Genomic DNA, 227,699 nt, shown 5'->3' on the forward strand with positions numbered 1-227,699 from the left:
TGATGCTGATAATCTTGCGACTAGCAGTCTTACCTCACAAGCACCCACACGAATTGCTTGATTCAGTTGTTAAAGAGCGGGTGGTTAAGTCTTTCGTCTCAACCGAGGCGCGAATTCTACAGCAGCCTCATCTTTCGTCAAGTGATTTCGAAAATTTCTTTTCAAACTCAACCACTTGCGCTTTCGATCAACTTCTAGCTTCTCGTCAGCGGGAGGCGAATTCTACAGCGTTTCAAACCGCTGTCAACTGCCTATTTTACCGCCTCCGACCACCTCGACCGAACCACTAACAGGATCAAACTGCTACCCTGCCAGCCCGGCGCATTTTACGCAGATTTCGCTGCTTTGCAACCCCCCCCTTTAAATCTAACCTCTTGTTTTATAAGAGGTTTAAGGAGCCGCATACGCCTGAAGAGCGGCGAATTATAGGGATTAACTATAGAAGGTCAACCCTTTATTAGCCTTTTGCTTCAAGAGCATCTAATTAAAGCGCACCGACCTAAACCGCGTCGACTGTAGAAACGACAAAGCCGTTGAAGCTGGCGCTTCAACGGCTTTGTCGTACTAGCAGCACATCAGCAGAGGGCGTTATCGGAACCCACAGATACAAGACCCACACCTAGAGCCTTACTCGGGATTAAGAATGATACGCGCGAACGCTTTCTTACCTGCCTGACAGACATGTACTGCGCCCACCTTATATAGGAAGGTGCGATCTACAACCTCACCATCCACACGCACACCGCCGGAGCCAAGCAGATCGCGAGCCATAGCCGCATTCTTCACCAAACCTGCTTTATTGAGCAGCGCAGAAATCGGCATGTCCTCAGCAGATAGCACTTCGATCTCAGGTAGATCTTCCGGCAGCTCACCCTCCCTCATGCGATTACCCGCAGAGCGATGCGCGCTAAGCGCAGCTTCTTCGCCATGGAAGCGCGCAACGATCTCTTCGGCCAGCTTGATCTTGATATCCCGCGGATTAGCACCTTGCTCAACGTCACGCTTAAATTGCTCAATTTCCTCCATAGACCGAAAGCTGAGCAACTCGAAGTAGCGCCACATCAAAGCATCAGGCATGGACACCAGCTTGTTGTACATGACGCCTGGCGATTCCTGGATACCGATGTAGTTACCCAAGGATTTGGACATCTTTTTAACGCCATCCAACCCTTCCAGCAACGGCATGGTGACGATGCACTGCGATGATTGGCCATAAGAGCGCTGCAACTCACGCCCCATCAGCAAGTTGAATTTTTGGTCGGTGCCACCCAGTTCAACGTCTGCACGCAGCGCAACCGAGTCATAGCCCTGAACAAGCGGGTAGAGGAACTCATGAATGGCAATAGGCTGCTGGGTCGAATAGCGCTTACTGAAGTCATCGCGCTCAAGCATGCGAGCAACCGTGTACTGCGAGGTCAGGCGAATGAAGTCGGCCGGCCCCATCTTGTCCATCCACGAGGAGTTAAACGCAACCTCGGTTTTCGCTGGGTCGAGAATCTTGAACACCTGCGCTTTATAGGTCTCCGCGTTCTCTAGAACCTGTTCACGCGTCAACGGGGGACGTGTCGCACTCTTACCGCTGGGATCACCGATCATCCCGGTGAAATCACCAATCAGGAAAATCACCTGATGCCCCAGCTCCTGGAACTGCCGTAGCTTATTAATAAGCACGGTATGCCCAAGGTGCAGATCCGGCGCAGTCGGATCAAAACCTGCCTTGATACGCAGCGGCTGGCCGCGCTTGAGCTTTTCAACCAACTCAGCCTCAACCAGAACTTCTTCCGCGCCGCGCTTGATCAGCGCCAACTGCTCTTCAACCGACTTCATGACAGGACTCACGACCACTCAGAAACAAAAGGGAACCAACCATACAAGATCGCAGACAAATCACAAGTTCTGCCAACCACCCACTTCAGCTAAGAGCGCCTTGCGACAACCGGGGTTGCCTAGCAAGCGATTTGGTTATATTTTATACAGTTAGTGCATATTCATCATTTCGTTTATCTATTTCTTTCCATTTTTTAAAGTCAAAAAGCCACCTATGACCTCTACAGCTAAAGCACCACCCCTGTACCCAAAAAGCCACATTCTGGCAGCTAGCGGCGTAGCTGCCTTACTAAGCTTAGCCCTACTGGTATTCCCTACCCGCGAAGTTGAAGCCAAGAAAACCTATCTAAATCTCGAACTGGACAACGGTTCAGATTACACCGAACAACCGGGTGATTCTGCATCGCTCGCAGCAGAGACACCTCAATCGCCCTTCGCTAATACAGCTACTACAAATACCTCGGCAGCTGATGAGCTCAAAACCACGCACGTCGTGGCACCGATAGAAGCCGACCCACTGCATCAAATTATTAGCGTGCAGAACGGCGATACACTTTCTACGGTATTTGCCAAAGTTGGCCTAGGCGCGTCCACCCTGCATGAAGTGATCAACAGCAGCAAGGCAGCCAAGCAGCTGACACGACTTAAAGTAGGCCAGGCGCTTGAATTCAATCTGAGCCCTGATGGCCAGCTCGAAAGCCTGCATAGCAAACTCAGTGACTTGGAAAGCATTACCCTGGCGAAAAGTGAAACTGGCTTCAGCTTCAAGCGTGAACTGGTCAAGCCCGAAGTCCAAACCGCCTATAGTCATGGCGTGATCAACAGCTCACTGTTTCTCTCAGCCAAACGTGCCGGCCTGTCGCATAGCCTGACTATGGATTTGGCTAACGTATTCGGCTACGACATCGACTTCGCCATGGATATTCGTGAAGGCGACGAGTTCGAACTGATATACGAAAAGAAAGTTGTCAATAACAGGCAGGTGGGTACCGGCAATATTCTCTCTGCACGCTTCACCAATCGCGGCAAGACTTACACTGCCGTGCGCTACACCAACAAACAAGGTAATAGCAGCTACTACAGCGCTAATGGCGAAAGCATGCGTAAGGCTTTTATCCGCACTCCGGTAGACTTCGCTCGCATCAGCTCACGCTTTTCCAACGGCAGACGCCACCCTATTCTGAACAAGATTCGCGCCCACAAGGGTGTCGACTATGCCGCCCCTCGGGGTACCCCGATCAAAGCTGCGGGCGACGGCCGCATTTCATTGGCCGGGCGACACGGCGGCTATGGCAACGCGGTCATCATTCAGCATGGCCAACGCTACCGCACGCTGTATGCACACATGCAGGGCTTCGCCAAAGGTGTGCGTACCGGAGGCAACGTCAAGCAAGGTCAGATCATTGGTTACATTGGCACCACAGGCCTTTCTACAGGCCCCCACCTGCACTATGAATTCCAAGTCAACGGCGTTCACGTTGACCCCCTGAGCCAGAAGCTGCCAATGGCCGACCCTATCGCCAACAGCGAAAAATCCCGGTTTATGCAACTGAGCAAACCGCTGATGGCGCAGATGGACAAAGAGAAGTCCACAATGCTTGCCTTGAATAATCAGCGCTGAGCCATGCCCCTCTACCTTGGCGTGATGTCTGGCACCAGCTTGGACGGGCTGGACATCGCGCTAATCGAGCAAGAGCGTGACACCCGCCTGATCGGCACGCTTTACCTGCCCATGCCCGACGAGCTGCGTTGCGCTCTGCTTGGTCTGTGCGCCTCCGGCCCCGATGAATTGGCCCGCGCGGCGATTGCCGAGCAACAGTGGGTACAACTCGCCGCTCAGGGCATCAATGAGCTACTGATGCTACATGGCGTAGCCGCAGACAGCGTCCGCGCCATTGGCAGCCATGGCCAGACCGTGCGCCACGAGCCCACTCGCGGTTTCAGCATCCAGATCGGTAACCCCGCCCTGCTCGTCGAACTGACCGGCATCAGCGTCGTGAGCGACTTTCGCCGCAGGGATGTTGCCGCCGGAGGCCAAGGCGCACCTCTAGTTCCGGCGTTCCACGACGCATTGTTCGCGCACGCGAACAGCACCCGTGCCATTCTCAACATTGGCGGTTTCAGCAACCTCAGCCTGCTACAACCGGAGCGCCCCGTACACGGCTTCGATTGCGGCCCAGGTAACGTACTCCTAGATGCCTGGATTAAACGCCATCAAGGCCTGGCATACGACCAAGACGGTCAATGGGCCGCCAGCGGCTCGGTGCAAACGCCGCTCCTACAGGCCTTGCTGAGCGACTCCTACTTCCAAGCCCAAGGCCCGAAGAGCACTGGCCGCGAGCTGTTCAACCTTGCCTGGCTGGACCAGCACATGCAGAGGCAACCCGCGCTGGCTGCAGCTGACGTGCAAGCGACCTTGCTGGAATTGACCGCCATCAGCATTACTGACGCACTAAAGGGCGCCCAGCAAAATACCGAGATGCTGCTGGTCTGCGGCGGCGGCGCGCACAACCACACGCTGATGCGTCGCCTCGCGCAGCTGATGCCCAATAGCCTAGTGAGCAGCACCGATGAACATGGCGTGCCCGCTGACTGGGTAGAAGCGATGGCATTTGCCTGGCTGGCGCACTGCTGCCTCGAGGGCATACCCGCTAATCGGCCGAGCGTAACAGGCGCACAGGGGCTGCGGGTACTCGGAGCGATCTATCCCGCCTGAAAACCGCTTCAGTATCTACTGTGTGTAGAAACGAAAACGCCGTACATAAAGCACGGCGTTGATTTGAACAGCCTAGAACCTAGATCGAAAACGAAGAACCGCAGCCACAGGTAGTCGTAGCGTTCGGGTTATTGATGACAAACCGCGACCCTTCCAAACCTTCCTGATAATCGACTTCGGCGCCTGCCAGGTACTGGAAGCTCATCGAATCGACCACCAGGCTCACGCCTTCGCGCTCGACGATGGTGTCATCTTCAGCCACATCTTCATCGAAGGTGAAGCCATACTGGAAGCCGGAGCAGCCGCCGCCGGTTACAAACACACGCAGTTTAAGGCGCGTATTGCCCTCTTCATCGACCAGGCTCTTCACCTTGTTCGCGGCGCCCTGCGTAAATTGCATAGCACTAGGGATGAAGGTTTCGACGCTCATGCTGATTAACTCCCGGCGCGAAGCGCCATGTTGCATTCTGATGGGCATTATCCGCTTACCCTACTAAAGCGGTCAACTATTGTGCTGCATCGAGATTTTGCGGTAATTCCAAGGGTCGAGGCTCATCCTGTAAACGGCAAAGGCGCCCCTCAATTTGCGCCCCCATGGCCATTTCCATCAATGCGTAGTAGAGATTGCCGCGCACTCGCGCGCGCGCGCCAAGCTCAAGATGGCCGCTAGCGTGTACATCGCCGACTACTTCACCATCAATCACTACATGAGGGGCGCGGATCTCACCCTCAACTTGTCCCTGCACGCTGACGCGCACCATACCGTCGCTGGCCACTAAGTTACCGATGGCCTTGCCATCAACTTGTACTGCACCCTCAAAGCGTAAATCACCATGCAGCTCGGCACCCGCCGCAATTAAGCTGGTCTTGCCCGCGAAACGCTGCACATCAGTACGCGCCTTATCTTTATTCCACATAAGGAACAGTTACTCCTCTTTGTTCCATTTGAATGTGCGCAGCACAGGCTTTTCACCCTGCACCTCAACACGCACTTTGATCTCACGCGGGGTAAACCCCTCAGGCAACTTCAGCTCGGCGAATCGCCCAGCCTCGGGAATGGCCTGGAAATGCTTGAAAGCAAAAGCAATGGGTTGTTCAGGCAAGGCATCCGCCAGGCCTGCACTCAGTGACGCCAGCTCAAGCGTGACATCCTGCTTACCTTGTTTACCGGCAATCGAGACGTGCAACCGCCCTTCCAATGGCGCTTCGCTTTTACCCACGCGGCTAAGCAGTATCTTGTAGCGGAAATGCCCTGGCTTGTCCGTGGCCTGCAGCTCAAAGGTCTTGATACGCAAACCCTCACGACGACTGGCAGGGGCTAGCACTCCCTTGTAAAAGGCTAAATCCTGCTGCTGCTTGTAAATCTGCTCTTCCAGTAACTTGATGGTCAGACGGCTCTGCTCGTTGGCTTGCTGGCTGACCTTTTCCGCGCTGCTCAGCATCACAACGCGCTGACGCAACTCTTCAACCTCACGTCCTAACTGTTTATCACGGACCTGCACACTCGAATTCGCTCCCGCAATAGCAGGTTGCAGATGTAATCGCCACAAGCTGCCTGCATAGAATGCCAGCGCAATACCCAACACCAGCAGCAGACCGAGTATGCGCTGGCGCCGTGCACGTCCGGGGTCGTTTGGCCGAACTTCCCAGCCCGCCATCAGGGCAGCATGGCGGCGTGTGACAGCCCTAGGCGCTCGTCGAGGCCAAAGACAATATTCATGTTCTGCACCGCTTGACCCGACGCACCTTTGACTAGGTTATCGATCACCGACAAGACCACCACTAGATCGCCATCCTGCGGGCGATGCACCGCGATACGGCACACGTTAGCGCCCCGCACGCTACGTGTTTCAGGGTGACTGCCAGCCGGCATTACATCGACGAAGGGCTCATCGGCATAACGCGCCTCGAAAAGCGCCTGCAGATCAACCGAGCGGTCGACTACACTGGCGTAGAGCGTGGCGTGAATGCCGCGAATCATCGGCGTCAGGTGCGGCACAAACGTTAAGCCGACATCCTTACCGGCAGCCCGACGCAGCCCTTGACGAATTTCTGGCAAGTGCCGATGGCCTTTGACCCCATAGGCTTTCATGCTTTCGCCCGCCTCACTGAACAGCGAGCCGACACTGGCACCGCGCCCGGCGCCGCTAACCCCTGATTTACAGTCGGCGATAATTTGCGAAGTATCGGCCAGCCCGGCTTCCAACAGTGGGATAAGCGCTAACTGCGCAGCCGTGGGGTAGCAGCCCGGCACCGCGATCAGGCGCGCCTGCTTGATTGCCTTACGATTGACCTCCGGCAGACCGTAAACCGCTTCGGGGAGCAAATCTGGGGCGCCGTGCGGCTGGCCGTACCACTTGGCCCACTCGTCGGCGTCCTGCAAACGGAAGTCAGCCGACAGGTCGATCACCTTGGTCCCCGTCGCCAGCAACTCGCCGGCCAGCGCGTGAGCAACACCGTGCGGTGTGGCGAAAAACACCACATCGCAAGCGCCCAACGTGGCGGCGTCCGGCACGCTGAACGCCAGGCTGTCGTAATGACCGCGCAGGTTCGGGTACATCTCGTCGACACGCATGCCGGCCTCTGAGCGCGAGGTAATCACCTCGACCTGCGCTTGCGGGTGCTGCGCTAACAAACGCAACAGCTCAACTCCGGTATACCCCGTGCCGCCGACGATTCCGACCTTGATCATCACTTGCCCCTTTGTAATACCAGCAGTGGAAAGCTGCCGATGATACGGGCGCTTCGGCCAGGGGCCAACCGCCAGTGATGACGGAGACGCACATGACCACTACTATCGAGGTACTTTTCAGCACGAGTTCAAACAATGCTCTATCTATGGCTCAAGGCCCTGCACATCATTGCCATGGTCTGCTGGTTCGCCGGGTTGTTCTATTTGCCACGCCTATTCGTTTACCACGCCATGAGCACGGACGAGGTCAGCCGCGAACGCTTCTGCATCATGGAGCGCAAGCTCTACCGCGGGATCATGTGGCCATCGCTGATTCTCACCGTCGGCCTGGGTCTGTGGCTGATCAGCCTTAACCCCAGCTACTACTTCAGCCAGGGCTGGATGCACGCCAAGCTGAGCCTGGTTGCCCTACTGGTGGTTTACCAGTTCATGTGCGGCGCCCAACTCAAGGCCTTTGCCCGTGGCGAGAACCAACGCGGCCATGTGTTCTACCGCTGGTTCAATGAAGCGCCCGTACTGGCCTTGCTGGGCATCGTCATTCTGGTCGTGGTTCGTCCTTTCTAATCACTCTAATAAGAGGATTTCTGCATGTCACTTCCGGCCCTGCTCGAACAACGCCTGCGCCTGCCCGTCGTTGCTGCACCGATGTTTCTGGTGTCCAACCCGCAACTGGTTCTGGCCTGCTGCAACAACGGTATTGTCGGCAGCTTTCCGGCACTGAACCAGCGCGAGAGCAGCGGTTTCAAAGGCTGGCTAGAGGAAATAACCGCCGGTTTGGACAGCACTGCGGCGCCTTATGCGGTCAACCTGATCGTGCATGGCAGCAACCCGCGCCTGCAGGCGGACCTGGCGATCTGCGTCGAGCAGCGCGTACCGATCGTCATCACCAGCCTAGGTGCGGTGAAAGAAGTGGTCGATGCGGTGCACAGTTACGGCGGTCTCGTGTTCCACGACGTAACCACGCGCCGGCATGCCGAGAAAGCCGCCGAAGCAGACGTCGACGGTCTGATCGCAGTGGCCGCCGGTGCCGGTGGACATGCCGGCACCTGGAGCCCGTTCGCACTGATCGCTGAGATCCGTCAGTTCTTCGATAAAACCCTGCTACTGGCTGGCTGCCTCAACCAAGGCCATGAAGTGCTGGCCGCCCAGCTGCTCGGTGCCGACCTCGCCTACCTCGGCACGCGCCTGATCGCCACCCAGGAAAATGCCGCCTCTGCCGCTTACAAGCAGATGATCCTCGACGCCAAAGCCGCCGATATCATTCATACCCCGGCCGTATCCGGGGTGCCAGCGAGCTTTATGCGCCAGAGCCTGGAGCTGGCTGGCTATGACCTCAAACAGCTACAGAGCAAGGGCGAAATCAACTATGGCGAGAAACTCAAGCCCATGGATGAAGAGGCCAAAGCCTGGAAAACCGTGTGGTCGGCCGGCCAGGGCGTCGGCACCATCAGTGACCTGCCCAGCGTCGAGCAATTGATCGCCCGCCTCGACAGCGAATACCGCGAGGCACTCAAACACAGCCTGAGCTTGCAGCAACGCTGGGCCCGCTGAGCCGATGCAGTCGCCTGGTTCGCAGCGCTCCCAGCCGCTGCGCAGGCTAAAGCCCCGCCCCATACATCTCACCCATGGCAAGCCGCCCATGACAGAGCCTCAACAAGTGCATGCATGCTGAGCGCGCTTGTTTACTGCACTGCTGGCCGGCTAGTCTGTTGCGCACTTTCACTCTGGCACCGACAAGGACGCCGATATGACACAAGCCCGCTTCAAGATAGTGTTCAACGGCGAATTGATGCCTGACATAAACCTGGAAACCGCCAAAGAAAATCTCGCGCGCCTGTTCAAGAGCGACCACACCCGGATCAACTCGCTGTTTAACGGCGCCACTGTCGACATCAAGCGTGACCTCAGTGAAAACGAGGCCGACCAATACCTCAAAGCGCTACAGGGCGCCGGGGCAAAAGTACGCAAGGAGCCGGATCTGGCAGCCAGCCTAAGCTTGGTGGAAACCGACGACCACCGCGAGGAAGGCAGCGAGCCTGCTGGCAACGCCCAGATGACCTGCCCCAAATGCGCACACCCGCAAGCCAAGGCCGTCGAGTGCTCAGCGTGCGGCATCGTTATTGAGAAGTTCATTGCCCGCCAAGCCCTGCTCGCGGAAAACCCGCCGCAAGTGGTTAGTGCGAGCGCTACACCCTACGCCACGCCCAAAGCGGCGGTGGCAGAAACCCTGCCTGAGTTCAGCGAACTAAAAGCCCTTAGCACCGACGGCCGAATCGGCCGTTTGCGCTACCTGGCTTGGTCGATGGTGTTGATGCTGGCTTGTTTGCCATTGTTTGGGGTCGCAGCCGGCTTCTTCGCCGTCTCGGAGATTCTCGGCGGCTTGCTAATGGTGGTGGTCGGTATCGCCGTGGCCGTGGTCGGTATCATGTTCGGCGTGCAGCGCCTGCATGACATTGGCTGGTCTGGCTGGCTGTTGCTGGTCACGCTGGTGCCCGTGGTCGGCGGGGTATTTTCGCTGCTGCTGTTTATCATCCCCGGCAGCAGCGAAGCTAACCGCTTTGGTCCGCCGCCACCGCCAAACAGCACAGCCGTTAAAGTGTTAGCCGGCTTGTGGCTGGCAGCAATTGGCCTGGGTCTTGTTCTGGCTATTGCGTTGCCGTAGATGGCTTTTTTGGCCGGCGCTAACCTCTAACCCAATAAACTCCCTAACCAGTGCAGGGAGCCGAAAGGCTCCTTCTCGGAGAACCCCATGAGCCGTTACGCGCTTATCACCGGCGCCTCCAGTGGTATTGGCCTGGCCCTGGCTGAAGCCCTGGCCCGACGTGGGCGCAACCTAATCCTAGTGGCGCGGCAACGCGATGCGCTGGAAAGTGTCGCCAGCGAACTGACCCAGCGCTTCGCTGTGGAGGTGTTGTTTCGCACCTGTGATTTGAGCAAGCCACTGCGCGTCAGCGGCTTGCTGCATGAACTGGAGGAAAGCGGGCTGCATATCGACCTGCTGGTGAATAACGCCGGCATCGGCACTTGTGGCGTGTATGTAGCCCAGGACTGGGCGTGCGAGCAGGCGTTGATCGAGCTGAACGTCCTCGCCCTCGCCCGCCTCTGTCACGCCATCGGCACCGTCATGGCCGGCCAGGGCAGCGGGCAGATTCTCAACGTTGCCTCGCTTGCCGGCTTTCAGCCAGGCCCAGGAATGAGTAGTTACTACGCGAGCAAAGCCTACGTGCTGCACTTCTCCGAAGGCCTGCGCGAGGAGCTCAAGCCCTACGGTGTCAAGGTGTCCGTACTGTGCCCGGGGCCAACCCGTAGTGCATTTTTTCGCACAGCGAACATGGATGTCGCCGCGCTGCAGGGCAGCAAGCTGATGATGAGCGCCGAAGAAGTGGCGCTCATCACTGTTAGAGCCTTGGAGAAAAACCGCGCGATCATCATTCCTGGCTGGCGTAACCGTCTACTGGCCCTCAGCCCACGCCTAGCACCGCGCTGGCTGGTACGGCGAATCAGTGCACGGCTTAATCGTCATTTCGCTAAGCCGGCTTAGCCGCTAACCGGCATTGACGGTACGTCCGTCTGCCCACGCGCGCAAAGCCGCTAAGTCTTCAGCCATTACCACCGACAACGGCGCAGTGCCTTGAATGCTTTGCAGCAGCAAGCCTTGGGTGACGGCTTGCTGCTGCGCTTGCGCGGCATACAGAGCGCTGACCACCGCCTGCTCAATCTCCGCACCGGCAAATCCGTCACAGGCCGCCGCCAGTTGCGCCACATCAAAAGCGGCCACTTCAAGCTCACGTCGCACCAGGTGAATGCGGAATATCTCAGCACGCACGCTCGCATCCGGCAGATCAACAAAGAACAGCTCATCGAAACGCCCCTTGCGCACCAACTCCGGCGGCAGCCGTGAGATGACGTTGGCCGTGGCCACCATAAACACTGGCGCCTTGCGTTCGGCCATCCAGGTCAACAGGGTGCCGAGCACGCGCTGACTGACGCCGCCATCATGGTCGCCGCTGGCCAGGCCCTTTTCGATTTCGTCCATCCACAACACACACGGCGCCATCTGCTCGGCCAACTTCAAGGCCTCACGCAGGTTGCGCTCGGTTTCGCCAAAGAACTTGTTATACAGGCAGGCAAAATCCAAGCGCAGCAAGGGCAGGCCCCAGAGGCCGGCGATCGCCTTGGCGGCCAGACTCTTGCCGCCACCCTGAACGCCGACCAGCAGCACGCCCTTGGGCAGATCGACACTTTTTCCTTCGAGAAAGATGCTTTGCCGCTCACCCAACCAGCGCTTGAGGTTGCTCAGCCCACCGACCTCGGCGAATCGAGCCGTGTCGTACTCGAAACTCAACACACCATCAAGATCGAGCAACTTGAATTTGGTCTTATTCAGCTCCGGCAGGTCTTCCTGGGTAATCGCGCCGTCATCACAAATTACGTTACGCGCCAGCGTACGCGCCTCGGCGTGGCTAAGACCGCGTAAGTTCTTCACCACCTGCTGCAAGGTCCGGTTGTCCGTGCGCACCCGCGCATTACGGTTACGCGCGCTCCAGCCACTGGCCTCATCGCGCACAATCGCCAAGAGCTCTTCCTCGGAGGGCAACGCCAGACTGAAGCGCGAGGCGTAACGCTGCACTTCCGGCGGTAGCCGGCAGGCGTGGGAAACCAGCACCAGTGTCGGCTTACCGGGCTGCTCACTCATGGCGATTTCTTTGAGTAGGCGCACCAGTTTGGGGTTATCGTCGAGAAACGGATGCAGGTCGCACATCACATAGAGCGTTGGCTGTGGGTCAGCCTTGATCAGACGCAAAGCGGTTTCCGGGTCTAGGGTGGCGCTGTCGGCAGGCTCTTGTACGGAGAACCCTAAACGCTGTAAACCCTCGGTCACCGACCAGACCTGCAAACCAAGACTGCGGCGCACAGCCAGGCTGGTCAGGGTTTCCAAAACCCGCGCCTCATCCCAAGATTCGATCAGCACCAGCTTGGTCTTGGAATCGAGCACCAACCCCAGGTCGTGAATATCGTTTTTCACCCGCACTCCTTGTCCACTAAACTCGGGCATCTTATTACAGGCCAGGAGACTGTCCATGGACTGTCTGTTTTGCAAGATCGTCGCTGGTGAAGTACCGGCGCGCAAGCTTTATGAAGATGATCAGGTGATTGCCTTCCACGATATCGGCCCACAAGCGCCGGTGCATTTTCTGGTCATCCCGAAAAAACATATCCGCACCCTCAATGACCTGGGCGAAGCCGACACCGCATTGGCCGGACACATCCTTGTCACCGCCCAACGCCTGGCTAAGGAGCAGGGCTGCGACGACGGTTTTCGGGTGGTGATGAACTGCAATGAGCTGGGTGGACAGACCGTTTATCACATCCATATGCACGTGCTCGGTCAACGCCAGCTGGCATGGCCGCCGGGTTGAAGCGCCAGCAGTTCGCCGCGCTGATGTTGCTCGGCCTATTGAGCGGCAGCCCGGTGCAAGCGCAAATGCTTGGCCAGACATTCAGCGACTCCCTGGCCGAAGGTAAGCAGGGACCGTCACTGGTTATAGTCCCTGCCGGGCGCTTTCTACTGGGAGATCATACTGGTCGCGGCAATCACAACGAGCACCCGCTGACGCCAATTGAAATCAGCCGTCCGTTCGCCATCGGTCGCTACGAGGTGAGCTTTACCGATTGGCGGCAGTATGCCGAGGCAACCGCCACGGCGATGCCCGATAACGAAGGCTGGGGATTGTCGGCGCAGCGCCCGGTGATCCATGTGTCTTGGTACCAGGCTGTGGCCTACAGCCAATGGCTGTCCAAGGTCACAGGGCAGCGCTATCGGTTACCGACTGAGGCCGAGTGGGAATACGCCGCACGCGCTGGCACTGATAGCTATTACTGGTGGGGCGAGCAGCTCGACAGCCCGGAAACTCAGCCGCGCGCGCATTGCCGTGGCTGCGCCACCTCACGCCTGATCCAGAATAAGAGCGCGTTCATCGGCCAGTTCAGCGCCAACGCCTTCGGCCTGCACGATACCGCCGGTAATGTATGGGAATGGACGGCCTCACGTTTTGCCAGCCCCTTCGATGGCAATGAGCAACACGCCGCTAGCGTGCTCGATAACAGCCCGCGCGTAGTACGCGGCGGTGCCTGGAACAGCGGCCCCAGCTACCTGCGCAGCAGTCAGCGAGACATGAAACAACCGCAGCACAAAGACTACGCCTTGGGCTTTCGCGTGTTGCGTGAACTGCCCTGACCGGGCGCAAGGGTCAGCACTGTTGATGCATCTCGGCAGCTGCGACGAAACGTCAACAGACCCTCTGCATGGTTTGGAGTAAACTAACAACCGTAGTCATCGCCGGAGGTCCCTATGGCCAGCGAACGTCACTTTTCACCTGTTGATCGCCTGTTACTGCAAGCCGATGCCGCCTTGCGCACTTTGCTGCCATTCAGTGGCCAACCCACTCGGCCGTCGCCCGGCATCGTGCAGCCGGAAGCCGAGATGGATGAGGCCCAGGCCCAGCATGTCGCAGGGCTTATGCGCATCAACCATACGGGTGAGGTCTGTGCTCAGGCGCTGTACCAAGGCCAAGCCTTGACCGCTAAGTTGCCACAGGTGCGTCAGGCCATGGAGCATGCCGCCGATGAAGAAATTGATCATCTAGCCTGGTGTGAACAGCGTATCCGCCAACTTGGCAGCCAGCCGAGCTTACTCAACCCGCTGTTCTATGGCTTGTCGTTTGGCGTAGGCGCCGCAGCCGGTCTGATCAGTGACAAAGTCAGCCTCGGCTTTGTCGCCGCCACCGAGGATCAAGTAGTCAAACACCTCGACGAGCACCTGCAGCAAATCCCTCTGGGAGACCAAAAGTCCCGAGCAATTCTCGAGCAGATGCGCATCGATGAAGAGCAGCATGCCTGCAATGCCCTGGATGCCGGCGGCCTGCGCTTTCCGGCGCCGGTGAAGTTCGGCATGAGCCTGCTGGCCAAGGTGATGACCAGCAGCACTTACCGCGTATAACGCTAAATCAGCGGCACAAAAAAGGGCACCTCGGTGCCCTTTTGCCTATCACGCGATCAGTGCAGCGGTTTACTCCGCCAACTCGATAATTTCGTAGTCGTGCGTGATCTCTACACCACCACGCCCCAGCATGATCGACGCCGAGCAGTATTTCTCAGCCGAGAGCTCGACCGCACGCTTGACCTGCGCCTCTTTCAGGCCACGGCCCTTGACCACAAAATGCAGGTGGATCTTGGTGAACACCTTAGGCTCTTCAGTCGCGCGCTCAGCCTCCAGAAAGGCCTCACAACTTTCTACGGCCTGGCGGGACTTCTTCAGGATGCTGACCACATCGAAGTTGCTGCAACCGCCCAGACCGATCAGCAGCATTTCCATCGGCCGCACACCCAGGTTACGACCACCGCTCTCTGGCGGCCCGTCCATGACCACCGCGTGACCACTGCCGGATTCACCAATAAACAGGGCTTCGCCGGCCCACTGAATACGCGCTTTCATTGCCCAGGCTCCGCTGTTAAAAAGGAACGCAGCTTAGCACAGCACTTTTGCCAAGCGGCCATACGCCACTTCCGCTTAAGTTCCACGCTTAAGTGTTAGCCAGGTCGCAAAACCACACCTAGTATAGGGCTGCTTGTTAAGATGACGCCTGATTACTGGCACACTTGTACAGATAACTATTATTAGAAACGCCAGCCAAACAACGGCTTACTCTTATAAATTCGGGATTCGGGCATGGTTGCTATTACCCTCACACCTAAAATAAAAAATCTCGACAAGCTTCTCGCGCATTGCCACCGCCGTCGCTACACCGCCAAGAGCACCATCATCTACGCGGGCGATCGCTGCGAAACGCTGTTCTTCATCGTTAAGGGCTCGGTCACTATTTTGATCGAAGACGATGATGGTCGGGAAATGATCATCGCTTACCTCAACCCCGGCGATTTCTTTGGCGAAATGGGCCTGTTCGAAAAGGACGGCGCGGAAAAAGAACGCAGCGCTTGGGTCCGCGCCAAGACTGAGTGCGAAGTCGCGGAATTGAGCTACGCCAAGTTTCGCGAACTCACCCAGCAGGACCCCGACATCCTTTACGCCTTGGGCAGCCAAATGGCCGAGCGCTTGCGCAACACCACGCGCAAGGTGGGTGATCTGGCTTTTCTCGATGTCACTGGTCGCGTTGCGCGCACATTACTCGACCTGTGCAAACAGCCCGATGCTATGACGCACCCTGACGGTATGCAGATCAAGATTACCCGCCAGGAAATCGGCCGTATTGTTGGCTGTTCACGGGAAATGGTCGGGCGCGTGCTCAAGGCACTGGAAGAGCAAGGGTTGGTCAACGTCAAGGGCAAGACCATGGTGGTCTTCGGCACTCGCTGAGCCAGCAAACGCCAACAAAAAAGCCGACGCATGCGTCGGCTTTTTATTGCTTGATGGATCAGTCCACGTCAGGCGAAGCGACCAGCCGCTTGCGCTCGGGGAAGAACAGCCGTTCCAGCTCTGCCCCCGGGTTGTCGGCGCGCATAAACGCCTCGCCCACCAGGAAGGCATAGACCTCGCTGATCTCCATCAGCTCGACATCAGCACGGTTGAGAATACCGCTCTCGGTCACCACCAAACGGTCACGCGGAATCCGTGGCAGCAGGTCAAGGGTGGTCTCTAAGTTAAGCTCGAAGGTGTGCAGGTTACGGTTGTTGATGCCCACCAACGGCGTGTCCAACGTTTTCAGCGCCCGCTCCAGCTCGTTGCCGTCATGCACCTCCACCAGTACATCCAAATCAAAAGCCTTGGCGGTCGCGGCCAGTTCGGCCATTTGGCCATCTTCCAGCGCCGAAACGATCAGCAGCACGCAATCGGCACCGAGCGCGCGGGCTTCGACGATCTGGTACGGATCGAGCATAAAATCTTTGCGGATCACCGGCAGTGAACAGGCCAAACGGGCTGCTTGCAGGTAACGATCCGCGCCCTGAAAGAAATCGATATCAGTGAGCACCGACAGACAGGTAGCGCCACCGCTCTGATAACTCTGGGCAAGTTCTGCCGGCACGAAGTGTTCGCGCAGCACACCTTTGCTCGGCGAGGCTTTTTTGATTTCGGCAATCACGGCGGGTTGCTTGCGCTTAGCCTGAGCTATCAAGGCTTGAGCAAAACCACGCACCGGATCGGCGCAGCGCGCCTGCTGTTCGACTTCAGCGAGGCTTACAAGGGCGCGACGAGCTGCAACTTCCTCAGCCTTACGCGCGAGAATTTTCTCCAGAACGGTTGGAATACTCACCCGGCATTCTCCTCTTTGAATACGGCGGTAAAGGACACCAACTCTTGCAGCTTTTCCCAGGCCAAGCCTGTATGCAAAGCATCGTGAGCCAGCGCCACCCCTTCTTTCAGGCTAGCCGCCAGGTCTGCCGCATACAACGCCGCACCGGCATTCAGCGCAATCATGTCTGCCGCTTTCTGCCCGGCGTCGGTCATGCGCTTGCTCAGCGCGTCACGAATCAACACCAACGAAGCCTCCGGGCTGTCCACGGCCAAGCCGACCAAGCTCTGACTTTTCAGGCCGAGGTCTTCCGGCAGCACCTCGTACTCGCTGATTTGCCCATCTTTTAGTTCGGCCACATGGGTCGCGGCCGCCAAGCTGAACTCATCCAGCCCGTCGCGCGAGTGCACCACCAAAATATGCTGGCTACCCAGGCGCTTGAGCACCTCGGCCAGTGGTCGGCACAGCGCCTGACTGAACACACCGACTACCTGATGCTTGACGCCTGCCGGATTGGTCAGCGGACCGAGCATATTGAAGATGGTGCGCAGGCCCAATTCACGCCGCGGCAGCGCCGCGTGCTTCATCGCCGAATGATGCACCTGAGCAAACATAAAGCCGACGCCCACGCTGTCGATACAACGCGCCACTTGCTCGGGCGTCAGCTGCAGGTAAATACCTGCGGCCTCAAGCAGATCGGCACTGCCGCTTTTGCCTGAAACCGCACGGTTGCCGTGCTTGGCCACCTTGCCGCCGGCGGCGGCAACAACAAAGCTCGCCGCCGTCGACACGTTGAAGATATTGGCGCCATCACCGCCGGTGCCGACCACATCGACGACATGATCGAGGGTCTGCAAATGCACATGACTGGCTAGCTCACGCATTACCGAAACTGCACCGACGATCTCGTCGATGGTTTCGCTCTTCATGCGCATGCCCATCAGAAAGGCGCCAATCTGCGCATCGGTGCACTGGCCGGTCATGATCTCGCGCATCACGTCCTGCATTTCTTCGGTGCTCAGATCGAGCTGGCTGACCACTCGATTAAGCGCTTCCTTGATATTCATCGGCGCTGGCCTCCTTGTTGTTTGAGGAAGTTGGCAAACAGCTCATGGCCCTGCTCGGTCAGGATCGATTCCGGGTGAAACTGCACGCCTTCGATATGCAGGGTTTTATGGCGCAGGCCCATGATTTCATCCACCGCGCCATCGGTATGCTGGGTCCAGGCGGTCACTTCCAAGCAATCCGGCAAGGTTGCATGCTCGACCACCAGCGAATGGTAGCGAGTGACGGTCAGCGGATTATTCAGGCCGGCGAACACACCTAGGTCCTTATGGAACACTGGGCTGGTCTTGCCATGCATCACCTGACGCGCACGCACGACATCGCCACCGAAGGCCTGACCAATACTCTGGTGGCCAAGGCACACACCGAGAATCGGCAGCTTGCCGGCGAAATGCAGGATGGCCTCGATGGACACCCCCGCCTCAGTCGGCGTGCACGGGCCGGGCGACACCACGATGCGCTCGGGCTGCAGCGCTTCGATCTCGGCAATACTCAGTTCGTCGTTACGAATCACGTGTACGTCAGCACCGAGCTCGCCCAGGTACTGCACCACGTTGTAGGTAAAGGAGTCGTAGTTATCAATCATCAGCAGCATGGCAGGACTCCTCAGCGCTTGGTCTGGTCAGAAACGGTTTGCTCGGAGACAGTTTGTTCGGCGAGCGCCACAGCACGGAACATGGCGCGGCGCTTGTTCAGCGTTTCCTCCCACTCCAGCGCCGGCACTGAGTCGGCAACAATGCCGGCACCGGCCTGCACATGCAGCTCACCGTTTTTGATCACCGCGGTGCGAATAGCGATGGCGGTGTCCATATTGCCGTTCCAGGCCAGGTAGCCCACGGCACCGCCGTAGACGCCTCGTTTTACCGGTTCTAGTTCGTCGATGATTTCCATGGCGCGAATCTTCGGTGCGCCGGACAAGGTGCCCGCCGGCAGAATCGCGCGTAGCGCGTCCATAGCGGTCAGACCTTCCTTAAGTTGGCCGGTAACGTTAGAAACGATATGCATCACGTTGGAATAGCGCTCAATGACCATTTTCTCGGTGAGTTTGACACTGCCCGTGCTGGCGACCCGACCGACATCGTTACGACCCAGATCGATCAACATCAGGTGCTCGGCCACCTCTTTAGCATCGGAAAGCAGATCTGCTTCCAAGGCCAGATCGGCCTCTTCATTAGCACCGCGTGGTCGGGTGCCGGCAATCGGACGCACCGTCACCAGCCCGTCCTCGAGGCGCACCAGCACTTCCGGTGAGCTGCCCACCACATGGAAGTCGCCAAAGTTAAAGAAGTACATATAAGGCGTCGGGTTGATGCAGCGCAGCGCGCGGTATAGATCAATCGGCGCGGCCTTAAACGGGATCGACATGCGCTGTGAGATCACCACCTGCATGCAGTCACCGGCAAGGATGTATTCCTTGATCGCCTTAACCGCCTGCTCGTAATCGTCACGTTTAAAGCTTGAGACGAACTCCGGATCTGCAGAGGCTGGCGCAGCAAGGTCTACGCCCAAGCGCGGGGTAATCGGCTGGCGCAGTTTGTGCAAAATCTCCTGCAGGCGCGCCTGGCCTTGCTCCAACGCATCGGCATCAGCGGGGTCAACCAGCACGATGGCGTGCATCTTGCCGGCCAGATTGTCGAACACCACTACCGCATCAGACACCATTAGCAGAATATCCGGCGTGCCAAGCGCATCCGGGTTTACACCCTTGGCCAGTTTTGGCTCGACATAACGCACACTGTCGTAACCGAAGTAACCGACCAAGCCACCGTTAAAACGCGGCAGGCCCGGCAGGGTCGGTACTTTGTAGCGGTCTTTGAATTGCTCGACAAAGGCCAACGGGTCTTCGCAGTGGTGACGCTCGACTTCCACACCATCGACGCTGACCGTTACATCGTGCTCATACGCACGCAGCACGGTACGGGCCGGCAGGCCGATGATCGAGTAGCGCCCCCACTTCTCGCCGCCTTGGACGGACTCAAGCAGGTAGGTGTTGGCCTCGTCGGCCAGCTTCAAATAGATGGACAGTGGCGTGTCGAAATCCACCAGGGTTTCGCAGGCAACAGGAATACGGTTATAGCCGGCAGCGGCTAAACGCAGGAATTCATCGCGGGTCATGATCAGCCTCGTGGCTTGAGGTAATTCGGTCGTGTGCAAGCGTGCCGGCTGTGCGGCCAAGATCAGGTCAGAGGCGCCAGCGCCAACGGGCCAGAGCCTTGATGATTTTCATATCGGCGCTTGCCGACCAACGCGTGCAGATAACCACCACGAGGCTCTCTTAATTCAGGCGGGATAGGAATGCGGCCACACTAGCGCACGGTCAGAACCGAATCAACCCGCAAGACCCGGCAAAAGCGACGGTTCGACCTAGTACTGCAAGCCTGCCAGACTGTCCAGCACGTACGCGGGGTTCTCCTCGGCAATCGGCCGACCATGGTTGTAACCGTAACTCAGCGCCACGCATGACACGCCGGCCGCTTTGGCCGCCCGCACATCGTTACGCGAGTCACCGACAAACAGCGCCTGCGCCGCATCAACCCGCGCCAACTGCATGACATGCAACAACGCCGCGGGGTCAGGCTTCTGCTGCGGCAAGGTATCGCCGCCGACAATCCAGCGAAAGTAGCCGCCCAAGCCTTTTTCATCCAGCAAGGGCGCGACAAAGCGCTCGGGTTTGTTGGTGACAATTGCCAGCTCGACCTGCTGCTCACGCAACCAGTCCAATGTTTGCATAACACCGGGATAAACCTGAGTCAGGGCGTGGCTTTCGGCGTAGTGCTGCATAAACAACTCCAGCGCCTGCTCGGCCAGCGCATCATCCACCTGCGCATGCTCTTGGCTACCCGCCAAAGCACGGCGCACCAGCACTCGCGCACCGTTACCCACCCAATCACGAACCTGTTCGATACCTGCCGCAGGCTGCCCTAACAACAGCAAGGTCTTGTCGACCGCCGCCGCCAGATCCGGGACTGAGTCGACTAGCGTGCCGTCCAGATCAAACATCACCAGGCGCGGCAACTCGCCGTGAAATAGCTCGCGTAGCAGGCTCACCCGCGTGCCACAGCCAACTCGGCACGCATGGCGTCGATCACCACTTTATAGTCCGGCTGATTGAAAATTGCCGAACCGGCGACGAAGGTGTCAGCGCCAGCCGCGGCAATTTCACGGATGTTTTGCACATTGACCCCACCGTCGATTTCCAAACGAATGTCACGACCGCTGGCATCGATGAGTGCGCGTGCCTCTTTAAGCTTTTCCAGGGTATGGGGAATAAACTTCTGGCCGCCGAAACCCGGGTTAACGCTCATCAACAAGATCATGTCGACCTTGTCCATCACGTGTTTGAGCACATCCAGCGGCGTCGCCGGGTTGAATACCAAGCCCGCCTTACAGCCGCCCTCGCGGATCAACTGCAGCGAGCGGTCGATATGCTCGGAAGCTTCCGGGTGGAACGTGATGTAGCTCGCGCCCGCCTCGATAAAATCGCCGATGATACGATCCACAGGCTTGACCATCAGGTGCGCATCAATCGGTGCGGTGATGCCGTACTTGCGCAGCGCCGCGCAGACCATCGGGCCAATCGTCAGGTTCGGCACATAATGGTTATCCATTACATCGAAGTGCACGATGTCAGCACCGGCGGCGAGCACCTTGTCCACTTCCTCACCTAGGCGAGCGAAATCAGCGGAAAGGATCGACGGGGCAATGGCGAAGGGTTGCATAACGCACCTCGGGGGCATTCTCGGATGGCGCGCATTGTACCAGCCCCATAGCAGGCCTGGCGCGCTCGCCTTCACCTGACAAAGCGGCGTTAAAAACGCTAGGCTGCGCACATATAAACGCCCTGGAGAACCCCATGCTTTCGCGCCCTGCCGCATTCGCCCTGAGCCTGCTGCTATTGTCCGGCCCGCTGCATGCCGAAGAACAGGCGGCCGTAGACGCCGCCTCAACTGGCACCGCCGCCGAACCAACCGAAGCAGTGCGCGCGCCCCTAGTAGAGCGCAGCGAAGTGGAAGCAACTGCTCTTGAACAGCAGCTGGGGCCACAGGAACAACAGCAATTGCAGGCTGGCGACGAACGTTTTCTCGCGCTTTGGCTACCCGCTAACACCGCAGAGCCCAGCGGCGTGGTAATCATCCTGCCGGGCGATGCTGAAACGGCCGACTGGCCGCAAAGTGTTGGCCCACTGCGCCGCAAACTGCCTAATGCTGGTTGGCACAGTCTCAGCCTGACCTTTCCCGATCCAAACGGCGCCGCGCCGCCGCTACGCAGCGCCGCGCCACAAACTGAAGCACCGGCCGAAACCGATCCGGCAACTGCGTCGACCGAAGAGCGCAACCCCCCCACAGATGATGCCAGCACAGAAACCCGCAACAACTCACTCGACAGCGCTGAAGTCGCTGCGAACAAAGAGAACAATATCGAAGAAAAGCAGAAAGCCCATGCCGAGCGGGTCTTGGCGCGCATCGACTCAGCCATTGGCTTTGCCGCACAACAGCAAGCCAAGACCATCGTCCTGCTCGGGCACGGCAGCGGAGCGTACTGGGCCGCGCGTTACCTGGCCGAACGCAAGCCAGGCAATATTCACAACCTGCTACTAGTGGCCGCCGCGCTACCCGTCGGTTACACACCGCCACTGGATCAGCTGATCCCGCAACTACAACTGGCGATTGGCGACTTTTACTACAAGGATCTGCCCGCCGACCGGCTGGCAGCGCTCAAGCGCGTACAAACCAGCAAACGGCAGAAACATCCCGCCTATGCGCAAATTGCCCTGAAGGCTCTACCGGGCAACCGCGACGCCGAGCAGGAGCAACTCTACCGACGTATTCGTGGCTGGTTGACACTCAAGCTGCAAACCAAATAGCCCCTAACGAAACCCGTGGCGCTGGCGGACCAGGTCATAGGCCTGGTGCAACTCGCGGGTGCGCTCTGTAGCCTCGCGCAGGCGCTCCGGGGAAGCACCGCTGCCGGCTAATTTATCAGGATGATGACGACTCAATAAGCGCCGGTAAGCCTGTTTGATTTGCGCAGGCTCAGCATCCGCACTGACATTTAATAGGCTCAGGGCATGCTGATAGGTATTGCTGGCGGTCGGGGTCAGCGGCCCTCGCTGCGGCGCATAAGTGTCGCTGAACTGCGCTTGGGCGGCTGACGAAACCTGCAACCACTTGCCCCACAGCATAATCAACTCACGCTCGGTCTGGTCGACCTGACCATCAGCCCACGCCATCCGCCAGCAAGCTCGCAGCAATGCCTCGCTGCGTTCACGCTGGCGCCGCAATGGGCCGCGCAGACTGTACCGCGCCGTCTTGCCCTGGGCAAAGGCCGCGATCGCCTGACGCTGCCCCTCGCCATCCAACCCCAAACGCTGCATTTCCGCCTGCGCTTGTTGAATGTGCGCGGGCATTACTCGCCCACCGCTCTTGGCCAAACGCCCCAGCAAGATAAACAGCAGCCACTCATCACGCGTTTCCGCACGCCCCCCCAAACGCTCACGCAAGGCCGCCCAGGAGTGCAGGCGCAAACGTCGATCCAGTACCTGCCCTAACAAAACGCCCAGCAGAGCGCCCGGAATACTCGCGACGGCCAGCCCGGCAACCGCTCCCAGCAGGGTCGCAGGCCAAATCATCTTAGCTGCGCGCCTCAAGTAAGCGCTCGACTTCCGCCAGCCGCTCATGGGTGCCGACATCCACCCAGCAACCGGAAAACGCCTCGCCACTGACCTGCCCTGCCGCCATCGCTGCACGCAGCAAAGGCGCAAGCTTGAAGGCGCCAGGCTGGCAGCTGGCAAACAACGCCGGCGACAACACCGCCATGCCGCTATAGGTCAAACTTTCCTGGGTGACCTGCGCATCGCTGACCTGCCCATCTCGCAGGCAAAAATCACCGCCCGCGTGATGGCCGGGGTTAGCCACCAGCACCAGATGGGCCAGCCCAGCCAACGGACGGCGCAACTCGGCAAAGGGGTAGTCGGTGAAAATATCGCCATTGATCAACGCAAAAGGCTGATCACCCAACAATGGCAGGGCCTTGAAAATCCCGCCGCCCGTTTCCAACGGCTCAGCTTCCGCTGAATAGGCAATGCTGACACCAAAGCGCGAACCATCGCCCAGATAATCCTCAATCTGCTGACCCAGCCAGGCGTGATTGATCACCAGCTCGCTAAAGCCGGCCGCCGCCAAGGCGCGCAGGTGATACTCGATCAGCGGCACACCCGCCGCGCGCACCAACGGCTTGGGGGTGTGCAGGGTCAGCGGGCGTAACCGCTCGCCTTTGCCCGCGGCCAGAATCATCGCTTTCATGCCGGCTCCCGCTGCAGGCTGGCCAGCAACTCACCCAGCTCAGCCAACTCCGGCCGGCGAGCCAATACCGCTTCTATATAAGAGAAGAAGCGCGGCACGTCCCCCAGGTACTTGGGTTTACCATCGCGGTGGCAAATGCGCGCGAAGATGCCAATGACCTTGAGGTGACGCTGCACACCCATCAGATCGCTGGCGCGCAAAAAATCCTCCAGCTCTGACTGCACAGGCACGCCAGCGTCACGGGCCTGTTGCCAATACTGCTCTAGCCAGCTGCGCACACGCGTCTCTGGCCAGCTGATGAACGCATCCTTGAACAGGCAGGTGATGTCATAGGTCACAGGGCCGTAGACCGCATCCTGAAAATCCAGCACGCCGGGGTTCGGCTCACTGAGCATCAGGTTGCGCGGCATAAAATCGCGATGCACCAGCACCTTGGGCTGAGCCAGGGCGCTGTCGATCAGCCGCTGGCTCACTCTCTGCCAGAGGGCCTGCTGCGCCTGGCTAAACTCAACACCCAGATGACGCTGCACATACCACTCAGGGAATAGCTGCAGCTCGCGGCGCAGCAGCGCGTCATCATAACTGGGCAATGGCGTGATCATCGGCAGTTGCTGAAACGCCAGCAGTGCCTGCATGGCATCGGCAAACAACGCATCAGCACTGTCTTCATTAATGACATCCAGATAGGTCTGCCGGCCTAAATCGTTGAGCAAGAGAAAACCACGATCAAGATCCGCCGCAAGAATCTGCGGCACGTTGAGGCGGGCCTCAGCCAGCAACTGCGCGACCTTGACGAAAGGCCGGCAATCCTCCAACGGCGGCGGCGCATCCATCACGATCAGCGTCCGCGCCGCACCTTGCCAGCGGAAATAACGGCGAAAACTAGCGTCACTGCTAGCTGGCGTCAGCGTAGCGGCCGGTACAGCGCCCCAGCCCTGCTCGGCAAATAGCCCAGGCAGCAGTTGGTCCAGCCAGTTTTCGAGGAGTTTTAGGCGTACATCTTCATTAGGCATTACAAGGTCTCCGACGGCGCTAGCCGTTGCGCGGGTCATGCTTTATTATCCAGCATCTTTTCAAGCCCATCGAGAGGCGTGCGGCCTCAGGGCCAATGGCGCGCAGGAAGCCCGGATAAAATAAGATGGCAGTAAAATACCCCGCGTTTCGTAAAAAATTCCCACTTCTGGTGACTGGCAGCCTTCTGGCGCTTCAACCCGTGGCCATTCCATTTGCTGTCGCTGCTGAGCAGTACGATTGCCAGGTTTCCGCCGCAGGCGGTTGGGCATGCGCCCCGAAAACCAGCAATGCTGCACTGCCAGCCCGGCCAGTACAACGTGATTCGCTCGCCAGCAGCAAGGCAGCTGACGGCAGTGCCGCACCCGGCCAAGCTAAAGCCACGCAAGCGACGTTGGTTACCGAAAGCCAGGGCAAAGGCCTGGCTGCGCGCAGCGCTGACTTCAGCCACCTCGACTGGGTACCGCGTGAGAGCCTCAACGCCGCTCAGCTGGCTGAAGCCGGCCCTTATTGCGCAGGCGCTTACGTAGAGCCAACTCGTCCCGGCATGAACGACACAACGCCGATGGACGAAGCGCCGATGTTTATCTCGGCCAAAGCCTCACGCTATGAGCAGGAAGAACAGGTTGCCACCCTCGCCGGTGATGTAGTTCTGCGCCAAGCAGGCATGCAGGTCGAGGCAGATGAAGCCAACCTGCGCCAGGCGGAAAACCGTGGCGAATTGATCGGCAACGTGCGCCTGCGTGATCAGGGCATGCTGGTGGTCGGCGATCGAGCCGAACTGCAGCTTGATAACGGCGAAGCTAAAGTCGATAACGCCGAATATGTGCTGCACAAGAGCCATATCCGCGGCAATGCGCTTTACGCCAAGCGTGAAGAGAGCGCAATTATTCGCCTGAAAGACGGCACCTACACCAGCTGCGAACCGGGCAGTAACGCCTGGCACCTCAAGGGTAATAACATCACCCTGAATCCGGCCACTGGCTTCGGCACTGCGACCAACGTCACCCTGCGGGTCAAAGATATTCCGGTGTTCTACACACCCTATATCTACTTCCCGATTGATGACCGTCGCCAGTCCGGCTTTCTGCCGCCAAGCATCGGCAGCTCAGGCGATAACGGCCTGACTCTGCAGACGCCTTACTACTTCAACCTGGCACCGAATTACGACGCCACGTTGTACCCGACTTATATGAGCGACCGCGGCTTGCTGATGGAAGGCGAATTCCGCTACCTCACCAAGAACAGCGAAGGCCAGGTAGGCGGTGGCGTCCTGCAGGACAGCAACGACGACCGCAAACTGCAGTCGGAGTATCAAGACCAACGCTGGATGTACAGCTGGCAGCACAAACAGGGGCTCAACGATCGCCTGTTGGCTGAGGTCGACTACACCGACATCAGTGACCCTTACTACTTCCAGGACCTGAGCACAGATCTAGGCCTTGGCATCGATACCTACGTAAACCAGCGCGGCACCCTGACCTACCGAGGCGACAGCTATACCGCACGACTGAATGCGCACGCTTACGAGCTGGCCAATATCACTGATATCACACCATATAATCGCCTGCCGCAAATCACTTTGGACGGTCAGCTACCTTTTCAGCCAGCCGGTCTCAACCTGACCTATGGCACAGAGCTTGTACGTTTCGACCGCAGCCTGCGTTCTGGGCTGTTCTCCGACGAAGACGGCAATACGACGCCTTGGTACGACAACAACTTGCAAGGCTTGGCCCGCGCCAATGGTGAGCGCCTGCATGTTGAGCCAGCCGTTAGCCTGCCGTTGAACTGGAGCTGGGGTTATATCAAGCCGCAGATTAAGTACCTGCAGACCAACTACAACCTAACGCTGGACCAACAAGGCAAGAACACCTTGCTGGCAGAGCAGACCTATAAAAGTAGCCAGAGCCGTGGCGTAGGCATGTTCAGCCTGGACAGCGGCCTGTACTTCGACCGTGACACTCAGCTGTTCGGCACGCAGTTCCGTCAAACACTGGAGCCACGCGCCTTCTACCTTTATGTGCCAGAAGAAGACCAAACCGACATTCCGGTCTTCGACACAGGCGAAAGCAGCTTCAGTTACTCCTCGCTATGGCGTGAAAACCGCTTCTCCGGTAAGGATCGCATCGGCGACGAGAACAAGCTGTCGCTGGGCGTCACCAGCCGCTTGATTGAGCCGAACGGTTTTGAGCGTCAGCGCTTCAGCATCGGCCAGGCCATCTACCTCGAAGATCGCAGAGTACAACTGCCAGGTATCGATTACCGCACTCGCGATGATGCAACCGCGTCGGTATCGCCCTATGCACTTGAGTACCTCTATCGCTTTAACCGCGACTGGCGCTTCTCCTCGGATTTCAACTGGGATCCAGACAGTGGCAGCACCCGCTCCGGTAGCGCGATGTTCCACTATCAGGCAGAAGACAACCCGAACAAGGTGGTTAACGCCGGCTATCGCTACCGTAATGACACCGTCCGTTTTGACGAAGCCAGCGGTAACTGGGTAGTTGGGGGTGGCGATTACGGCACACCTGGCTCACCTGAGTACATCAAGGACTACTACAAAATCAGCCAGCACGACTTCTCGGTTATCTGGCCGATCGTGCCACAGTGGAACGTGATTTCCCGCTGGCAGTACGACTACGGCCGCGACCGAACCCTGGAAGCCTTTGCCGGCTTCGAGTACGACAGTTGCTGCTGGAAACTACGCCTAATCAACCGCTACTGGATCGACTATGACGAAGTCAGCTTGAACCCGTCGCTGAACGATCAGGCTGATACCGGCATCTTCCTACAGATCGTACTCAAGGGGCTGGGCGGCGTAGTCGGCAATAAAGTTGAGTCTTTCCTCGACCAAGGCATTCAAGGTTATCGTGAACGTGAAGATCAAGCTTTCTGATTGCGTGCGCCCGCTGCTGTTGGGCGCGCTGTTTCTGGGTACTGCGGCACAGGCCGAAGTACGACCACTTAACCGCGTTGTAGCGATTGTCGATAATGATGTCGTGATGCAAAGCCAGCTCGATGGGCGTCTGCGTGAAGTGCAGCAAACCATCACCCAGCGTGGCGCAGCGTTGCCGCCTGATGGTGTACTCGACCAGCAGGTACTGGAGCGCCTGATCATCGAGAACATTCAGCTGCAGATTGGCGAGCGCTCAGGCATTCGCGTTACTGACGAAGAGCTGAATCAGGCCATCGGTACCATCGCCCAGCGTAATGGCATGAGCAGCGAACAGTTCCGCGCTGCGTTAGCGAAAGACGGCCTGTCCTACACCGATGCGCGTGACCAAGTACGCCGCGAGATGATCATCAGCCGTGTGCGCCAGCGCCGTGTTGCCGAACGCATCCAGGTAACTGATCAGGAAGTGCAGAACTTCCTGGCCTCGGACCTGGGCAAAATGCAGCTTACGGAAGAGTTCCGTCTCGCCAACATCCTCATACCAGTGACCGAGGGCGCTTCTCCCGAAGACATCCAGGCAGCGGATCGCCAGGCTCGAGAGCTTTATCAGCAGCTGCAACAAGGTGCCGACTTCGCTCAACTAGCCATTGCCCGCTCGGCCAGCGAAACCGCACTGGAAGGTGGGGAAATGGGCTGGCGTAAAGCCGGGCAACTGCCACCCCCCTTCGACGCCATGCTCAGCGCTTTGTCTGTTGGCCAGGTGACTGAGCCGATGCGCACACCCGGCGGCTTTATTATGATCAAGCTGCTGGAAAAACGTGGCGGCGGCAGCCAGGTACGTGACGAAGTGAATGTTCGCCACATCCTGATTAAGCCCAGCGAAATCCGCAGCGAAGGCGAAACCAAGCGCCTGATCGATCGCTTGCATCAGCGCATCATGGCAGGTGAGGACTTCAGCGAACTGGCGAAGAACTTCTCCGAAGACCCGGGCTCAGCGCTGAATGGCGGCACATTGAGCTGGATCGATCCAAACGTTTTGGTGCCTGAATTCCGCGAAGTCATGAACAACACGCCGGCGGGTGAGTTGTCCAAACCGTTCAAGAGCCCGTTTGGCTGGCACGTACTGGAAGTCATGGGCCGTCGCGCCACTGACAGCAGCGAGCAGTACCGCGAACAGCAAGCGATGACCGTGTTGCGTAACCGTAAATACGATGAAGAGCTACAGGCATGGTTGCGTCAGATCCGTGACGAAGCCTACGTCGAGATCAAGCTCTAACAGACGAGGCGCGAGCCAAGCTGACCAACGCAACAAATCAAACCCGGCTCATGCACACGCAGCGCCGGGTTTTTTAATACTGAACGATAACCGCGCCGCTACCCTTAATTGACGCACCAACTTAGTTGGCGCATAACCGAGAGCCCGCCGATGACCGCCATCCGTCTTTTTGCCCTGACCCCTGGCGAGCCTGCCGGTATAGGTCCCGACCTGTGCCTGCTGCTGGCACGTGAGGCGCAACCGCATGCTCTTATTGCGATTGCCAGCCGCGATTTGTTGGCCGAACGTGCGCAGCTGATGGGGCTGAATACGCAACTGATCGCGGTCAACCCTGAGCATTGGCCAACCAAAGCGGCTCCTGCGGGCAGCCTGTATGTCTGGGACACGCCGCTGGGCGCGCCTGTAGAACCGGGGACACTCAACCCAAGCAACGCCAACTATGTACTGCAAACACTCACTCGTGCAGGCCAAGGCTGCCTCGATGGGCACTTCGCCGGGATGATTACCGCTCCCGTACACAAAGGTGTGATCAACGAGTCCGGTATTGCTTTCTCCGGGCACACTGAGTTCCTCGCTGAGCTCACACACACCACGCAAGTGGTGATGCTGCTGGCCACCCACGGACTGCGCGTGGCCCTTGTAACGACTCATTTGCCGCTCAGGGATGTGGCCGATGCCATTACACCTGAGCGCCTGAGCCGCGTTACGCGCATCCTCGATAACGACTTACGGACAAAATTCGGCATCGCCCAACCACGCATTCTTGTTTGCGGCCTTAACCCTCATGCTGGCGAGGGCGGACACCTGGGGCGTGAAGAAATCGAGATCATCGAACCGACACTGCAACAGCTGCGTAGCGAAGGGATCAACCTGATCGGCCCATTACCAGCCGACACCCTGTTCACCCCCAAACACCTCGATCATTGCGATGCCGTGCTGGCGATGTACCACGACCAAGGTTTACCCGTGCTCAAATACAAAGGGTTTGGCGCGGCCGTGAACATCACCTTGGGCTTACCGATCATCCGCACCTCGGTCGACCATGGCACGGCGCTGGATCTTGCCGGCAGCGGCAAAGTTGACAGCGGCAGCTTGCAGGTCGCCCTGCAAACCGCATACGCCATGGCCGCTAGCCAAGTAGCCGGCTAATGACGGCCACACCCCACGCGGGGCTAACGCCGCCAATGCTGTTAAACTGCCTGGCTTTCTACACGCGTTACATTCGCTTCAAGCCCTTGGCTTGAAGCCTGGAGCTGCTGCATGTCCGAATACCAACACCGCGCACGCAAGCGTTTTGGCCAGAACTTCCTGCACGATGCTGGGGTGATTCACCGCATTTTGCGCGCCATCCACGCCCGCGAAGGCGAGCACATGCTGGAAATCGGCCCAGGCCAAGGCGCCCTCACCGAAGGCCTGCTACACAGCGGCGCGCAGCTCGACGTGATTGAACTCGATCGCGACCTGATCCCGATCCTGCAAGGCCAGTTCGGCGACAACCCGCGCTTTCGCCTGAATCAGGGCGACGCCCTCAAGTTCGATTTCAACCAACTTGAGGCCGCCCCACACAGCCTACGCGTGGTCGGTAACCTGCCGTACAACATCTCCACGCCGCTGATCTTCCACCTGCTCAATAATGCTGCCCTGATTCGCGACATGCACTTTATGCTGCAGAAGGAAGTGGTCGAGCGCCTCGCCGCAACACCGGGTGGCGGCGATTGGGGCCGGCTGTCGATCATGGTGCAATACCACTGCCGCGTGGAGCACCTGTTCAATGTCGGCCCAGGGGCGTTCAACCCGCCGCCTAAGGTCGACTCGGCCATTGTCCGCCTAGTGCCGCACGAAGTACTGCCGCATCCGGCCAAGGACCATCGTCTACTTGAGCGGGTGGTGCGCGAAGCGTTCAACCAGCGGCGCAAAACACTGCGCAACACGCTGAAGAACTTGCTTGCCGCCGACGCTATTGAAGCAGCCGGCGTCGATGGCAGCTTGCGTCCTGAGCAACTTGACCTGGCGGCATTTGTTCGCCTGGCCGACAAATTGGCTGAGCAATCCATCGCCGACTGACAGCGGCTAAACTGGCGTTCGGCCTACCGAGTGATTACGCATGAGCGATTCGCGCTACAACATCGACGTCAGCGTCGTGACCCGCTACCTGCCGGAACAGTCGCAGCCGGAGCAGAACCGCTTCGCCTTCGCCTACACCGTAACGGTGAGCAACACCGGTGAATTGCCGGCCACATTGCTCTCGCGGCATTGGGTAATTACCGATGGCGACGGCCGCGTGCAGCAAGTCCGCGGTGCCGGCGTGGTCGGCCAGCAGCCGCTGATCGACGCAGGCGCTAGCCACACCTACAGCAGCGGTACGGTGATGACCACCCGAGTTGGTATCATGCAAGGCAGCTATCAAATGCTCGCCGAAGACGGCAAACGCTTCGACGCGCTAATCGCGCCCTTCCGCTTGGCGGTACCGGGCTCACTGCACTGATGGCGACCTATGCTGTTGGTGATCTGCAAGGCTGCCTGAAACCGTTGCAATGCCTGCTCGAACGCGTGGCCTTCGACCCGGCACAGGATCGGCTTTGGCTGGTCGGTGACTTAGTCAATCGCGGTCCCGAGTCCTTGGCGACGCTGCGTTTTCTCTACAGCATCCGCGATGCGCTGACTTGCGTGCTAGGCAATCACGACCTGCACCTACTGGCTGCGGCACACAACATTGAGCGTCTTAAGAAAGGCGACACCCTGCGCGAGATTATCGACGCCCCGGATGCCGCCGAGCTGCTCAACTGGCTGCGCCAGCAAAAACTCCTGCATTACGATGAAGCCCGTGACACCGCACTGGTACATGCCGGCATCCCGCCACAGTGGACCATGAGTAAAGCGCTCAAACGCGCCGCAGAAGTCGAAGAAGCCTTGCGCGACGATGCACGCCTACCGTTATTTCTTGACGGTATGTACGGCAACGAGCCGGCTAAGTGGGACGGTGATCTGCACGGTGTGATCCGCCTACGGGTGATCACTAATTGCTTCACGCGTATGCGCTTCTGCAAAGCCGATGGCAGCCTCGACCTGAAAAGCAAGGAAGGCGTGGGCAGCGCACCACCGGGCTACGCGCCGTGGTTCAGTTACAAGCAGCGCAAAACCCGTGGCCAGCGCATCATCTTCGGCCATTGGGCGGCACTCGAAGGCCAATGCCAGGAACCCGACGTCGTCGCCCTGGACACCGGTTGTGTGTGGGGCGCCAGCATGACCTTGATGAATATTGATAGTGGCGAGAAATACAGCTGCGACTGTAAGGAGCAAGCATGAGCGAATTCAAACGCATCCCACCCGAGCAAGCCCAGGCCCTACGCCAGCAAGGCGCAGTGGTGGTCGATATCCGTGATCCACAGAGCTTCACCGCCGGCCACATCAGCGGCTCGCTGCACCTCGATAACCACTCGTTACACAGCTTTATCACCCAGGCCGATCTTGATTCGCCGCTAATTGTCGCCTGCTATCACGGTAACTCCAGCCAAAGCGCGGCGGCCTATCTGGTCGGCCAAGGCTTCACTGAGGTCTATAGCCTCGACGGTGGCTTCGAGCTGTGGCGTGCAACCTTCCCCGACGACACCGCTCAATCGCCTGAAGAATAATTTTTTCAGTGCCCAGGCCGCACCAGCAGCGGCCTGCCGGCGACTCCCGACCAACGGTAATATCCTGTTATCGTTGCGCGCCCCTTGCCCTCGCCGATTCCGAACTATCCTTTAGCTCAGGCCATCCAAAACAAGGTAGAGCCGGCCAACGGCATCGGGCCATCGGTATGACTTTTAGGTGATCTGGGGAGATTTATCCCGGCTGCATCCGCACCGGAGTGACCCTGCACCTGACCGACCCCGCACCGGCTCTGCGCATCGAGCGAGGTGACGTCATGAGCATTTTCAGCCACTTCCAACAACGTTTCGAAGCGACTCGCCAGGAAGAGCTCTCCCTTCAGGAGTACCTCGAACTGTGCAAGCAGGATCGCAGCGCCTATGCCTCAGCGGCAGAGCGCCTGCTACTGGCGATCGGCGAGCCTGAACTGCTCGACACGACGACCGATTCACGCCTGTCGCGGATTTTCTCCAATAAGGTAATCCGCCGCTACCCGGCCTTTGCCGACTTCCACGGCATGGAAGAATGCATCGACCAAATCGTCTCCTACTTCCGCCATGCCGCTCAGGGCCTGGAAGAGAAGAAACAGATTCTCTACCTGCTCGGCCCGGTGGGCGGCGGTAAATCCTCGCTGGCCGAGAAACTCAAGCACCTGATCGAGAAAGTGCCGTTTTATGCGATCAAAGGCTCACCGGTGTTCGAGTCGCCGCTGGGGCTGTTCAGTGACGCCGAGGACGGTGCCATCCTCGAGGAAGATTACGGCATCCCGCGGCGCTACCTCGGCAGCATCATGTCGCCCTGGGCGACCAAGCGTTTGCAGGAGTTTGGTGGCGATATCAGCCAGTTCCGCGTAGTCAAACTCTACCCTTCGATTCTCAACCAGATCGCCGTGGCCAAAACCGAGCCTGGGGACGAGAACAACCAAGATATCTCCGCGCTGGTCGGCAAGGTGGATATCCGCAAGCTCGAGGAATTTCCACAGAACGACGCCGATGCTTACAGCTACTCCGGCGCACTGTGCCGAGCCAACCAGGGCTTGATGGAGTTCGTCGAGATGTTCAAGGCACCGATCAAGGTGCTGCACCCATTGCTCACGGCTACCCAGGAAGGTAACTACAACAGCACCGAAGGCCTCGGCGCGATTCCCTACAGCGGTATTCTGCTGGCCCACTCCAACGAGTCGGAATGGCACAGCTTCCGCAACAACAAGAACAACGAAGCCTTCATCGACCGCATCTATATCGTCAAGGTACCGTACTGCCTGCGCGTGACCGACGAGATCAAAATCTACGACAAGCTGCTGTTCAACAGTTCCCTGGCCAATGCCCATTGCGCGCCGGATACGCTGAAAATGCTCGCCCAGTTCACCGTGCTCAGCCGTCTGAAGGAGCCGGAGAACTCCAACGTCTACTCGAAAATGCGCGTCTATGACGGCGAAAATCTCAAGGACACCGACCCCAAGGCCAAGTCGATTCAGGAGTACCGCGACACCGCCGGCGTGGATGAAGGCATGAACGGCCTATCGACCCGCTTCGCCTTCAAAATTCTCTCCAAGGTGTTCAACTTCGACCCACACGAAATTGCCGCCAACCCGGTGCATCTGCTTTACGTGTTGGAACAGCAGATTGAGCAAGAGCAGTTCCCCCCCGAGGTACGCGAACGCTACCTGCGCTTCATCAAGGAATACCTGGCGCCGCGTTATATCGAGTTTATCGGCAAGGAAATCCAGACTGCCTATCTCGAGTCCTACAGCGAGTACGGGCAGAACATCTTCGACCGCTACGTGCTATACGCCGACTTCTGGATTCAGGATCAGGAATACCGCGACCCGGAAACCGGCGAAATCCTCAACCGCGTAGCCCTCAACGAAGAGCTGGAGAAAATCGAGAAACCCGCGGGCATCAGCAACCCCAAGGACTTCCGCAACGAGATCGTCAACTTCGTCTTGCGCGCCCGCGCCAACAACAATGGCAAGAACCCGACCTGGCTCAGCTATGAAAAGCTGCGCGTGGTAATCGAGAAGAAAATGTTCTCTAACACCGAGGACCTGCTGCCGGTCATCAGCTTCAACGCCAAGGCGAGCAAGGAGGATCAACAGAAACACAACGACTTCGTTACACGCATGGTCGAGCGCGGCTACACCGACAAGCAGGTGCGCCTGCTGTCCGAGTGGTACCTGCGGGTTCGTAAATCGCAATAAAACGGCCTGACGCTTCAGCTGCCGGCGCTGCAGAGCACGCAACTATACGGCTATGTATCGACGGCACTTGATACCTGCAGTGCACGGAGGGCAGTGATGAGCCATGTGATCGACCGACGACTGAATGGTAAGAACAAGAGTACGGTGAACCGCCAGCGCTTCCTGCGGCGTTACCGTGGCCATATTAAGAAGGCCGTGGAAGAGGCGGTCAGCCGCCGTTCCATTACCGACATGGAACACGGCGAACAAATCAGCATCCCCGGCCGTGACATCGACGAGCCGGTGTTACACCACGGCCGCGGCGGCCGCCAGACCACCGTGCACCCCGGCAACCGCGAATTCACCACTGGCGAGAAGATTGCACGGCCACAAGGCGGGAGTGGCGGTCAGGGTGCTGGCAAAGCGAGCAATTCGGGCGAAGGCATCGATGAGTTCGTATTTCAGATCACCCAGGAAGAGTTTCTCGACTTTATGTTTGAGGACCTCGAACTACCCAACCTGATCAAACGTCATCTGACCGGTAGCGATACGTTCAAGAGCGTGCGGGCCGGCATCAGTAACGAAGGTAACCCGTCACGCATCAACATAGTCCGCACCCTGCGTTCGGCCCATGCCCGACGCATTGCCCTGTCCGGCAGCAGCCGGCACAAACTGAAAGATGCCCAGGCCGAGCTTGAGCGCCTAAAGCTGGAGCAGCCGGATAACCTCGGTGATATTCAAGCGCTTGAAGAAGACATCAGCAAACTGCGCACGCGGATCAAGCGGGTACCTTTTCTCGATACCTTCGACCTCAAGTACAACCTGCTGGTGAAACAACCCAACCCCAGCTCCAAGGCGGTCATGTTCTGCCTGATGGACGTTTCCGGCTCGATGACGCAGTCGACCAAAGATATCGCCAAGCGCTTCTTTATCCTCCTGTACCTGTTCCTCAAGCGGAACTACGACAAGATCGACGTGGTGTTTATCCGCCATCACACCAGCGCCAAAGAAGTCGACGAAGAAGAGTTTTTCTACTCGCGCGAGACCGGCGGCACCATTGTTTCCAGCGCACTGAAATTGATGCAGGAGGTAATGGTCGAGCGCTACCCCGTCAACGAATGGAATATCTACGCCGCCCAGGCCTCGGATGGTGACAACTGGAATGACGATTCGCCGGTATGCCGGGATATCTTGATCAATCAGATCATGCCGCTTGTGCAGTACTTCACCTACGTTGAGATCACCCCGCGCGAGCACCAAGCCTTGTGGTTCGAGTACGAACAGGTCAGTGAGGCATTCGCCGACTCCTTCGCCCAACAACAATTGGTTTCCGCAGGTGATATCTACCCAGTATTCCGCGACCTGTTCCAGCGGAGGCTTACCACATGACCAATGCCCAAGATAAACGACGCCAACCGATTTCAACCGGCTCGGAGTGGACCTTCGAACTGATTCGCCAATACGACCGCGAAATCAGCCGACTGGCCGAACACTATGCGTTGGACACCTACCCTAACCAGATCGAACTGATCACCGCCGAACAGATGATGGATGCTTACGCCTCGGTCGGCATGCCGCTGGGCTATCACCATTGGTCCTATGGCAAACACTTCCTCAGCACCGAGAAAGGCTACCAGCGCGGACAGATGGGCCTGGCCTACGAGATCGTGATCAATTCCGACCCTTGCATTGCCTACCTGATGGAAGAAAACACCATTTGCATGCAGGCGCTGGTCATCGCCCACGCCTGCTACGGCCACAACAGCTTCTTCAAGGGTAACTACCTGTTCCGCACCTGGACCGACGCCAGCTCGATCATCGACTACCTGGTGTTCGCCAAGCAGTACATCATGCAGTGCGAGGAGCGCCACGGAATTGATGTGGTGGAAGACCTGCTCGACTCCTGCCACGCCTTGATGAACTACGGCGTCGACCGCTACAAGCGCCCTTACCCGATCTCCGCCGAGGAAGAACGGCGGCGCATGAAGGACCGTGAAGAACACCTGCAGAAGCAGATCAACGACCTCTGGCGTACTATTCCGAAGAGCGCCAGCAAGAGCGACGATAAAGACAACACACGTTTCCCCGTCGAACCGCAGGAAAACATCCTCTATTTCCTGGAAAAACACGCGCCGCTGCTGGAACCCTGGCAGCGCGAGATCATCCGTATCGTGCGCAAGATCGCCCAATACTTCTACCCGCAGCGCCAGACCCAAGTGATGAATGAAGGCTGGGCGACCTTCTGGCACTACACCCTGATGAACGACCTCTACGACGAAGGCCTAGTCACCGAAGGCTTCATGATGGAGTTTCTACAGTCGCACACCAGCGTGGTTTACCAGCCACCGTTCGACAGCCCTCACTACAGCGGCATTAACCCCTACACACTGGGCTTTGCGATGTACCGCGACATCCGCCGGATATGCGAAGAACCGACCGAAGAAGATCGCCGCTGGTTCCCTGATATTGCCGGCAGCGACTGGTTGAGCACCCTTAAATTCGCCATGAGCAGCTTCAAGGATGAGAGCTTCATCCTTCAGTACCTGTCGCCGAAGGTAATCCGCGATCTCAAACTGTTCAGCATTCTCGACGATGATCAGAAAGACGAACTGTACGTCCCGGCGATCCACGACGAACCCGGCTACCAGACCATCCGCGAAACCCTGGCGGCGCAATATAACTTGGGCAACCGTGAGCCCAATGTGCAGATCTGGAGCATCGACCGCCGCGGCGACCGGTCGCTGACCCTGCGCCACCAGCAGCACGAGCGTAAACCGCTGGGCGGCTCTACCGAGGAGGTACTCAAGCACCTACATCGCCTCTGGGGCTTCAATATCCACCTGGAAATGTACCAAGGCGATCAGCTGATCGGCACCCAGCACGTACCGCTCCAGCATGACGCGGAACAAGGCAGCGACTATCCGCGCCTCGACCTGATGATTCCGCCCATTTGAGCAGCTGCCCGCGCTGATGCGGCGCAACCAACCGCCTTAAACCCCGCAACGGGCATGCCTCGGTGGAGCTTGAGCGGGCAAAATCGCGCTTGGCCACGGCACTAACCAGACAGCCATGCCAGCCAGCCGTTATGCTTTGCGCAACGGAGGATTTGGCATGCAGATTTACAAAGTGGGCGGCGCAGTACGCGATCGTTTGTTGCACAGGCACATCAGTGAAATCGACTGGGTCGTCGTCGGCGCCAGCGCCGAGCAGATGCTCGAATTGGGTTATCGCCCGGTCGGCGCCGACTTTCCGGTGTTTCTGCACCCGCAAAGCGGCGAGGAGTATGCCCTGGCCCGCACCGAGCGCAAAAGCGGCCATGGTTACGGCGGCTTTACCTTCTTCGCCAGCCCTGAAATCACCCTCGAAGAAGATCTGATTCGTCGCGACCTGACCGTCAACGCCATGGCTGAAGACGCGCAGGGCATACTGATCGATCCCTATGGCGGCCAACACGACCTCGACGCCAAGCTGCTACGGCATGTCTCCCCGGCCTTTGCCGAAGACCCCCTGCGCGTAATGCGCGTCGCGCGTTTTGCCGCCCGCTATGCGCCTCTGGGTTTCCGCGTGGCCGACGAGACCATGGGCCTGATGCATGAGCTGAGCGAGTCCGGTGAGTTGACCGCCCTGACGCCCGAGCGCAGCTGGAAAGAAATATCCCGCGCCCTGATGGAGCCGCGTCCTGATGTGTTTATCCAGGTGCTGCGCGAATGCGGCGCCCTGCAGGTCCTGCTACCCGAAGTCGACACACTGTTCGGCATCCCGCAGCCAGCAGCCCATCATCCGGAAATCGACACTGGCGAGCATGTGCTGAGCGTGCTGCGCCAATGCGCCGAGCACCAACAACCGCTGACGGTACGCTGGGCCTGCCTGCTGCACGATGTCGGCAAGGGCCTGACGTCCGAAACCGAGTGGCCGCGGCATATTGCTCATGAGGTCAAAGGTTTGAAGCTGATCCGCGCGATCAATCAGCGTTGCAAGGCGCCCAAGGATTGCCAGGAACTGGCCCTGCAAGTCGGCGAATTCCACACCCACAGCCATCGCGCCTTGGAGTTGAAGGCTTCGACGTTGCTGAAACTGCTGCAGAGCTTCGATGTATTCCGCCGCCCGCAGCGCTTTGAAGAGTTTATCGCCGCCTGCGAAATGGATGCGCGCGGTCGGCTAGGCCTGGAACAACGCCCCTACCCGCAGGCCGACTACCTGCGCGCCGCTATGCACGCAGCCCGCGCGGTAGCAGTGCAACCACTGCTCGCACAGGGATTCAAGGGCGCGGAACTGGGTGAGGCGTTAAATCGTGAGCGGCTGAATGTACTTACTGCGTTCAAAGCCGACCATGCCGCGCCGCCATCGCAGCACTAGGCAGCGGGGTAAGCCTGAAGCAACTGCGTTGGCGTCAACGGCTGGTCGCGCCAGCTGAACGCCACCGGGCACAACTGCTGCTCAATCTGTGCTGTCTGCCAGAGTTCGGCAAAGCTGCGCTGTTGCGCCGGATGCAGAATATCCGGCGCGAGCAGCGAAAGCGGCCAGAGCACAAAAGCATTCTTCAGAATTTCCGCACGCGGCAGAATCAGGCCGTCGTAATTGCCGACTAAGTCGCCATACAGCAAGACATCGATATCCAGCGGCAAGCCTTTGCGCTCAGGGGCATAGCGGCCGTTGGCAGCTTCGATAAACTTCAGCCGCCGATCTAGGTCCGCCAGCGACAGCTCGCTATAACCAACCACCACAAGATTGAAGAACGGCCCGCTCTTGATGCCGACCGCCTGGCTTTCGAATACTGGCGAGCAACGCATCTCGCGCAATAAATCGGCCACGGCTTCGAGCCCGGCATGCAGGTGTATTTCACGATCGATATTGCTACCCAGCCCCAATAAAACCCGAGTTAGCGACATCCGCGCTCGATCTCCACACCGACGCCACCGCTGGCCGCTGGCACCGCACCGGGTTTGGTCAGCTTGAGGCGCACCCAAGGGATATGGAACTCGCTCATCAGCACCTGCACCAGACGCTCGGCAAAGGTTTCCACCAATATGAATTGCGACTCGCTGGCAAACGCCTGAATACGCTGCGAAACACTGGCGTAATCCAGCGCCTTGTCCAGCTCATCGCCGGCCGCTGCGGGACGGTTATCCCAGCCCAGGTACAGGTCCAAACGCAAACATTGGCGAATGGTCCGCTCCCAGTCGTAGGCACCAATCACTGTGTCGACTTCCAGCCCCTCGATAAAAACTGTGTCCAAGCGCGCTCTCCGCGGCACGACAAGGCTGTCGCACCTAGTTAGAATCAGGGCTCCCTTGCCCGGAATGGATACCATGTTTTGGCTGCTGGCGACCCTCGCCTACCTGCTCGGCTCGTTGTCCTTTGCCATTCTGCTCAGCCGCCTGGCCGGCGGACCCGATCCGCGCGCCAGTGGTTCAGGCAACCCTGGTGCCACCAATATGTTCAGGCTAGCCGGCAGACGCCTGGCCATCCTGACACTACTCGGTGACCTGCTCAAAGGCCTGTTGCCGGTGCTGATCGCCAACCTGCTCGACTTCAGCCTGCAGCAGCAAGCCTGGATCGGTTTAGCCGCCGTTATCGGCCACATGTACCCGTTGTACTTTAACTTCCATGGCGGCAAAGGTGTCGCCACGGCCGCTGGCATGCTGCTGGGCCTGTATCCGCCCGCCGCCTTGCTGGCCATTGCTGCCTGGCTACTGACCTTCATCCTGACCCGTACCAGCTCACTGGCGGCGCTGATTGCCACACCACTGACGCTGCCACTTTTAGCCTGGCAACAACCTGCCGCACTGCTCCCCGTCTGCGCGCTGACCGGACTGATCGTCTGGCGGCACCGGAGCAATTTACGCGATCTGCTCGCCGGCCGTGAGCGGCATTTCTAAACCCGCACGCCGAGCCAGTCTCATCACGCGAGCACCGCGCCACACTTACAGCCCCGGCAGTTGCTCCATCGGCCAACGCGCCTGCACCTTGATACTCAAATCCTCATGCTGCCCCGCCAGCAAGCGCTGGCAGCCGGCGTAGGCGATCATCGCGCCGTTATCGGTGCAGAATGCCGGGCGCGCATAGAACACTTCGCCCTTCAGCTCAGCGAGCATTTTCTCCAGCGACTGGCGCAGCGCCTGGTTGGCACTCACACCGCCGGCGATCACCAAATTATTCAACCCAGTTTGCTTAAGCGCACGCTTGCACTTGATGGTGAGGGTATCGACCACTGCCTGCTGGAACGCCAAGGCAATGTCGCAACGAGTCTGCTCGGAGTTGTCACCTGCGGCCTGGCACTGCTGCCAAGTATTCAGGGTAAAGGTCTTCAGGCCGCTGAAGCTGAACTCCAGCCCAGGACGGTCGGTCATCGGCCGGGGAAACTTGAAGCGCCCTGGCGTGCCGCTCAGCGCTAATTTGGCAATCTCCGGCCCCCCCGGGTATTGCAATCCCATTAGCTTAGCCGTCTTGTCAAACGCCTCACCGGCTGCATCGTCAAGGGACTCACCGAGCAACTGGTAAAGGCCGATACCATCGACCCGCACTAACTGGGTATGGCCGCCTGACACCAACAAAGCGACGAATGGAAAAGCCGGCGGTTGCTCCTCCAGCATCGGCGCCAGCAAATGACCCTCCATATGATGCACGCCGAGCGCCGGAATGCCCCAGGCGAACGCCAACGCCTGCGCACAGGAAGCGCCTACCAGCAGCGCGCCGACCAAGCCGGGGCCTGCGGTGTAGGCGATAGCCTCGATGTCTGAATTACGCTTGCCTGCCTCCTCGAGAACCTGGCGGATCAGTGGCAGCATGCGTTTGACGTGATCGCGCGACGCCAACTCCGGCACTACACCGCCATAGGCGCGGTGCAGGTCAATCTGGCTAAACAGCGCATCGGCCAGCAGGCCCCGCTCGCTGTCGTAGAGGGCGACACCGGTTTCGTCGCAAGAGGTTTCCAATCCCAGAACCAGCATGGGCTTTGCCTTTGTAGTAGAGTGTGCAACTTCGAAGGCGCGCATGATAATGGCGGCTACCGCACGCCGGCCAGCGCTTTTCGATCAGAGGCTTTGCATTCCTCGCGACGAGGCGGTAACATCCGCAACCCTTAAAAACTACGTTCTCCAGCGCCATCTGCCAGGAGTAACGTTACTCACCGGTAATGAAAGAAGGTACGCCCTGGATGCCAGCCGTCAAAGTTAAAGAGAACGAACCCTTCGACGTAGCTCTGCGTCGTTTCAAGCGCTCCTGTGAAAAAGCCGGTGTTCTGGCTGAAGTTCGCAGCCGTGAATTCTACGAGAAGCCGACTTCCGAGCGTAAGCGCAAAGCAGCAGCCGCTGTTAAGCGTCACGCCAAGAAAGTGCAGCGCGAGCAGCGCCGCAGCGTTCGCCTGTACTAATCAGTACAAGCAGCGCCTGATACCCGGCTTCGGCCGGGTTTCGCTTTTAGACTCCGCGTAACCTTCGGGCGACGACCGGAGTCTTTTAGTTTTTGCCCCTACCTGTTCTGCCTCAGCGCACAACAGTATCCTGAGCGCCTATGGCCGGCCTGATCCCACAGTCCTTTATCGATGACCTGCTCAACCGCACCGACATCGTCGATGTGGTGGCCTCGCGTATCCAGCTGAAAAAGGCCGGCAAGAACTACACCGCCTGCTGCCCGTTCCATAAAGAAAAAACCCCCTCATTCAGCGTCAGCCCGGACAAGCAGTTCTATTACTGCTTTGGCTGCGGCGCAGGCGGCAATGCGCTGGGCTTCATCATGGACCACGACCAACTGGATTTTCCCCAGGCAATCGAGGACATGGCCAAACGCGCCGGCATGGAAGTGCCACGCGAGGAAGGCGGGCGCAGCAACAAACCGCGCCAGCCCACCGACTCCCCGCTCTACCCATTACTCACAGCCGCCGCCGAGTTTTACAAACAGGCCCTGAAAAGCCACCCGCAGCGCAAAGCCGCCGTCGAGTACCTGAAAGGCCGCGGCCTCTCCGGTGAAATCGCCCGCGACTTCGGCATGGGCTTCGCTCCACCGGGCTGGGACAACCTGCACAAACACCTGGCCAGCGACAACCTGCAGCAAAAAGCCATGATCGACGCCGGCCTGCTGATTGAAAATGCAGAAAGCGGCAAACGTTACGACCGCTTCCGCGACCGCATCATGTTCCCCATTCGAGACAGCCGCGGCCGGGTGATCGCCTTTGGCGGTCGCGTACTGGGCGATGAAAAACCCAAGTACCTGAACTCCCCGGAAACCCCGGTGTTCCACAAAGGCCAGGAACTCTACGGCCTATTCGAAGCGCGCAAACATAACCGCGACCTCGACGAGATCATGGTGGTCGAAGGCTATATGGACGTCATCGCCCTGGCCCAGCAAGGCCTGCGCAATGCTGTCGCCACGCTCGGCACCGCCACCAGCGAAGAACACCTCAAGCGCCTGTTCCGTGTCGTGCCGAGCGTCTTATTCTGTTTCGATGGCGATGCAGCAGGCCGCAACGCCGCTTGGCGCGCCCTGGAAGCCACCCTATCAAGCCTGCAGGATGGCCGCCGCGCACGCTTTCTATTCCTGCCAGACGGCGAAGATCCGGACACCCTGGTACGCAGCGAGGGCACCGATGCCTTTCGCGCACGCATCAATCAGCACGCCCAACCACTGGCCGACTACTTCTTCCAACAACTCAGTGAAGAAGCCGACCCGCGCTCCCTGGAAGGCAAAGCCCACCTGATGACACTGGCCGCACCGCTGATCGACAAGATCCCCGGCAACAACCTGCGCACCCTGATGCGCCAGCGCCTGAGCGAGATCACCGGCCTGTCCGGCGAAGTCATGCAGCACATGACACAAGCCGCACACAGCAGCAAACCCAGCCACAGCAGCGCACCACCCAGCGAACATCCGGATTACACCAGTATTCCCGACAGCGCCTATTACGATGTCGAGCCAAGCCGCAACGAATACGAAAACCCCAGCCCCTCACACGAGTTCGAGCGCAATAAAAGCAAAGGTAACTGGAAGAAAGACGGCGGCAAGTGGAACAAAAAAGGCCAGGGCGAGTTCGCTCCGCGCGCACAACGCACCGCTGTCAGCGTCGAGTCACCCCACCTGAGCGCCTTACGCACCCTTCTGCACCACCCTCAATTGGCGCAGAAGGTTGAAGACGTCAGTCATTTCGCCGCCGAAGACGACACGTACGCGCAACTGCTGGTCGCGCTGCTCGGTGCCCTGCAAAAGAATCCGAACCTGCGCTCACTGCAACTGATCGCACGCTGGCACGGCACTGAGCAGGGGCGTTTATTACGTGCTCTGGCAGAAAAGGAATGGCTAATTTCAGCCGACAACCTTGAACAACAGTTTTTCGACACTATAACTAGTCTAGTAGCCCGCCAACGCGAGCGCAGCTTGGAACATTTGCTGCGCAAAGCCCGTCAAAGTGAGTTGAGCGCAGAAGAGAAAGACCAGCTGCGCAACTTGCTGAGCCGTAATGCATCACCGGTAATCCCAAGCCCAACTGGCGCTTAGGGGAACTACTCGGGTATAATCCGCGGCTTGTTTTTTGCCCGCCAAGACCTTCAGTGGATAGGGTGTTATGTCCGGAAAAGCGCAACAGCAGTCTCGTATCAAAGAGTTGATCACACTGGGTCGTGAGCAGGGTTACCTGACTTACGCAGAGGTCAACGACCACCTGCCGGAAGATATTTCTGATCCGGAACAGGTGGAAGACATCATCCGCATGATTAACGACATGGGGATCAACGTATTCGAGGTTGCGCCAGATAAGGATTCTCTTATGCTGGCCGACGCCGACACCGACGAGGCAGCCGCTGAAGAAGCCGCTGCAGCGTTGGCTGCCGTTGAGACGGATATCGGCCGCACGACGGACCCGGTGCGCATGTATATGCGCGAAATGGGTACCGTGGAATTGCTGACCCGCGAAGGCGAGATCGAAATCGCCAAACGCATCGAGGAAGGCATCCGTGAAGTGATGGGCGCTATCGCCCATTTCCCCGGCACTGTCGACAGCATTCTTGCCGAGTACACCCGTGTCACCACCGACGGTGGCCGATTAGTTGAAGTCTTCAACGGCTATATCGACCCGGACGACGGCATCGCCGCCCCCGCCGAAGCAGCCGCACCTGTACCCGCCAAAGACGGCGACGCTGACAAAGACAGCGACGACGACGATAGTGATGACAGCGATGAAGAGGAAGAAGAAGGCGACGGTGGCCCGGACCCTGAAGAGGCTCTGCGCCGCTTCACCGCGATTGGCGAAGCCCTTGAAGCTGCTAAAAAAGTACTGAAGAAGCATGGCCGTAGTAGTAAGCAAGGCATTGCCGCGCTGAAAGAAATGGCCGAGCTGTTCATGCCAATCAAGCTGATACCCAAGCAGTACGAAGCGCTGGTTGTACGTGTACGCAGCTCCCTTGAGCGTCTGCGCGCTCAGGAGCGCGCCATCATGCAGCTGTGCGTTCGTGATGCACGGATGCCACGCGCCGACTTCCTCAAGCTCTTCCCCGGCAATGAAATTGATGCCGAGTGGTCTGTCGGTTTAGCCAAAGGCAAAGCCAAGTACGCTGAAGCCATCGGCAACCTGCAAGGCGATATCCAACGCTGCCAGCAAAAGCTGTCTGCCTTGGAAGCCGAGTGTGAGTTGACCTTGGCTGAAATCAAGGACATCAACCGTCGCATGTCGATCGGTGAGGCCAAGGCCCGCCGCGCGAAGAAAGAGATGGTTGAAGCCAACTTGCGCCTGGTGATCTCGATCGCCAAGAAGTACACCAACCGTGGCCTGCAGTTCCTCGACCTGATTCAGGAAGGCAACATCGGCCTGATGAAGGCGGTGGACAAGTTTGAATACCGTCGCGGCTACAAGTTCTCGACTTATGCCACCTGGTGGATCCGTCAGGCGATCACTCGCTCGATCGCCGACCAGGCCCGCACCATCCGTATTCCGGTGCACATGATCGAGACGATCAACAAGCTCAACCGTATTTCCCGGCAGATGTTGCAGGAAATGGGCCGTGAACCGACCCCGGAAGAGCTGGGCGAACGCATGGAAATGCCTGAGGACAAGATCCGCAAGGTATTGAAGATCGCTAAAGAGCCGATCTCCATGGAAACCCCGATCGGTGATGACGAAGACTCCCACCTGGGTGACTTCATCGAAGACTCGACCATGCAGTCGCCAATCGATGTCGCCACTGTAGAGAGCCTTAAAGAAGCGACCCGCGATGTACTCTCCGGCCTCACTGCACGTGAAGCCAAGGTACTGCGCATGCGCTTCGGCATCGATATGAATACCGACCACACCCTTGAGGAGGTTGGTAAACAGTTCGACGTCACCCGCGAGCGGATTCGTCAGATCGAAGCCAAGGCGCTGCGCAAGCTGCGCCACCCGACGAGAAGCGAGCATCTACGCTCCTTCCTCGACGAGTAACACCAAAACCCCCGGCCCCGGCCGGGGGTTTTGCATTCTGGGCAACAGGCGGATCTACACCCTTCCTCATTGCCCGCCAAACGAGCCACCCCATGCTGCACCCTCGCACTGGCGCACCCCGCACTGCTTGACTTGCTTGGACTATTGGGCGCACTGCTGATCATCTACAGCATCCTGCGCAACAGCGAGCAGCACTATAGCGGCCTGGTGGAAACCTGAACGCCATCGCCTGGCAAATAGACCCGAATGATCTGCACTTTAGCCGGCGATGATTTCAGCGCAGAGGGTTGCCATGGAGTATGTGCCCAGGCGGCTGATCAGTTGCTGGGCTTCGGCGCACCGGTGGCCGGCTTCTTGGTCGGGCTGATTTAACTGAGGTCGCGTTTCAGCGCCATTTCCAAGGTCATGCGTTCGCAGCCGCTGCGCTGGATGTACCCGCCACTGACCATTTCGCCCTCGGTGCGGCGTGCCCAGCCTTGGGCGTCGCGCTTGCTGCAGACATGAAAAAGCCGCGCAGTGCGCGGCTTTGGAGTTGGTGGGCCCACACGGACTCGAACCGTGGACCAAAGGATTATGAGTCCTCTGCTCTAACCAACTGAGCTATGGGCCCTCAGAAGCCGGGGGATTATAACGGGGCCTTCTTGCTAGCGCCAACCGAATGGCGCGGGGCGAGAAAGTTTTGTGCAAAGGCTTCGCTATGGATGGCGCGGCTAATGATAACCCCTCGGGCCTGTTCGCAGCTTTTGGCGGCCAGGAACAATTCACGGCCTTTGGCTTCTATGGCCAGTATCCTCGGGGTGCTGCGTACGATTGATAGCGAATAGCTGCGCCAATGAGCCCTGCACGTGCTCAGATGGGCAGTACAAACGGATAGCCTTGGCGATGGCCGAATAGCTCTTGCTGTACTTCTGCTCCGCAGCCAATCCCATCAGTGCCGCCATGTCCTCGAAACCAATCGGATTGAGCTGCTCATCGCGATCGAAGCGGCGCATGACGAAGAGCTTAGCGTTGAATGAGCTTATTAACGCCTATGAATACTTTCATCCATTTACGCTTACTTTCGGTACTATCAGATATATCTAAGGATTACGGATAGTTGAGGAATGGATTTCACACCGATCATCGCCCAGGTCTGGGGCATGTTGAGCTGGTTTATTCCGCTCATGCTGCTGATCACGCTGCTCAAGTCACTCTGGGCCAAGGGTCATATTGGCGAATTCTTGGTGCGGCTGTTTGCCCATTGGCAGTTGGATAAGCAAACCTACCGTCGCCTGCACAATGTCACCCTGGACACACCAGACGGCACCACGCAGATCGACCACGTGTTCCTCTCGCCCTACGGCATCTTCGTGCTGGAAACGAAGAACATGAGCGGCTGGATCTTCGGCAGCGAGAAGCAGGCGCAGTGGACGCAGAAGCTCTACAAACGCACGTTCAAATTCCAGAACCCGCTACGCCAGAACTACAAACACCTTAAAGCGCTGGAAGCCACCCTTAGCGTTAACCCCGAGCACCTGCACTCGGTCATCACTTTTGTCGGCGGCAGTACCTTCAAAACCGAAGTGCCGGCCAACGTGACCCAGGGCATCGGCTTTATCCGCTATATCAAGTCATTTCAGCAGGCGGTATTTAGCGCGGCGGAAGTCGACTCCATGCTGCAAGCCCTGCAAACCGGCCGCCGCGCGCCGACCCTCGCCACCCACCGCGAGCATGTGCAAAACCTCAAACGCCGTAGCGACCCAACAGCCGAGCGGCAATGCCCGAAATGCGGCAGCGCGCTGGTTATTCGCACCCGTAAAACAGGGGCTAATGTCGGCAACCAATTCTGGGGCTGCTCAACCTTTCCCGAATGCAAAACCATGCAGAACCTTTAGCACGCGGCCCAATCCGCGCACCCTCCGGCAACAGAAACATGCTAACCCCTTAAGAACAATAAGGTTTAGCCGATATGATCTTGGCCATGAGGTAATAATAGTTGCCTGTTTTTAGAGTTATTAGCGCTGGTTCAGCTTGTCGTTGCTATCAAGTGATGTCGGTGCTTCCACCTCTCTAGCGCGCCGCTGTAGTTCAAGGATGAAGTTGTGCAAGCCTGGGCAAGTAAAACCGGGCCTGCTTTCAGAATTGCTTTCCTGACTATAAAAGGTGCGCCAATGCTTGGCCAAATGTCTGTAAAACTCCGTCTGCTGTTGCTCGCTCTACCTCCATTGCTGGCGCTGGTGCTATTGGCTGCCATATCCCTAAATCAGATGGGCAACCTCAACCAAGGCATCAACAGCCTCTATGTGGATCGTGTTGAACCCATGGAGCAGCTGATCACCGTGAACAATGGCTATGCCAACGCACTGATTGATCTGGGCCATAAGTATCGTGCCGAACTTATAGATGGTGGTACTTTTCGACGTGAGGTACAGGCTTCATTGCAGCGGGCAGATACAGCTTGGAATGCCTATCTTCAGACCCATATCACCGGAGATGAGACACGCCTGATGGAGGCGACCAAACGAGCTAAAGAGCCTGTGCGGCGCTTGATTGACTCACGCCTTGAGCAGCTAGACAACGGCAATCTTAGGTCACAGGACGGGGCTAGCTTTAACCAGCAAACCTATGAGGCCTACGATCCACTGCTTGATGCGCTGGATTCGCTTTATACCTATCAGGTGCAAGTTGCCGGTGAGTTCAACAACCAATCCTCCGAAGATTATCAGGGGCTTTTCAAGGCCTATGTAATCGCTTGCGTGTTGGCGGTGGTGCTTTTGGCACTATTAGCGCTGGCTGTTTACCGCTCTATCAGTCGCCCTGTGGTGCATATGCATGAGGTGATTAGCGATATTTCTGAGCATGCTGACCTGACCCGTCGTTTGCAGATTGAGGGTAGTGATGAGCTGGCGCAAACAGGGCTGGCCTTCAACCGCATGATGGATCGCTTCCAGGCCCTGATTGGCGAGTTGGCACGCGCCGTTGAGCAGCTGGCATCGTCCTCCGAGGAAATGAGCTCAATCAGCAAGCAGGTCAGTCACTCCGCTAGCGCTCAAGAAGAACAGGTAATCATGGTGGCAACCGCCATCAATGAAATGACTGCAGCAATTCAGGAGGTAGCAGGCAATGCTCTGAACGCGGCTCAGCATGCACACGATGCAGATAGTAAAGCGCGGGCAGGTAGCAGTACGGTACGCGCCAATGTGGAATCCATGCAAACGTTGTCAGCGCGTGTTAGTAGCGCCACCAAAGTGATCGAGCTGCTTAACAAGCAGTCAGAAAATATCAGCCAGGTACTCACCACTATCCGTGGGGTGGCCGAGCAGACCAACCTTCTGGCTCTCAACGCAGCTATTGAAGCAGCCCGAGCGGGTGAAGCTGGACGTGGTTTTGCGGTAGTGGCAGATGAAGTACGAAGCCTCGCGGGCAATACCCAACGGGCTACTGAATCAATTCGCACGATGATCGACGAGCTGCAGGCTTCGGCTCGCCAGGCAGTTAATGTGATGGAAGAGGCCAGCGAACAAGCCAAACACAGTGCAACTCAAGCTGGGGAGTCCGGCAATATTCTCGATGCCATTACCACGGCAGTGGAAACTATTGCCGATATGAATGCGCAGATTTCCACTGCAACCGAGGAGCAAACTTCGGTTGCAAACGAAATCAACGAGAACATTACACACTTTCAGACAGGGATTGCCGAAGTGGGAGAAGGCTCACGGCAGAGCTCTATTGCCAGCCAGGAGTTGGCCGAGCTGTCCGTGCAGCTACAACGCCAGGTGTCTCAGTTCAAAGCCTGATTGAGATAAAAACGGTAGCAGCCAGCGGGCTACTACCGTTTGAACATCTTGCGTTGGCCGCAACATTCGGCTGACGCAATGATCCGAATGTCTCCATTCAATACGTTCGGCCATTTGCTAATAAACCCTTATGAGCTTGTGACTGCTCAGCGGTTTTGTTGCGCTACAAATACCGTGAACTCGTCTAAGGATGCCCTGAAGCAGTCATGTATTTATGGCCAACTTCAGCTCTCGCCTAATCTGAAAGCGACGACTTAACCAGAACCGATCAGATCGCTCACCGTATTTAACGATTGTATTACCGCGCTGAATACTCGCTGAGCTGAACCTCTGGCATGGAGCGGCCAACCATCTGGTTACGACCTAGCGCCTTGCCGCGGTATAAGCGCTGGTCTGCGCAGTGATAAAGCTGCTGCGCTGTTTGGCCATCGCTGGGCCATTCCGCCATACCAAAGGTCACCGTGAGCATGATCTGCTGATTGTCATAGGTCAGCGGCTTACTGGCGATTTGCTCGCGCAGTATTTCCACCAAGGGTTCGGCCGCGCCGTGCTCGGTACCGCGCAGTAACAGGCCAAATTCTTCACCGCCCAGGCGACCGAGAGTGTCGGTGTTGCGTAGGCGTTGGTTGAGGCTGTTACAGATATGCCTTAGAGCCTGATCACCGGCATCGTGGCCGTACTGATCGTTGACCCCTTTGAAGTGGTCAACATCGAGAATCACTAGCACCAACTTAGCCTGGCTACGCTGCGCCTCACGAATACTTTGCTCCAAGCTCTGCTGAAAGCTGCCTCGGTTGGCTACGCCTGTCAGGGCATCCGTGCGTGCCATCTGCTGCAATTGCCTATGCGCCGAAGCACGGCGGGCTTCGTAGAGGTGCACAAAAATGATCAATAAAACCCCACACAACAGTGCATTGCCCAGATCGATCAAACCCTTGGCATCCAGACTTACCGGGTAGGTGTACAAGTAGAGCAGGCAGGCTGCGAGCACAAATGGCAGCGCCAGCATGCTGCCACGCTTGCTACCGAGCAGCAGGTAGGAGATTACTGGAATGCTGTAGACCCAAACGAATGCTGTCTTGGAGGCATTGGGAATGACGATGATATACAGCATAAAACTGAAGGTCGGCAGCAGGTATAGATAGATAAAGGGCAGTAAATTATGAACCCTGACGATGCGCCAGGTGCCCCACAGCAGTAGTGCGCTGACCAACAGTTCGAAGCCTGCGAACACGTAGTTGTCGGCCATAAACTGCAACGCGCAGAACACCCCAAGGGTCAGACCGGAAGTGGCAAAGATAATGCGGATCAGCGAACGACGACCAGCATCCTGCAGATCGTCAACGGCGGCATTATTGTTATCGCCCGATTTGTCTCGCGGTTGAAAGAACATAGCTCAGCACTTCCTAGCTGATGGGGTAATGCTGCACTGTGCCTGAAAACTTAACCGATTGGCCAGGCTAACAACCGCAGCAGCGCGCCAGTTCTGAGTTACCGCCGAGTTGACTTACACTCGCCAGCCACTAAAGTACCGCGCATGCACAGACACATCTGCCCCATCGCTGCGTTTTATTACGTACTGCCCCCTCTCACCAGGCGGTAGATGCGTTGTTGCATGTCCGATCCGCCTGAGGCGGATCGGTCATCCTTGATTTACACCGGTCTCCTCAGGCTTTTGCCAAATTCAGGAGACTGTTATGCCCGCTACATCCCCCGATCTAATCGACCAGCTCAGCGCCCGTGGTTTCATCCACCAGTGCACGGATCTCGATGGCTTGCGCCAGGCCTTGAACCAAGGCCCGCAGACCTTCTACCTCGGTTTCGATGCCACCGCCGAGAGCCTGCATGTCGGCCATCTCCAAGCGTTGATGCTAATGCGTCACCTGCAGCGCGCCGGTCATCAGCCGATCTTACTGATCGGCGGCGCCACAACGCGTATTGGCGATCCGAGTTTTCGCGATAGCAGCCGGCCGGTGCTGACTGAAGCGCAGATCCAACAGAATATCGCCGGGATAACCGGCTGCTTTGCCCACTACATTGAGCTCGGCGATGCCCCCAACGCTGGCCGAGTGGTGGATAACGCCGATTGGCTGGACGGCATCGGCTACCTGCAGTTTCTCAATGAGGTCGGCCGGCACTTTTCCATCAACCGCCTGCTGACCTTCGATGCGGTACGCAACCGCCTGGACCGCGAGCACTCGCTGAGCTTCCAGGAATTCGGCTACACCCTGCTGCAAGCCCACGACTTCACCGAACTGGCGCGCCGGCACAATTGCACCCTGCAACTGGGCGGTGCCGACCAATGGGCAAACATCATCAATGGCGTGGAACTGGGCCGGCGTCAGGGCTGCCAGCCATTGTTCGGCCTGACCATGCCGCTGCTGACCGCACGCGACGGGCGGAAGATGGGTAAATCGGCCGCCGGCGCGGTATGGCTGAATGGCGACAAGCTGTCGCCCTATGACTTCTGGCAGTTCTGGCGCAATTGTGACGACACCGACGTCGGTCGTTTTCTCGCCCTGTTCAGTGAACTGCCACTGGATGAGGTGGCACGCCTGGGCGCGCTCGAAGGGGCCGAGCTGAACCAGGCGAAAATCATCCTGGCCAACGCTGCCACCGCCTTGGCCCACGGCGAGCAAGCCGCCCAGGCCGCCGCAGCCACCGCCGCCGAGCTGTTTGTTGGCAGCACTGCAGAGACTGCCTTGCCAGCACTGACCATCGACCCGCAGCGCCTGGATGGCAACGTGAGCCTGTTGCAACTGCTGCTGGAGCACAAACTGCAGACGTCTGGCAGTGCCATACGCCGCCTGACTGCCGGTGGCGGTCTACGCCTGAATGGCGAGGTGCTAAATGATGCCGAATTAAAGCTAACCATCGCGCACCTAGGCGCACGTATTAGCCTCGGTAAGAAGCGTCATTACCAGCTGCAAGCGCAGTGAACTGATCGCGAGGGTGCTCTGTTTCTATACCAGCGTTGAGCACGGCTAATTCAGTGCCATTGCACAACAGCGAGCGGCGTCCGCGAACAGCTGGCGAACATAGAACGCAACAGCGACTCTTCAGGCGAACAGTGCAAGCGCGTGGCCAGCTGTTCAGCCGCGCGCAGCGAGCAAGGGCGGCATCGGACAATCAAGAATATCGGCCACAGCGCGCATCAACTCGGCTTCGGCGGCATTGATCTGGCCGTCATGTTCGATGCAGCGCGCCATGGCCTTGAGCAGCTGCGGCTTCTGCAACGGCCGCAGCAGGCTCAAACGTCGCAGTGCGGGCTCTAGCGCTGACAAACCACTGGCATCGGCCGCTAGCAGCAGGCCGACACTGAACGGCAGTTCGCTGCCCGCCTGGTTGAAGGCGTGTTGCGCGGCAGCCTCATCCACGCCACCCGCACGGGCCAGCAGTGACAGCACAACGAGCACTTCAGCGGCCAACTCCGGCAGCGCGTATCGGCTGGCCTGTGCGCGTACGCCTTCAACATTGCGCTCAACAATGCGCAGCAACGTCCACTCCAGTAGAGCAACCCGGCCATCGGCGCGAATCAGCAGAGCCAGGTTGGCTTTCAATGCTGCGAACTGATCGACGGCCAATTGCTTGAGCGCCGGCATGGCCAAGTCCAACAGGGGCAAGCGCATGCCCGCAGGTAAATGCCGCAGCGGCGCGCGCAAGTGCTCAAGCTGCGCGGCCACTTCGGCACTGATGCGCGGTTGCAGAAGTTGCACTTGCTGCGCCGATTGCGCCTCAGCCGGGTCGAGCAATAGACCGTAGAGCAACGCCTCGGCGCCATTGCAACTGTGCGCCGCCGCACTTAAGGCCTCATCCAGCTGCGCCAGTGAGCGGCGTGCAACAACAAGGTGCGGCGCCTGCGGATCGCCAATGGCGTCAATCGCCTCACTCGCCGAGGCCGGACTTAAATCCGGCACAAAGGCACTCGCGCCAAACACACTGGCGGGCGAATCACTGCCCTCTGCGGCCGGCGCTGCAGCGCTGATCGCTGGCACCTGCGGGTAACGGCCATCCCAGCCAGGAGTAATCCGGCGGATGCGCTGATCCAGCGGCGGGTGGGTGGCCAGCATGCCTTCCAGGGCCTGACTGATGCCGGCGGCAAAGTACATATGGCTGAACTCGGCAGCATGCCCGGCTTGCAGTTGCGAGCCATACAGGTTGCCGCCGATTTTCTTCAAGGCCCCGGCGATGCTCTCCGGGTCGCGGGTGTACTGCACCGCCGAGGCATCGGCGAGAAATTCGCGCTGGCGGCTCACCGCCGCTTTGATCAGGTTGCCGAAAAAGGTCCCGGCATAGCCCAACACCCACAGCGTGACGCCTATGGCGAGCACGACAGCCACCGAATTTTCGCGACTGGAGCGGCGACCGCGACCGCTACTGCGCAGCAGAAATCCACCGATCAGCCCCAGCAGGAGAATGCCGTGTAACACCGACACTAGGCGTGTATTGAGGCGCATATCGCCGTGGAAGATATGGCTGAACTCATGGGCAATCACGCCCTGTAATTCATCGCGGCTGAGCTGGCAGATCGCCCCTCGGGTTATCCCAATCACCGCATCCTGCGGCGTCAGCCCGGCGGCAAAAGCGTTGATTCCGGCATCATCGAGGACATACACCGCCGGCACCGAGGTGCCCGAGGCCAGGGCCATTTCCTCCACCACATTGAGTAGCCGGCGCTCTTCGAGGTTTTGTGGTGACAGGTTGATCAAGCGCCCACCGAGACGCTCGGCAATCGCCTGGCCGCCGCGGCTCAGTTGCAGCTGCTTGTACAGGCTGCCCAGCAACACCACGCCAACAACCGCCAGCGCCACGCTGCCCACCAGCGGCCAACTGGGCAGCAGGCTGGCCGGGCCATCAAGCAGGCCTAGGGAGCTCTGATGATTGCCGAACAGCTGCCAGATTGCCCCCAGCGCTAGGCTGGTCAGGGTGATCAGGCTCAGAACCGCCAGCACCATCAGCATCAATAAACGCCCGCTGTGACGCCGGGCGCGATCCTGCTGCTCGAAGAAGTTCATTGCGCGTGGCTCTTAGAACGAGACCTTCGGCGCGTCTTGAATCGCTGCGCTGTCGGCGAACTCCAGCAGGCTGGCGTCTTGCGCATGACCGAAACTGGCGGCCAGCAACACCGGTGGGAATGACTGCTTGTAACTGTTGTAGGCCATCACCGCATCATTAAAGGCCTGGCGAGCGAAGGCCACCTTATTCTCGGTGCTGCTCAACTCTTCACTGAGCTGCTGCATGTTCGCCGAGGCCTTGAGGTCTGGGTAGGCCTCAAGCGTTACATTCAAACGGCCCAAGGCACTGTTCAGTAGCCCTTCTGCGCCGCCCAGTTGCGCCATGCCCTGGGCATTACCGGGTTGCACCGCCGCGGCCTTGAGACCCGTCACCGCGTTATTACGCGCGGCAATCACCGCCTCCAGGGTTTCCCGCTCGTGAGTCATATAACCCTTGGCTGTTTCCACCAGGTTAGGGATCAGGTCATAGCGGCGCTTGAGCTGCACCTCGATCTGCGCAAAGGCATTCTGAAAGCGGTTACGCAGCTTCACCAACTGGTTGTAAATGCCAATCACGAAAAAAATCAGCGCGGCGGCAACCGCCAGGAGAATCAGCGTGGCAGTGGACATGGGGCAATCCTTATCGCATGCGAGAGAACTGCCGATGGTAGCGGAAAAGCGCTCGAGGAAATGCCCGGCGGCTGGATACGTAGCGCAAGCGATGTACAAAAGTGGCCTGTGCGCATAGCCGCATACCCATGGTATCCATGTGAGCGGCATCGGTGGGTCACGAAGGGCGCGCGTTGGTGAGCGGCATAAAAAAGAAAACCCCGCGATTGCGGGGCTTTTGCAGACTGTTTGCTGACATCCTTGATCTGCTTGCCATCCTGGCAGCTATCCCACGTATCCCTTTTCTTCAATGCGCTTCCTGCGCGACGTCCTGATTTGTAGGTTAGCCATCGCCCAGCGCCGGGCATAGTGGCGATCCGCAGCACGCGATGTAAGCCAAAGCTTACACGGCGTGCATCCCAGTAAAACCAAGCAAACGCTCGGCTTTATTTTGTGACGCAGGTCTTGTTAAACTCGAACTTGTCTTACAAAAACAACAGACCCCGTCAACGGCGGTCAATACGGGGCCACGCATGCGCTCATTGTTTCTTGTCATCAGCTGCCTGGCAGCCAGCATCAGCCCAATAGCATCCGCCAACGGGCAAAACCAAATTTCCGACCCTAAAGCCGCCGTGCAACTGTTCTGGAACCCGCTTTATGCCCAGGGCGGCACTTCGCTGTATTGCGGCAAAGCCTTTAGCCAGGAAAGCGGCCAGTTTAAAGCCAGCCCTATCTACAGCAACAAACAACTGAAAAGTGCCCTGCGCTGCGTAACCAACCGCCAGTGCGCGATCATGAACCCGCGCTACGTCTATATGGCGTCCGACCTGCATAACCTCTACCCAGCCCTGACGCGCGTCGAGCTGGTACGGCGTAACGCGCAGTTCGGCGATTTGGACGACAGCGTACCAAGCAAATTCGATGATATTGGCTGCGACATGAAAACCAGCTTCCAACTGGTCGAGCCCCGCGACGAAGCCAAGGGCAATATCGCTCGGGCGATTTTCTATATGCACGTCGAGTACGACCTGCCCATCGTCGGTCAGGTGCAGGTGTACAAACAGTGGCACCAGATGGACCCGCCCGATGCCGAAGAAATAGCGCGCAATGATAAGATTGCCAACCTGCAAGGCACACGCAATCGCTTTATCGACAACCCCGCGCTGGTCGAACAGCAGATCAACAACTGATCGACTGCGGCGCCCTAGTCACCCAGGCTGAATCGACTCACTGAGCTGTCGTAGCCCTACGCAACACTAAACCCAGGTACAAAAAAACCGGCAAACGGGCCGGTTTTTTTGCAGTGCCGAGCAGTTTAGAACTGCGCAGCATCCAGCAGGTACAGGCTTTCGCTACCGGCTTTGACCGAAGCTGTGAGCGAGTGGATACGCGGCAGCAAACGCGCGAAGTAGAAACGCGCGGTACCCAGTTTGCTCACGTAGAACTCGTCCTGATCTTGCTTGGCCAGCGCAGTGCGTGCCATCAGGGCCCACATGTAGGCGTAGGCGGTGTAACCGAATACCTGCAGGTATTCCACCGAGGCGGCACCCACTTCATTCGGGTTGGCCTTGGCGCGCTCCAGCAAGTCGCTGGTCATCAGTTCCAGGTTGGCGATGGCGTCTTTCAGCGGATTGACGAACTCGGCCAGTGACGCATCAGCCGAATCGGTAAAGGCTTTGATCTCTTCGGCGAAGTGCTTGTAGAACGCACCGCCGCTACCGACCACTTTACGGCCGACTAAGTCGAGCGCCTGGATGCCGTTGGTGCCTTCGTAGATTTGGGTGATACGGCAGTCACGAATCAACTGCTCCTGGCCCCACTCACGGATAAAGCCGTGGCCGCCAAATATCTGCTGGCCATGGACAGTAGTTTCCAGCGCCATGTCGGTGAGGAAGGCTTTAGCCACCGGGGTCAACAGGGCAACCAATTCTTCGGCGCGTTTGCGGGTGGCCGCGTCTTCGCTGAACTTGGCGGTATCAAGCTGCATGGCCACGTAGCTGGAGAAGGCGCGACCGCCCTCGTTCAGCGCTTTCATGGTCAGCAGCATGCGGCGCACGTCCGGGTGCACGATGATCGGGTCAGCGGCTTTATCTTTGGCTACCGGACCGGTCGGCGCACGGCTCTGGATACGGTCGCGGGCGTATTCCACAGCGTTCTGATAGCTGCGCTCACCGAGGGACAGGCCCTGGATGCCCACGCCCAGCCGCTCGTAGTTCATCATGGTGAACATAGCAGCGAGACCTTTGTTCGGTGCATCGACGATCCAACCAGTGGCGCCGTCGAAGTTCATCACGCAAGTGGCCGACGCCTTGATGCCCATCTTGTGCTCGATCGAACCGCAAGACAGGGCGTTCTGCTCGGCCAGAGAGCCGTCGTCATTGACCATAAACTTCGGCACCAGGAACAGCGAAATGCCTTTCGGCCCAGCCGGTGCGTCGGGCAGTTTGGCCAGCACTAGGTGGATGATGTTCTCGGTCAGGTCGTGTTCGCCACCGGTGATAAAGATCTTGGTACCGGAGACCTTAAAGCTACCGTCAGCCTGAGGCTCAGCCTTGGTGCGGATGATGCCTAGGTCGGTGCCGGCGTGCGGCTCGGTCAGGCACATGGAGCCCGCCCACTGGCCGGAATACATGTTTGGCAGGTATTTCTCTTTCAGCTCTTCGCTGGCGTGGGCGTTGATCGACAGGCAAGCGCCGGCGGTCAGCATCGGGTACAGGCCGAACGACAGGTTAGCCGAATTGACCATTTCTTCGACCTGCGCCGAGATCGCTTTGGGCATGCCCATGCCGCCAAATAGCGGGTCACCACCAACGCCGACCCAGCCACCTTCGGCGTAGGTCTGGTAGGCCTCGGGGAAGCCCGCCGGGGTTTTTACCGCACCGTCTGCCCAGGAGCAACCTTCTTCGTCGCCACTGCGATTGAGCGGGGCGATGGTCCCGGCAGTGACCTTGCCAGCCTCTTCCAGAATTGCCGCAGCGGTGTCTTCATCCACCACGTCCGCCAGGGCCGGCAACTGGGCCCACAGCTTGGAAACTTCAAACACTTCATTGAGTACGAAGCGCATATCACGCAGGGGGGCTTTGTAGTCAGCCATGGGGCAAATCCTCGGACGAACCAGCAGGTATAAAGATGTGCAAAGAGTCTAACCGAACAACTTTTTAGACACATAGCGTCGCGTAATGACCCGGTGGTCAACACGTATTAATTCATGCCCTATAAGCCAAAACCCGCCAGAAGGCGGGCTTGGCAGGCGGTTAACCGCTGGTCAGAGGGCGAAGTGCTCAGCAGGCAAGCGCATCAGGCATTCACTGCCCGCTTCAGCACCGGCAAGGTGCATGGCTGTGCGCGGCAGCAGACGCTTGAAGTAGAACTCGCAAGTGGCCAGCTTGGCCTGGTAGAAGGCAGCGTCGGCAGTGCCCGCCGCCAGTTTCTGCTCAGCCACCTCAGCCATGCGCAGCCAGAAGTACGCCAGGATGACGTAACCGGAGAACATCAGGTAGTCCATGGAGGCCGCACCGACTTCGTCCGGGTTCTTCATGGCGGCCATACCGATTGTCTGCGTCAGTGTGCCCCACTGCTGGTTCAGCTGCGCCAGCTGGGCGACGTAGCCTTTGAGCTGCGGATGCTCAGCCTTGGCCTCACAAAATTTATGGACGATCTTGCTAAAGCCGCGCAGCAATTTGCCTTGGCTACCCAGCACCTTGCGTCCGAGCAGGTCGAGCGCTTGAATGCCGTTAGTGCCTTCATAGATCAGCGCAATGCGGCAATCACGCACCAGCTGCTCCATGCCCCACTCACGAATGAAGCCATGACCACCGAACACCTGCATGCCGTGGTTGGTCACCTCCAGGCCTGTCTCGGTCATAAAGGCCTTGCAGATCGGCGTGAGGAACGCCAAGAGGTTTTCGGCTTCTTCGCGCTGCTCGGCCGTTTCGCCGCTGTGCGCTTGGTCGATTAACTGCGCGGTGAAATAGGCCAGCGCGCGGTTGCCTTCGTTCAAGGCTTTCATGGTCAGCAACATGCGCCGTACATCGGGGTGCACGATAATCGGGTCGGCGGCTTTATCCGGCGCCTTAGGGCCCGTCAGCGCACGCATTTGCAAACGATCGTTGGCGTATTTGATTGCGCCCTGGAAGCTGGTCTCACCCAGACACAAGCCCTGCATGCCGGTGCCCAGACGGGCATGGTTCATCATGGTGAACATGCAGTTGAGGCCTTTGTTGGCCTCGCCAATCAGGTAACCGGTGGCGCTGTCGAAATTCATCACACAGGTGGCCGAGGCCTTGATGCCCATCTTGTGTTCGATCGAACCGCAGCTCACGCCATTGCGCGCGCCGGCTTCGCCCTGAGCATCCGGAAGGAACTTGGGCACGATAAACAGCGAAATACCCCGCGTGCCAGCCGGCGCATCGGGCAGCTTGGCCAACACCAGGTGTACGATGTTGTCACTCATGTCGTGCTCGCCAGCGGAGATAAAGATCTTGCTGCCGGTGACCGCATAGCTACCGTCGGCCTGGGGCACAGCACGGGTCTTGATCAGGCCCAAGTCGGTGCCGCAATGGGCTTCGGTCAGGCACATGGTGCCGGTCCAGCGGCCCTCCGTGAGTTTGCTCAGGTAAGTCTGCTTCTGCACTTCGCTGCCGTGGGCGTGGATCGCCGACATCGCGCCATGGGTCAGCCCTGGGTACATGCCCCAAGACAAGTTACTGGAACCGACCATCTCACTGATGATTAACCCCAACGAAGACGGTAAACCTTGGCCCCCGTATACCGGGTCAGCGGAAAGGCCATTCCAGCCGCCTTCAACATATTGAGCAAAGGCTTCTTTGAAGCCTTTGGGCGTGGTCACCACACCACCGTTGATTTGGCATTCTTCCTCATCGCCGGAGCGATTTAGCGGGGCCAACACTTGCTCGCAAAACTTTGCACCCTCGGCCAGGATGGCGCTAACCATGTCTGGGGTAGCATCGCCGGCGCCCATCGCGGCGTAGCCCGCTTGGTAGTCGAAAACCTCGTCGATCAGAAACTGCATATCGCGCAGGGGAGCTTTGTACTCAGGCATGCTGGCTTCTCCGTCAGTTAGGGGGGAGTGAAATTAAGCCCTACGCTAAAGCCCGCGCCGTGCGGCAACAATCACAGTGCGAATGCTGAATACATGGTCATTAGCGGGCGATCTTAGGCGCACTGACGTCCTGCTTGACCGCGCCACGGCGCTGGCCATAACTGCGAACACAATTACGCCCGGCGCTCTTAGCGTTATACAGCGCCTGGTCGGCGGCCTTGAGCACCTCTTCCGGACTGCGCTGCTGCAAACCCCGCTCAGCCACGCCCATGCTCACTGTGACCGACACTTGCTGCGCCGCGCTGCCTGCGCGACGCGCCCTGCCCTGTTCATCGTTCTGTGGGCGTTGCTGTTTGTCGCGCAATTGGATGCGATAGGTTTCAATGGCTTGGCGTATCACCTCAAGGTGAGGCAGGCATTCCTCCAGGGTCTTACCGGGGAAGACCAAGGTGAACTCCTCACCACCATAGCGGTACGCCTTTCCACCGCCGCCGATCTTACTCAGCTGGCTGGCAACCAAGCGCAGCACCTGATCGCCAACATCGTGGCCGTGCGTGTCGTTGAATTTTTTGAAGTGATCCACATCAGCCATGGCGATCACATAATTTCGCCCCAGACGCTGCAGCCGCTCATTCAGGGCGCGACGCCCCGGCAGGCCAGTGAGCTCATCGCGAAAAGCCATCTGATAAGCCTCGTGTGCCACAGCGGCTACCAGGATCAGCATGATCTGGCTGCTCATAACGTTCAGCGCATTGGGCAAGATAAAAGTGTTCGGCAGCATCCACAGCAGGCCACACAAACCCACCAACTGCGCCGCATGCAAAGGTCGCGGCGCGCGCAGGTACTGCACCACCAGCACTATCAGGCCCAGCAAAAATAGCGGATAGGCCAGCTGCACCAGCGCCAGCCACTCAACCTGCAACACCGGCCAGCGTACCCGCGACAACCAGTGCAGCAACGCCTCAGGAAAGCGCTGCGCCATGCCCACCGCCACCGCACCGAGCGCGAGCAAGACCGCGGCTCGGGCGATCAGGTCCTGCAGCAGATGAGTACGCTCCAGCCAGGCGGCATAGAGGCTGTAGAGCAGCGGCAACAACAGGCTGCACAGATGAAAAATCAGCGCGGCGTCGCTGCGCACCTGCCCCACCGCACGGAAATGATCAACTTGGGCATCGAGCAGGAAGTAGCCAAGGTAGAGCGTCAGCAGCAAAAACACTTCGCGCTGGCGACCATATACCAAGCAGAACGAGCCGCCGAGCAACAACAGCAAGGTCGGCAGCACATTAAACAGCGACGTGAAGAACTCATTCAGCGCCGCCAAGCGCGCCAACAAAAAACCACCGAGCAGAAGCAGCAGCGAAGGCAAGAAGTGACTGAAGCGCACAGCAGCAAAACGCGACAAAACGGCACCTACATAGCGGCGAACAGTAGTTAACGCCGCGCATTTTGCCTGTATCTAAGGCACTTCGCACGGAACCTGCTAAGCAAATCGATCAGCCGCCTCATGCTTTTATCGCCATAAAGCGCTGCAATCTGATGTTTTTACAGCGCGCCCTAACGGGATAGTGCCGGCGGCTGGAATAGCAGACATAAAAAAACCGCCACCCCAAGGGGCAGCGGTTTTTTTGAACTGAAAGGACTTGGGCTTAGTAACCCAGGGCGAAGTCTTCTTCGGCCATGTCCATCAGGTTGTTGGCGCCAGACAGCATGGCTTCAACGTGCGTACGGGTACGCGGCAGGATGCGTGCAAAATAGAAGTTAGCGGTCTGCAACTTGGCCTTGTAGAAGGCTTCGTCTTCAGCGCCGGCCGCCAGCTTTTCAGCCGCCAGACGGGCCATGTCAGCCCAGAAGTAAGCCAAGCAGGCATAGCCGCAGTACATCAGGTAATCCACGGAAGCGGCACCGACTTCTTCGCGATCCTTCATCGCTGCCATGCCAACCTTCATGGTGATGTCGCCCCACTCTTGGTTCAGCTTAGCCAGCGGCTCGACCAGGCCTTTGATGGCATCGTTGCCTTCGTTGGTCTGGCAGAACTTGTGCACGATCTTGGTGAAGTTCTTCAGCGCGCCGCCCTGGGTCATGAGGATCTTACGACCCAGCAAATCCAGTGCCTGAATGCCGGTAGTGCCTTCGTACATCATCGAGATGCGGCAGTCGCGAACATTCTGCTCCATGCCCCACTCAGCGATAAAGCCATGGCCGCCATAGATCTGCATGCCGTGGTTAGCCGCTTCAAAACCAACTTCGGTCATGAATGCTTTGGCGATCGGCGTGAGGAATGCCAGCAGATCGTCTGCAGCCTTCTTCTCGGCTTCGTCCTGGCTGTACTTGACGATATCAACCTGCTTGGCGGTGAAGTACACCATCGCGCGGTTGCCTTCAGCGAAGGCTTTCATGGTCAGCAGCATACGACGCACGTCAGGGTGGACGATGATCGGGTCAGCGGCTTTTTCCGGCGCTTTCGGGCCAGTCAAGGAGCGCATTTGCAGGCGATCACGGGCGTACTTCAGGCCACCCTGAAAACCGATTTCAGCGTGCGCCAAGCCCTGCAGAGCAGTACCCAAACGAGCGGTGTTCATGAAGGTGAACATGCAGTTCAGACCTTTGTTGGCTGGACCGATCAGGTAACCAGTGGCGCCATCAAAGTTCATCACGCAGGTCGCGTTGCCGTGGATACCCATCTTGTGCTCGATCGAGCCACAGGTCACGGTGTTGCGCTCACCGATATTGCCGTCCGCGTCGACGGTAAACTTCGGCACGATGAACAGGGAGATGCCTTTAGTACCGGCCGGTGCATCGGGCAGGCGTGCCAATACGATGTGGACGATGTTACCGGCCATGTCGTGTTCGCCGGCCGAGATGAAGATCTTGGTGCCGGTGAGTTTATAGGTGCCGTCAGCCTGAGGCTCTGCCTTGGTGCGCAGCATGCCCAAGTCAGTACCGCAATGCGATTCGGTCAGGCACATGGTGCCGGTCCACTCGCCGGATACCAGCTTGGTCAGGTAGGTGTGCTTCTGGTCGTCAGTACCGTGCTCGGCGATGGTGTTCATGCAACCGTGCGACAGGCCTGGGTACATGCCCCACGACCAGTTAGCAGAGCCAACCATTTCACTCAGGACCAGACCCAGCGACTCAGGCAGGCCTTGGCCGCCGTGATCGGCGTCATGCGCCAGGCTCGGCCAGCCACCTTCAACGTACTGCTGGTAGGCATCTTTAAAGCCAGTAGGTGTTTTCACACCATCAGCGGACCAGGTGCAACCTTCGGTGTCACCTACACGGTTCAGCGGGGACAGTACCTGCTCACAGAACTTGGCGCCTTCTTCGAGGATGGCGTCGACCATATCCGGAGTAGCGTCCTGGCAGCCAGGCAGGCTCTGATAATGCGCTTCGTAGCCGAGCAGTTCGTCGCGTACGAAACGGATATCACGCAAGGGGGCCTTGTAATCAGGCATAGCGGTTGACCTCTGCGGTGGATTCTTAGTGTGTAGGTGACCGTGTATTCGGTCATTTACGGGAGTTCTCCCGGTGCTCGACTGCCTCTTTGGCAATCGAGCCAATCAAACAAGCGTTTGAAACATACGTTTATGCCTATTTAATGTCAAGCACCCCAAGCGCCGCTTAAGTCACCAGGTCGACAAGCGGAACTGGCGCCTGCAAACCACTCAGCTGGGTGTACAGATCAAGATTAGGCGGGATTGGCCGGCCCTGCTGAGCTGAGCTGGCAGACTCGCTCTCCTCGACGGGCTTATCTTCAGCCTCGTTGCGCTCTTCGGCACGCGCGTCCGTCTCAGCCTGCGCCTCACTACGCTGTTGTTGCGCGAGCTGAACACGAGCCTCGGCCATCTGCCCAAGGGCTTGAGCCGCCACCTGGCGGTCCTGCGCCGAAGGCTCGGCGGGAGCCAGAGCCGCGCGGATCACCACCTCCATCTTGCTCAGGGTGGCTTCGGGGTCATTCGCCACAGGGCCGGTATCGATACCTACTTCGCCCCCCACCGCATAGCGCTTACCATCCGGGCCACGCGCGTAGGTATAGGTTGGCGCACCGGCGTATTGGCCGCCAATCGCCGCATGGGCCTGCTCGTGGCTACGTACTTCCAAGTCACGACTAACCAGCTCGGCAATTTCGAGTTGCTCTAGCCGCTGCTGCTCGGGGCTTGGTTCGCCTTGAGTGCGCGTGAATTCAAACGGGCTGGCTGATGAGTCGGCGGATTGGTCAGCTTCTTCTCGCGCAGAAGTGGACTGCTCATCGGCCAACGCCTGAGGCGCAGTGATTGGAGCTTGGGAGGCGCGAGTGATGTCGGGGGATACATCGGGAGAGACATTAGGAGCAAGGGTTCGAGCCGGCAGAAGATTTGCTGCAGGCGCAGGATAAGTCGATGCGCCGCCAATCTGCATGCAATGATTCCTTGCCCGAAGTTACCTAGCGCTTTACTCGCCTGGAGTACGCCCTAGGCGGCAACTCAGGCCGTGGTGTCAATCAGGGTGCCCAGAATCTCATCAGCCGTTTTGACCACCTTGGCACCGGCCTGCGCGGCATTCTGCCCTTCACGCAGGGCGACCAAGCTTTCTGCGAGATCGGGACGCGTTTGTTCAGCCAAACTGGGGGCTGGGTTGACCTGATTAGCCGGCGGCGTAGGCGTAGGCTGTTGTGGCTGGGTGAGCGCATTACTAGCGATATCTGCCGCGGCTTGATCGACCCGGCGCTGACCGGATTGAATAGCGCTGATACCCGAATTGAAGGCGCTTCCTGAAATTTCCATGCCTAGGCTCCCACTATCTCTAACCACAAGTGCTCATGATTTAAGCAGAAGTAGCTCGAAAAATGTACAGACAAAAGGCTATGGCATTGAGTCTGCTTATAACTAGCCGTGCAGAAAATCGAGATTGAGATAACTGGAAACCGCCGCCGGCGTCGCTTCGGTCAGGCGCGGTATATACCCCAAACATGGCGCAGGTAACCGCTCGGCCAGGGTTGCTAAATTGTCTTCAAGGCGCGAGGTCTGCGGATCGACCACATTGGCTACCCAGCCGGCCAACGTCAGACCGTCACGCAGGATCGCCTCAGCCGTCAGCAGCGCATGATTGATGCAGCCCAGCCGCACACCGACCACCAGAATAACCGGCAGCTGCAAGGCAATCGCCAAGTCCGACAACGTCGCCTGTCCGGCCAGCGGCACGCGCCAGCCGCCCGCACCCTCGACCAGGGTAAAGTCTGCGCGCTTATCCAGAATGGCTTGCACCGGCCCCTGCAGCGCCGCCACATCCAGCAACACACCCGCCTCACGCGCGGCCAGATGCGGGGCAATGGCGGGCTCGAATGCATGCGGATTAACCTCTTCATAGCGCAGCGCGAGTGTGCACTGGCTCAGCAACGCCAAGGCGTCGTCATTGCGCAGTCCATCCGTCGTCAATACACAGCCTGAGGCCACCGGCTTAGCAGCAGCCGTGGACAAACCCGCCAGTCGTGCCGCATGCAGGAGGCCGGCGGCAACGGTAGTTTTCCCGACCTCAGTATCAGTGCCGGTGACAAAGAAGGCCGCACTCATCTAAACAATCTCCTTGCGTAACATGCCATAGACCACCTGATAGGTCGCCGGCAACCCTTGCGGCTGGCGGAACTGTTCATAGGCATTGAGCAGCGCCAGCATACGCGCGCGCCCCGTCAGACCACCGGGGCGGCCGGGGTTAAGGTTGTGCGCGCCGAGTGCTTTCAGTTCATGGGTCAGGCTGCGCACATCGGGGTAATACAGCGTTTCAGGCATTGTTTGCAGGCTTAACAGCGCCAGCTCGCTGCCGCCACACAAGCGCTGATAATCCTCTAACTGGCGGAAGCGATTGACGTGAACAAAGCCATCCACCGCCTGCCAGCTATCACGCAGCTCCCGCAGGGTGCCTACGCACAGGCTGCTAAACGCCAGCACGCCGCCCGGTCTAAGCACGCGCATGGCCTCGCTGAGCACCGCTGGAAAATTCGCGCACCACTGCAGCGCTAAGCTGGAAAACATGAGATCGCAGGACTCATCGCGGAACGGCAGGCGCTCGGCATCGCCTGCAACAAATTGCTGCGCGCCACCTAACGGTCGAGCGTGTTGCAACATGCCTTCAGCAATATCCAACGCCACACCCTGACTGGCCGGAAAACATTCGCCTAGGGTGCGACTGAAATAGCCGGTGCCGCAGCCCAGATCAAGCCAGCGCAAGGGACTGATCGAGGCGGGCAACTGCGCCAATAACCGTTGACCAACAGTGCGTTGCAGGGCGGCGACGCTGTCATAGCTCTCCGCCGCCCGGGAAAAAGAAGCGGCAACTTGGCGCTTGTCCGGCAAGCCGCCGAGTGGGTCGTGGGCCAAGTCAGTCATCGCCAGCCTCATGCAAAAAAGCCTGAATCGCAGCGGCGATTTCATGGGGCCGCTCTAGGGCGAAGGCATGGCTGGCATGATCAATCAGGCCGACTTCCACATCCGCCAGCAGCGCTAATAAGGCCGGCGCTACCGTTGCTGGGACCAGCGCATCGGCTCCGGCGAACAGGTGCAACTGCGGGCCGACAAATGCCTGCAGCGCCGCCCGCGTATCGAGTGCCGCCAGCACATCCAGCCCAGCCAGCAGAGTGGTCGACTGAGCCGGTGGCGCAGCAGCAAGCAACTGCCGCGAGAGGCCGCGCGCATCTGCTGCACCTTGGGCGCAGAGCAGGGCGAAACGCTTCAGGGTAACCGCTGCATCAGCGCAGCAGTCTTGGCGAAAGACGGCAAAGGTTTCGTCGGCCATGGCTGCTGGCCAGCTTGGCTCAGCGACAAAACGCAAATTGCTACCCAAGGTCAGCAAGCCATTACAACGCTCGCCCCGGCGCGCAGCCAGTTGAGCCGCGAGCATACCGCCCAAGGACCAGCCGCCGAGCCAGGCATCCTGCGCCAGGTTGGCGTCCAACTCATCCAGCCAGTCGGCGGGGTCGCTGGAGTCTAATAACGGCAGCGGTTCGATCTGCACATGCAGGCGTGGATCAAGCCCGCGCAAGGCATCGGCCAGTGGCTGCAAAGGCGCAGAACCCAGGCCCCAGCCTGACAGCAAAATAAGCTTGTCACGCATACGAGACGCCCTCCTCAACAAGCGGCCAGCACTCGGCCAGGGCTTCCAGCAGCAGCTCCAGCTGCTCCAGGCTATGCGCCGCGGACAGGGTAACGCGCAGGCGGGCGCTGCCGGCCGGCACGGTGGGTGGGCGAATCGCCGTGACCAGCAGGCCACGCTCACGCAGCATCTGCGACAACTGTATGGCACGGCCGCTGTCGCCAATCAGGATCGGCTGAATCGGTGTGGCACTGTCCATTAGTTCAAGACCGATGGCCTGCGCGCCCTCACGGAAGCGTTTGATCAGCACAGCCAAGTGCTCGCGCCGCCAATGCTCGCTGCGCAGCAGCTCAAGGCTTTTCAGAGTGGCGCAGGCCAGCGCAGGAGGCTGGCTGGTGGTGTAGATATAGGGACGGGCGAATTGCACCAGGGTCTCGATCAGCTCTTCACTGCCGGCGACAAACGCGCCGGCGGTGCCAAAGGCCTTGCCGAAGGTGCCGACCAGCACCTGCACATCCTCTGGGCCAAGGCCAAACTGCTCGACTATGCCTCCACCTGTTGCGCCCAGTGGGCCGAAACCATGGGCATCGTCGACCATCACCCAGGCATTGGCCCGACGCGCTTCGGCGCACAGGGCTGGCAGGTCGGCCAGGTCACCGTCCATGCTGAAAACGCCGTCAGTGACCACCAGGGTATTACCGTTGGCCTTGCGCAGGCGATTGGCCAAGCTCACAGCATCGTTGTGCAAATAACGCGAAAACCGCGCGCCGCTGAGCAAGCCCGCGTCTAGTAAGGAGGCGTGATTGAGGCGGTCTTCCAGCACAGTGTCGTCACGCCCGACCAACGCGGTCACCGCACCGAGGTTAGCCATATAACCGGTGGAAAAAAGTAGCGCTCGCGCTCGCCCGGTGAAGGCAGCGAGGGCCTCTTCAAGCTCATGGTGCGGCGTGCTATGGCCGATCACCAGATGTGACGCACCACCACCGACGCCCCAGCGCGCAGCACCCGCACGCCAGGCCTCTATCACCTGCGGGTGATTGGCCAGCCCGAGGTAGTCGTTAGAACAAAAGGCCAGCAATTGGCGGCCATCAACCTGTACCAGAGGCCCCTGTGGGCTCTCTAACAGCGGACGTTGACGAAAGAGCTGAGCCGCACGACGTTCCGCGAGGCGAGTGGCAAGGTCAAAAGACATAGACAACCTGGATAAGGGCGCAATACCGCGGAAGGTGCCGGGCGGCGATCGACTTTAGCCGCGACTGACCTCGTGCCAGTTTGCAGCTAAAGCCCCTTCCACCTATTCAGAGCAGAGCCATCAGACCGCGGCGTTATAGAACAGCTTGGAGTCGCGCTGCTCGACTAGGGCCTGTTCGATGGCGGCCTGATGCACTTCATCAGCATGCTCTTCGCGCTCTTCCGGCTTGATGCCGAGACGGGCGAACAACTCCATATCCTTATTCGCCTGCGGGTTGGCAGTTGTCAGCAGCTTCTCGCCGTAGAAAATCGAGTTGGCTCCGGCGAAGAAGGCCAGGGCCTGCATCTGCTCATTCATCGCCTCACGCCCGGCGGACAGGCGCACATGAGAGTGCGGCATCATGATCCGCGCTACCGCGAGCATGCGGATAAAGTCGAATGGGTCAACGTCTTTCTCATCGGCCAGTGGCGTGCCCTTAACCTTGACCAACATGTTGATTGGCACCGACTCTGGGTGTTCGGGCAGGTTGGCCAGCTGGATCAGCAGGCCGGCGCGGTCGTCCAGCGACTCGCCCATACCGAGGATGCCGCCCGAGCAGATCTTCATCCCCGAATCACGCACGTAGGCCAAGGTTTCTAGGCGCTCACCATAAGTGCGGGTGGTGATAATGCTGCCGTAGAACTCCGGCGAGGTATCCAGGTTGTGGTTGTAGTAGTCGAGACCCGCATCGGCCAACGCCTGGGTCTGATCTTTATCCAGCTTGCCGAGGGTCATGCAGGTTTCCAGGCCCAAGGCCTTTACACCCTCAACCATTTTCAGCACGTAGGGCATGTCTTTAGCCGACGGATGCTTCCACGCCGCGCCCATGCAGAAGCGGGTAGAACCGATAGCTTTGGCCTCAGCAGCCGCCTCCAGCACCTTCTGCACTTCCAGCAGCTTTTCTTTTTCCAGGCCGGTGTTGTAGTGACCGGACTGCGGGCAATACTTGCAGTCTTCTGGGCAGGCGCCGGTCTTGATCGACAGCAAGGTCGAGACCTGCACGCGGTTCGCATCAAAGTGCGCACGGTGAACGGTCTGTGCGGCGAACAGCAGATCGTTGAACGGTTGTTCGAAGAGCGCCCTGACTTCAGCAAGAGCCCAGTCGTGACGCAAGTTGGCGGCGGTGGTGGCGCTCATCGGTTATTCCTTGTTGTGGGCAGTGGCTTGCTACGCTGAGCAAGCACGACACGGATGTTTGGCATAATTATGGAAGGCCTATGCGCTGTCAACCCGACTCAAGACATCAGGTTTACAACTGGCTAAAAAACAAACAAATCTGTTTGCTTTGCGATGAAACAGCGGACGGCTCACTGGCCATCTGCACCAGCTGCGAAACTGAGCTGCCTTGGTTAGGCGACCATTGCCAAATCTGCGCCCTGCCGCTCCCCAGCATCGGCTTGGTGTGCGGCGCCTGCTTGAAACAGCCGCCGAGTTTTAGCAAGGTCGAAGTGCCCTGGCGCTACGCGTTTCCCATCGACAGCCTGATTACGCGCTTCAAACACCAAGCCAAGTGGCCATTGGGACGTCTGCTCGGTGAGCTTTTGTCACATCATTTGCAGCATGCCTTCGATGAGGGCCTAAGCAAACCCGATATCCTTTTGCCAGTCCCCCTGGCGGATAAGCGGCAACGGCAACGTGGGTTCAATCAGGCCGGGTTACTCACTCAGTGGCTGAGCGCTTTATTGCAGCTGCCGCAGCAGCCGCAGCAGCCGCACTGGCTGCAACGCATTATGGATACCCCGGCGCAGCAACAACTCGACGCGGCAACGCGCAAACGCAATTTACGCCAGGCCTTTGCCCTGTCAGCGGAAAGCCAGTTCAGCGGCCTGCATGTGGCGCTGGTCGATGATGTGCTGACCACCGGCGCCACCGCCGAGAGTCTGGCGCGCCTGTTAAAGAAGGCCGGCGCGGCGCGGGTTGATGTGTATTGCCTGGCGCGCACGCCCAAACCGGGCGACTGAGAGGCAACAGCGGCGACAGATTCGTAGGATGGCGTTGAGCATCGCGATACCCATCACAGCGAATGCCGGCGCCAAGGTCATCGATGGGTATCACTGCGCTCAACCGCATCCTACGAACGCGCAAACACCGCCCACTGATGCAGACGCGTTACACTTCGCGGCCCACTTGCCGGAGCCGACCATGTCACATCCATTTTCCGCACTCACGCCCGACCTGGTGCTGGATGCCGTGGAGAGCATCGGCTACCTCAGCGACGCCCGCGTTCTCGCGCTGAACAGCTATGAAAACCGCGTCTATCAAGTGGGCATCGAGGATGAGACGCCACTGATCGCCAAGTTCTACCGCCCAGACCGCTGGACCGATGCAGCGATCCGCGAAGAGCACAGCTTCACCTTCGAGCTGGCCGAATGTGAAGTGCCGGTGGTGGCCCCACTGGTGCGCGATGGCGAAACCCTGTTTGAGTATTCCGGCTTTCGCTTTGCGCTATTTCCCCGACGCGGCGGGCGCGCGCCAGAGCCGGGCAACCTCGATCAACTGTACCGCCTCGGCCAGCTGCTCGGCCGCCTGCATGCGGTGGGCTCACTCAAACCTTTCGCCCATCGTGAGGCGCTGCAAGTCAGTAATTTCGGCCATGCCTCACTGGCGACCTTGCTCGATGGCAACTTTGTCCCGCGTAGCCTGCTGCCGGCTTACGAGTCCGTCGCCCGCGATTTGCTCAAACGGCTGGATGTGCTGTTCGCTGCCCATCCAGTGCAAGCCATTCGCCTGCATGGCGACTGCCACCCCGGCAACCTGCTGTGTCGCGACGACACCTTTCACATGGTCGACCTCGATGACTGCCGCATGGGCCCGGCGGTACAGGACCTATGGATGATGCTCGCCGGCGAACGCCATGAACGCCTCGGCCAGCTCTCGGAGCTGATGGATGGCTACCAGGAGTTCCATGATTTCAACCCGCGCGAACTGCCACTGATCGAGGGCTTGCGCGCCCTGCGCCTGATGCATTACAGCGCTTGGCTGGCGCGGCGCTGGGACGACCCGGCCTTCCCCATGAGCTTCCCTTGGTTCGGCAGCGAGCGTTATTGGGGCGATCAAATTTTGATCCTGCGTGAGCAGTTGGCCGCGCTGGATGAAGAGCCGCTGAAACTGTTCTAACGTGCGATTAACGCTTGGATAAGCGCCAGCGTGATCCGGGTGACGTAACCCAGGATTACGCCAAGACTGCTCGGGGACGACACAGCGCACAATCAACAGAACAGTTGGCCAACTGGCTGTAACACTTTTGTTACGGCCAAGTGCGACAGGGCACTGAAGAAGGCTCTGGCTATCCAGACAAGCCCGCGTCGCGCCGACTAGAATCCTCGGTCTTTAGTTAGTCGCCTAAGCAAGGACCCTGCATGGCCACCGTCAACCCGCGTCGCGGGTACATTCTCGGCATAACCGCTTACATCATCTGGGGCCTGTTCCCGCTTTATTTCAAAGCCATACAAAGCGTACCTGCAGTGGAAATCATCGTGCACCGCGCGCTCTGGTCTGCGGTGTTCGGTGCCTTGCTGTTGCTGGTGTGGAAGCACCCCGGCTGGCTGCGCGAGTTGCTGGCCAACCCCAAACGCTTTGCCGTTCTGGCACTCAGCGGCTTGCTCATCGCCAGTAACTGGCTGGTCTATGTGTGGGCGGTGAATGACGGGCGCATGCTTGAAGCAAGCCTGGGCTACTACATCAACCCACTGGTCAACGTGCTGCTGGGCATGCTGATTCTTGGCGAGCGCCTACGCCGTTTACAATGGCTGGCCGTGGCCTTGGCCGCGCTGGGCGTGCTGCAGCAACTGTGGCAGGTTGGCAGCATTCCTTGGGTATCCCTGGTGCTGGCACTGACCTTCAGTTTCTACGGGCTGATTCGCAAACAGGCGCCTGTGGCGGCCCTTCCCGGCCTGGTGGTGGAAACCTGGCTACTGCTACCTCTGGCAATCGGCTGGCTGCTATTGAACCCCGTTGCCATGAGCACTCAAGCGAACTTCTGGAGCACCTCGGAAGCACTCTGGCTGATCGCAGCCGGCCCGATCACCTTGGTGCCACTGGTGTGCTTCAACGCCGCCGCCCGCCACCTGCCCTACACCACCCTGGGGTTTCTGCAATACCTGGCCCCGACCCTGGTCCTGCTGCAGGCGATCTTCCTGTTTGGCGAGCATTTCGACCCGAGCAAGTTGCTGGCCTTTGTCTGCATCTGGGCGGGTCTGGCGATCTACAGCGTCGACGCCTGGCTGACCCTGCGCAAACGCCGACCTGTTTAAAAAATAACCAGCCCGCTGCAGCACATAGCACGCCTGGGCTGCAGCGGACTGCCCCCGGGTTATCCACAGAAACATCCCCGGCCTTTGTGCACAACCAAGCATTAAGTGCTTATTTTTTAAGCAGTTAATCAAAAGCCCCGGGGCACTAAGCAGTGCTCCGGGGCTCCTCATGCTACCCACAGAGTTATCCACACGGGCCGTGGATAACCGCCACACACTAGTCCTCGACCCGTAGCTTGAGCTCCACCATCAGATCATCGGCCAGGCTTTCCAAGTGCATCTGCAGTTGCTCCAGGCCCAGGCTCTGCGGCACGCCCAGCAAAGCCTGGGCTTGAAACAGCAGTTCGCCACTCATCGGCGCCGGCACCACCTCGGTGCTCAAGCTCTCTAGGTTGACGCCCTGACTGCTCAGCAAACGGGTGATATCGCGCACGATACCCGGCCGGTCATTGCCCACCAGCTCCAGGCGAATCGCCCGCCAGACAGTCGCTGGCGCGTCGCCACCGACAGCGACCTGCACGCGAATGCCCTGCGTCTGCAGCGCCTCCAGCGCCGAGACCAGCCCGGCATGCGCCGCCAGTGGCACGTCGACCCGCAGTATCCCGGCGAACTGGCCCGCCATGCGCGACATGCGGCTTTCTAGCCAATTACCGCCATGCGCGCTGATGCACTGAGCCACGCGCTCGACCAAGCCCGGCTGATCCTGGGCAATAACCGTCAGTACCAGATGATCCATGTTCTGCTCCTTATTCAGCGGCTGCTCAATGCAACCCCAGCCAATAGGTATAAAACGCCTCATCACGCACATAATCCAGGCGCTCGTAGAGGGCTTGTCCTGGCAGATTGCTCTTTGCCGTCTCCAACTGCAAACCGCAGGCACCGGTGGCTTCGGCGTGAGCGCGAGCGGCGTTCATCAACGCCTCGCCGACACCCTGACGGCGCGCCGGCTCGCAGACATATAGATCACTCAGCAACCAAGCCGGCTGCAACGCCAGCGAAGCGAAAAAGGCATAGAGCTGAATAAAGCCCAGCGCCTGCCCCTGCTCATCGCGGGCCAGCAGAATGGTCGAATCGGCGTTGCTCAGCCGCGCGGTAAGGAAGTCGCGCACTTGCGCCTGCGGTTTGACCACCTGATAAAACGCCAAGTAAGCGCCAAACATCTCGCTCAGTTCATCCAAGTCAGCGGCGGTGGCGGCTTGTATCTGCATAAGGTTCGCACTCCTGAAAAGGTACTGAACAGTATAGATAAGGCGTGCACGGCAGATTGAGCGAGACCCAAACAATTATCTGTGTACTATTTTTTGCTTTATATGAAACAATATTTCGAAAATATAGCGACAAAAAGTCGCGTAGAGTGACTGCAAAGCACTTCCTAGTCGCAGCGCGACGCGCACCGACTGATTTTCCCCTAATCTTGATGTAGTATGCCGCGCCTCGGACTACATGACTTATTACCCATGTCCGACGCGGCTATTGAGTAGAGCTGAGCAGAGTGAGGCAAGTGATGACTGAACGCGTTCAAGTAGGCAGCCTGCAGGTTGCCAAAGTGCTGTTCGACTTCGTGAACAACGAAGCCATTCCCGGTACCGGCCTAAGTGCCGAGACGTTCTGGGCAGGTGCCGAAGCGGTCATCAATGACCTGGCACCGAAAAATCATGCACTGCTCGCCAAGCGCGACCAGATCCAGGCACAGATCGACGCATGGCACCAAGCCCGCGCCGGCCAGGCCCATGATGCAGTGGCTTACAAAGCCTTCCTGCAGGAAATCGGCTACCTGCTGCCGGAGCCGGCTGACTTCCAGGCCACCACCCAGAATGTCGACGAAGAAATCGCCCGTCTGGCTGGCCCGCAGCTGGTTGTACCGGTAATGAACGCACGCTTCGCCCTCAACGCCTCCAACGCCCGCTGGGGCTCACTGTACGACGCACTGTACGGTACGGACGCGATCAGCGAAGAAGGCGGCGCCGAAAAAGGCCGAGGCTACAACAAGGTTCGTGGTGACAAAGTCATCGCCTTCGCCCGCGCCTTCCTCGACGATGCCGCACCGCTGGCTGCTGGCTCGCACGTCGACTCCACCGGCTACAGCATTGTTGACGGCAAGCTGGTGGTTGCCCTTAAAGGCGGCAGCAACAGCGGCCTGCGTGATGACGCACAACTGGTTGGTTTCCAGGGCGCAAGCGAGGCGCCAATCGCCGTACTGCTCAAGCACAACGGCCTGCACTTCGAAATCCAGATCGACGCCAGCACCCCTGTCGGCCAAACCGACGCTGCCGGCGTTAAAGACGTGCTGATGGAAGCCGCGCTGACCACCATCATGGACTGCGAAGACTCCATTGCCGCGGTCGATGCCGACGACAAAGTCGTGGTCTACCGCAACTGGCTGGGCCTGATGAAGGGCGACCTGTCCGAAGAAGTTGCCAAGGGCGGCCAGACCTTCACCCGCACCATGAACCCAGACCGCGTCTACACCCAGACCGACGGCTCCGAGCTGACCCTGCACGGGCGCAGCCTGCTGTTCATTCGTAACGTCGGTCACCTGATGACCAACCCGGCGATTCTCGATGCCCAAGGTAACGAGATTCCGGAAGGCATCCAGGACGCGCTGTTTACCAGCCTGATTGCCGTGCACAACCTGAATGGCAACACCAGCCGCAAAAATACCCGCACCGGCAGCATGTACATCGTTAAGCCGAAGATGCACGGCCCAGAAGAAGTGGCGTTCACCACCGAGATCTTCGGCCGCGTTGAAGACGTCCTGGACCTGACGCGCAATACGCTGAAAGTCGGCATCATGGACGAAGAGCGGCGCACCACCGTCAACCTCAAGGCGTGCATCAAAGCCGCCAGCGAGCGCGTGGTGTTCATCAACACCGGCTTCCTCGACCGTACCGGTGACGAAATCCACACCTCCATGGAAGCCGGCGCCGTCGTGCGTAAAGCCGCCATGAAAAACGAGAAGTGGATCGCCGCTTACGAGAACAACAACGTCGATGTCGGCCTGGCCACTGGCCTGCAGGGCCGTGCACAGATCGGTAAAGGCATGTGGGCCATGCCCGACCTGATGGCGGCCATGCTAGAGCAGAAAATCGCTCACCCGCTGGCCGGCGCCAACACCGCCTGGGTACCGTCGCCGACTGCTGCCGCGCTGCACGCGCTGCACTACCACAAGGTTGATGTGTTCGCCCGTCAGGCTGAACTGGCCAAGCGCGTGCCAGCCTCTGTTGATGACATCCTGAGCATTCCGCTGGCGCAAGACACCAACTGGTCGGCTGAGGAAATCCAGAACGAACTGGACAACAACTCGCAGGGCATCCTCGGTTACGTGGTGCGCTGGATCGACCAAGGTGTTGGCTGCTCGAAAGTGCCGGACATCAACGACGTCGGCTTGATGGAAGACCGCGCCACCCTGCGCATCTCCAGCCAGCTGCTGGCCAACTGGCTGCGTCACGGCATCGCCACTGAGGAGCAAATTGTTGCCAGCCTCAAGCGCATGGCGCCGGTCGTCGATCGTCAAAACGCCAATGACCCGCTGTACCGTCCGCTGGCACCGAACTTCGACAGCAACATCGCCTTCCAGGCTGCCCTGGAACTGGTGGTCGAAGGTGCCAAGCAGCCGAACGGTTACACCGAGCCGGTTCTGCACCGCCGCCGCCGCGAGTTCAAAGCCGCTAACGGCCTGTAATTCGCAGCTGCTGTGAAAAACCGCCCTTCGGGGCGGTTTTTTTATGGTCGCAGATTAACCCAAGCAGCCCCTCGCTGACGTCAGTCGCCACGCCGGGGCAGCCTGCTGAGGGCGTCTAGACTTACGTCCAATGGCAGCATTTGCCCCCACGGCCGAGCATAGGCCCCTGATAATTGTCGAGATGCCCATGAGCACAACGGACGCATTCGCCCAGGCAGGTAAGACGGCCGTACTGCAAAACATCCATGGCACCATGGCGTTTCTGCAGAAATTTCCGCCGTTCAACCAGATGGATTCCGCCCATTTGGCGTACCTGGTGGAGAACTGTCAGCTGCGTTTCTATGGCGCAGGCGAAACCATCCTCAAACCGGATGATGGCCCGGTTGAGCAGTTTTTTATCGTCAAACAGGGCCGCGTGCATGGCGAGCGCCCGCACTCGGCGCGGCGCGGCACGGAAACCACCTTCGAGATCACCACCGGCGAATGTTTCCCCCTGGCCGCGCTAATCGGTGAACGCGCCACCCGCACGGAACACCTAGCCGGCGAAGACACTTTTTGTCTGCTGCTGAACAAACCTGCGTTTATCAAACTGTTCGCCCTGTCCAACCCACTGCGCGACTTTGCTTTGCGCGGGGTCAGCAGCCTGCTCGACCAGGTCAACCAGCAGGTGCAGATGAATGCGGTGGAAACCCTGGGCGCGCAGTATTCGCTGGATACCCGTCTTGGCCAATTGGCCATGCGCACGCCCGTCAGCTGCGCCCCGGAAATGCCGCTGCGCGATGCGGTCAAACTGATGCACGAACAGCAGGTCGGCAGCATCGTCATCGTCGACCCCACGCAAAAACCACTGGGCATTTTTACCCTGCGCGACCTGCGCCGAGTGGTGGCGGACGGCAGTGTGCTGGAGCAACCCATCGCCAGCCTGATGACCCCTGCACCGTTCTACTTGCCGCCGGATGCCAGTGCCTTCGATGCAGCCATGGCCATGACCGAGCGGCATATTGCCCACGTCTGCCTGGTCGAGCACGACAAACTCTGCGGGGTGATTTCCGAGCGCGACCTGTTCAGCCTGCAACGGGTTGATCTGGTGCACCTGGCGCGCACCATTCGCCATGCCGGACGGGTGGAAACCCTCGCCGCGCTGCGTAGTGATGTCTGCCAACTGGTCGATAACATGCTCGCCCATGGCGCCAGCTCCACGCAGATCACTCAGCTGATCACCCTGCTCAACGACCACACCGTGTGCCGGGTCATCGAGCTGACTCTGGAGGATATGGGCGACCCTGGCATCCCGTTCACCTGGTTGGTGTTCGGCAGCGAAGGCCGCAGCGAACAGACCCTGCACACCGACCAGGACAACGGCATTCTCTTCGAGGCCTCTGACGCCGCCGAGGCGGCTGCGATACGCGGACGCTTGTTACCGCTGGCCCATGAGATCAACCTGCGCCTTGCCCAGTGCGGCTTTACCCTGTGTAAGGGCAATATCATGGCCGGTAACCCTGAGCTGTGCCTGTCGCGCCAGGAGTGGAGCAAGCGCTTTGACAGCTTTGTTCAGGCAACCACCCCGGAAAACCTGCTGGCTTCGACTATTTACTTCGACCTGCGCGCTATCTGGGGCGCTCCGCGGGGCTGCGAACAACTGCGCCAGGGCATGCTTAAACACGTGGCGGGCAATAGCCTGTTTCAGCGCATGATGGCTGAAAACGCCCTACGCCAGCGCCCCCCGGTTGGGCTGTTCCGCGATTTTGTAGTGGCCCGTAAAGGCGCCGAAAAAGACACCCTCGACCTTAAGGTGCAAGGCCTGACGCCCTTCGTCGATGGCGCGCGCCTGCTGGCCCTGGTTCACGGCATCGGCGCCTGCAACACCCTCGAACGCCTGCGCGCGCTGATCGCCCAAGGGGTTATCGAGGCCCAGGATGGTGCGGCCTATGAAGAGGCCTACCACTACATCCAGCAGGCACGCATGCAGCAACACCAGCTGCAGGCGCGCAATGGCCAAGCCTATTCCAATCGCGTCGACCCCGATAACCTCAACCACCTGGATCGACGCATCCTGCGCGAGTCCTTCCGCCAGGCACAGCGACTGCAGAGCAGCCTGGCCGTGAGGTATCAGTTATGAGCACGTTTACCTGGCTGACCGGGCACAAGCCGGCACTGACTGAGGCGCAGCTTGAGCGCCGCCAACAGTTAGCCGAAGCCGCCCCCCTCGACAACCGTACATTGCAGCAGCGCTTCGTCGTCCTCGACCTGGAAACCAGCGGCCTGAACATGCGCCGCGATGTGGTGCTGTCGATCGGTGCGGTAGTGATCGAAAACTCCGCCATCGACCTGAGCCAGCAATTTGAATGCACGATGCAACGCGAAGGCCACCAGGCCAGCGCCAGCACCCTGATCCACGGCATCGCACCCAGCGAAATCGCCATGGGCGCCGAGCCTGCTGAAGCATTGTTGGCCTTTATGGAGTTTGTCGGCGACAGCCCGTTACTGGCCTTCCATGCCGAATTCGATCAACGCATGCTGGCCCGCGCACTTAAACAGAGCCTGGGCTACCGCTTGCAGCATGCGTTCTTTGATGTCGCGGAAATCGCCCCATTGCTATGCCCCAAGGCCGGCGTGGGCAACGCCGGCCTGGACGCCTGGACGCAGCATTTCGGCCTACAGGTGCAGCAGCGCCATCACGCCAGCGCCGACGCACTGGTCACCGCCGAACTGGCGTTGATACTATTTAGCAAGGCGCGCCAGCAAGAACTCGACAGCCTGCCGGCACTGCAACAGCAGCTCAACAGTCGACGCCGTCAGCGCGCGCATTCAATGTAGGCTTCAAGCCTCAATACCCTAGAGGGCGGACATACCGAAGTATTGTCCGCCATTGCGCAGGCACAGAATGTAGGGTGGATGACGCTCTTTTCATCCACCACGGGGTAGGCCAGCAATCCTGGTGGATGGATAAAACGTCATCCACCCTACGCAAAACCCTACAAATCGCGCATCAGCAGGCCATAGTCCACCTGCACCTCCGGCGGCACAGGCAGGTACAGCACATGGCCGTCACCGGGGGCGACGGACATTGCCTGGCCATTTCGGTTTTCCAGCTGTTCAAGGCTGAAACGCAGGTTGCCCTGAGGGGTCATCAGCTCCAGGCCATCGCCGATGGCAAAGCGATTTTTAACCTTTACCTCAACCAACTCGCCGCGCCGCTCGCCCGTCAATTCACCGACAAACTGCTGCTGTTCAGAGACCGAGCTGCCGTGCTGGTAGTTCTGGTATTCGTCGTGCACATGGCGGCGCAGAAAGCCCTCGGTGTAACCGCGATGGGCCAGGGACTCCAGGGTGTTCATCAGGCTCTTGTCGAAGGGTTTGCCGGCGATGGCATCATCAATCGCCTTGCGGTACACCTGAGCCGTACGCGCCACGTAGTAGTGGGATTTGGTGCGGCCCTCGATTTTCAGTGAGTGCACGCCCATCTGCACCAGGCGTTCGACATGCTGCACCGCGCGCAGGTCCTTGGAGTTCATGATGTAGGTGCCGTGCTCATCTTCAAACGCCGGCATGGGCTCGTCCGGGCGCGAGGCGTCCTGCAGCAGAAACACCTGCTCGGTAGGCGCACCGACACCCAAGGTGGGCTCAATGATACGTACGATATCGCCCAATTCGTTCTGAGCACCCTGCTCGGCTTTGTATTCCCAGCGACAGGCATTGGTGCAGCTGCCCTGATTAGGGTCACGCTTGTTGATATAGCCCGACAGCAGGCAACGCCCGGAGTAAGCCATACACAGCGCACCGTGGACGAATACCTCCAGCTCCATGCCCGGTACTTCACTGCGGATTTCGGCGATTTCTTCCAGCGATAACTCACGCGACAGGATGACTCGGCTCAGCCCCTGCTGCTGCCAGAATTTCACGCTGGCCCAGTTCACCGCATTGGCCTGCACAGAAAGGTGAATCGGCATTTGCGGGAAATGTTCACGCACCAGCATGATCAAGCCCGGGTCGGACATGATCAGCGCATCCGGCGCCATCTCAATCACCGGTGCCAGGTCCTTGAGAAAGGTCTTCACCTTGGCGTTATGCGGGGCGATATTCACCACTACATAGAACTGCTTGCCCTGAGCGTGCGCCTCGGCAATGCCCAAGGCCAGATGCGCGTGGTCAAACTCGTTGTTACGCACCCGCAGGCTGTAACGCGGCTGGCCGGCATACACCGCATCCGCGCCATAGGCGAAGGCATAGCGCATGTTCTTCAGGGTCCCAGCCGGGGACAACAGTTCAGGGTAAGCAGGGAGAGTGGCCATAAACCGCGAGCTCGGGAAACCAAGGGGGCGCGATTTTAGGGAGCCCGCCAAGGGGCTGTATTGATCTGTGTCTATGGCACTGCCTCAAGCGCTACGCGCAGGCTGGCCACGACGGCGGAACAGAGAACCCAAGCGGCCTAACCTGCGCCCAGACGCTCAGGAACAGACATGCTGGTAAAGCACACCGTCACGCTCTATGCGCTTCATCTGTTGCAGCAGCGGCTTTTTCTGCGCATCAAGCGGCAGCAGCTCGGCGGAGCTGCAGTTGAGCAAATGCGGCTGATGACTGACCCGATCAACATGCTGCTTTTCAAAGCGGTATAGGTTGAACGCCACCACGCTACTGCCCGCCGCCTTCTCGCGCAGCAGGCTGTTGCTGTCGAGTACGGTAAAGGCTGTGGTCATCGGCCAGAAGAACGTCCACGGCCGCCAGAACACCTCGCCTGACTCACTGGATACCAGCACGGACTCCGCAGGCTGACGCTGTAGCTGATGCTCGAACCAAGAGTACTCATAGTAAATCTGGTAGCTCAGCATGCCTAAACCGCCAAACGCCGGGATGATCCACTTCGGCAAACGATTGCCCGTCAGTTTGCGCAGCAGCATGGCAATACCTGCCGCCCCCAGCCCCGCTACCCCGATGGCAAGTAGTGTCCACAACATTGACTGACTCCCGAAATAAAACGGGCCTCACAAAGAGGCCCGCTGATAAAACCCTGATCAGCATTGATCAGGCTTGATTATGCTCAGTGGCTCAACGCGCCACCAGCACCTTTGGGAGTACGTACACTTTCCACCAAGTCTTGAATCTCCTGAGGCGGGGCCACAGTAGAGAGGGACACGGCGTAGGCAACCGCGAAGTTGATCACCGCCCCCACAGTACCGATGGACAGCGGCGAGATGCCGAACATCCAGTTATCCGGGGTGTTAGCGAAGGTCGCCGTGCCCGGAATAAAGAACCAGCCCAGGTACAGGAAGATGTAAACGACGGTGAACACCAGGCCTACCAGCATGCCGGCAATCGCGCCCTTGTCGTTTACCCGCTTGGAGAAGATCCCCATCATCAATGCCGGGAATAGCGTGGCCGCAGCAATACCGAAGGCCAGCGCCACCACCTGCGCGGCAAAGCCTGGCGGATTGAGCCCCAACCAAGTAGCCAGCAGAATTGCCACCGCCATAGAAATACGCGCAGCGCGCATTTCACCCTTCTCACTGATCTTGGGATTGATCATATTCTTGATCAGGTCATGACTAATCGCCGACGAGATCGCCAGCAACAAACCAGCTGCCGTCGACAATGCCGCCGCAATCGCACCTGCTGCGATCAAGCCGATAACCCAGCTTGGCAGGTTGGCAATTTCCGGGTTAGCCAGTACCAGGATGTCGTTGTTAACGACCAACTCGTTACCCTTCCAGCCAAGTGCTTCAGCCGTCGGAGTAAAGGCAGGAGCAACGTCGTTATACAGCTGAATACGACCGTCGCTGTTCTTGTCTTCCCACTGGATCAAACCGGTGGTTTCCCAGGTCTTCACCCACTCCGGACGCTCTTCATAGGCCAGCGCCGGCGCTTCAACACCCTGCGGATAAACAGTGGTCAGCAGGTTCAGGCGCGCCATGGAAGCCACAGCAGGCGCAGTGAGATAGAGCAGGGAGATAAAGATCAGTGTCCAACCAGCCGACCAACGTGCGTCAGCCACTTTCGGTACGGTGAAGAAGCGAATGATTACGTGCGGCAGACCCGCCGTACCAATCATCAGCGACAGGGTGAACAGCACCATATTCAGTTTGCTGCTGATATCCCCGGTGTAAGAGGTGAAGCCCAACCCCATAACCACGTCATTGAGTTTCTGCAGCAGCGGCAAACCAGACTCGGTGTGCTCGCTGAACATGCCGAACATCGGGATCGGATTACCCGTCAGTTGCAGGGAGATGAACACCGCCGGAATGGTGTAGGCAATGATCAGCACTACGTACTGCGCCACTTGGGTGTAGGTAATACCCTTCATGCCGCCGAACACGGCGTAGCAGAACACCACGCCAGCCGCGATCCAGATACCGGTGGAGTTACTCACTTCGAGGAAGCGTGAGAACGCCACGCCAGCACCCGCCATCTGACCGATTACATAGGTCACACAAATGATGATCAAGCACACCACTGCAGCCAGGCGTGCGCCGTTGCTGTAGAAGCGATCGCCGATGAAGTCTGGCACGGTGAACTTACCGAACTTACGCAGGTAAGGCGCCAGCAGCATCGCCAGCAGCACATAACCGCCGGTCCAGCCCATCAGGAAGGTGGAGTTGGCATAACCGCCAGCGGCGATCAGACCCGCCATGGAAATAAAAGATGCCGCAGACATCCAGTCAGCTGCAGTGGCCATGCCGTTGGTCACGGGGTGAACACCACCGCCGGCGACGTAGAACTCCTTGGTCGAGCCGGCACGGGCCCAGATGGCGATGCCGAAGTAGAGCGCGAAGGAGGCGCCCACAAACAGCATATTGATTACAAACTGGCTCATGGCTTATTCCTCGACACCGAATTGTTTATCGAGTTTGTTCATTTTCCAGGCGTAGAAAAAAATGATCCCGACAAAGGTGATGATCGAACCTTGCTGGGCGAACCAGAATCCAAGGTCGGTGCCGCCGACAGTGATACCTGCCAGCATGGGTCGTAGCAGAATGGCAAAGCCGTAAGACACTAGGGCCCAGACAACCAGGCTCCAGATGATCAGACGAACGTTCGCCTTCCAGTAAGCTGCAGCGTTAGCTTGTTCAGAAGTCATAAACTCCTCCGGTTATTGTTATTCTCGTACGCCTTCAAACTAGCAGCAGGTCAGCACAACCCGACAGATAGACATTGGTATTAGCTGGCTCGGGCCTCGCTGCTTTCTTATATTTTTCCTTAATTAACAATCACATCACTCCAAATTACGGCACCCCAGAGGACCGCCACACCACTTTGGTCTAAGACCCTGCGCATTGCGGCCTGCCAATACCTGCACACAACAGCTCTGCGCGCGACGCCTCAGGCAAACCTACACGCGTGCTCAAGCCTATGGATGGCATACCAAGATCTGCCTGTGAGTACCGTAAGAACGGGCCTGAAATGTCGGCAATGGGCGCTGCCGAGTAAGCGTAGCAGCTGAAAATACGGGGTTATCGCGCGCTGATTATTTCAGGGTACGGCGCCGCATGCACAATCAGCATTAGGCTGAAGTCGATAAAACAACATGGCACCTTCAGAGCAGCCCTAAAAACAGGCAGCGCCACCCGGCGTGGTTTATTGCAGTGCGTAGAACATTGCGCCTAAAAAGTTAACAAGCGCTCATGCAGTTAAAAGCTTTACGAACACCACTTTATACAGGGCGCCTAATGCGTGAAAATAGCCGCTGATCACTAACGGCTCGCGGCGTAATAAAACAGCACGCTTATCACCGCGCGATATTAATCGCACAGAACTCTCATATAGCCGTAGGAAAGCCTAGAACCCAGCAGATAGGCAGCTTGCTTATATTCCTAGATGCATTATGGTAGCAGCCATAAACTGCTACTCAAGACAGTTAAACAACCTGTTTAACGCCTTTACACGGCCACTTATTTACCACTACAAAACAGCAGAAACGCTTAACTTTTGCACTATATCGGCACAAACCTCGCAACGATGAAACCCTGATGCGCAATAAAATATATTTTTAAACTTAGTGCCCCACTGAACACCGAAAGTCGCACATCAACTCATTAAAAAACACTAATACCGCCTGTTTATTCAACCGGTTTAATCCGAACTTGTTGCGTCTAGGAGACACCATGACGTTGCATACACGCAAAGCCCTGCTAAAAAACACCCGAGTCTGCCTGATCGGCCCACGCGACCTGTCGACGCTCATTGGCAAACTTGATCGCATCGAGCGCTTGCGCTCGACCGGCCACATTGCTCAGGTGGCCAGCATCGGCAGTACGCTTAAGCTACTCGACCTGGAGGTCGACAACATGGCCGAACTGACCTTGGTGGCAAGCAGCCAAAGCAGCCCGAAGACGCATGAGGTTTCAATCTTTTCGCCACTCGGCAGTATGTTATTGGGCGCGGTGCCGGGCGAAGTCGTTTCCTTGCAAAACTACGCAAGGGGTTGTCGCTACTTAGTGATCAGCGTGGCGGACTCACACGCAGAGACGGACTAACCAGCCCCCTCAACGCACCGCCTCGCAGACACTGCAACCCGTTTTAGCTGCCATCCGGCTTATCGCTTGGCCGCTGGGGTGAGCCCGCCAAGCGCGCTCATTCGGACGCGGAAACAACCGAGCAATCTGCACCGCCAAATGCGCACCAAGCCGGGCGTCCTCACGCAGCCCAACATAGCCGCTCACCGTGCATACCACAGGCGAAAAAAGCCGATAGCCAACAGCAGTGCGATTTGCCCCAGCGCCGCGCACAAACTCAAAAACGATTGCACGGCACTACTCTGGGCGGCGTTGACCACACCGGATAAGCCCTCCCAGAACGCCTCCGGCAACAGCAGCACACTCAACTGTGCAAGTGGCTGACCGGTTAGTTGCAGGCCTTTGATCAGGTCAAACTGGCCACAGAACATCAACCCCACTAGCACCGCTATGGCCACTGTCAGACCCAAGGCGAAACAGGCGGAAAACTGAATGATTAAACGCATTGTGTTTGCCACTCCAAGACGGGCGCAGCCTGAGCTGCGCACTGGTTGATTAGAGGCTGCTGGCTGGGCTGATTTTGCCCACGCCGTACCAGTCAAGTTTGCGCGTCAGCACCATCACCCCCGTGAGCACGCCAAACACCAGAATCGAGCCCATTAGCAGCGCGTAGTCCTCAGCGTTCAACAGGGCGAACAGCAAGCCATATAAGGCCGCCAGCAGCAGAGCAAAGACACCGCCACGCAGGGCACTGTGCAACACGTGGCTGACGTAAAAGCCGATCAACGCCACACAGGCAGTCGCCGCAATGACGTAGGCGGTGGCGAAACTCAAGTGTTCGGACAACGACAACAGCAGCAGGTAGAACAGTGCCAACGACATGCCCACCAACGCGTATTGCACGGGGTGCACGGCCATGCGCTTGAGCACTTCAAAGAGAAAGAACACGGCAAACGTCAGGCCAATGAATAGCAGTGCATATTTGATCGCCCGCTCGGTCTTCAGGTATTGGTCCACTGGGTCGACAAAACTCACCCCGAAGTGGCGTTCGGTCAGCGCATTACAGCTGTCACCCCGCACGCAATCTGCCAGCGCTTCTTCGAGGTTGGTGGCGAAAAAACTGGTCTGCCAGTGCGCGTTAAAGCCCTTGTCCGAGACCTCGCGGCTGCTCGGCAGGTATTCGCCGATAAAGCTCGGATGCGGCCAGCTAGAGCTCAGCTCGACCCGGCTGTCGCGGCCCACCGGGGTAATGCTCAGCTGCTCGGTGCCTTGCAGCTTGAGGTCGAAGGCGAACTCCAAGGTTTGTCCGCCCTGGCTATCCAACATCGGCAGCGGTGCATGCACACCGGCACCCAAACGCTCATCGGCGCTACCAGGAGCAAAGCCTAGGCTCGCACCGTTGAAGCGCAGTTGCAGGTCATTGCTGATGCCGCGAATGTCACTGATGCCGATCGAGAGGAAGGGCCGATCGAACTGGTACAACCCCAATTCATCACCCAGCCCCAGCCGCGCCGGCAGCTTAAAGGCGCCACTGATCTGGTTGTCGCTGCGGTACAACAGCGCCTTGTAGATGCCCCGTGCGCGCTCTTCAGTGGTGACCGTGCCGTTGAGAACAAAGCGCTCCGGCAGAAAGTACAGGCGACCACGGCTCTTCTGTTCTTCTTGGTAACGCTCACCGGTCTTGGCGTGGGTTTTCCACTGGTGCCACACCTTGGTGTAGGGCATTACCAGAATAGGTCCGGTGAGCTGTTGGCGATAACTGGAACTGCGCGCGATATCCTGTAATACCTCCGCGCGCTGGTACTGCCGCTCACTGACCAGACCGCCGATCATCGACAGCGGAATCAACAACAATAGAATCAGCAAGGCGATAGCGCCGAACTTGAAACCCAGAATGCGGTTCATGGTACAACTCTCCGATACGGTTTAGGTAGGCAGAGTCTGGGCAACATGCATGGTGGCTTTATGGAGGGCAGATGGAGAGTGTGTGGAGATGCACAGCGAATAGATAGCGCTGCGGCAAGTACGTAGCGTGTCACTGATTGCCCATTAAGGATGACGGCTGGTGGTGACGGCGAACCGCGCTTTATCGATTAAAACCGACTCAGCCATCAGCATCTAAGCCAAGGACAGCTCATGAAAAAGCTCGCACTGCCGCTGATCACCCTTCTGGCATTCAGCGCCTACACCCTCTATGTGATGTTGCATGCGCAGCAATCGCTGCTGCAGTTCGGTATGCAGTTGATGTCCAGTCCTGACACCGCCCAAGTGGTCATCGACCTTTACATACTCGCGGCGCTGGCCTGCATCTGGATGTACCGCGACGGCCGTGCACGGGGCAAATCACTGGCCTACCTGCTGCCATTCTTTGCCCTGACTGCACTGTTTGTGTCGGTTGGCCCGCTGCTCTATCTGGCACTCAAGGCAATAGGCACAGACAGCAGCGCGCGCCATAACCGCTGACTTACCGCTCCTTCACGTGGCAGCCCCGGACAGCCGAGGCTGCGCTGCGATTAAAAGCTCAGGTTGAAATTGCCGGTGCCAAATATGCCGACCAGGCCAACCACAATCAGATAAATCGCCACGATGTAATTAAGCAAACGCGGCACAACCAGAATCAAAATACCGGCAATCAACGAAAGCAGCGGAGTAAGGGCAAGGGTCATAGTTGTCACCTCAGGATTATTGAAATATCAGTATGCGCGGCCCGCCAAAATCACACAGCACTATCACGCAGGCACAACCTTAGCGGGCTGATCCGCCTATTTAGCTCACCTGCGTATATAAGGTTATTTATGAGCAACGCCCACGTATTAACCTCACTGCTGCAGTACAAAGCCTGGGCCAATCAAGAGTTATTGACTGATTTAAACCGTCTTGATTCCCTCACCCAGCAAGCAGAGCTGCACGCGGCCTTGCGCATCCTCAATCACATCCATGTGGTCGAGCGGATCTTTGCCGCCAACTTGCAGGGCATGAGCCATAACTACAGCGCCACCAACACCGCCGAAACGCCCACGCTGGAAGTGCTGCATCAGGCCATACTGGAGACTGATCGCTGGTATCTGGACTATGCCGCAGGGCTAAGTGCTGAACAGCTGGCCGAGCGCCTGAACTTCAATTTTGTCGATGGCGATATCGGCTGTATGAGCCGTGAGGAAATGCTCGCGCATATCGTCACCCATGGTGGTTACCACCGAGGCGCCGTCGGCCGAATCATGGCGCAACTGCAGTTGGCCCCACCAAGGGATATTTACACACGTTTTCTACATCAGACCGAGCCGCAGCGCCGCGAGCCTTAAAGCGGCGTTTTGGCAATAAATGCCTGTTTGCCATACCGGTCAAAACCAGCGGCTTCATAAAAGCGCAACGTGGCCGGGTCCTTACTGCTGGTCATCAACATGACTTTGTAGCAGCCCTGCTCCCAGGCAAATGCCAGAGCATGCGCCAGCAGCGCCTGGCCATAGCCACACCCACGATACTCGGCATGGGTCACCACATTTTCGATCAAGGCAAAGGGTCTGCAACCGCGCGTCAGGTTGGCGATAAGGTTAATGCCACAGCTGGCAACCAGCAGCCCATGGCTATACAGGCCGAAGTAGCGCTGGGAGGGGTTAGCCATGATCGCCTGCCACACCGCTTCAACTTGGCTGCGTAACGGCAGTGGCTCATCGTCTGGGTGAAGATGCTCAAACAAGGCGAGCAGGACATCCAACTCATCCGCCTCGATACTGCGAATATCCATCAACCTATCCCTGTTGCAAACCCTGGGCTTACTCGCCGCGGATGTACTGTTCCAGTTGCTGAATCAGGCTGGCCTGCTCGGCGATGGTGGTTTTGACCAAGTCACCAATCGACAGCAGGCCGATTAGTTCGCCTTCAGCCAATACTGGTAAGTGGCGTAAATGGCGGTCGGTCATCAGCTGCATGCAGTGCTGTGAGGTGTCACGCGGGCCGACAGTCAAGACATCTGCTGTCATAATTTCGCTGATCGTAATATCAGCGGCAGAGCGCTCCAGCAGCACAACTTTACGCGCGTAGTCACGCTCGCTGACGATGCCCGCCAGGCGACCCTTGTCCAATACCACCAGCGCACCAATGCCCTTTTCGGCCATCAGCTTGATGGCCTCAAGCACCGACGTAGTTGGGGTAACGCTGTAAACCGCGGCCTGCGGCTTGGCACGGAGTATCTCGGCGACTGTGATCATGTAGTGGCTCCTGCTCGGTTTCTTATTAGACGGTAAGAATAGTGCGCGGGATGGTTTTCGTCGCCAGCCCAACGATTCGATCAGAGCATCTGCCCGATCTCAACGCAACCATTGGCAATCAGCAAACGCAGTGCCAGCCGCCTCTTAGTCGCCCACGAAATGCGCTAGCCGCAACCGCACCTCGACCCCGCCTGGCGCATTGCCTATATGCAATGCGCCGCCATGCAGCAGCATCACTTCCTCGACAAAATTCAGCCCCAAACCGGTGCTCTTGCGCCCGTTATTGGGGCGCGGCAGTGAATAGAAGCGCTCGCACAAGCGTGCAAGGGCGTAGCCGGGAATCGGCTCGCCCTGGTTGAATAGACACAATTCGACCTGCGCGCCGCAAGCCTTCGCGCTGAAGCGGATCAAGCCGCCAGGGGGCGTGAAATCCAGGGCGTTATCCAGCAGATTGGCCACGGCCTGACGCAGCAAAAAGGCCTCACCGCACACACTGAGCGCGGGATCAATCAGGTTCTCAATTTGCAAGCCGCCGGCCTCGACGCGTGCCATTTGTGCTTGCAGTAACGCCTCGATCAATGCACGTAGCGGCACGTCCACCTGCTCTTCCAAACCTTGGCGTTGCTCGACCTGGGCCAGGTGGAGCAGGCGCTCGATCAGTTGCTGCATGCGCGCACTTTCCTGATCAATATTGGCGACGAAACGCTGGCGTTGTGCGGTAGGCATTTCGCTGTCGAGCAACTCAGCCGCGCCGCGAATCGCCGCCAGCGGGCTTTTCAGTTCGTGGGTCAGGGTGTGTACGTAGCGCTCGACATAGGCCTTGCCTTCCAGCTCGGTGCGCATGTGCTCGATGGCCTCGGCCAGTTGCGCCAGCTCGCCACCGCCCACGCTGGGCAACTCGGCGCGCTGGCCGGCGCTCACCGCTTGGGCGTAGCGGGTGAGCTTGCGCAGCGCGGCACTGAGCCACCAGGACAGCAACGCACCGATCAACAAACCGAGCACGATCAGCCCGCCGCCAAGCCAAGCCAGGCGCTGCTCAGAGCGCTCGATATAGGGCTGTAACGTACGGTTGGGTTTGGCCACCGAGACCACGCCGATAATCTGCGCGCCATCCATGATCGGTGCGGCCACGTACATCACCGAGGAATCAGGATCGCTCGGGTCTTCCTTGGTCGAACGCGCGCCGTATTCGCCGCGCAGCGTCAGCAGCACATCGTTCCAGCGCGAATAATCCTGGCCCACCGCTGCGCCCGTGGAGTCGAGCAAAACCTTGCCCTCGGCGTCGGTGACATAGATGCGGTGATTGACCTGAGTTTTCTCTACGCCCCAGATCTGCGCGCGCGGCTGGCGTTGACCGTAAGCCTGTAACACCTGCGGTAAACGGCTCTGTTGCAAGCGGCCAGCCTTGACCTCGTCACGCAGAATCTCCGCCAGCAGGTTGGCCGTATCGACCAGGGTTTCCTCGGTGGACTGACGTACGCCGGGGCGGATTTCATCCATCACCGTACTCAGGACAAACCAGCCGGCCAGGCCGACAAACAGGAAATACACCAGGAAGATGCGGATCCCCAAGGGCATCAGGCGTGCCTCGGCGAGTAGCTGTAACCCAGGCCGCGATGGGTCTGGATCGGCTCCGCCGCGGCGCTCACCTGGCGCAGCTTGGCCCTTAGGCTTTTGATATGGCTGTCGATGCTGCGCTCGTAGCCCGCATCGGCAGCCACTCCCAGGCTATCGAGCAGTTGCTCGCGGGAAAATACCCGCTCAGGCTGCGTCAGCAGGCTTTGCAGTAAACGAAACTCGTGGCGGGTCAGGCTGAGTAACTGGTGGTGGTAGTGAATCTGCACCCGTTCGCTATCGAGCTGGAACGGCCCGCTGACAGGGCTCGCTGCGGGCACTTCACGCGGCGCCACACGCTTGAGGATGGCCTTGACGCGCGCCGCCACTTCGCGCGGGCTAAAGGGCTTGACCACGTAATCGTCGGCACCAATTTCCAGGCCCACCACCCGGTCGATTTCCTCGCTGCGCGCCGTGAGAAAAATCACCGGCACCTCGGAGAAACGCCGCAAACGCTTGCAGGCCTCGAAGCCGCTGATATCCGGCAGGCCGACATCGAGAATCAACAGGTCGGCCGGATTACGCTGCTGCTCAGCCAGCGCCTGCTCGGCCAGGCTCAGCCAAGTAGTGGTAAAGCCTTCACTTTGCAGGGCAAAAATCAGCGTATCTGCAATTGCGGCTTCGTCTTCGACAATCAGAATATGCGGCATGGGCGTCCTGCTCGTGGCAACTCGGCGAGGAGCCTGCGACAGGCCATGGCCAGCGTCAAGCGTGGCCTAAGGGCCAAGGACGCAGCCCGCAGTAGCTCGGATGCAATCCGGGAATGGCGCTGGCAGAACATCGACCCGGATTATATCCGGGCTACACACTGAACACAGAACCGTAGGGTGGGTTAGCGGCGCAAAACCTTGGACCCGAAAAGCGCACGCAGGCTGGGTGCCGCTTAACCCACCAACCCGCCAGCCCTGCCAAACACCGGTGGGCTACGGCGCACCCACAAACACGCAACATCATAGAATCCAGAGGCGCGCCTCCCGCTACTGCTAGCGGCAGGGCGCTCAATCAAGCTTGAAGCGTGCGGTATTTTGCGCCAACACCTGGCTACCCTGTCGCAGTTGTTCAGCCGCGCTGCTGACTGCCTGGGCACTTTCGAGCAGCGCGCTGGCAGCCTGATCGACCTGCTGAATATTGCCGCTGACTTCCTCAGCTGTCGCGGCCTGCTGCTCCGCCGCCGTGGCGATCTGCGCCAGGCGATCCGTCACCCGCTGCACCGATTCGACAATAGCGTCGAAATCTTCCCCCAGGGCTAAGACGCTACCGACATCACCTTCCGCCTGATGCACAGCGTCTTCCATCTGGGTGACCGACTGGCCGACCACGCGGTGCAGATTGGCCACCGTTTCAGCAATCTCCGCCGTAGAGTTTTGCGTGCGTTGCGACAGCGAACGCACTTCGTCAGCGACCACGGCAAAACCGCGTCCCTGTTCGCCTGCACGCGCCGCCTCGATCGCAGCATTTAGGGCCAGCAGGTTGGTCTGCTCAGCAATACCCTTGATCACATCCACCACGCGGGTGATCTGCTCGGTTTGCGTACGCAGTTGCTGCAAGGTGCTAGCGCTGTCACCCAAACGGCTGCTGAGCTCACGCATGCTCTGACTGGTGCGGTTGCTGCGTTGATTACTCTGATTGGCGATCTCACGGGTTTGGTTGGCCTCCACTGCGGCTTGCTCGCAACTCTGCGCCACACTCTGTGCGGTGGCAGCCATTTGCGTGGCAGCGGCGGCAATCTGGCTCATCTGGGCTTGCTGTTGCTCCACTGACTGCAAGGCATTACGCGCCTCGCCATTGAGCGTGTGCACGGTACCGCCCAACTGCTGACTTTGCTGATTGACCCCCTGCATAGAGCCGCGTAACTGATCGACTGCCGTATTCAGGGCCATGGCGATGCTGGCCAAATCATCCTCACCATGCACCTGCATACGCGCGCGCAGGTCGCCATCGCGCAAGCCTTCGGCGGCCTGGATGATCCCGGCAGTGCTACGATGGATCGAGGCATTGAGGCAGAACAAAACATACAGCGCCAGCAGGGTCAGCACACTGAATACACCCGTGACATTAATCATGGCGCTCAAGGCGCTCTCTTGGTAGTGACCGAGGCTCGCATCAAACTGTTGGTATAACGCTGTTTGCAGAATCTGCAACTGACGCTGCAACGCTTCGATACGTTGCACAAACTGCTCCGGGGTCAAGGCCATCGGGCTGGCCTCGAACATGTCACGGTCAATACCGGCGAGAAAGGCTTCATAACCCTGCAATGCACTCACATAGGGTTCTTGCAGTTGCCGCATAGCGTCTGGCGCTTCTTGGCCGAGGGTCGCCTGCGCCTTAAGCAATTGACTACGCGACTCATCCAAACCACGCCGTAGATCGCGGATCAACACACGGCTCTGCAGGGTGAAATGCTGCGACACCACCGCGCCGTAGCCCTGACTGGCAAAGCTGCCCAGCTGCTCGAGTAACCGCGGCAAGGTGTAGGTCAGCTGCTCCATCATCAGGTAGGTGTCGAGCTGCGGGTCCAGAATCAAGCCGCTGTCGGTGGCTAACTGTTCGCGCAGAGCCAACAACCCCAAGAGGTTCTTTTGGTAACGCTCTAGGGCATCAGGCAGCGCTAACTTACCCAGCACATCGACATTCAGTTCGGCCTGCCCAGTACTGAGACGCTGCCAATGCTGGCGAGCCTGGTCACTCAATAGTGTTGATTTGAGTGGCTGTTCGAGCGCCTGTAAGGCCGGTGAAAGGTTAGCGGCGCGTTCACGCAACAAGGCCTCGGCAGCCTTTTCGGTGCCCTTCCAGCGCGACAGCAATGTGCGCTGCTCAATCAGCGCCTGCTGCACCTTGGCCACGCTCTGCAAGGCGCTGATGCCTTCCAACTCATGGTCGATGGCGCTGAGTCGATCGAGGTTATAGCTGCTGATCATCCACATCGAAAAGCCCAGCGGTAGGGCAAACAACACAAACACCAGCTGAAACTTGCGCGCGAAGCTGAACCGCTCCAGCAGCCGCACGCCCGGTTTGAGTACTCCAGTCATACACACCTCAACCTGTGAAGCGAGCCTACTGCAAGGGCGCGCTAAAGTTAAACCTCAAGCAAGAAGCACGCCCAGCTGCGTATCTGCGACGTTATGTGCATAAGCAAAGGTAAGTGGTGCGTGGCGCCCGGGTACAACACAACGTGCGCAGTGGTGCGTCTCTCGGCGCACGAGCTTAATTAGCGAGGCCGCTCCAGAGCTCGTCGACATGACGAAAGCCCCAGGTCTCAGCGGACTCGCGACCGACGATTTTGTCACGCCCCACTAGCTTGCTCAGGTCAAGGATTTCCTGCGGGATCGGGGTTTTCGACTTGGCCGAGAAGAACACCTTGACCATGGGCATCAACAAGGAACCGGCTTTCTGCTCGATGACCACACCAATGCGTCCGCTTTCTAGGCCCACCAACGAGCCCACCGGGTAGATACCTACGGCTTTAACAAATGCCTGAAACACGAACGGATCGAAATGGCCCTTCCACTCAGCCATTTTTCGAATTGACTCGCCCGGATCCCAGCCTTGCCTATACGACCGATTGGAGGTGATCGCGTCATACACGTCGCAGACTGCGCCCATGCGCGCATAAAGGCTTATCTGCTCACCGGCCAGGCGATGCGGGTAGCCAGTGCCGTCGACTTTCTCGTGATGATGCAGGCACACGTCCAGCACCAGTGCGCTGACTTGTTTGCTGTCGAGTAACATCTGCGAGCCGGCCATAGGATGGTCGCGCATCGTGGCGAACTCGTTGTCGGTCAACTTACTTGGCTTATTTAAAATGCTGTTGGGAATGGCCATTTTGCCGATGTCATGCAGCAAACCGGAGAGCCCTGCTTCACGCACCTGAAAATCATCCAGGCCTAACTGGCGCGCCAAGGCAATCATCAGTGCACAAACGGCCACCGAGTGCATATAGGTGTATTCATCGGCGTTTTTCAGCCGTGCCAGGCTGATCAGCGCATTAGGGTGGCGCAGTACCGATTCGGAAATCTCCTCGACCAACTCGCCGGCCTGCTCAAACTGCAGCGCCTGGCCCATGCGCGCATCGCTAAACATGCTGATAACCGCTGCTTTGGCAGTGGCGCATATCTTGACCGCACGCCGGAGTTCATCGTCCATCGATGCCGCGCGAATCAACGGCGGGCTCTGCTCCACAGCCATCAACTTCTCGTCCGCTTGCGCAGCCATCTCTTCGGCGCTGGCGCTGGCGACCCCAACCTCGACATCCAGGCCCTTGCTGACATCGATCCACAGCTGAGTGACGCTGCTGGCCTTGACGCGCAGCAGGTCCTTTTCGGTTTCCAAGAGAAACTTGGACTTCCAGAAAGGATGATCCATCCATGAGCCGCAGAACTCATGAATAAACATACCGACACGCACGTCGGTCACAGCAATGCATTTGAGCATTTAACGCACCTGGACGATGGCAAAAGCAGCTCGGTCAACCATAAGCGTAGCCGAACAGCAGCCTTCAATGACTCGACATTACCTGAATCATGGCCCTAGGACATCACCGATATTGAGTGCACCAGAACGGAGCTGCCCAGCGGCTAAACAGCAGGTACACAGTCACCTTTTGCTGATGACGATCTGGCGTTTAAACGGGATAGCGCAGCCTAGGGCTGCTGGGGCGTGACAGCGCAGTCCACTGCGCACAGTGCAAGCGCCTTGATGGCAGGCCCCGTCAGCGTCGCACCACAGAGCGCAGCGCTGGTGAAGCAAAATCTGCTTACACACAAGAGGGTTGTCGCGTTACCTGCTGCTGATGGCTAAAAGCCTACTCCAGTGCATGAGAGCAGCACTGGAGTAGGCGTCTAGGTGCGCGCGTGCCGCGCTGATCAGCCCGCGCTGAACATCTTGTGCGGATCGATGACGAATTTCTTCGGCACGCCGGCATCGAACTCACCGTAACCGCGCGGCGCGTCGTCCAGGCTGATAACCTGCACACCAACCACTTCAGCGATGTTGATGCGGTCCCACATGATGGCCTGCATCAGCTGGCGGTTGTACTTCATCACTGGGGTTTGCCCAGTGTGGAAGCTGTGCGACTTGGCCCAGCCGAGGCCGAAACGAATGCTCAGCGCGCCCTTCTTCGCCGCGGCATCGACTGCGCCCGGATCTTCAGTGACGTAAAGGCCGGGAATACCGATTTTGCCGGCGACCCGCACCACGCCCATCAACGAGTTGAGCACGGTGGCGGGTGCTTCGTGCTGCACGCCTTCGTGACCATGGCCGCGAGCCTCAAAGCCCACCGCGTCGATCGCACAATCCACTTCCGGCTCACCCAGTAGTGCGGCAATCTGCTCGTGCAGCGGCGTATCCAGCGACAGGTCGGCAATCTCGAAACCCTGAGACTTGGCATGCACCAGGCGCACAGGATTGACGTCACCGACGATCACCACCGCTGCACCCAGCAAGCGTGCCGAGGCCGCCGCAGCCAAACCAACAGGACCCGCACCGGCGATATACACGGTGCTACCCGGCCCTACGCCCGCGGTGACGGCACCGTGGTAACCCGTGGGCAGAATGTCGGACAGACAGGTCAGGTCGAGAATTTTCTCCATGGCCCGCTCGCGGTCTGGCAGTTTCAGCAGGTTGAAGTCGGCGTACGGCACCATGGCGTACTCGGCCTGGCCACCGGTCCAGTCGCCCATGTCGACGTAACCGTAGGCACCACCCGGACGCGCCGGGTTGACCGACAGGCACACGCCAGTGTGTTGCTCTTTACAGCTGCGGCACCGGCCGCACGCGACGTTGAACGGCACCGACACCAGGTCACCGATTTTCAGGTTCTCGACGTCGCTGCCTTTCTCGATCACCTCACCGGTGATCTCGTGGCCCAGCACCAAGCCGGTTTGCGCCGTGGTACGGCCGCGCACCATGTGCTGGTCGGAGCCACAGATATTGGTGGATACGACTTTGAGGATGACCGCGTGCTCGATTTTCTTGCCGCGCGGGTCCTGCATTTTTGGATAGTCGATTTTCTGCACTTCGACCTTACCAGCGCCGAGGTAGACGACGCCACGATTACCAGACATAGGTGTTCTCCTTTGTTGTTGTGGGTACAAAGGCGCAGCCAACGGCCACGCGGCCTCGTACTGGAGCGTTAAGTCTGTTGCGCGGGAGAGACCGCCAAGGGCAGAGCGGTACTGCCTCTCCGGTTGTAATCCGGCTGCGTTTACACACCGGATCGGGTTGATGGGTATCGCTGCGCTCAACCCATCCTACGGATCATGCGTGCAGCACCACCGTGCGGCTGGCGTTGAGGAACACCCGCCGTTCAAGGTGGTAACCAATGGCCTTGGCCAGGGTTTGGCACTCGATATCACGGCCTTTTGCAATCAGGTCTTCGGGGTAATGCGCGTGGTCCACCGACTCCACGCCCTGGGCGATGATCGGCCCCTCGTCGAGGTCGTTGTTGATGTAGTGCGCAGTGGCGCCGACCAGTTTGACGCCCTTTTCATAGGCCTGGTGGTAAGGCTTGGCGCCCTTGAAACCGGGTAGCAGCGAGTGGTGAATATTGATCGCCCAGCCATCCAGCTTGCGGCACAGCTCGGGCGACAACACCTGCATATAGCGGGCGAGCACCACCAGTTCGGCGCCCGTATCCTCAATCACCTGCAGCACCTTGCGCTCCTGCGCCGGTTTGTCATTGGGGTCGAGCGGGAAGTGGTAGTAGGGAATGTCGTGCCAGCGCGCCAGCGGTTCCAGGTCCGGGTGATTGGACACCACCGCCACCACCTCCATGCCCAAGTGGCCAATGCGCTGACGATAGAGCAGATCATTCAGGCAATGGTCGGCCTTGCTGACCATCAGCACCACCTTGGCTCGGTAGCCGGGCGGGGTCAGCTCGACCTGCATGCCAAAGCTGGTCAGGCGCTCATCGAGGCCGGCGCGAAACGCCTGCTCATCAAAGTCATCCGGTTGGCGAAACTCGACGCGAATAAAAAACAGCGAGGACAGGCGATCATCAAACGAGTGATGCTCAGTCACGTAACAGCGCTGCTCGAAGAGAAAGCGCGTCACCGCGTCCACCGTGCCGAGCACGCTCGGGCAGTGGGCAGTCAGAATCCAGGTATCAGGGGTGCGGCTCATAGCATTCTCCAATCAGGCGTAGAGTGGATCGGGGCGCGTAGCTGACGCTTCACCCATCCACCTTGGATGTCCTCTGGTGGCCGAAAAAAGCGTCGTCCACCCTACGTTCAGGCCTTGATCGCCAAGCCGAACTCGGCGCTGGCGTCTTGCAGCCACAACCAGACGTAATCCGCGAAGCTGCGGCGCACCACTAACTCCCAGGTGTCTTCGCCGGTATGGCGGATCACCAGCTGCGACTTGGCGAACACCGTGCCCACGGCCTTACCCACCGGGAAGTTGCTGGGGTGCACGTCATAGCTGCTGGACTTCATCAGCACGTCGCGCACCTTCGGCCCGCTCAGTTCCAACAGGGTTTGTCCGCCGCTGACGTTGACGATCGAGATGTGCTGGCCATCCAGCGCTGCACGCAGCTTTTGCTCGACGGCAAACTCGGTGCCGCTTGGCACGACCAGCAACCACTCATCGGGGCCCAGCCATTGCAGTGAGGTCTCACCAGCCGCCACCAGCATCAGTGCAGACGGCAGTTCCAGGCCTAATGCTTGGTGCACGGCGCCGGCAAAAGCGCTGTCCTTGGCGTCGCCGCGCAGGGTCAGGTGACCGAGCAGCTTCTTCTCACGCAGGGTGACCCCAGCCTTGGCCGGCCCCTTGCCCACTAACTGATCGAGCTCGGCGTGGAACAGTGGCGATTCAGCATGGGCAGCCGCAGGGCGTTGCTGATAAACATTGATTGAATTAGACATTCTGGCGATCCCCTTTCGGGTCATAGAACACGGAGCTGACGATTTCGGCTTCAATCACGCTGCCATCCACCAAGGGGGCGAACACTCGCTCACCGATGCGTTTAAGACCGCCTTTAACCAAGGCCATGGCGATGGAGTGTTTCAACGCCGCGCTTGCGTAGCTGGAGGTGACGTGGCCGACCATATCCATCGGGATCGGCTGCTTGGGGTCACGTACCAGCTGCGCGCCTTCCGGCAGCACCTTGCTCGGGTCGATGGGCTTGAGCCCCACCAACTGCTTGCGCTCTTCACGCGTGCAGTCCTCGCGGTTCATGCCGCGCCAGCCGATCCAGGAGAACGGTTTAGTGCGACCGACACACCAGCCCATATTGAGATCGTCCGGGGTGACTGAACCGTCAGTGTCCTGACCGACGATGATGAAACCCTTCTCGGCCCGCAGCACGTGCATGGTCTCGGTACCGTAAGGCGTCAGGCCATGCTTCTTGCCGGCCTCGATGATCTTTTCCCACACGCCCAGGGCATAGTCGGCCTGCACGTTGACTTCATAACTCAGCTCACCGGTGAAGGAGATACGGAATACCCGCGCCGGCACACCGCCAACCTGGCCTTCCTTCCAGGTCATAAAGGGGAAGGCGTCCTTGTCCAGGTCGATATCGGTGACCTCAGCCAGCAGCTTGCGACTGTTCGGCCCGGACAGGGTCATGGTGGCCCAGTGATCGGTGACTGAGGTGAAATACACCTTGAGCTCCGGCCACTCGGTCTGGTGGTAAATCTCCAGCCACTCCATTACCCGTGCGGCGCCGCCAGTGGTGGTGGTCATCAGGAAGTGGTTGTCCGCCAGGCAGGCGGTGACACCGTCGTCGAAGACCATGCCGTCTTCTTTGCACATCAGACCGTAGCGCGCCTTGCCTACATCCAGCTTGGTCCAGGCATTGCTGTACACGCGGTTAAGGAACTCGCGGGCATCCGGGCCTTGGATATCGATTTTGCCCAGGGTCGAGGCATCGAGAATGCCCACCGCGTTGCGTACTGCCAGGCACTCACGGGCCACGGCGCCATGCAGGTCTTCACCGGCTTTGGGGAAATACCACGGGCGCTTCCACTGGCCGACGTCCTCAAACTCGGCGCCGTTTTGCAGATGCCAGCTCTGCATGGCGGTGTAGCGCTTGGCTTCAAACAACTCACCGCAATGCCGGCCGGCCACTGCACCGAAGGTCACCGGGGTGTAATTGGGGCGGAACATGGTGGTGCCCATTTGCGCAATGCTGATGCCCAGCGAGCGCGCGGCGATGGCCAAGCCGTTGATGTTGCCCAGCTTGCCCTGGTCGGTGCCGAAACCCAGCGCGGTGTAGCGTTTAACGTGTTCGACCGACTCGAAACCTTCACGCGTCGCCAGCTCGATACCGGCGGCAGTGACATCGTTCTGCAGGTCGACAAATTGCTTAGGCGCACGCGCCGTGGGCTTGTCGTGGGGTACCTGGAACAACGCCTGCGTCGGCTCTTCCAAGTGCACAACGACCTGCGGCACGCTCGCCGAAACGGCTTTGTAGCCGGCCTCGACGGCGGCAGAGACACCTGCCTCGACGCCATTGGCCAGGGCATCAGCGAGGCCAAACACGCCATTCACGGCACCGGCGCAGAAGCGCTTCTGCAAACCGTCACCCGGCACGAAGGCGAGGATGTCTTCACGCCAGGTCGGCTTGCCGCCCAGGTGTGAGGCCAGGTGCACCACCGGGCTGTAGCCACCAGAGCTGACAATCAGGTCGCAATCAAGCACTTCTCCGGGGCTGGTCACCTTGTGGTTCTGCACATCGATGGCGCAGATACGCGCCGCCGTCACCCGCTTGCTGCCCGCCGCTTCCACCACGGCACTGCCAGTGAGGATGCGCACGCCACGCTTGCGCGCCTCTTCCACCCAGCTGCCGCGTGGGTTGCTGCGCGCATCAGCAACTGCCACCACCTGCAAACCAGCGTCGAGCCAGTCGAGCACCACACGGTAGGCGTAATCATTGTTGGTCGACAGCACCAGTTGCTTGCCCGGTGCTACGCCATAACGACGTACATAGGTGGACACCGCATCGGCGAGCATATTGCCCGGCACGTCGTTGTTGGCGTACACCAGCGGCCGCTCATGCGCACCGGTGGCCAGCACCACACACTTGGCACGCACCCGGTGCATGCGCTGGCGCAACATGCCCATGGGCGCGATCTCACCGAGGTGATCAGTCAGGCGCTGATGAATAGTGAGGAAGTTGTGGTCGTGGTAACCATGCACCGTGGCCCTTGGCAGCAGGGTGACTTCAGGCATGCTTGCCAACTCGGCAAGCACCTTGGTCACCCACTCGCTGGCGGGTTTGCCGTCGAGGGTTTCGCGGGTGCTGAGCAGGCTGCCGCCGAACTCTTCCTGCTCATCGGCTAGGATCACTCGCGCGCCGCTGCGCCCGGCGACCAAGGCCGCAGCCAAACCTGCGGCACCACCGCCGACGATCAGCACGTCGCAATGCTGGTTCATGTAGTCGTAGCTGTCCGGGTCAGCGGCTTTCGGCGCACGGCCAAGACCTGCGGCCTTACGGATGTACTTTTCGTAGGTCAGCCAGAGGTTCTGCGGGTACATAAAGGTTTTGTAATAAAAGCCTGGCGGCATCACCTTGCCGCCGACTTTGCCAAGAATGCCCATCAGGTCGGTGTTCACACTCGGCCAACCGTTGGTGCTGCTGGCAACCAGGCCGGCATACAACGCCTGCTGAGTGGCACGCACGTTGGGGATCTGCGCCGCTTCGGTGCTACCAATCTGCAGCACCGCATTCGGCTCCTCACTGCCCGCCGCAACGATGCCGCGCGGCCGCGAATATTTAAAGCTACGGCCGACGATGTCTACACCGTTGGCCAGCAAGGCGGCGGCCAGGGTGTCACCGACAAAGCCTTGGTAGCTCTGCCCGTTGAAGCTGAAATTCAATGGCTGGCTGCGGTCGATGCGGCCACCTGTGGCAAGACGATTGACCTGGCTCATGCCGTTACTCCTTGGTCGATGGCCTGCTTCGCGGCGCCACCAGCGGCAGTGACGCTGGGCTTTTCGCCGATCTTGTAGGTTTCGAGAATTTCGTAAGTCACCGTATGACGGGTGGCGTTGAAGTACTGGCGGCAACCGGCGGCGTGTACCCACAGTTCGTGGTGAATGCCACGCGGGTTATCGCGAAAAAACAGGTAATCGCCCCACTCGGCATCGGTGCAGGCGGCCGGGTCCAGTGGACGCGGAATGTGTGCCTGGCCCTTGGCGTGGAATTCCTCTTCGGAACGCAGCTCGCCGCAATGTGGGCAGAAAATATGCAGCATGATCGGTACCTCCAGAAAACCTCAGGTCCTCTCCCATGGGAGAGGCGGCAAAATCAGTGCGCAACCCCGGCGGCGCCGTGTTCATCGATCAGCGCGCCGTTGTGGAAGCGCTCAATGGAGAACGGCTTGGCCAGCGGGTGCATCTCGCCTTTAGCCAGGCTGGCCGCGAACACGTGACCAGAACCCGGCGTCGCTTTGAAGCCGCCGGTGCCCCACCCGCAGTTGAAGAACAGGTTCGGCACCGGGGTCTTGGCGATGATCGGGCAGGCGTCCGGCGTGGTGTCGACGATGCCGCCCCACTGGCGGTTCATGCGCACCCGCGAGAGCACCGGGAACAGCTCGACGATGGCCTGCAGGGTGTGTTCGATGGTTGGGTAGGAGCCGCGCTGGCCATAACCGTTGTAGCCATCGATGCCGGCACCAATCACCAGGTCGCCCTTGTCCGACTGACTGATATAGCCATGCACGGCGTTGGACATGATCACGCTGTCGATAATCGGTTTGATCGGCTCGGACACCAGCGCCTGCAACGGGTGCGATTCCAACGGCAGGCGAAAGCCGGCCAAGCCAGCCAGGTGCCCGGAGTTACCCGCCGCCACCACGCCGACGCGCTTACCGCCGATAAAGCCCTTGTTGGTTTCTACGCCGATGCACACACCGTTTTCTTTGCGAAAACCGATCACTTCGGTTTGCTGGATCAAGTCGACACCCAATGCATCGGCGGCGCGGGCATAGCCCCAGGCCACCGCATCGTGGCGGGCGACGCCGCCACGGCGCTGCAGGGAAGCGCCCATCACCGGGTAACGGGTGTTTTTCGAGCAGTCCATGTACGGCACCAGCTCCTCGACCTGCTTGGCATTCAGCACTTCGCCGTCGATGCCGTTGAGGCGGTTGGCGCTGACCCGGCGCTCGATGTCGCGCATGTCCTGCAGGGTGTGGCCGAGGTTGAACACACCGCGCTGGGAGAACATGACGTTGTAGTTGATGTCTTGCGACAGGCCTTCCCACAGCTTCATCGCGTGCTCATACAAATGCGCCGACTCATCCCACAGGTAGTTGGAACGCACGATGGTGGTGTTGCGCGCGGTATTACCACCGCCCAGCCAACCCTTCTCGATCACCGCGACGTTCTTCACGCCAAATTCTTTGGCCAGGTAATAGGCCGTGGCCAAACCATGCCCGCCGCCGCCGACTATGACCACGTCATACACCGGCTTGGGCGTTGGGTTGCGCCACATCCGCTGCCAATTCTCATGGTGGCTGAACGCGTGCTTGAACAGGCCGAAGCCGGAATAACGTTGCATGGGATGCTCCTAAATCTGGGTAGTTCAAGCCGTAGGGCGAGTCGCGTTTTATCGATCCACCGGTACGCAGTGAAAGCCCGTAGGGTGGATCACGCTTTAGCGATCCACCGATACGCGGTGGAAGGAAACAGCGCCTTCCACCCTACGAGTCACCGATAAACCGGGTAATCGGCGCACAGCCCTGCCGCCAGCGCCGCCACCTGAGCTTCCACATCGGCATCGCCGAGGTGATCGAGGATGTTGCAGATCCAACCGGCCAGCTCGATGCTCTGTGCTTCCTTGAAACCGCGCGTGGTGATCGCCGGTGTGCCGATGCGCAGCCCGGAGGTAACGAACGGCGATTGCGGGTCATTCGGCACCGCGTTTTTGTTGACGGTGATACCGGCGCGGCCCAGGGCGGCGTCGGCATCTTTACCGGTCAGGCCCTGACGAATCAGGCTGACCAGGAACAGGTGGTTGTCGGTGCCGCCGGAGACCACGTCATAGCCGCGCTCGATAAACACCTTGGCCATGGCCTGGGCGTTGTTAATCACTTGCTGCTGATAGGTTTTGAAGCCTGGCTCCATGGCCTCTTTGAAGCACACCGCTTTGGCGGCGATCACGTGCATCAACGGGCCGCCCTGAGCACCGGGGAATACCGCCGAGTTGAGCTTCTTCTCGATCTCCGGGTTGGCCTTGGCCAGGATCAACCCGCCACGGGGGCCGCGCAGGGTCTTGTGGGTAGTGGTGGTGACCACATCGGCAAACGGCATCGGGTTGGGATACAGGCCGGCAGCGACCAAACCGGCAACGTGGGCCATGTCGACAAACAGCAGCGCCCCGACCTTGTCGGCGATGGCGCGAAAACGCGGAAAGTCGAGGGTTTTCGAGTAGGCGGAGAACCCGGCGACGATCATCTTCGGCTGGCACTCAACGGCCAGGCGCTCGACCTCGTCGTAATCGATCAGCCCGGTGGCGGTGTCGATGCCGTACTGCACGGCGTTGTACAGCTTGCCCGAGGACGACACCTTGGCGCCGTGGGTGAGGTGGCCACCGTGAGCCAGGCTCATGCCGAGGATGGTGTCGCCGGCATTGATCAGCGCTAGGTACACCGCGCTGTTGGCGGACGAGCCAGAGTGCGGCTGAACGTTGGCGAAGTCGGCACCGAACAATTGCTTGGCCCGGTCGATGGCCAGCTGCTCGACCACATCAACGTGCTCGCAACCGCCGTAGTAACGCTTGCCCGGATAACCTTCGGCGTACTTGTTGGTCAGGCCACTGCCCTGGGCTTCCATCACCCGCTGGCTGGTGTAGTTTTCCGAAGCGATCAGCTCGATGTGGTGCTCCTGACGGCTTTCCTCGGCGTTGATGGCGCTGAGCAGTTCGTCGTCATAGCCTTGAATCTGGTCATTCTTGCTGAACATCGCTGATCTCCTGCGGCGCCTTGGTACGGCGCATCGGTGTCGAAAGCGGGCAACAGGTCATTGAAAAACTATCTAGGTTGCCGATACGTCGACATCGCCTAGGTTTTCAACGGCCTGTTCAACCCTTGTGGAGCCGATGGTATGACTCGCCCTGATCGGTCAGATGCCTATGCACGCCACGGGAGATTGCGTTTGCGACATGCCGAGGTCGCAATTGCATAACCGCTCTGGCTACCCGGACAATGGGTTCGCCTGTACGGCCGAGGATGTCGCCCAGGCATCTGTAAACTCAGGTGACTGCGGGTAGAGTAAAAGCATCCCAAACAGCTCAATCCGTCGGTTCTAAACAAGGAGCTTCACATGCCCGATCTCTCGCAACAGTTCGCCAGCGACAACTACTCCGGCATCTGTCCTGAGGCCTGGGCAGCAATGGCAGAGGCCAACCAAGGGCACCAGCGCGCCTATGGCGACGACGAATGGACGGCACGTGCCGCCGATCATTTCCGCCGCCTGTTTGAAACCGATTGCGAGGTGTTTTTCGCCTTCAATGGCACGGCGGCCAACTCCCTGGCGCTTGCCGCGCTGTGCCAGAGCTACCACAGCGTGATCTGCTCGGAGACCGCCCACGTCGAAACCGACGAATGTGGCGCACCGGAGTTCTTCTCCAACGGCTCCAAACTACTGTTGGCCAAGACCGAGAACGGCAAACTGACCCCCGAAGCGATCCGCGAACTGGCCCTCAAACGCCAGGACATCCACTTCCCGAAACCCCGCGTGGTCACCATCACCCAAGCCACTGAGGTCGGCACCGCCTACACGCCCGATGAGGTCCGCGCGATCAGCGCGGTATGCCGCGAACTGGGCCTGCACCTGCACATGGACGGCGCGCGCTTTTCCAACGCCTGCGCCTTTCTCGGCTGCAGCCCAGCCGAGCTGACCTGGAAAGCCGGTGTCGACGTGCTGTGTTTTGGCGGCACCAAGAACGGCATGGCGGTGGGCGAGGCGATCCTGTTCTTCAACAAGGACCTGGCCGAAGACTTCGACTACCGCTGCAAGCAGGCCGGTCAGCTGGCCTCGAAGATGCGCTACCTGTCGGCACCCTGGGTCGGCATCTTGCAGAACGATGTGTGGCTGAAATATGCCCAGCACGCCAACCACTGCGCGCATTTGCTTGCAGGCTTAGTCAGCGATATTCCCGGAGTCAACCTGATGTTCCCGGTCGAGGCCAACGGCGTGTTCCTGCAGATGTCGGAGCCGGCGCTGGAAATCCTGCGTGGCCAGGGCTGGCGTTTCTACACCTTTATCGGAGCCGGCGGCGCACGTTTTATGTGCTCGTGGGACACCGATGAAGCGCGCGTGCGCCAGCTGGCAGCGGATATTCGTAAGGCCATGGCAAGCACGCACTAGCCGCTGGGTTTAGCCCGGCGGGCTCTGCCGTGGGACGAGCGCCGGTAACAGCGTGCGCGAGATGGCCTCGCGCACATTAGGCAGCACCGTCGCGCTGCCACCGAGCAATTCCTCGACTAAACGCTTCAGCGCCACCGCCCGCTCCGGGCTGAGGCCGCTGACGGCATGTTCGCAGGCTTGCTCGGCCGTCACCCCAGGCGGAATCGACAACCCCAGCGCCACCAGGCGTTCACGTAGATCTTCCTGATCAATCAAGTCGGCATGCATCATGATCAAATCCTCTAATGGTGCGGCGATAAATGGGCTCTCAACTCGGGCGGCGCATGGGTATCGCGACGCTCAACCCATCCTAGGAACTGGAACATAAACCGTGGGAGGCGCTTTAGCGGCGAGCTTTAAACCACAGTTGTCGCGGCTACGACTGCATGGATGCAGGAGGTAGAGCGAAGCAGGATGCCAGAGCCGAAAGCCCCCTCCCACACTGGCAGCTAGCGCAGCACGCCTTCTTCCAGTAGTAGCTTGAAGATAGCCTCGGCGCCGGCCTCTGGCGAAACATCCTTGAGTACCTGACCACCCCCGCCACTGGCTTTGGCCGTGGCGGCTTTCATGCGCTCCGCGCCGGTTTTCGCCTTGATCACCTTGAGCCGTTTGGGCCGTGGTTTAGCCGGTTGCAGCTGCGCGCTGGCAAACAACGGGTCAGCGACCAGCTCCACCTCCTCGGCGGTCAACAAACCACGGCGGGCAGGACCGAAGGCACTCTGCCGCGCGGTGGGTGCGGCGTTATCAACACTGGCAACAAAAGGCAGGCGCACCTGCAAACGCCGACGCTGACCCCGGGGTAGCGCCTGCAGCACCTGAGCCACACCATCGCTGACCTGCTCCACCGCAGCCAGTCCCACCACCAGCGGCCAGCCAAGCTGTTCCGCCAAGAGGAAAGGCAGCATGCCCGAACCCTCACCGGTTTCCGCCTGACTGCCGGTCAATACCAGCTGCGCGCTGGAATCGGCCAGGTAGTCGGCCAGCACTGGCAGCGCATCGCTGTGCGCCGGTTGCTCAAGAATCTTGAGCTGATTAAGGCCCATGCCCAGATAAGCCCGCAGCGCCTCCTGCTGAGGGTCACCGGCATGCAGCACCTGCAAACGCTCACCGGCCAAGTGCAAACCCAGCTCGACCGCACGGGCGTCCTGCTCGGCGCGGCGTGGCCGCCCCGACAGCGGGTGGGCGCCCACGGAAACCAGCGCAACGATATTCAACTCAGTCATGGGAACACTCCGTAGGGTGGAAGACGCCGTGTTCTTCCACCATGGCGGTGTAGGCGTTGGTGGATGGGTGCAGCGTCATCCACCCTACGAATGGGTTAGGCCGCATCACGTGCACCGCCTTGCCGATACGCCGCAACCCGCTCGATCAACGCCTGCAGGATCGCCGCAGACTCGCCAATCACCGACAGGTCGGCGCGCTTGATCATGTCGCAGGTCGGGTCGAGGTTGATCGCCACCACCTTGTCGCAAGCGCCAATCCCTTGCAGGTGTTGGATGGCGCCGGAAATACCCACCGCCACATACACCCGCGCGGTGACCCAGATGCCGGATGCGCCGACCTGACGTTCGCGGCCCATATAGCCATCATCCACTGCCACCCGCGACGCTCCTTCGGTTGCCCCCAGCGCCGCAGCGGCCTGATGAAACAGCGCCCAGTCTTTGACCCCGTTACCGCCGGAGAGAATGAACTCCGCTTCGGCCATGGGAATCTGCGCCGGGTCTACCGCCACCGCGCCGAGGTCTTGAATACGCGGTATGTGCCTGACCAGCGCTTCATTGAGGGCTAGCGCACGCACCTCATGACGCGTCTCGCTGACCGGTTCGGCGCACTCGACGGCGGCCAGCACCACGCGCGGTGCCTGTTGCACTAAATCTTCACGGCCAGCGCCAGCACGCCCGCTGCTGACGCCATCGGCCACTTGCCAGACCCGCGTCGCCGGGCGCACGCCCAACTTGGCCGCCAGACGCCGACCCAGTTCACCGCCACCGGTGCGGCTGTCGGGCAGCAACCAATGCCGCGGGGTGAGTTGCCGCTCCAGCGCCGCCAGCGCCAGTACGCGCGCTTCCGGGGCATAGCCGCTGAAACCGTCAGCCTCGAACTGCAGCAGGCGGTCCACGCCGTTGCAGTCCAAGGCGTTTTCTTTGTGCTCGCCAAATATCACGGCGACCACCGCACCGTCGCTGCCGGCGAGTTTATGGGCCAGACCGAGCAGGTCTTTGTCGTGCGCGCTGAGTCGGCCGCCGACCATGTCCGGCACCACCACGATATGAAAAGCGGGCTGCTCGATCACATGCAGCGGCAATTGCACCACGGCGCTGGCGGTGCTGCGCTTCTGGCTGCCGCCCTGCTGACCGCCGGAACGGTCGATACGTTTGAGGCCGTTGGGGCCGATAAAGCCGACGCCGTGGGGGTTCTTGCGAATCACGCCGTTAGGCCCCATCCAGCTCACGGCCGCTGGCTGCGCTGCGGCATGCAGAGGGTGCAGGCGATTACGGGCAATCCACTCAACGCGTGGATCGCGGCGAATGATCTCGCTCATCAATGCACCTCCATGGCAGCTACCGGAGCGGGATTGCCCTGCTTAAGCGGTGCAGCTGATTCCAGCAACACATCGGCGACCAACTCGGCAATGTCTTTCACCTCAGGGCGCTGGCCGACCACGCCTTCGAGCATGGCGGTGCATTGCGGGCAACCCACGGCCACCACTTCAGCTGCGGTTTCCTTGATATCGGCCATGCGCATATCGGGAATCCGCTGTTTGCCGGGAATATCGGTAATCGGTGCACCGCCGCCGCCGCCACAGCAGCGCGAGCGGAATGCCGAGCGTTCCATCTCCCGCACCTCGATACCGATGGCCTTGAGCACCGCGCGCGGCGCTTCGTACTCACCGTTGTAGCGCCCCAGGTAGCACGGGTCGTGATAAGTCACGCTGCCGCCTTTGTGCGTACCCAGCGTGAGCTTTTGCCCGCTGATCAGCTGCTCCATGTAGGTGCTGTGGTGCAGCACCTGGTAGTGGCCGCCCAGCTCGCCGTATTCATTTTTCAGCACATGAAAGCTGTGCGGGTCGCAGGTGACGATGGTGCGGAACTGGTACTGGCCCAGGGTGGCAATATTGCGTTTGGCCAGCAGCTGGAAGGTCGCCTCATCGCCTAAGCGACGGGCCACATCACCACTGTCGCGCTCTTCCAGGCCGAGCACCGCAAAGTCGACCTGGGCGGCCTTCAGCACTTTGACGAACGCACGCAAGGTGCGCTGGTTACGCATATCAAAGGCACCGTCGCCGACCCAGAACAGCACCTCAACCGACTGTTTATCGCTCATCAGCGCCAGGTTCAGGTCCGCCGCCCAGTTCAAGCGACCGCCCGGGGCAAAACCGCCGGGGTTGTCGGTGGCGATGAGGTTATCCAACACTTCGGCGCCCTTGTTCGGCGTCGCGCCTTTTTCCAAGGTCAGGTGACGGCGCATGTCGACGATGGCATCGACATGCTCAATCATCATCGGGCACTCCTCGACGCAGGCGCGGCAGGTGGTGCACGACCACAGCGTCTCGGCATCCACCAGGGCCTTGCCATTAAGGTTGACGATTGGTAGGTGCGGGCCGCCGCTGTGCTCGCCAATAGGCTTACCCGGATAGGGAGAGCCAGCAAACTTGGCGTCAGTACCGCCCGCCAGACCGACGACCATGTCCTGAATCAGCTTCTTCGGGTTCAGTGGCTGACCGGCAGCGTAGGCCGGGCACGCCGCCTCGCACTTACCGCACTGCACGCAGGCATCGAAGCCGAGCAGTTGGTTCCAGGTGAAGTCTGTGGGTTTTTCCACCCCCAGCGGGGCGTTGCGGTTATCCAGATCCAGGGCTTTCAACCCGGTGGAGCGACCGCCCGCGAAACGCTCGGCGCGGCGGTGCCAAGCCAGGTGCAGAGCACCGGCAAAGGCATGCTTCATCGGCCCGCCCCAGGTCATACCGAAGAACAACTCGGACACGCCCCAGGCCACGCCCACGCTCAGCAGCAGGGCCAAAACCCAGCCGCCAAAGTCCGCCGAGACAATCCCGGCGACCGGCAAGGTGGCGATAAAGAAGCTGGCTGCGAACATCAGCAGGCTTTTCGGGAGGCGCATCCACGGGCCTTTCGACAGCCGTGATGGCGGGTCGAGCCGGCGCTTGGCGACAAACAGCGCGCCGACAAACATCAGCGCAGTGGCCGCCAACAAGGCAAAGCCGAGCAGACGGCTGTGCAAGCCAAAACCGTGCACCAGAATCGCCAGTACCGCAGCCAGCACAAAGCCACCGGCAGTGGCCACGTGGGTGTTGGCGATGTATTTGTCACGGGCGACCACATGGTGCAGATCGACCATATAGCGCCGCGGCATGGCCAGCAGACCGCCCAGCCAGTCAACCTGAGCCGGCCGGCCGCGACGCCACATCAGAAAGCGCTTGCCCGCGCCGATGACCGCAAGGGCCAGGGCAGCGAACAGCAGAATAGGCAGGATGGTAGTGAGCATGAGCGCACCCTTCAGATAATCCGTAGGGTGGATGGACAAAGCCATCCACCGTATTCAATTGCGCGTTAACCCGCTGTGGATAAGCAGAGCGTTATCCACCCTACACAGGGCGCATCAACCGTGACGCCCCGTAGGTCAAAAGTCCTTGCACAAGCGCAGGGCGTCATAGATCGCCGCATGGATGTTGCGCTGGGCCACGCAGTCACCGATGCGGAACAGCAGGTAGCCGTCGCCGGCCTCGCTCAGGCACGGCTGCGGTTTGATCGCGAACAATGCTTCGACGTCGATCTGACCCTTGTTGCGCGAGCCTTCCTTGAGCCCGTAGTACAGGCTCTCGTCTGGACGCACGCCGTTTTCCACCACCACCTGATCGACTACCCGCTCTTCTTTGGCACCGGTGTATTCGTTCTCCAGCACCGCCACCAGCTTGTCGCCCTCGCGATAGACCTTTTCCAGCATCATGTCGCCGGTCATGATCACTTCTTTGGGGTACATGCTGCGGTAGTAGGTCGGGAAGCTGGTGCCGCCCATGGCCACACCCGGCTTGATGTCGTCGGTAACGATCTCCACCTTGGCGCCTTTGTCGGCGATAAAGTCGGCCACCGACATACCACCGAACTCACAAATGGTGTCGTACACCAGCACGTTATTGCCCGGTGCCACCGTGCCATCGAGGATGTCCCAGCTGCTCACCACCAAGCCTTCAGCGGCGCCCCAGTGCTCGTTCTGCTCGATAAACGCATGGCCGCCGTTGGCCAGCACGACGACATCCGGGCGCAGGTCGAGGATGTTGGCTTCATCAGCACCTGTACTCAGGCGCAGGTCGATATTCAGCCGCGCCAGCTCCAGCTGGAACCAGCGAGTGATGCCGGCCATCTGGTCGCGCTGCGGCGCTTTGGCGGCCAGGGTGATTTGCCCACCAAGCTGGTCTTTCTTCTCGAACAGGGTCACATCGTGGCCGCGCTCGGCGGCGACGCGCGCTGCTTCCATACCGGCTGGGCCGCCACCAACGATCACCACTTTGCGCTTGGGCCCAGTGGTTTTCTCGATGATGTGCGGCAAGCCCATGTATTCACGGCTGGTCGCCGCGTTCTGGATGCACAGCACGTCCAGGCCCTGGTACTGGCGGTCGATGCAGTAGTTAGCACCGACGCACTGCTTGATCTGGTCGACCTGGCCCATCTTGATCTTGGCGATCAGGTGCGGGTCGGCGATGTGCGCACGGGTCATGCCGACCATGTCGACGTAGCCGCCTTCCAAAATGCGCGTGGCCTGGTTTGGGTCCTTGATGTTCTGCGCGTGCAGCACCGGCACCTTAACCACTTCCTTGATCCCGGCAGCCAGATGCAGGAACGGCTCCGGCGGGTAACTCATGTTGGGGATGACGTTGGCCAGGGTGTTGTGCGTGTCGGCACCTGAGCCGACCACACCGATAAAGTCGATCAAACCGGTGGCATCGTAATACGCGGCGATCTGCTTCATGTCCTCGTGGGACAGGCCGTCCGGGTGGAACTCGTCACCGGAAATACGCAGGCCCACGCAGAAGTCGGCACCGACCTCGGCGCGCACGGCCTTGATCACTTCCAGGCCGAACTTCATCCGCCCCTCGAAGGTGCCGCCCCACTCGTCGGTACGCTTGTTCACGCGTGGCGACCAGAACTGGTCAATCATGTGCTGGTGCACAGCCGACAGCTCGACGCCGTCGAGGCCGCCCTCTTTGGCGCGGCGTGCGGCCTGGGCGAAGTCACCAATAACGCGCCACATTTCTTCCGGCTCGATGGTCTTGCAGGTGGCGCGGTGCACCGGCTCACGGATGCCGGACGGCGACATAAGGGTTGGCCAGTCGAAACCATCCCAGCGCGAGCGACGGCCCATGTGGGTAATCTGGATCATGATCTTGGCGCCATGCTTGTGCATGGCATCCGCCAGGTTCTGGAAGTGCGGGATGATGCGGTCGCTCGACAGGTTCACCGAGCTCCACCAGCTGTGCGGGCTGTCGATGGAAACCACCGAGGAGCCACCGCAGATCGCCAGGCCGACGCCACCCTTGGCCTTCTCTTCGTAATACTTCACGTACCGCTCGGTGGTCATGCCGCCATCGGTGGCCATCACCTCAGCGTGGGCGGTGGACACGATGCGGTTACGAATAGTCAGCTTGCCGATTTGAATCGGCTGAAACATTGCTTCGAAGGCCATGGCGGCATCCTCACGGAACTAAGGATTGTGGGAGGCGCTTCAGCGGCGAGCGGGTTGCGCTGTTCGCGGCTAAAGCCCCTCCTACGAAATTGTTGTCAGGTGGGTCAGAGTGGCTTAACCACAAACAGACCCTCATCGTGGCCTTCTTCAGAACCGCCGTACTCCTGCACCGTGACCGTGCGAATCGGGCTACCTGCAGCCGCGAGGATCTGGTCGATAGCGCCGGAGAACCAGCCGGTGAACATGTAGTCGACCTTGCGCCCGCACTTGCCGTAGACATAAACGAAGGCCGAATGCTTGAGCTTGACCTCGGCATAGCCGGTTTCGAGGTCGAGCTTCTGTGTTTCAAACAGGCCCCAGCCGCGCTGCGACAGGCGCTTCATGTAATGCTCAAACACCGCCGCGCCGGACATGCCATGGCATTCCGCTTCTTTCTCACACCAATGCCAGGCGGACTTGTAGCCGGCCTTGTAGAGAATTTCGGCATAGGCCTCGGCGCCCAAGACGTCCTCGATACCGATGTGGTTGTTGACGAAGAAGTGCCGCGGCACATACAGCATCGGCAGGGCGTCGGTGGTCCAAACGCCAGTTTCGTCGTCGACCTGGATCGGCATTTCGGGTGCGTGTGTGGCCATGTGTGCAAACTCCAGAATCAGGTTTTGGGTAGGGTGGATGGCGCTTTATCCATCCACCGCGCAAGTGGGCCTGCGCGTGGGGATTTGATGGATGAAAAGAGCGTCATCCACCCTACTAATGGGGTGTCGTCTCGGGCTTATTCGCCCCAGACATCAGCGAGGACATTGACCCAGTTCTCGCCCATGATCTTGCGCACCACGCGCTCGGGATGGCCGCGCTTGAGCAAGGTTTCGGTAAGGTTGGGGAACTCGCCCACGGTGCGGATGCCCAGCGGGTTGATGATCTTGCCGAAGCTGGTCAGGCGGCGGGCGTAGCCCTTGTCGTGGGTCAGGTATTCGAAGAACTCTTGGCCGTGGCCCTGGGTGAAGTCGGTGCCGATACCGATGGCGTCTTCGCCAACGATGTTCATCACGTACTCGATGGCTTCGGCGTAATCGTCGATGGTCGAATCGATGCCCTTGGCCAGGAACGGCGCGAACATGGTCACGCCAACAAAGCCGCCGTGGTCGGCGATAAACTTCAGCTCTTCGTCAGACTTGTTGCGCGGATGCTCTTTCAGGCCAGACGGCAGGCAATGCGAGTAGCAGACCGGCTTCTTGGATTCGAGGATGACTTCTTCGCTGGTCTTGGAACCCACATGCGACAGGTCGCACATGATGCCGACGCGGTTCATCTCGGCGACGATCTCGCGGCCAAAACCCGACAGCCCACCGTCACGCTCGTAGCAGCCGGTGCCCACCAGGTTCTGGGTGTTGTAGCACATCTGCACAATGCCCACGCCGAGCTGCTTGAACACCTCGACGTAGCCGATCTGGTCTTCAAAGGCATGCGCATTCTGGAAGCCGAAGAGGATGCCGGTCTTGCCTTGGGCCTTAGCAGCACGAATGTCGGCAGTGGTGCGCACCGGCATCACCAGGTCGCTGTTGTCGCGGATCAGCTTCTGGCTGGCGGCGATATTGTTCACCGTGGCTTGAAAGCCTTCCCATACCGAGACCGTACAATTGGCGGCGGTCAGGCCACCTTTGCGCATGTCCTCGAACAGTTCGCGGTTCCATTTGGCGATGATCAGCCCGTCAATAACGATGCTGTCGGCGTGCAATTCGGCTGGGCTCATCAGGCAGTCCCCTTAGCTCGGCGCGCCGAATCTTCTGCCGGCGCTTTGGGGTGAGCATATCCCCGGGGGGCTGGGCGACCGGGTGCAAAAACGACTGGGGTATTGCCGAAAGCGTCAAAGCTGGGTCGCGAACGGATAAGCCATCGGCAGGATGAGCCCACGAGTCTTCACCGCACCGTTAATTGCAGCTCAACAGACCCTACCTAGGTCATAGCCTTAGGTTGAGACGCGATAGGTTAGACCGTTCTAAACACTTAGGCAGGGGTTGCCGGAGACTCGTGACGGTCCTGACTGGGGCAGGCAGCAAAGCGCACGCGATAACAGCGGGAGAAATATGAGGACGACTCAAAACCACAGGCCAGGCCAATTTCTAGCACGGCCATATCCGTCTGGCGCAGTAGTTGGCGAGCTTTATCCAGGCGTAAAGCGAGGTAGAAGCTGGAAGGGGTTTCGTTCAGGTGTTGACGAAATAACCGCTCCAGCTGCCGAGGCGTCACCTTTATCAGCTCGGCCAAAGCCTGTGAGCTGAGTGGCTGCTCACTGCAGCGCTGCATCTCGCTGATTACCTTCACCAGTTTTTTGTTATGCACGTCATAGCGGCTGGCGATCTGCATGCGCTGATGATCCTGACGCGAGCGGATACGGCCAAGCACGAACTGCTCAGAAACGGCCAGGGCCAGCTCTTCGCCGTGGTCGCGATCAATCAGGGTGAGCATCAGGTCGAGGCTGGCGGTGCCGCCGGCGCTGGTGATGCGTTTGCCGTCAATCTCGAATAATTCCTGGGTAACTGCCAGGCGCGGGTAGCTCTCCTGAAAGGCCTCGATGGCTTCCCAGTGCAGGGTCAATCGCTGCGCAGCGAACAGCCCGGCTTCTGCGAGGACAAAGCTGCCGGTATCGATACCACCGAGAATTACGCCCTCATGCTCAGCCCGATGCAGCCACTGGCTCAGACGGTGATCAAAGGTGGCCAGCGGCTCGAAGCCGGCAACCACAAACAGGCTATCGCCAGCCGCTGGCAGCTCCAGAGCTGTATCGACGTTGAGCGACATGCCGTTGCTGCTTTGTACCGCGCAGCCATCCGCACTGAGAAGGTGCCAGCGATAGCGCTCACGACTAAAGCGGTTCGCCACACGCAGCGGTTCAATCGCTGACATCAGGCCCATCATGGAAAAACCGGGCATTAGGAGAAACTGGAAGACTTGAGGCATTGGCGTGCTTTCGCAAAGTACTGGCCATCACTAAAAGCCAGTTTGCCCGTCGGAGCAAGCACCAGCGTCGCTGTGGTTCAACAGATGGTCGCTCTAGTGCGCTTACCACCCACCTACGCTGCGTACTGTTAACTAATCGGGCACATTCAGGCCTGAGCACGGGACGGAGCGTTAACGCTCCGGGAGAAGAAGAAAGAAAACCCTAACGCCACACGAGGGCACACTGATGAAAAGTATCAAGATAATCGCCGGCTGCTGTTTGCTTAGCGCATTCAGCTCGTCGCTATTGGCCGCTGAACAGGCCAGTTGCCAGAAAGCGCGCATCGGCTTAGTAGGCTGGACCGACGTGGTCGCCACTACCGCCGTGGCCAACACCTTGCTCGAAGGCTTGGGCTATGAAACCACCCAGACCCAAGCGTCACAGCAAATCGTCTTTTCCGGCATTCAGCGCGGCCAAATCGACTTTTTCCTCGGTTACTGGAAGCCGTTGATGGACGACAACATCAAGCCATTTCTCGCCGACAAGTCGGTCAAGGTGCTCAGCGAGCCGGGCCTCTCCGACGGCATTTCCAGCTTGGCAGTGCCTAGCTATCTGGCCGATGCAGGCCTGAAAACCTACGCCGACATCGCCAAGTTCAAAGATCAACTGGGCGGCAAGATTTACGGGATTGATCCAGGTACCGGCGCCAACACCACGATCAAGAAGATAATCGAGACTAACCAATTTGGCCTCGGCGGCTTCGAGCTGATCGAGTCGAGCGAGTCGGCCATGCTGGCTTCCGTCAGCCGTGATGCACGCAGCAAAAAGCCGGTGGTGTTCTTCGGCTGGAAGCCGCACCCAATGAACATCAAGATGGACGTCACCTACCTCACCGGCAGTGAAGACGTCTTCGGCGCCGATGAAGGCCTGGCCACCGTCTGGACCGTTACCGCGCCAGACTATGCCGAGCGCTGTCCGAATGTCGATCGGCTGCTAACCAACCTGCGCTTCACCGCCGCCCAGGAGGGTCAGATGATGGCGCCGATCATGGACCGTGAAGAACCCAAAGATGTCGCCCGCAAATGGCTGAAGGAAAACCCGCAAGAGCTGAGCAAGTTCTTGGCCGGAGTTACCACCTTCGATGGCAAAGATGGCACCGCCGCCGTGCAGGCCGCGCTTAAGTAACGCCGCCCCACCAATACGACCTAATTAACCGCCGTGTCGTGCGCCCTCTTGGGCGCCCGGCACCCATTCGCCTCGAATAAGGATGGAAACCCCATGAACTACGAAGTTATCGTCACCTGCGCAGTCACCGGCGCCGGCGATACCGTTGGTCGTCACCCGGCTATTCCGGTTACCCCCAAGCAAATCGCCGATGCTGCTATCGAAGCCGCCAAGGCCGGCGCCACCGTTGCCCACTGCCATGTACGTGATCCCAAGACCGGCAAGGGCAGCCGTGACATTGCGCTGTACCGCGAGGTGGTCGAGCGCATCCGCGAGAGCGACACCGACGTAATCATCAACCTTACCGCCGGTATGGGCGGTGACCTGGAGATCGGCCCAGGCGAGCAGCCCATGGACTTTGGCAGTGGCTCCGACCTGGTCGGCCCGCTGACCCGTCTGGCGCACATCGAAGAACTACGCCCGGAGATCTGCACCCTGGACTGCGGCACCCTGAACTTTGGTGATGGCGACTACATCTACGTTGCCACTCCGGCGCAACTGCGTGCCGGCGCCAAACGCATTACCGAGTTGGGCGTTAAAGCCGAGCTGGAAATCTTCGACACCGGTCACCTGTGGTTCGCCAAACAGATGATGAAAGAAGGCCTGTTGGACGATCCGATTTTCCAGCTTTGCCTGGGCATCCCATGGGGCGCTCCGGCCGACACCACTACCATGAAGGCCATGGCCGACAACCTGCCCGCAGGTTCGACGTGGGCCGGCTTCGGCATCGGCCGCCTGCAAATGCCAATGGCCGCCCAAGCCATGCTGCTCGGTGGTCACGTGCGGGTAGGGCTGGAAGACAACATCTGGCTGGACAAAGGCGTACCGGCCACCAATGGCAGCCTGGTCGAACGCGTCGTCGAGATCATCCAGCGCCTCGGCGGCAGGGTGCTAACGCCGGCCGAAGGTCGCGCCAAGATGAAGCTCCCGCCGCGCGGCTGAATCGCCGCTACATCCCGTTGACGTGCGGATGTAATCCGCGAGCGTTCGAATTGTCAGTCCCGGATTTTATCCGGGCTCGCTAAGCAGGAGCCGCCATGGCCTTTATCACCGAATTGAAGACTTTCGCCGCGCTCGGCACCGGCGTGATCGGCGCGGGCTGGATCGCCCGCGCCCTCGCCCACGGCCTAGACGTCGTGGCGTGGGACCCGGCGCCCGGCGCTGAAGCGGCCTTGCGTGAACGCATTGCCAATGCCTGGCCAGCGCTGCAGCACAATGGCTTGGCAGTAGGTGCCTCGCCCGAGCGCCTGCGCTTCGTCGCCACCATCGAGGAGTGCGTGCGGGATGCAGACTTCATCCAGGAAAGCGCGCCCGAGCGGCTGGAGTTGAAGCTCGAACTGCATGCCAAAATCAGCGCGGCAGCGCGCCCTAACGTATTAATTGGTTCGAGCACCTCGGGCCTGCTGCCGAGCGAGTTCTACGCTGATGCCGTGCACCCAGAGCGCTGCGTGGTCGGTCATCCGTTCAACCCGGTGTACCTGTTACCGCTGGTAGAGATAGTTGGCGGCAAGCAGACCGCGCCAGAAGCGGTGCAGGCGGCCATTCAGGTCTATACCAGCCTGGGTATGCGCCCCTTGCACGTGCGCAAGGAGGTGCCGGGCTTTATCGCTGACCGTCTGCTTGAGGCGCTGTGGCGTGAGTCGCTGCACCTGGTTAATGACGGTGTGGCCACCACCGGCGAGATCGACGATGCGATACGTTTCGGTGCAGGCCTGCGCTGGTCGTTTATGGGCAGCTTCCTGACTTACACCCTGGCGGGCGGCAATGCCGGCATGCGCCACTTTATGGCCCAGTTCGGCCCGGCGCTGAAACTGCCCTGGACCTACCTGGAAGCACCGGAGCTGACGGACGGCCTGATCGACAGCGTGGTCGAAGGCACCACTGAGCAACAGGGCCAGCGCAGCATCGCCGAACTGGAACGCTACCGAGATGACTGCCTGATGGCAGTGATGGATGCGATCAAGGCGACTAAAGCCAAGCACGGCTTCGACTTCGCTGACTAAGCGATTACTGACCGCACCACGCCTTTGGCCAGACCGGGGCGTGGCTTTCCGATTGCAGGTAATACCTATGTCCATGCCACTCGCACTCACCACTTACCAGACCGCTGTTCTCCCCGAGTGGGTGGACTATAACGGCCACCTGCGCGATGCCTTTTACCTGTTGATCTTCAGTTTTGCCACCGACGCACTGATGGACAAACTGGGCCTCGACGAGACCGGCCGCGCCCGCACCGGCCACACCCTATACACCCTGGAGTGCCACCTGAACTACCTCGACGAGGTCAAGCTGGGAGAGCGCGTCGAAGTGCGCACCCAGTTGCTCGCCCACGACCAAAAACGCCTGCACATCCACCATAGCTTGCACCGGACCGGTGTGGCCGCCGCCCTCGCCGAGAGCGAACAGATGCTGATGAATATCGACATCAACACCGCACGCTCAGCGACGTTCGATGACTGGGTGATGCAGCAGGTACACGCGTTAGGCGAAGCGCATTGCGCGTTGCCGGCGCCGGCTTGTGTTGGCCGAATCATTGGTCTGCCGCCGGCCCGGGCATAACGCGCATCAGCAGTCCCTCCCCGCACCCCGCAGGAGATTGGCATGAACGCTATAGATCCCTCCCTTGAAGCGGCGCCGGTTGCTGACTGGCGTAGTTATCCAATCCACGCTGATCTCATGAGTTTGCAAGCTGCGAGCGACCACATCGCAGTCACGTGGAGCGACAGCCGAGTCAGCCCCTTCCATCATCAGTGGCTGCGCGATAATTGTTCCTGTAGCCAGTGCGTGTACAGCGTGACCCGCGAGCAGCTGTTCGAAATTGCCGATGCACCCGAGCCACTGCATCCGCAGCGCACCCGTATCGACGAGCAAGGCCAGCTGCTGATCGACTGGCAGAACGGCCATCACAGTGCCTTTCACCCCGGCTGGTTACGCGCCCACGCCTACGATGACGCCTCACGCGCAGAGCGCTTTGCACAGCGCCCGCAAAGCCGTCTGTGGCGCGCAGAGATGGCCGAGCAGTTAGCAACGTTCGACTACCACGCGGTCATGAACGACGACGCCACCTTGCTGCAGTGGCTACTGGCTGTGCGCGATATCGGCCTAACCCAGCTGCAGGGCGTGCCGACCACTGAGGACGTGTTACCCGTGCTGGCCACGCGTATTTCCTTCATTCGTGAGAGCAACTTTGGCGTGCTATTCGACGTGCAGTCCAAGGCTGACGCCGACAGCAATGCCTACACCGCCTTCAACTTACCGCTGCACACCGACTTACCGACTCGCGAGTTGCAGCCGGGCCTGCAGTTTTTGCATTGCCTGGTCAACAACGCCACAGGTGGTGAGAGCGTCTTCGTTGACGGCTTCGCCATAGCCGAGGCCTTACGTCAGGAGACGCCTGAGCTGTTCCGTATCTTGTGCGAAACGCCGGTCGAGTTCCGTAACAGGAGTCGCACCAGCGACTACCACTGCCTGGCATCGATTATTGCTTTGGACGCTTACGGGGCGGTCAGCGAAATTCGCATGGGTAACTTCCTACGCAGCGCCTTCGATGCACCGGTTGCGCAGATGCCGGCGCTCTACAGCGCCTACCGACGTTTCATCGAGATGACCCGTGAAGCGCGCTTCCGTGTGCAGCGCCGGCTGGACGCCGGGCAACTCTGGTGCTTCGACAACCGTCGCACCCTGCATGCGCGTACTGAGTTTGATCCAACCAGCGGCGCGCGGCACTTCAAGGGCTGCTACGTCGATCGCGACGAATTGCTGTCGCGCATACGGGTGCTTCAGCGCTGAACGACGCCTCTATTTATCTGCTGTCGACGCACATAATAATCTTCATGGCCTAACCTTAGCCGCTCGCCTCACCGCAGCGGCTAAGCACTCGGCAACCTCAACGCCCAAATGAGCATGCATGCCTGCGGTCTAAGTCTAAACAGCTCAACTCTGCGCAAAAAAAGCCCCTGCCTGGGATAACCGGCAGAGGCCAAGGTGACCCCTTGAGGAGGGTCTCAGTGTGTTACGGGCTATTCGGGGCGCTCGTTGCAACGAGCGGCTAACAGCCCGTAAAGAACCAGACCGATTAGCACCCACAGGCCAAGGGACATAGCCCTTACTCAGCGCCAACCTGACGCAAGTAGGCCGCCGGCTCCGCGCCGAGGTTGTTGAGCAGTCGCTCGCTGTACCAGTCGATAAAATTGACCACGCCGAACTCGTAAGTTGTCGAGTAAGGGCCAGGTTGATAGGCGGTAGAGTTGATGCCGCGCTGGTTTTCTTCCGCCAGCCGCCGGTCCTGGTTGTTGGTGGCGTCCCACACCTGACGCAAGCGCGCCACGTCGTAATCGACACCCTCCACAGCATCTTTGTGCACCAGCCACTTGGTGGTGACCATGGTTTCCTGGGCACTGATCGGCCATACAGTGAAGACGATCAAGTGATCGCCCATGCAGTGGTTCCATGAGTGCGGCAAGTGCAGGATGCGCATCGAACCGAGGTCCGGGTTTTGAATGCGGCCCATTAGCTTCTTACTGCCCTGCTGCCCATCCATGGTCATCGACACGGTGCCCTTGAGCAACGGCATGCGCACGATACGGTTGCGCAGACCAAAGCTGGCGTGGGCATAAGGGATCTTCTCGGCGTCCCATTTGGCGGAAGATTCGGCGACGTGATCCTTGAATGACTGGTTGGCCCGAGGGTCAGTCACGTCATCCCACTCCAACAAACTGTTAAGCAACTCCGGATGCGAACCATTGCAGTGGTAACACTCGCGGTTGTTCTCCAGCACCAGCTTCCAGTTGGCCTTTTCCATCAAGGTGCTTTGTACCGCCACCTTGGTGTTCTCCATGTCGTAGGGCTCCATGTAATGAGCCAGGGTGCTGAGGAAGTCGTCGATAGCCGGCGGATTTTCTGCCAGGGAAATGAAGATGTAGCCGCCGGCCACTTTGCAGTTCACCGGTTTGAGGTCGTAATCGCGCAGGTTGAAGTCCGCGCCCATCTCACTGCCGGCAAACAACAGGCGGCCGTCCAGTTCATAGGTCCACTGGTGGTAGTTGCACACCAGTTTGGCGACCTTGCCCTTTTCGCTGGTGCACAGGCGCGAGCCGCGGTGGCGGCAGACGTTGTGGAACGCATGCACCACGCCTTCGGCACCGCGGATGACGATGATCGGGTTATCGCCGATCTGCAGGGTGAGGTAGTTGCCCTTGGCTGGGATCTCGCAGGTCATGCCGGCGATCAGCCATTCTTTGTGGAAGATCTCCTGCATGTCGATCTTGAACAACCGCTCATCGTTGTAGAACGGCTGTGGCAGCGAGAACGTACGCTCGCGGTTCTGCAACATCTCGGCAGTGGCCTTGCGTGCGGGCTCCAGCGGGTCGCCCAGGCTCAGAGTGGAAGTGACGTCCATCGGTAACTCCTCAATGGCGACTCGCACTGCGAGTCGCCGCAATAAAGTGGCTATTCAGTTCACGCAAGCTGGCGTCACAGCCTCTTTCTGCGCCTGCCGATGGCGCCTGAATGAAAAGGCAATTCGCTCATGACCTTATTATTCGGCTGGCTATGAGTTTGGCGCTGAGCGCAAGTAAATCCTTATCCATGGGCGACATAGCCGCATCCGTTTCCGACGCGGCAAACCAAGGCCTATGCGGCAGGTCGCGATAAGCATGAAAATGTCGCAGACAGATAAATGAACGGGCCTGGCAGTGCGCACAATTCGCATCATATAAGGCCGATGTCCGGCCGCGCGCGGAGAGACGTCCATGACGACGAACGACTTCCTCAACCCGGTCACCACCCAGACCTGGAGCAATGGCCGGCACATGGTGCGTTGCGTCAAAGCGATTCAGGAAACCTGGGACGTACGCACCTTCAGTTTTATGGCCGAACAACCGCTGTTGTATTTCTTCAAGCCTGGCCAGTTCGTCACCTTGGAGTTGGAGATCGACGGCCAGCCAGTGATGCGTTCTTACACCATCTCCAGCTCGCCAGCGGTGCCTTACAGCTTCTCCATCACCATTAAGCGGGTGCCTGGCGGCAAAGTCTCTAACTGGCTGCACGACAACCTCAAAGAAGGCGACGAGCTGCCCGTCCACGGCCCGGTTGGCTTGTTCAATGCCATCGATTTTCCCGCCGACAAGGTGCTCTACCTCAGCGGCGGTGTCGGTATCACCCCAGTGATGTCGATGGCACGCTGGTTCTATGACACCAACGCCAATGTCGACATGGTGTTCGTGCACAGCGCTCGCTCGCCCAAGGACATCATCTTCTACCGCGAGCTGGAGCACATGGCCGCGCGGATCAACAATTTCAGTCTGCATGTGATTTGTGAAAAGCATGGCCTGGGCGAAGCCTGGGCCGGCTACCGCGGCTACCTAAACCAGAAGATGCTAGAGCTGATGACTCCGGATTATCTAGAGCGGGAAATTTTCTGCTGCGGGCCGACGCCGTACATGAATGCGGTCAAGCGTCTACTCGAAATCAATGGCTTCGACATGCAGCGCTATCACGAGGAATCCTTCGGGGCGACGCCGGCCGATATCCGTGAAGAAGCCAAGGAACTAGCCGCCGAAGCCGCCGATGCCGATCCGGTACCGCTGGCGGATCAACACCAGGTGGAATTCACCAGCACCGGCAAGAGCATTCGCGTCGACCCAGGCGAAACCGTACACGCCGCCGCCGCCAAGCTCGGCCTACATATTCCCAAGGCCTGCGGCATGGGCATCTGCGGCACCTGCAAGGTAATGAAAACCGCCGGAGAGGTGACCATGGAGCACAACGGCGGGATTACCGACGAAGATGTGGCCGAGGGTTATATCTTGTCGTGCTGCAGCGTGCCGCAGGGTGATGTAACCATCGACTACTAGGGGCGACGCACCGCAAGTTGCGGCATTGTGGTTTAACCTGACCTGCTGCCTATTAACCTGTCGGCGTAACCGCTATAAAGCCAAGCGATTAAACGCTCGCCGTTACAGCGTCGCCGACCACCCCTTACAGCCTGACGCTGGCGAAAGTCGACTCGCCTTGGGCGCGAGTTAGCGCAGCCATGGCCGAGGACGTCGAGGGACGCATCAGGTCTTCCGGCATCGGTAGCACGCCGAGCACATTACCGCCCTGATGACCCGCGCGCTCATCGCGCGGAGGAATGCCGAAATACTCGCGGTAGCATTTGGAGAAATGCGGCGTGGAGACAAAGCCACACACCGAAGCCAACTCAATGATCGACATGCAGGTCTGCTTGAGCAGCTGACGCGCTCGAATCAGACGTAACTTGAGGTAATAGCGTGACGGCGAGCAGTGCAGGTATTTCTGGAACAAACGCTCCAGCTGGCGACGTGATACATCGACAAACAGCGCCAGTTGATCGAGGTCGATCGGCTCCTCCAAATTGGCCTCCATTAACGCGACGATTTCCTGCAGCTTCGGCTGATTAGTACCGAGCATGTGCTTGAGCGGTACCCGCTGATGGTCCTGCTCGTTACGGATTCGCTCATAGATAAACATTTCGGAAATCGCCGCCGCCAGTTCGCGGCCATGTTCGCGGCCGATCACGTGCAGCATCATATCCATCGGCGCGGTGCCGCCGGAGCTGGTGTGGCGATTGCGATCAATCGAGAACAACCGCGTGCTCACCCCCGCGCGCGGGAAAGATTCCTGCATTGAAGCCAGGCACTCCCAGTGCACACTGCAATCGAAGCCATCAAGCAGCCCGGCCTTAGCTAGCGCCCAACTGCCGGTGCATACCGCTCCCAACTGTGCACCATAACGTGCCTGACTTTGCAGCCACTGTATGTGCTCCCGGTTAACGCTTTGTTGAATGTTTACGCCACCGCAAACAATCACTGCATCCAGAAGCGGCGAGTCAGCTAGGTTGGTGTCAGGGGTAATGTGCAAACCATCACTGGCACTTACCGGTAAACCGTTATGGCTAAGGGTATGCCAGCGGTACAGCTCCTTACCGGAAAGCTGGTTGGCCATGCGTAGGGGCTCGACCGCCGAAGCCAGGGAGATCAGGGTAAAATTATCGAGCAGAAGAAAGCCGATGGACTGGGGAACACGGCTCAGGGGTTGTGCCCCTTGATTGAACTGTGACATCAGGTGAACCCTCACGCAAAGGTAAACAAGGTGTTGAGCCTTTATAGCAACGACTCTTCTTATGATTCTGGAACCGCATAACGCCAGATCTATAGACAGTACAACGCAAAGGGCGTGCCTATATTGACTGGCCGTTCAATTAAAAATATTAAGGTTCATTCAGAGCATGCGCCACTGGCGTTGGCAGGAGCGACAGACGCATTCTGTTTACGACCGCAAGCCTTGGCTGGCGAGGGGTTGAGCACTTCGGTAACACTGTCAGGCAAGTGCTTTGTCACCCCGCTACGCAGGGTAAAGCAGGCGTGGTAACGAACCCGCAGTCAGGCCATATTCGGCAGCATTGCGCCGCCTTATCCGCTGCATCGTTTAGCTATGCACCGCAATCGTGCACAGCGCTTGCGGCGCACTCAAATAAGCCCCTTCGCACGGGGATTAAAACCAGCCGGGACGACGCGCAACCGCTCGTAAACAGGCACTCAGCACTCAACAGCGCTAACCGCCAACCCACCGCGCGAGGTTTCTTTGTACTTGTCGTGCATGTCGGCGCCGGTGTCGCGCATGGTGCGGATCACCCGGTCCAGTGAAATGAAATGCTCACCGTCACCACGTAAGGCCATCTGTGCGGCATTGATCGCCTTTACGGCCGCAATCGCGTTGCGTTCGATGCACGGTACCTGCACCAAGCCGCCAACCGGGTCACAGGTCAGGCCGAGGTTGTGCTCTAAGCCAATCTCAGCGGCGTTTTCCACCTGCCCAGGCGTCGCTCCTAGAATCTCCGCTAATCCCGCCGCCGCCATGGCGCAGGCCGAACCGACCTCTCCCTGACAGCCAACCTCGGCCCCAGAGATAGAGGCATTTTTCTTGCACAGGATGCCAATGGCCGCAGCGGCCAGCAGGTAGTCCACTACATTGGCTTCGCTTACGGCCGGGCTAAAGCGTACGAAATAATGCAGAACCGCCGGGATAATCCCCGCCGCACCATTGGTTGGCGCGGTGACCATACGACCGCCGGCGGCGTTTTCCTCGTTCACCGCCAGGGCAAACAGGTTGACCCACTCCATGCCACTCAGGGTCGAGCCGATCACATTGGGTCTACTCATCTCCTGCAGGCTGCGGTGCAGCTTGGCCGCGCGACGCTTGACGTTAAGCCCGCCCGGTAGAATGCCTTCATGCTTGAGGCCCTGCTCGACGCACTCGCGCATGGCCTGCCACAGGCGCATCAGTCCGCTGCGGATTTCCGCCTCACTGCGCCAGGCCTTTTCGTTGGCCATCATTAGTTCTGAGATGCGCAAGTCGTGACTCCGGCACAGCTGCAACAACTGCTCGGCGCTGTCAAAGTCGTAAGGCAACACCGTGTGATCCAGATCCAATTGACCGCTAACGGCCTGTTCGGCATCCACCACAAAACCGCCGCCCACCGAGTAATAGGTATTTTCGTGCAGCAGGCTATCGTCTGCGGCAAATGCACTGAGGGTCATCGCATTGGGGTGGTAAGGCAGGTTCTCGTCCAGCAGCAACATATCGCGCGACCAATCGAAGGCGATGCTGAGCCGCCCACCGAGCTGCAACTGACCACTTTCCAATAGCGCGCTAATACGCGGCTCAATGCTGCTCGGGTCGATCTGATCAGGCCACTCGCCCATCAGGCCCATGATCACCGCCCGGTCACTGCCATGGCCGATGCCCGTAGCCGACAACGAACCGTACAAGCGCACCAATACCCGCACGGTGCGTTCCTGCAAACGCCGTTCGCTCAGCGCGCCGCTGAACAGCGCCGCCGCACGCATGGGCCCGACGGTATGCGAACTGGACGGACCAATGCCGATCTTAAACAAGTCAAACACGCTGATAGCCACGACTCTCTCCTACACGGTTGCTACATGCAGACCATGATCAGGATTTCACCACCCCGTCGCCGCCCCACACCGACCCGTCCATGCCTAAAGCCGTCAGCGTCTTTGTCCCGTATCAGACCGTGTGCCGCCCCAGACTTTCCATGCGTATAACCACCAATCACGACAACAACGTTCTACTTACGACCCTGCGTATAGGCAGAGGAGGAGCTGTGTCTGCATGATCGTCGCGTCCATGGATCGGTAGTCGCTGTTTACCCTGCCCGCCCCATGGCCGGATTGCACACTTACATAGGTGCACCCTGTCACCGCAACTGGGAGAGGCTTAATGAAACTAAGTACGCGCTGGCTGCTAGCCGCCGCCCTAAATATGCCGCTGCTGGCCCAAGCTGCAGAAGCGGCCAGCTGCGAAGTGATTCGCTTCTCCGATGTAGGCTGGACCGACATCACCGTAACTACAGCGGTCACTCGCCAGGTCCTCAGCGACCTCGGCTATCGCACCCGGGTAAAGCGCATGTCGGTTCCAGAAACCTACAAAGCCATGCAAGACGGCAAAATAGACATATTTCTCGGCAACTGGATGCCGAGCATGGAAAACGACATCAAGCCCTATGCCGCCAACGGCTCAGTGAAGACCCTCGGCGCCAACCTTGAGGGGGCCAAATACACCCTCGCGGTCAACCAGGCGGCCTATGACGGCGGCGTGGAGAACTTCGCCGATCTTGCGCGCTTTAGCAAGGAATTAGGCGGCAAGTTGTATGGCATCGAACCGGGCAACGATGGCAACAAGCTGATCCAGCAGATGATTGATAAGAATGCTTTCGGCTTGTCCGACTTCACCTTGGTGGAGTCCAGCGAGAACGGCATGCTGGCCCAGGTCAAACGGGCCGAGCACCTCAAACAATGGGTGGTGTTTCTCGGCTGGGCGCCGCACCCGATGAACAACCAGTTGCAGATGCATTACCTCGATGGCGGCGATGAGTTCTTCGGCCCCAACTACGGCGGCGCCACGGTGTACACCAACATCCGTGCCGGCCTGGCCAAAGAATGCCCAAATGTCACCCGTCTGCTGCAGAACCTGCGCTTCAGTTTGGAGATGGAAAGCTACCTGATGGGGGCGATTCTTAATAAGAACACCAACCCACGCCGCGAGGCCAAAGCCTGGCTAAAAGCTAACCCGCAAATACATGCTTCCTGGCTGCTGGGCGTAACAAGACTGAACGGTCAATCAATAAAAACTGCCGAAAACCTGTCAAGCGGAAATTAATTTGTCATTTTTTTCGAACACCACGCAGCCCCCTAACCACAGTGGCTGCGGCCACTTCAAAAGCTGTAAACCACGGCCGGCGCGGCTTGCAGCCTTGGCAACAGAGGTAAAAAGTCTGTTATGGTTTTTTTAGCAAACGGTATGTCGCCGCGTAACACGTCAGAGTCGCAAACCGACAATTGCGGCAATTTGAAGACTATATCGTTGAGTCAGCCGATTTCGTCGCTCTGACCTCCAGAGGAGGCAGAGACCGGGAGCCCACAGCCCCGGACCGAAGAATATATAAGCGCTGGCTCCTCATTGATGGGTGCCAGCCCAACAAGAAATTTCGGATGTACGCGCACCTCGGGTCGGGGTGTGTAAAACCCAAGGATTGGGCTTCGTAACACTGCCAGAGGGTATGGAACGCGGTTTGCAGCACGACACAGTAAGGTTTACCCATCAGCTCACCTTCGTTACGTCCATTGCTCACAAGGCAACTGGAGCGTCGCAGTGGTTGTGCTCGGATGCCCCTGATCTGTTGCGCAGCAAAGCACGCTCCCAACCTCGCAACCCAGCAAACACACACAGGCAAGAACAGTCGGCATCACCGCACGAACGCCAGCTGGCGCTCGCCCGGTTCCGCAGCACTGATCTAGATGTCTACTGAAGGGGAATCATCCCATGCAGTCTGGAAAAATCGTCGTCGAAAACCTCTACAAGGTATTCGGCCCGCAGCCACAAGAAGCCATTGAGCTGCTTAAACAGGGCTGGAGCAAGGAACGGATTCTTGCGGAAAAAGGCGCCGTTATTGGCGTTAGCGACGTGTCATTTAGCGTCGAAGAAGGTGAGATTTTTGTGCTGATGGGCCTCTCCGGCTCCGGCAAGTCGACCCTGATCCGCTTGATCAACCGCTTGGTTGAGCCCAGCGATGGCAACGTCTACATCGACGGGCAAAACGTCGCCAAGATGCCCAAGGCGGAACTCATCGACCTGCGCCGCCGCGACATGAGCATGGTCTTCCAGTCCTTCGCACTGATGCCTTCGCGCAGTGTGCTGGACAACGCCGCCTTCGGCCTCGAAGTGGCTGGCAAGAGCAAAAAGGTACGTGAAGAGCGCGCCATGCGCGTGCTCAAGCAGGTTGGCCTGGACACCTTTGCGCACAAGATGCCGCATGAGTTGTCTGGCGGCATGCAGCAGCGCGTCGGCCTGGCTCGCGCCCTGGCGGTGGACCCGTCGATGATCATCATGGACGAGGCATTCTCTGCCCTCGACCCGCTCAAGCGCCGCGAGATGCAAGACGTGCTGCTGGAGCTGCAGAAGACCGACCGGCGCACCATCATCTTCGTCTCTCACGATATCGAAGAAGCCATGCGCATCGGTACCCGCATCGGCATCATGGAAGGCGGCAAGCTGGTGCAGATCGGCACCCCGCAGGAGCTGATCGATAATCCCGCCAATGACTACGTGCGCAACTTCTTCAACACCGTCGACACCAACCGCTACCTCACGGCCGGTCAGTTGATGGCCGACAGCGTGCCGATCTATGTGCACAACGGCAAAGCGCCGGATGCACAAACGGTCTGCCAAGAGCTGCAGGATATGGACAAGCACTACGCCTTTATCGTCGACGAGCACAACAACTTCCAGGGCTCCATCAGCCTGGAAAAAATTGCCCTGCTGGTCGAAGGCGGCAGCAGCTGCGGCCTCGATGGCGATGTGTTGAAACAAATCAGTCCTCTCGCCGAAGACACCCCATTGGATCAGGTGATCGAACGCCTGGTGGATAACGAAGGGCCGATTCCGGTGATTGATGAACATGGCCACTACAGCGGCGCCATCAGCAAGGGTCGCCTGCTGACGCGCCTGCAGGGAGAGTCCCATGAGTGAGAAAAAACTCGACCTGGGCAGCTGGGTTAATGACATTGTGCAGCACCTGCTGGACAACTACAGCGATGGCTTCGACAGCGTTGGTGCGGTGGTCAATGGCTTCTCCGAAGGCATTGAATGGGTGTTGATGCTGCCACCCGCCTGGCTGCTGATCGCCATCTTTGTCGGCCTCGGCCTGTGGCGAATTGGCTACAAGTTCGCCATCTTCACCGCCGTGGCCTTCGTGCTGATCGTGCTCACCGGCTTCTGGGAGCAAACGGTGGTCACCCTAGGGCTGACCTTCTCCGCCACGTTAATCAGCCTGCTACTGGGCATACCGCTCGGGATCTGGGCGGCGCGCAGCGAGCGCGTGGCGACCATCATCCGGCCGATCCTCGACTTTATGCAGACCATGCCGGCGTTCGTTTATCTGATCCCCGCCGCCATGCTGTTCGGTCTCGGCCGTGTGCCGGGAATTATCGCCACGGTGATCTTCGCCATGCCGCCGGCGGTGCGTCTGACCAACCTGGGCATCCGCCAGGTCAACAAAGAAATCATCGAAGCCGGCCAGTCCTTCGGCTGCACCCCGCGTCAGCTATTGTTCAAGGTCCAGCTGCCCAACGCCATGCCGTCAATCATGGCCGGGGTCAACCAGACCATCATGATGGCGCTGTCGATGGTGATCATTGCCTCGATGGTCGGTGCCGGCGGCTTGGGTAACGACGTACTGGCCAGCATCCAGCGTCTGGACATCGGCCTGGGCTTCGAAAGTGGCATGGCCGTGGTGTTGCTGGCGATCATTCTTGACCGCATCACTGAAAGCTTCGGCACGCCGCAAACGGCCAACCGCAGCAGCCTATTCAGCTGGGTCAACAGCAAGCTGCAACGCCAGTAATCTAAATTTAACCATCACAGGGAATCGCAGATGAAGACGATTAAACAGCTCGCAGGCGTAGGCCTGCTCTCCGCCGCCATGCTCCAGAGCGCTTGGGCGCAAGAGCCAGAAAGCTGCAAGATGGTGCGCTTTGCCGAAATCGGCTGGGCCGACATCGCCGCCACCACCGGCGTCGCCATGACCCTCAGCGAAGGCCTGGGCTACCAGACCCGCAAAATCATGGCCTCAGTGCCAATCGCCTTTACCGGCGTGCAGAAAGGTCAGATCGACGTATTCCTCGGTTACTGGGCGCCGTCGATGGACGCCGTAATTGAACCGTTCCTGAAAGACGACGGCGTCAAGGTACTGCCCAAGGCCAACCTGGAAGGGGCCAAGTACACCCTGGCCGTGCCGACCTACGCAGCCGAAGCCGGGCTGAAAAGCTTTGCCGACATCGCCAAGTTCAAAGACCAGCTCAACGGCAAAATCTTCGGCATCGAGCCCGGCAACGACGGCAACCTGCTGATCGAAGGCATGATCAAGAGCAACCAGTTCGGCCTCGGCGACTTCCGCATGGTCGAATCCAGCGAAGCCGGTATGCTGGTGCAGCTGCAACGTGCGGTGCGTAAGAACGAGCCAGCGGTATTCCTCGGCTGGGCGCCGCACCCAATGAACACGCAGTACGACATCACCTACCTGGAAGGTGGCGATGACGTCTTCGGCCCAGACTTCGGCGCCGCCAAGGTCTTCACCGTCGTGCCACCCGATTACGAAGCGCGCTGCGCCAACGTCGGCAAACTGCTGAACAATCTGCAGTTCACCGTCGCCATTGAAAGCCAGTTGATGGAAAAGGTTCTGGAAAAACAGGACCCCACCACCGTCGCGGCCGAGTGGATCAAAGCCAACCCCGCCATTCTTGATCAGTGGCTGGCCGGTGTGACCACCTATGACGGCAAAGACGGCATTGCCGCTGTGAAAAAACACCTGGGCCTCTAAGCCCTAGCCCTTTTAGCCCCATCCTAAGATGGGGCTGAAAACACTTCCCGCACGATTTCAGCGGCCGCTTCGGCAGCCGTGACGGGGAGTTTTTGCCCGCGAACCGACGATCTACAAGCGCCTGTCGGCCATCGCAAAGGTGTACCTGCGTTAACACGCTGAATACGCCTGCTAGGCCCGCAATCAGAACGAGCCAGAACACCATTTGAACTGCCACTCAACTGACGGAGCATCCAATGCGCACACTTAAGACCCTTAGCCTCGGCCTTGCCGCCCTGGCACTCGGCATGGGCACCGCCCTTGCCGCCGAAAAACCCACCCTAAAAATCGGCTATGTAAATGGCTGGGACGACAGCGTCGCCGCCACCCATGTCGCCGGTGAAATCCTCCAGAGCAAGCTTGGCTACACCGTCGAACTGAAAGCGGTAGAACCCGCCATCATGTGGCAAGGCGTAGCCCGTGGCGACCTCGACGCCACCCTCTCCGCCTGGCTGCCCGCGACGCACGGCGAATACTTTGAAAAACTCAAAGACAAAGTCGAAGTGCTCGGCACCAACTACGCCGGCGCCAAAATCGGCCTGATCGTGCCCGACTACGTCGCGGCCAAAAGCATTGCCGACCTCAACACCTACAGCAAAGAATTCGACGGCAAAATCACCGGCATCGACGCCGGTGCCGGCGTTATGCGCCGCGCAGAAGAAGCCATTAAGGAATACGCCCTCACCGACATCAAACTGATGCCAAGCTCCGGCCCAGGCATGGCCACCGCCCTGACCCGCGCCGAAAAGAACAAGGAAGCGATTGTCGTCACCGGCTGGATCCCACACTGGATGTTCGCCAAGTGGAAACTGCGCTTCCTCGAAGACCCGAAAAAGGTTTTCGGTGATGACGAGCATGTCGACACCGTGGCCAATCCAATCATCAATACCAAAGCCCCTGAAGCTGCTGCCTTCCTGAAGAAGTTCTCCTGGAGCGGTGAAGAAGTGGGTTCGGTCATGCTCGCCATCCGCGATGGCGCCAAGCCAGAAGAAGCCGCCAAAGACTGGATCAGCAAAAACCCAGAGCGCGTGGCTGAATGGCTTAAATAAATAGCCCCGCCTGATTGAAAGAGGCGAGCTTATAGCTCGCCTTTTTTAGCCCCGTGTAACGCCAGCAACCTCCCCCAGCAGCTAATAGCTGCCCTAGCGAATCGCCTCCGGAAAAGGCCTGCCTACCGTGGCAAACTGGCTGACCGCTAAAAGGCCGTAACGCCTCCATTCATCACCCAGCTATTCAAGAGGTTCCCATGACCTGGACTGTTTATCTCTCCGGAGAGATCCATACCGACTGGCGCCAGCAAATTATGCAGGGCGCACAACAACTCGGCCTGAACATCACCTTCACCTCCGCCGTCACCGATCACGACAGCAGCGATGCCGCCGGCGACGTGCTGGGTGCTGAAAGCCAGCCATTCTGGCGCGATCACAAGTCATCCAAGGTCAATGCTATCCGCACCAAGAATCTGATCGAGCACTGCGACATTGCAGTAATCCGTTTCGGCGATAAGTACAAACAATGGAACGCGGCCTTCGACGCCGGGTATTGCGCGGCACTGGCCAAGCCCTATATCACCCTGCATAACGACGACATCATTCACCCGTTGAAAGAAGTCGATGCCGCTGCAATGGCGTGGGCGCAAACGCCCGAGCAGGTGGTCGAACTGCTGCGCTACGTAACGCACGCTTAAGCACCCAGGCATCTGCATCTGCGCTGCCAACGCAGATGCAGATGCAGATGCCTGGCGATGTTCAGCTTCGCAGAGTACGAACAGTATCGGCTCAAGTTCTTTGCCGATCCGGATGGCCTGGCGGCATTCAAGTATGCGGAGAGGCCCCGTGCGTGCTCAGCTCCGAGCGCACCTCCTCCGGCCGGTATTTGATGCCTGATTGAACGCCCACTGCCGAGTTAATCGCCATGCCTCAGCTACAGCACTTCAGTTACTCGCACGCTATAACGCGTGGATCAACAGCAAGCTTTATAACGCGGCTGATCAGCTTTCTCCGCAGGCGCTGAGGGAGGATCGCGGGGCGTATTTCACCTCCATCTTCGGCACCCTTAACCATATTGCGGTAGCCGACATTGTCTGGCTCAAGCGCTTTGCCGAGCACCCGGCCTGTAATCAATTGCGTGAGGCGCTCATTGATGTGCCACGGCCTACGGCCCTAGACCAGCAGGTATTCGATGCGCTGGCGCCGTTGCAAGCATTGCGTGGCCGGCTTGATGGGCAGATCAGCGACTGGGTGGCGGCATTGACGGAGCCGGATCTGGAACAGGTGCTGGCCTACGGCAATATGAAGGGCGTGCCAGCGCAACGCCCGTACGCCAGCCTGATGCTGCACTTCTTCAACCATCAGACCTACCATCGCGGGCAGGCCAGCACGCTGCTGTTCCAAGCGGGCCAGGACATTGGCGTTACTGATTTACTAGCACTAATTGCGGACATCGACACCCCGCATAATCCGCGCGCGGCGCACTGACTAGTCGAGCGACACCTCGCGCCTGCGCCATATCAATGACCGACAGGTCACCCCTGAAACGCCCGGTTTGATTGAACGTTCAACAATAAACGGCCTAGACTGCCTGTATTTCGGGGGCCACCCCACTGATGGAGAAATAGATGCCCAAGGTCGGAATGCAACCGATCCGCCGCTCACAATTGATCGCGGCGACTCTCGAAGCGGTTGACCAGGTCGGCATGGGGGATGCCAGCATTGCCTATATCGCACGGATCGCCGGAGTGTCCAACGGTATCATCAGCCATTACTTCCGCGACAAGAACGGCCTACTAGACGCCACCATGCGCCACCTGATGAAGGCACTCAATAATGCGGTACATGAGCGCCGTGCCAAGCTGCCGGAAGACCAAACACGCGAGCACTTGCGGGCAATCATCGAAGGCAACTTCGATGACAGCCAGGTCAATGGCCCGGCGATGAAGACTTGGCTGGCGTTCTGGGCCACCAGCATGCACCAGCCGGCGCTAAGGCGCTTGCAGCGGATCAATGACCTGCGCTTGTACTCCAACCTGTGCGGCCAATTCCGCCAAGTACTCCCGCAAGAGCAGGCACGCTCAGCAGCCCGTGGACTGGCCGCACTGATTGATGGTTTGTGGCTACGTGGCGCACTGTCGGGTGAAGGCTTCGACACCCAGCAAGCGATAGCGATCGCTTATGAATACCTCGACCTACAACTGGCTAAAGCCACCTAAACCCCGCTGGCAGCAGCCTGCCGCGCCCACAGCAAAGCAGGCGCTGCCATGTCGTGTTTAGCACGGCCTTGTCGCTTTCATTGATTGAACGTTCAATAAAAATACCTTAGCCTATACTCTATTCTATGCCGGCTCCTGCCCCGCGCACTGGCCGCTAACAACCAGACACGAGGACAGCCCATGCCCCGCTTCGACGAACAGCAGCTTTATATCGGTGGCCGCCATGTAACGGCTACCAGCGGCGAGACCTTCGATAGCATCAACCCCGCGAACGGCGAGGTATTAGCCGTGGTGCAGCAAGCCAGCCAAGCAGACGTCGAGCGCGCCGTAACCAGCGCCGCCGCTGGGCAAAAAGTCTGGGCGGCGATGACCGCTATGCAGCGCTCACGCATCCTGCGTAAGGCCGTGGATATTCTGCGCGAGCGCAACGATGAGCTGGCCGCACTGGAAACCCTCGACACAGGCAAGCCGCTGTCGGAAACCCGCTACGTCGATATCGTCACCGGCGCTGACGTGCTGGAGTACTACGCCGGTTTAGTCCCGGCCATAGAAGGCGAGCAGATCCCGCTGCGCGACAGCAGCTTCGTCTACACCCGCCGCGAGCCGCTGGGCGTGGTCGCCGGTATTGGTGCGTGGAATTACCCGATCCAGATCGCCCTGTGGAAATCCGCTCCGGCCCTGGCCGCCGGTAACGCGATGATTTTCAAACCCAGCGAAGTGACGCCGCTGTCGGCCATCAAACTAGCCGAAATTTACAGCGAAGCCGGCGTACCCGATGGCGTATTCAACGTATTGACCGGTGACGGCCAAGTGGGCCAATGGCTCACCGAGCACCCGGGCATCGAGAAAATCTCCTTTACCGGCGGTACCGTGACCGGCAAGAAGGTCATGGCCAGCGCCTCCAGCTCGTCACTAAAAGACGTAACCATGGAATTGGGCGGCAAGTCGCCGTTGATTATCTGTGCCGACGCCAACCTTGACCGTGCGGCCGACATCGCGATGATGGCCAACTTCTACAGCAGCGGTCAGGTGTGCACCAACGGTACGCGGGTGTTCGTACCACGCCCGCTGCTGGCCAGCTTCGAGAGCAAATTGCTCGAGCGAGTCAAGCGTATCCGCATTGGCAACCCACAGGATGAAGCCACCAACTTCGGCCCGCTGGTCAGTCTCGCCCACCTGGAAAAAGTCATGGCCTATATCGACAGCGGACGCGAGGAAGGCGCCCGCCTGCTGGTTGGCGGCCGACGCCTGAATGACGGCGAACTGGGCAACGGTGCTTATGTTGCACCCACGGTGTTCAGCGACTGCACCGACGCCATGCGCATCACCCGCGAAGAGATCTTCGGCCCGGTGATGAGCCTGTTGGCCTATGACAGTGAAGACGAAGTAGTCCAACGCGCTAACGCCACAGACTACGGCCTGGCTGCCGGTGTGGTCACTCCCGACCTGAACCGCGCGCATCGCCTGATCCACCAGCTTGAAGCGGGGATTTGCTGGATCAATACCTGGGGCGAATCGGCCGCGCAAATGCCCGTGGGCGGTTACAAGCAGTCCGGCGTTGGCCGCGAAAACGGCCTGACCACCCTGCAGCACTACACCCGCCTGAAATCAGTGCAACTCGAAATGGGCGATTTCGAGTCGGTGTTCTGATCGAGATCGTAGGGTGGGTTAGCGGCGCGGCGCAGCACGTTCATGCGCACCGCGGAGCAAGACGCCGCGTAACCCACCAGTTCGTCAATCCGATCGACCCGGTGGGTTACGGCGCACCGAGATCGGATGCATAACCAAGCCCGGTCTTGCGCCTAACCCACCCTACGGGTTGCGCATACCCGCTATTACAGGTGACGCCCATGACCCAAGAATTCGACTACATCATCATCGGCGCCGGCTCGGCCGGTAACGTATTGGCCACCCGCTTGACCGAAGACGCGGACGTCAGCGTCCTGCTGCTGGAAGCCGGCGGCCCCGATTACCGTCTGGACTTCCGCACCCAGATGCCGGCTGCCCTGGCCTTCCCGCTGCAAGGAAAACGCTACAACTGGGCCTACTTGACCGACCCAGAGCCGCATATGAACAACCGCCGCATGGAGTGCGGACGCGGCAAAGGCTTGGGTGGCTCGTCCTTGATCAACGGTATGTGCTACATCCGTGGCAACGCCATGGACTATGACGGCTGGGCCAAAGAACAGGGCCTGGAAGACTGGAGCTACCTAGATTGCCTGCCATACTTTCGAAAATCTGAAACCCGTGATACGGGCGGCAATGCCTACCACGGCGGTGATGGCCCGGTCAGCGTAACCACGCCGAAGCCCGGTAATAACCCGTTGTTCCACGCCATGATTGAAGCCGGCGTACAAGCCGGCTACCCGCGTACCGACGACCTCAACGGATTCCAGCAAGAAGGCTTCGGCCCAATGGACCGTACCGTGACGCCCGATGGCAGACGCGCCAGCACCGCGCGCGGCTACCTTGATCAGGCCCGCGAGCGGGCTAACCTGACCATCATCACCCACGCCCTGACCGACCGCATTCTGTTCGACGGTAAGCGCGCCATGGGCGTCGACTACCTGCACGGCGACAGCACCACACCCACCACCGTCAAGGCGCGCCGCGAAGTGCTGCTGTGCAGCGGCGCGATTGCCTCACCGCAAGTGCTACAACGCTCCGGCGTCGGCCCGGCAGCGCTGCTGCGTGAGCTGAACATCCCGCTGGTGCATGACCTGCCCGGCGTCGGCGAGAACCTGCAGGATCACCTCGAGCTGTACCTGCAATACGGCTGCACCCAGCCGGTGTCGCTGTACCCGGCGCTGCAATGGTGGAACCAGCCGATGATCGGCGCGCAGTGGTTGTTTCAAGGTAAAGGCATCGGTGCCAGCAACCAATTTGAAGCCGGCGGTTTCATCCGTTCCAGCGCCGAGTTCGAATGGCCGAACATCCAGTACCACTTCCTGCCGGTGGCGATTAATTACAACGGCAGCAACGCGGTTAAGGAGCATGGTTTCCAGGCGCATATGGGCTCCATGCGTTCGCCCAGTCGTGGCCGTATCCGGGTCACATCCAAAGACCCGCGCCAGCACCCAAGCATTCTCTTCAACTACATGGCTAACGAGCAGGACTGGCGCGAGTTCCGCGACGGCATCCGCATCACCCGTGAAATCATGGCGCAATCGGCGCTGGACCCGTATCGCGGCCGTGAAATCAGCCCCGGCCTGGACGTGCAGACCGATGCCCAGCTGGACGACTTTATTCGTGAGCATGCCGAAACCGCTTACCACCCCTCATGCTCGTGCAAGATGGGCGAAGACGCCATGGCCGTGGTCGATGGCCAGGGCCGCGTGCATGGTCTCGAAGGCTTGCGCGTGGTCGATGCCTCGATCATGCCGTTGATCACCACCGGCAACCTGAATGCCCCGACCATCATGATGGCCGAGAAGATTGCCGATAAAATCCGTGGCCGCAGCCCACTGCCCCGCAGCACGGCGCCCTACTACGTGGCGGGCAACGCCGCCGCACGCAATACGGCGCAACGCTCGGCCTAAGCCGCACCGAATGCCGCGAGGGCAGCAGCCTTTGCGGCGCTTCTTTAGCCAAGCCCGCCACACACCCAATCCGCTGTGACCGACCGCCCACCCGGCCGACCTTTAACCCGAGAAAACCACACGCTGCTTGAAGCTGCAGGCGAAGGCCGTCGATAATGCGCAGTTTTCAACCAGCGCCATTGTGCGCCGCCGCCCTCAACGGCCGACCGAGCAGACCATGAAAGACAGCATTCGCCACCTGATTCAGCAAGCCCTGACCCGCCTCACCGCCGAAGGCGTGCTGCCTGCGGGCCTGAGCCCGGCCATTCAGGTGGAGAACACCAAAGATAAGACCCACGGTGACTTCGCCAGCAACATCGCCATGATGCTGGCGAAACCGGCCGGCATGAAGCCGCGTGACCTGGCCGAGAAGCTGATTGCTGCACTGCCCGACGATGCAGGCATCAGCAAAGTCGAAATCGCTGGACCGGGCTTTCTCAACTTCTATCAGAACACCCAAGCCCTAGCCGCACGCCTGGATGATCTGCTCGCCGACGACAAACTCGGTGTACGCAAGGCCGGCAGCCCGCAAACCGTGGTGATCGACCTGTCCTCGCCGAACCTGGCCAAGGAAATGCACGTCGGCCACTTGCGTTCCACCATCATCGGTGACGCCGTGGCGCGGGTGCTGGAGTTCCTCGGTGACACGGTTATCCGCCAGAACCACGTCGGCGACTGGGGTACCCAGTTCGGCATGCTGCTGGCCTTTATGGAAGCCAATCCGGAGGCCGCCGAAAGCGAGCTGGCTGACCTCGAAGGTTTCTACCGCGCGGCGAAGAAGTGCTTCGACGACTCTGCCGAATTTGCCGAGCGCGCCCGCGAACTGGTGGTGCAACTGCAAGCCGGCGAGCCGGAGTGCATGCGCCTGTGGCACCGCTTCAATGATATTTCCCTGTCGCATTGCCAGAAGGCCTATGACCGCCTCGGCGTAAAGCTGTCGATGGCTGACGTCAAAGGCGAAAGCGCCTACAACGCCGAGCTGCCGGGGATCATCGACGCCCTGCGTGCTAAAGGCCTGCTCAGCGAGAGCAACGGCGCGCAGTGTGTATTCATGGACGAGTTCAAGAACGCCGAAGGCAACCCACTGCCGGTGATCGTGCAAAAGGCTGGTGGTGGCTACCTGTACGCCACCACCGATCTGGCCGCCATGCGTTACCGCAGCCAACAGCTCAAAGCCGACCGCGGCCTGTACTTTGTCGATCAGCGCCAAGCCCTGCACTTCCAGATGGCCTTCGAAGTCGCCCGCCGCGCCGGCTTTGTGCATGATGGCATGCAGCTCGAGCATATGGGCTTTGGCACCATGAACGGTGCCGACGGCCGCCCGTTCAAGACCCGCGATGGCGGCACGGTGAAACTCATCGACCTACTCGATGAAGCCGAAGAGCGCGCCTACTCCCTGGTCAAAGGTAAGAACCCGGAGCTGGACGAAGCCGAACTGCGTCAGATTGCCCATGCCGTCGGCATCGGCGCGGTCAAATACGCCGACCTGTCCAAGCACCGCACCAGCGATTACCGCTTCAACTTCGAGCTGATGCTGAGCTTTGAGGGCAACACCGCGCCTTATCTGCTCTACGCCTATACCCGTGTGGCCAGCATATTCCGCAAGTTGGGCAAGGGCTTTGAAGAGATCCAAGGCAGCCTCGACTTGCAGGCGGCCCACGAGATCGAACTGGCGGGCAAGCTGGCGCAGTTCGGCGAAGTGTTGAACGGCGTGGCCGACAAGGGTGAGCCGCACCAGCTGTGTGCCTACCTGTATGACCTGGCCGGGCTATTCTCCAGCTTCTACGAGCATTGCCCAATCCTCGCCGCCGAAGACTCGGCAACCCAGCAAAGCCGCCTGCGCTTGGCCGCCCTAACCGGTCGTACGCTTAAGCAGGGCCTGGAGTTGCTTGGCCTGGAAACCCTGGAGCGCATGTAAGTGGCAGTGAAGAAGAAGCCCGCCGCCAAACGCGGCGCCAGCCGCTATAAGGCCCCGGCGAAGAAGCCGGTACCTGGCTGGTTCTGGTTGGTCTGCGGCTTGGTGATTGGCGGCTTTATGGTATTTCTGTTCAGCCTTGAACCGGGCCGTGATGAGATCAAACGCAATAAGGTCGAGCAGGCGCGCGCCAACCAGGCCAGCAAGGCAGCGGCCAAACCCGCTCCCAGCGATCCACCCAAGCCCAAGTACGACTTCTATACCCTGCTACCCGAATCGGAAGTCATCTTGCCGCCGCAAGCCATTGAGCCGCCGGCGCCGCCCGCGCAGAAGCCGGTGAGCCCGGAAGAAGCGGCAAAGATTGATGCCGCCCGCGCCCAAGCGGCCCTCAACGGCCAAGTACCACCGCCGCCGCCAGTAGTCGCCCAAGGCCCGGTCAGCTCGCAGTTCTTCCTCCAGGCGGGCTCGTTCCGCCGCAAGGATGACGCCGACAGCCTGCGCGCGCAGATCATCCTGCTCGGGCAAAGCGTGAAGGTAGAGTCCGGCACCGTGCGCGAGGAAACCTGGCACCGCGTCTTGGTCGGCCCCTTCGCCAGCCGCGAGCAGCTTGGCCAGGCGCAGAAATCCCTCTCCGCCAGCGGTTTCAGCAACCTGCTGTTACAGCAGCGCCAGGTGCAATAACTCCGCTAACACCAGGCCCTGCGGCGCAGCCCGAAGACTTTTTGTCTGACCGTCTGCGCCCCAGGGCTTGAAGCAGGCCACCGCTGCCCCCACTTCATTCAGCATTGGGCACTTTCGCCCCGCTGCGTGGAGACTCTTCTCTTGACCACCATCGTTTCAGTACGCCGCAACGGCAAAGTCGTCATGGGCGGCGACGGCCAGGTGTCCCTCGGCAATACCGTGATGAAAGGCAATGCGAAAAAAGTTCGCCGCCTGTACCACGGCCAAGTGCTAGCCGGTTTTGCCGGTGCCACCGCCGACGCCTTTACCCTGTTTGAACGCTTCGAAGGCCAACTGGAAAAACACCAAGGTAATCTGGTGCGCGCCGCCGTCGAGCTGGCCAAAGACTGGCGTACCGATCGCTCACTGAGCCGCCTGGAAGCCATGCTGGCCGTGGCCAACAAAGACGCCTCACTAATCATCACCGGCAACGGCGACGTGGTTGAACCTGAACACGGCTTGATCGCCATGGGTTCCGGCGGTGGTTTCGCCCAAGCCGCGGCAATGGCCCTGCTGCAGAAAACCGAATTGAGCGCCCGTGAAATCACCGAAACCGCGTTGACCATTGCCGGTTCCATCTGTGTCTTCACCAATCAAAACCTGACCATTGAGGAGGAAGATTGCGCTGAATAAGCGCGTCTTTCTTTGGAGTATCGCCGCATGTCCATGACGCCCCGCGAGATCGTTCACGAGCTCAACCGCCACATCATCGGTCAGGATGACGCCAAGCGCGCCGTGGCCATCGCTCTGCGCAACCGCTGGCGGCGCATGCAGCTGCCGGCTGAGCTGCGCGCAGAAGTAACGCCAAAAAACATTCTGATGATCGGCCCGACCGGCGTCGGCAAGACCGAGATCGCCCGACGCCTGGCTAAATTAGCCAACGCACCCTTTATCAAGGTGGAAGCAACCAAATTCACCGAAGTCGGCTATGTCGGCCGCGACGTTGAATCGATCATCCGCGACCTCGCCGACGCGGCGATCAAGATGTTGCGCGAGCAGGAGATGATCAAGGTCCGCCACCGCGCCGAAGACGCCGCTGAAGAGCGCATCCTCGACGCCCTGCTGCCGCCGCCACGCGCCGGCTTCAATGAAGACCCAGCGCCGAGCAGCGACTCCAACACCCGTCAGCTGTTCCGCAAGCGCCTGCGTGAAGGCCAACTGGACGACAAGGACATCGAGATCGAAGTGGCTGACGCACCTGCCGGCATTGAAATCATGACCCCGCCGGGCATGGAAGAAATGACCAACCAGCTGCAAAGCTTGTTTTCTAACATGGGCAAAGGCAAGCAGAAGAGTCGCAAGCTCAAGGTTAAGGAAGCGCTGAAGCTGGTGCGCGACGAAGAAGCCGCGCGCCTGGTCAACGAGGAAGAACTCAAGGCTCAGGCCTTGGAAGCCGTAGAGCAGAATGGCATCGTGTTTATCGACGAGATCGATAAAGTCGCTAAGCGCGGCAACACCAGCGGTGCCGACGTTTCCCGCGAAGGCGTACAGCGCGATCTGCTACCGCTGATCGAAGGCTGCACGGTCAACACCAAGCTGGGCATGGTCAAAACCGACCATATCCTGTTTATCGCCTCCGGCGCCTTCCACCTGAGCAAGCCGAGTGACTTGGTGCCCGAGCTGCAAGGACGCCTGCCGATCCGTGTTGAACTGAAAGCCCTGACCCCAGAAGACTTCGAACGCATCCTTACCGAACCGCACGCCTCGCTGACCGAGCAATACGCGGCGCTGCTGAACACCGAAGGTCTGGGCATCCAGTTCGTCGCCGAGGGCATCAAACGCATCGCCGAGATTGCTTATCAGGTCAACGAGAAGACCGAGAACATTGGTGCGCGCCGCCTGCACACCTTGCTAGAGCGCCTACTGGAAGAAGTATCCTTCAGCGCCGGCGACCTGGCCGGTCTGCAGAATGGCGAGCCGATTGTGATCGACGCGGCCTACGTCAACAGCCACCTCGGCGAGCTGGCGCAGGATGAAGATCTGTCGCGCTATATCCTCTAACAGCCAACCGCGCGAAGCCGGATATGATCTGGGGCACTCATAGCAGAGCCCCAGATTGCATGCGGGCTACCGGGCAATACAGGACGCGAGCATGCGCATCCCCACCGCGATAAAACTACACAAAGCCTCGAAAACCCTGGAGCTGCACTACGGGGCTGACGAGCAGTACACCCTGCCCGCCGAGTTTCTCCGTGTGCATTCGCCCTCGGCGGAAGTCCAAGGCCACGGCCACCCCATCCTGCAAACCGGCAAGCTTAACGTCGGCCTGAGCAAGATCGAGCCGGCCGGCAACTACGCGCTCAAACTAAGCTTCGATGACGGCCACGACAGCGGCCTTTTCAGCTGGGATTACCTTGAGCAGTTGGCCTTGCGCCAGGCTGAACTGTGGCGCGACTACTTGGCCCAATTGAGCGCCGCCGGCAAATCTCGCGATCCCAACGTAAGCGCGGTCAAGTTAATGCTCTGAAGCGCCAAACCACAGATCTTCAGCGATTGACGCTGGCGCGTAGCGTTTTTCCTTATCCCGCCCCGACCATGCGACGGGCCAGCGCACCGCCGCAGCCCATCTAGCCTAAGGTCGCTCACCGGTTAGAGCGCATTTTCTAATCCTTCTCTGCATACTTCCTCCCCATACGGCCTAAATTGCGCCTCGCTTGCACAAAGCCATAAACTCGGGTAACCAAGTAACTGGAAAATCTCTCGTGGCCGGCGCTGCCCGTTACGGAAAGATTGCGGAACGATCCGCCCTTGGTAATCCAGGCAATACCTGGCCTTTAGAACCTGTTCAAAGCTTCGTGGGCTAGAGCCATGCAAGACGCCGGTATTTCGTCTCAGGACAATGGAGCGTTGTAGATGACAAATAAGAATAATGATGACCTGAAGACTCAGGCCTCCGAAAACACCTTGGGCCTCAACCCGGTAATTGGTATCCGCGGTAAAGACTTGCTCAGTTCTGCGCGTATCGTACTCAAGCAAGCCCTCAAGCAGCCCCTGCACAGCGCCAAACACCTGGCTCACTTCAGCCTCGAGCTGAAGAACGTGATGCTCGGCCAATCCGACCTCACTGCCGCAGACGGCGATCGTCGTTTTGCCGATCCGGCCTGGAGCCAGAACCCGCTCTATCGTCGCTACCTGCAGACTTACCTTGCCTGGCGTAAAGAGCTGCATGACTGGATCGAGCACAGCAATCTGTCCGAACAGGATGCCAGCCGTGGCCACTTCGTGATCAACCTGATGACCGAAGCCATGGCACCCACCAACAGCATGGCCAACCCGGCTGCGGTGAAGCGCTTCTTCGAAACCGGCGGCAAGAGCTTGCTCGACGGCCTGGGGCATCTGGCTAAAGACATCGTCAACAACGGCGGCATGCCTAGCCAAGTCAACATGAATGCCTTCGAGGTCGGCAAAACCCTGGCCACCACCGATGGCGCAGTGATTTTCCGCAACGACCTGCTCGAGCTGATCCAATACAAGCCGATCACCGAACAGGTGCAGGAGCGCCCTCTGTTGGTCGTACCGCCACAGATCAACAAGTTTTACGTGTTCGACCTGTCACCCGAAAAGAGCGTGGCGCGCTTCCTGTTGCGCAACGGCATCCAGACCTTTGTGGTGAGCTGGCGCAACCCGACCAAAGCGCACCGCGAATGGGGCCTGTCGACCTATATCGAAGCGCTGAAAGAAGCCATCGACGTGGTCAGCGCCGTCACCGGCAGCAAAGACATCAACATGCTCGGCGCCTGCTCCGGCGGCCTCACCACCACCTCGCTGCTGGGTCACTACGCGGCGCTGGGCGAGAAAAAGGTGCATGCCCTGACGCTACTGGTCAGCGTATTGGATAACCGCCTGGAGACAGACGTCGCGCTGTTTGCCGATGAGAAGAGCCTGGAAATGGCCAAGCGTCGCTCCTACCAAGCCGGCGTGCTGGAAGGCAAAGACATGGCCAAGGTGTTCGCCTGGATGCGCCCCAATGACCTGATCTGGAACTACTGGGTCAACAACTACCTGCTGGGTAACGAGCCGCCTGTGTTCGACATCCTCCACTGGAATAACGACACCACACGCCTGCCGGCGGCCTTGCATGGCGAGTTTATCGACATGTTCACGTCTAACCCCCTGATCCGTCCGGGTGCATTGGAAGTCTGCGGCACGCCAATCGATCTCAAGCAGGTCACCACTGACCTGTTCTGCGTAGCGGGCACCACCGACCACATTACGCCGTGGGAGTCCTGCTACAAATCGGCCAACCTGTTCGGCGGCAATGTCGAGTTCGTACTGTCTAACAGCGGGCATATCCAGAGCATTCTCAACCCGCCTGGCAACCCAAAATCACGCTACATGACCAACACCCAGATGTACGCGGACCCGAAAACCTGGCAAGCCAGCTCAACCAAGCACGCCGATTCCTGGTGGCTGCATTGGCAAACCTGGCTCGCCGAGCGCTCCGGTGAATTAAAAAAAGCACCGACCCAACTGGGCAATAAAAAACACCCTGCCGGCGAAGCCGCTCCCGGCACTTACGTTCACGAACGTTGATTTCTGCGCACTGCGCAGCACTGCCCGCGACACTGGACGTGTCGCCCCCCTACCCACTCTTTGAGCAGGTAGGGCGAACCAGGCTTCGCCCTGGCATTTCTGGAAAAGACCCGGAGGGTTTGATTCAGCGTTTTAACTGACTAGGGCTTCTGCGCATGTCGCTACCTTTCGTATTTCGCACCATCGAACTGGACGGCCAGACCCTCCGCACCGCTGTTCGCCCGGGCAACGGCACAATGACACCCCTGCTGATTTTCAATGGCATTGGTGCCAACTTAGAGCTGGTCATGCCGTTCGTCCGCGCCTTGGACCCAGACCTCGAAGTAATTGCCTTCGATGTGCCCGGCGTCGGTGGCTCATCGACGCCCAGCACGCCCTATCGCTTCCCGGGTTTGGCCAAACTGGCGGCGCGTATGCTCGACTACCTCGACTACGGCCAAGTCAACGCGATTGGCGTGTCGTGGGGCGGTGCCTTGGCGCAACAGTTCGCTCATGATTACCCGGAGCGCTGCAAGAAGCTGATCCTCGCAGCCACATCGGCCGGGGCGGTGATGATTCCAGGCAAGCCCAAAGTACTTTGGTGCATGGCCAGCCCGCGGCGTTATGTGCAGCCGTCTTATGGCGTGCAGATTGCTCCGCAGATTTACGGTGGCGCGTTTCGTCGTGACCCTAAGCTAGCCCTGGCGCATGCCAGTAAAGTCCGCTCGGGTGGCAAGATGGGCTACTACTGGCAGCTGTTCGCTGGCCTCGGCTGGACCAGCATCCACTGGCTGCACAAAATTCGCCAACCGACCTTGGTAATGGCCGGCGACGACGACCCGCTGATCCCGCTGGTGAATATGCGCCTGCTGGCGTGGCGTATTCCCAACTCGGAATTGCACGTGATCGACGACGGGCACCTGTTCCTGGTAACACGCGCCGAAGCGGTTGCGCCGATCATCATGAAGTTCCTCGAAGAGGAACGTCAGCGCGCCATCATGCACCCACAACCTACACCGGCCCGCACTCACGGTTAGCCCTATCACTCGCACTGCCGCACGCACCTGCAGGGTGCCTGCAGCGCAATGCTTGACCCATTTTCGGGCACGTTGTATTACCTAAAACTTAGCGCGCAGCAGCCTGGAACGCTCTGCGCGCGCATTGGTACAAGCCTTGCTGCGCAAGGTAAGTTGCCGCTTCGCTTGCTCGCTACGTTACGTTGGGCGAAACGGTAATAAACGCCAACGATCCATCTTGAAGTCTCACGGTTTGACGACGGAGTGTTGCCCCATGCGAGACCTACCAGCCAAACGCGCGTTGCCCGCGAACAAAAACGTGATGAATGCGCAAAATGCGGTGGTCGGTCTGCGCGGCCGCGACCTGCTCTCCACGCTGCGCGCTTTAGCTCTGCAAGGGGTCAAACAACCCATCCACAGCGCTCGCCATGCGCTGGCCCTTGGCGGTCAACTGGGCCGCGTGCTGCTCGGCGACAAGCCGTTCAAAGTCAGCTCACAAGACCCGCGCTTTGCTGACCCGACCTGGCGTGACAACCCACTCTACAGCCGTAGCCTGCAAGGCTATCTGGCCTGCCAGAAACATCTGAACAGCTGGATCGATGACAGTAACTTGGACGCCGATGACCGGGCCCGTGCGCGCTTTGTTACCACCCTACTGGGTGATGCCCTGGCACCCAGCAACACGCTGCTCAACCCACAGGTGATCAAGGAACTGTTCAACAGTGGCGGCAGCAGCCTGCTTAAAGGCGCGAGCCACCTGCTTGATGACCTACTGAACAACGACGGTATGCCCAGCCAGGTCAGCAAGCACGCCTTTGAGGTCGGCCAAAATCTGGCCGCCACCAACGGCGCCGTGGTGTTTCGCAGCGAGTTGCTGGAGCTGATCCAATACAAGCCCATGAGCGAAAAACAGTACGCCAAGCCGCTACTGATCGTGCCGCCGCAAATCAACAAGTTTTATATCTTCGACCTTTCCAGCGAGAAGAGCTTCGTCCAATACGCCCTGAAAAACGGCTTGCAGACGTTCGTGGTCAGCTGGCGCAACCCTGATCCACGGCACCGCGAATGGGGGCTTTCTAGCTACGTGGAAGCACTCGAGATCGCCCTTGATGCCTGTCGCGAGATCACCGGCAGCAAAGACGTCAACTTGCTCGGCGCCTGTGCCGGGGGTTTGACCATTGCCGCCCTGCAAGGCCACCTGCAGGCCAAGCGCAAGCTACGCAAAGTGGCCAGCGCCACCTACATGGTCAGCCTACTCGACAGCCAGATCGACAGCCCGGCCATGTTGTTTGCCGATGAGAAAACCCTAGAAGCCGCCAAACGCCGCTCTTATCAGCAAGGCGTATTGGATGGCCGCGACATGGCGCGGGTGTTTGCCTGGATGCGCCCCAATGACCTGATCTGGAATTACTGGATCAACAACTACCTGCTCGGCAAACAGCCACCAGCCTTCGACATTCTCTACTGGAACAACGACAACACTCGCCTGCCTGCCGCCCTGCATGGCGACCTGATTGACTTCTTTAAACATAACCCGCTGACCCATCCGCGCGGCCTGGAAGTCTGTGGCACACCGATTGACCTGCAGAAGGTCACCGTGGACAGCTTCAGCGTCGCGGGCATCAACGACCACATTACCCCCTGGGATGCGGTGTATCGCTCAACCCTGCTGCTGGGCGGCAACCGGCGCTTTATCCTGTCCAACAGCGGGCATATCCAAAGCATTCTCAACCCGCCGGGCAACCCCAAATCCAACTACCTGGAAAACCCCAAGCTCACCGGCGATCCGCGCGCGTGGTACCACGACGCCGAGCACCTGCAGGGCAGTTGGTGGCCAGTGTGGCTGAGCTGGATGCAAGAGCGCTCCGGCGAACAGCGCGACACCCAGATGGCGCTGGGCAATCAAGACTACCCAGCAATGGAAGCGGCGCCCGGTACCTATGTGCACGTACGTTAAAACGCCTAGCCGGCCATGATCAGACGGGACGAAGCCTGCTACGCCCTGTCATTGTCAGACTTTCTGCGGAACAATAAGAAGAACCGATGAAGACCCGCGACAGAATCCTTGAATGCGCACTGCTGCTGTTCAACCTGAAGGGTGAGCCTAATGTCTCCACCCTAGAAATCGCCAACGAACTGGGCATCAGTCCGGGCAACCTCTACTACCACTTTCACGGTAAAGAGCCGCTGATCCTCGGCCTGTTCGAACGTTTTCAAGCCGAGCTTGCCCCGCTGCTCTCGCCGCCCGAAGACGTACAGCTGGATGTAGAAGACTATTGGCTGTTTCTGCACCTGATCGTCGAACGCCTGGCCCACTACCGCTTCCTGTTTCAGGATCTGTCCAACTTGACCAGCCGCCTGCCCAAGCTTGAACGCGGCATGCGCCATTGGCTCAATAGCTTAAAGCGCACTCTGGCTGAACTGCTGGCGCAACTACAGATCGATGGGCAGCTGCAAAGTGATACCCAAGCGCTGGGTCAGCTGGTCGAACAGATCACCCTGACGTTACTGTTCTCACTCGATTACCAACGCATCATCGGTCGCGAAGGCGAGAGCCGTCTGGTGGTGTACCAAGTAATGATGCTGGTGGCCCCGCACCTGGCCGAAGAACCACGCTACGCCGCCGAACACCTGGCGCAGCGCTACCTGGAACATTAAACAGCGCTACAAACGCAAACGCCCGGCACTGGGCCGGGCGTGTATCGCCTGAAGCACCCTAAATCACTGGGCCTTTAAAAAACACACAATAAATTCCCCCACTTGTTCCCCCACTTTTTCCGCGCGTGGCTTTGTTGCGAGCAAAAAATGGGCGACGGCTGGCCTGATTCCAAAACACGAATTTTGGGGAAGTAAGAAAAAGGTTCCCCCCGTCGTTCGGTCGAAGGCTTGCCCCTGGCTTTTGGCCTACCCCCTCCCGGCTTACCCAAAATTGTTGCGGTTAGTGTGCGGGCGGTTCCCCCCGTCGTTCGAACATTGGGCAGCTCGGAGTTTTGCCCCCCCCCGGCAACACAAAATTCTACTGGTTAGTGAGTAAGCGGCCCCCCCATTCGCTCGAGCGTCACGCCGTTAGACTTTTGCCCCCACCCCTGGCCGCTCGGTTCAGGCCTGTGATGCTGGCCGGTTGGGGTATCGGCGGGCTGGGTTGTTATATTGCGTAGCCGGTTCCGGTTTCTAAATGGCCTCAAAGCCCCGCCATTGCTGAGGCTCTCCAAGTCAGGCAGGCGGAAGAGGAAACAACAACCAACCTTAAAAATCTCGTATGAAGCGAAGGGGCGGGGTTCGAATTACCCTCAGTGGGGGGTATGGCCGGGAGTACCTTTTGCTTGGGATAGTGACGTATCACATGGCCAGGCCACCAAACCCGGTGAGTTATTGATAGTTTGCCACTTGGTTTGGTGATCCTCGGTTACTCCCCAGGTGATGGCGTGAGCGATGCTCGAAAGCGGTGAGGCAGGATAACCATTAGGGTCGGTGGCCAGACTGGTGGCTAGACCCCGCGCAGCCGTCCTGGCCGTAGCGAACGTGGGTAACTTGCACATACTTGTCGCGGAAATACGAACTAGACCCCGCGCCCCGAGCGTGGCCGTCCGTGTTCGGCTTGCCATACATATCCTCTACATCCTTGCGGGACATTCCTGGCACCACTTCGCCGCGCACTTTTGCGGTTCGTAGGTCGCGGTCGGATAGCCCAGTTGAGCATGGTGCCCGCTGCTTAGAGCCACCCACTACTGTCACGGCATTGGGTGATGCGGGGCTCGGCTGCTGGCTTGTAGAGTAAGTAGTCCCGCGTCGCTGGCTTTGCTGTCTTGGTTCGGCCATTTGAACGGGTGCGCTACTACCGCTTGGCGCGGCGTTATGAGCACTAATTACATCCTCAAGCTCGTGATTTTCTGGGCAATTAGCCTGAGTAAAGGTAACTCTTCCCTTAGCGTCAACGCACTTGAACATGGTGGCTGCGTGTGCGTTACCTAGAAGCATGGCTGCAATAAAAAATGTAATAAAGCGCACGGCGGAGTCCCTTCCAGTCGATATGGAGGGGACTTTAGCACGCACTTGAAGAGCCATGCGCGTAAGCAGTTGTTAGCCGCGTTTACAATTGATTGCGGGCCATAGCTGCGGTTACTACGGTTCCCCGTAGTCACACCATGGACGTCTCGCTATATCGCTGTCGCAGCTCAGCACCAGCAGGACAGTAGCGTCCCGTCGGTGCGTAGCAGGATCGGCACGGCATCAGGTGGTGATAAAAGGCATCACGCGCAGCCAGCCATTCAGTCGAGGCCGTGGCGGCGGTTTGAATGAGGTGTTGCGGCTGGTCGTTCGCGTCATTAGCTGCGTTTAGTTCGGCCAGCAGTTCGGCACGGTGCTCACTCAGGTATTGTCGATGGTCGGCGGTGATGCGTTCCGCAGGGGTGACGCGCAGTCGCTCGCCTTCCATCTCGACGGCCAGGCCGGCCCGGTGCAGATAGTCCAGGGCGGCCATGGTTAGAAATACTCTGCTGTTTGGTCTGCGCTCTGTACCCCACTTCTATCCGTAACAACGTCACAAGCCTCGTAGTTGTTGGCCTGTAGCGGTTTCTTGCCCGTAACATTGGCGGCGATTGTTACGCTTCCAATATCGCTGAAAGCCCTGTGGCTGTTGGGTTGTGACGGTGTTACAGATGTTGCGGGGGTGTCGGCGGACAAATAGCGGTCGAACGCTTCGGTGAACTGCTCCCGTCGGTAGCCTTTAGCTGTTCGTATGCCTACCCGAATGGTTCCAGGCTTGATGCCAAACTCGGAAAGCCGTTTTGCTAGCTGGTGCGGGGTCATAGGCTTGCCTCGGTTCCAGGCGGCCCATGGCGCTTCCTCATCTTCGGCCAGCGCTTCCAGCATGGCGGCCGTTGGTAAGTGGTCGGTGCGCTTGCTGTCGAATGCCTCCCGTATGGATGCCAGCAGTTCGGCACCGATGCTCGGGGCGTCTTCCTCCAAGCCGTGAAGCGTCACAGCGGCAGACCGGGCCAGGCGTGGCCAATCGCCCCCAGCTACTTCTGCAACGGCTAACAGCGGCTCCCAGCAGTCGTTAGCGCGGTCGTTCAATCCTTCGATTTCGGCAGGCCGGGCGAAGCGCACGGCGTCGCGGTTGTCGATGGCGAAACGTGCGAGCTTGCCGGCCAGCTCGGCAAAGGCGGCGGGGTCAGCGTGGCGAATCTTCACCGTTCGCTCGCCGGTCATCTTGCGGCGCAGGCGCAGGGGAATGCTGCGGTCTGCCAGGGTGTCGGCAATCTTGCCGATGCCGCACAGTGCCTTGGCGCCCCAGACGTTGAACCGGGTGGGTGTGTGATCGTCACCCACGCAACGGATCACGAACGCGGTGTCACGGGTAAAACCAGCATTGAGGATGCCACGCGCTTCCTCGTGCTCGGCCAGGAAGGCGTCAACCTCGTCAATCAACAGGGTCGGCTGCCAGAGTTGCAGGGCACGGAACAGTGCGGCGGGGGCGATGTTGGACACGGCCAGCGGACGGCAGGCCCAGCAATACCGTTTTACCACAGCGCTTTTCTGGTGCCGTGACGTTGGCTATCGGCGCCACATTCACTACGTCGATAAACCAAGTGAGCGCAGCCCACAACGCTGCGGCATGGATGGTCGCCGGATCGGCTATGACGTGGCGGCGAATGATGATGGCCAAGCCGTCCAGTAGCTCGGCACCGTCTACCGGGGTGGGCCATAGCGTCACCTCGGGAAATATCTCGCTATCACCTTCGGCACTGTCGTTGGCGCCGTCTTGGGTCAGTTTGTCGAGGTCAGCCAGGCTCACCGACTTGGCTTCCTTGGCAGCGTGGCGGATGCGTGCCCAGCGCGCCGGGTCGGCCTTGCGTGCCTGGCGCAGCAGCACCAGCACTTCAACTTCGAACAGGGCGCCGGGGTCTTGCTTGAGCTTGGCCAGCGCGTCGGCGATCAAGTCGGAGGCGGGCGTTGCTTCGGGCACCAGTGGGGTTACGTTGGCGGCGGTCATTGCTTGGCCCTCCAGTTGGCGAGGTCGTTAAAGTCGCTTAGCTCCAGGGGTTCAGCCCCCGACCATGGGGGCAGTACCAGCCCGCAGCCCAGCGCGGCAGCTGCGTTATTGGCAGCGACCTTGCCGGGGTTGCCGTCGGTCATGCGGTCGTCGTCACCGGCTACGATCAACACGGCATCGGGGTGCTGGCGCTGTAGTCGCTGGCCAACAGGCAGCAGATTGCCGGCGTTCATCGCGCAGGCCACAGCGGCCCCGGTGTCGGCATGGATGGTCGCGCCGGTCGCCCAGCCTTCACAGAAGTACAGCGGTGCGCCTGCCGTGATGGTGCCCAGCGGTGAATAACAGCCCTTCACCATGCCGCCGAACAGGAAGCGCTTGCTGCCGTCTGGCTTGATGCGTTGCAGGTTCACCAGTTGGCCGTCACGCACCAGCGGTATTAGCAGCACGCCGTCAGACTGGCGCAGGGTGTATGGGTGTGCGCCTTTGGCGACTAGGTACGGGTGCGCCGGGTCAGCGCGGCGGGCGTCACGCCACAGGCGGTTGGCATACTCAGCAGCGGCCTGCTGGCGCTGGTGCTGCTCGGCCTCCCGTTGCCGGCGTGCCTGCTCGATACGCTGGCGCACTTGCTCAGCTTCCAGTGCGTTGGCCGGTTCGCGGCTGCTCCAGGTATGCGAGCTGCTGGCCTTCCAACTGCCGTAACAGCCCGATGCGATCCCGTCAGCGAACAACAGATACCAGCCGTTATGGGTGCCGGCCTTGTCGCCCGGAACGTGGAAGCGGTGAATGCTGCCGTCGGCAATGGGTAGCAAATCCAGCAAGCCAAACGTGCCTTGCAGGGCATCGCGGAAACCAATTACGCAATCCATAACAACACCTCCAGAGTGAACAGCAACACCAGATCAGCGCCCGCTGGTGAAAGCATGACTAGGTAGCGTCGGACCGAATTTTTAGCAGCCGAGTGCGCCACCCGCTTTTTGCAGGTTTGGTTATTCGTCATGGGTTAAGCCTCGGCTTGGATGGGTGCGACGCAGGTGCTCAGGAAGTACAACGCGATACCCCGGTGAGGGCGGCCTTGATCGTCCATCAGCGTAATAAGATGGCGGCGAATATCGTGGCCACGGTCCCGCAACTCCTTCACGCGGGCTGCCGGCATCATTATGTTCAGGTCACGGCGCGCGGTGATGGTGTCCACCGGGGCCGTTCGCAGGCGCGCTAAGAGCCGGACGCGCTGAGCTTCTGAGCTGGTATCATGATCGTGTGTTTTCTTGAGGCTGGCCGATTGGTCGGCCTTATTTTTGTCTGTCATGTTATGCGACCTCCCCAAGCTGCTGGGCAATCCAGGCTTCAACTTCGAGGGAGTCCCAACCAACAGCACGGGCGCCGATTTTATGGGCCTGGGGAAAGTCGCCGCGCTTCATTAACTCGTAAATCCAGGCGCGACCAAAGCCGGTTCCGGCCAGCACTTGTGGCAAGCGCATAATGCGCCGGGCTTGTTTGTGAACGGTGGTAGACATTGCCATAACTCCTTTGCGCTCACTGGCGCGTTGTGGATTTATGGCTTGATTGTTCCGGGGATCAGCTTGATGGTCAGGGACGGATAATGTTTGTTATCCGTCCCTAGAATCGCGGTAAGTTTTCTGGCTGTAATTTGATTTATCCCAATATCGGCAAGCTTGCTTTTCTAAGCTTCCGCCAGGGTCTTTAATCCAAGTAGCTGGTACTAACTCCGGTCGCTTAGAGGTCGATTCGTCGCAGGCTTCCTCCCAAGAAATACCCGGTGTCTCGCGATAGATGCGACATGCCAGACCATAAAGCTCTTCTACTTCGCGGCGGTACTTAGTGCGCTTACCAGGCCTGCCTTTTGGCATGCTGTCGGTCTTGAATCTTTCTACCAATAATTTTTGCAACCTCGGCATATTGAATGCTTTGGGGCTGATAGCTCTCGCTTCTTCAAATGTCATATCGCCGGCTAAAATATCGCGTTCAAATTCCTCGGCCTGCTTTGAGTTAAGCCATTCACCAAAGGCTAGCAAGAGATCTGCTGCTGCTTCTGAGTCAAGACTTAGAGCATCACAGCCAAGCACTCCTTGATCGCAAAGAAAGGCACTGTAATGGTCAGGTTTGTAAGTCAGCTGCCTGACTCGTTCTCCACTGTCGCCAGCAAGACAGAAAGCAAAGCCATCCTCTTTTGCGCTTGTTCTAAGTGCATTGAATGGGCGTAATAGCCTTTCTTCACAGCCATCGGAAAGCTGGCTAGCGAGGGTGTACGGAGCGGAAAGCGTTATAACAAAGCCGTCCCTTACTTTAATAATTATGCCGCGAGGGTCCATCTTCACGTCTCCAAAGGGATTACCCATTATTAATAGGGCAGCCTGCCAAGTGGTTGGGCTCCGACTTTTTACCTCACAGGGCTAGGCTGACCGATACTCTTTCTAGGCGCGTTTGAACCCACCTTGAATGACGTTTTCCACTGGTACTGTGGTGGCATAGACAGCCCAATCGTTCATCAGGGCGCGGCGCTTTTCCAGCAGATCGGAACGGGAATAAGCGGCCTCAGTCTGGGTGCGCTCATCATGAGCCAGCGCCAGCTCGCAAATTTCGCGTGGGTGGTTTGTGCAGTCGTTTGCCCAGTCACGAAAAGTTGAGCGGAACCCATGCACCGTGATGTTGGATAGCTTCAACCGCTCCAGCAGGGTCAGTAATGCCCGGTCGCCCATAACATCCGCCTTGCGGCCTTGGCCGGGGAATAGATACAGGCTGTCGTCAGTACGCGGCATTGATCGCAGCAACTCGACTACCGAAGGGGCCAGTGGGATCTCGAACGCCTGACGCATTTTCATGCGCTCATCAGGCAGCGACCATATAGCGGCATCTAAGTCGAACTCAGACCAAGCGGCAAAGCGGACCATCTTCGTGCGGGCGCCCGTCAGGATCAGTAGACGCATGGCGTTGGCGTCTCGGTCATCCAGCTCTGCAAGTCTCTGCATCAGTGTCGGCAACTCACGCCAGGGCATCGCCGGAAGGTGCTCGCGACGACGCGCCTTCTTCTTCTCGGCTTTGCTCAGCAGATTTTCTAAGTGCCCACGCCAGCGAGCCGGGTTTTCGCCATCTCGAAGCTTGCGAGACTTGGCGGCATCCAATATGCGTTCGATATGACTGCGCACTTCATCAGCGGTGCGAGTTTTGTCCGACCATATGGGTTGCAGCACCTTTAGAACGTGCTCGGTTTGAATATCGGCGGCAGCTAGTTTGCCCAGCAGGGGGAAAACGTAGCGCTCCATCTTTGAACGCCAGCCTTGCAGCCATTGTGCTGACCAGTGCCCCCCGTGTGCGGCAATGTAATCAGCCGTCAGCTTCTCGAAGTTGACGCTGCGGGCGAGTTGTTTGCGTCTATCTTCACGCTCAGCATCACGGACAGCCATAGGGTCAACACCCGTATCAGCTAGCTTGCGGTGCCCTACTGCGGCCACACGCGCACCCGCCAAGCTCAACTCGGGGTAGCTCCCTAGCCCCATCTCCCGACGCTTGCCTTGCAACTGATAGCGCAACACCCACGACTTACTCCCGGCTGGCTTCACAACAAGACGTAATCCCTTGCCGTCCTCATAGGTGCCGGGTTCGCTCAGGTTCTTAACCTGTTTGGGATTTAGCTTCTCAATGGTCTTGGCCAAAACGATCTCCATTGTGGGGGAATGAAATCTGTTCCCCCATTTGTTCCCCCACTCTTACCCCGGATGGTGGCTTATCTGAGTGGACGACAATGGACAGATAATAGGTCGCAAGCCGCGTATTATCTAGGCCTAAGTAGAATTTACTGGCAGGCAGTAGAAACGAAAACGCCCGGCACTGGGCCGGGCGTTTGCGAGTACTGCGGCGGGTCTTACGACTGCGCGGCAGGTGTTACTGGGGTAGCAGGCACAACAGCTGGAGCAGGTGCAGCAACAGCTACCGGCGCAGCTGGCTTAGCCGCGACGGGTTTAGCTGCCGGCTTAGCGGCTGGCTTAGCGGCTGGCTTCGCAGCGGCTTTGGCAGCTGGCTTGGCTGCTGGCTTGGCTGCTGGTTTAGCAGCTGCTTTGGTCGCAGGCTTAGCAGCAGTTTTAGCAGCCGGCTTAACGGCTGGCTTGGCAGCTACTTTCTTGACCGCAGGCTTAACCGACTTGACCGATACGCCGGTCAGTTGCTCGATCTGCTTGGTCAGGCTTTCAACTTTGGCGTTGAGCGCTTTCACTTCATTGCGGCTCGGTACACCGAGGCGCGAAATGGCATTGTTCAGACGCTTATCGAAGGCTTCTTCCAGCTCGTTCCACTTGCCCATCGCTTTATCTTTAACTTCATCAACGCGCGATTTAGCGGTGTCCACTTTCGTGTTGACGGTATTCTTCGCGGCGCCAACTTGCTTGTCGACTTCGGTCTTAGCTTGCTTCTCAGCTTTTTCGCCATCCTTAACCAGCGTGTCGAACAGCTTGTTGCCGTCCTTGCTGACCTTGGAGTAAGCACCCAAACCTGCCAACCAGATTTGACGCGAGTATTTTTCTACTTCGCCGACCCAGGAAGTGGTTTGCTTTTCGGTTTTCTTTTTGACGGCCATTCTGCTGCTCTCCTTATTTGGTACGCGCGACGTGATCGAGCAACGCGCTCAACTCGTCCAGCTTAGCAGACAGTACTTCTACGTCCTGCTTAGACGGGATGCCAAGGCGGTTCAGTGCGCTGGCTACACGGTTGTCAAAAGCCTTCTCGATTTTGTCGAGACGTACTTCAAACTTACCTTTCACACTGCTGACGTTGCTAGTGACTGTGGTCTTAACACTGTCGATCTGGTTATTAGCTGCTTCAACTTGTTCGTTGACCAGCTTCTTGCCTTGCTTCTCAACACCTTCGCCGCTTTTCACGAGGTCTTTGAAGTACTCGGAACCTTCCTGGCCAGCTTTGGCATAAGCGCCCAGGCCAGCCAACCAGATTTTACGAGCGTAAACTTTAGCGTCGCTCAGCACGCTGGTGCTTTCTTCAACGACGGCTTTCTTTTTGACGGCAACTTTCGACATGGTGCACCTCACTCTAGTGTTTCGAGGAAACGCCCACGGAATGCAGGCTTAGACGTAAGGTATCGATGAAAATTAGAAACCGCATACTAAGCCTGCAAATAATTGCCCAGAGCATTTCTCAACGCCGCGACAATACGGCGAATACCCTAAGCGGCGCGCGGGCTGGCACGCGCTGCGCCACTAACCCAGCCAACAAAACTGCGTGCGCGCCGGCCGTACGCCGTCATTCTCAGGCCTGCAGGTTCTTGTCCAGTGCTTCTTCGATTTCGCGCTTGATGCTGCTGCTCATCGCCGAGAGCAGCAGGCCCAGGCTGAGCTGCACACGCACGCTGCTTTCATGCACCTCGATGCTGCCATCGGCGCCGCTGCGCTTGAACTCCAAACTGTCGCCATTCCAGCGGTAACGCACGTCATATTGGCGGGCCAGGCGTTCGGCCAGTTGCTCGGCTTTCTCGCGGGCGGCTTCGCGGCCCAGATTATGGGGGCGTTCAATAGTGATCTTGGCCATGGCATTTCTCCTCGCCCGTTAACTGCGACCTTAAGTCACGCGACTATAGCAAGCGGCGCACCCACAACGCCTTCAGGCTTTTACTTCACGCGCGCGGTTTGGAGCCTATGCCCGCATTTAGGTTTAGAATGACCGCCACTTTGATTCAGCCTCTCTGTTTAGGAAAGGGCACGATGAGCGATCAGCATAAGAGCAGCGATAGCGAACCCACCACGCACTTTGGCTTCCAGGATGTGCCGGAAAGCCAGAAGGCCGAGAAAGTCGCAGAAGTCTTCCATTCGGTGGCCGCCAAATACGACCTCATGAACGATGTGCTGTCCGGCGGCATGCACCGCCTGTGGAAGCGTTTCACCATCGAGTTGTCCGGGGTGCGCAGCGGCAACCGCGTGCTGGATATCGCTGGCGGCACCGGTGACCTGACCCGTAAGTTCTCCAGCTTGGTCGGGCCGACGGGCGAAGTGGTGCTGGCCGACATCAATGAATCGATGCTGCGCGTCGGCCGTGATCGCCTGCTCGACACGGGCGTGGCCGGTAATGTCAGCTTCGTTCAGGCCGATGCTGAGAAGCTGCCGTTCCCGGATAACCACTTCGACGTGGTGACCATCGCCTTCGGCCTGCGCAACGTGACGCACAAAGAAGATGCCATCCGCTCGATGCTGCGCGTACTCAAGCCGGGCGGGCGCTTACTGATCCTAGAATTCTCCAAGCCCTCCAGCCCACTGCTGTCGAAGTTCTACGACGCCTACTCGTTCAAGTTCATGCCGCTGGCCGGCAAGCTGATCACCAATGACGCAGAAAGCTACCGTTATCTGGCCGAGTCGATCCGCATGCACCCGGATCAGGACACCCTCAAGGCAATGATGGTTGAAGCCGGTTTTGAGCGCGTGACCTACCACAATATGACCGGCGGCATTGTTGCCCTGCACCGCGGCATCAAACCCTGATGTTAATCACCGGGCTGCTGGCCGGGGTCGAGCTCGGCCTCAATCGCGTCTTGGCTATGGACAGCACGGCGTTGCCACGCCTGGCGCGTTTGAGTAGCCGAGTGATTGCGGTGGAATGCGTTGCGCCGAATCTGCAGCTGTTTATCTTGCCCAGCGCCAGCGGCCTGCAACTGGCTGCGCAATGGGCCGGCGAGGCGGATTGCCGGTTGCGCGCACCCGCCGCCAGCCTGCTGCGCCTGGCCACCAGCAAGGACAAAACCAGCATCCTGCACAGCCGCGACGTCAGCCTGAACGGCGACAGCGCCGCCCTGTTGGAGCTTGCAGGCATCCTCCAAGACTTAGAGCTGGACTGGGAATATGAGCTGTCACGATGGCTCGGCCCGGTCGGCAGCCAATTGCTCGGTGGGCATTTACGCAGCCGCGCCAGCTGGTCTCGCCAAACGTTGGATAGCCTGCGCCTTAACCTGGCTGACTACCTCAGCGAAGAATCGCGCAGCCTGGTCGGCCAGCGCGAAGCCGACGCACGGTTTGCCGAGCTCGATCACCTGAAGCTGTCACTCGACCGTCTCGATGCCCGCATTGAGCGCCTTGCCCAAAAAAATAAGCCCATCGCATGAAGCTGCTTGCCATCCGTCGCCTGCTGCGCATTCAGCGCGTAGTCATCCGCTACCAACTGGATGACCTGCTGTTCACCCTACCGCTGCCATTCTGGTTACGCGCGCTGCGTTTTGCCCTGCCCTGGCGCTGGCTGCCACGGCGCACGCTGAACCTGTCGCGTGGCGCGCGCCTGCGTCTAGCGCTAGAAGAACTGGGGCCGATCTTTATCAAGTTTGGCCAACTGCTCTCAACGCGCCGCGACCTGCTGCCGCCGGATATCGCCGATGAACTGGCCAAACTGCAAGACCAAGTACCGCCCTTCGACCCGGTGCAATCACAGGCGCTGATTGAATCTCAGCTGGGCGCTAAGGTCAGCGAGGTGTTCGCCCGTTTCGATGCGCAGCCACTGGCGTCCGCTTCGGTGGCACAGGTGCATGGCGCGCAGCTGAAAAGCGGCGAAGAGGTGGTGATCAAGGTGATCCGCCCGGGCCTCGCGCCGGTGATCGAACAAGACATCGCCTGGTTATTCCTGCTGGCCAAACTGGCCGAGAAATCATCTGCTGATGCTCGCCGTCTGCGCCCGGTAGAAGTGGTCAGCGACTACGAAAAAACCATCTACGACGAACTCGACCTGCTGCGTGAAGCGGCTAACGCTAGCCAGCTGAAGCGCAACTTCGAAGGCTCGCCGCTGCTCTATGTGCCCCAAGTGTATTGGGACCTGTGCCGGCCGAAAGTGCTGGTCATGGAGCGCATCTACGGGATTCAAGTCACCGACCTGAAAACCCTGGCAGATCAACGCACCGACATGAAGCTGCTGGCTGAGCGCGGCGTCGAGATCTTCTTCACCCAGGTGTTCCGCGACAGCTTCTTCCACGCCGACATGCACCCCGGCAACATTTTCGTCAGCACGCGCACGCCATGGAGCCCGCAATACATCGCCATCGACTGCGGCATCGTCGGCAGCCTAACCGCCGAAGATCAGGACTACCTGGCGCGCAACCTGCTGGCCTTCTTCAAGCGTGACTACCGCCGCGTGGCGCAACTGCATATTGACTCTGGCTGGGTGCCCGCTGAGACCAAGGTGAATGATTTCGAGGCGGCCATCCGCACGGTGTGCGAGCCGATTTTCGAGCGTCCACTGAAAGACATCTCCTTCGGTCAGCTGCTGCTGCGCCTGTTCCAAACGGCGCGGCGCTTCAATATGGAAGTACAGCCGCAACTGGTGCTGCTGCAGAAAACCCTGCTGAATATCGAAGGCTTAGGCCGTCAGCTCTACCCGGACCTCGACCTGTGGAGCACGGCTCAGCCGTTCCTTGAGCGCTGGATGCGCGAGCGCATCAGCCCCCTGCACCTGCTGCGCAACCTGCAACTGCAAGCCGAGCAAGTGCCGCACTTGTCACAAATCGCCCGCGAAACGCTGGAACGACTGAACCAGCAGCCGGCGCAACGGCACAAGGAGCGCGAGACCACCCAGCAGTGGCCGGCACGTCTACTGGGCGCGGCGCTGATTGCCGGCGCTGCCAGCCAAGGCTTAGCCTTGACCCTACTCGCCTGGCCGAGCTGGCTGATGCTCGCCGGCGGCGCCTATCTGGTGCTGCGCCGATAGCCACACCGGGTGCGCACTGGCACACTAGCTTTCTGAATCAAGCAGCCCGTTACGGGCGGATATAGCGATGACTGACTGGCTCGACGAAATTAACTGGAACAGCGACGGCTTGGTGCCGGCAATCGCCCAGGACCATAAAACTGGCCGTGTGCTGATGATGGCCTGGATGAACCGCGAAGCCCTGGCGCTGACCGCTGCCGAACAACGTGCCATCTACTGGTCACGCTCGCGCGGCAAGCTCTGGCGCAAAGGTGAAGAGTCCGGTCATGTGCAGAAGCTGCACGAGCTACGTCTGGACTGCGATGCCGACGTGATCATCATGAAGGTCGAGCAAATAGGTGGCATTGCCTGCCATACCGGTCGTGAGAGCTGCTTCTACCGGGTATTCGACAACGGCAGTTGGAAAACCGTCGAGGCGGTGATCAAAGACCCGCACGACATCTATAACGCAGGACATTCGCATGACTGACACCCTTAGCCGCCTGGCCGACGTACTGGAGTCGCGCAAAGGCGCCGCAGCCGACAGTTCCTATGTCGCCAGCCTTTACCACAAAGGCCTGAACAAAATTCTGGAAAAGGTCGGCGAAGAGTCGGTAGAAACCATTCTCGCCGCCAAAGACGCCGCAGTCAGCGGCGACTGCAGCGATGTGATCTATGAAACCGCCGATCTGTGGTTCCACAGCATGGTCATGCTTGCCGCCCTAGGCCAGCACCCACAAGCGGTACTGGACGAGCTGGATCGCCGCTTTGGCCTGTCCGGACATGCGGAAAAAGCTGCTCGCCCAAACAACTGATCATTCACTTACTACGGAGTACGCGTTATGGGATTCGGTGGCATTAGCATCTGGCAACTGGTGATCGTTCTCCTGATCGTGGTCATGCTGTTCGGCACCAAGCGCCTCAAGGGCCTGGGCTCCGATCTTGGTGATGCGATCAAGGGCTTCAAAAAATCCATGGGCAACGAAGACGACAAGCCTTCAGTAGAAGAACCTAAAGGCCAGACCATTGACGCCCAGGCGCGCAAGGTCGAAGAGCCGGCGAAAAAAGACTAAGCCATGTTCGATATTGGCTTTACCGAGCTGCTGCTGGTCGGCATCGTCGCCCTGCTGGTATTGGGCCCTGATCGCCTGCCCGGTGCGGTGCGCACAGCAGGCTTATGGATTGGCCGGATCAAGCGTAGCTTCAGTGCAATCAAGGCTGAAGTGGAGCGCGAGATTGGCGCGGACGAAATTCGCCGTCAGCTGCATAACGAGCAGATTCTCGACCTTGAACGTGAAATGAATGCGGCCAAGCAGAAGCTCAATGCACCGCTTAGTAGCCTAGGCGAAACACCTCCCGCAACCGACACCCGCAGCCAGGATAAAAACCAGCAGCCATGAGCCGACTAACGGACAGCGACCAGGAAATGCCCCTAGTCTCCCACCTGACTGAGCTGCGTACCCGCCTGCTGCGTATTGTCGGAGCAGTACTCCTGCTGTTTGCCGGACTATTCTATTTTTCTCAGGACATCTACGCGCTGGTCGCTGCACCGCTGCGCGCTTACCTGCCGGAAGGCGCAACGATGATCGCCACCGGCGTGGCCTCGCCCTTCCTCACGCCGTTTAAACTGACGATGATGGTCGCTCTATTCCTGGCCATCCCGATCATCCTGCACCAGATCTGGGGCTTTATCGCACCAGGGCTGTACAAGCACGAGAAGCGCATTGCCGTACCGCTGCTGATTTCCAGCATCTTGCTGTTCTACGGCGGCATGGCCTTCGCCTACTTCGTGGTATTCCCGATCATGTTCGGCTTCTTTGCCAGCGTGACCCCGGAAGGCGTGGCGATGATGACCGACATCGGTCAGTACCTAGACTTCGTGCTCACCCTGTTCTTTGCCTTCGGTGTTGCGTTCGAGATCCCGATTGCCACCTTCCTGCTGATCTGGGTCGGCGTGGTCGATGTCGCCACCCTGCGCAAAAGCCGTCCGTACGTGGTGGTGGGCTGTTTTGTGGTCGGCATGGTACTAACCCCGCCCGATGTGTTTTCGCAGACCCTGCTAGCGCTGCCCATGTGGATGCTGTTTGAGGCCGGCTTGCTCTGCGGCAGTCTGGTCAAGCGTCGCGCTGAACAGGATGAGACAGACGAAACCGAAAGCGAAGACGCGCCCAACGATCAACCGCCTGCCGCACAACCGTGAACCTGCTGCTGCTCGAAGACGGCGACTTTATCGCCGCTGATCGTGTGTTGTTGAGCGGCCGCCGCCTTAAACACCTGATAGACGTGCACCGCGCCGAAGTCGGCGACAGCCTGCGGGTTGGCCGCCTGAACGGCCTGATGGGCAGCGGCCAACTACTGCGCCTGGATGCCGAGCACGCCGAGCTGTCGGTGCAGCTCGACCAGCCGCCACCGAGCAAACTGCCACTCACTCTGCTGCTGGCCCTGCCGCGGCCGAAGATGCTGCGCCGCGTGCTGCAAACGGTCAGTAGCATGGGCGTACCCAGGGTGATTTTTCTCAATAGCTACCGCGTGGAAAAAAGCTTCTGGCAAACTCCGTTTCTGGAGCCGGCGGCGATTCGCGAACAGTTGATTCTCGGCCTCGAACAAGCCCGTGATACCGTGTTGCCGGAAGTGATCATCGAGAAGCGCTTCAAACCCTTTGTCGAAGATCACCTGCCCAGCATCGCGACCGGCACCCTCGGCCTAACCGGCCACCCCGGTGATTACACGCTTTGCCCGCGGGCTGTCGAGCAGCCCGTCACCCTGGCTATTGGCCCCGAAGGCGGCTGGATACCCTACGAAGTGGAAAAGCTGCAACACGCTGGCCTGCAACCTGTGCAGCTGGGCGAACGCATTCTGCGCGTAGAAACGGCGGTCACGGCGCTCTTGTCGCGGTTGTTCTAGTACCTCGATTGCAGTCGCTGGCTGGGTTCACCTGCAGCTGCAGCTGCGCCCCGGCTCCTGAAGGCTCAACTTTCCAGCAGAAAAGTCACCGGCCCGTCATTGACCAGATGCACCTGCATATCGGCACCGAACTGACCGGTGGCAACCAGCGGGTGCTTGGCCTGAGCTTGTGTCACTAACAGATCAAACAACTCAGCCCCCAGTACCGGCGGTGCGGCACTGGAAAAGCCTGGGCGCAGACCGCTTTTAGTGTCGGCAGCCAGGGTGAACTGCGAAACCAGCAACAGCCCACCTCCGATGTCGCTGAGCGACAGGTTCATCTTGCCAGCGGCATCGCTGAACACTCGGTAGTTGAGCAGTTTGTGCAGGATTTTTTCGACGCTGCTCGGCGTGTCATGCGGCTCAACGCCGATCAATGCCAGCAGACCCTGATCAATCGCACCCACCACTTCGCCCGCCACTTCGACGCGGGCACCACGTGCCCGCTGAATCAATGCTTTCATGCTTCGTCCGGCGTCAGGTCAAGCAGACGGCTGGCCATGTCGTCCGCAGCTCGCACCAAGGCATCGGTGATACCTGGTTCGGCGGCCGAATGGCCAGCATCACGAATGATCTGCAACTCGCTGTTCGGCCACACCTGATGCAAGGCCCAAGCGTTATCCAGTGGGCAGATTACGTCATAGCGGCCATGCACGATCACCCCCGGCAGATGGGCGATCTTCGGCATGTCACGCAGCAGCTGATCTTGTTCAAGGAAGGCGTTGTTGACGAAGTAATGGCATTCGATGCGTGCAATCGACAACGCACGATGGCTGTCGCTAAAGCGATCCACTACCTGTGGATTGGGCCGTAGGGTGGCAGTACGCCCTTCCCAGGTCGACCAGGCTTTGGCCGCATGCATCTGGGCAATTTGGTCGGGGCCGGTCAGGCGTTTATAGAATGCCTGTACCAGGTCAGCGCGCTCACTCAGCGGAATCGGCGCGACATAGTCCTCCCAATAATCCGGGAACAAGCGGCTGGCACCCGCCTGATAAAACCAGCTGATTTCCTGCGGGCGACAAAGAAAGATGCCACGCAGAATAAGCCCATGAACGCGTTGCGGATGCGCCTGCGCGTAGGCCAGTGCCAAGGTCGAGCCCCAAGAGCCGCCGAACAGAACCCACTTGTCGATGCCCAGCTGCTCACGGATCACTTCCATGTCAGCGATCAGCGCTTGAGTGCTGTTGTTTTCCAGGCTGGCATGCGGGGTGGAACGCCCGCAACCGCGCTGATCGAAGGTCACAATACGGTACAGGTTGGGATCGAAATAGCGGCGGCTGGCCGCATCACAACCGGCACCAGGGCCGCCATGGATAAACACCACGGGCAGACCGCCCGGCGAACCACTTTCATCGGCATACAGCACATGCGGTGCCTGCACCGCCAGCTCATGACGGGCGTAGGGTTTAATCTCCGGATACAAGGTCTGCATGGCATGCTCCTGAATTAATGCGTAGCGTTGGCCCTTGCGCGAGGTACCAGTGGGCGCAGGCGCCTGAGGCTCTGCCAGGCATCATAACCATGAAACAGGAATTGAACATGCCGATACGGATATTCGCCCTCGCTCTCCTAATGCTTTGCACTCTGCTCGCCGGCTGCGACAGCAAGGATGACCCACAAGCAGCCCTAGAAGCCGCTTTACAACAACTGCAGGACAATCTGCAAACGAAGAAAAACAGCGCGGTACTCGAGCAACTGCATCCACAGTTCTCGGCCCAATGAGAACTCGACCGCGACTGGGCGCAGCGCACCATGTTGCTGCTGTTTATGCGCCATAAGAACATCAAGGTGCTGGCCCTGAGCAAGCACAGCTACCTCGACGCGACCTACCGCGATAAAGGCCACACAGAAGCCCAGATTGGCCTGACCGGCGCCGAAAGCCTGATCCCCGATAGCGCGCACCACTTCAGCGTGAAGCTGGAGTGGTGGTTGGAAGGCGATGAGTGGAAGGTGGCACGCTTGAACTGGGAATAGCGGCTCAGCGCCGGCTTTAAGCGGCTGAAGAGCTAATCAGCCTGCTGAAGAGCATAGGGTCGCGATACGCCTCACCAAGCGCACCAACACTCTGCCCTACCTCGCTAGCGATCAACCAGTGCAAGACCAACCACCTAAAAGCCTGGCAGGCTTTATATTTAGCGTTGCAGAGCCATCTCTGCGTCCGTGCGCCGCCAGATCAGCTCACGGGTGTCATAACCACGACTGCGCGCTTCTTCGAGCAGGGTCGCCCGGCTTTGCGCGCTGAGTGTCTGATCACGCGTTAACAACCAGAGGTACTGGCGATTGGGGTGGCCGACTAGGGCTGTGTGGTAGTCATCATCTAGGTAGAGCACCCAGTACTCGCCCTTGGTCAGGCCAGGTAGCAAGGTACTGACCCAGTTGTCGAAGCGCACCCAGAGCTTGCTGGTTTCGCCCGGCACCTGAGCCACGGCCTGGCCCTGCACTTGTTGCACGTCGCCATCAAAGGTACGGCAGCGGTTGGTCACGCCAAGCGTGCCACCCTCTTGTACGTTATAAATGGCCTCGGACTGTGCGCAGTTACGCTGAAAGAACATCGGCAAGCGCGCCTGTTCATACCACGTACCTTGATAACGCTGCAGATCAACCTGCTCCACGGTTTTCGGCGGCACTGTTCCCGTACCGGAGTTCGCACACCCCACCAAGGCTATCGCTGCGGCAAACACCGCTAGCAGGCGCATCACTGCAGGCCCTTGCCGGAAAACAGCAAGACCTGCTCACCCGCGTACTGCACGCTGATAAAGCGCTGCTCATCACCCCAGGTGCAGCTGGAGATACCGAGAGCACCGGAACACTCGGCTGGCTTACCCAGCAAGTTTTCGACCTCAACCTTGCTCATACCCGGCTTGAGCTGGGCGTAATTATCCTGATTGACCTTGTTACAGGCGGCCAAAAGCAGGCAGCCGGCGAGTAGTGCGACGACACGCAGAGACATGAGGAACTCCTAAGGAAATGACCAAGACCAGCTTGGCATAGCAATACCGAGCTTGCCTATTTGGACGCTAGAAGCGCGAGCCAGGTTCCAGCAGAAATGCAGATTCTTCAGCACTGGAGGGCCGACCGAGAATCTGATTGCGATGGGGGAAACGGGCAAAGCGGGCAATCACCTGCTGATGCCGCTCGGCATAGTCCAGATAACCGGCAAATAACGCACGTTCTGCCGGCGCAGCCTGTTCATGTAGGGCATGAAACAGCTGCACGGCTTGATCTTGCAGCGCCAGATCTTCTGCATGCTCCAGCACCAGGTAGACGAACACGCGCTGGATCCCAGGCCAAGGCCAGGCCATGTAATGCGAGAGGACATGCCAGCGCGTCACCGGCAAAGGCGCGCGGGGTGTCGCGATAAATCATGCGTGGCAGCTGGTCGAGCAGCAGCAGGTTTGCCAGCCAGCCTTGTGGTTCCGCCGGCCAACCTTGCAGCTGCCCAGCCAACGCCTGCTCGACCAGGCCGCCAAACAGCTCGCGGGCCTGATCATCCTGGTGGTCCTGCTTACCAAACCAGAGCGTGCGCCGGCTGGCGGCTACTTCGCCAGCCGTTACGCCGGGACCGCAGCCGGCCGCACCGAACCACCAGTCGAGTAACGGCTGCCAGGGCTGCATCGCTTATTCGCGGTGGTAAGCGCTGATGCGCAGCACTTCTTCTTTGGACCCGAGGAAGACCGCTACACGCTGGTGCAAGGAGGTCGGCTGGATATCGAGAATACGCTGGGTGCCATTGGTGGCCACGCCGCCGGCCTGCTCGATGATCATCGCCATCGGATTGGCTTCATACATCAGGCGCAGCTTGCCCGGCATTGCAGGGTCGCGGCTGTCACGCGGGTACATAAACACGCCGCCACGAGTGAGGATGCGATGCACATCGGCAACCATCGCGGCGACCCAACGCATGTTGTAGTTCTTACCCAACGGCCCAGTCTCGCCCGCCAGCAGTTCGCTGACGTAACGCTGCACCGGCGCTTCCCAGTGGCGCTGGTTGGACATGTTAATGGCGAATTCCTTGGTCGCTTCCGGCACCTTGATGTCGTCATGGGTCAGTACAAAGCTGCCCAGTTCGCGGTCCAGGGTGAAGCCCTTGACGCCGTCACCGAGGGTCAGCATCAGCATGGTCTGCGGGCCGTAGATCGCGTAGCCGGCACATACCTGCTCGGTACCTGGTTGGAGGAAGGCTTCCTCGCCCAGGTCACCCTCAGCACCGTTGCGATCCGGGCAGCGCAGCACCGAGAAGATGGTACCTACCGATACGTTAACGTCGATGTTGCTGGAGCCGTCCAGCGGATCGAATACCAGCAGGTAAGCACCTTTCGGGTACTTGCCAGGGATCTGGTAAGCGTTGTCCATCTCCTCGGAGGCCATACCAGCCAGATGACCGCCCCACTCGTTGGCTTCGAGCAGAATTTCGTTGGAAATTACATCGAGCTTTTTCTGCACCTCGCCCTGCACGTTTTCAGTGCCCATGCTGCCCAACACGCCGCCCAGTGCACCCTTGGATACCTGATGGCTGATTTCCTTACAGGCGCGGGCCACTACTTCGATAAGAAACCGCAAATCCGCCGGAGTATTGTTGCTGCGGGTTTGTTCAATCAGGTAGCGGCTTAGGGTAACGCGGGACATGGAGGGCTCCGGAGGGTATGAAATCGCGCGCAGTTTACCTCTTTAGCGGGCAAAGTGCCTTAGCGCTGGATGGAAGGCGCTCCGCCGCACAGCGCCCAGCCACTCAGATCAGGCTGCACACCCGATTACGCCCTTCATGCTTGGCCTGGTAGAGCGCAGCATCAGCCACCTGCAGCAACTCATCCAGCACCAGACCTTGCTCGGGCCATAGCGCGAGGCCAGCGGAGAGAGTCACATAGCGCGCGCCACCACGGGTCGGCAGCGGATGCGCCGCTAATTCCCGGCAGATGGTTTCCAGCCGCGCGCGAGCCTCGGAAGCATCGGCACGCGGCAGGATCAGCAGAAACTCTTCACCACCGATGCGGAATACCGCATCCGAGCTGCGCAGATTTTCCAGCAGGTGCTGCGCGACGCCCTTGAGTACATCGTCGCCTTCGAGATGGCCGTGCTCATCATTTAGCCGTTTGAAATGGTCCAGATCGATCAACGCCAAAGAAATCGGCGAGCGCTCACGCTGCGCCACCGCTAGCTCGCGGGCAAAGAATTCATTTAGGTAACGGCGGTTGTACAAACCCGTTAGCGGATCACAGAGTGCCTGCTCTTGCAGTTGCTCATGCAGATGGCTGATGGTGCGCAAACGCTCCTCGCTCAGGGCCAGAGCCTCGGCCAGTTTCAATTCGCTGAGATGACGCTGAGTGACATCACGCAAATAGAGCATTTGCCCCAGCGTTAACGTGCCCCGCTGAGTAACCCGCTCGATGGCGCGGATGCGTACTTCGAAATAACGTGCCGAGCTGGCCAGGGTCAGCAACCGATCATGCTCACCCTGCACCGGCTGGCTCAAAAGCTGTTGCAAATCCGCGCCGAGGATCGGCCAATCCACCAACTGTCGCCCCTGCCAGCCGCTGCGCAGACCAACCAGTTTCAACGCTGCCGGGTTGGCCTCAATCACGCGCAATTGCGCATCCACCACCAGCACCGGATCGAGTAACGCATCCAGCAGTAGATGGCGGGCCACTGGCAGCAGGTCAAACAGGCGCACACCAACAATCAGCCAGGTAAACGCCACTAAGGTGAAGGCAAAACTAAAGGGCGTCGGATCGAAGCCGAACAGCATCCAGCCGAACACCACATAGCTGATATTGGCGATCCAGGGCACCGCTGTGACAACGACGAACGCCAGATAGTGACGGCGATGCACCCCATAGCTGACGATGGCCGCGCGTAGCACTACGCCCATGCAGAAGGTCATAAACAGGTAAACATATACGGCAGCTGCATAGAACAGCGGCCCGTGCTGATAACGGATCGGCGCGCCTGGTTGATCATTCAACGGTGCCGTGCCGGCGCCGTAGAATAAGCCATGCCAGGGGTTGCTCAGGGCCACCAACCATACCAGCAGCGGCACCACGGCCAAGCCCAGGGTGCTGCGCAGCGGCAGCGGCTGGCGCACGCTGTTGACGTATTGCCAGAGAAATACCGCCCAAAAGGTCGGCGTCATCAGAATTCCTGGCCAAGCCATGCTCGCCCAGAACGCTTTGCACTGTGGGCCTTGCACCGCCATTTCCAGACTCGCAGCAACCATCCACCAGAAGCTGGCAAGATGCAGCACGATAAAGCTCTCGCGCCCCGGAAAATAACGCTGCCGCGTAACCCAGCGCGCCAGTAACAGAACGCCGATACACACCGCAGCAGTCAGCAGCACCGGCGCACTCAGCGCCCAGCCGGAATTCCCGCAGGCATTCATCGCGTGGGTACTACCGGGGGGAACAGCTGCACGTGCTTGCCAGTCGAGCCAGGCAAACACGCGGGGGAGACCCAAAGGCGGGCCGCAGTTGAAATACGCAAGGGCCTTCCTGACCTCAAACGCCGAATAATTGAAGAGCCAACCATACTGCAAAACCATTAGGTAGCTGGGCTTTATTTCTGCTCAAGGCCTCTATCCCGCGCTCGGTCGGCGTAACAGGCTGAGCGCCATGAGCGCCAGTAAGCCGACCCCGAGTAGCAGCACCGACCACAACCCCCAGCGTTTCCAGTTGCTATCGGTAACCACCGCTTGCCCTTGCTGCGCAAGATTATCGGCCAGCGCCTGGGCTTTCGCCGTACCTAGCTGTTGCAAGCGCTGTGGCTGATAGCCCGGTATCAACGTGGTCAACGGCAAAGCGGCCGACTCGGCTCCCGCTCGCCCCAGCGCCAGCTGGTAAGGCGGTCTGCCGCGCTGGAGGAACACCAACTGCGTGGCACGCAGCGCCACCTTGATCTGCGGCGACGCGCTGCCAAGACCACCACCGCGCTCATCTACCTGCAGGCGCAGCTGTTGCACGCTCCAGCCTGGCAGCGGCAACTCATCCTGACGAATCTCTGCACCGCTTTCCGACAGTCGATAGAGCAAACCTTGGGCCAAGGGCTGCCAACTGCCCTGGCCTTCATTGCGCCCGCTGACACGGACAGGCGCAAGCGTATTAGCCTGATTCAGCTCGACAGACAGACGCGCCAGCGGTAAAGCCAATGGCAGCTGCCATTGATAGCGGCCGTCCGCGCTGCGTGTTACCGACAATGGCTGTGACCACACCAGCGGTGCCGGCACGCGGTCATTATGCTGGCTACGCAAACTCGCTGCTGTCAGTTGTGGGGCTTGCTGCGGGCTCTGCCAGAGCAGGCGCAGGTAGCGCGCCTTGCGCCCCGGCAACTCGACCTGACGCTGCTCGACACGCTCGCCATCGAACGCTAAGCGCGCCAGCTGTCCACTGCCCCAGGGCTGCCAGATTTGCAGGTCATCACTGGCCTCGATACTGAAGCGTTGAAAACCGTCATGACTACCCGCCCAGTCCAGCTGCAGGCGCACCAGCGGTTCTTTGAGCGCGCTGGCATCCAGCACCCAGCCGCGCCGCTGTAAGGGCTTGGCCGCATCGCCTGACTCATCGAGTAGCTCAATCAACGTACCGCCGCTGCTACGCTGCACCCTTAGAGTGGGCGTGCCCGCACTGTCGCCCTGCCCGGCATACAGCGGGAACCACTTCACCGCCTGTTCTTGCTGACTGCCGCGCGACTCGTCCTGCCCTGCCACGAGTGAATACGCTAGCGCTTGTCCTTCGGCATTGAACACGCGCAGGTCGCGCAAGTCGCCATAACGTGCGGCAAAGTGCAGCGCCATCGGCACATCGAGGCGATACCAAGGGCCTTCACCAGTGAGCGTCAGCGGCAGTTGCACGCTGTAGTCTGCTAAACGCTCCTGGGCCATACCCGACGAACTGAACAGCACTCCAGTCAACGCCGTGCACAGCGCAGCGTGGGTTAAACGACTCATCATGCTCGCTCCTGCGGTTGATCCGTATCCGCTGGGCGGGCGGGCAAGGGGGCGAAATAGCCCACCACCAACAGCAATACACCCACACCAATAAACGACACGATGCGCTCTAGGCCACCGCGATTACCCAGCTCTACGAAGAACAGCTTGGCCACCACCAGTGCAATCAACACAGCACCGATCAGCCACAGTTCGCGTCGGCCACGGCGGTTGCCGAGCACCATCAACGGCAGGGCAATCAGCGTCCAGATAATCGACAACCCCGCCTGCACCAGCATTGAATCAAGCAAGGCATCCAACTGATAAGGCACCCCGCCCCAATGATGAGCGGTGCGCATGACCATGGCCGTGAACAAAGCGAAGAGTGAAGCACCCGCCAGCGCTTGCGTCAGCCACTGGCTACGCACCGCGCTCACCCCCAGCTCAACCAGCCCCGTGCGCGCCCATGCGAACACCGCGCCAAGGGCAAACAGCAAACCCAACTCCAGTGGATTGAGTAGCGGTAAATAGGCCAGGGGGTCGGCACCGCCGGCACTGGCGACGTTAGCCAGCCAAAACCAGCCCAGCATCAACACTGCCAGCGGGGCCGCCGCCAACACGCGGTATTCGCGCGGGCACACGGCTAACGGCCACGCCCAGCGCCGCTGCAGAAACATCGGCCACTGAGCCATCAGCCACAAGTAGGCACTCGGCAGCAGCGCCCAACCCAACCAGCGCCAGGCGTTGTATTGCTCGGAGAGGGCCAAGAACAGGTAGCGCAGTTCCAGCGCCAGCACGCCCAGTAGCAACCAACAGCCGAGTACATGCGCCACGCTCAACGCCCCCGCCGGCAGCTGAACTGCCAAGCGTCGCAGCGACCAGAAGTGCACGACAAACAGCAGCGCCCAAGCCAACCAACCAAACTGCGCTGACGGCTGATAGTCCAGGTGCCAGGCATGCAGCAGCACCACGCCAGCTAACGGGGTCAGTAGGCAGCACAGCAACGCTAGTTCAGCCCACCGCGTGCGCGGGGCAAGGAATGCGGCCAGCGCCATGCTCGCTGCCAACACTGCGAGCAACGCACTGGCTTGCCATTGCGAAGCGACAAAACGCAGCACTTCGCTGCTCAGCGCCACCGCCCACCACGCCGCGCCCCACACCAGCAGCAGTTGCGCCAAACCCAACAAGCTGAAATTACCGAGAGCATTGACGGCTTCGCGGCGCGCCAGTTGTTGCAAGCGCCAGGCGCCAATTAATGCCGCCACCCCGAGCACCAGCGGCGTCCAGAAATCCACATGGGCTAAAGGCCGAATGCCCTCTACTGACAGCTGGCCGAACAGCAGCGGACTCACGGCCAAGAACACCAACCCAGCCAATACCTGCAACAACAGGCCGAAGATAAAGCTGGCGCGCTGCTGCAGGTGCAAGCTCAGCCAGATAATCAGCAGTCCGCTGCCGCCCCATACCGCACTGGCCGTGGCCCAGGGCAACACGAACAGCACCGCCAGATTGAGAAACACCAAGCCGACCAGCAGCACCACTGACAAACCGCGCAGCAGGCGACGATCCTGACCAACCTGCGGATCACGGGAAGCCAGGAGCATGCCGGCAATCAGCCCGAAGCCAATCAACGATGAGGTCAACAAGCACTGCCAACCAGCGGAAAAGCCGCCCGCGCCAGCGGCTGCATTGCCAGCCATATCCAGCATAAACATCAGGCCACCGAGCAACTGCACGGCAAAGGCGCTAAACAGGAAACTGCGTGCCTGTAGGCGCAGACCCAACCACAGGGTTACTAAGCCAGCAATGGCCCAGCTGATCGCCGTGCCTTGGGCGGCAAACAGCAATGGTGCAATCAGATAAATGAAGGCCAGACCCGCGCAGGCCAGCAGCGGCAACCCACGCACCTCCCAACTGCTGGCGTCGCTGATGTTCTGGCGCAATTGCCAATAGCTAAACAGTAAGGCCACGCCAAGCATCAACGCACCCAATGGCGCGCCGTCTAGCAGGCTTTGTTGACCCGCTTGCAGGCCAATGGCGAACGCCAGCGCCGCGCCGAACTGCAGCAGCAAAGCAAACGCCCGCGCCAAGCCGCGCTGCTGACGCAGGCCCAGCCAATAGATGCCCGCCCCTTCCACCGCCCAGGCTGCTGAGGTCAAGCGCGCATCCAAACCGAGCGGAATCGCCAAGCTGCCGAACACCACGCCCAGCGCCAGGCAGGTTTCCACCAGCAGCGCGGCACGATCACCCGTACGGCCAACCAGCAGCCGCGCCAGCAGCAGGTAGAACAACCCCAGCGCCAATGCGCTGAACGCGGCGGCAAACTCGATGTGCTGCACCAACGCGAATTGCAGGCCGAAGCCCACCAGCGGCGGACCAAACAGCACGGTAGCGTCGATGTAATCACCTTTGTGCGCCGCCCAGCGTAGCAACTCATCCCGCCCCTCTGGCGCATCCGCCGCCTCGCGTAGCTTACGCCGAGCGAACAGCAGCCCGATGGCCACATACATCAGGAAGAACAGCAGCAAGAACGGTTCAGTACTCCACAACAAATCTGGCGTGTAGGCGCGGACGCCCCAAGCGAAGCCAATGCCGAAGGTACCGACAAAGCCAATAAAATTGAGCAGACGCCAGGCCTTGAACCACGCGATGGTAAAGATGCCGATATTCAACAAGGCGAAATAGCTGAACAGCATCACATGGTTGCCACTGCCGGTAGACGTCAAAATCGGCGCAGCGAAACCGCCCAAGGCAGCGGCAGCGGCCAACCCCAGAGCATCTTGCTTGACCGCCAGAATCGCCGAAAAAAGCGTCACCAGCACCAGTAAACCCAGCGCCATAGTCGGGTCGAGTAACGGGTGCAGGCGCATGGCGGCGAACACCGTCAGGTACAGCACGGCAATCCCGGTGCCCTGCAGCATCAGTGCGTAGCTGGGGTTACGCAGGCGCAGCCACCAGCCGAGCCCCAGTAACGCCAGCGCACTGGCAGCCACGCCGGCATAACGTAACTCCACCGGCACCACGACACCTTCGGTGGCGTAACGCAGCAGGAAAGCCAAACCGAGAAACAGCAACACCACGCCGATGCGCAGTACTGTGTTGCCTCCCAGTAACCAATTTTTTGCCGCCGCAACCCCTCGTTTAATCAGGCTGGGTTGGCGCGGCGCGGCAGGCTTCCAAGGTGAGGCCGGCGGTTTCTCGGTTGTTTCAGCGAGCGGCTCTGAGGCTGCCGGCATTGCCACAACGGGCTCAAGCTGTGGATCGGGCAGCACGAAGTCCAACGTCCAATCCAGCTCAACATGAGCCATCGGCGCACTGGCAGTGGGCTCGGGCTCGGCAGGACTGACCGACGGCGGCGCAGCGGGAGGCTCGGAGGGCGCGGGCTGCTCCAGTTTCAGCAAGCGTTCATATACAGCTGCACGGTTCTGTTCAAACTGCAGGGCAAAGGCTTTGAGCTGAGCCTTTAGCGCGGTGTTCTCAAGCGCAGCACCGCGCAGCTGAAGCGCCTGCCCGAGCCCCAGCCCAAGCAATGCGCCAAGCAGCGCAGCCGTCAGTGTTTCATCCGCCAACGCGCCGAGCACCAGGCCAACCAGCATGAAAATCCATTGCATGCAGTGCATCCCTAAACAGATATAACCCGAACGGCGCACAGCCAAATATCGGCCAGAAAGTCGCAGCAGTATACGAGGCTGCTCGTACCATACCCAAAGAGACGAATGCCGCACGCATCACAGCACAGACAACAATCGCCAGTGCGCCGGACAAAATGTAACCAGCTGGCAGATTGTCATTCAAAAAAACTTCAGGCCCGCTATCATCGCCCGCCGCCCAAACGACGCACGCCCAGCCCGATGAAAAACAACCTGATTGCCGCCGCCGAACTCGACCGCCTGGATACCTGGGCCAAATACACCGCCGATATGTGCCACAGCTGCATGTCCAGCTGCTGCACCCTGCCGGTCGAAGTGCGCCTGGGCGACCTGATCCGTATTGGCGTGGTCGACGAGTTCGAGCGCAGCGAGCCACCGAAGAACATCGCTAAACGCTTACAGAAAGAAGGTCTTGTCGAGCGTTTCCACCAAAAGTCGGGGACGTTCACCATAACCCGCATGAGCAACAACGACTGCTACTACCTGGACCGCAAGACCCGCCTGTGTACCATTTACGAAAAGCGCCCGGACACCTGCCGCAACCACCCGAAAATCGGCCCGCGCCCAGGCTACTGTGCTTATAAGCCGAAAAGCTAAGAGCATCGGGTGGTTGAACCACGCATAACGCTGAAGCCGCCTGCCGTGGAGACCGCCATGGACAATCACGACGTCGCTGATGACGCCCAGCAAACCGAACGCACCCGCGCAACGGTGATGCGTTATCACTACAGCTGGAAAGACCGTGATCTCGACGCGGTGATGGCGTTGTATCACCCGGATATCCAGTACAACGACTTCTTCCAGCAGCGCTGCATGGGCTTCACCGAGCTGCGCGAATACGTACGCAACAACTTGCCGCGCCAGCCCGGCGAGGCGCTGGAGCACACTGACCGCATCCGCATCGACGGCCATACCGCTTTTATCCAGTACCGTACCAGCCTGCATGGCAGCAATGGTTTGCTAGCGTTTCGCACTGGAGAAGCGATCACCGTACGTGACGGCCTTATCTGGCGTATCCATGAATACGCCACGCTTATGCGCGAAGAGCGCGAGCAGCATGCCGCCGGTGATTCACGCCCGGCGCTCAGCCGTCTCGGCCTTAGCGCCCGCCAACTGGGCTTACTGGCGCAAGACCTAGAAGAGTACATGCAGCGTGAGCAGGCCTACCTCGATCCGCAACTCGATTTGCAGCAGGTCGCCACAGCCACCGGCTATAGCCGCAATCAAATTTCTCACCTACTCAACCAAGTGTTGGGGCAAAGCTTCTATCGCTATATCAATCAGAAGCGCTTGCAGCACCTACTCAATGGCATCAATGCCAAGAACGACCTGCAGCGCATCGACGACCTGGCCTTCGCTGCTGGGTTCAACTCGCTATCGGCCTTCTATAACTGCTTTCGGCGCCACACTGGGCTGTCGCCCAAGGCCTATCTCAAGCAAATTTCCTCGCGGGCACGCACAGAAGACAAGCCCTAAGCGCTTCACTAGTCTCCGCGCAGAGTAACTACCTGCCGGAGATCGACAATGAGCCCATGGCGCTCCCTAAGCCTGTGGATGGATCAGCTGGACGAGCCGCTGAGCCCAAGACCTGCGCTGAACGACCACCTGCACACTGATGTGGCAATCATCGGCGCCGGCTATACAGGCCTGTGGACCGCCTACTACCTAAAACGCCAGGCCCCGCATCTGCGCATTGTCATCCTCGAAGGTGAGACTGCCGGCTTCGGCGCCTCCGGGCGCAATGGCGGCTGGTTGATGGGCAACCTGCTAGGCCAGGACCGATTGCTCGCCGAACAACCCAGCGCAGCGCGGCAGCAGGCTTACGCACTGCTACACGGCATTCCCGATGAAGTCGCCAGCGTACTTGAGCGCGAACAAATCGCCTGCGATTACCGCAAAGGCGGCGCACTCTACTGCGCCGCGCGTTACCCCGAGCAACTCAGCAGCCTGCACAGCCATTTAGCCGAGTTGCGCGCCTTAGGCCTGGATGAAACCGATTATCGATGGCTGAGTCCGTTTGATCTCAGCCAACAGTTACGGCTGGCCAACCCCTACGGCGCGATTTACACGCCGCATTGCGCCACCATCCAACCTGCCAAGTTGGTGCGTGGGCTGGCTCGCTGCGTAGAAGCGATGGGCGTCGAACTCTATGAGCAGAGCCGGGTTATCGACTGGCAAACCGGTCAGGTACGCACACAAAACGGCAGCGTACGCGCCGACTGGGTAGTCCCCGCCGTGGAAGGCTATGCCGCCAGCTTGCCGCCCTTAGACAAACATCAATTGCCCGTGCAGAGCCTGTTAGTCGCCACCGAACCGTTACCGGCGGACGTGTGGGCAGGCATCGGCCTTGAGCGCGGCCAGGCCTTTAGTGAAAACAGCCGGCAAGTCACTTACGGCCAGCGCACTGTCGACGACCGCTTAGTCTTCGGTGCTCGCGGCGGCTATCGCTTCGGCGGACGCTTACGCACTGACTTCAACCTCAGCGAAGACGAACGCGACCTGCGCCGCTACCTGTTCAGTGAACTGTTCCCACAGCTCAAGGATGTGCGCATCAGCCATGCCTGGGGCGGAAACCTGGGCATGGCGCGCCGCTTTCGCCCACACATGCTGGTGGATCGACGTAACGGCATCGCCCTGTCCGGCGGTTACGGTGGCGAAGGTGTAGGCGCGAGCAATCTCGGCGGACGCACCTTGGCCGACCTGATACTCGGCAAGCAGAGTGAGCTGACCACGCAACCTTGGGTACTCGGTGACCAGCCACTCAATCGTCTTGCGCGCTGGGAGCCAGAGCCACTGCGCTGGCTCGGCTACAACGCAATCATCCAGAGCTTCGTCTTTGAGGATCGGGTGCTGGCTAACCCCCATAGCCCGCCCTGGAGACGTCAGCTGGCCGGCACCATGGCCGCCACCATGGAAAAATTCATGCGCTAACCCCCGGAGAGTTTTATGACCATCGAACATTTCAAAAACACTGCACAACTGCCTCTGACGGATATCAATCCGGTAGCCGTCCCGCTCAGCGAGCCCATCGCCATTACCCGTAGTCACGGCATCGAAAACGCTGACGGCGTGGCCGCTGGCATTTGGGAATGCACACCAGGCCGCTGGCGGCGGCAGATCGCCCAGCAGGAGTTCTGCCACATTATCGCTGGGCGCTGCACCTTCACCCCAGACAACGGCGAACCCATGCAAATCCGGGCGGGCGATGCCCTGTTGCTGCCAGCCAATACCTTCGGCGTATGGGACATCGAAGAAACCGTGCGCAAAAGCTTCGTACTACTGAAATAACCCGGCCCAACGCAGACCGAAGCGTTCACGTGTAATTGCCACTTCGACAACACAGACAAAAACGATGAGGTACTCCCATGCTGAAGAAACTACTGCCCTTGCTGCTGTTAAGCAGCGTCAGCCAAGCCGCAGAAACTGTGCGCATCTACAACTGGACTGACTACATCGCCCCAGACACCATCAAGCAATTCGAGCAAAGCACTGGCATGCTCGGCCAGTACGACGTCTACGACAGCAACGAAACCCTAGATGCCAAGCTAATGGCCGGACGCTCCGGTTATGACGTGGTGTTCCCGTCCAACCATTTCATGGCTCGACAGATCCAGGCCGGAGCACTGAAGAAGCTCGACAAGAGCCGTTTACCGGGCTGGAACAACCTCAACCCAGTCCTGATGAAAACCTTGGAAACCAACGACCCTGGCAACCAGTACGGCTTTCCCTACCTGTGGGGCAGCACTGGGATCGGCTACAACGTCGACCAAGTGCGCGAAGTCCTCGGCGAGGATGTGCCTCTCGATTCCTGGGACCTGATCTTCAAGCCCGAACACATGGCCAAGCTCAGCCAGTGCGGCGTGGCGATTCTCGATAATGGCCCAGAAATGCTGCCTATTGCCCTGCATTATCTCGGTTTGCCGCACCACAGCAAAAACCTTGAGGACTACAAAAAAGCCGAAGCCTTACTGCTCGAAATGCGTAAAAACGTACGCTACTTCCACTCATCCAAATACGTCGGCGACCTGGCCAATGGCAATATCTGCGTGGTCGTGGGTTTCTCTGGCGACATCATGCAGGCCGGTAACCGCGCCGCTGAGGCAAACAATGGCATCACCATCAACTACGTGATTCCCAAGGAAGGCACACCCATCTGGTTCGACATGGTGAGCATGCCGGCCGACAGTAACAATGAAGAGGCGGCTTACTCTTTTATGAACTACCTGCTGCAGCCAGAGGTCATCACGCCGATCACTAATCATGTGCAGTACGCCAACGGCAACAGTGCCGCCGATAGCCTCGTCGACCCAGAGCTTAGAGCCGATGCAACGGTGTACCCGCCACAAGAAGCCATGGATAACCTCTACGCCCTAGAGGCCATGCCACTGAAAGTCGACCGGGTGCGTACGCGCCTATGGAGCAAGATCAAAAGCGGGATCTGACTCACTACCTGCCAACTAAAAGCCCCCGTCAACCTGGATTGACGGGGGCTTTTAGTTGGCGAATATCCAGCTCAGTTAAAGCTTAGCCGGCTGAGCTTTCTCACGTTGAGCCAACTCGCCAGCGCCGGTCTTGGGCTTGATCAAACTAAAGTCGATCAAGCTCTTCGGCTGAGCAGGGTTACCGATCAGCAGCGGCATGGCTTGGAAGTCATTACTGACCAAGCTTTTATGCGCGTCATACTCATCAAAACGCAGCCCGGCCAAGTCCGCCCAGGTGTGGATAAAGTGCGAGGAGCTGTAAGGCCGTGACAGCGCCGCGCTGAAGTCACGCGCTTGCTGCGCTTGCCACTGCGGCGAGTTCCACACAATGAACGGCACGGTGTACATCGGGCTGGTGGGCGCGGCCTCGTTACGCCCCAGCACATCAGGCTTGGGCGCATCGAATACCGCTTCACCGTGGTCAGACAGGTACAGCAACATGCCTTTGGCCTGCGCACCCGACAAATTTTTGATCAGGCTGGCAACCACATGGTCGTTGTACAACACCGCATTGTCGTAGCTGTTGTAGGTCGGCAGTTGATCATCAGTGACGTTATCCGGCGCACCACTGCGATCGGTGAAGCGCTCAAACTCAGGCGGGTAGCGGTACTGATAGCTCATGTGCGTGCCGAGCAAATGCACCACGATAAATTTACGCGGCGCGCCATCAGCCAACACCTTGGCGAACGGGTCCAGCACATCACCGTCGTACTGGCGGGCATTCTGCTCGCGGTTATTGTTTAGATAGAACTGCTCATCGGCCTGCTCAGAGAAAGTCGTGAGCATGGTGTTACGTTTGGTCATGGTCTGCTGGTTGGTGATCCAGTATGTCTTGTAGCCGGCCTGCTTCATCAAGTTGATCACCGAGGGCGTGGTCAGATAGCGCTCCGGGTGCTCCTGATCGGCAAAGGTCAGCACCTGCTGCAAGGCTTCGATGGTGTAGGGCCGCGGCGTGACCACGTTGTCGAACACCTGCAACTGATCACGCAAGGCATCCAGCTCCGGCGTGGTCTGACGCGGGTAGCCATACAGGCTCATGCGTTGACGGTTGGTTGACTCACCAATCACCAGCACCAGGGTGGCCGGCTGCCCGGCATGGGCATCCTGCAGATTAGCCAAGGGCGCGATGCTGGCATTCTCGGCCAACAGCACCTGCATATTGGCCAGTTGCTCGCTGTAATTCTTGTAGCCCACTGCCAGCTGCCAAGGCGTGGCCGCTTCAATGCGCTGAGCAAAGTTATCCAACCCTGCCTGCCAGCTGTCGTGCTTGCTGAACTGACGTAGCGCCGGATAACCCACAGAGATAAACACCGCTAAAGCGGCGGCAAAAAAGGCACCCGGACGTGACAGGTAGACCGGACGCACCTTGCGCCAGAGCAGCCACCCACCTAACGCATAGGCAGCAAATGCCAGCAGCATCCACCAGGCAAAATACTGGATCAGGTATTCGGCGCTCTCATTGATGTTCGACTCGAACATGATAAAAATCACGCTCTGCGAGAACTCCTGGCCATAGACCAAGAAGTAGCCAAAACTGCCCAATGAGCAAAGCCACAACAGTGCGCCAATCACCGCCGCCAACTGTCGGGCGCGGGCAGGCCACAGCAACAAGGGCACCAGCCACAACGCGCTGACCAAAAACGCCTGACGAAAACCGGAAAATCCAGCCGTACCAGTCACTTGAATCAATAACTGGGTAACCCCAGAGAAATACCAGAAGAACAAAAAGGCCCAACCTAACCCGGCCCAATCCACGCCTTTGCGCGGCGACGCTTGCAGCACTGCAGACATAGAAACCTCATGACACCTAAATGACCGCCGTCTTTATGCCAGCCAGCCTGTGAAAATTCCGTCAAACACCCTGGATCAGTGAGCAACTTTTTGCCCGGCCAAGAAAAAGCCCCCGCATGCGATAGCCTGCGGGGGGCCTTTTAGTGAGTGTGAGTAGCTCTAAATCTTAAGATATGCCTACGTTGTCTATAACTCGCTCGTAGACACGCAGGTGCAGCCTGACTGTTAAGTTAAAGCGAGCTTTCTCCGCTAATTGGGTACGATTTCAACCACCCGCGCAAACTCAGAAAAAGATGACGTGATTCATCAACTTCGAGCACTCGACCACGCTCAACATAACGCATACCGCCTACTTGATAACGTAAGGTTTTCTCGGCGCTGCTGACCGCTGAAAAATGCTGAGTGCTCCAGTCTCGCTGCAGAATACGAACGGTTTCATAAATGACTATTATCAGTTCGCGCTTGAGGACGTGCCCCTCACCACGAGCCCACTCGGCAAGGCAATCCTGGCCACAGTCCAGCGGTGAGCTGAACACCTCGACATGCCCTTGGTATATCGCTTTTCGGCCTTGCATCAAGCGGATTTCGCTGATGAGCCGAATACTGCGTGCATCTGCAGACAAGAGCACACCTGGTGAGATACTCAGCACTAGACCACCAGTTTCTCGAGCAGCCGCTCCATTGTGTAGTAAAGCCTGCCCGATCGCCTTGTTGTACCAAGCGCTCCAACACTGACCATCAAGGGCTGAACGTAACGGAGTAATGCGCGCCTCAGCCTCACTTTCCATAGCATTTCGCGTATTCGACCTGGCTAGCTTGGAGGCGATTAATGAGCCAATCATGATACCAGCAGCGCCGCTAGGCCCTAGGCCGGCAGCGCCCTGAGAAGTGCCGTGCATGAGGGTTGCAGCTTGAATACCGTTCTCGATAAACACACCACCATCTCTTGAACCTTCGCTGCGCAGCCACCCTTGCTCATCTACGCTGATGTCAAGCTGATAGCCCTGAGAGCGGATCGAGCCGGAAAGGCTGTCGCACAGTTTTGGCTCCAGCGGGCCGTTAGTGCAGGCCGCAATGACTGGAAAAACCATTAAACGCGGCCAGCCAAGGCGCAAAGTCACGGGGTATTGGTCGAAACTTGCTGAGTTTTGAAAGGGGTAAGCGCAGATTGCTGAGCGGAATCCAGTGCCTGATAGAAGGCATTGGTTAGATTCGGATACTCTGGCCCTTCGTCCCATTCTCCTTCCGCAGCCCGATTGACGACCTGCCCCTGGTAATAGAGAAACCGGTTGTCATCAAGGTCGACCACATAGCTGTTTACCCCTACCTGGACAATGGGATCACTGGTGGGCACAACGCTATAGTAAGAGCGCACTGTGCCGAACGCAGTGGGGATGAACAGCACTAACTTGTCGACGTTGTGCTTCGCTTTGATTGACCGCAGGTCAACCGGAGAAAAGCCTACTTTTCCACTCTTAGGTTGCATTAATTCCGCTGCATCGAGCGTCTCTTGAATCTGCTTTACCTTGTAACCGTGACTCCGCAGTTGCTCAGTCACCACAGCTGACAACTCGTTGAAGCCGCTCGCGTCCCAAGTTTCAACCTTACTGCGCAAACCCGACGCAACAGCGCTATTCACCGCATAGTCGAGCAAGCCCTGCTGGCCGATCATTACAACGGTCGGCGCCGGCAGATCGGCAACCATGACGCCAATGCTTTCGTGCTTTTCAGTCCAAAAAACTTGGTCCATGGCCACCGGCGGCTGGACGGTTGCACAACCCGTTAACAACGCAAGCACAAACAGCGGGAGGGTGTATAGCCAGCGATGATTTCCTTTCATTAACTCACGTCCTTTAATTTGTTGGGCCTTCATCACACTCTTCATCTGAAGCAGATTTCAAACCAGAATTTTGGCGCGCATTAGAGCACATGGCACATAGCCATCAAGCTAAAAATACGTGATCTTGAACACATTTTAGCTATTTCCACGCAGCGCTCAGCGAGTATTAAGTACGCACGTCCACACGCCAAGAAAGCAGAAGAAGAGCTATCTTCTGACAACACCAGTCAAAAAATACATCTGCCCTACCTCTAGCGCCCTAAACTATCTCACACAAAAAAACCCCCGCCGGCTCTCGCCGGCGGGGGCTTTTTAGTTAGCTAAAACTGGATCAGTTCTTGGCTTTCTTGGCAGCGCGGGTGCGCTCGCCTTCGTCGAGGATCTTCTTACGCAGACGGATCGACTTCGGCGTCACTTCACACAGCTCGTCGTCCTGGATGAATTCCAGGGCCTGTTCCAAGGTGAATTTCACCGGTGGAACCAGAGCGATGGTTTCGTCTTTACCGGAAGCACGCATGTTGTCGAGCTTCTTGCCTTTGGTTGGGTTAACGCCCATGTCGGTGTCACGGCTGTTCAGACCAACGATCTGACCGTTGTAGATTTCCTGACCGTGCTCAACGAACAGCTTGCCACGCGCCTGAAGAGTTTCCAGGGAGTAGGTCAGAGCCTTGCCGGTTTCAACCGATACCAGAACGCCGTTCTGGCGGCCGGACATGTGGCCCGACTTCATGGTGTCGTAACGATCGAAGATCGAGGTCAGGATGCCAGCACCGTTGGTCAGGGTCAGGAACTGGTTACGGAAACCAATCAGACCGCGAGCTGGGATGTTGTATTCCAAACGCACACGGCCTTTACCATCCGGCACCATGTTGGTCAGATCGCCCTTACGCAGGCCCATCTCTTCCATGACCTTGCCCTGGGAGTCTTCCGGGGTGTCGATGGTGACGTTTTCGAACGGTTCGTGCTTCACGCCGTCAACCTGGCGGATGATCACTTCCGGACGACCTACACCCATTTCGAAGCCTTCGCGACGCATGGTTTCGATCAGTACTGAGAGGTGCAGCTCACCACGGCCGGAGACCTTGAACTTGTCAGCGCTGTCGCCTTCTTCAACACGCAGGGCCACGTTGTACAGCAGCTCTTTGTCCAGACGCTCTTTGATGTTACGGCTGGTGACGAACTTGCCTTCTTTACCGCAGAACGGCGAATCGTTGACCTGGAAGGTCATGGATACGGTCGGCTCATCGACGGTCAGCGGCTTCATCGCTTCAACATTGTTGATGTCGCACAGGGTGTCGGAGATGAACAGCGAGTCCATACCGCTGACGCAGACGATGTCGCCAGCGCCGGCTTCTTCAACGTCCACGCGATGCAGGCCGTGATGACCCATCAGCTTGAGGATACGGCCGTTACGGCGCTTGCCGTTGGCGTCGATCGCTACTACTGGGGTGTTCGGCTTGACCTTGCCACGGGCAATACGGCCTACACCGATGATGCCAAGGAAGCTGTTGTAGTCCAGTGCCGAGATTTGCATCTGGAACGGGCCATCAACGTCAACGGCTGGAGCCGGCACGTTGTCGATGATCGACTGGTACAGAGGCTCCAAGTTCTCGCTCATTTCAGCGTGATCCAGGCCGGCAACACCGTTCAGTGCCGAGGCGTAGACGACTTTGAAGTCCAGCTGCTCTTCGGTCGCGCCGAGGTTATCGAACAGGTCAAAGATCTGGTCCAGTACCCAATCAGGGCGTGCACCTGGACGGTCGATCTTGTTGATTACCACGATCGGACGCAGGCCAGCTTCGAAAGCTTTTTTGGTCACGAAGCGGGTTTGCGGCATCGGGCCGTCTTGGGCATCAACTACCAGCAGCACGGAGTCAACCATCGACATCACGCGCTCAACTTCACCGCCGAAGTCGGCGTGGCCGGGGGTGTCAACGATGTTGATGTGGTAGCCACCCCAGTTGATCGCGGTGTTCTTGGCCAGAATGGTAATGCCGCGCTCTTTTTCCTGGTCGTTGCTGTCCATCACGCGCTCGTCGTTGAGCTCGTTACGTTCCAGAGTGCCGGACTGACGCAGCAGGGCGTCAACCAGAGTGGTCTTACCATGGTCAACGTGGGCAATGATGGCGATGTTGCGTAGTTTCTCGATCACGTGTGTGTATCTCAATCAGAGGATTCGGTGTGCCGCCTAGTGTAGGGGGCGAGTATTAACTAAATGCGATTTCTGCTCGGCGGCGTAAAAGCCTGCTTCACGCCGCCGGTATGTCGGGAGGGCGATGGCGGATGCTACCGCCATTCAACCCGGGCGTCTTATGTCGGACGATAAACGCGCACATTGGCATGCCCCTCGCTCAACAGGTGATGGGCATGCAAACGGCTCATGACGCCTTTGTCGCAATACAGCAGGTATTGGCGGGCGTCATCCAACTCTTTGAAACGACTGTTCAATGCATAGAAGGGCAGCGCTTGCACTTCTATGCCAGACAGCTCGAGCGGTAGATCTTCACTGTTATCCGGATGGCGGATATCAATGATGACCTGGCCGGCCAGCGCTTCGTTGACTTCCTCAACCTTAATATCCTTGCCCAGTGCGTCGATCACTTTGTCGATCGGCAGCAAAGTCGCACGCTCCAAGGCGCGGTCAAGCACCGCCATGTCAAACTGGCCTTCCTCATGCTCGACGCGAGGCTTTTTTGCCTTGGTCGTCGGGTTGACCGAAATCACCCCGCAATATTCCGGCATATGCTTGGCGAATTCGGCAGTACCGATGCGCGTGGCGGTGTCGATGATGTCTTGCTTATGGCTGGCGAGCAGCGGACGCAGCACCAGCATGTCAGTGGCCGCGTCGATTACCGCGAGATTGGTCAAGGTCTGGCTAGAGACTTGGGAGATCGCTTCACCGGTCACCAACGCGTCGATCTGCAGGCGCTCGGCCATACGCGTGGCAGCACGCAGCATCATGCGTTTGAGAATGACACCCATGTGGCTGTTATCGACCTTGCCAAGGATTTCACCCAGCACCTCTTCAAACGGTACGCTGATAAACAGTACGCGCTGTGAGCTGCCGTACTTTTGCCAGAGGTAATGCGCCACCTCCATAACGCCTAGCTCATGAGCCCGGCCGCCGAGGTTAAAGAAGCAGAAATGGGTGACCAGGCCGCGACGCATCATTTGATAGGCCGCAACGGTGGAGTCGAAACCGCCGCTCATCAGCACCAGGCTCTGCTCCAGCGAGCCCAGCGGGTAACCGCCCAGCCCTTCGTGCTGATGATGGATGACGAACAGACGCTGGTCGCGGATCTCCATACGCACCACAACATCTGGGTTTTTCAGCGAGATACCGGCCGCGCCGCATTGCTGGCGCAACTGGCTGCCCACATAGCGCTCGATATCCATGGAGCTGAACGCATGCTTACCAGCGCGCTTGCAGCGCACAGAAAAGATCTTGCCTGCTAGCTGCTCGGCAAAGTGCAACTTGCACTTGGCCAGCACATCGTCGAAATCACCCAGCGGGTATTCATCAACCTGCAGAAAATGGGTGATACCCGGTGTGCAGCTCAGGCGCTCGACCATCGCCTGCAGAGTTTTCGGCTCACTGATCTGGGTTTCGACTTCCAGGTTGTCCCACACACCGCTGACCTGCAGCTGTGGATCGAACTCACGCAAAACCGAACGAATATTCTTCGCCAGCTGCCGGATAAAGTGCTTACGCACCGGCCGACTTTTAATGGTGATTTCTGGGAAGACTTTAACGATCAGTTTCATGAAAACAATGGGTGCCGAGGCCGCGGAAAAACAGGGGCGCGGATTATAGCGGAAATTGCTCACGCTTTGATCAAAAATCCTCACCGCCTCAAATAGCGCACCACTTTCGTGCACAACGGGAATTAAGCGAACTATAACGGTGCATAAATTGCTTAGGCAGCGCCGCTCAACCCGCGAAACCCCTGACTTTTAGGGCGCCCACCCATTCCTGTGCACTGGCATGCAATTTGCTCCCTTGTGATGCAGGATACGCCGACGGACTATGCCGCCGCGCCGTACCATATTATTGAGGGGCTCAGCATTCGAGCCTTAGCCACCTGGAGGACAGCATGTCGAAGTCGATTCAACTTATTAAAGAACACGACGTGAAGTGGGTTGACCTGCGCTTCACTGACATTCGCGGCAAGCAGCACCACATCAGCATGCCAGCACGCGACGCACTGGACGAAGACTTCTTCGAAGTCGGCAAGATGTTCGACGGCTCCTCCATCGAAGGCTGGAAAGGCATCGAAGCTTCCGACATGATTCTGCTGCCGGATGACAGCTCCGCTGTACTGGACCCGTTCACCGAAGAGCCAACGTTGATTCTGGTTTGCGATGTGATTGAGCCGTCGACCATGCAGGGCTACGAGCGCGACCCACGCGCCATCGCCAAGCGTGCCGAAGAGTTCCTGAAGACCACCGGCATCGGCGACACCGTATTCGTTGGCCCGGAACCCGAGTTCTTTATCTTCGACTCCGTTAAGTACAAGTCGGATATGTCTGGCTCGATGTTCAAGATTTTCTCCGAACAGGCCTCTTGGAACAGCGACGCCGATACCGAAGGCCGTCAGGGCAACAATGGCCACCGCATCGGCGTGAAAGGCGGCTACCTGCCAACTCCGCCAGCCGACTCGGATCACGAAATCCGTACCGCCATGTGCAACGCTCTGGAAGAAATGGGCCAGATCGTTGAAGTGCACCACCACGAAGTAGCCGCTGGCCAAAACGAAATCGGGGTTAAATTCAACACCTTGGTTGCCAAGGCTGACGAAGTGCAGACCCTCAAGTACTGCGTACACAACGTCGCCGAAGCTTACGGCCGCACCGCCACCTTTATGCCGAAGCCGCTGTATGGCGACAACGGTTCGGGCATGCACGTACACATGTCCATCGCCAAAGATGGCAAGAACACCTTCGCCGGTGAAGGCTATGCTGGCCTGTCCGATACCGCCCTGTACTTCGTTGGCGGCATCATCAAGCACGGTAAGGCGCTGAACGCCCTGACCAACCCAGCCACCAACTCCTACAAGCGTCTGGTACCTGGCTTCGAAGCGCCGGTGATGCTGGCTTACTCGGCACGCAACCGCTCAGCCTCGATCCGTATTCCTTACGTCGCCAGCCCACGCGGCCGTCGTATCGAAGCACGTTTCCCGGATCCAGCAGCCAACCCATACCTGTGCTTCGCGGCACTGCTGATGGCTGGCATCGATGGTATCCAGAACAAGATCCACCCTGGCGATGCAGCCGACAAGAACCTCTACGACCTGCCTCCAGAAGAGTCCAAGCTGATTCCGCAAGTGTGCGGCAGCCTGAAAGAAGCACTGGAAGCACTGGAAGCCGACCACGACTTCCTGCTCAAGGGCAACGTATTCACCAAGGACTTCTTGGAATCCTTCACCGAGCTGAAATCGGAAGAAGAAGTTAAGGTTCGCACCTTCGTACACCCGCTGGAATATGACCTGTACTACAGCGTCTAACACCGCACGAAACACAAAAGGCCACCTTCGGGTGGCCTTTTTGCATCTGTATTCTGGCCACTGCCAAACACCCAGCGACTTTAAGCCCGATGTTTTCTGCGCGGGTATACGCCATACCATCTACGCGCTTGCCAGGGCGCCTTGGCAATGCAACGCTTAGGGCACACTAACTGGGAGAGTCCGGCATGCGCCCTCTACTCATCTGCCTACTACTGAGCCTGGCCTTTACCGCCAATGCACAGATCTACAAATACACCGACGCCAATGGCAATACGGTCTTCACTGACCAGCCGCCAGAAGGCCAAGCGACAGAAAGTATCGCGCTCCCCGCCACCAATAGCGTGTCGATGCCGGTACCCAGCATTCCAGCCGCACCGCCAACCGACAACACCCTTGAAAAGGCTGCGCCTTACAGCACCCTACAGCTGACGGGCCTACCAGACGATGAGGCTATGCGCGCCAACAATGGCACCTTCAGCGTTGGGGTGACGATAGAACCGCGCCTGGCCAACAACCACCGCCTGCGCCTGCTGCTCGATGGCAAGCCCTATGGCCAACCAAGTAACGTACCGCGCCTGCAAGTGAGTAATGCCGACCGTGGCGAGCACAGCCTGGCCGTGGAAGTGCTAAGCGGCGAGCAGTCAGTCCAGCAAAGCGCCACCACAACCTTTACCGTGCAGCGGGTCAACACCAGCAGCCCGGCTTTTCGGCCGTCACCGCCGCCAAAGCCACAACCTAAGCCAGCACCCTGACTATGCGTAACCTGTTGTTTTGCATCCTGATGCTGCTGGCCCTGCCCTCACTGGCGCAGGTCTACACCTATATAGACGCCGAAGGTAATCGCGTCTTCACCGACAAACCCAGGTCCGGCAACGCCGAGCGTGTCGAGCTAGCACCGAGCAACTCGATGCCAGCCATGCAGACGCCCGCAGCTCCGGTCATCACGCAGGCGCCACTGGAGCCGGCACAGCGCTACAACCTGCTGCGCATTTTGGTACCACAGCCCGACGCCACCATCCGCGACAGCGCCGGCAACCTGATTGTCAGCATCAATAGCGAGCCGGGCCTGTATCCGCAGCACAGCTACCGCCTGCTAATGGATGGCCAACCCGTAGGCGAAGCAGGCAGTAGCCCGGTGTTCCCGCTGGAGAATATCGACCGCGGCACCCATCAACTGGCGGTTGAAGTTATTGACCAGGCAGGCCGCATCATCGAGCGCACGCCCACTCAACCCTTCCACATGCAGCGCATTTCCCTGGCACAGAAGCGTAAGGCCAATCCCTGCAAAAAAGCGGATTACGGCGTACGCCCGGAATGTCCGATTAAGGACAAACCAGTGGAAAAGAAAAACATCCCCTTCGTCCCCTTTATCTGAATGGCCGCAGCGCACCAAACCTGTGCGCTTATTGCCGGGCATTTCTATACTCTCCCTGTTTTGGGTCGCCCATTCAGCCCAGCTGCGCTGAAAAGCAGCTAATTCCCAGCATCCATGGCCAAAAACGCGTCTTTCCGGGGCTTTGGTTTGCTTCTTGCATTTTCCAGCTGCATTGCTGGAACCCAAGGGTCTGCTGACATCCCACTATGATAATCAACGACGCTCTGCATCGCCTGCTACTGGATAATCTGACCACGGCCACGCTGCTGCTCAACGACAACCTGCGTCTTGAGTACATGAACCCTGCAGCGGAGATGCTGCTCGCCGTCAGCGGTCAACGCAGCCATGGGCAGTTCATCAGCGAGCTATTTACCGAGTCCAGCGAAGCGCTGAGTGCACTGCGCCAGTCCGTGCAGCACGCTCATCCGTTCAACAAACGCGAAGCCGTACTGACCTCGGTTAACGGCCAGACATTGACCGTCGACTACGCCGTGACCCCGGTCCTCAGCCGTGGTGAAACCCTGCTGCTACTGGAAGTGCATCCGCGCGATCGCCTGCTGCGCATCACCAAGGAAGAGGCGCAGCTGTCCAAGCAGGAGACCACCAAAATACTGGTGCGCGGCTTAGCCCACGAAATCAAGAACCCCCTCGGCGGTATCCGCGGCGCGGCGCAGTTACTGGCCCGTCAACTACCCGAAGAAAGCCTCAAGGATTACACCAATGTGATCATCGAAGAGGCCGATCGCCTGCGTAATCTGGTCGACCGCATGCTTGGCTCGAACAAGCTGCCATCGCTGGCCATGACCAATGTGCACGAGGTGCTAGAGCGCGTTTGCAGCCTGGTTGAAGCCGAAAGCCAAGGCAGCATCATTTTGGTGCGCGACTACGATCCAAGCATTCCGGATGTATTAATCGACCGCGAGCAGATGATCCAGGCCGTGCTGAATATCGTGGGCAATGCCATGCAGGCGCTCGCCGCCCAGAGCGACCTGCGCCTGGGTCGCATTACCCTACGCACCCGCACCCTGCGCCAATTCACTATTGGCCATTGTCGCCATCGCCTGGTGACCAAGATTGAAATCATCGACAACGGCCCAGGCATTCCGGCTGACCTGCAAGAAACCATCTTCTACCCCATGGTCAGCGGGCGTGCCGACGGCACCGGGCTGGGCCTGGCCATTACCCAGAACATCATTAGCCAGCACCAAGGTTTGATCGAATGCGAGAGCCATCCTGGCCATACCGTGTTCTCGATCTTCCTGCCGCTGGAACAAGGAGTAACGCCGTCATGAGCAGCAGTGAAACCGTCTGGATTGTCGATGACGACCGCTCTATCCGCTGGGTTCTGGAAAAGGCCTTGCAGCAGGAAGGCATGACCACCCAGAGTTTTGACAGCGCCGACGGCGTCCTCAGCCGCCTGGCGCGGCAGCAGCCCGATGTCATCCTCTCCGATATTCGCATGCCCGGCGCCAGCGGGCTGGAGCTACTGGCGCGCATTCGGGAGATGCACCCGCGCCTGCCCGTGATCATCATGACCGCGCACTCCGACCTCGACAGCGCAGTAGCCTCCTATCAGGGCGGTGCGTTTGAATACCTACCCAAGCCGTTCGACGTTGACGAAGCCGTTGCCTTGGTTAAGCGCGCCAACCAGCACGCCCAGGAGCAGCAGGGCTTTAGCGCACCAGTCGAGCAGCCGCCGACGCCGGAAATCATCGGTGAGGCGCCGGCCATGCAGGAGGTATTCCGCGCCATCGGTCGCCTCTCACACTCCAATATCACCGTGCTGATCAACGGCGAGTCCGGTACTGGCAAGGAGCTGGTTGCCCATGCCCTGCACCGCCACAGCCCGCGCGCTGCCTCACCCTTTATCGCCCTGAACATGGCAGCGATTCCCAAAGACTTGATGGAGTCCGAACTGTTTGGCCATGAAAAAGGAGCCTTTACCGGGGCAGCCAATCAACGTCGCGGACGCTTCGAGCAGGCCGACGGCGGCACCTTGTTTCTCGATGAAATCGGCGACATGCCGGCCGATACGCAAACCCGCCTGCTGCGCGTGCTGGCCGACGGTGAGTTCTACCGGGTCGGCGGCCACACCCCGGTCAAAGTGGATGTGCGCATCATCGCCGCCACCCATCAAAACCTGGAAGTTTTGGTGCAAGCCGGCAAGTTTCGTGAAGACCTGTTCCACCGCCTTAATGTGATTCGCATCCACATTCCACGCCTGTCTGATCGCCGCGAAGACATCCCCACCCTGGCCCGGCATTTCCTTAGCCGCGCGGCGCTGGAGCTAGCAGTCGAGCCCAAACTGCTAAAAAGCGAAACCGAAAACTACCTGGCGCAACTGCCTTGGCCGGGCAACGTGCGCCAACTGGAAAACACCTGCCGCTGGATTACCGTCATGGCCTCAGGCCGTGAAGTGCATGTCGGCGACCTACCGCCCGAACTGCTTAACCAACCGCAGGAAAACGCCCCCGCTAGCAGTTGGGAGCAGGGTTTACGGCAGTGGGCCGAGCAAGCGCTGAGCCGCGGCCAATCCAACCTGCTGGATACTGCGGTGCCGGCCTTTGAGCGGATCATGATCGAAACCGCTCTCAAGCACACCGCCGGCCGCCGCCGTGACGCCGCCGTACTGCTGGGCTGGGGGCGCAACACCCTGACGCGTAAGATCAAAGAGCTGGGCATGAACCTCGACAGCAGCGATGACGAGGATGGCGACGACTGAACCGTCATCACCCGCGCAGAATAAAAACGGGCCCATTGGGCCCGTTTTTAATTACTGCGCTCAGCACACTGAACATGCGCCAAAGCAATGCACGCGCACCTCTGCGGTTCAGCCACCACCGCCCGCACACCTCAAAAACCGCCCTACGCCGCCTTAAACTCAGTATTTATAGGCCCTGCAGCCAACGTAATAAAACTGGCACACAGTCTGCATAGACTTATGCAATCCCAGTTTCGGGGACCTTGGTACAGGCAGGCCGGGGAATCCCCTCTTTTATTGTTCCACCAGGCTGACCAGCAGCCGCCAGCGCCCGTCTACCTCTTCAGCGCGCCAATCGCCGCGCAAGGGACGGGCTGCCAGCACTCGCAAGACCAGATCCTTTCTTTCGCGCTGCAATCGCCAATTAGCCAAGCGCCCCTGCACCTGTAACTGGCCTTGTTGTTCGCGGCCAAAACTCTCTAGCCGCAGGATAAAAACGCCACCCGCATGCTCTTCGCGCGGCACCGGTTCGACGTTGAACCACAGTTCAAGACCTTGCTCACGCTCCTCAACCCGCTCCAGCCAGAGCGGGTCCGGCTGAAACAATCGGCCAATCATCAAACCGATCAAAAAGCCAAATAGCGCCAACGAACCGATCACCCGCACCCACGGACGTGGCCGCGGGTCTGTAGAATGCTGCTCGCCTTCAAGCTCGGAGCCGCGCATGTTTCACGTCATCCTTTTTCAACCAGAAATTCCACCGAATACCGGCAACATTATCAGGCTCTGCGCCAACAGCGGCTGCCACCTGCACCTGGTCGAACCCTTGGGCTTCGACCTGGATGACAAACGCCTGCGCCGTGCCGGCCTGGACTATCACGAATACGCCACGCTGCAGCGCCACGCCGACCTCGCCAGCTGCCTGGAAAGCCTCGGTCAGCCGCGCGTATTCGCGTTCACCACCAAGGGCTCGCAACCGTTCCATCAGGTCAGTTATCAACCCGGCGATGCCTTCTTGTTCGGCCCGGAAAGCCGCGGCCTGCCTCTGGAGGTGCGCGACAGCCTGCCGCCCGAGCAACGCGTGCGCCTGCCAATGCGCGACGGCTGCCGCAGCCTCAACCTGGCCAACACCGTTGCCGTGGCGGTGTATGAGGCCTGGCGCCAGCATGAGTTCGCCATGCCCGAGGCGACTACCGCAGCGTCGCAGGAATAAGCCGTCTTATTTGACTGCCAATAAAAAAGCGCCCCGAGGCGCTTTTTTATTGCATGGCAGCGGCTCAGTGAGCAACGGCTGGCGCAGCAGCCTGCTGCATGCGCTGCAGCTCTTGCGCGTACAGCGCATCGAAGTTCACCGGAGCGAGCATCAGCGCCGGGAAAGAACCACGCACTACCAGGCTGTCCAGCGTCTCGCGGGCATACGGGAAGAGGATGTTCGGGCAGAACGCACCAAGGGTGTGGCTCATGGAGGCGGCGTCCAGCCCCTGGATCAGGAAGATCCCGGCCTGCTGCACTTCAGCAATAAACGCCGTTTCTTCACCGTTTTTCACGGTAACCGAGAGCGTCAGCACCACTTCGTGAAAGTCACCGTCCAACGCTTTCTGACGGGTATTGAGATCCATGGCGACGCTCGGCGTCCACTCTTGGCGGAAAATTTCCGGGCTCTTCGGCGCTTCAAAGGACAGGTCACGCACGTAGATGCGCTGCAGGGAGAATTGCGGGTTCTGTTCGCCCTGAGCGGCGCCGTTGCTAGCTTGTTCTGTCATGGCAAAGCCTTCTTGTCGTTAGGTACGGATAAACAGGGGAGTTAAACCTTGAGCAGCGCGTCGAGCTTACCGGCGCGCTCCAGGGCATACAGGTCATCACAGCCACCCACATGGGTGCTGCCAATCCAGATTTGCGGCACCGAGGTCTGCCGCGCCTTGCGGGTCATTTCCGCACGCACGCCCGGCTGACCGTCGACCTTGATTTCTTCGAAAGCCACGCCCTTCTTCGCCAACAGTTGCTTGGCACGGGTGCAGAACGGGCACCAGTCGCTGGAGTAAATGACGACAGGCTGCATCTCACTTCACCAACGGTAGGTTGTCGCCACGCCAGCTGGCAATGCCACCCGACAGCTTGGCGGCAGTGAAACCGGCCTTTTTCAGGTCACGACAAACCGTGCCAGCATGCTGGCCCATGGCATCGACCACAATCAGGGTCTTGGCCTTGTGCTTGTCCAGCTCAACCATACGGCCTACCAGTTTTTCGTACGGAATATTTAGCGCACCGACGATATGTCCGGCAGAGAAATCCTTCTGCCCGCGAATATCCAGCACCACGCCTTGATCGCTGTTAACCAGCGCAGTCAGCTCGCGGCTGCTCAGGCTCTGCCCGCCCTTACGCGCTTCGGTGAAGATCAGCAGTGCAAGCACGGTCACGAACAACCCGCTCAGTACGTAGTGAGTAGTGGCAAATTCAATCAAGTTGGCGAGCATTGTGCGGTTCCGGGGCGGTAAAATGTCGGCCAGTATACACAGCCACACAGGCCGGCCAAACCCCGCCCGACGGTGACGTTTGCGCCACTTAGCCGTAAAATGCCGAGTCTTTTTCGCCCCTCACGCAGAGCGAGCCAGCTTTATGAGCGCCACGCCCAACCCCCTGGTACTGATCATCCTCGATGGCTTCGGCCACAGTGACAGCCCCGAATCCAACGCCATCATGGCGGCCAACACGCCGGTCTACGACCATCTGCGCGCCACCCAGCCCAATGGTTTGATCTCGGGCTCGGGCATGGATGTCGGCCTGCCAGACGGCCAGATGGGCAATTCCGAGGTCGGGCATATGAACCTCGGTGCGGGCCGCGTGGTGTATCAGGACTTCACCCGGGTGACCAAAGCCATTCGCGATGGCGACTTCTTCGCGAACCCAACCATCACCACGGCGGTAGACAAAGCCGTGAGCGCCGGCAAGGCCGTGCACATCCTCGGCTTACTCTCAGAAGGCGGCGTACACAGCCACCAGGATCACCTTGTGGCCATGGCTGAGCTAGCCGCCCAGCGCGGCGCAGAAAAAATCTACCTGCATGCGTTTCTCGATGGGCGCGACACCCCGCCGCGCAGCGCACAACCGTCCATCGAGCTGCTCGATGCCGCTTTCGCCAAGCTGGGCAAGGGCCGGATCGCCAGCCTAATCGGCCGCTACTTTGCCATGGACCGCGACAATCGCTGGGACCGTGTCGAGCAAGCCTATCAACTGCTTGTCGACGGCAACGGCCAGTTCAACGCGACCACTGCCGTCGAGGGTCTGAACGCGGCCTATGCCCGCGACGAAAGCGACGAGTTCGTCAAAGCCACCACCATCGGCGAGCCGGTGCAGATGGAAGACGGCGACGCCGTGGTGTTTATGAACTTTCGCGCCGACCGCGCCCGCGAACTGACCCGCGCCTTTGTCGAGCCCGGCTTCAAGGAGTTCGAACGTCCGCGCGTCCCGCAGCTGGCCGACTTCGTCATGCTCACCCAATACGCCGCCAGCATCCCGGCACCCAGCGCCTACAAGCCGGAAGCGCTGACCAACGTGCTCGGCGAATACCTGGCGAATAACGGCAAAACCCAACTGCGCATCGCCGAAACTGAGAAGTACGCCCACGTCACCTTCTTCTTCTCGGGGGGGCGCGAAGAACCCTTTGCCGGCGAAGAACGCATCCTGATCCCCTCGCCGAACGTCGCCACCTATGACCTGCAGCCACAAATGAGCGCGCTGGAGGTGACCGACAAAATCGTCGATGCCATCGAGAATCAGCGCTATGACGTGATCATCGTCAACTACGCCAACGGCGATATGGTCGGTCACACGGGCGTGTTCGCCGCCGCCGTGGCCGCTGTGGAATGCCTGGACAGTTGCGTCGGCCGCATTGTCGCCGCGCTGGACAAGGTTGGCGGCGAAGCGCTGATCACCGCCGACCATGGCAACGTCGAGCAAATGGCCGACGAGAGCACCGGTCAGGCCCACACCGCGCACACCTGCGAACCGGTACCGTTTATCTACGTCGGCAAACGCCCAGCGACTATCCGCCCGAACGGCGTGCTGGCCGACGTGGCACCGACCCTGCTGACCCTGATGGGCCTGCCCGTACCGATGGAAATGACCGGTACCAGCATTGTCCAGCTGAACTAAACCGACGCCCGCAGCCAGGTGCAACGCCCGGCCTGCCATCTATGACGGTCACCTTTCGTGACCGTCGCTGCGCAATGTTAAAAATGGCTCCAGACCTTTTTTTAGGCATACTAGGCGCGTTCTTAATTCAGGTAGCTTCAGCCCCATGTTCCGTGTACTCGCCGTTATTTTCCTGACTGTTCTGCTCACGCCTGCCATCGCCGACGAGAAGCGTGAGGCGCAGAAGCAACTAGACGCCGCGCGCGCCGATGTCAGTGAGCTAAAGCAACTGCTGGATAAGCTGCAGCAGGAGAAATCCGGCGTGCAGAAAGACCTGAAAAAAACCGAAAGCGAAATGGGCCAGCTGGAAAAGCAGGTTAATGGCCTGCAGCAGGACCTGAAACAAAGTGAAGAGGAGATTCAGCGCCTCGATAACGAGAAAAAAAAACTCCAGGGCGCGCGCCTTGAACAACAACGGTTGATCGGCATTCAGGCCCGCGCCGCCTACCAGAGCGGCCGCCAGGAGTACGTCAAACTGCTGCTCAACCAGCAGAATCCAGAAAAATTCTCACGCACCTTGACCTACTACGACTACCTCAGTGAAGCGCGCATGGAACAACTCACCGCCTTCAATGAAACCCTGCGCCAGCTGGCCAATGTCGAATTGGACATCGTCAACCAGCAAACCCAGCTGCTCGAACAGAAAAGCGCTTTGGATGGCCGGCGCGAACAACTCGCCGGCGTGCGTAAAGAGCGTCAGTTGGCCCTGGCCAAGCTAAGCAAAGAATTCTCCGCCCGCGACCAGAAGCTCAAAGCCCGCCAGCAAGAACAAGCCAACCTGGCGCGGGTGCTGAAAACCATCGAGGCCACCCTCGCCCGCCAGGCTCGCGAAGCCGAAGCAGCGCGCCAACAGGCGCTACTGGCCCAGCGCGAGCAGCAGCCGAGCACTCCTGGCAAACCCGCCAACAGCGGCCCACTGGTGAGCTCTGGCGCCAGCTTCGGCGGGCCATTTGCTAAAGCCCGCGGCAAGTTGCCCTGGCCGGTCAATGGCCGCCTTGTGGCCCGCTACGGCACGCCTCGCGGCGGTGATGCGCGCACCAAATGGGACGGCGTACTGATCGGCGCCGCCGCCGGCAGCCAGGTGCATGCGGTGCATGGCGGGCGCGTGGTATTTGCCGACTGGTTGCGCGGGGCCGGGCTTCTAGTCATTCTCGACCATGGCAACGGCTACTTGAGCCTCTATGGGCATAACCAAAGCCTGCTCAAAGACGCCGGTGACGTGGTCAAAGCCGGCGAAGCCATCTCCACCGTAGGCAACAGCGGCGGCCAAGATAGCTCGGCGTTGTATTTCGCAATTCGCCAGCAGGGCCGCCCGATTGACCCTGCTCAATGGTGCCGCGCACAAGGATAAGTGCCGCGATTATCGATTCTGGACCAGGAGTACGTTCAACATGCCGCATCTGTTCCGCCTCACCGCCCTCGCACTGGCTGTTACCCTGCTGGGCAGCACTGCCGCCTTCGCTGCACAGGCCGAAACCCCAGCAACAGCCAATGACAGCGCGCCATTGCCGCTGGACGAGCTGCGCACCTTTGCCGAGGTAATGGACCGTATCAAATCAGCCTATGTCGAGCCTGTCAGCGACAAGACCCTGCTGGAAAACGCCATCAAGGGCATGCTCAGCAACCTTGATCCACACTCGGCATACCTGGAGCCTGAAGCCTTCCGCGATCTGCAGGAAAGCACCAGCGGCGAATTCGGCGGCCTGGGCATAGAGCTCGGCAGCGAAGACGGCTTTCTCAAGGTGGTGTCACCGATTGATGACACCCCTGCGTCTGCCGCCGGCATCCAACCCGGCGACCTGATTGTTAAAATTAACGGCCAGCCGACCAAAGGCCTGTCGCTGATGGAAGCGGTCGAGAAAATGCGCGGGAAAGCCGGCACAGACATCGAGCTGACCCTGCTACGCGAGGGAGGCAAACCCTTCGATGTCGAGCTGACGCGCGCGGTGATCAAGGTCAAGAGCGTGAAGAGCCAGCTGCTTGACGACGGTTACGGCTACATCCGCATCACCCAATTCCAAGTCAATAGCGGTGAAGAAGTCGGCAAGGCGCTGGCCAAGCTGCGCAAGGACAACGGCAAGAAGCTGCGCGGCCTGGTACTCGACTTGCGCAACAACCCCGGCGGCGTGCTGCAAGCCGCCGTGGAGGTTACCGACCACTTCCTCAAGAAAGGCCTGATCGTCTATACCGAAGGCCGCATCGCCAACTCCGAGCTGCGCTTCAACGCCGATCCGGCCGACGCCAGCGAAGGCGTACCGCTGGTGGTGCTGATCAATGGCGGCAGCGCCTCCGCCTCGGAAATTGTTGCCGGCGCCCTGCAGGATCACAAACGCGCGGTGCTGATGGGCACTGACAGTTTCGGTAAAGGCTCGGTGCAAACCGTGCTACCGCTGAACAATGACCGCGCCCTGAAGCTGACCACGGCGCTGTATTTCACCCCTAACGGCCGCTCGATCCAGGCGCAGGGCATCATCCCCGACATCGAGGTGGCACGTGCCAAGCTGACCCGTGAGCAGGCGGAGAGCGGCATCAAAGAAGCCGACCTGCAAGGCCACCTAGGCAACGGTAACGGGGGCGCAGATAAACCGAGCAAGAACAAAGCGCCGGCCAAGGCCAACCCGCAGGATGACGATTACCAACTGAGCCAGGCATTGAATTTGCTCAAAGGACTAAACGTCACCCGCGGCGACTAAGGCAGCAAGGCAAACACTAAAAAGCCCGGACTTGAGCCATCAAGTCCGGGCTTTTTTAATAGCGCTCAGGCGCTACAGATAGTTATTGGTCATCTCATCGACAAAGCCTTCAGCACGCAGTTCGTCCAAGGCCTTTTGCAGGCGCTGCACCACTTCATCTGGAGTATCTTTATTCAGTGCCAGATACAGCTCCGCTTCGTTGAAGCGCAGCGCAGTATTCAAGCCACTGACGCCTTCCTGTTTCGCCAGGTAGCGCCCAACCGGGTCGGTGGTGGCCCACAGGTCGATCTTACCGCTGAGCAGCTTTTTGATGTTTTCCTGATCGCGCAAGGCGTTGTTTGGCGCTAAACCCTGGCTTTCCAGGTGTTGGCTGACTGCATCGTTCTTGTACGCGCCAATCTGGTACTGCGCAGCGTCCTTAAGGTTGGCAACGCTGAGGTTATTACCCGGTGCAGCTAACAGCACCCAACCAGTCTTGGCCAGCGGCCCGACCCACTTGAACAGCGGCTGGCGCTCAGGCGTGAAGGTGGTGGAGAACAGGCCGTAGTTGGCCTTGTCCAGAGTCAGGCGATAGAGGCGATCCCAAGGAAAGCGCAGGGTCAGCGTGTAGTTGATGCCTGCACGCTTGAACATCGCCCGGACGATCTCGGCACTGATACCGTCAATGCCATCATCACGGGCAAAGTTCTTATCATCCACTGCCATATTGAACGGCGGGAAGTTCTCGGTCAGCAGCACCACTTTGTAATCATCTGGCAGCTCTGCACGGGCTGCGCAAGCGCTCAGCGCAAGGCCTAACAACAGGCCAGTTTTTAGGGTTTTCAACATAGGTCATTCCGCTCGCATGAATTGTGATTATGGCTAGCGGCATCCCTGCTCGGGCGTGGCCCGGCGACGTATGGTACTTGGCGTCAACCATCCTTGGTCGCGGGCCGGTTTGTGGCCGGCCCGCTGATCTACGCATTACAGGTAGTTGTTCAGAATATCGTCGACAAAGCCTTCACTACGCATCTTGTCCAACTCGCCTTGCAGTTTCTGCACCACTTCATCCGGCACCTCTTTATTAAGGGCCAAATACAGCTCCGCACTGTCAAAACGCAGAATGGTCTTCAGACCGGAAATGCCTTCCTGCTTGGCCAGGTAGCGACCAGCAGGGTCACCCGTGGCCCACAGATCAATCTGTCCGGCCATCAGCTTCTTAGCATTTTGTGTGTCGCGCAAGACCGTGATCGGCTTCAGGCCTTTCTCCGCCAAATGTTGAGCAATAGCGTCGCCTTTATAAGCACCGACCTGATACTGCTTGGCGTCTTCCAGGCTGTTTAGGGTGATTGGGCTATCGGCCTTACCGAGTAGCACCCAATCATCTGGACCAATCGGCCCGACCCATTTGAACAACGCCTCGCGGTCAGGCAGACGCGCCGTAACGAACACACCATAGCCAGGCTTTTCCAGCGCCAGCTTGTAGATACGATCCCATGGGAAACGCAGGGTCATGTTGTAATGAATGCCAGCACGTTTGAACATCTCACGGACAATATCCACGGCAATGCCATCAATATTGTCTTCTTGAGCGAAGTTCTTGCCGTTAATCGCCATGTTGTACGGAGGGAAGTTCTCGGTCAGTAGGACCATGCGGTAATTCGGGTCGATTTCCGCCCGAGCACTGCCCGCGAGCACCATAACAGTGCCGGCGAGAGCGGCGAGTAGTTGCTTTAACATGACGTCTCACTTTGTTAGTAGGCCGGAGCTGCAAACATACTCGGCCAAGTTGGCTTAACCCAGCCTGAAGTAACCCCAGACACGGTCGCGTATTCGCTTTGCGTTGATCATGCTTGATTCACCCTGAGCATGCATTGCCAGAATGCCTACTCAGTCAATGCCTAAACAAGCCAGCCCAGTTGACTCGACACATCACCGGGAACACCCAACTGCAGATACCTGTCTGGACAGACACGCGCAAACATCGATGCAGGCGCAGAGGCCATCCACACTTGGCTGCGCAATAGGCTAAGGATTACAGCGAACCGAACGCAAACAGGCTGATTTTAGCGAGACAGTCGACATTTTGCTGTCGACTGTCTCGCAGCAGTGGTCGGCAGGGCAGCCAACCCAAGTCTTTGAGACTTAAGCGCTAACAGCATCGAAACTGGGCACTGACTCAAAGTAACTTGGTCGGGGGAAAAGTTCTGTGCGGATTCTGTCTAGCTTGTCGCGCATTGTGGCGACGTCTGAACGGTCGTCAGTCGTGTCGTTAATACAAATGCACAGGTGACGGCCGAGTGAGTCAAGCAGCGACGCAACCCGGCCATTCTCCACATCATCGGTTAACAGGTAACGGCACTGCTCCCAGTCAATATCCGCCCGACCATGGGTCGCACACCAGTCAAGATACAAGTTAGCCAGGATGCTCTGACCTGTGCGGCGTCTGAATTTTTCCTGACGGACTTCGTCAAAAATATCAGGGTGCGCCGCTTCAAGTTCCATCATCCAGCTTTTACGAATGCCTTTTGGCGCGTGCTCGGGAATGAACTCTATGCTCGATGCACCATAGGTTTTTTGCATCCAGTTGCGCGCGTTATTGGCATCATTATGACCAGACAGTTGCAGGTCAGAATCGATTGTTGGAATACGCTCGCGGGTTAGAAAAACCATAGAGCCAACCGCGCTGAAAAAGTCTTTAGGCTGAACATGCCGAGTTAGCATCTGGTCATCGTTGAACGAAACGAAGTGCTCAGACAAGTCAGGGATATGGTGAAGCGCCGACTCGATCGCTCGGGATGAGAATGTCGGGAGGTAGCACGCATCGAGAATTTGCGAGTGATCAACGATGCGTAAGCGCGGATGCTCAGCGATGAAACTTGGTACTTGCTGGTCGGTGACAATGAAGATACTGCCATCAATGCCCCAAAACTTTTCCATCGAACGCAGCAGAAACACTAAATCGTCATTATCTCGATAGCGTCCCTCACCGTTGGAAAAGGGTAAAAGGTCGTGCTGAGGCTCGCCTGAATGATGTTGACGTTTGGCACGCCAATTAGCGTCACCCCCATCAACCCACGTGATCACGGCATCAATTTGCATGTCTAGTTCAGCTCTAATTCAGGGTGGCTGCTTGCGGGGTGACGCTGGCGCATTAAGCGCCGCAACCCCACACCGAGGGTGGCAACGCTTATGTGCCTGTCGACTGACCGGCAGGGCTGCCCGCCAGCGGGTTTTAACGTACGACGATACCGCGGCTGGCCATATAGGCCTTGGCTTCAGGCACGGTGTATTCACCGAAGTGGAAAATACTCGCGGCTAATACAGCCGCGGCCTTGCCTTCGATAATGCCGTCGGCTAGATGCTGCAAGTTGCCGACACCGCCGGAAGCGATCACGGGGATGCCGACCGCCTCACTAATAGCGCGTGTCACGCCAAGGTCGTAACCGCTTTTCACACCGTCCTGATCCATGCTGGTCAGGAGAATTTCACCGGCGCCAAGGTCTTCCATTTTCTTCGCCCAGAGCACCGCGTCCAGACCGGTCGGTTTGCGCCCGCCGTGGGTGAAGATTTCCCAGCGCGGTGTTTCACCCGGCTTGGAAACCCGCTTGGCATCAATGGCGACGACGATGCATTGCGAGCCGAAGCGCGAGGCCGCTTCACCGACGAAGTCTGGGGTGAACACCGCCGCGGTGTTGATCGAGACCTTGTCCGCACCGGCATTGAGCAGGTTGCGAATGTCCTGCACGCTGCGCACACCACCGCCCACGGTCAGCGGGATAAACACCTGGCTGGCCATGCGCTCAACGGTGTGCAGGGTGGTGTCACGGCCATCAACGCTGGCGGTGATATCGAGGAAGGTAATCTCATCGGCACCCTGCTCGTCATAGCGTCGAGCGATCTCCACCGGGTCGCCGGCATCGCGAATGTTCTCGAACTGCACGCCCTTGACCACGCGACCGTTGTCGACGTCGAGGCAGGGGATGATGCGTTTAGCCAAAGCCATAAAAATGCTCTCGTTGGATGGGGCGGGCGGCGTTCCGCTGAACGCAGCGATACCCATCGTCGCGTCAACGGATGACTCCATCGGTGGGTTACGCCGCTGCGCAGCTAACCCACTCTACGTTCAGATCAGCCCTTGAAGGCGTCGCAGAAGGCTTGCGCCTCCGCTACATCCAGGGTGCCTTCGTAAATCGCCCGGCCGGTAATTGCGCCGATGATGCCGGGCGAGCGAGCCAGCAGCAGCTTCTCGATATCACTCAGGTTGTGGATACCACCGGAGGCGATCACCGGAATGCGGCTAGCCGCAGCCAGGGCTGCGGTGGCCTCGACGTTGCAGCCCTGCATCATGCCGTCTTTGGCGATGTCGGTATAAACAATGGCGCTGACGCCATCGGCCTCAAACCGCTTGGCCAGATCCGTCGCCTGCACGGTGGAGACTTCAGCCCAGCCGTCGGTGGCGACAAAACCATCCTTGGCATCCAGGCCGACAATCACCTTGCCTGGGAACGCTTTGCAGGCATCAGTGACGAACTGCGGGTCTTTAACGGCCTTGGTGCCGATGATCACGTAGCTGACCCCGGCGCGCACGTAGTGCTCGATCGTCTCCAGCGTGCGAATGCCACCGCCGATCTGGATCGGCAGGTGCGGGTAGCGCTTGGCGATGGCCGTCACCACTTCACCATTGACCGGCTGGCCTTCAAAAGCACCGTTGAGATCGACCAGGTGCAGGCGACGGCAACCGCCGTCGACCCACTTGGCCGCCATGCTCACCGGGTCATCGGAAAACACCGTGGAGTCTTCCATGCGGCCCTGGCGTAGACGCACGCAAGCGCCGTCCTTCAAATCGATCGCGGGGATAATCAGCATCGGTTCAACCTGCTCAAGTCGTGTGAATTCGGTGGATCAGCTCTTTTCGAGTGCCCATAGGTCGCTTTCGATGCTCTCGAACCGTTCTTTCAGGTGAGTTTGCACGTCGAAAATCGCCCGATTGTAATAGTGCGGAGCCACCTCGCGGGCAAACAATTCGAGCACTTCAGCAGCCTCGAAACTGCCTAACTCCAGCTCAAAGCGCTCGACCATAAAACGCTTGATCGCCAAGCAGGCTTCACGCTCCTGCTCGGCATTCAAGGTCATGATCGGCGGCTTAAGCTTGGCTCGGCTCATTTACCAGCGACCATCCCAGGCGGCGAAGTTTTGCAGCAACTGCAGGCCGTGGGTGTGGCTCTTCTCCGGGTGGAACTGCACGGCGAAACGCGAGCCGTCGGCCAGCGCCGCAGCGAAATTCTTGCCGTAATGCCCGCGCCCCACTACCTGCTGGGGCTTACCGGCCTCAACGTAGTAGCTGTGCACGAAGTAGAAGCGCGCCAGGTCAGGAATGTCATGCCAAAGCGGGTGCTTAACCGACTGCGCCACTTCATTCCAACCCATGTGCGGCACTTTCAGCGGCTCGCCATCTTCGACCATGCCCTTGCCGAAGAAACGCACCTTACCGGGAAACAACCCGATGCAATCGACGCCAGCGTTCTCTTCGCTGTGCTCCAGCAAGGCCTGCATGCCAACACAGATGCCAAGAAACGGCCGATCCTGGCTGACTTCACGCACCAAGGTATCGAAGCCCAAACGTTTGATCTCGGTCATGCAATCGCGGATCGCGCCGACGCCGGGAAACACCACGCGGTCGGCTTCGCGGATCACCTGAGCATCGCTGGTCACCAGCACCTTGCCCGCGCCGACGTGCTCAAGGGCCTTGGCCACCGAGTGCAGGTTACCCATGCCGTAGTCAATTACCGCAACGGTCTGCATTTACAGGCAGCCCTTGGTCGACGGCATCTGCCCGGCCATACGCTCGTCCAATGTCACCGCCATGCGCAGCGCGCGACCGAAGGCTTTGAACACCGTTTCAATCTGGTGGTGGGTATTGGTGCCACGCAGGTTATCGATGTGCACGCTCACTAAGGCATGGTTAACGAAGCCCTGGAAGAACTCCTGGAACAAATCCACGTCAAACCCGCCCACTACCGCACGGGTGAATGGCACGTGCATCTGTAAGCCCGGACGCCCGGAGAAGTCGATGACCACGCGCGACAAGGCTTCATCCAGCGGCACATAGGAATGGCCGTAACGAGTCATGCCCTTCTTGTCGCCAATGGCTTTGGTAAATGCTTGGCCGAGAGTAATACCGACGTCTTCCACGGTGTGGTGGTCGTCGATTTGCAGGTCGCCCTTACACTGGATATCCAGATCGATCAGGCCGTGACGGGCAATTTGATCAAGCATGTGCTCAAGGAAGGGGACACCAATATCAAATTTGGCTTTGCCCGTACCATCCAGATTGATCGAGACCTTGATTTGGGTCTCCAGGGTATTGCGCTCGACAGAGGCCGTACGCTCGATCATCACCAGCTCCACAAAGTCGTTGTGCCAAAGGGCGGCCATTATAGGCCAATAAGCGCGCAACCTTGAAGCAAGGCCAGCAGATAGCAAAAAACCCGCTGGCGAACAGGATCGCCAGCGGGTTTTTTGCTTAGAGCGCGACTTACTGGAACAGGGTCGCGGTCTTTTGCAGGGTGATCCAAATACCCCAGGCTAACGGCAGCCCAACCACCAGCCAGGCGGCTATGGCCAGCGGCTTGGAGGCCGGATCGGCCGACCACTCCAACACAGCCACTTCGCCGCGTTTGGCGTCATGACTCAGGGCACGTTCGGCAGCCAACTCGGCGTCGGTCATGAAGTACTTGTCCGCCACCGGGCGCACCAGCAGGTTACAAATGAACCCCAGTACCAGCAGGCCAGCAAGGATATACAGGGTGATGTCATACGCAGCAGCACGCTCAACACCGATACTCAGCTGATACTCACGCAGGTAGTTAACCAGCACCGGACCGAGCACGCCGGCAGCCGCCCAGGCAGTCAGCAAACGACCGTGAATAGCCCCCACCATCTGCGTACCGAACAAGTCAGCGAGGTAGGCCGGCACCGTGGCAAAACCACCACCGTACATCGACAGAATCACACCGAATGCCAACACAAACAGCGCCAGGCTACCCAGCTGACCCAACAGCGGCACGGCTGCATAGAGCGCAAAGCCCAGGCCGAAGAACACGAAGTAGGTGGCTTTACGGCCGATGAAGTCCGAACAAGAGGCCCAGAAGAAGCGGCCACCGATATTGAACAGACTGAGCAAGCCGGTGAAGCCAGCCGCAATGGCAGCAATCTGCCCCAACTGCACAGCACTCAACTCGTTGAAGGACAGGTCATTGCCCAGCAGTTGCCCAGCGAACACTTCCTGCAACAGCGGTGATGCCATACCGATGATGCCGATACCCGCCGATACGTTGAGGCACAGCACGGCCCAGACCAGGCGGAACTGCGGGGTTTTCCAAGCGACGCTGACGTGCACGTGGCGATTGGTGATCATGCCGTTACCTGCCTTTGCCGCAGGCGCCTTCCAGCCAGCCGGTTTCCAGCCGGTTGGCGGCACCCGGTAGGCCAATGCACCACCGACCATAAAGACGAAGTAGATGATCGCCATGATCACGAAGCTCTGCCATACGCCGACGCCCGTGTCGCTGGCGAAATGGCTCATCAGCTCGGCCGCCAACGGTGCGCCGACCATCGCGCCGCCGCCGAAACCCATAATCGCCATACCGGTAGCCATGCCACGCTTGTCCGGGAACCACTTAATCAGCGTCGACACCGGCGAGATATAACCTAGGCCAAGACCGATACCGCCGATCACCCCAGAACCCAGCCACAGCAGCCAAATTTGATGGTGGTAGATACCCAGCGCGGAGATCAGCAGACCACCGCACCAGCACACAGCCGATACCAAACCGGCCTTACGCGGGCCGGCATGCTCCAGCCAGCCACCCCAAACGGCCGCAGAACAACCGAGAAAAACGAAGAACAGCGTGTAGATCCAGCCAAGCATGGAAATCTGCCAGTCGCAGTTGCTGGCGAATATCTGCTCGAAAAAGCCAATATCCGCACCGCAAGCCAGCGGCGCGTCGATACCGACGGCTTTTGACAGCGGCAACCAGAAGACCGAGAAGCCATAGGCCATGCCGATACACAAATGAATAGCCAAAGCGGCCGGTGGAACCAACCAGCGATTGAAACCGGGCTTGGCAATGATGCGTTCCTTGGACAGGAATGCAGGCGCTGCCGAAGCGCCGTCCAGGACGAAGGCGTCAGTCATAGAAATGTTCTCTTTTTATGTTTTGCAGGCAAGGCACTAGCCTTATTGTGCGGGCAGAATAGCTCGCGCAGCGTGAGACTAGCATTGCCACCATAGACCTCGGGGATATAAAGCACTATTCATTAGTCTTATAGCGCTGCCCGAGCCATGCCCATGCTTCACACCGCACGGCAAAATGCTAAATCAACCGCTCATCCAGCCCAGGCGCAGAGCGCGCGCCTATCAACAGCAAACCCATCAGGCTGAGCAGCCAGGGCTCCCACACCGACGCATTTTTAACGCTGAGCAAAAAGCCCAGCGCCAACAGGTTGATGCCCACCACCTGAACAAAGGCATAGGCCTTGAGCGCAGCCGGATAGTGGCTTTGGAACTTACCTTCGGTCATTTTTGGCCAGGGCCGCTCGCGCACATCCTGCGGCCGCCAGCCGGTAGGCATCTACCACAGGCGTAGCTTATCCAACCAAGAGCGGGTCGCCAGGGCGTCGGCCCAGAGCAAGCGCCACCAAGAAAATTGCAGGCGGGTGGGGTCAAAGCTACTAACGGGCGTGGTCACCCCATAACGCACCGGCTCGTGCGCTTCGGCATAGGCGCCAAACAGCTTGTTCTAAAAGACAAACCCGCCGCTGTAGTTCTTGTCGATGTAGCAGTCGATTTGGCCGTGGTGCACGCGGTGATGGCTGGGGGTGATTAGCACCTGCTCCAACCAACCGAGGCGACCGACATGCGCCGCCCTCGGGCCGCAGCCAAACCCGCCAATCAGCAGCACCGAAAACGCCACAACTGTCGGACAGCCGCCGCCAAGCCGACTACCTGCACGCGGGCAAGACCGAGGGAACCGGCCGCCGACTTACCGATCGAAGTGCCCAGACCTGAGCGTCCAGCAACCCGCCATAGACTGCTTGCGCATGCTCAACGCCTAAGGTCACGCCGCAAAAGCCGCTTGCAAAATCGCCACGCAAACGGGACTGTCGGCGGCCCGAATAAAAGCACTGGCGCTATACTCGCCAGCTAAATCGCTGTACTTCACTCTTCAGCTTCGAAACAAGGATTCGCACATGAAAGCGCTCGGCAAAATCATCGGCCTGTTTTTTCTCGGGCTCTTGCTGATCATCGTGGCGCTGGGCTTTGCCCTCACCCACCTGTTCGATCCCAACGATTACAAAGACGAAATCCGCCAGCTAGCCCGCGACAAGGCCAGCCTGGAGCTGACCCTCAAGGGCGACATCGGCTGGAGCCTGTTCCCCTGGCTCGGCCTGGAGCTGACCGACGCCAGCCTCGCCAGCCTCAGCACCCCAGACCAACCCTTTGCTGACCTACGCCTACTTGGCCTGTCAGTGCGCGTGCTACCGCTGCTGCGCAAAGAAGTGCAGATGAGCGACATTCGTATCGACGGCCTTAACCTCAACCTGCAGCGCGACGAAAAGGGGCGTAGCAACTGGGAAAATGTCGGCAAACCAACAACCGTCGCGACCAGCACAACCGACACGCCGGCCGTAACGGGAGACAGTGCGCCAACTGAAAGCACAACAACTGCCGCAGAGAGCAGAAGCCAGCCGCTGAAGCTGGATATCGACAGCCTGATCGTCAACAGCGCACGCATCGACTACCGCGACGCACAAAAAGGCCAGCAATTCAGCGCCGAAAGCATCCAGCTGACCACCGGAGCCATCCGCGAGGGTGCCGGCATACCGATCAAAATTAGCGCTTTTTTTGGCCTCAACAAGCCAGTGCTGCGCGCCCGCAGCGAACTGCAGGGCGAGCTACGCTTCGACCGCGCCCTCAAGCGCTACCAATTGGAAGACGCCAAGCTCTCCGGCGAAGTCTCCGGCGAACCCTTCGACGGCCAAACCCTCACCTACTCCGCCCAGGGCCAGTTACTGGTTGACCTGGCCGCCCAAGTCGCCGAATGGAATGGCCTGAAGCTGTCCGCTAATCAGCTGCGCGCCCTTGGCGAGTTGAAAGTGCGCGACCTCGACAAGCAACCAAAGCTCAGCGGCGGGCTGTCCATCGCCCCGCTCAACCTGCGTGAATTCCTCAGCACCATTGGCCAGAAATTGCCGCCAATGAATGATGAAAAGACCCTCAGCCAATTCGAACTGGTCACCCGCCTCAACGGCACCACCAACAGCCTGACCTTCGAAGACCTCAAGCTGACCCTCGACGACAGCCACTTCAGTGGCCAGCTGGCAATTGCCGACTTCGCCAAGCAAGCCCTGCGCGTGCAACTCAAGGGCGACCAGCTCAACCTCGACCGCTACCTGCCGGCGACGGCTAAAGATGCCAAAGATGCCGGCGCCGCGCGTCAGGCTGAGGTCAAAGCCAGTGTCGCCAGCGCCGGCGAGAGCGGCAGCACACCGCTGCCCGACGCGCCGACCCAACAGGCCTGGAGCAGCAGCGAAGTGCTGCCGATCGCCACCTTACGCAAGCTGGATGTTCAGCTCGACCTCGGCCTAGACCAACTCACCGCCCAGCAGCAGGTCATCAGCAGATTCAGCACCAAGGCACAGAGCAAAGCCGGCCTGCTAACCCTGCAAGACGTGCGCGGCAACATCGGCACCGGCAGCTTCGACGCCAAGGCCAGCATCGATGTGCGCCCAACCGTTCCGTTGCTCAGCATGCAAAGTAACCTGCGCGGCATTCAGCTCGAACCCTTCCTGAAAAAGCCCGACCAACCTTCGCCAATCAAAGGCCTGCTCGACCTCAACGCCAGCCTGAGCACCCGCGGCAACAGCCAGCGCGCCTGGGTCGACGGGCTCAACGGCGACGCCAGCTTCCTGCTCAATGATGGCGTGTTGGTCGACGCCAATCTGGAACAACAGTTGTGCCGTGGCATCGCCACACTCAACCGCAAAGCCCTGAGCAGCGACCCACGCGGCAAGGACACACCCTTCGAGGCCTTGCAGGGCAGCCTAACCGTGCGCAACGGCGTGGCCCATAACCCCGACCTCAAGGCGCGTATCCCGGGCCTCGCAGTCAGCGGCAATGGCGATGTCGACCTGCGCATCCTCGGTCTCGATTACCGCGTCGGTATCACCATTACCGGTGATCAGCGCGAGATGCCCGATCCGGCCTGCCAGGTCAACGAGCGCTATGTAGGTATCGAGTGGCCCGTGCGCTGCCGTGGCCCGCTGGAAATGGGCGGTAAGGCCTGTCGCCTGGATCAGGACGGCCTGGGCAAGGTTGCCACCAAGCTGGCCGGCAACAAGCTCAACGAGAAGATTGAAGAAAAACTCGGCGACAAAGTCAGCCCCGAACTCAGAGACGCACTCAAGGGCTTGTTCAACCGATGAATCCCGAGCAGTTTTCCACCGCAGTACTCGACTGGTATGACAGCCACGGACGCAAAGACCTGCCCTGGCAACAGGGCATCACCCCTTACCGCGTGTGGGTCTCGGAAATCATGTTGCAGCAAACTCAGGTCAGCACCGTACTCGGCTACTTCGACCGTTTTATGGCCGCATTACCGACGGTAAACGACCTGGCCGCTGCGCCGGAAGACGAAGTGCTGCACCTGTGGACGGGCCTCGGCTACTACACCCGCGCGCGCAACCTACAGAAAACGGCGCAGATCATAATGCGCGAATATGCAGGTGAGTTCCCTTATAATGTCGACCAGTTAACCGAACTTCCCGGCATCGGCCTCTCCACCGCTGGCGCCATCGCCAGCCTGAGCATGGGCCTACGCGCGCCGATTCTCGACGGTAACGTCAAGCGCGTACTGGCGCGCTACGTCGCCCAAGAGGGCTATCCAGGCGAGCCGAAAGTGGCTAAACAACTGTGGGCGGTGGCCGAACGCCTCACCCCTCATACGCGGGTGAACAACTACACCCAAGCGATGATGGACCTCGGCGCCACACTCTGCACTCGCAGCAAACCCAGCTGCCTGCTCTGCCCACTAAAAAGCGGCTGCCAGGCGCACTTGCTTGGTCTGGAGATTCGCTACCCCATCCCCAAGCCACGCAAGGTGCTGCCGCAGAGGCGCACGCTGATGCCGATCCTCGCCAACCACCACGGCGAGGTACTGCTTTATCGTCGCCCATCTAGCGGCCTCTGGGGCGGCCTATGGAGCCTGCCTGAACTGGACAACCTGCAAAGCCTGGACGACTTGGCCAGCCGCCATGACTTGCGCCTAGGCACGCGCCAGATACAAGCCGAACTGACCCACACATTCAGCCATTTCCAGCTGGCCATCGAACCCTGGCTGATCCGGGTTGACGCCGCCCCGGCCGCCATGGCCGAGGCTGACTGGCTCTGGTATAACCTCGCCACCCCGCCGCGCTTAGGGCTAGCCGCCCCTGTAAAGAAACTGCTGAAACGCGCGGCCGATGCACTTGCCACAACACCGAACTCTGGAGAAACACCATGACCCGCACCGTACAGTGCCGCAAACACAAACAGGAACTCCCCGGCCTGGAGCGCCCACCGTATCCAGGCGCCAAAGGTGAGGACATCTTTAATAACGTTTCCAAGCAAGCCTGGGACGAATGGCAGAAGCACCAAACCCTGCTGATCAACGAACGTCGGCTGAACATGATGAACGCCGAAGACCGTAAGTTCCTCCAGACCGAGATGGATAAATTTCTCTCCGGCGAGGAATACGCCCAGGCCGAAGGCTACGTGCCGCCCAGCGAATAACCCGCCATACCGTGGGCGGCACTTTAGCGGCGACCTCATCCGCATCAAGCGCGGCTAAAGCCCCTCCCACCATTCACACCCGGCAACCGCAGGGTCGATGCTGCCTCACCCGCCCAGCAAGCCGCACATCCCCGCCTGCAAACATCCACCAGGACTGCATCCAAACCACCCCGCGCCACCCGCTATTCTCAGGCATCCGAACCTAACCGCCCGTATTAATTAAATATTTTTCAAACTCGCGCTTGACACCCACCCTTCAAATCCGTCTAATACGCCCCGTTGCCCGGGTAGCTCAGTCGGTAGAGCAGGGGATTGAAAATCCCCGTGTCGGCGGTTCGATTCCGTCCCCGGGCACCACTAACACCGAAAACCCCAAGTGAAGCTAAGCTCCTTGGGGTTTTTTATTGCCTATGATTCTCCGCACGACGGCCCAACAATCTGCATGAGCGCGTGGAAATTGCACCTGCGCGACAGCCAACTGCAACCAGGCGACAAGCATGACCGGCTAAGTACCACGAGACTGGTAAACGGCTTGGCGGTCAACGAAACGCTATGCTAGCTTGGCGCCTCGCTAGGAACGCCGCATAACGCCTGAGCGCCCCGAATAACAAGAGGAACCCCCATGGCCGAGGCCACGCCTGCGCTGGAAATTCGCGACCTGCACAAACGCTACGGCGACCTTGAGGTGCTCAAGGGCATCTCGCTCACCGCTCGCGATGGCGATGTGATTTCCATCCTCGGCTCCTCAGGTTCCGGCAAGTCGACTTTTCTGCGCTGCATCAATTTGCTGGAAAACCCACACAAAGGGCAGATCATCCTCGCGGGCGAAGAACTCAAGCTTAAAGCCGCGAAGAACGGCGAACTGGTTGCCGCTGATAGCCGACAGATCAATCGCCTGCGCAGCGAGATTGGTTTTGTCTTCCAGAACTTCAACCTTTGGCCGCACATGAGCGTACTCGATAACATTATCGAAGCCCCGCGCCGCGTACTCGGCCAGAGCAAGGCTGAAGCCATTGAAGTGGCCGAGGCACTACTGGCCAAGGTCGGCATCGCCGACAAGCGCCACGTTTACCCCAATCAACTCTCCGGCGGCCAGCAGCAGCGCGCAGCGATTGCCCGCACACTGGCCATGCAGCCGAAAGTTATCCTGTTCGATGAGCCCACTTCGGCTCTCGACCCGGAAATGGTACAAGAAGTGCTTAATGTGATCCGCGCACTCGCCGAAGAGGGTCGCACCATGCTGCTGGTGACTCATGAGATGGGCTTTGCCCGTCAGGTTTCCAGCGAGGTGGTATTTCTGCATCAGGGTCTGGTTGAAGAACAAGGCACCCCGGAGCAGGTCTTCGACAACCCGAACTCGGCGCGCTGCAAACAATTCATGTCCAGCAATCATTAAACACACGGAGCAACTACGCATGCAGAACTACAAGAAAATCCTGCTGGCCGCTGCCGCCACTCTGGCTTTCGGCACCAGCGCCGTCGCTGCTGACAAACTGAAACTCGGCACTGAAGGCGCCTACCCGCCGTTTAACCTGATCGATGCCAGTGGCCAGGTCGGTGGCTTTGACGTGGAAATCGGCCAGGCCCTGTGCGCCAAGATGAAAACCGAATGCGAAGTGATCACCTCCGACTGGGACGGTATTATCCCCGCCCTGAACGCGAAGAAATTCGACTTCCTGATTGCCTCCATGTCGATCACCGACGAGCGCAAAGTGGCGGTAGATTTCACCGAGCCTTACTACACCAACAAGCTGCAGTTCATCGCACCGAAAGGCGGCGACTTCAAAACCGATAAAGCCAGCTTGAAAGGCAAGGTCATTGGTGCTCAGCGCGCCACAATCGCGGGCACATGGCTGGAAGACAACCTGGGCGGCGTGGTCGATATCAAGCTCTACGACACCCAGGAAAACGCCTACCTCGACCTGTCTTCAGGCCGTCTCGATGGTGTGCTGGCTGACACCTTCGTTAACTGGGAGTGGCTGAAGAGCGACGCCGGTAAAAGCTTTGAATTCAAGGGCGACCCGGTATTCGATAACGACAAGATCGGCATCGCAGTACGCAAGGGCGACGCCCTGCGCGAAAAGCTGAACGCCGCACTGGCTGAGATTGTTGCCGACGGCACCTACAAGAAGATCAACGACAAGTACTTCCCGTTCAGCATCTACTAAGTTGCCGGCACTGCGCTGCCCCGTGGGCAGCGCAGGCTTTTGAGCCCCTATGACTTTCGACCTCTACGGATTCGGCCCAGCCCTGGCTGCTGGCACCCTGATGACTATCAAGCTGGCGCTCAGCGCGCTGTGCCTGGGTCTAGTGCTCGGTTTGCTCGGCGCTCTCGCCAAGACATCCCCGTACAAGCCGCTGCAATGGCTTGGCGGTACCTATTCGACCATCGTGCGCGGTATTCCCGAACTGCTTTGGGTGTTGCTGATTTATTTCGGCACCGTGCAGCTGATGCGCAACCTGGCGGACCTGCTCGGCATCGAAAGCCTTGAGCTAAACGCCTTCGCAGCCGGCACCATCGCCCTTGGCATCTGTTTCGGCGCCTACGCCACTGAAGTGTTTCGCGGCGCAATCCTGGCCATCCCCAAGGGTCATCGGGAAGCGGGCCAGGCATTGGGCATGTCCCGCCCACGCATATTCTGGCGACTGATCCTGCCGCAAATGTGGCGTATCGCCCTACCCGGCCTAGGCAACCTGTTTATGATCCTGATGAAGGACACCGCCCTGGTCTCGGTCATCGGCCTGGAAGAAATCATGCGTCGCTCACAAATCGCCGTGACCTCAAGCAAGGAGCCCTTCACCTTCTTCTTGGTAGCCGCCTTTATCTATCTGGGCCTGACCGTACTGGCGATGATCGGCATGCACTTCCTGGAAAAACGCTCCAGCCGTGGTTTTGTCAGGAGCGCCTCATGAGAAAAGGCGCTGAAATAGCTGCCTGGCTGTTGGCCCTCGCGCTTATTGCTTACGGACTCTGGGGAGGCCTCGCGGCTCTCAATTGGGATGTGATCATCAAATGGCTGCCACGCTTGACCAAGGGCGCGGTGCTGACCCTGGAGCTGGTCGGCATTGCCGTCGTCGCCGGTTTGATCCTGGCCATTCCGATGGGTATCGCGCGCTCATCCCGGCATTGGTATGTGCGGGCCATGCCCTATAGCTACATCTTCTTCTTTCGCGGCACGCCACTGCTGGTGCAGCTGTTTTTGGTCTATTACGGCCTGGCGCAGTTCGATGCGGTGCGCAACGGACCACTTTGGCAGTACCTACGTGATCCCTATTGGTGCGCGATCCTGACCATGACCCTGCACACCGCTGCCTATATCGCCGAGATCCTGCGCGGCGCCATCCAGGCCGTACCACCAGGCGAGGTCGAAGCCGCTCGTGCACTTGGCATGTCACGCGCCAAAACCATGTTTTATATCGTCCTGCCGCGAGCTGCTCGCATCGGCCTACCGGCCTACAGCAACGAAGTGATCTTGATGCTCAAGGCCAGCGCCTTGGCCAGTACCGTGACCCTACTGGAACTCACTGGTATGGCCCGCACCATTATCGCCCGCACCTACTTACCGGTAGAGATTTTCTTCGCCGCCGGCATGTTCTACCTGCTGATCGCCTTCATCTTGGTACGCGGCTTCAAACTGCTGGAGCGCTGGCTGCGCGTCGACGCTTGCCAAGGTCGCTGATTGCTTGAGGGCAGCCGCCCTCAAGCAATGCCCCATCATGCCAACCACTACGCCTGATCAACCCCTCGAAAACGCTGATTTATTGCAGCGTTTTAATGCGCTCGACGACTTTCTCTGCGCGCACCAAGCCCTGTGGCGACCCCGTCCTTTTGTGCATTACCCACAAATACCGTGGGAAGCCAAGCACCCACAGCTAGCAGCCTGGCTCAGAGCACAAAGCCTCGAACATGCCGAAGCGACGCACAACCAGCCGCATCGGCTAGCGGCACCCGCACCCTTTCCGCAACTGGCGGCGACAGCTCATGCACTAAGCCAGATTGGCCAACTGCCGCACTCACCCGCCAACGTTTTACCCGCACGCTTTAGCGCGGATGTACCCGGCCGTAAGTGGCAACAGATCGACGCCTTCGCGCGCAGCCTGGAGTTTGCCGAGACACCACAACATTGGCTGGACTGGTGCGCCGGCAAAGGTCACCTCGGCCGCCTGCTGGCGCACAATGGTGCAGCGCTGACTTGCCTGGAATACAACCCCCAGCTGGTCAGTAGCGGCCAACAACTCAGCCACAAGCTCGGCATTCGAGCAGCGCATATCGAGCAGAATGTAATGGCAAACGATGCCACGACGCGGCTCAACGCGCAGCACACACCGGTGGCGCTGCATGCGTGCGGCGAGCTGCACACGCGCCTACTGCAACTGGCCAGCCAGATCGGCTGCCAACAGCTAGCCATCGCCCCCTGCTGTTACAACCGCATCAGCACGGCGTGCTATCAACCGCTCTCAATCCGCGCACAAACTTCGTCGCTACAACTGTTCATCGACGACCTCGGCCTACCACTGAGCGAAACCGTCACTGCTGGTGCACGAGTACGCCGCCAACGCGATCAGTCGATGGCCAGACGCTTAGCCTTCGACCTGCTGCAACGCCAGCTAAGTGGAGTCGACGACTACCTGCCAACGCCTTCTCTGCCGCCTGCCTGGCTGGACAAGCCTTTTGCCGATTACTGCAAAGATCTCGCCGCACTCAAGCAACTGCCCACACCAACCACGCAGGACTGGCAGCAGCTTGAGCAAAAGGGCTGGCAGCGCCTGGCCGAGGTACGCAACTTGGAACTGCTGCGTGGTCTTTTCCGCCGCCCACTGGAACTCTGGCTGCTGCTCGACCTCGCCCTATTCCTGCAAGAGCAGGGCTACAGCGTGCGCCTCGGCACCTTCTGCACACCCCAACAGAGCCCGCGCAACCTGCTGCTGCTCGCCGAACGCCAACCCAAGTTGCCCACAACATCTGTGGATAACTCTGTTGACAGATTCTGAGCAAACCACGCAAACGCCCGCAGCTGCGCGCCACTGCCGAACTGCACATTTTTTGACCTGATAATATTTCTTGTAAAAACATGCACTTATCAAATGCCGAGAGTTAGATCACAAAGTCCGCGTACGCACGTGCCAAATACAGCACGCATGTGCATAAGCATTTTGCTGCTGATAACTAGCGTCAAATAAAACCGTACTCAGACGGCTTTACACAGGCAAATGAATCGATATAATGCGCCCCACAAATGCCGGTATAGCTCAGCTGGTAGAGCAACTGACTTGTAATCAGTAGGTCCCGAGTTCGACTCTTGGTGCCGGCACCATATGAAGAAAGCCTCGCAGCGATGCGGGGTTTTTTTATGCGTATTGAAAAGGCTGATGACTTGCCCGTCCAGGCTCAGCTTGTAACACTGCCTGGCAACACTTACCGACCGCCCCCTTAAAGAAGGTATAGGCCCGTGCATATTTTCATCACCGGCGGCGCCGGCTTTATCGGCTCGGCACTCATTCGTCATTTGTTGAACGGCACCGAACACCAGGTGCTCAATCTCGACAAGCTGACCTATGCCGGCAACCTCGAGTCGTTGGCCAGCGTTGCACACCACCCTCGCTATAGCTTTCTACAGGCAGACATTGCCGACAGCGCAGTCGTCAGCCAGGCACTGGCGGAGTTTCAGCCGGATGCAATCATGCACCTGGCGGCCGAGTCCCATGTTGACCGCTCCATCGACGGCCCATCCGACTTTATCCAGACCAACATAGTCGGCACCTACGCGCTGCTTGAGGCTACACGTAGCTACTGGTCGCAGCTAGAGCCGGTGCGTAAGGCCGCGTTTCGCTTCCACCATATTTCCACCGACGAGGTGTATGGCGACCTGCATGGCGTAGACGACCTGTTTAGCGAAACCACGCCCTACGCACCCAGCTCGCCCTATTCGGCAAGCAAGGCGGCATCCGACCATCTGGTGCGCGCCTGGCAACGCACCTATGGCTTGCCGGTGCTGATCACCAACTGCTCGAATAATTACGGTCCCTATCACTTCCCGGAAAAACTGATTCCACTGGTCATCCTCAATGCACTGGATGGCAAGCCACTGCCGGTGTATGGCGACGGCCAGCAAGTGCGTGACTGGTTGTACGTGGAGGACCATGCCCGCGCGTTATTAGAGGTTGTAACAGAAGGCCAGGTTGGCGAGACCTACAATATCGGCGGACACAACGAGCAAACGAACCTGCATGTGGTGGAAAGCATCTGCGCGCTGCTGGATGAGTTAAGCCCGCGCCAGAACGGCTCGTATAAAGAGCAGATCAGCTTCGTCACCGACCGACCCGGCCATGACCTGCGCTATGCCATCGACGCCAGCAAGATCGAGCGCGAGCTGGGCTGGAAACCCGAAGAAACCTTCGCCAGCGGCTTACGTAAAACCGTGCTCTGGTATCTGGACAACCTTGACTGGTGTCGCCGCGTGCAAGATGGCAGCTACCAGCGTGAACGTCTTGGCGCACTTTAAAGGAGCGGTATCATGAAAGGCATCATTCTCGCCGGCGGTTCCGGCAGCCGCCTGCACCCCATCACCCTGGGCGTATCCAAGCAGCTGCTGCCGATCTATGACAAACCGATGATCTACTACCCGATTTCGGTGCTGATGCTCGCCGGTGTGCGTGACATCCTGATTATTTCTACGCAGCAGGACTTACCGAATTTTCGCAAGATGCTTGGCGATGGCAGCCAGTTTGGCGTGCGCTTTGAATACATCGAGCAGCCCTCGCCCGACGGTTTGGCCCAGGCCTTTGTCTTGGGTGAAGACTTCATTGGCAGCGATTCGGTTTGCCTGATCCTCGGCGACAATATTTTCCATGGTCAGCACTTCACCGAGAAACTGCTGCGCGCGGCCGCTGAACCCAAAGGGGCTACGGTCTTTGGCTACTGGGTTAATGACCCGCAGCGCTTCGGTGTGGTCGAGTTCGACCCCCAAGGTAAAGCCATTTCCATCGAAGAAAAACCCACGCAGCCGAAATCCAGCTACGCGGTCACCGGTCTGTATTTCTACGACAACGACGTCATCGAGATCGCCAAAGCGGTTAAACCCTCGCCACGCGGCGAATTGGAGATCACCGACGTCAACAACGCCTACCTGCATCGTGGCGACTTGCGCGTCGAGCGTTTTGGTCGCGGCTTCGCCTGGCTCGATACCGGCACCCACGACAGCCTGCTGGAAGCCTCGCAGTACGTGCAAACCATTGAACACCGCCAGGGTCTGAAAGTCGCCTGCCTCGAAGAAATCGCCTACCAACAGGGCTGGATTGATCGCCAACAACTGCTAGTACAAGCCAACGCTTTCGGTAAAACCGGCTACGGCCAGTACCTGTTCAAACTGGCCGAGGAGTGAGCATGCAGGCTATTGCCACTGACATCCCCGAGGTAATCATTCTCGCGCCAAAGGTGTTCGGCGATCAGCGCGGGTTCTTCTTCGAGAGCTTCAATGCCCGCCGCTTCGCCGAAGCCACCGGCCTGCAGCGCGAGTTCGTCCAGGACAACCATTCACGCTCGCAGCGCGGTGTATTGCGCGGTCTGCATTACCAGGTGCAACAAGCGCAGGGCAAACTGGTGCGGGTCACGGCCGGCGAAGTGTATGACGTGGCCGTGGACCTACGCCGCAGCTCGCCCACCTTCGGCCGCTGGGTTGGCGTGCATTTGTCCGCCGAAAATAACCGCCAGCTGTGGGTACCGGAAGGCTTTGCCCATGGTTTTGTAGTGCTCAGCGAATTCGCCGAATTTCTCTATAAGACCACCGATTACTACGCACCCGAACACGAGCGCTGCATTCGCTGGGATGACCCAACGCTGGCCATAAACTGGCCGTTAGATGAGGCACCGCAGCTATCCGTCAAAGACCAGGCCGGCCTCAACTTTGTCGACGCGCAGGCTTTCCCATGAGGATTCTGTTGCTCGGCAAACATGGCCAGGTCAGTCAGGAGTTGCAGCGCTGTCTTAGCGGCACATGCGAGCTGACGGTACTGGGTAGCGACCAACTCGACCTCGCCAAACCTGAACAGATTCGCCAGCACGTCCTCAGCCTGCGCCCCGAACTGATCATCAATGCCGCTGCACACACCGCAGTCGATCAGGCCGAGAGCGAGCCCGAGCTGGCCTTTGCGATCAACGCCACAGCGCCCGGCATCCTTGCTGAGGCTGCCGCCGAGCTAAATATTCCGCTGATTCATTACTCCACCGATTATGTCTTCGATGGCACTCAAACCGAGCCTTACCGCGAAAGCGACGCACCCCACCCCCTGAGCGTTTACGGGCGTAGCAAACTGGCCGGAGAGCAGGCAATCCAGGCAGCTGGCGGTATGCACCTGATTCTGCGCACCAGCTGGGTGTACTCACAGCACGGCCGCAACTTCTTACTGACCATGCAACGCCTGCTGCAGGAGCGCGAAGCACTTAACGTGGTGGCGGATCAAATCGGCGCACCGACCTGGGCCGGCAGCATTGCCCAGACCACCGCGCAATTGATTGAGCATTGGTGCAGCGGTCAAGCCGGCCCCTGGGGGGTGTATCACCTGACCGCGCAGGGCGAGACCAGCTGGTTCGGTTTCGCCAGCGCGATTGCCGCGCACCTGCAGGGTCAAGGCAAGCCCGTGGCAACGCTACAGCCGATACCCAGCAGCGCCTACCCCACGCCCGCACGGCGCCCACTCAATTCACGCCTGAATTGCAGCCAACTGCAACAGGCCTGGCACATACAACTGCCCACCTGGCAGAGCGCACTGAGCGAGTGCCTGACTGTTCGTTAATAGCCTGTTAGCCGGCCCACTCATTGAGGCACGTATCGCTGTGGCTTGATGGCTGCTTTGTGTATTGGCTATACACGCGAGCTTGCCCGTTTATTGCATAAGCGCCACTCTCAACCGACGCCATTGTCCGAGTATGCGCATGCCAGTCCCTTCACCTCACCCCCGCCGTCCACGCTGGAGAAGCCTCGCCATTCTAGTCTTGCTGCTGGCGCCACTGCTGTGGCCACTGCAGCACCTGACCGAGCGTTATTACAGCGGGGTACTGGTCGAACAGAACCGCCAGACCCTCGACCTCTACGTCGCCAACCTATTGGGAACCCTGCGCCGCTACGAGGTCTTACCGCCCATCCTGGCAGACCTACCCGCCTTACGCCGGGTATTGCAAAGCCCCGAGCAAGCGCCGCAACGCTCGACCGCCAACAACCTACTCAAGCAGATTCGCCAGCAAACTGGGGCCGATGTCATTTACTTGATGGGCACAGATGGCACCACTTTGGCCGCATCGAACTGGCAACAGGAAGACTCGTTCGTAGACCGCAACTTCTCTTACCGCCCCTACTTCCGTGAAGCGATGCTAGGCCGACCTGGACGCTTTTTCGGCCTAGGCACGACCTCCGGTAAGCGCGGCTATTTCTTTGCTGCGGCCATCCGCGACGGCGAGAAAATCCTCGGTGTGATGGTGGTTAAAGTCGATCTTGATCACACCGAAACACTCTGGGGAAAACGCCCGGAGCAGCTGCTGGTAACGGACAGCTATGGCGTTGTCATTCTCACGTCAGAAGCTGACTGGCGCTTTCACGCCACCCGTGAACTGGACAACGCTGAGCGGGCGGCGATTGCCGATACCCAACCCTATCGCATCCAATCACCACCGCCGCTGCAGCTCAACCGCAATGCATGGTTGCGTCAGGGGCAGACACTCGATGAGATTGGCTGGACCGTGAGCATCCTGACTCCGCGCTCGCAACTCGACCAACCCGTGCGCACGACCATGGCAGTCGGCGGCAGCACCTTGTTGGCGCTGGTTTTGCTGATCGGCCTGTTGATGCAGCGTCGCCGTCATTACCTAGAACGTATCGCCCTCGACAGCCAGGCCCGCCAGCAGCTTGAGCAACGCGTACTCGAACGCACCCTGGATCTGGAACGGCTCAACAGCCGGCTGAAACAGGAAGTGCTGGAGCGTGAACAGGCGCAGCAAGAACTTGTGCAAGCTCAGGACGAACTGGTACAGGCCAGCAAACTCTCGGCCCTTGGCACCATGAGTGCGAGCATCAGCCATGAACTCAACCAGCCGCTGGCGGCTATCCGCAGCTATGCCGATAACGCCGGCGTGCTACTCGACCATCAGCGCAGCGACGATGCTCGCGCCAACCTCAAGCTAATCAGCCAGCTGACCGAGCGCATGGCCTCGATCATCGCTCACCTGCGTGCCTTTGCCCGCCGTGATCGTCATGCGCCAGAAAGCGTGGCCCTGCAACCGGCCATTGATGATGCCTTGGCGCTGCTGGCTAAGCGTCGCCGGGCAATGCAGGTCGAGCTGATTCGCGACCTGCCGGATGCCACCCTGTGGGTGCAGGCCGGCGAGACGCGCCTGCGCCAAGTGCTCGGTAATCTGCTGGCCAATGCACTCGATGCCTTGAGTGAAGTGCCGCCGCCACGCCGCCTGTGGTTGAGCGCTGAGCTGACGGATGAGGGCATAGACCTGCACTTGCGCGACAATGGCCCCGGCTTCAGCGCAGAAGCGCTGCAACGTGCTCGCGAGCCATTTTTCACCACCAAAACCAGCGCCCAGGGCCTCGGTCTCGGCCTGGCCATTTGCGATACCCTGATGCGCGCCCTCGGCGGCGAGCTGTTGTTCGCCAATCACCCGGATGGTGGCGCCGTGCTGACCCTGCGCCTGCGCGCTGCGGCTCAGGGCATCAAAACTCAGTCGCCAGAGGATTTTGTTGTATGAGCATGATCGACTCCCGCACCCAGGTGCTGCTGATCGACGATGATCCCCACCTACGTCAGGCGCTGAGCCAAACCCTCGACCTGGCCGGGCTCAAGGTCAGCACCTTGGCCGATGCCCACGGTGTGGCGGCGCGGATTGAGCGCGATTGGCCGGGCGTGGTGGTCAGCGATATCCGTATGCCCGGCATCGACGGCCTGCAACTGCTGCAACAACTGCAAGAGCAAGACCCCGAACTGCCGGTTTTGCTGATCACCGGCCACGGCGACGTGCCGCTGGCCGTGCAAGCCATGCGGGCCGGCGCCTATGACTTTCTGGAAAAGCCATTTGCCAGCGATGATCTGCTCGACAGCGTGCGCCGCGCCCTGGCCCTGCGCCGTCTGGTACTGGATAACCGCAGCCTACGCATGGCCCTGGCCGATCGGCATACCTTATCGGCGCGCCTGGTCGGCCAGTCGCCCGCTATGCTGCGCCTACGCGAGCAGATCGGCGCGCTGGCCGGCATCAACAGCGATGTACTGATTCTGGGCGAAACCGGTGCCGGTAAGGAGGTGGTCGCGCGCGCCCTGCATGATCTGTCGAGTCGCCGTAACGGGCCGTTCGTGGCGATTAACGCCGGCGCCCTGGCCGAGTCGGTGGTGGAGAGCGAGCTGTTCGGCCATGAACAAGGGGCATTCACTGGCGCGCAAAAGCGCCGTATCGGTAAGTTCGAGTTCGCCAATGGCGGCACCCTGTTTCTCGATGAGATCGAGAGCATGAGCCTGGACGTCCAGGTCAAACTGCTGCGCCTGCTGCAGGAGCGAGTGGTTGAGCGCTTAGGCGGTAACCAGCTGATCCCCCTCGACATTCGGGTGATCGCCGCGACCAAGGAAGACCTGCGCCTAGCCGCCGACCAAGGGCGCTTCCGCGCTGACCTGTATTACCGCCTGAACGTTGCACCCCTGCGCATCCCTGCGCTGCGCGAGCGCGGCGAAGACGCCCTGCTGCTATTCCAGTACTTTGCTGAGGCCGCCAGCAGCCGTCACAACCTGACCGAACGCCACCTGCAACCGGTCCAACGCGCGGCTCTGCTGCGCCACCCCTGGCCGGGCAACGTGCGTGAACTGCAGAATGCCGCTGAGCGTTTCGCGCTCGGCCTGGAGCTGGACCTCGACCTGCAGCCCCAAGTTGCCATGCCGCGCGAGGAGAGCAGTGACAGTGGCCTGAATGCCCAAGTTGAAGCCTTCGAGCGCAGCCTGATCAGTGCCGAACTGAGCCGCTCGCACAGTTCGCTGCGCAGCCTGGCCGAGGCCCTTGGCGTACCGCGCAAAACCTTGCACGACAAGCTGCGTAAACACGGGCTGAATTTCGCCGACGCTGGCGGAAGCTCGCCAGGCAGCCTCGACTAGCTGGCGGTTTTCCGCCAAACATCATGAATAACCCGCCCAAATAAATCTCCGCGATCTGATACAGCCGCCAGCAAGGCCTTGTTTGCGCTGGGTTGCATTAGGTTCATGGCCGTCATTTCAGTGTCTGGCATGGCGGTTGCTCTAGCTTCGTGCAGGCGATTCACCGACGCACAAATCTAGGCAACGCTGCCCAGCGCCCGTCACTTTCTGACAGGCCGCCTAGACTTGAGCATGCTCGCCCGACTTGCAGCGCTGCGGCGCATCTCGTACACAAAAACAAGAGGAAATACTCCATGTTCAAACTGACTGCCAAGGCGCTTGCGTGCGCCCTGTCGCTAAGCATCGCTGGCATGGCTCAAGCGGCCGACCCAATCGTGATCAAGTTCTCCCACGTGGTTGCCGACCACACCCCTAAAGGCCAAGGTGCTGCGCTGTTCAAGAAGCTCGCCGAAGAGCGTTTGGGCGACAAGGTTAAGGTCGAGGTTTACCCGAACTCCTCCCTGTTCGGCGACGGCAAGGAAATGGAAGCACTGTTGCTCGGTGACGTGCAGCTGATCGCTCCGTCACTGGCCAAGTTCGAGCAGTACACCAAGCAAATCCAGGTATTCGACCTGCCGTTCCTGTTCCAGGATATGGCCGCCGTCGATCGTTTCCAGTTGAGCCCGGAAGGTCAGGCACTGCTGACATCCATGGAAGACAAGAACATCACCGGCCTGGCCTACTGGCACAACGGCCTCAAGCAGCTGTCCGCTAACAAACCACTGCGTGAGCCAAAAGATGCCCGCGGTATGAAGTTCCGCGTACAAGCATCTGCCGTACTGGAAGAGCAATTCAAGGCGGTAAAAGCCAACCCGCGCAAAATGAGCTTCGCTGAGGTTTATCAGGGCCTGCAGACCGGCGTGGTCAACGGTGCCGAGAACCCTTACTCGAACATCTACAGCCAGAAAATGCACGAAGTGCAGAAGTTCATCACCGAATCCAACCACGGTGTTCTGGACTACATGCTGATCACCAACACCACGTTCTGGAACGGCCTGCCTGCTGATGTTCGCAGCGAGCTGGACAAGATCATCGTGGAAGTGACTGCCGAAGTGAACAAGCAGGCCGGCGCCCTCAACGATGGCGACAAGCAGCGCATCCTCGACGCAAAAACTACCGAGATCATCACCCTGACGCCTGAGCAGCGTGCCGAGTGGCGTGCCGCCATGAAGCCGGTGTGGGGCAAGTTCCAAGCGGAAATCGGCGCTGACCTGATTAAAGCGGCCGACGCGGCCAACCAGTAAGGCCGAACGGGTCGCTGTGCGGCCCGCGCTCACCTTCACTGAACACCCGGGCCATGTTGCCCGGGTGTACCGCCCACTATTCTGGAGCCTCTAATGATGAATGCCTTGCGGCGCGTCTGGGACCACTTTGAGGAAGGCTTTATTGCCTTTCTGCTGGCCGCCATGACGCTGGTGACCTTCGTCTACGTGATCCTCAACAACCTCTACACGCTGTTCTACAACCTGGCCGATCGCTGGGAAGGCAGCAGTGAGCTGTTCTTCGCCATTGGCGACAGCATTCTTGGCATGGCCCAGTCGATGACTTGGAGCATTGCCCTGACCAAGGCGTTATTCGCCTGGTTGATCTTTTTTGGCCTGGCCTACGGTGTGCGCACCGCCGGACATATCGGCGTCGATGCACTGGTCAAGTTGGCCAGCAAACCT

General features: G+C 59.1%; 210 protein-coding genes, 3 tRNA genes and 5 pseudogenes. 108 read left to right on the forward strand and 110 right to left on the reverse strand.

The window, feature by feature from the left end; genetic code table 11:
* Positions 1-627: 627 nt before the first annotated feature.
* On the reverse strand, positions 628-1,827 hold the full coding sequence (tyrS, locus tag BMZ32_RS16300; RefSeq protein WP_090243925.1) for a tyrosine--tRNA ligase: 1,200 nt from the start codon (positions 1,825-1,827) through the stop codon (positions 628-630).
* Positions 1,828-2,041: 214 nt separating this feature from the next.
* On the opposite strand from tyrS (BMZ32_RS16300), the gene BMZ32_RS16305 reads away from it, so the two are divergent.
* Together BMZ32_RS16305 and BMZ32_RS16310 are read left to right on the forward strand one after the other, a co-directional pair.
* Positions 2,042-3,448 (forward strand): peptidoglycan DD-metalloendopeptidase family protein, encoded by a 1,407-nt coding sequence (locus BMZ32_RS16305; RefSeq protein WP_090243927.1) that lies wholly within the window; start codon positions 2,042-2,044, stop codon positions 3,446-3,448.
* Between the two features lie 3 nt (positions 3,449-3,451).
* Complete coding sequence (locus tag BMZ32_RS16310; RefSeq protein WP_090243929.1) at positions 3,452-4,543, forward strand: anhydro-N-acetylmuramic acid kinase; 1,092 nt, start codon at positions 3,452-3,454, stop codon at positions 4,541-4,543.
* Positions 4,544-4,622: 79 nt separating this feature from the next.
* Here BMZ32_RS16310 and erpA read toward each other — a convergent pair whose 3' ends face one another.
* The 4 genes from erpA to argC all read right to left on the reverse strand — a co-directional run bounded on the left by erpA (position 4,623) and on the right by argC (position 7,235).
* Entirely contained in the window at positions 4,623-4,973 is a 351-nt protein-coding gene (gene erpA, locus BMZ32_RS16315; RefSeq protein WP_090243930.1) for an iron-sulfur cluster insertion protein ErpA, read from the reverse strand.
* A gap of 76 nt (positions 4,974-5,049) precedes the next feature.
* The gene (locus tag BMZ32_RS16320; RefSeq protein WP_090243932.1) at positions 5,050-5,460 is read right to left on the reverse strand and encodes a bactofilin family protein; all 411 of its coding nucleotides are present in this window, start codon (positions 5,458-5,460) and stop codon (positions 5,050-5,052) included.
* Positions 5,461-5,469: 9 nt separating this feature from the next.
* Positions 5,470-6,201 carry a DUF6776 family protein gene (locus BMZ32_RS16325; protein WP_244154003.1) on the reverse strand — a complete coding sequence of 244 codons (732 nt, stop codon included), beginning with the start codon at positions 6,199-6,201 and terminating at the stop codon, positions 5,470-5,472.
* Positions 6,201-7,235, reverse strand: coding sequence for an N-acetyl-gamma-glutamyl-phosphate reductase (argC, locus tag BMZ32_RS16330; protein WP_090243936.1), 1,035 nt, complete (start codon positions 7,233-7,235; stop codon positions 6,201-6,203). Before argC ends, BMZ32_RS16325 begins: the two co-directional genes overlap by 1 nt.
* A 135-nt stretch (positions 7,236-7,370) precedes the next feature.
* On the opposite strand from argC, the gene hemJ reads away from it, so the two are divergent.
* The 4 genes from hemJ to BMZ32_RS16350 all read left to right on the forward strand — a co-directional run bounded on the left by hemJ (position 7,371) and on the right by BMZ32_RS16350 (position 10,776).
* On the forward strand, positions 7,371-7,799 hold the full coding sequence (gene hemJ / locus BMZ32_RS16335; protein ID WP_090243938.1) for a protoporphyrinogen oxidase HemJ: 429 nt from the start codon (positions 7,371-7,373) through the stop codon (positions 7,797-7,799).
* Positions 7,800-7,823: 24 nt separating this feature from the next.
* A complete protein-coding gene (locus tag BMZ32_RS16340) occupies positions 7,824-8,786 on the forward strand; it encodes an NAD(P)H-dependent flavin oxidoreductase (protein ID WP_090243940.1) in 963 nt (320 codons plus the stop codon).
* A gap of 196 nt (positions 8,787-8,982) precedes the next feature.
* A complete protein-coding gene (locus tag BMZ32_RS16345) occupies positions 8,983-9,897 on the forward strand; it encodes a DUF805 domain-containing protein (protein WP_090243942.1) in 915 nt (304 codons plus the stop codon).
* Between the two features lie 87 nt (positions 9,898-9,984).
* Positions 9,985-10,776, forward strand: a complete 792-nt coding sequence (locus BMZ32_RS16350; protein ID WP_090243944.1) for an SDR family NAD(P)-dependent oxidoreductase — start codon at positions 9,985-9,987, stop codon at positions 10,774-10,776.
* Between the two features lie 3 nt (positions 10,777-10,779).
* Here the strand turns inward: BMZ32_RS16350 and BMZ32_RS16355 are convergent, their stop codons facing one another.
* A complete protein-coding gene (locus BMZ32_RS16355; protein WP_090243946.1) occupies positions 10,780-12,261 on the reverse strand; it encodes an AAA family ATPase in 1,482 nt (493 codons plus the stop codon).
* A 55-nt stretch (positions 12,262-12,316) separates the two neighbouring features.
* Here BMZ32_RS16355 and BMZ32_RS16360 point away from each other — a divergent pair, with 55 nt between their 5' ends.
* The 3 genes from BMZ32_RS16360 (at position 12,317) to coq7 (ending at position 14,235) form a co-directional block, all read left to right on the forward strand.
* Entirely contained in the window at positions 12,317-12,655 is a 339-nt protein-coding gene (locus BMZ32_RS16360) for a histidine triad nucleotide-binding protein (RefSeq protein WP_090243947.1), read from the forward strand.
* On the forward strand, positions 12,640-13,473 hold the full coding sequence (locus tag BMZ32_RS16365; protein ID WP_244154004.1) for a formylglycine-generating enzyme family protein: 834 nt from the start codon (positions 12,640-12,642) through the stop codon (positions 13,471-13,473). Before BMZ32_RS16360 ends, BMZ32_RS16365 begins: the two co-directional genes overlap by 16 nt.
* Before the next feature lie 114 nt (positions 13,474-13,587).
* Positions 13,588-14,235 (forward strand): 2-polyprenyl-3-methyl-6-methoxy-1,4-benzoquinone monooxygenase, encoded by a 648-nt coding sequence (gene coq7, locus BMZ32_RS16370; RefSeq protein ID WP_090243949.1) that lies wholly within the window; start codon positions 13,588-13,590, stop codon positions 14,233-14,235.
* Between the two features lie 69 nt (positions 14,236-14,304).
* Here coq7 and BMZ32_RS16375 read toward each other — a convergent pair whose 3' ends face one another.
* The gene (locus BMZ32_RS16375; protein ID WP_090243951.1) at positions 14,305-14,730 is read right to left on the reverse strand and encodes an OsmC family protein; all 426 of its coding nucleotides are present in this window, start codon (positions 14,728-14,730) and stop codon (positions 14,305-14,307) included.
* A gap of 234 nt (positions 14,731-14,964) precedes the next feature.
* On the opposite strand from BMZ32_RS16375, the gene crp reads away from it, so the two are divergent.
* Positions 14,965-15,609 carry a cAMP-activated global transcriptional regulator CRP gene (gene crp, locus BMZ32_RS16380; protein ID WP_090243953.1) on the forward strand — a complete coding sequence of 215 codons (645 nt, stop codon included), beginning with the start codon at positions 14,965-14,967 and terminating at the stop codon, positions 15,607-15,609.
* A 58-nt stretch (positions 15,610-15,667) separates the two neighbouring features.
* On the opposite strand, the gene trpC is transcribed toward crp, so the two are convergent.
* The 6 genes and pseudogenes from trpC to rpe all read right to left on the reverse strand — a co-directional run bounded on the left by trpC (position 15,668) and on the right by rpe (position 21,267).
* Positions 15,668-16,504, reverse strand: a complete 837-nt coding sequence (trpC, locus tag BMZ32_RS16385; RefSeq protein WP_090243955.1) for an indole-3-glycerol phosphate synthase TrpC — start codon at positions 16,502-16,504, stop codon at positions 15,668-15,670.
* Positions 16,501-17,550, reverse strand: a complete 1,050-nt coding sequence (gene trpD, locus BMZ32_RS16390) for an anthranilate phosphoribosyltransferase (protein WP_090243956.1) — start codon at positions 17,548-17,550, stop codon at positions 16,501-16,503. The genes trpC and trpD overlap by 4 nt, the downstream gene beginning before the upstream one ends.
* Positions 17,547-18,143, reverse strand: coding sequence for an aminodeoxychorismate/anthranilate synthase component II (locus tag BMZ32_RS16395; RefSeq protein WP_090243958.1), 597 nt, complete (start codon positions 18,141-18,143; stop codon positions 17,547-17,549). Before BMZ32_RS16395 ends, trpD begins: the two co-directional genes overlap by 4 nt.
* Before the next feature lie 11 nt (positions 18,144-18,154).
* Positions 18,155-19,663, reverse strand: coding sequence for an anthranilate synthase component I (gene trpE / locus BMZ32_RS16400; protein ID WP_090243962.1), 1,509 nt, complete (start codon positions 19,661-19,663; stop codon positions 18,155-18,157).
* A gap of 258 nt (positions 19,664-19,921) precedes the next feature.
* Positions 19,922-20,596: pseudogene (locus tag BMZ32_RS16405) on the reverse strand (phosphoglycolate phosphatase); the annotation flags it as partial.
* The gene (gene rpe, locus BMZ32_RS16410; protein ID WP_090243967.1) at positions 20,593-21,267 is read right to left on the reverse strand and encodes a ribulose-phosphate 3-epimerase; all 675 of its coding nucleotides are present in this window, start codon (positions 21,265-21,267) and stop codon (positions 20,593-20,595) included. The pseudogene BMZ32_RS16405 and the gene rpe, both read right to left, overlap by 4 nt.
* A gap of 134 nt (positions 21,268-21,401) precedes the next feature.
* On the opposite strand from rpe, the gene BMZ32_RS16415 reads away from it, so the two are divergent.
* Positions 21,402-22,412: an alpha/beta hydrolase family protein gene (locus BMZ32_RS16415; protein ID WP_090243969.1), complete on the forward strand. Its 1,011-nt coding sequence runs from the start codon at positions 21,402-21,404 to the stop codon at positions 22,410-22,412.
* A gap of 3 nt (positions 22,413-22,415) precedes the next feature.
* Here the strand turns inward: BMZ32_RS16415 and BMZ32_RS16420 are convergent, their stop codons facing one another.
* The 3 genes from BMZ32_RS16420 to BMZ32_RS16430 are packed head-to-tail and all read right to left on the reverse strand — an operon-like array spanning position 22,416 to position 24,863.
* A complete protein-coding gene (locus BMZ32_RS16420; RefSeq protein ID WP_090243970.1) occupies positions 22,416-23,177 on the reverse strand; it encodes a TerB family tellurite resistance protein in 762 nt (253 codons plus the stop codon).
* Between the two features lies 1 nt (position 23,178).
* Complete coding sequence (gene murU / locus BMZ32_RS16425) at positions 23,179-23,850, reverse strand: N-acetylmuramate alpha-1-phosphate uridylyltransferase MurU (RefSeq protein WP_090243972.1); 672 nt, start codon at positions 23,848-23,850, stop codon at positions 23,179-23,181.
* A complete protein-coding gene (locus BMZ32_RS16430; protein WP_090243974.1) occupies positions 23,847-24,863 on the reverse strand; it encodes an aminoglycoside phosphotransferase family protein in 1,017 nt (338 codons plus the stop codon). Before BMZ32_RS16430 ends, murU begins: the two co-directional genes overlap by 4 nt.
* A 125-nt stretch (positions 24,864-24,988) precedes the next feature.
* On the opposite strand from BMZ32_RS16430, the gene BMZ32_RS16435 reads away from it, so the two are divergent.
* The 11 genes from BMZ32_RS16435 to BMZ32_RS16485 all read left to right on the forward strand — a co-directional run bounded on the left by BMZ32_RS16435 (position 24,989) and on the right by BMZ32_RS16485 (position 39,195).
* Positions 24,989-27,757: an LPS-assembly protein LptD gene (locus BMZ32_RS16435; protein ID WP_090243976.1), complete on the forward strand. Its 2,769-nt coding sequence runs from the start codon at positions 24,989-24,991 to the stop codon at positions 27,755-27,757.
* Positions 27,738-29,030, forward strand: coding sequence for a peptidylprolyl isomerase (locus BMZ32_RS16440; protein WP_167376772.1), 1,293 nt, complete (start codon positions 27,738-27,740; stop codon positions 29,028-29,030). The genes BMZ32_RS16435 and BMZ32_RS16440 overlap by 20 nt, the downstream gene beginning before the upstream one ends.
* 150 nt (positions 29,031-29,180) lie before the next feature.
* Positions 29,181-30,179 carry a 4-hydroxythreonine-4-phosphate dehydrogenase PdxA gene (pdxA, locus tag BMZ32_RS16445; RefSeq protein ID WP_090243981.1) on the forward strand — a complete coding sequence of 333 codons (999 nt, stop codon included), beginning with the start codon at positions 29,181-29,183 and terminating at the stop codon, positions 30,177-30,179.
* A gap of 111 nt (positions 30,180-30,290) precedes the next feature.
* Positions 30,291-31,094, forward strand: a complete 804-nt coding sequence (gene rsmA, locus BMZ32_RS16450) for a 16S rRNA (adenine(1518)-N(6)/adenine(1519)-N(6))-dimethyltransferase RsmA (RefSeq protein WP_090243982.1) — start codon at positions 30,291-30,293, stop codon at positions 31,092-31,094.
* 40 nt (positions 31,095-31,134) lie between these two features.
* Complete coding sequence (apaG, locus tag BMZ32_RS16455; RefSeq protein WP_090243984.1) at positions 31,135-31,515, forward strand: Co2+/Mg2+ efflux protein ApaG; 381 nt, start codon at positions 31,135-31,137, stop codon at positions 31,513-31,515.
* Positions 31,515-32,336, forward strand: a complete 822-nt coding sequence (locus BMZ32_RS16460) for a symmetrical bis(5'-nucleosyl)-tetraphosphatase (protein ID WP_090243986.1) — start codon at positions 31,515-31,517, stop codon at positions 32,334-32,336. Before apaG ends, BMZ32_RS16460 begins: the two co-directional genes overlap by 1 nt.
* The gene (glpE, locus tag BMZ32_RS16465) at positions 32,333-32,662 is read left to right on the forward strand and encodes a thiosulfate sulfurtransferase GlpE (RefSeq protein WP_090243988.1); all 330 of its coding nucleotides are present in this window, start codon (positions 32,333-32,335) and stop codon (positions 32,660-32,662) included. The genes BMZ32_RS16460 and glpE overlap by 4 nt, the downstream gene beginning before the upstream one ends.
* A gap of 275 nt (positions 32,663-32,937) precedes the next feature.
* Entirely contained in the window at positions 32,938-34,860 is a 1,923-nt protein-coding gene (locus BMZ32_RS16470) for a PrkA family serine protein kinase (RefSeq protein WP_090244317.1), read from the forward strand.
* 96 nt (positions 34,861-34,956) lie between these two features.
* Positions 34,957-36,228: a YeaH/YhbH family protein gene (locus tag BMZ32_RS16475; RefSeq protein WP_090243991.1), complete on the forward strand. Its 1,272-nt coding sequence runs from the start codon at positions 34,957-34,959 to the stop codon at positions 36,226-36,228.
* On the forward strand, positions 36,225-37,793 hold the full coding sequence (locus BMZ32_RS16480) for a SpoVR family protein (RefSeq protein WP_090243993.1): 1,569 nt from the start codon (positions 36,225-36,227) through the stop codon (positions 37,791-37,793). The genes BMZ32_RS16475 and BMZ32_RS16480 overlap by 4 nt, the downstream gene beginning before the upstream one ends.
* Positions 37,794-37,950: 157 nt before the next feature.
* Positions 37,951-39,195 (forward strand): multifunctional CCA addition/repair protein, encoded by a 1,245-nt coding sequence (locus BMZ32_RS16485; protein ID WP_090243995.1) that lies wholly within the window; start codon positions 37,951-37,953, stop codon positions 39,193-39,195.
* Here the strand turns inward: BMZ32_RS16485 and folK are convergent.
* Together folK and folB are read right to left on the reverse strand one after the other, a co-directional pair.
* Positions 39,192-39,728, reverse strand: coding sequence for a 2-amino-4-hydroxy-6-hydroxymethyldihydropteridine diphosphokinase (folK, locus tag BMZ32_RS16490; RefSeq protein WP_090243997.1), 537 nt, complete (start codon positions 39,726-39,728; stop codon positions 39,192-39,194). The genes BMZ32_RS16485 and folK overlap by 4 nt on opposite strands.
* The gene (gene folB, locus BMZ32_RS16495; protein WP_090243999.1) at positions 39,719-40,075 is read right to left on the reverse strand and encodes a dihydroneopterin aldolase; all 357 of its coding nucleotides are present in this window, start codon (positions 40,073-40,075) and stop codon (positions 39,719-39,721) included. Before folB ends, folK begins: the two co-directional genes overlap by 10 nt.
* Positions 40,076-40,148: 73 nt before the next feature.
* On the opposite strand from folB, the gene plsY reads away from it, so the two are divergent.
* Positions 40,149-40,718, forward strand: coding sequence for a glycerol-3-phosphate 1-O-acyltransferase PlsY (gene plsY, locus BMZ32_RS16500; RefSeq protein WP_090244001.1), 570 nt, complete (start codon positions 40,149-40,151; stop codon positions 40,716-40,718).
* A gap of 45 nt (positions 40,719-40,763) precedes the next feature.
* Here the strand turns inward: plsY and tsaD are convergent, their stop codons facing one another.
* Entirely contained in the window at positions 40,764-41,789 is a 1,026-nt protein-coding gene (gene tsaD, locus BMZ32_RS16505) for a tRNA (adenosine(37)-N6)-threonylcarbamoyltransferase complex transferase subunit TsaD (protein WP_090244003.1), read from the reverse strand.
* A gap of 206 nt (positions 41,790-41,995) precedes the next feature.
* On the opposite strand from tsaD, the gene rpsU reads away from it, so the two are divergent.
* From rpsU to BMZ32_RS19475, 4 genes are all read left to right on the forward strand, one after another.
* Complete coding sequence (rpsU, locus tag BMZ32_RS16510) at positions 41,996-42,211, forward strand: 30S ribosomal protein S21 (RefSeq protein ID WP_003296736.1); 216 nt, start codon at positions 41,996-41,998, stop codon at positions 42,209-42,211.
* A 140-nt stretch (positions 42,212-42,351) separates the two neighbouring features.
* Positions 42,352-44,328, forward strand: coding sequence for a DNA primase (dnaG, locus tag BMZ32_RS16515; RefSeq protein WP_090244005.1), 1,977 nt, complete (start codon positions 42,352-42,354; stop codon positions 44,326-44,328).
* A gap of 67 nt (positions 44,329-44,395) precedes the next feature.
* The gene (gene rpoD, locus BMZ32_RS16520) at positions 44,396-46,243 is read left to right on the forward strand and encodes an RNA polymerase sigma factor RpoD (protein WP_090244007.1); all 1,848 of its coding nucleotides are present in this window, start codon (positions 44,396-44,398) and stop codon (positions 46,241-46,243) included.
* A gap of 69 nt (positions 46,244-46,312) precedes the next feature.
* Positions 46,313-46,462, forward strand: coding sequence for a hypothetical protein (locus tag BMZ32_RS19475; protein ID WP_167376773.1), 150 nt, complete (start codon positions 46,313-46,315; stop codon positions 46,460-46,462).
* Positions 46,463-46,504: 42 nt separating this feature from the next.
* Here the strand turns inward: BMZ32_RS19475 and BMZ32_RS16525 are convergent.
* The 3 genes and pseudogenes from BMZ32_RS16525 to BMZ32_RS16535 all read right to left on the reverse strand — a co-directional run.
* A pseudogene (locus tag BMZ32_RS16525) lies at positions 46,505-46,818 on the reverse strand (site-specific integrase); the annotation flags it as partial.
* A tRNA-Ile gene (locus tag BMZ32_RS16530) sits at positions 46,777-46,853 on the reverse strand. The pseudogene BMZ32_RS16525 and the gene BMZ32_RS16530, both read right to left, overlap by 42 nt.
* Before the next feature lie 202 nt (positions 46,854-47,055).
* Positions 47,056-47,259, reverse strand: a pseudogene (locus tag BMZ32_RS16535) (HipA domain-containing protein); the annotation flags it as partial.
* A gap of 87 nt (positions 47,260-47,346) precedes the next feature.
* Here BMZ32_RS16535 and BMZ32_RS16540 point away from each other — a divergent pair.
* Positions 47,347-48,117, forward strand: a complete 771-nt coding sequence (locus BMZ32_RS16540) for a nuclease-related domain-containing protein (RefSeq protein ID WP_090244009.1) — start codon at positions 47,347-47,349, stop codon at positions 48,115-48,117.
* Between the two features lie 288 nt (positions 48,118-48,405).
* The gene (locus tag BMZ32_RS16545; RefSeq protein ID WP_425272885.1) at positions 48,406-50,019 is read left to right on the forward strand and encodes a methyl-accepting chemotaxis protein; all 1,614 of its coding nucleotides are present in this window, start codon (positions 48,406-48,408) and stop codon (positions 50,017-50,019) included.
* Between the two features lie 298 nt (positions 50,020-50,317).
* On the opposite strand, the gene BMZ32_RS16550 is transcribed toward BMZ32_RS16545, so the two are convergent.
* Positions 50,318-51,412, reverse strand: a complete 1,095-nt coding sequence (locus BMZ32_RS16550; RefSeq protein WP_090244015.1) for a GGDEF domain-containing protein — start codon at positions 51,410-51,412, stop codon at positions 50,318-50,320.
* Positions 51,413-51,716: 304 nt separating this feature from the next.
* Here BMZ32_RS16550 and tyrS (BMZ32_RS16555) point away from each other — a divergent pair, with 304 nt between their 5' ends.
* Entirely contained in the window at positions 51,717-52,958 is a 1,242-nt protein-coding gene (gene tyrS / locus BMZ32_RS16555; protein ID WP_090244017.1) for a tyrosine--tRNA ligase, read from the forward strand.
* 153 nt (positions 52,959-53,111) lie between these two features.
* On the opposite strand, the gene BMZ32_RS16560 is transcribed toward tyrS (BMZ32_RS16555), so the two are convergent.
* The gene (locus BMZ32_RS16560; RefSeq protein ID WP_090244019.1) at positions 53,112-55,034 is read right to left on the reverse strand and encodes a M48 family metallopeptidase; all 1,923 of its coding nucleotides are present in this window, start codon (positions 55,032-55,034) and stop codon (positions 53,112-53,114) included.
* Positions 55,035-55,046: 12 nt separating this feature from the next.
* A complete protein-coding gene (locus BMZ32_RS16565) occupies positions 55,047-55,643 on the reverse strand; it encodes a LemA family protein (RefSeq protein WP_090244021.1) in 597 nt (198 codons plus the stop codon).
* Positions 55,644-56,155: 512 nt separating this feature from the next.
* Between BMZ32_RS16565 and BMZ32_RS16570 the strand changes: the two genes are divergently transcribed.
* Positions 56,156-56,812, forward strand: coding sequence for an endonuclease I family protein (locus BMZ32_RS16570; RefSeq protein WP_090244023.1), 657 nt, complete (start codon positions 56,156-56,158; stop codon positions 56,810-56,812).
* 125 nt (positions 56,813-56,937) lie between these two features.
* On the opposite strand, the gene BMZ32_RS16575 is transcribed toward BMZ32_RS16570, so the two are convergent.
* From BMZ32_RS16575 to bioB, 11 genes are all read right to left on the reverse strand, one after another.
* Positions 56,938-58,716 carry an acyl-CoA dehydrogenase C-terminal domain-containing protein gene (locus BMZ32_RS16575; protein ID WP_090244025.1) on the reverse strand — a complete coding sequence of 593 codons (1,779 nt, stop codon included), beginning with the start codon at positions 58,714-58,716 and terminating at the stop codon, positions 56,938-56,940.
* A gap of 171 nt (positions 58,717-58,887) precedes the next feature.
* Positions 58,888-60,684 carry an acyl-CoA dehydrogenase C-terminal domain-containing protein gene (locus tag BMZ32_RS16580; RefSeq protein ID WP_090244027.1) on the reverse strand — a complete coding sequence of 599 codons (1,797 nt, stop codon included), beginning with the start codon at positions 60,682-60,684 and terminating at the stop codon, positions 58,888-58,890.
* Positions 60,685-60,784: 100 nt separating this feature from the next.
* Positions 60,785-62,086, reverse strand: coding sequence for a GGDEF domain-containing protein (locus BMZ32_RS16585; protein ID WP_090244029.1), 1,302 nt, complete (start codon positions 62,084-62,086; stop codon positions 60,785-60,787).
* Between the two features lie 244 nt (positions 62,087-62,330).
* Positions 62,331-64,136, reverse strand: a complete 1,806-nt coding sequence (locus BMZ32_RS16590) for a phenylacyl-CoA dehydrogenase (protein WP_090244031.1) — start codon at positions 64,134-64,136, stop codon at positions 62,331-62,333.
* Positions 64,137-64,302: 166 nt separating this feature from the next.
* Positions 64,303-65,079, reverse strand: coding sequence for a putative metalloprotease CJM1_0395 family protein (locus BMZ32_RS16595; RefSeq protein ID WP_090244033.1), 777 nt, complete (start codon positions 65,077-65,079; stop codon positions 64,303-64,305).
* A gap of 65 nt (positions 65,080-65,144) precedes the next feature.
* Positions 65,145-65,444: a hypothetical protein gene (locus tag BMZ32_RS16600; protein WP_090244035.1), complete on the reverse strand. Its 300-nt coding sequence runs from the start codon at positions 65,442-65,444 to the stop codon at positions 65,145-65,147.
* Between the two features lie 102 nt (positions 65,445-65,546).
* Positions 65,547-66,230, reverse strand: a complete 684-nt coding sequence (gene bioD, locus BMZ32_RS16605; RefSeq protein ID WP_090244037.1) for a dethiobiotin synthase — start codon at positions 66,228-66,230, stop codon at positions 65,547-65,549.
* On the reverse strand, positions 66,231-67,043 hold the full coding sequence (bioC, locus tag BMZ32_RS16610; RefSeq protein ID WP_090244041.1) for a malonyl-ACP O-methyltransferase BioC: 813 nt from the start codon (positions 67,041-67,043) through the stop codon (positions 66,231-66,233). It lies immediately after the preceding gene.
* The gene (locus BMZ32_RS16615; protein ID WP_090244043.1) at positions 67,036-67,767 is read right to left on the reverse strand and encodes an alpha/beta fold hydrolase; all 732 of its coding nucleotides are present in this window, start codon (positions 67,765-67,767) and stop codon (positions 67,036-67,038) included. The genes bioC and BMZ32_RS16615 overlap by 8 nt, the downstream gene beginning before the upstream one ends.
* Positions 67,760-68,938 (reverse strand): 8-amino-7-oxononanoate synthase, encoded by a 1,179-nt coding sequence (gene bioF, locus BMZ32_RS16620; RefSeq protein WP_090244046.1) that lies wholly within the window; start codon positions 68,936-68,938, stop codon positions 67,760-67,762. Before bioF ends, BMZ32_RS16615 begins: the two co-directional genes overlap by 8 nt.
* A 120-nt stretch (positions 68,939-69,058) precedes the next feature.
* Positions 69,059-70,114: a biotin synthase BioB gene (gene bioB / locus BMZ32_RS16625; RefSeq protein ID WP_090244048.1), complete on the reverse strand. Its 1,056-nt coding sequence runs from the start codon at positions 70,112-70,114 to the stop codon at positions 69,059-69,061.
* Between the two features lie 80 nt (positions 70,115-70,194).
* Between bioB and BMZ32_RS16630 the strand changes: the two genes are divergently transcribed.
* The 3 genes from BMZ32_RS16630 (at position 70,195) to rarD (ending at position 73,230) form a co-directional block, all read left to right on the forward strand.
* Entirely contained in the window at positions 70,195-70,938 is a 744-nt protein-coding gene (locus BMZ32_RS16630; RefSeq protein ID WP_090244050.1) for a ComF family protein, read from the forward strand.
* A 181-nt stretch (positions 70,939-71,119) separates the two neighbouring features.
* On the forward strand, positions 71,120-72,094 hold the full coding sequence (locus tag BMZ32_RS16635) for a serine/threonine protein kinase (protein WP_090244052.1): 975 nt from the start codon (positions 71,120-71,122) through the stop codon (positions 72,092-72,094).
* Between the two features lie 242 nt (positions 72,095-72,336).
* On the forward strand, positions 72,337-73,230 hold the full coding sequence (gene rarD / locus BMZ32_RS16640) for an EamA family transporter RarD (protein WP_090244053.1): 894 nt from the start codon (positions 72,337-72,339) through the stop codon (positions 73,228-73,230).
* Positions 73,231-73,447: 217 nt separating this feature from the next.
* Here the strand turns inward: rarD and BMZ32_RS16645 are convergent, their stop codons facing one another.
* Positions 73,448-73,966: a glycine cleavage system transcriptional repressor gene (locus tag BMZ32_RS16645; protein ID WP_090244055.1), complete on the reverse strand. Its 519-nt coding sequence runs from the start codon at positions 73,964-73,966 to the stop codon at positions 73,448-73,450.
* 25 nt (positions 73,967-73,991) lie between these two features.
* The gene (locus BMZ32_RS16650) at positions 73,992-74,438 is read right to left on the reverse strand and encodes a GNAT family N-acetyltransferase (RefSeq protein WP_090244057.1); all 447 of its coding nucleotides are present in this window, start codon (positions 74,436-74,438) and stop codon (positions 73,992-73,994) included.
* 296 nt (positions 74,439-74,734) lie between these two features.
* Between BMZ32_RS16650 and BMZ32_RS16655 the strand changes: the two genes are divergently transcribed.
* The 3 genes from BMZ32_RS16655 to BMZ32_RS16665 all read left to right on the forward strand — a co-directional run bounded on the left by BMZ32_RS16655 (position 74,735) and on the right by BMZ32_RS16665 (position 79,729).
* Entirely contained in the window at positions 74,735-76,912 is a 2,178-nt protein-coding gene (locus tag BMZ32_RS16655; RefSeq protein WP_090244059.1) for a malate synthase G, read from the forward strand.
* Positions 76,913-77,099: 187 nt separating this feature from the next.
* Complete coding sequence (locus BMZ32_RS16660; protein WP_090244061.1) at positions 77,100-79,031, forward strand: putative nucleotidyltransferase substrate binding domain-containing protein; 1,932 nt, start codon at positions 77,100-77,102, stop codon at positions 79,029-79,031.
* On the forward strand, positions 79,028-79,729 hold the full coding sequence (locus BMZ32_RS16665) for a 3'-5' exonuclease (RefSeq protein WP_090244063.1): 702 nt from the start codon (positions 79,028-79,030) through the stop codon (positions 79,727-79,729). The genes BMZ32_RS16660 and BMZ32_RS16665 overlap by 4 nt, the downstream gene beginning before the upstream one ends.
* Positions 79,730-79,887: 158 nt before the next feature.
* On the opposite strand, the gene trhP is transcribed toward BMZ32_RS16665, so the two are convergent.
* The 4 genes from trhP to BMZ32_RS16685 all read right to left on the reverse strand — a co-directional run bounded on the left by trhP (position 79,888) and on the right by BMZ32_RS16685 (position 83,984).
* Positions 79,888-81,204, reverse strand: coding sequence for a prephenate-dependent tRNA uridine(34) hydroxylase TrhP (gene trhP, locus BMZ32_RS16670; protein WP_090244065.1), 1,317 nt, complete (start codon positions 81,202-81,204; stop codon positions 79,888-79,890).
* 156 nt (positions 81,205-81,360) lie between these two features.
* Positions 81,361-81,867, reverse strand: coding sequence for a hypothetical protein (locus BMZ32_RS16675; protein WP_090244068.1), 507 nt, complete (start codon positions 81,865-81,867; stop codon positions 81,361-81,363).
* An 83-nt stretch (positions 81,868-81,950) separates the two neighbouring features.
* Positions 81,951-83,720 (reverse strand): sodium:solute symporter family protein, encoded by a 1,770-nt coding sequence (locus BMZ32_RS16680; protein ID WP_090244069.1) that lies wholly within the window; start codon positions 83,718-83,720, stop codon positions 81,951-81,953.
* 3 nt (positions 83,721-83,723) lie between these two features.
* Positions 83,724-83,984 carry a DUF4212 domain-containing protein gene (locus BMZ32_RS16685; RefSeq protein ID WP_090244072.1) on the reverse strand — a complete coding sequence of 87 codons (261 nt, stop codon included), beginning with the start codon at positions 83,982-83,984 and terminating at the stop codon, positions 83,724-83,726.
* 1,024 nt (positions 83,985-85,008) lie between these two features.
* Between BMZ32_RS16685 and BMZ32_RS16690 the strand changes: the two genes are divergently transcribed.
* A complete protein-coding gene (locus tag BMZ32_RS16690) occupies positions 85,009-85,380 on the forward strand; it encodes a GreA/GreB family elongation factor (RefSeq protein ID WP_090244074.1) in 372 nt (123 codons plus the stop codon).
* A gap of 182 nt (positions 85,381-85,562) precedes the next feature.
* On the opposite strand, the gene BMZ32_RS16695 is transcribed toward BMZ32_RS16690, so the two are convergent.
* Together BMZ32_RS16695 and creD are read right to left on the reverse strand one after the other, a co-directional pair.
* A complete protein-coding gene (locus BMZ32_RS16695) occupies positions 85,563-85,865 on the reverse strand; it encodes a hypothetical protein (protein ID WP_090244076.1) in 303 nt (100 codons plus the stop codon).
* A gap of 49 nt (positions 85,866-85,914) precedes the next feature.
* Positions 85,915-87,264, reverse strand: a complete 1,350-nt coding sequence (gene creD, locus BMZ32_RS16700) for a cell envelope integrity protein CreD (protein ID WP_090244078.1) — start codon at positions 87,262-87,264, stop codon at positions 85,915-85,917.
* A gap of 231 nt (positions 87,265-87,495) precedes the next feature.
* Between creD and BMZ32_RS16705 the strand changes: the two genes are divergently transcribed.
* Complete coding sequence (locus tag BMZ32_RS16705) at positions 87,496-87,822, forward strand: DUF2834 domain-containing protein (RefSeq protein WP_090244080.1); 327 nt, start codon at positions 87,496-87,498, stop codon at positions 87,820-87,822.
* Between the two features lie 50 nt (positions 87,823-87,872).
* On the opposite strand, the gene BMZ32_RS16710 is transcribed toward BMZ32_RS16705, so the two are convergent.
* Positions 87,873-88,025, reverse strand: coding sequence for a DUF3096 domain-containing protein (locus tag BMZ32_RS16710; protein WP_167376774.1), 153 nt, complete (start codon positions 88,023-88,025; stop codon positions 87,873-87,875).
* Positions 88,026-88,154: 129 nt separating this feature from the next.
* On the opposite strand from BMZ32_RS16710, the gene BMZ32_RS16715 reads away from it, so the two are divergent.
* Positions 88,155-88,661, forward strand: a complete 507-nt coding sequence (locus tag BMZ32_RS16715; protein WP_090244084.1) for a DinB family protein — start codon at positions 88,155-88,157, stop codon at positions 88,659-88,661.
* On the opposite strand, the gene BMZ32_RS16720 is transcribed toward BMZ32_RS16715, so the two are convergent.
* From BMZ32_RS16720 to glyA, 13 genes are all read right to left on the reverse strand, one after another.
* Positions 88,658-89,104, reverse strand: a complete 447-nt coding sequence (locus BMZ32_RS16720) for a GNAT family N-acetyltransferase (protein ID WP_090244086.1) — start codon at positions 89,102-89,104, stop codon at positions 88,658-88,660. The genes BMZ32_RS16715 and BMZ32_RS16720 overlap by 4 nt on opposite strands.
* Positions 89,105-89,132: 28 nt before the next feature.
* Positions 89,133-89,567, reverse strand: a complete 435-nt coding sequence (locus BMZ32_RS16725) for a CBS domain-containing protein (protein WP_090244087.1) — start codon at positions 89,565-89,567, stop codon at positions 89,133-89,135.
* A 144-nt stretch (positions 89,568-89,711) separates the two neighbouring features.
* A complete protein-coding gene (creC, locus tag BMZ32_RS16730) occupies positions 89,712-91,145 on the reverse strand; it encodes a two-component system sensor histidine kinase CreC (RefSeq protein WP_090244089.1) in 1,434 nt (477 codons plus the stop codon).
* On the reverse strand, positions 91,145-91,831 hold the full coding sequence (gene creB / locus BMZ32_RS16735) for a two-component system response regulator CreB (RefSeq protein WP_090244091.1): 687 nt from the start codon (positions 91,829-91,831) through the stop codon (positions 91,145-91,147). The genes creC and creB overlap by 1 nt, the downstream gene beginning before the upstream one ends.
* Before the next feature lie 348 nt (positions 91,832-92,179).
* On the reverse strand, positions 92,180-94,210 hold the full coding sequence (locus tag BMZ32_RS16740; RefSeq protein ID WP_090244093.1) for a methyl-accepting chemotaxis protein: 2,031 nt from the start codon (positions 94,208-94,210) through the stop codon (positions 92,180-92,182).
* 175 nt (positions 94,211-94,385) lie between these two features.
* Positions 94,386-95,612, reverse strand: coding sequence for a cyclic di-GMP phosphodiesterase (locus BMZ32_RS16745; RefSeq protein WP_090244095.1), 1,227 nt, complete (start codon positions 95,610-95,612; stop codon positions 94,386-94,388).
* A gap of 431 nt (positions 95,613-96,043) precedes the next feature.
* On the reverse strand, positions 96,044-97,243 hold the full coding sequence (gene fdhA, locus BMZ32_RS16750; protein ID WP_090244098.1) for a formaldehyde dehydrogenase, glutathione-independent: 1,200 nt from the start codon (positions 97,241-97,243) through the stop codon (positions 96,044-96,046).
* A 193-nt stretch (positions 97,244-97,436) separates the two neighbouring features.
* Positions 97,437-98,300 (reverse strand): formyltetrahydrofolate deformylase, encoded by an 864-nt coding sequence (purU, locus tag BMZ32_RS16755; RefSeq protein WP_090244100.1) that lies wholly within the window; start codon positions 98,298-98,300, stop codon positions 97,437-97,439.
* A gap of 107 nt (positions 98,301-98,407) precedes the next feature.
* A complete protein-coding gene (locus BMZ32_RS16760) occupies positions 98,408-99,040 on the reverse strand; it encodes a sarcosine oxidase subunit gamma (RefSeq protein WP_090244101.1) in 633 nt (210 codons plus the stop codon).
* Positions 99,033-102,050 (reverse strand): sarcosine oxidase subunit alpha, encoded by a 3,018-nt coding sequence (locus tag BMZ32_RS16765; protein ID WP_090244103.1) that lies wholly within the window; start codon positions 102,048-102,050, stop codon positions 99,033-99,035. The genes BMZ32_RS16760 and BMZ32_RS16765 overlap by 8 nt, the downstream gene beginning before the upstream one ends.
* A complete protein-coding gene (locus BMZ32_RS16770) occupies positions 102,047-102,373 on the reverse strand; it encodes a sarcosine oxidase subunit delta (RefSeq protein WP_090244105.1) in 327 nt (108 codons plus the stop codon). The genes BMZ32_RS16765 and BMZ32_RS16770 overlap by 4 nt, the downstream gene beginning before the upstream one ends.
* A gap of 53 nt (positions 102,374-102,426) precedes the next feature.
* On the reverse strand, positions 102,427-103,677 hold the full coding sequence (locus BMZ32_RS16775) for a sarcosine oxidase subunit beta family protein (protein ID WP_090244107.1): 1,251 nt from the start codon (positions 103,675-103,677) through the stop codon (positions 102,427-102,429).
* 149 nt (positions 103,678-103,826) lie between these two features.
* Entirely contained in the window at positions 103,827-105,080 is a 1,254-nt protein-coding gene (gene glyA / locus BMZ32_RS16780) for a serine hydroxymethyltransferase (protein ID WP_090244109.1), read from the reverse strand.
* A 360-nt stretch (positions 105,081-105,440) separates the two neighbouring features.
* Between glyA and BMZ32_RS16785 the strand changes: the two genes are divergently transcribed.
* Positions 105,441-106,487: a threonine aldolase family protein gene (locus BMZ32_RS16785; RefSeq protein ID WP_090244111.1), complete on the forward strand. Its 1,047-nt coding sequence runs from the start codon at positions 105,441-105,443 to the stop codon at positions 106,485-106,487.
* 9 nt (positions 106,488-106,496) lie between these two features.
* Here the strand turns inward: BMZ32_RS16785 and BMZ32_RS16790 are convergent, their stop codons facing one another.
* The 8 genes from BMZ32_RS16790 to BMZ32_RS16825 form a co-directional block, all read right to left on the reverse strand.
* Positions 106,497-106,757, reverse strand: a complete 261-nt coding sequence (locus tag BMZ32_RS16790) for a hypothetical protein (RefSeq protein ID WP_090244113.1) — start codon at positions 106,755-106,757, stop codon at positions 106,497-106,499.
* A gap of 218 nt (positions 106,758-106,975) precedes the next feature.
* Complete coding sequence (gene etfB, locus BMZ32_RS16795) at positions 106,976-107,749, reverse strand: electron transfer flavoprotein subunit beta (RefSeq protein ID WP_090244114.1); 774 nt, start codon at positions 107,747-107,749, stop codon at positions 106,976-106,978.
* Positions 107,750-107,844: 95 nt separating this feature from the next.
* Positions 107,845-109,068 (reverse strand): electron transfer flavoprotein subunit alpha, encoded by a 1,224-nt coding sequence (gene etfA / locus BMZ32_RS16800; RefSeq protein ID WP_090244116.1) that lies wholly within the window; start codon positions 109,066-109,068, stop codon positions 107,845-107,847.
* Positions 109,068-111,029 carry a dimethylglycine demethylation protein DgcB gene (dgcB, locus tag BMZ32_RS16805; protein WP_090244319.1) on the reverse strand — a complete coding sequence of 654 codons (1,962 nt, stop codon included), beginning with the start codon at positions 111,027-111,029 and terminating at the stop codon, positions 109,068-109,070. Before dgcB ends, etfA begins: the two co-directional genes overlap by 1 nt.
* A 135-nt stretch (positions 111,030-111,164) precedes the next feature.
* Entirely contained in the window at positions 111,165-113,225 is a 2,061-nt protein-coding gene (gene dgcA / locus BMZ32_RS16810; protein ID WP_090244119.1) for a dimethylglycine demethylation protein DgcA, read from the reverse strand.
* Between the two features lie 104 nt (positions 113,226-113,329).
* Positions 113,330-113,860, reverse strand: coding sequence for a 4-vinyl reductase (locus tag BMZ32_RS16815; protein WP_090244121.1), 531 nt, complete (start codon positions 113,858-113,860; stop codon positions 113,330-113,332).
* A gap of 137 nt (positions 113,861-113,997) precedes the next feature.
* Positions 113,998-114,975 carry a dipeptidase gene (locus BMZ32_RS16820; RefSeq protein ID WP_090244123.1) on the reverse strand — a complete coding sequence of 326 codons (978 nt, stop codon included), beginning with the start codon at positions 114,973-114,975 and terminating at the stop codon, positions 113,998-114,000.
* A gap of 254 nt (positions 114,976-115,229) precedes the next feature.
* Positions 115,230-116,183, reverse strand: coding sequence for a GlxA family transcriptional regulator (locus BMZ32_RS16825; protein ID WP_090244125.1), 954 nt, complete (start codon positions 116,181-116,183; stop codon positions 115,230-115,232).
* A 226-nt stretch (positions 116,184-116,409) separates the two neighbouring features.
* Here BMZ32_RS16825 and choX (BMZ32_RS16830) point away from each other — a divergent pair, with 226 nt between their 5' ends.
* The 5 genes from choX (BMZ32_RS16830) (at position 116,410) to BMZ32_RS16850 (ending at position 121,176) form a co-directional block, all read left to right on the forward strand.
* Complete coding sequence (choX, locus tag BMZ32_RS16830; RefSeq protein ID WP_090244127.1) at positions 116,410-117,348, forward strand: choline ABC transporter substrate-binding protein; 939 nt, start codon at positions 116,410-116,412, stop codon at positions 117,346-117,348.
* Positions 117,349-117,441: 93 nt separating this feature from the next.
* Positions 117,442-118,329 (forward strand): 3-dehydrocarnitine:acetyl-CoA trimethylamine transferase CdhC, encoded by an 888-nt coding sequence (cdhC, locus tag BMZ32_RS16835; protein ID WP_090244129.1) that lies wholly within the window; start codon positions 117,442-117,444, stop codon positions 118,327-118,329.
* Positions 118,330-118,424: 95 nt separating this feature from the next.
* The gene (locus BMZ32_RS16840; protein ID WP_090244130.1) at positions 118,425-119,390 is read left to right on the forward strand and encodes an L-carnitine dehydrogenase; all 966 of its coding nucleotides are present in this window, start codon (positions 118,425-118,427) and stop codon (positions 119,388-119,390) included.
* 73 nt (positions 119,391-119,463) lie between these two features.
* On the forward strand, positions 119,464-119,946 hold the full coding sequence (locus BMZ32_RS16845; RefSeq protein WP_090244321.1) for a thioesterase family protein: 483 nt from the start codon (positions 119,464-119,466) through the stop codon (positions 119,944-119,946).
* A 42-nt stretch (positions 119,947-119,988) separates the two neighbouring features.
* Positions 119,989-121,176, forward strand: coding sequence for a gamma-butyrobetaine dioxygenase (locus BMZ32_RS16850; protein ID WP_090244132.1), 1,188 nt, complete (start codon positions 119,989-119,991; stop codon positions 121,174-121,176).
* Positions 121,177-121,492: 316 nt separating this feature from the next.
* Here BMZ32_RS16850 and gbcA read toward each other — a convergent pair whose 3' ends face one another.
* Positions 121,493-122,785, reverse strand: a complete 1,293-nt coding sequence (gbcA, locus tag BMZ32_RS16855) for a glycine-betaine demethylase subunit GbcA (protein ID WP_090244135.1) — start codon at positions 122,783-122,785, stop codon at positions 121,493-121,495.
* Positions 122,786-123,137: 352 nt separating this feature from the next.
* On the opposite strand from gbcA, the gene gbcB reads away from it, so the two are divergent.
* Positions 123,138-124,241, forward strand: a complete 1,104-nt coding sequence (gene gbcB, locus BMZ32_RS16865) for a glycine-betaine demethylase subunit GbcB (protein ID WP_090244139.1) — start codon at positions 123,138-123,140, stop codon at positions 124,239-124,241.
* A gap of 124 nt (positions 124,242-124,365) precedes the next feature.
* Here the strand turns inward: gbcB and gbdR are convergent, their stop codons facing one another.
* Positions 124,366-125,469: a choline metabolism transcriptional regulator GbdR gene (gene gbdR / locus BMZ32_RS16870; RefSeq protein ID WP_090244140.1), complete on the reverse strand. Its 1,104-nt coding sequence runs from the start codon at positions 125,467-125,469 to the stop codon at positions 124,366-124,368.
* A 476-nt stretch (positions 125,470-125,945) separates the two neighbouring features.
* Entirely contained in the window at positions 125,946-127,325 is a 1,380-nt protein-coding gene (locus BMZ32_RS16875) for an L-serine ammonia-lyase (protein WP_090244142.1), read from the reverse strand.
* Positions 127,326-127,650: 325 nt separating this feature from the next.
* On the opposite strand from BMZ32_RS16875, the gene choX (BMZ32_RS16880) reads away from it, so the two are divergent.
* From choX (BMZ32_RS16880) to BMZ32_RS16970, 19 genes are all read left to right on the forward strand, one after another.
* Positions 127,651-128,589, forward strand: coding sequence for a choline ABC transporter substrate-binding protein (choX, locus tag BMZ32_RS16880; RefSeq protein ID WP_090244144.1), 939 nt, complete (start codon positions 127,651-127,653; stop codon positions 128,587-128,589).
* 663 nt (positions 128,590-129,252) lie between these two features.
* Positions 129,253-130,458 (forward strand): quaternary amine ABC transporter ATP-binding protein, encoded by a 1,206-nt coding sequence (locus tag BMZ32_RS16885; RefSeq protein ID WP_090244146.1) that lies wholly within the window; start codon positions 129,253-129,255, stop codon positions 130,456-130,458.
* Positions 130,451-131,332 (forward strand): ABC transporter permease, encoded by an 882-nt coding sequence (locus BMZ32_RS16890; RefSeq protein ID WP_090244148.1) that lies wholly within the window; start codon positions 130,451-130,453, stop codon positions 131,330-131,332. Before BMZ32_RS16885 ends, BMZ32_RS16890 begins: the two co-directional genes overlap by 8 nt.
* Before the next feature lie 30 nt (positions 131,333-131,362).
* Positions 131,363-132,307, forward strand: a complete 945-nt coding sequence (locus BMZ32_RS16895; protein WP_090244150.1) for a choline ABC transporter substrate-binding protein — start codon at positions 131,363-131,365, stop codon at positions 132,305-132,307.
* Between the two features lie 236 nt (positions 132,308-132,543).
* Positions 132,544-133,395: a glycine betaine ABC transporter substrate-binding protein gene (locus tag BMZ32_RS16900; RefSeq protein ID WP_090244152.1), complete on the forward strand. Its 852-nt coding sequence runs from the start codon at positions 132,544-132,546 to the stop codon at positions 133,393-133,395.
* A 197-nt stretch (positions 133,396-133,592) separates the two neighbouring features.
* Complete coding sequence (locus BMZ32_RS16905) at positions 133,593-134,033, forward strand: YtoQ family protein (protein WP_090244154.1); 441 nt, start codon at positions 133,593-133,595, stop codon at positions 134,031-134,033.
* A 199-nt stretch (positions 134,034-134,232) separates the two neighbouring features.
* On the forward strand, positions 134,233-134,823 hold the full coding sequence (locus BMZ32_RS16910) for a DinB family protein (RefSeq protein ID WP_090244156.1): 591 nt from the start codon (positions 134,233-134,235) through the stop codon (positions 134,821-134,823).
* A gap of 140 nt (positions 134,824-134,963) precedes the next feature.
* Positions 134,964-135,554, forward strand: coding sequence for a transcriptional regulator BetI (betI, locus tag BMZ32_RS16915; RefSeq protein WP_090244158.1), 591 nt, complete (start codon positions 134,964-134,966; stop codon positions 135,552-135,554).
* Positions 135,555-135,734: 180 nt separating this feature from the next.
* A complete protein-coding gene (gene betB / locus BMZ32_RS16920; protein WP_090244160.1) occupies positions 135,735-137,204 on the forward strand; it encodes a betaine-aldehyde dehydrogenase in 1,470 nt (489 codons plus the stop codon).
* A 200-nt stretch (positions 137,205-137,404) separates the two neighbouring features.
* On the forward strand, positions 137,405-139,093 hold the full coding sequence (gene betA / locus BMZ32_RS16925) for a choline dehydrogenase (RefSeq protein WP_090244162.1): 1,689 nt from the start codon (positions 137,405-137,407) through the stop codon (positions 139,091-139,093).
* A 217-nt stretch (positions 139,094-139,310) separates the two neighbouring features.
* Positions 139,311-141,050 carry an arginine--tRNA ligase gene (argS, locus tag BMZ32_RS16930; protein ID WP_090244323.1) on the forward strand — a complete coding sequence of 580 codons (1,740 nt, stop codon included), beginning with the start codon at positions 139,311-139,313 and terminating at the stop codon, positions 141,048-141,050.
* On the forward strand, positions 141,051-141,728 hold the full coding sequence (locus BMZ32_RS16935) for an SPOR domain-containing protein (RefSeq protein WP_090244164.1): 678 nt from the start codon (positions 141,051-141,053) through the stop codon (positions 141,726-141,728).
* A gap of 141 nt (positions 141,729-141,869) precedes the next feature.
* Positions 141,870-142,400 carry an ATP-dependent protease subunit HslV gene (gene hslV / locus BMZ32_RS16940; protein ID WP_090244166.1) on the forward strand — a complete coding sequence of 177 codons (531 nt, stop codon included), beginning with the start codon at positions 141,870-141,872 and terminating at the stop codon, positions 142,398-142,400.
* A gap of 27 nt (positions 142,401-142,427) precedes the next feature.
* On the forward strand, positions 142,428-143,768 hold the full coding sequence (gene hslU / locus BMZ32_RS16945) for an HslU--HslV peptidase ATPase subunit (protein ID WP_090244168.1): 1,341 nt from the start codon (positions 142,428-142,430) through the stop codon (positions 143,766-143,768).
* A 91-nt stretch (positions 143,769-143,859) separates the two neighbouring features.
* Complete coding sequence (locus BMZ32_RS16950; RefSeq protein WP_090244170.1) at positions 143,860-144,234, forward strand: gamma-butyrobetaine hydroxylase family protein; 375 nt, start codon at positions 143,860-143,862, stop codon at positions 144,232-144,234.
* 386 nt (positions 144,235-144,620) lie between these two features.
* Positions 144,621-146,300: a class II poly(R)-hydroxyalkanoic acid synthase gene (phaC, locus tag BMZ32_RS16955; RefSeq protein WP_090244172.1), complete on the forward strand. Its 1,680-nt coding sequence runs from the start codon at positions 144,621-144,623 to the stop codon at positions 146,298-146,300.
* 155 nt (positions 146,301-146,455) lie between these two features.
* Positions 146,456-147,316 (forward strand): poly(3-hydroxyalkanoate) depolymerase, encoded by an 861-nt coding sequence (gene phaZ / locus BMZ32_RS16960; RefSeq protein WP_090244174.1) that lies wholly within the window; start codon positions 146,456-146,458, stop codon positions 147,314-147,316.
* A 253-nt stretch (positions 147,317-147,569) separates the two neighbouring features.
* Complete coding sequence (gene phaC, locus BMZ32_RS16965) at positions 147,570-149,252, forward strand: class II poly(R)-hydroxyalkanoic acid synthase (protein ID WP_090244176.1); 1,683 nt, start codon at positions 147,570-147,572, stop codon at positions 149,250-149,252.
* Between the two features lie 86 nt (positions 149,253-149,338).
* Entirely contained in the window at positions 149,339-149,953 is a 615-nt protein-coding gene (locus BMZ32_RS16970; RefSeq protein WP_090244178.1) for a TetR/AcrR family transcriptional regulator, read from the forward strand.
* A gap of 804 nt (positions 149,954-150,757) precedes the next feature.
* Here the strand turns inward: BMZ32_RS16970 and BMZ32_RS19885 are convergent.
* The 12 genes from BMZ32_RS19885 to BMZ32_RS17025 all read right to left on the reverse strand — a co-directional run bounded on the left by BMZ32_RS19885 (position 150,758) and on the right by BMZ32_RS17025 (position 158,840).
* Positions 150,758-151,360 carry a DUF4124 domain-containing protein gene (locus tag BMZ32_RS19885; RefSeq protein WP_090244180.1) on the reverse strand — a complete coding sequence of 201 codons (603 nt, stop codon included), beginning with the start codon at positions 151,358-151,360 and terminating at the stop codon, positions 150,758-150,760.
* 73 nt (positions 151,361-151,433) lie between these two features.
* On the reverse strand, positions 151,434-151,775 hold the full coding sequence (locus tag BMZ32_RS19480; RefSeq protein WP_167376776.1) for a TubC N-terminal docking domain-related protein: 342 nt from the start codon (positions 151,773-151,775) through the stop codon (positions 151,434-151,436).
* Between the two features lie 2 nt (positions 151,776-151,777).
* Complete coding sequence (locus BMZ32_RS16985; protein ID WP_244154006.1) at positions 151,778-152,785, reverse strand: DUF3631 domain-containing protein; 1,008 nt, start codon at positions 152,783-152,785, stop codon at positions 151,778-151,780.
* Complete coding sequence (locus tag BMZ32_RS19600) at positions 152,718-153,290, reverse strand: hypothetical protein (protein ID WP_244154008.1); 573 nt, start codon at positions 153,288-153,290, stop codon at positions 152,718-152,720. Before BMZ32_RS19600 ends, BMZ32_RS16985 begins: the two co-directional genes overlap by 68 nt.
* Positions 153,287-154,156 carry a toprim domain-containing protein gene (locus tag BMZ32_RS16990; RefSeq protein ID WP_090244182.1) on the reverse strand — a complete coding sequence of 290 codons (870 nt, stop codon included), beginning with the start codon at positions 154,154-154,156 and terminating at the stop codon, positions 153,287-153,289. Before BMZ32_RS16990 ends, BMZ32_RS19600 begins: the two co-directional genes overlap by 4 nt.
* 134 nt (positions 154,157-154,290) lie before the next feature.
* Positions 154,291-154,596 carry a helix-turn-helix domain-containing protein gene (locus tag BMZ32_RS16995; RefSeq protein ID WP_090244184.1) on the reverse strand — a complete coding sequence of 102 codons (306 nt, stop codon included), beginning with the start codon at positions 154,594-154,596 and terminating at the stop codon, positions 154,291-154,293.
* A 1-nt stretch (position 154,597) separates the two neighbouring features.
* The gene (locus BMZ32_RS17000; RefSeq protein WP_425272884.1) at positions 154,598-154,804 is read right to left on the reverse strand and encodes a helix-turn-helix transcriptional regulator; all 207 of its coding nucleotides are present in this window, start codon (positions 154,802-154,804) and stop codon (positions 154,598-154,600) included.
* A gap of 93 nt (positions 154,805-154,897) precedes the next feature.
* Positions 154,898-155,620, reverse strand: a complete 723-nt coding sequence (locus BMZ32_RS17005; RefSeq protein WP_090244188.1) for a hypothetical protein — start codon at positions 155,618-155,620, stop codon at positions 154,898-154,900.
* A 102-nt stretch (positions 155,621-155,722) separates the two neighbouring features.
* The gene (locus tag BMZ32_RS17010; RefSeq protein ID WP_090244327.1) at positions 155,723-156,949 is read right to left on the reverse strand and encodes a tyrosine-type recombinase/integrase; all 1,227 of its coding nucleotides are present in this window, start codon (positions 156,947-156,949) and stop codon (positions 155,723-155,725) included.
* A 221-nt stretch (positions 156,950-157,170) separates the two neighbouring features.
* Positions 157,171-157,878, reverse strand: a complete 708-nt coding sequence (locus tag BMZ32_RS17015; RefSeq protein ID WP_090244190.1) for a phasin family protein — start codon at positions 157,876-157,878, stop codon at positions 157,171-157,173.
* A gap of 13 nt (positions 157,879-157,891) precedes the next feature.
* Positions 157,892-158,332, reverse strand: coding sequence for a phasin family protein (locus BMZ32_RS17020; protein WP_090244192.1), 441 nt, complete (start codon positions 158,330-158,332; stop codon positions 157,892-157,894).
* A gap of 229 nt (positions 158,333-158,561) precedes the next feature.
* Entirely contained in the window at positions 158,562-158,840 is a 279-nt protein-coding gene (locus tag BMZ32_RS17025; RefSeq protein WP_090244194.1) for a polyhydroxyalkanoic acid system family protein, read from the reverse strand.
* 173 nt (positions 158,841-159,013) lie between these two features.
* Here BMZ32_RS17025 and ubiE point away from each other — a divergent pair, with 173 nt between their 5' ends.
* The 9 genes from ubiE (at position 159,014) to BMZ32_RS17070 (ending at position 164,870) form a co-directional block, all read left to right on the forward strand.
* The gene (gene ubiE / locus BMZ32_RS17030; protein WP_090244196.1) at positions 159,014-159,784 is read left to right on the forward strand and encodes a bifunctional demethylmenaquinone methyltransferase/2-methoxy-6-polyprenyl-1,4-benzoquinol methylase UbiE; all 771 of its coding nucleotides are present in this window, start codon (positions 159,014-159,016) and stop codon (positions 159,782-159,784) included.
* Complete coding sequence (locus BMZ32_RS17035) at positions 159,784-160,401, forward strand: ubiquinone biosynthesis accessory factor UbiJ (protein WP_090244197.1); 618 nt, start codon at positions 159,784-159,786, stop codon at positions 160,399-160,401. Before ubiE ends, BMZ32_RS17035 begins: the two co-directional genes overlap by 1 nt.
* Positions 160,398-161,987 carry a ubiquinone biosynthesis regulatory protein kinase UbiB gene (ubiB, locus tag BMZ32_RS17040; protein WP_090244199.1) on the forward strand — a complete coding sequence of 530 codons (1,590 nt, stop codon included), beginning with the start codon at positions 160,398-160,400 and terminating at the stop codon, positions 161,985-161,987. The genes BMZ32_RS17035 and ubiB overlap by 4 nt, the downstream gene beginning before the upstream one ends.
* 67 nt (positions 161,988-162,054) lie before the next feature.
* Entirely contained in the window at positions 162,055-162,456 is a 402-nt protein-coding gene (gene hisI, locus BMZ32_RS17045; protein ID WP_090244201.1) for a phosphoribosyl-AMP cyclohydrolase, read from the forward strand.
* Positions 162,449-162,781 (forward strand): phosphoribosyl-ATP diphosphatase, encoded by a 333-nt coding sequence (locus BMZ32_RS17050; protein ID WP_090244203.1) that lies wholly within the window; start codon positions 162,449-162,451, stop codon positions 162,779-162,781. The genes hisI and BMZ32_RS17050 overlap by 8 nt, the downstream gene beginning before the upstream one ends.
* Positions 162,782-162,808: 27 nt before the next feature.
* A complete protein-coding gene (gene tatA / locus BMZ32_RS17055; RefSeq protein WP_090244205.1) occupies positions 162,809-163,039 on the forward strand; it encodes a twin-arginine translocase TatA/TatE family subunit in 231 nt (76 codons plus the stop codon).
* Between the two features lie 3 nt (positions 163,040-163,042).
* A complete protein-coding gene (tatB, locus tag BMZ32_RS17060) occupies positions 163,043-163,366 on the forward strand; it encodes a Sec-independent protein translocase protein TatB (RefSeq protein ID WP_090244207.1) in 324 nt (107 codons plus the stop codon).
* Positions 163,363-164,166: a twin-arginine translocase subunit TatC gene (gene tatC, locus BMZ32_RS17065; protein WP_090244208.1), complete on the forward strand. Its 804-nt coding sequence runs from the start codon at positions 163,363-163,365 to the stop codon at positions 164,164-164,166. The genes tatB and tatC overlap by 4 nt, the downstream gene beginning before the upstream one ends.
* Complete coding sequence (locus BMZ32_RS17070; RefSeq protein WP_090244209.1) at positions 164,163-164,870, forward strand: 16S rRNA (uracil(1498)-N(3))-methyltransferase; 708 nt, start codon at positions 164,163-164,165, stop codon at positions 164,868-164,870. Before tatC ends, BMZ32_RS17070 begins: the two co-directional genes overlap by 4 nt.
* A 65-nt stretch (positions 164,871-164,935) precedes the next feature.
* Here BMZ32_RS17070 and dtd read toward each other — a convergent pair whose 3' ends face one another.
* Positions 164,936-165,373 carry a D-aminoacyl-tRNA deacylase gene (dtd, locus tag BMZ32_RS17075; protein ID WP_090244211.1) on the reverse strand — a complete coding sequence of 146 codons (438 nt, stop codon included), beginning with the start codon at positions 165,371-165,373 and terminating at the stop codon, positions 164,936-164,938.
* Positions 165,370-166,341, reverse strand: a complete 972-nt coding sequence (pip, locus tag BMZ32_RS17080; protein WP_090244213.1) for a prolyl aminopeptidase — start codon at positions 166,339-166,341, stop codon at positions 165,370-165,372. The genes dtd and pip overlap by 4 nt, the downstream gene beginning before the upstream one ends.
* Positions 166,342-166,448: 107 nt before the next feature.
* Between pip and BMZ32_RS17085 the strand changes: the two are divergent.
* A pseudogene (locus BMZ32_RS17085) lies at positions 166,449-166,883 on the forward strand (hypothetical protein).
* 158 nt (positions 166,884-167,041) lie between these two features.
* Here the strand turns inward: BMZ32_RS17085 and BMZ32_RS17090 are convergent.
* The 7 genes and pseudogenes from BMZ32_RS17090 to BMZ32_RS17120 form a co-directional block, all read right to left on the reverse strand.
* Complete coding sequence (locus BMZ32_RS17090) at positions 167,042-167,605, reverse strand: lipocalin family protein (RefSeq protein ID WP_090244215.1); 564 nt, start codon at positions 167,603-167,605, stop codon at positions 167,042-167,044.
* On the reverse strand, positions 167,605-167,859 hold the full coding sequence (bamE, locus tag BMZ32_RS17095) for an outer membrane protein assembly factor BamE domain-containing protein (protein ID WP_090244220.1): 255 nt from the start codon (positions 167,857-167,859) through the stop codon (positions 167,605-167,607). Before bamE ends, BMZ32_RS17090 begins: the two co-directional genes overlap by 1 nt.
* Before the next feature lie 67 nt (positions 167,860-167,926).
* Positions 167,927-168,524, reverse strand: a pseudogene (locus tag BMZ32_RS17100) (DUF924 family protein).
* A 3-nt stretch (positions 168,525-168,527) separates the two neighbouring features.
* Positions 168,528-169,535, reverse strand: coding sequence for a class 1 fructose-bisphosphatase (locus BMZ32_RS17105; protein WP_090244221.1), 1,008 nt, complete (start codon positions 169,533-169,535; stop codon positions 168,528-168,530).
* Positions 169,536-169,638: 103 nt separating this feature from the next.
* Positions 169,639-171,282, reverse strand: coding sequence for a histidine kinase N-terminal 7TM domain-containing diguanylate cyclase (locus BMZ32_RS17110; RefSeq protein WP_090244328.1), 1,644 nt, complete (start codon positions 171,280-171,282; stop codon positions 169,639-169,641).
* 192 nt (positions 171,283-171,474) lie between these two features.
* Positions 171,475-172,842, reverse strand: a complete 1,368-nt coding sequence (locus tag BMZ32_RS17115) for a DUF3999 domain-containing protein (RefSeq protein WP_090244223.1) — start codon at positions 172,840-172,842, stop codon at positions 171,475-171,477.
* Positions 172,842-176,432 carry a DUF2339 domain-containing protein gene (locus tag BMZ32_RS17120; protein ID WP_090244225.1) on the reverse strand — a complete coding sequence of 1,197 codons (3,591 nt, stop codon included), beginning with the start codon at positions 176,430-176,432 and terminating at the stop codon, positions 172,842-172,844. Before BMZ32_RS17120 ends, BMZ32_RS17115 begins: the two co-directional genes overlap by 1 nt.
* A gap of 240 nt (positions 176,433-176,672) precedes the next feature.
* Between BMZ32_RS17120 and BMZ32_RS17125 the strand changes: the two genes are divergently transcribed.
* From BMZ32_RS17125 to BMZ32_RS17145, 5 genes are all read left to right on the forward strand, one after another.
* The gene (locus tag BMZ32_RS17125) at positions 176,673-177,068 is read left to right on the forward strand and encodes a YkgJ family cysteine cluster protein (protein ID WP_090244227.1); all 396 of its coding nucleotides are present in this window, start codon (positions 176,673-176,675) and stop codon (positions 177,066-177,068) included.
* Between the two features lie 57 nt (positions 177,069-177,125).
* Entirely contained in the window at positions 177,126-177,947 is an 822-nt protein-coding gene (locus BMZ32_RS17130) for a helix-turn-helix domain-containing protein (protein WP_090244228.1), read from the forward strand.
* Between the two features lie 48 nt (positions 177,948-177,995).
* Positions 177,996-179,402 (forward strand): NAD(P)/FAD-dependent oxidoreductase, encoded by a 1,407-nt coding sequence (locus BMZ32_RS17135; protein WP_090244230.1) that lies wholly within the window; start codon positions 177,996-177,998, stop codon positions 179,400-179,402.
* A gap of 15 nt (positions 179,403-179,417) precedes the next feature.
* Positions 179,418-179,759, forward strand: coding sequence for a cupin domain-containing protein (locus BMZ32_RS17140; RefSeq protein ID WP_090244232.1), 342 nt, complete (start codon positions 179,418-179,420; stop codon positions 179,757-179,759).
* Between the two features lie 77 nt (positions 179,760-179,836).
* Complete coding sequence (locus tag BMZ32_RS17145; RefSeq protein WP_090244234.1) at positions 179,837-180,913, forward strand: polyamine ABC transporter substrate-binding protein; 1,077 nt, start codon at positions 179,837-179,839, stop codon at positions 180,911-180,913.
* A 75-nt stretch (positions 180,914-180,988) separates the two neighbouring features.
* Here BMZ32_RS17145 and cptA read toward each other — a convergent pair whose 3' ends face one another.
* The 5 genes from cptA to thiI all read right to left on the reverse strand — a co-directional run bounded on the left by cptA (position 180,989) and on the right by thiI (position 188,348).
* Positions 180,989-182,743: a phosphoethanolamine transferase CptA gene (cptA, locus tag BMZ32_RS17150; protein ID WP_090244236.1), complete on the reverse strand. Its 1,755-nt coding sequence runs from the start codon at positions 182,741-182,743 to the stop codon at positions 180,989-180,991.
* Positions 182,744-182,973: 230 nt separating this feature from the next.
* A complete protein-coding gene (locus BMZ32_RS17155) occupies positions 182,974-183,864 on the reverse strand; it encodes a hypothetical protein (RefSeq protein WP_090244238.1) in 891 nt (296 codons plus the stop codon).
* On the reverse strand, positions 183,861-184,616 hold the full coding sequence (locus BMZ32_RS17160; protein WP_090244240.1) for a hypothetical protein: 756 nt from the start codon (positions 184,614-184,616) through the stop codon (positions 183,861-183,863). Before BMZ32_RS17160 ends, BMZ32_RS17155 begins: the two co-directional genes overlap by 4 nt.
* A 298-nt stretch (positions 184,617-184,914) precedes the next feature.
* Positions 184,915-186,735, reverse strand: coding sequence for a translational GTPase TypA (typA, locus tag BMZ32_RS17165; protein ID WP_090244243.1), 1,821 nt, complete (start codon positions 186,733-186,735; stop codon positions 184,915-184,917).
* Positions 186,736-186,893: 158 nt separating this feature from the next.
* A complete protein-coding gene (gene thiI / locus BMZ32_RS17170) occupies positions 186,894-188,348 on the reverse strand; it encodes a tRNA uracil 4-sulfurtransferase ThiI (RefSeq protein ID WP_090244330.1) in 1,455 nt (484 codons plus the stop codon).
* A gap of 329 nt (positions 188,349-188,677) precedes the next feature.
* Here thiI and glnA point away from each other — a divergent pair, with 329 nt between their 5' ends.
* The 5 genes from glnA (at position 188,678) to ntrC (ending at position 194,184) form a co-directional block, all read left to right on the forward strand.
* Positions 188,678-190,087: a type I glutamate--ammonia ligase gene (glnA, locus tag BMZ32_RS17175; protein ID WP_090244245.1), complete on the forward strand. Its 1,410-nt coding sequence runs from the start codon at positions 188,678-188,680 to the stop codon at positions 190,085-190,087.
* Positions 190,088-190,272: 185 nt separating this feature from the next.
* Entirely contained in the window at positions 190,273-190,839 is a 567-nt protein-coding gene (locus BMZ32_RS17180) for a DUF4124 domain-containing protein (RefSeq protein WP_090244247.1), read from the forward strand.
* 2 nt (positions 190,840-190,841) lie between these two features.
* Entirely contained in the window at positions 190,842-191,462 is a 621-nt protein-coding gene (locus BMZ32_RS17185) for a DUF4124 domain-containing protein (protein ID WP_090244249.1), read from the forward strand.
* A 206-nt stretch (positions 191,463-191,668) separates the two neighbouring features.
* Positions 191,669-192,754, forward strand: a complete 1,086-nt coding sequence (gene glnL, locus BMZ32_RS17190) for a nitrogen regulation protein NR(II) (protein WP_090244250.1) — start codon at positions 191,669-191,671, stop codon at positions 192,752-192,754.
* Positions 192,751-194,184 carry a nitrogen regulation protein NR(I) gene (ntrC, locus tag BMZ32_RS17195; RefSeq protein WP_090244252.1) on the forward strand — a complete coding sequence of 478 codons (1,434 nt, stop codon included), beginning with the start codon at positions 192,751-192,753 and terminating at the stop codon, positions 194,182-194,184. Before glnL ends, ntrC begins: the two co-directional genes overlap by 4 nt.
* 273 nt (positions 194,185-194,457) lie before the next feature.
* Here ntrC and BMZ32_RS17200 read toward each other — a convergent pair whose 3' ends face one another.
* On the reverse strand, positions 194,458-194,889 hold the full coding sequence (locus BMZ32_RS17200; protein ID WP_090244254.1) for a hypothetical protein: 432 nt from the start codon (positions 194,887-194,889) through the stop codon (positions 194,458-194,460).
* Between BMZ32_RS17200 and trmL the strand changes: the two genes are divergently transcribed.
* On the forward strand, positions 194,888-195,376 hold the full coding sequence (trmL, locus tag BMZ32_RS17205; RefSeq protein WP_090244256.1) for a tRNA (uridine(34)/cytosine(34)/5-carboxymethylaminomethyluridine(34)-2'-O)-methyltransferase TrmL: 489 nt from the start codon (positions 194,888-194,890) through the stop codon (positions 195,374-195,376). The genes BMZ32_RS17200 and trmL overlap by 2 nt on opposite strands.
* A gap of 64 nt (positions 195,377-195,440) precedes the next feature.
* Here the strand turns inward: trmL and secB are convergent, their stop codons facing one another.
* The 3 genes from secB to BMZ32_RS17220 are packed head-to-tail and all read right to left on the reverse strand — an operon-like array spanning position 195,441 to position 196,637.
* Positions 195,441-195,926, reverse strand: coding sequence for a protein-export chaperone SecB (gene secB / locus BMZ32_RS17210; protein ID WP_090244258.1), 486 nt, complete (start codon positions 195,924-195,926; stop codon positions 195,441-195,443).
* A 41-nt stretch (positions 195,927-195,967) separates the two neighbouring features.
* Entirely contained in the window at positions 195,968-196,222 is a 255-nt protein-coding gene (gene grxC / locus BMZ32_RS17215) for a glutaredoxin 3 (RefSeq protein WP_090244260.1), read from the reverse strand.
* A gap of 1 nt (position 196,223) precedes the next feature.
* Positions 196,224-196,637, reverse strand: coding sequence for a rhodanese-like domain-containing protein (locus BMZ32_RS17220; protein WP_090244262.1), 414 nt, complete (start codon positions 196,635-196,637; stop codon positions 196,224-196,226).
* Positions 196,638-196,779: 142 nt separating this feature from the next.
* Here BMZ32_RS17220 and gpmI point away from each other — a divergent pair, with 142 nt between their 5' ends.
* The 3 genes from gpmI to BMZ32_RS17235 all read left to right on the forward strand — a co-directional run bounded on the left by gpmI (position 196,780) and on the right by BMZ32_RS17235 (position 201,047).
* On the forward strand, positions 196,780-198,315 hold the full coding sequence (gpmI, locus tag BMZ32_RS17225; RefSeq protein ID WP_090244264.1) for a 2,3-bisphosphoglycerate-independent phosphoglycerate mutase: 1,536 nt from the start codon (positions 196,780-196,782) through the stop codon (positions 198,313-198,315).
* 145 nt (positions 198,316-198,460) lie between these two features.
* Positions 198,461-199,705, forward strand: a complete 1,245-nt coding sequence (locus BMZ32_RS17230) for a murein hydrolase activator EnvC family protein (protein ID WP_090244266.1) — start codon at positions 198,461-198,463, stop codon at positions 199,703-199,705.
* Between the two features lie 40 nt (positions 199,706-199,745).
* Positions 199,746-201,047: a S41 family peptidase gene (locus BMZ32_RS17235; protein WP_090244268.1), complete on the forward strand. Its 1,302-nt coding sequence runs from the start codon at positions 199,746-199,748 to the stop codon at positions 201,045-201,047.
* Between the two features lie 72 nt (positions 201,048-201,119).
* Here BMZ32_RS17235 and BMZ32_RS17240 read toward each other — a convergent pair whose 3' ends face one another.
* The 11 genes from BMZ32_RS17240 to BMZ32_RS19485 all read right to left on the reverse strand — a co-directional run bounded on the left by BMZ32_RS17240 (position 201,120) and on the right by BMZ32_RS19485 (position 209,992).
* Positions 201,120-201,875 carry a substrate-binding periplasmic protein gene (locus tag BMZ32_RS17240; protein ID WP_090244270.1) on the reverse strand — a complete coding sequence of 252 codons (756 nt, stop codon included), beginning with the start codon at positions 201,873-201,875 and terminating at the stop codon, positions 201,120-201,122.
* Positions 201,876-202,010: 135 nt separating this feature from the next.
* Positions 202,011-202,766 carry a substrate-binding periplasmic protein gene (locus tag BMZ32_RS17245; protein WP_090244272.1) on the reverse strand — a complete coding sequence of 252 codons (756 nt, stop codon included), beginning with the start codon at positions 202,764-202,766 and terminating at the stop codon, positions 202,011-202,013.
* A gap of 405 nt (positions 202,767-203,171) precedes the next feature.
* Positions 203,172-204,128, reverse strand: coding sequence for a stealth family protein (locus BMZ32_RS17250; RefSeq protein ID WP_090244274.1), 957 nt, complete (start codon positions 204,126-204,128; stop codon positions 203,172-203,174).
* A 133-nt stretch (positions 204,129-204,261) separates the two neighbouring features.
* Entirely contained in the window at positions 204,262-205,032 is a 771-nt protein-coding gene (gene hisF, locus BMZ32_RS17255) for an imidazole glycerol phosphate synthase subunit HisF (RefSeq protein WP_090244332.1), read from the reverse strand.
* Positions 205,033-205,157: 125 nt separating this feature from the next.
* Positions 205,158-205,895, reverse strand: a complete 738-nt coding sequence (gene hisA / locus BMZ32_RS17260; RefSeq protein ID WP_090244275.1) for a 1-(5-phosphoribosyl)-5-[(5-phosphoribosylamino)methylideneamino]imidazole-4-carboxamide isomerase — start codon at positions 205,893-205,895, stop codon at positions 205,158-205,160.
* Positions 205,896-205,931: 36 nt separating this feature from the next.
* The gene (locus BMZ32_RS17265) at positions 205,932-206,192 is read right to left on the reverse strand and encodes a DUF2164 domain-containing protein (RefSeq protein ID WP_090244277.1); all 261 of its coding nucleotides are present in this window, start codon (positions 206,190-206,192) and stop codon (positions 205,932-205,934) included.
* The gene (hisH, locus tag BMZ32_RS17270; RefSeq protein ID WP_090244279.1) at positions 206,193-206,831 is read right to left on the reverse strand and encodes an imidazole glycerol phosphate synthase subunit HisH; all 639 of its coding nucleotides are present in this window, start codon (positions 206,829-206,831) and stop codon (positions 206,193-206,195) included.
* Entirely contained in the window at positions 206,832-207,425 is a 594-nt protein-coding gene (gene hisB / locus BMZ32_RS17275; RefSeq protein WP_090244334.1) for an imidazoleglycerol-phosphate dehydratase HisB, read from the reverse strand. It lies immediately after the preceding gene.
* Between the two features lie 139 nt (positions 207,426-207,564).
* Complete coding sequence (locus tag BMZ32_RS17280) at positions 207,565-209,226, reverse strand: OFA family MFS transporter (protein ID WP_090244282.1); 1,662 nt, start codon at positions 209,224-209,226, stop codon at positions 207,565-207,567.
* Between the two features lie 178 nt (positions 209,227-209,404).
* Positions 209,405-209,662, reverse strand: a complete 258-nt coding sequence (locus BMZ32_RS17285; RefSeq protein WP_090244283.1) for a hypothetical protein — start codon at positions 209,660-209,662, stop codon at positions 209,405-209,407.
* Between the two features lie 168 nt (positions 209,663-209,830).
* Positions 209,831-209,992 carry a sterol desaturase family protein gene (locus BMZ32_RS19485; RefSeq protein WP_167376777.1) on the reverse strand — a complete coding sequence of 54 codons (162 nt, stop codon included), beginning with the start codon at positions 209,990-209,992 and terminating at the stop codon, positions 209,831-209,833.
* A 289-nt stretch (positions 209,993-210,281) separates the two neighbouring features.
* Between BMZ32_RS19485 and BMZ32_RS17290 the strand changes: the two genes are divergently transcribed.
* The 18 genes from BMZ32_RS17290 to BMZ32_RS17375 all read left to right on the forward strand — a co-directional run.
* The gene (locus BMZ32_RS17290; protein WP_090244285.1) at positions 210,282-212,516 is read left to right on the forward strand and encodes an AsmA family protein; all 2,235 of its coding nucleotides are present in this window, start codon (positions 210,282-210,284) and stop codon (positions 212,514-212,516) included.
* Positions 212,513-213,592: an A/G-specific adenine glycosylase gene (gene mutY, locus BMZ32_RS17295; RefSeq protein ID WP_090244287.1), complete on the forward strand. Its 1,080-nt coding sequence runs from the start codon at positions 212,513-212,515 to the stop codon at positions 213,590-213,592. Before BMZ32_RS17290 ends, mutY begins: the two co-directional genes overlap by 4 nt.
* The gene (locus BMZ32_RS17300) at positions 213,589-213,861 is read left to right on the forward strand and encodes an oxidative damage protection protein (RefSeq protein ID WP_090244289.1); all 273 of its coding nucleotides are present in this window, start codon (positions 213,589-213,591) and stop codon (positions 213,859-213,861) included. Before mutY ends, BMZ32_RS17300 begins: the two co-directional genes overlap by 4 nt.
* A gap of 281 nt (positions 213,862-214,142) precedes the next feature.
* Positions 214,143-214,218 (forward strand) — tRNA-Phe (locus tag BMZ32_RS17305).
* A gap of 265 nt (positions 214,219-214,483) precedes the next feature.
* On the forward strand, positions 214,484-215,257 hold the full coding sequence (locus BMZ32_RS17310; RefSeq protein WP_090244291.1) for an ABC transporter ATP-binding protein: 774 nt from the start codon (positions 214,484-214,486) through the stop codon (positions 215,255-215,257).
* 19 nt (positions 215,258-215,276) lie between these two features.
* Complete coding sequence (locus BMZ32_RS17315) at positions 215,277-216,029, forward strand: ABC transporter substrate-binding protein (protein WP_090244293.1); 753 nt, start codon at positions 215,277-215,279, stop codon at positions 216,027-216,029.
* Between the two features lie 49 nt (positions 216,030-216,078).
* Positions 216,079-216,774, forward strand: coding sequence for an ABC transporter permease (locus BMZ32_RS17320; RefSeq protein WP_090244295.1), 696 nt, complete (start codon positions 216,079-216,081; stop codon positions 216,772-216,774).
* Positions 216,771-217,541, forward strand: coding sequence for an ABC transporter permease (locus tag BMZ32_RS17325; protein WP_090244297.1), 771 nt, complete (start codon positions 216,771-216,773; stop codon positions 217,539-217,541). The genes BMZ32_RS17320 and BMZ32_RS17325 overlap by 4 nt, the downstream gene beginning before the upstream one ends.
* 37 nt (positions 217,542-217,578) lie before the next feature.
* Positions 217,579-218,853, forward strand: a complete 1,275-nt coding sequence (locus BMZ32_RS17330; RefSeq protein WP_090244299.1) for a methyltransferase — start codon at positions 217,579-217,581, stop codon at positions 218,851-218,853.
* Positions 218,854-219,100: 247 nt separating this feature from the next.
* Positions 219,101-219,176, forward strand: a tRNA-Thr gene (locus BMZ32_RS17335).
* A gap of 135 nt (positions 219,177-219,311) precedes the next feature.
* Complete coding sequence (gene rfbB / locus BMZ32_RS17340) at positions 219,312-220,364, forward strand: dTDP-glucose 4,6-dehydratase (RefSeq protein WP_090244301.1); 1,053 nt, start codon at positions 219,312-219,314, stop codon at positions 220,362-220,364.
* A 12-nt stretch (positions 220,365-220,376) separates the two neighbouring features.
* Complete coding sequence (gene rfbA, locus BMZ32_RS17345) at positions 220,377-221,243, forward strand: glucose-1-phosphate thymidylyltransferase RfbA (protein WP_090244304.1); 867 nt, start codon at positions 220,377-220,379, stop codon at positions 221,241-221,243.
* Positions 221,244-221,245: 2 nt separating this feature from the next.
* Entirely contained in the window at positions 221,246-221,791 is a 546-nt protein-coding gene (gene rfbC / locus BMZ32_RS17350; RefSeq protein ID WP_090244306.1) for a dTDP-4-dehydrorhamnose 3,5-epimerase, read from the forward strand.
* On the forward strand, positions 221,788-222,654 hold the full coding sequence (rfbD, locus tag BMZ32_RS17355; RefSeq protein ID WP_090244308.1) for a dTDP-4-dehydrorhamnose reductase: 867 nt from the start codon (positions 221,788-221,790) through the stop codon (positions 222,652-222,654). The genes rfbC and rfbD overlap by 4 nt, the downstream gene beginning before the upstream one ends.
* Before the next feature lie 139 nt (positions 222,655-222,793).
* Positions 222,794-224,608 (forward strand): sensor histidine kinase, encoded by a 1,815-nt coding sequence (locus BMZ32_RS17360; protein WP_090244310.1) that lies wholly within the window; start codon positions 222,794-222,796, stop codon positions 224,606-224,608.
* Positions 224,605-225,993 carry a sigma-54-dependent transcriptional regulator gene (locus tag BMZ32_RS17365; protein WP_090244312.1) on the forward strand — a complete coding sequence of 463 codons (1,389 nt, stop codon included), beginning with the start codon at positions 224,605-224,607 and terminating at the stop codon, positions 225,991-225,993. The genes BMZ32_RS17360 and BMZ32_RS17365 overlap by 4 nt, the downstream gene beginning before the upstream one ends.
* Positions 225,994-226,286: 293 nt before the next feature.
* Positions 226,287-227,276: a C4-dicarboxylate TRAP substrate-binding protein DctP gene (gene dctP, locus BMZ32_RS17370; RefSeq protein ID WP_090244314.1), complete on the forward strand. Its 990-nt coding sequence runs from the start codon at positions 226,287-226,289 to the stop codon at positions 227,274-227,276.
* A 96-nt stretch (positions 227,277-227,372) separates the two neighbouring features.
* On the forward strand, positions 227,373-227,699 hold a 327-nt coding region (locus tag BMZ32_RS17375; protein ID WP_139213970.1), incomplete at its 3' end, for a TRAP transporter small permease.

This window comes from Pseudomonas guineae, assembly GCF_900113745.1.
In the GTDB taxonomy this organism is placed as follows: domain Bacteria; phylum Pseudomonadota; class Gammaproteobacteria; order Pseudomonadales; family Pseudomonadaceae; genus Aquipseudomonas; species Aquipseudomonas guineae.

What these genes read in the sequence shown, in the direction of transcription:
- rfbC (WP_090244306.1), top strand. Translation starts at nt 221,246, where the DNA reads ATGCAGGCTATTGCCACTGACATCCCCGAGGTAATCATTCTCGCGCCA.
- tatC (WP_090244208.1), top strand. Translation starts at nt 163,363, where the DNA reads ATGAGCCGACTAACGGACAGCGACCAGGAAATGCCCCTAGTCTCCCAC.
- ntrC (WP_090244252.1), top strand. Translation starts at nt 192,751, where the DNA reads ATGAGCAGCAGTGAAACCGTCTGGATTGTCGATGACGACCGCTCTATC.
- purU (WP_090244100.1), bottom strand. Translation starts at nt 98,300, where the DNA reads ATGAGCCGCACCCCTGATACCTGGATTCTGACTGCCCACTGCCCGAGC.
- BMZ32_RS16420 (WP_090243970.1), bottom strand. Translation starts at nt 23,177, where the DNA reads ATGATTTGGCCTGCGACCCTGCTGGGAGCGGTTGCCGGGCTGGCCGTC.
- BMZ32_RS16825 (WP_090244125.1), bottom strand. Translation starts at nt 116,183, where the DNA reads ATGCCTCAAGTCTTCCAGTTTCTCCTAATGCCCGGTTTTTCCATGATG.
- grxC (WP_090244260.1), bottom strand. Translation starts at nt 196,222, where the DNA reads ATGCAGCCTGTCGTCATTTACTCCAGCGACTGGTGCCCGTTCTGCACC.
- BMZ32_RS19480 (WP_167376776.1), bottom strand. Translation starts at nt 151,775, where the DNA reads ATGGCCGCCCTGGACTATCTGCACCGGGCCGGCCTGGCCGTCGAGATG.
- plsY (WP_090244001.1), top strand. Translation starts at nt 40,149, where the DNA reads ATGTTTTGGCTGCTGGCGACCCTCGCCTACCTGCTCGGCTCGTTGTCC.
- BMZ32_RS17320 (WP_090244295.1), top strand. Translation starts at nt 216,079, where the DNA reads ATGACTTTCGACCTCTACGGATTCGGCCCAGCCCTGGCTGCTGGCACC.
- glpE (WP_090243988.1), top strand. Translation starts at nt 32,333, where the DNA reads ATGAGCGAATTCAAACGCATCCCACCCGAGCAAGCCCAGGCCCTACGC.
- murU (WP_090243972.1), bottom strand. Translation starts at nt 23,850, where the DNA reads ATGAAAGCGATGATTCTGGCCGCGGGCAAAGGCGAGCGGTTACGCCCG.
- BMZ32_RS17245 (WP_090244272.1), bottom strand. Translation starts at nt 202,766, where the DNA reads ATGTTAAAGCAACTACTCGCCGCTCTCGCCGGCACTGTTATGGTGCTC.
- BMZ32_RS16840 (WP_090244130.1), top strand. Translation starts at nt 118,425, where the DNA reads ATGGCCTTTATCACCGAATTGAAGACTTTCGCCGCGCTCGGCACCGGC.
- ubiE (WP_090244196.1), top strand. Translation starts at nt 159,014, where the DNA reads ATGAGCGATCAGCATAAGAGCAGCGATAGCGAACCCACCACGCACTTT.
- thiI (WP_090244330.1), bottom strand. Translation starts at nt 188,348, where the DNA reads ATGAAACTGATCGTTAAAGTCTTCCCAGAAATCACCATTAAAAGTCGG.
- dnaG (WP_090244005.1), top strand. Translation starts at nt 42,352, where the DNA reads ATGGCCGGCCTGATCCCACAGTCCTTTATCGATGACCTGCTCAACCGC.
- BMZ32_RS16615 (WP_090244043.1), bottom strand. Translation starts at nt 67,767, where the DNA reads ATGCGTGACAAGCTTATTTTGCTGTCAGGCTGGGGCCTGGGTTCTGCG.
- BMZ32_RS16550 (WP_090244015.1), bottom strand. Translation starts at nt 51,412, where the DNA reads ATGTTCTTTCAACCGCGAGACAAATCGGGCGATAACAATAATGCCGCC.
- BMZ32_RS17360 (WP_090244310.1), top strand. Translation starts at nt 222,794, where the DNA reads ATGCCAGTCCCTTCACCTCACCCCCGCCGTCCACGCTGGAGAAGCCTC.
- ubiB (WP_090244199.1), top strand. Translation starts at nt 160,398, where the DNA reads ATGAAGCTGCTTGCCATCCGTCGCCTGCTGCGCATTCAGCGCGTAGTC.
- phaC (WP_090244176.1), top strand. Translation starts at nt 147,570, where the DNA reads ATGCGAGACCTACCAGCCAAACGCGCGTTGCCCGCGAACAAAAACGTG.
- BMZ32_RS17005 (WP_090244188.1), bottom strand. Translation starts at nt 155,620, where the DNA reads ATGGACCCTCGCGGCATAATTATTAAAGTAAGGGACGGCTTTGTTATA.
- BMZ32_RS16950 (WP_090244170.1), top strand. Translation starts at nt 143,860, where the DNA reads ATGCGCATCCCCACCGCGATAAAACTACACAAAGCCTCGAAAACCCTG.
- creC (WP_090244089.1), bottom strand. Translation starts at nt 91,145, where the DNA reads ATGCCCTTGGGGATCCGCATCTTCCTGGTGTATTTCCTGTTTGTCGGC.
- fdhA (WP_090244098.1), bottom strand. Translation starts at nt 97,243, where the DNA reads ATGTCTGGTAATCGTGGCGTCGTCTACCTCGGCGCTGGTAAGGTCGAA.
- bioB (WP_090244048.1), bottom strand. Translation starts at nt 70,114, where the DNA reads ATGAGCGCCACCACCGCCGCCAACTTGCGTCACGACTGGGCTCTTGCT.
- BMZ32_RS17265 (WP_090244277.1), bottom strand. Translation starts at nt 206,192, where the DNA reads ATGAGCCGAGCCAAGCTTAAGCCGCCGATCATGACCTTGAATGCCGAG.
- BMZ32_RS17300 (WP_090244289.1), top strand. Translation starts at nt 213,589, where the DNA reads ATGACCCGCACCGTACAGTGCCGCAAACACAAACAGGAACTCCCCGGC.
- BMZ32_RS16740 (WP_090244093.1), bottom strand. Translation starts at nt 94,210, where the DNA reads ATGACTGGAGTACTCAAACCGGGCGTGCGGCTGCTGGAGCGGTTCAGC.
- phaC (WP_090244172.1), top strand. Translation starts at nt 144,621, where the DNA reads ATGACAAATAAGAATAATGATGACCTGAAGACTCAGGCCTCCGAAAAC.
- BMZ32_RS16775 (WP_090244107.1), bottom strand. Translation starts at nt 103,677, where the DNA reads ATGCAACGTTATTCCGGCTTCGGCCTGTTCAAGCACGCGTTCAGCCAC.
- rpoD (WP_090244007.1), top strand. Translation starts at nt 44,396, where the DNA reads ATGTCCGGAAAAGCGCAACAGCAGTCTCGTATCAAAGAGTTGATCACA.
- dtd (WP_090244211.1), bottom strand. Translation starts at nt 165,373, where the DNA reads ATGAAAGCATTGATTCAGCGGGCACGTGGTGCCCGCGTCGAAGTGGCG.
- BMZ32_RS17315 (WP_090244293.1), top strand. Translation starts at nt 215,277, where the DNA reads ATGCAGAACTACAAGAAAATCCTGCTGGCCGCTGCCGCCACTCTGGCT.
- BMZ32_RS16995 (WP_090244184.1), bottom strand. Translation starts at nt 154,596, where the DNA reads ATGACAGACAAAAATAAGGCCGACCAATCGGCCAGCCTCAAGAAAACA.
- bioD (WP_090244037.1), bottom strand. Translation starts at nt 66,230, where the DNA reads ATGAGTGCGGCCTTCTTTGTCACCGGCACTGATACTGAGGTCGGGAAA.
- hemJ (WP_090243938.1), top strand. Translation starts at nt 7,371, where the DNA reads ATGCTCTATCTATGGCTCAAGGCCCTGCACATCATTGCCATGGTCTGC.
- BMZ32_RS17105 (WP_090244221.1), bottom strand. Translation starts at nt 169,535, where the DNA reads ATGTCCCGCGTTACCCTAAGCCGCTACCTGATTGAACAAACCCGCAGC.
- choX (WP_090244144.1), top strand. Translation starts at nt 127,651, where the DNA reads ATGAAACTAAGTACGCGCTGGCTGCTAGCCGCCGCCCTAAATATGCCG.
- gbdR (WP_090244140.1), bottom strand. Translation starts at nt 125,469, where the DNA reads ATGTCACAGTTCAATCAAGGGGCACAACCCCTGAGCCGTGTTCCCCAG.
- BMZ32_RS16310 (WP_090243929.1), top strand. Translation starts at nt 3,452, where the DNA reads ATGCCCCTCTACCTTGGCGTGATGTCTGGCACCAGCTTGGACGGGCTG.
- BMZ32_RS16635 (WP_090244052.1), top strand. Translation starts at nt 71,120, where the DNA reads ATGTCACATCCATTTTCCGCACTCACGCCCGACCTGGTGCTGGATGCC.
- hisH (WP_090244279.1), bottom strand. Translation starts at nt 206,831, where the DNA reads ATGCAGACCGTTGCGGTAATTGACTACGGCATGGGTAACCTGCACTCG.
- BMZ32_RS17240 (WP_090244270.1), bottom strand. Translation starts at nt 201,875, where the DNA reads ATGTTGAAAACCCTAAAAACTGGCCTGTTGTTAGGCCTTGCGCTGAGC.
- BMZ32_RS16475 (WP_090243991.1), top strand. Translation starts at nt 34,957, where the DNA reads ATGAGCCATGTGATCGACCGACGACTGAATGGTAAGAACAAGAGTACG.
- BMZ32_RS17035 (WP_090244197.1), top strand. Translation starts at nt 159,784, where the DNA reads ATGTTAATCACCGGGCTGCTGGCCGGGGTCGAGCTCGGCCTCAATCGC.
- betI (WP_090244158.1), top strand. Translation starts at nt 134,964, where the DNA reads ATGCCCAAGGTCGGAATGCAACCGATCCGCCGCTCACAATTGATCGCG.
- pdxA (WP_090243981.1), top strand. Translation starts at nt 29,181, where the DNA reads ATGACCGCCATCCGTCTTTTTGCCCTGACCCCTGGCGAGCCTGCCGGT.
- BMZ32_RS16630 (WP_090244050.1), top strand. Translation starts at nt 70,195, where the DNA reads ATGCGCTGTCAACCCGACTCAAGACATCAGGTTTACAACTGGCTAAAA.
- folK (WP_090243997.1), bottom strand. Translation starts at nt 39,728, where the DNA reads ATGTCGCTAACTCGGGTTTTATTGGGGCTGGGTAGCAATATCGATCGT.
- BMZ32_RS17235 (WP_090244268.1), top strand. Translation starts at nt 199,746, where the DNA reads ATGCCGCATCTGTTCCGCCTCACCGCCCTCGCACTGGCTGTTACCCTG.
- BMZ32_RS16660 (WP_090244061.1), top strand. Translation starts at nt 77,100, where the DNA reads ATGAGCACAACGGACGCATTCGCCCAGGCAGGTAAGACGGCCGTACTG.
- BMZ32_RS17185 (WP_090244249.1), top strand. Translation starts at nt 190,842, where the DNA reads ATGCGTAACCTGTTGTTTTGCATCCTGATGCTGCTGGCCCTGCCCTCA.
- BMZ32_RS16785 (WP_090244111.1), top strand. Translation starts at nt 105,441, where the DNA reads ATGCCCGATCTCTCGCAACAGTTCGCCAGCGACAACTACTCCGGCATC.
- BMZ32_RS17180 (WP_090244247.1), top strand. Translation starts at nt 190,273, where the DNA reads ATGCGCCCTCTACTCATCTGCCTACTACTGAGCCTGGCCTTTACCGCC.
- BMZ32_RS17220 (WP_090244262.1), bottom strand. Translation starts at nt 196,637, where the DNA reads ATGCTCGCCAACTTGATTGAATTTGCCACTACTCACTACGTACTGAGC.
- tsaD (WP_090244003.1), bottom strand. Translation starts at nt 41,789, where the DNA reads ATGCTGGTTCTGGGATTGGAAACCTCTTGCGACGAAACCGGTGTCGCC.
- BMZ32_RS17130 (WP_090244228.1), top strand. Translation starts at nt 177,126, where the DNA reads ATGGACAATCACGACGTCGCTGATGACGCCCAGCAAACCGAACGCACC.
- gbcB (WP_090244139.1), top strand. Translation starts at nt 123,138, where the DNA reads ATGACGACGAACGACTTCCTCAACCCGGTCACCACCCAGACCTGGAGC.
- BMZ32_RS17000 (WP_425272884.1), bottom strand. Translation starts at nt 154,804, where the DNA reads ATGTCTACCACCGTTCACAAACAAGCCCGGCGCATTATGCGCTTGCCA.
- BMZ32_RS16435 (WP_090243976.1), top strand. Translation starts at nt 24,989, where the DNA reads ATGGCAGTAAAATACCCCGCGTTTCGTAAAAAATTCCCACTTCTGGTG.
- BMZ32_RS17200 (WP_090244254.1), bottom strand. Translation starts at nt 194,889, where the DNA reads ATGCGCGGCTCCGAGCTTGAAGGCGAGCAGCATTCTACAGACCCGCGG.
- gbcA (WP_090244135.1), bottom strand. Translation starts at nt 122,785, where the DNA reads ATGGACGTCACTTCCACTCTGAGCCTGGGCGACCCGCTGGAGCCCGCA.
- BMZ32_RS16850 (WP_090244132.1), top strand. Translation starts at nt 119,989, where the DNA reads ATGAACGCTATAGATCCCTCCCTTGAAGCGGCGCCGGTTGCTGACTGG.
- creB (WP_090244091.1), bottom strand. Translation starts at nt 91,831, where the DNA reads ATGCCGCATATTCTGATTGTCGAAGACGAAGCCGCAATTGCAGATACG.
- BMZ32_RS16545 (WP_425272885.1), top strand. Translation starts at nt 48,406, where the DNA reads ATGTCTGTAAAACTCCGTCTGCTGTTGCTCGCTCTACCTCCATTGCTG.
- trhP (WP_090244065.1), bottom strand. Translation starts at nt 81,204, where the DNA reads ATGGCCACTCTCCCTGCTTACCCTGAACTGTTGTCCCCGGCTGGGACC.
- BMZ32_RS17025 (WP_090244194.1), bottom strand. Translation starts at nt 158,840, where the DNA reads ATGGCCAAGATCACTATTGAACGCCCCCATAATCTGGGCCGCGAAGCC.
- rsmA (WP_090243982.1), top strand. Translation starts at nt 30,291, where the DNA reads ATGTCCGAATACCAACACCGCGCACGCAAGCGTTTTGGCCAGAACTTC.
- BMZ32_RS16760 (WP_090244101.1), bottom strand. Translation starts at nt 99,040, where the DNA reads ATGTCTAATTCAATCAATGTTTATCAGCAACGCCCTGCGGCTGCCCAT.
- BMZ32_RS16905 (WP_090244154.1), top strand. Translation starts at nt 133,593, where the DNA reads ATGACCTGGACTGTTTATCTCTCCGGAGAGATCCATACCGACTGGCGC.
- BMZ32_RS17365 (WP_090244312.1), top strand. Translation starts at nt 224,605, where the DNA reads ATGAGCATGATCGACTCCCGCACCCAGGTGCTGCTGATCGACGATGAT.
- BMZ32_RS16680 (WP_090244069.1), bottom strand. Translation starts at nt 83,720, where the DNA reads ATGAGCCAGTTTGTAATCAATATGCTGTTTGTGGGCGCCTCCTTCGCG.
- dgcA (WP_090244119.1), bottom strand. Translation starts at nt 113,225, where the DNA reads ATGGCCTTCGAAGCAATGTTTCAGCCGATTCAAATCGGCAAGCTGACT.
- BMZ32_RS17135 (WP_090244230.1), top strand. Translation starts at nt 177,996, where the DNA reads ATGAGCCCATGGCGCTCCCTAAGCCTGTGGATGGATCAGCTGGACGAG.
- BMZ32_RS16415 (WP_090243969.1), top strand. Translation starts at nt 21,402, where the DNA reads ATGCTTTCGCGCCCTGCCGCATTCGCCCTGAGCCTGCTGCTATTGTCC.
- BMZ32_RS16655 (WP_090244059.1), top strand. Translation starts at nt 74,735, where the DNA reads ATGACTGAACGCGTTCAAGTAGGCAGCCTGCAGGTTGCCAAAGTGCTG.
- tatA (WP_090244205.1), top strand. Translation starts at nt 162,809, where the DNA reads ATGGGATTCGGTGGCATTAGCATCTGGCAACTGGTGATCGTTCTCCTG.
- choX (WP_090244127.1), top strand. Translation starts at nt 116,410, where the DNA reads ATGAAAAGTATCAAGATAATCGCCGGCTGCTGTTTGCTTAGCGCATTC.
- rfbD (WP_090244308.1), top strand. Translation starts at nt 221,788, where the DNA reads ATGAGGATTCTGTTGCTCGGCAAACATGGCCAGGTCAGTCAGGAGTTG.
- BMZ32_RS16770 (WP_090244105.1), bottom strand. Translation starts at nt 102,373, where the DNA reads ATGCTGCATATTTTCTGCCCACATTGCGGCGAGCTGCGTTCCGAAGAG.
- tyrS (WP_090244017.1), top strand. Translation starts at nt 51,717, where the DNA reads ATGCCCGCTACATCCCCCGATCTAATCGACCAGCTCAGCGCCCGTGGT.
- trmL (WP_090244256.1), top strand. Translation starts at nt 194,888, where the DNA reads ATGTTTCACGTCATCCTTTTTCAACCAGAAATTCCACCGAATACCGGC.
- coq7 (WP_090243949.1), top strand. Translation starts at nt 13,588, where the DNA reads ATGGCCAGCGAACGTCACTTTTCACCTGTTGATCGCCTGTTACTGCAA.
- BMZ32_RS16345 (WP_090243942.1), top strand. Translation starts at nt 8,983, where the DNA reads ATGACACAAGCCCGCTTCAAGATAGTGTTCAACGGCGAATTGATGCCT.
- tyrS (WP_090243925.1), bottom strand. Translation starts at nt 1,827, where the DNA reads ATGAAGTCGGTTGAAGAGCAGTTGGCGCTGATCAAGCGCGGCGCGGAA.
- BMZ32_RS17330 (WP_090244299.1), top strand. Translation starts at nt 217,579, where the DNA reads ATGCCAACCACTACGCCTGATCAACCCCTCGAAAACGCTGATTTATTG.
- BMZ32_RS17015 (WP_090244190.1), bottom strand. Translation starts at nt 157,878, where the DNA reads ATGGCCGTCAAAAAGAAAACCGAAAAGCAAACCACTTCCTGGGTCGGC.
- apaG (WP_090243984.1), top strand. Translation starts at nt 31,135, where the DNA reads ATGAGCGATTCGCGCTACAACATCGACGTCAGCGTCGTGACCCGCTAC.
- BMZ32_RS16595 (WP_090244033.1), bottom strand. Translation starts at nt 65,079, where the DNA reads ATGCAGATTGGCGGCGCATCGACTTATCCTGCGCCTGCAGCAAATCTT.
- BMZ32_RS16990 (WP_090244182.1), bottom strand. Translation starts at nt 154,156, where the DNA reads ATGGATTGCGTAATTGGTTTCCGCGATGCCCTGCAAGGCACGTTTGGC.
- dctP (WP_090244314.1), top strand. Translation starts at nt 226,287, where the DNA reads ATGTTCAAACTGACTGCCAAGGCGCTTGCGTGCGCCCTGTCGCTAAGC.
- cdhC (WP_090244129.1), top strand. Translation starts at nt 117,442, where the DNA reads ATGAACTACGAAGTTATCGTCACCTGCGCAGTCACCGGCGCCGGCGAT.
- BMZ32_RS17125 (WP_090244227.1), top strand. Translation starts at nt 176,673, where the DNA reads ATGAAAAACAACCTGATTGCCGCCGCCGAACTCGACCGCCTGGATACC.
- betB (WP_090244160.1), top strand. Translation starts at nt 135,735, where the DNA reads ATGCCCCGCTTCGACGAACAGCAGCTTTATATCGGTGGCCGCCATGTA.
- rpsU (WP_003296736.1), top strand. Translation starts at nt 41,996, where the DNA reads ATGCCAGCCGTCAAAGTTAAAGAGAACGAACCCTTCGACGTAGCTCTG.
- BMZ32_RS17230 (WP_090244266.1), top strand. Translation starts at nt 198,461, where the DNA reads ATGTTCCGTGTACTCGCCGTTATTTTCCTGACTGTTCTGCTCACGCCT.
- BMZ32_RS17160 (WP_090244240.1), bottom strand. Translation starts at nt 184,616, where the DNA reads ATGAAGGCCCAACAAATTAAAGGACGTGAGTTAATGAAAGGAAATCAT.
- erpA (WP_090243930.1), bottom strand. Translation starts at nt 4,973, where the DNA reads ATGAGCGTCGAAACCTTCATCCCTAGTGCTATGCAATTTACGCAGGGC.
- BMZ32_RS16845 (WP_090244321.1), top strand. Translation starts at nt 119,464, where the DNA reads ATGCCACTCGCACTCACCACTTACCAGACCGCTGTTCTCCCCGAGTGG.
- rpe (WP_090243967.1), bottom strand. Translation starts at nt 21,267, where the DNA reads ATGCAACCCTTCGCCATTGCCCCGTCGATCCTTTCCGCTGATTTCGCT.
- mutY (WP_090244287.1), top strand. Translation starts at nt 212,513, where the DNA reads ATGAATCCCGAGCAGTTTTCCACCGCAGTACTCGACTGGTATGACAGC.
- BMZ32_RS17050 (WP_090244203.1), top strand. Translation starts at nt 162,449, where the DNA reads ATGACTGACACCCTTAGCCGCCTGGCCGACGTACTGGAGTCGCGCAAA.
- glyA (WP_090244109.1), bottom strand. Translation starts at nt 105,080, where the DNA reads ATGTTCAGCAAGAATGACCAGATTCAAGGCTATGACGACGAACTGCTC.
- glnL (WP_090244250.1), top strand. Translation starts at nt 191,669, where the DNA reads ATGATAATCAACGACGCTCTGCATCGCCTGCTACTGGATAATCTGACC.
- bioC (WP_090244041.1), bottom strand. Translation starts at nt 67,043, where the DNA reads ATGACTGACTTGGCCCACGACCCACTCGGCGGCTTGCCGGACAAGCGC.
- BMZ32_RS16395 (WP_090243958.1), bottom strand. Translation starts at nt 18,143, where the DNA reads ATGCTGCTGATGATTGATAACTACGACTCCTTTACCTACAACGTGGTG.
- BMZ32_RS16715 (WP_090244084.1), top strand. Translation starts at nt 88,155, where the DNA reads ATGAGCAACGCCCACGTATTAACCTCACTGCTGCAGTACAAAGCCTGG.
- BMZ32_RS16360 (WP_090243947.1), top strand. Translation starts at nt 12,317, where the DNA reads ATGGACTGTCTGTTTTGCAAGATCGTCGCTGGTGAAGTACCGGCGCGC.
- BMZ32_RS16815 (WP_090244121.1), bottom strand. Translation starts at nt 113,860, where the DNA reads ATGGCCACACACGCACCCGAAATGCCGATCCAGGTCGACGACGAAACT.
- BMZ32_RS16970 (WP_090244178.1), top strand. Translation starts at nt 149,339, where the DNA reads ATGAAGACCCGCGACAGAATCCTTGAATGCGCACTGCTGCTGTTCAAC.
- BMZ32_RS16580 (WP_090244027.1), bottom strand. Translation starts at nt 60,684, where the DNA reads ATGCCTGAGTACAAAGCTCCCCTGCGCGATATGCAGTTTCTGATCGAC.
- BMZ32_RS16820 (WP_090244123.1), bottom strand. Translation starts at nt 114,975, where the DNA reads ATGAGCCCAGCCGAATTGCACGCCGACAGCATCGTTATTGACGGGCTG.
- hisB (WP_090244334.1), bottom strand. Translation starts at nt 207,425, where the DNA reads ATGATCGAGCGTACGGCCTCTGTCGAGCGCAATACCCTGGAGACCCAA.
- BMZ32_RS16705 (WP_090244080.1), top strand. Translation starts at nt 87,496, where the DNA reads ATGAAAAAGCTCGCACTGCCGCTGATCACCCTTCTGGCATTCAGCGCC.
- bioF (WP_090244046.1), bottom strand. Translation starts at nt 68,938, where the DNA reads ATGTCTTTTGACCTTGCCACTCGCCTCGCGGAACGTCGTGCGGCTCAG.
- BMZ32_RS16765 (WP_090244103.1), bottom strand. Translation starts at nt 102,050, where the DNA reads ATGAGCCAGGTCAATCGTCTTGCCACAGGTGGCCGCATCGACCGCAGC.
- betA (WP_090244162.1), top strand. Translation starts at nt 137,405, where the DNA reads ATGACCCAAGAATTCGACTACATCATCATCGGCGCCGGCTCGGCCGGT.
- BMZ32_RS16695 (WP_090244076.1), bottom strand. Translation starts at nt 85,865, where the DNA reads ATGCGTTTAATCATTCAGTTTTCCGCCTGTTTCGCCTTGGGTCTGACA.
- BMZ32_RS19600 (WP_244154008.1), bottom strand. Translation starts at nt 153,290, where the DNA reads ATGACCGCCGCCAACGTAACCCCACTGGTGCCCGAAGCAACGCCCGCC.
- creD (WP_090244078.1), bottom strand. Translation starts at nt 87,264, where the DNA reads ATGAACCGCATTCTGGGTTTCAAGTTCGGCGCTATCGCCTTGCTGATT.
- BMZ32_RS16790 (WP_090244113.1), bottom strand. Translation starts at nt 106,757, where the DNA reads ATGATGCATGCCGACTTGATTGATCAGGAAGATCTACGTGAACGCCTG.
- BMZ32_RS16645 (WP_090244055.1), bottom strand. Translation starts at nt 73,966, where the DNA reads ATGGATCATCTGGTACTGACGGTTATTGCCCAGGATCAGCCGGGCTTG.
- BMZ32_RS16725 (WP_090244087.1), bottom strand. Translation starts at nt 89,567, where the DNA reads ATGATCACAGTCGCCGAGATACTCCGTGCCAAGCCGCAGGCCGCGGTT.
- phaZ (WP_090244174.1), top strand. Translation starts at nt 146,456, where the DNA reads ATGTCGCTACCTTTCGTATTTCGCACCATCGAACTGGACGGCCAGACC.
- BMZ32_RS17310 (WP_090244291.1), top strand. Translation starts at nt 214,484, where the DNA reads ATGGCCGAGGCCACGCCTGCGCTGGAAATTCGCGACCTGCACAAACGC.
- BMZ32_RS17090 (WP_090244215.1), bottom strand. Translation starts at nt 167,605, where the DNA reads ATGCGCCTGCTAGCGGTGTTTGCCGCAGCGATAGCCTTGGTGGGGTGT.
- hisA (WP_090244275.1), bottom strand. Translation starts at nt 205,895, where the DNA reads ATGCTGATTATCCCCGCGATCGATTTGAAGGACGGCGCTTGCGTGCGT.
- BMZ32_RS16690 (WP_090244074.1), top strand. Translation starts at nt 85,009, where the DNA reads ATGACGTTGCATACACGCAAAGCCCTGCTAAAAAACACCCGAGTCTGC.
- argC (WP_090243936.1), bottom strand. Translation starts at nt 7,235, where the DNA reads ATGATCAAGGTCGGAATCGTCGGCGGCACGGGGTATACCGGAGTTGAG.
- BMZ32_RS16720 (WP_090244086.1), bottom strand. Translation starts at nt 89,104, where the DNA reads ATGGATATTCGCAGTATCGAGGCGGATGAGTTGGATGTCCTGCTCGCC.
- hisI (WP_090244201.1), top strand. Translation starts at nt 162,055, where the DNA reads ATGACTGACTGGCTCGACGAAATTAACTGGAACAGCGACGGCTTGGTG.
- hisF (WP_090244332.1), bottom strand. Translation starts at nt 205,032, where the DNA reads ATGGCTTTGGCTAAACGCATCATCCCCTGCCTCGACGTCGACAACGGT.
- BMZ32_RS17115 (WP_090244223.1), bottom strand. Translation starts at nt 172,842, where the DNA reads ATGAGTCGTTTAACCCACGCTGCGCTGTGCACGGCGTTGACTGGAGTG.
- BMZ32_RS17250 (WP_090244274.1), bottom strand. Translation starts at nt 204,128, where the DNA reads ATGCAAATTGATGCCGTGATCACGTGGGTTGATGGGGGTGACGCTAAT.
- BMZ32_RS16560 (WP_090244019.1), bottom strand. Translation starts at nt 55,034, where the DNA reads ATGAACTTCTTCGAGCAGCAGGATCGCGCCCGGCGTCACAGCGGGCGT.
- BMZ32_RS16320 (WP_090243932.1), bottom strand. Translation starts at nt 5,460, where the DNA reads ATGTGGAATAAAGATAAGGCGCGTACTGATGTGCAGCGTTTCGCGGGC.
- BMZ32_RS17145 (WP_090244234.1), top strand. Translation starts at nt 179,837, where the DNA reads ATGCTGAAGAAACTACTGCCCTTGCTGCTGTTAAGCAGCGTCAGCCAA.
- rfbA (WP_090244304.1), top strand. Translation starts at nt 220,377, where the DNA reads ATGAAAGGCATCATTCTCGCCGGCGGTTCCGGCAGCCGCCTGCACCCC.
- BMZ32_RS16305 (WP_090243927.1), top strand. Translation starts at nt 2,042, where the DNA reads ATGACCTCTACAGCTAAAGCACCACCCCTGTACCCAAAAAGCCACATT.
- BMZ32_RS17020 (WP_090244192.1), bottom strand. Translation starts at nt 158,332, where the DNA reads ATGTCGAAAGTTGCCGTCAAAAAGAAAGCCGTCGTTGAAGAAAGCACC.
- etfA (WP_090244116.1), bottom strand. Translation starts at nt 109,068, where the DNA reads ATGAGCGAGATCATTCGCCGCGATCCACGCGTTGAGTGGATTGCCCGT.
- crp (WP_090243953.1), top strand. Translation starts at nt 14,965, where the DNA reads ATGGTTGCTATTACCCTCACACCTAAAATAAAAAATCTCGACAAGCTT.
- BMZ32_RS16900 (WP_090244152.1), top strand. Translation starts at nt 132,544, where the DNA reads ATGCGCACACTTAAGACCCTTAGCCTCGGCCTTGCCGCCCTGGCACTC.
- BMZ32_RS17120 (WP_090244225.1), bottom strand. Translation starts at nt 176,432, where the DNA reads ATGCAATGGATTTTCATGCTGGTTGGCCTGGTGCTCGGCGCGTTGGCG.
- pip (WP_090244213.1), bottom strand. Translation starts at nt 166,341, where the DNA reads ATGCAGACCTTGTATCCGGAGATTAAACCCTACGCCCGTCATGAGCTG.
- argS (WP_090244323.1), top strand. Translation starts at nt 139,311, where the DNA reads ATGAAAGACAGCATTCGCCACCTGATTCAGCAAGCCCTGACCCGCCTC.
- cptA (WP_090244236.1), bottom strand. Translation starts at nt 182,743, where the DNA reads ATGTCTGCAGTGCTGCAAGCGTCGCCGCGCAAAGGCGTGGATTGGGCC.
- trpD (WP_090243956.1), bottom strand. Translation starts at nt 17,550, where the DNA reads ATGAATATCAAGGAAGCGCTTAATCGAGTGGTCAGCCAGCTCGATCTG.
- trpE (WP_090243962.1), bottom strand. Translation starts at nt 19,663, where the DNA reads ATGACCCGCGATGAATTCCTGCGTTTAGCCGCTGCCGGCTATAACCGT.
- BMZ32_RS16540 (WP_090244009.1), top strand. Translation starts at nt 47,347, where the DNA reads ATGGATTTCACACCGATCATCGCCCAGGTCTGGGGCATGTTGAGCTGG.
- BMZ32_RS16350 (WP_090243944.1), top strand. Translation starts at nt 9,985, where the DNA reads ATGAGCCGTTACGCGCTTATCACCGGCGCCTCCAGTGGTATTGGCCTG.
- BMZ32_RS16430 (WP_090243974.1), bottom strand. Translation starts at nt 24,863, where the DNA reads ATGCCTAATGAAGATGTACGCCTAAAACTCCTCGAAAACTGGCTGGAC.
- dgcB (WP_090244319.1), bottom strand. Translation starts at nt 111,029, where the DNA reads ATGCTCACTACCATCCTGCCTATTCTGCTGTTCGCTGCCCTGGCCCTT.
- etfB (WP_090244114.1), bottom strand. Translation starts at nt 107,749, where the DNA reads ATGACTGAGTTGAATATCGTTGCGCTGGTTTCCGTGGGCGCCCACCCG.
- BMZ32_RS16460 (WP_090243986.1), top strand. Translation starts at nt 31,515, where the DNA reads ATGGCGACCTATGCTGTTGGTGATCTGCAAGGCTGCCTGAAACCGTTG.
- BMZ32_RS16470 (WP_090244317.1), top strand. Translation starts at nt 32,938, where the DNA reads ATGAGCATTTTCAGCCACTTCCAACAACGTTTCGAAGCGACTCGCCAG.
- BMZ32_RS16325 (WP_244154003.1), bottom strand. Translation starts at nt 6,201, where the DNA reads ATGGCGGGCTGGGAAGTTCGGCCAAACGACCCCGGACGTGCACGGCGC.
- rarD (WP_090244053.1), top strand. Translation starts at nt 72,337, where the DNA reads ATGGCCACCGTCAACCCGCGTCGCGGGTACATTCTCGGCATAACCGCT.
- BMZ32_RS16745 (WP_090244095.1), bottom strand. Translation starts at nt 95,612, where the DNA reads ATGCTCAAATGCATTGCTGTGACCGACGTGCGTGTCGGTATGTTTATT.
- BMZ32_RS16565 (WP_090244021.1), bottom strand. Translation starts at nt 55,643, where the DNA reads ATGTCCACTGCCACGCTGATTCTCCTGGCGGTTGCCGCCGCGCTGATT.
- bamE (WP_090244220.1), bottom strand. Translation starts at nt 167,859, where the DNA reads ATGTCTCTGCGTGTCGTCGCACTACTCGCCGGCTGCCTGCTTTTGGCC.
- BMZ32_RS16710 (WP_167376774.1), bottom strand. Translation starts at nt 88,025, where the DNA reads ATGACCCTTGCCCTTACTCCGCTGCTTTCGTTGATTGCCGGTATTTTG.
- BMZ32_RS17110 (WP_090244328.1), bottom strand. Translation starts at nt 171,282, where the DNA reads ATGAATGCCTGCGGGAATTCCGGCTGGGCGCTGAGTGCGCCGGTGCTG.
- BMZ32_RS16600 (WP_090244035.1), bottom strand. Translation starts at nt 65,444, where the DNA reads ATGGAAATTTCAGGAAGCGCCTTCAATTCGGGTATCAGCGCTATTCAA.
- BMZ32_RS16575 (WP_090244025.1), bottom strand. Translation starts at nt 58,716, where the DNA reads ATGGCTGACTACAAAGCCCCCCTGCGTGATATGCGCTTCGTACTCAAT.
- hslU (WP_090244168.1), top strand. Translation starts at nt 142,428, where the DNA reads ATGTCCATGACGCCCCGCGAGATCGTTCACGAGCTCAACCGCCACATC.
- BMZ32_RS17285 (WP_090244283.1), bottom strand. Translation starts at nt 209,662, where the DNA reads ATGCCTACCGGCTGGCGGCCGCAGGATGTGCGCGAGCGGCCCTGGCCA.
- BMZ32_RS16895 (WP_090244150.1), top strand. Translation starts at nt 131,363, where the DNA reads ATGAAGACGATTAAACAGCTCGCAGGCGTAGGCCTGCTCTCCGCCGCC.
- BMZ32_RS16890 (WP_090244148.1), top strand. Translation starts at nt 130,451, where the DNA reads ATGAGTGAGAAAAAACTCGACCTGGGCAGCTGGGTTAATGACATTGTG.
- BMZ32_RS16340 (WP_090243940.1), top strand. Translation starts at nt 7,824, where the DNA reads ATGTCACTTCCGGCCCTGCTCGAACAACGCCTGCGCCTGCCCGTCGTT.
- BMZ32_RS16365 (WP_244154004.1), top strand. Translation starts at nt 12,640, where the DNA reads ATGGCCGCCGGGTTGAAGCGCCAGCAGTTCGCCGCGCTGATGTTGCTC.
- BMZ32_RS17325 (WP_090244297.1), top strand. Translation starts at nt 216,771, where the DNA reads ATGAGAAAAGGCGCTGAAATAGCTGCCTGGCTGTTGGCCCTCGCGCTT.
- BMZ32_RS16375 (WP_090243951.1), bottom strand. Translation starts at nt 14,730, where the DNA reads ATGAAAGCGCGTATTCAGTGGGCCGGCGAAGCCCTGTTTATTGGTGAA.
- tatB (WP_090244207.1), top strand. Translation starts at nt 163,043, where the DNA reads ATGTTCGATATTGGCTTTACCGAGCTGCTGCTGGTCGGCATCGTCGCC.
- BMZ32_RS16665 (WP_090244063.1), top strand. Translation starts at nt 79,028, where the DNA reads ATGAGCACGTTTACCTGGCTGACCGGGCACAAGCCGGCACTGACTGAG.
- BMZ32_RS17140 (WP_090244232.1), top strand. Translation starts at nt 179,418, where the DNA reads ATGACCATCGAACATTTCAAAAACACTGCACAACTGCCTCTGACGGAT.
- BMZ32_RS16885 (WP_090244146.1), top strand. Translation starts at nt 129,253, where the DNA reads ATGCAGTCTGGAAAAATCGTCGTCGAAAACCTCTACAAGGTATTCGGC.
- BMZ32_RS17290 (WP_090244285.1), top strand. Translation starts at nt 210,282, where the DNA reads ATGAAAGCGCTCGGCAAAATCATCGGCCTGTTTTTTCTCGGGCTCTTG.
- BMZ32_RS16590 (WP_090244031.1), bottom strand. Translation starts at nt 64,136, where the DNA reads ATGCCTGATTACAAGGCCCCCTTGCGTGATATCCGTTTCGTACGCGAC.
- BMZ32_RS19885 (WP_090244180.1), bottom strand. Translation starts at nt 151,360, where the DNA reads ATGGCTCTTCAAGTGCGTGCTAAAGTCCCCTCCATATCGACTGGAAGG.
- BMZ32_RS16485 (WP_090243995.1), top strand. Translation starts at nt 37,951, where the DNA reads ATGCAGATTTACAAAGTGGGCGGCGCAGTACGCGATCGTTTGTTGCAC.
- BMZ32_RS16675 (WP_090244068.1), bottom strand. Translation starts at nt 81,867, where the DNA reads ATGTTGTGGACACTACTTGCCATCGGGGTAGCGGGGCTGGGGGCGGCA.
- BMZ32_RS16650 (WP_090244057.1), bottom strand. Translation starts at nt 74,438, where the DNA reads ATGCAGATACAAGCCGCCACCGCCGCTGACTTGGATGAACTGAGCGAG.
- gpmI (WP_090244264.1), top strand. Translation starts at nt 196,780, where the DNA reads ATGAGCGCCACGCCCAACCCCCTGGTACTGATCATCCTCGATGGCTTC.
- BMZ32_RS16480 (WP_090243993.1), top strand. Translation starts at nt 36,225, where the DNA reads ATGACCAATGCCCAAGATAAACGACGCCAACCGATTTCAACCGGCTCG.
- BMZ32_RS16685 (WP_090244072.1), bottom strand. Translation starts at nt 83,984, where the DNA reads ATGACTTCTGAACAAGCTAACGCTGCAGCTTACTGGAAGGCGAACGTT.
- BMZ32_RS16570 (WP_090244023.1), top strand. Translation starts at nt 56,156, where the DNA reads ATGCGCTCATTGTTTCTTGTCATCAGCTGCCTGGCAGCCAGCATCAGC.
- glnA (WP_090244245.1), top strand. Translation starts at nt 188,678, where the DNA reads ATGTCGAAGTCGATTCAACTTATTAAAGAACACGACGTGAAGTGGGTT.
- BMZ32_RS17280 (WP_090244282.1), bottom strand. Translation starts at nt 209,226, where the DNA reads ATGACTGACGCCTTCGTCCTGGACGGCGCTTCGGCAGCGCCTGCATTC.
- secB (WP_090244258.1), bottom strand. Translation starts at nt 195,926, where the DNA reads ATGACAGAACAAGCTAGCAACGGCGCCGCTCAGGGCGAACAGAACCCG.